This is a genomic window from Oerskovia enterophila (assembly GCF_044748475.1).
Classification (GTDB): domain Bacteria; phylum Actinomycetota; class Actinomycetes; order Actinomycetales; family Cellulomonadaceae; genus Oerskovia; species Oerskovia enterophila.
Genome location: NZ_JBIVFZ010000004.1, coordinates 326,639 through 557,324, shown reverse-complemented (window position 1 = coordinate 557,324; position 230,686 = coordinate 326,639). Strand labels below are relative to the sequence as shown.

Genomic DNA, 230,686 nt, shown 5'->3' with positions numbered 1-230,686 from the left:
CGGCACTCCCGCGCACGACGCGCGGTCGGAAGGGAACCCCCATGACCACAGCGCGTGCGACCACAGTTCTCGTGACGGGCGGCACCGGCACTCTCGGCACCCCCACCGTGAACCTGCTGCGCGAGGCCGGGCACGACGTCCGCGTCCTCAGCCGCTCGGCCGGCACGACGCCCGGCGTCGTGACGGGCGACCTCACGACAGGTGAGGGGCTGGGCGAGGCGTTCGACGGCGTCGAGGTCGTCCTGCACCTCGCGACCCGCGGGCCCCGCGCCGACGTCGAGATGGGCCGCAGGCTCGTGACCGCGGCCCGCGACGCGCGCGTGGGGCACGTCGTGTTCCAGTCGATCGTCGGCGTCGACCGCATCCCGCTCGGCTACTACCAGGCCAAGGTCGAGGTCGAGTCGATCCTCACCGCGTCCGGGCTGCCGCACACGATCCTGCGGGCCACGCAGTTCCCGCAGCTCGTCGTCGGGATGTTCACGGCGCAGCGCTTCTCGCCCGTCCTCCTCACGCCCGCGCTCGAGGTCCAGCCGATCGCCGTGCCCGACGTCGCCGCGCGCCTCGCGGAGATCGTCGCCGCCGGGCCCGCGGGCCGGGTCGGCGACATCGGCGGACCCGAGCGCATCACGGGCCGGGAGGCCGCGCGCGCCTGGGCGCGGGCGACCGGGAGCCGCCGACCGGTCGCGCGGGTGCGGGTGCCGGGGAAGACCTTCGCGGCCTTCGCGGCCGGGCACCACATGGTGCCCGGCGAGCCCTACGGGACCGGCACGTACGGGCAGTACCTGCTGGAGAGGTACGGCCGGGGGCGGTGACCGCGACGTCCTGCAGTGCGCGGGCACCCGCCTCCCGGCCGCGCCAGACCTCGTCGGCCGCGCGCTCGCGCGGGGAGCGTCAGCCGACGCGCTCCCACGGGCCCCACGCGGAGCCGTCGGGCTGCTGGTTCCTGGTCCACCAGCGCGCCTCGTAGGTCGCGCCCTCGAACGTCGCGCGCTCGCCCGCGACGTAGACGCGCGTCACGGCCCACGGGCTCGTGCCCGCCTCGTCGGCTGCGGCCGCCTCCTGCCACGGCCCGTACGCCGAGGCGCCCGGCTCCTGGCCCGAGGTCCACCACGACGCGACGTACGCGGTGCCGTCGTGCAGGACGACGTCACCGGCCGTGTAGACGGCCGCCGCGGTCCAGGCCGACGTGGCCGCGTCCGGCGCGAGCTCGGCCGCGACGGGGGCCAGGAGGCGACCGTCGAGGTCGAACATGGCCTGGTTCTCCCACGCGTTGCCCGACGACGCGTCGGCCGGGTCCCAGCCGTTGCCCTCGACCGACGTCCACGCCGGCTCCCAGTACACGACCCCCAGGCCGCGTCCGCCCGGGGCCGACGCGACGACGTCCTGGACCGCACGCAGCGCCGCGGCCTGTCCCGCCGGGGTCGCGGGGTAGCCGGGGACCAGGTCGTCCTCGGTCGCGATGACGTTCTCCCACGCGGGCGATCCGTCCTCGAGCGTGAACGGGTAGGCCGTCTCGACGACCATGACGTCACGGTCGTAGCGGTCGGACAGCGTCCCGACCGCGTTCTGCAGGTCGCCCAGGCTGCCGTGCCAGTAGCCGTAGTAGCTCAGACCGATCACGTCGAAGTCGACCCCGCGCGAGGTGACCTCGTCGAACCACCAGGTGAGGCCGCCGATCCCGTCGTTGATGTTCGTCAGGTGCAGGATCACCTGAGCCTCGGGGGTCACGTCGCGCACCGCCCGGGAGCCCGCGCTCAGGAAGGCCGCGAGCGAGTCCCACTGCGCGGTGTCGTACCCGTCGCCCGGGACCACGTCCCACGTCTGCCCGGAGGGCCACATCATGCCGGGGTTGATCTCGTTGCCGACCTGCACGTAGTCCGTGGTCACGCCCGCGTCCCGCAGCGCGACCAGGACGGCGTGCGTGTGGTCGTAGACGTACTGCGCCAGCTCGTCGGTCGTCCCGCCGACCCACGCGGACGGGGTGCCCTGCGCGCCCGGGTCGGTCCAGCGGTCCGAGTAGTGGAAGTCGATCATGACGTCCATGCCCGCAGCCTCGATGCGCCGGGCGCTCTCGACGACGTGCGTGATCTCGTTGTACCCGTCGGCCGGGTCGACCCACACCTTGAGGCGGCCCAGGTTCATGCCCGCGTCCGCGAGGATCTCGACCGGGTCGCCCGGCGTGCCGTCGGTGCTCGCGTAGGTCGCGCCGAAGGCCTCGTTCTTCGCGACGCCCGACAGGTCGCCGCCGCGCACGTCGCGCGTCACGCGCCCGCGCTCGAGCGTCACGTCGTCGACCGACGCCCACGCGCCTCCCGGGCCGTCGGTCACGACCGCGACCGTGCAGTCGCCGCCCGTCACGTAGGCCGAGACGGACAGGCGGACCCACTGGTCGTCCTGCTCGGTGACCGGGGTCGTCGTCGCGTCGTCGACCCCGCAGCCCGTGAGCTCGAGCCGCGTCGCGTCGAGCGCACCGCCCGACTTCACCCAGGCGCTCGCGGTCCACCAGCCCGTGGCCAGGCCCTCGACGGTCTGGGCCGTCGTGACGTCGTAGGCGTCACCCGCCCAGTGCGTCAGCCGGCCCGACGACGCGCCGTGCCCGGCGTCCTCGACCTTCGCCCCGCCGTCGTGCCCCGAGGCGCTCGTGACGGTCCAGCCCGTGAGCCCGGCCTCGAAGCCGGGGTTCACCAGGGTGCCGGGCGCTGCGGCCGTCGTGGGCGCTGCGGGTGCGGCGCTCGCAGGCGTGACGCCCGCGAGCGCGAGCGCGGTCACCAGGACTCCCAGGGTGCTCTTCCTCGTCGATCTCATCCGTCCTCCTTGACGTGGTGCGTTGATGGGTGGAGCAAGGCCCGCGGACGGTCGGGCCGACCAGGGGCGTGGTCGGCCCGACCGCCCGCGGGAGAGCAGGGGCGATCCTCAGGCGAGCGGCGAACGCAGCACGCGCACGGCCCCCGGGGCCACGGTCGCGGCGCCCGGCGCGGCCTCGCCCGTCACGAGGTCGGTGGTCCCGTCGGCGAGCGAGGGGAGCGTGACCTCCTGGTCGGTGTGGTTGATCGCGACGACGTACTCGGCGTCCTCGCCGCGGCGGCGCACCACCTCGAAGCCCTCCGGCAGGCCCGACGGCGCCAGTCCCGCGTCCGCGTAGACGGCGCCCAGGAGCGTGCTCAGCGCGGCGACGTCGAGGCGCGTCGAGACGTACCAGCCCGTGCCCTCGCCGAGCGTGTGCCGCGTGATCGCGGGGGAGCCCGGGGCCGGGCCGTCGACGTACGTGCCCACGACCTGCGCGCCCTCGAGCGTGATGTCGTCGGCCCACACGTCCCCGGGGAGGGTGCCGGTCAGTGCCGGCGCGACCTCTCCGCCGTCGAGCGCGACGCTCAGCGACTCGCCCTCCCGCAGGGGCAGGAACTCCTCGACCGTGAGCCCGAGCGCGCGGCGCAGCGGGGCCACGAAGCCGCCCGGGTGCACCGCGTCGTGCTCGTCGACCGCGGCCGAGAAGTACGAGACCAGGAGCGTGCCGCCGCCCTCGACGTAGCGCGTGAGGTTCTCGGCCGACTCCTCGGTCAGCAGGTACGACGCGGGCGCGACGACCAGGCGGTAGCCCGACAGGTCCTGCCCAGGGTGCGCGAAGTCCACCTGGACGCCGTCGCGCCAGAACCGGTCGTAGAACGCGTCGACGCGCTCGCGGTGCTGCGCGTCCACGCTCGGGCGCCACTCGAGGTCCTGCGCCCAGAACGACTCGGGGTCCCACAGGATCGCGACGTCGGCGTGCACGCGCGACCCGCGGAGCTCGCCGATCGCGCCGAGCTCAGCGCCCAGCGCCACGACCTCGCGCCACACGCGGCTGCCCGTCCCCGCGTGCGGGAGCATCGCCGAGTGGAACTTCTCGGCCCCCGAGCGCGAGGCCCGCCACTGGAAGAACATGATCGCATCGGCCCCGCGGCCCAGGTGCGAGAACGCGTTGCGCGCCATCTCGCCCGGACGCTTGGCGACGTTGCGCGGCTGCCAGTTCACGCCGGACGTCGAGTGCTCGAGCAGCATCCACGGCTTGCCGCCCGCGACCGAGCGCGTCAGGTCCGCAGCCAGCGCGAGCCCCACCTCGTTGCGCGGGTCCGCTGCCCGCAGGTAGTGGTCGTTCGAGACGATGTCGACCTCGCGGGCCCAGGCCCACAGGTCGGTCGACGGGCACTCGCCCGCCATGAAGTTGGTCGTGACCGGCACCGACGAACGGGCGCGGATCGCGTCGCGCTCGGCGACGAAGCACGCCAGCAGCGCGTCGTTGGTGAAGCGGGCGAAGTCCAGGCGCTGCGCGGGGTTGACGACCGAGGCCGCGACCGCGGGCACGCCCACGTGCTCCCACTCGCCGTAGACCTGCCCCCAGAACCGGGTGCCCCATGCGGCGTTCAGACCCTCGAGGTCGCCGTAGCGCTCGCGCAGCCACTCGCGGAAGGCCGCGGCGCTCGCGGGCGAGTAGTCGTCCGAGACGGGCGCGCCGTACTCGTTGTGCACGTGCCACAGGGCGAGCGCGGGGTGCGATCCGTAGCGCTCGGCGAGCGCGGTCGTGATGCGGACGCACGCGCGGCGGTAGTCGGGCGAGCTGGGCGAGACCATGCCGCGCGAGCCGAACCCCAGGACCGTCCCGTCGCGGGTCACGACGCGCGACTCGGGGTAGGCGTGGAAGAACCAGGCCGGCGGCGACGCCGTGGGGGTGCCGAGGTCGACGCGGATGCCGTGCGCGTGGAGCAGGTCGAACAGGCGGTCGAGCCACGCGAGGTCGAGCTCTCCCTCACGGGGCTCCATGAGCGCCCAGCTGAACATCCCGATGCTCACGAGGTTCACCCCGGCCTCGCGCATCAGCGCGACGTCCTGCTCCCAGACCTCTTCCGGCCACTGCTCGGGGTTGTAGTCACCGCCGTAGCAGATCGCGTCGACGCCAGGCAGCCAGCCGTCGTAGACGGGGCCGACCGGGCGGGGCTTGGCGGAAGTCATGCGCTCTCCTCGAAACACGTCGCTGTGCACGATCACAGGTGTGATCGACCGTGCAACACCTAGGTAACAGCATGAAACATGATGTTGACAAGACCATGCGGGGCGTGAGTACTGTGACCGTGCACAGCCCCACACTGTCGTGAGTCGCCCTGGCCCAAGCCCTGGCGAGAAGCGCGATGGTTCCTTGACGAGGAGGACCTCATGCGCCTGTCCACAGGCACGAAGGCAGCGGCGATCATCGCCTCCGCCGCACTACTGATGACCGCTTGCAGCTCGGGCGGCGGCGGTTCCGACGCCCCGGCGGCCGACGGACCGGTCGAGCTGACCTTCTGGACCTGGGCGCCGAACGTGGACAAGGTCGTCGAGACCTGGAACGCGGCGAACCCCGACATCCAGGTCACGGTCAACAAGCAGGACGGCGGTGACCCCGCCATCACCAAGCTGCTGACCGCGGTCAAGGCGGGCAGCGGTGCGCCCGACATCATGCAGACCGAGTACCAGAAGATCCCCACGCTGGTCTCGGCCGACGCGCTCGCCGACATCTCGGGAGAGGTCGCGGACCTGGCGGACCAGTTCCCCGAGGGCGTCTGGAACGACGTGACGCTCGGCTCCGACGCGGTCTACGCCGTGCCGCAGGACTCGGGCCCCATGCAGTTCTACTACCGCGCCGACATCTTCGAGCAGCTCGGGCTGACCGTCCCCACGACGTGGGACGAGTACGCCGCGACGGCCGCCGCCCTGCAGGCCGCCGACCCGACCAAGTACCTCGGCACGTTCTCGGCGACCGACGCGGGCTGGTTCACGGGCCTCTCGCAGCAGGCCGGCGCCTCCTGGTGGGGCATCGACGGGGACGCGTGGACCGTCGCGGTCGACGACGAGGCGACGCTCAAGGTCGCTGACTACTGGGGCGGTCTCGTCGAGTCCGGCGTGATCGACAACAAGCCCATGTACACCCCCGAGTGGAACGCCGCGCTCAACAACGGCACGCAGATCGGCTGGCTCTCGGCCATCTGGGCGCCGGGCGTCCTCGAGGGCAACGCCCCCGACACCGCGGGCCTGTGGAAGATGGCCCCCATGCCGCAGTGGGACGCCGCGAAGCCGGCCACGGGCAACTGGGGCGGTTCCGCCACGGCCGTGACGAGCCAGTCGAAGCACCCCGCAGAGGCCGCGCAGTTCATCACGTGGCTCAACTCGTCGCAGGAGGGCGTCGACCTCCTCGTCGACCAGACCGGGATCTACCCCGCGAACATCCCGGCGTCGGCCGAGGCGCTCTCCGAGCCCCCGACGTTCTTCGCGAACCAGCCCGACTTCTACGAGATCGCGGCCCAGACGGCCAAGACCGCGGGCAGCTTCACGTACGGCCCCAACGTCAACGTCACCTACTCGGCGTACAACGACGAGTTCGGCAAGGCCACCGAGGCGAAGTCGCAGGCCGCGTTCACCGCTGCGGTCGAGGCCATGCAGAAGGTCACGCTCGAGGACCTCAAGAGCTCCGGCTTCAACGTCAAGGAATAGGCCCGACGGCGGTCGCTCGGTTCGTCCGGGCGGCCGCCTCGCCCGTCGCTCGCCCCGAGCGGCGGCACCGGGAGCCCCGACGGGCGCCCGCACCACCCCTTCCGCTCCGTGCTTCAGCAGCCGCCTGCCCCCGTCCGGCGGAGACCTTCCGAGGAGAGATCGTGACCACGACCACGCCAGTGCGGCCCAGCGCGCCCCCCGCGGCGCGACGCCGCCGACCGGGTGCGTCCCGGCGCCAGGCAGCCCCCTGGGGCTTCCTCGCCCCGGCGATCGTGCTGTTCGTCCTCTTCCTCGCGCTGCCCATCGCGTACGCGGTCTACCTGAGCTTCCGGACCGAGAAGGTCAGCGGGCTGGGTCTGGGGTCGGGGGCACGGACCGAGGTGTGGAACGGGTTCGCGAACTACGCGGCGTCGCTCGCCGACCCGGAGTTCCTCGCGTCCGTGGGGCGCGTCGCGCTCTACGGCGTGATCGTCGTGCCGACCATGCTGGGCCTCGCGCTGCTCTTCGCGCTGCTGCTCGACTCGCGCCGGTCGCGGGCCACCAAGTTCTCGCGGATCTCGATCTTCCTGCCCTACGCGGTGCCCGCGGTGATCTCGTCGCTCCTCTGGGGCTTCCTCTACCTGCCGGGCGTGAGCCCCTTCTACTACGTGTTCGACCGGCTCGGCTGGGACGTCCCGTCCCTGTTCTCGTCGGACCTGGTGATCTTCGCGGTCGCGAACATCGCGGTGTGGGGTGGCGTCGGGTTCAACATGGTCGTGATCTACACGTCGTTGCGCGCGATCCCGTCCGAGCTGTACGAGGCCGCCGAGCTCGACGGCTGCAACCAGATCGGCATGGCGTGGCGGATCAAGATCCCCATCGTCGTCCCGTCGATCATCATGACGTTCGTCTTCTCGATGATCGCGACCCTGCAGGTGTTCGCCGAGCCCACGACCCTCAAGCCGCTCAGCAACACGATCTCCAGCACGTGGACCCCGCTCATGAAGGTGTACCGCGACGCGTTCATCCGCGGTGACCTGTACTCGGCGGCCGCGACCTCGGTCATCATCGCCGTCGCGACGTTCGTCCTCTCGTTCGGGTTCCTGCGCCTCGTGCAGAGCCGTGCCTTCGGTCAGGAGAAGTGACCATGACTACCGACGCTGCTGAGACCGCCCTCGTCGCCGAGACCTTCGACGCGCGCCCCGGGGCGGTCGTCAAGAAGTCCCGCAAGGCTCCGCGGACGGGCCACCGGTCCGCGGGCGAGCGCCCGAGCGGGACCGCGACCGCGATCCTGCTCGTGGGCGCCCTGTACTGCCTGCTGCCCGTGCTGTGGGTCGTCGTGGCCTCGACCAAGTCGGGGAGCGAGCTGTTCTCGACCTTCACGTTCGCGCCGTCCTCGCACTTCCTGGACAACGTGTCCGACCTCAACGCCTACCGCGGCGGTCTGTTCTGGCGGTGGATGGCGAACACGGCCCTCTACGCGGGCATCGGCGGGCTGCTCTCGGTCGTCGTCTCCGCCATGGCGGGCTACGCGCTCGCGAAGTACCGCTTCCGCGGGAAGACGGGGGTCTTCAACATGCTGCTCGCCGGCGTGCTCGTGCCCGGTGTGGTGCTCGCGATCCCGCAGTACCTGCTCCTGGCCCAGGCCGGTCTGACCAACACGTACTGGGCCGTGCTCCTGCCGAGCATCATCAGCCCGTACGGGATCTACCTCGCCCGCATCTACGCGGGGGCGTCGATCCCCGACGAGATCGTCGAGGCCGCCCGGACCGACGGCGCCGGTGAGCTCCGGACGTTCGCGCAGGTCGCGATGCCCATGATGGCGCCCGGCCTGGTCACGGTGTTCCTCTTCCAGTTCGTCGCGATCTGGAACAACTTCATGCTGCCGTACATCATGCTCGGCGACGACAAGCTCTTCCCGCTCACGGTCGGGCTGTCGGGTCTGCTGAACCAGGGGGCGTCGCAGCCCGCGCTGTACACGCTCGTGATCACGGGCGCGCTGCTGTCGATCGTCCCGCTCGTGGCCCTGTTCCTCCTCCTGCAGCGCTACTGGCAGGTCGACCTCGCCGCCGGCGCGGTCAAGGCCTGAGGATGTCCCTAGACTCACGTGTCGTGGAGCAGTCCGGGAACGACGTCGTACCCCAGCCCGTCGATGCCGTGCGCGAGGGCGGTCGCGAAGCCGCGCGCGGCACCTCCCCGGGTGCGGGGGCGGGCGCGGGCGCCGGACCCGTGCGCGAGAGGCGGGCGGCGGCGTCGGGCAACGGGGCGAAGCGTCGCCCCACGATCCGCGACGTCGCGGACGTCGCGGGCGTCTCGCGCGGGACCGTGTCCCGCGTGATCAACGGTGGCCACTGGGTCTCTCCCGATGCCCTCGCGGCGGTCAACGAGGCGATCCGGACCACGGGGTACGCCGCGAACCAGCACGCGCGCAGCCTCGTGACGGGGCGGTCGAACTCGATCGCGTTCCTGCTGACCGAGCCGCAGCACCTGCTGTTCGAGGACCCCAACTTCTCGATCCTGCTGCGGGGCGCGGCCGAGGAGCTCGCGAAGCGCGAGATGCCGCTGCTGCTCATGGTCGCGGGGACCCCCGAGGAGCGTCGCCGCATCGGTGGGTACGTCGCGGCGGGGCACGTCGACGGCGTCCTGCTCATCAGCTCGCACCAGGGCAACCCGATGCTGGCCGAGCTGCTCAAGCAGAAGGTCCCGACGGTCGCCTGCGGTGTCCCGCTCGGGTACGAGGGGCGCGTCGGGTACGTCGCGGCCGACGACCGGGCCGGGGCGCGCACCATGACGCAGCACCTGCTCGACTCGGGGCGCACGCGCATCGCGACGATCACGGGTCCGCTCGACACCCCGGGCGGGACGCTGCGCCTCGACGGGTACCGCGACGCGCTGGGCGACCGGTTCGACGAGTCGCTCGTCGCGCACGGCGACTACTCGCGCGAGCGGGGGCGGCTCGCGATGGCCGAGCTGCTCGAGCGGCGCCCTGACCTCGACGCCGTGTTCGTCGCGTCGGACCTCATGGCGGCGGGGGCGCTCGTCGCGCTCCAGGCCACGGGTCGGAGCGTGCCCGGGGACGTGGCAGTGGGCGGGTTCGACGACTCGGGGGTCGCGGCGTCGCTCCACCCGGCGCTGACGACCATGCGGCAGCCTTTCGAGCGCATCAGCGCCGAGATGGTGCGGCTGCTCCTCGAGGTCGTGGAGGGCCAGGAGCCTGCGGCCATCACGCTGCCGACGTCGCTCGTGGTGCGGGACTCGGCCTAGGGAGGTTCGGCCTTGCCCGGCGAGGCGGCGGGCCCGGGGGCGGCGCGTCCGGGGGGCGGGTGCCGTCGGCCCTGGCTGCCCAGGCCGGACCTGTCCGTCCGGTCGTGTGCGACGGGCACCGAGGCACAGGGGCGTGCCGGGGTGATTTGTCCTTGTGTGTCCCGTCTGGCAGGGTGGGCATCGGTCACGAGTGACCGGCGATACGCCCTCCGCGTGCCGGTCCGGCAACCGCGTTCCCGCGCACGGTGCCTCTGAGGAAGACCCGCCCGACCCGGCATCCGGGCCTTCGGGAAGTGCGAGGTCGAGGTCGCGTTCATCGTGGCCTCGACCCTTGCCCTGAGGCCGCCGCTGCGCCCGCTGCGCCCGCTGCGCCCGGTGCGCCCGGTGCGCCCGATGCGCCCGCTGCGCCGGTCGCCCCGTCCCCCTCGCCACCTGAGCCGCCCTCGCCTGTGCGCAGCGCGGTCCGTGGTCCGCGGTCTGAGATCGGCAGCTCAGGTCGCCGACTGCCTGCGGTGAGCATGTTGTCCACAGATCCTTGGCGTTCGCTCCGCGTGCCGTCCTGAGCCGCCATCCTGTCCGTGAGGCGTTCGGACAAGGGGGGGCGCTCCGACTCGCGGACATCCGGTCGGCCGTCGAGACAGGGGCACCGCCTGGAGACGTTGCGCCTGCGCGTGGGAACGGTCGACGGATGGTGGGCGGCGAAGCCGAACCGGGGGAGGGGAGGGTGTGTTTTCTCTGTAGCCACCACAATTGTGGTGGCTACAGAGAAAACACACCCGCCCCCCCGGGGGCCCGGTGGGGGGCCGGCGGTGTTTTTTCGGGGACCCCCCCCCATTGGGGGGGCAAACCCAAAAAACACACCCTCCCCCCGGAGGCCCTTGAGGGTGGCCGGACACCAGGGATCAGCGACATGCGACTGACGTTCCGCGGCTTTGCGGGCAGGGCCTGACGCGAGGTGACCACCGGCCCGCAGGTCAGGGTCGGGTCGACACACGAGGGGGAGCAGATGGACTGGAGCAGCCCGGTCTCGGCGGTCGTGCCCGGGCTCGAGGGGCCCGTCCTGCGTGCGCTCTGGAACCGTCAGAGCGAGCTCACGGGTGGGCAGGTGCATCGCGTCGCGCACACCGGATCGTTGGAAGGTGTCCGCCGCGCCCTCGCGCGGCTCGAACGACAAGGGATCGTCCAGCGGCGGACCATCGGGTCGACGAACTACTACCGGGTCAACCGTGACCACCTGTGCTGGCCCGCGATCGAGGCGCTCTTCGACGCGCTGCACCCCTGGGCCGAGCTGCGCCGACGCCTCGACGAGCTGCTCCACGAGGTCGTGCGGGACGGCGGCCGTCGACGGTCGATCGGCGTCGCTGTCGTCGGCTCAGCTGCTCGCGGCGACGGCACCGCGGCCGACGACCTGGACCTCCTCGTCGTGGTCCCCGACGATCTTCCGGCCTGGATCGCTCACGAGCTCACCGACCAGCTGGGCCGCGACGCGGGAGCCTGGACCGGCAACGACGTGGACGTCCACCTCCGCACGATCGCGTGGCTCGACGCCGAGCGCGACCGCCCCGGGGCCCTCGAGCGGTGGGCGCACGACGCCGAACAGGTGCTCGGGCCACCCGTGCACGAGCACCTGCCCCTCGTCGTCCTCCCCGACTGACTGCTGACGGGCCGGCGGAGCCGAACCGCGTCCCCGCGCACCCGCCCAGGCGCGCTCCGCACCCGCCCAGGCCCGCTCCGCACCCGCCGAGCCGCACTGCACCCGCCCGCGCCGCGCAGAACCGCGCCTGACGGCGGAGGGTGAGCCCCGCCGTCGGGCGACGGACCTCAGCAGGTCAGGTTCTCGCCCGTCGTGGTGCCCAGGAGCTCGGCGTAGCGGCGGAACAGTGCGACCCGGTTCGCGACCTGGCGCGGGTTGCCGCCCTCGCACTCGAGCGGGCCGTTGATCGCGCGGATCGTCTCGCGGAAGCCGTGGTCCCCGACGATCGCCTCATGGCACGTCATGGTGCCCTCGCCCGGCTGCGTGTTCCAGTACCAGAGCGCGGTCTTCCAGGCGACGGTCGCGTCGGTCTCGACCAGGTACGGGTCGTTCAGCAGGTCGATGCCCAGGGCGTCACCCGCAGCCTTGTAGTTGAAGTTCCACGAGAGCTGGATGGGCCCCTTGCCGTAGTACGCGTCCTGGCCCGCGGGGCACCCGTACGGCTGCGACGGGTCGCAGTAGTGCGAGTACACGGCGGTGTTGAGCTCGCTCACGTGCAGCAGCCCCGTGCTCTCGTGGCTCACGTTCGCGAGGAACGCCGCAGCCTCGCGGGCCGCGACCACCGGTCCGCCCGACGTCGCGAACTCCGGGTACGCCGCGGTCGCCGCGACCAGGCCCTCGTACGTGTAGAACGGGTTGCGGTCCGGGAACATCTCCTCGAACTGCGCCTCCGTCACCACGAAGCCCGTCGTGATGCCGCTCGTCGAACCTGTCTCAGCCATGAGCCACCCTCTCGTCACTGATCCCGGCCGGCCGCTGGGTCGCGGCTCGACGACGACCCGCGACGGCCGGACGGCGTCTCCGCGGTCACCCTAGGGGACGGGTGCGGGCTCCTCGGCATCGGTGTGCAGAGCGCTCCGGGGGAGGTCATCACCAGGCGTCGCGCCGATCGTGCCGGCTGTGCCCACCGGCTCCACGTCACCGTCGACCGGGGTGCTGCCGGCCGGATCGGCAGTCGGCACCCCGCCCGGCACCCCACCCGTCGCGCGGTAGACGAGGGCCGCGGCGAGCCCTGCCGACCAGCCGAGTACGAGGGGCCAGAAGAGGCTCGCCTGGACCGAGGACAACGCCAGGTTGAGCGTCGTCGAACGCAGCTCGCCCACCGCGAAGGCCGTGACCGAACGCGACGCCGCAGCCACCGACGACGCCGCGATCGTGACGAACCAGACCGCGAGCACCAGGCTCCAGCGGCTCGCACGCGGCGGCAGACGCCGGGTCGCGAGCCACGTGCCCCCCGCGACGACGAGCCCCACGAGCACCGCCAGACCGATCTCGAGCGGCTCGACCACGGTCCGGCCGGCCGTGAAGCGCCATGCCATCGCGCCCGAGGTCACCTCGCCCAGCAGGTCGACCGGGCCGCGCGCGCTGCGGTGCCACACGAGCCACGACCCTGCGGCGCCGACGCTCGCCCAGACGAGCGCCCCCACGCCGCCCGCGACGAGCACCGTCGGGTAGGCGCGGGCCCGCAACGGCTTGCGCGCGCGACGCGTGGCCGGGAGCGAAGCCGGGTCGCGGCGGCTCGTGAGGCCCAGGGCGCCGACCACGACGAGCCCGACGAGCCACCCGGCGGCCAGCCCCCACGAGCCACCGTCGAACGACGCCGTGAGCAGGAGGAACGCCGGGTTCTCGGGCGAGGGGAACGTGACGTCGGCGACGACGTCGGCGACCGCGCCCGCGGCACCGCCCACGACGACCGCGAACCAAGAACCGAGGAACACCGCCGGTGTTCCCGTGCGAGGGGGGAGGCGTCGCGTCGCGAGATAGGTCAGCGCGACGACCACCGCCCCCGCGAGCAGGGCCGCGAGGATCGTCTGCCCCGTCACGGTCACGTCCACCCGGTCGCTCAGCACCGCGCTCCCGACCCACAGGACCGACGTGAGGAGCCCGGCGACGAGGACGGCAGGTTCTCGGCGAGACGTCATCGGCATCCCGCGAGGGTAGCGGACGCAGATGAGGCGCCCGCCCGGCCCGCGAACGGTGCGGAGGCCCGTGGCGGGTACGCGCGGCCGGGTGCGCGGCTGCTCGTGCGGTTGCCGGTCGGGCCGCCCGCCCGGATCGTGGGAGGCATGCATCCTGAGCGCGGCACCTCCCGCTTCCCGGTCGACGTCCTCGTGCGGTCCCTGGCGATCGGCACCGCTGCGGGGAGCCGTGCCTCGCTGGGAGTCGCGCCGCCCCTGCTCACCTCCTCGGCCACGGGCCGGGGGGCCACCGTGGCCAAGGTGGTCGCGGGGCTCGGGATCGTCGGTGAGCTCCTGGGCGACAAGCTGCCGGGAGCCGGGTCGCGCCTCGAACCGCCCGGCCCTGCGATCCGCATGGCGTCGGGCGCGATCGGGGCCCTCGTGCTCGCCCGCCGGGCCGAGGTCGGTGTGCTTCTGCCTCTGCTCCTCGGCGCGGCGGGTGGTGCGGCCGGGACCTGGGGCGGGGCGGCGTGGCGGGCCGCGTGGGTCGGGAAGGGCCCGGACTGGCCCGCCGCCGTCACGGAGGACGCTGTCGCGCTCTCGCTCGCGGCGTTCGCGGTCCAGCGCTGAGCCGTTCGACCCCCTGCTCGCCCGACGACGGAGCGCACCTTCCGCGCGGAAGGTGCGCTCCGCCGTCGGGCAAGGCTCCGCAGAAGGTGAGCCCCGCCGTCGGGTCGGCGGTCGCCCGGCGCTGACGCGTCGCGGGTGAGAGCGCCCTGAGCCGGTTGACACCCCCGGAAGCCGCGTGCAAGAGTGCCTCCCATCCGGAAACGTTTCCAGCATGTTTCGCACCGCGACTTTGGAAACGTTTCCAGAACGAGAGCCCAGCACCACCTTCGACGGAGAGGGAAGAAACCGATGGCGTCACGTGCAACGTTGAACGAGGTCGCCGAGCGCGCCGGGGTGTCGCTCGCCTCGACCTCCCGAGCGCTGCACGGGTCCGGAGCCAGCAAGGCCATGGTCGAGCGGGTGCGCGCAGCCGCCGACGAGCTCGGGTACAGCCCCGACGCCGTCGGGCGCTCGCTGCGCATGCGGCGCACGTTCCAGATCGCCTTCGCGGTCGCCGACATCGGCAACCAGGTCTACGTCGAGATGATGTCCGCGATCCACGCGGTCGTCGCCCCCTACGGCTACCGGGTCGTCGTCACGACGACCGGCGACACCGCGCAGTCGACCACGGACCTCGTGCGCAGCCTCGCGAGCGGCATGGTCGACGGGATCATCCTCAGCCCCCTGCGCATGAGCGAGGAGCTGGTCGAGGAGATCCGGCAGTCGGCGGTGCCCGTCGTGGTCATCGGACGCTCTCTCGGTGCCCGCGGCATCGACTCGGTCTCGACCGACTCGGCCGGCGGGATCGGCCAGGCCGTGACCCACCTGCTCGGAATCGGCCGGCGCCGGATCGCCTTCCTCAACGGCCCCCTCGACACGACCCCCGGTGAGGCCCGCCAGCGAGGCTTCGACGCCGCGGTCGCCGCCCCGGGCTTCTCGGCCGAGCGCGTCGACGTCGAGATCGCGGAGGACTTCACGGTCGCGGCCGGCCTCGTCGCGGCGACCAGGCTCATCGAGCGCGGCGCGACCGGCGGCGGCCTCGACGCGATCGTCGCGGCCAACGACCTGCTCGCGATCGGCGCCATGCACGCAGCCCGGCAGAGCGGCCTCGACGTCCCGACCGACCTCGCCGTGACCGGCATGGACGACACCGAGATCGGCCGCGTGTTCTACCCGAGCCTCACGAGCGTCTCCCTGGGCTCGGCCGAACGTGGTCGGCGCGCCGCGCAGATCATGCTCGGCCTGGTCGAGGGCACCGCCCAGGAGACCCGGCACGTGGACGTGGGGCCGACGCTCCTCGTCCGCGAGTCCACCCGCCCGACCGACGCACTCGACGGAGAGAAGTCATGACAGCGACCACCGTGGAGGCCGGCCCCCGGCCGTCCACCCCGACACCCCCGCGGCGCAGCCCGCGCAGGACCGGAGGGATGGCGCGCGCGAAGCGGCGCGAGGCCATCGCCCTCGTCATCCCGTCGCTGCTCCCGATCCTCGTCCTGAGCGTCGCGCCCCTCCTGGTCGGCGTGGGGCTCGCGTTCACCGACGCCCGCCTGGTCCGCAACCCCGAGTACACGTTCGTCGGGATGGACAACTTCGTCCGTCTGGCCGACAACTCGTTCTTCTGGGACTCGTTCCGGATCGGCATGATCTGGGCCGTCTCCGTGACGGTGCTCCAGCTCGTCGCGGCCATGGGGCTCGCGCTCCTGCTCAACTCCGACCTCAAGCTCCAGGGCCTGACCCGCGTCCTCGCGCTCATCCCGTGGGCCATGCCGCCCGTCGTGGTCGCGATCATGTGGCGGATGATCTACTCGCCCAACGCAGGGCCGCTCAACGCGTTCCTGGGGAGCATCGGGCTGCCGGACGACATCAACTGGCTCGCGGACTTCTCGACCGCGCTGCCCGCCGTGATCGTCGTGGGCATCTGGGTCGGCATGCCGCAGACGACCGTGACGCTGCTCGCGGGCCTCCAGCAGATCCCCGACGAGCTCCACGAGGCCGCGTCGATCGACGGCGCGAACGCCTGGCGCCGCTTCACCGCGGTCACGCTGCCCAGCCTGCGCCCGATCATCACGTCGATCACCTCGCTCAACTTCATCTGGAACTTCAACTCGTTCTCCCTGGTCTACGTGCTGACCGAGGGCGGACCGGGCGGCCGCACCATGCTGCCGATGCTCTACACGTACCTCGAGGCGTTCAAGAACAGGAACATCGGCTACGCGGCCGCCATGGGCGTGGTGCTCGTGGTCGTCGTCGTGCTCCTGCTCGCGATCTACCTGTGGTCCCAGTTCCGCCAAGACCGCGACAGCACGGGGAAGTGATCTGATGCGTCATCTCGTCCGGCCCGCCCAGTACGTGGCGCTGTGCTTCTACATCGTCTTCCTCGGCTTCCCGCTGCTGTGGCTCATCTCGGCGTCGCTCAAGTCGTCGGGAGAGCTCAACTCGCTCAGCGTGAGCCTCATCCCGCAGGACATCGAGTGGGGCAACTACTCGGCCGCGCTCGAGCGTCAGGGGCTCGTGCGCTCGGCGTGGAACTCCACGGTCGTCGCGCTCGTCTCGACCGCGCTCGTGCTCCTCATCGCGCTGCCCGGCGCGTACGTCCTGGCCCGGCTCAAGGGCCTGGTCCGCGGCATGGGGGTCGGGTGGATCCTGGTCAGCCAGGTGTTCCCGGTCATCCTCATCATCCTGCCGCTGTTCCTCATCCTGCGGACCATCGGCCTGACCGACAGCCTGGTCGGCCTGACCCTGGTGCACACGACCTACACGCTGCCCTTCGCGCTGTGGATGCTCCAGGGCTACGTGAGCTCGATCCCGATCGAGCTCGAGGAAGCCGGCTCGATGGACGGGGCCAGCCGGCTCACGGTCCTGCGCACGATCGTCTTCCCGCTCCTCATGCCGGGCGTCGTCGCGACCGCGATGTTCAGCTTCGTCTCCTCGTGGAACGAGTTCTTCTTCGCGCTCGTGCTGCTCCAGTCGCCCGAGAACTACACCCTGCCGATCACGCTCAAGATGTTCATCGGCGGGGAGGGCAAGGTCGCGCTGGGCCCGCTCGCGGCAGGCGCCGTGCTCGCGGCGATCCCCAGCATCGTCTTCTTCTCCATCATGCAGAAAAGGCTCACCGGCGGACTCCTGTCCGGTGCCGTCAAGGGGTGAGCGCAGTGCGCGCAGCCCCTCGCGGAACCCACCTCACCCGCACGACCCCCACGCCTCAGAAAGGCAGACACATGAAGACTCGTGGTGCGTCCATCGCCGCATGCCTCACGATCGGCACCCTGTTCCTCACCGCTTGCGGAAGCGGCGGGGACAGCGACGCCGGTGGAGACTCCGGTCCGGTCACGCTGAAGTTCCAGTCGCTGTCCGACCAGCCCGCGGCCATCGCCGCGACCGAGAGCATCGTCTCGGACTGGAACGAGGCCAACCCGGACGTCCAGGTCGAGATCGTCCCTGCGGGCTGGGACGGTATCTACGACAAGCTCATCACGCAGTTCAACGGTGGTGCCGCGCCGGACATCATCCACTACGAGGCCGCGAGCATCGTGCCCTTCGCGGCGGACGGCTACCTCGCCGACCTCACCGAGCACATGTCCGACGAGTTCCGCTCGGACGTCCCCGAGGGGATCCTCGACGCGGTCACGGTCGACAGCAAGATCATCGCGTACCCGACCGAGCTCCAGTCCTACATGGTGTTCGCGAACAAGACGCTGCTCGACGCCGCGGGCGTCACGATCCCCACGGGCGAGACCATGACGTGGGACGAGATGCGCGCCATCGCGCAGGCCACGACCAAGGACGGCACGTACGGCCTGGGCTGGGGGCTCAAGAGCCCCACCGCGGCCTACATGGCGCTCGCGCCGGGCTTCGGCGGCACCTTCTTCGAGGGTAGCGGGGCCGACGCGACGCTCACGGTCGGCGAGGGCGAGATGGCGGTCCCCGAGCTCGTGGACGCCATGGCGTACCAGGACAAGTCGATCCTGCCCGTGACGCTGAGCCAGACGGGGTCCGAGACGCTCGCGACCTTCTACGCCGGTCAGGTCGCGATGACGATCCAGGGCTCGTTCCAGGCCGCGAACATCGCGACCGACGCGCCCGAGGGCTTCGACTGGATCGTGCTGCCGCCGCTCGAGGGCTCGGAGGGCGCCGAGCAGGCCGCCAACCCGCAGACCCTGTCCGTGAACATCGACTCCGAGCACGTCGAGGAGTCCGCGGAGTTCATCGAGTTCTTCACGCAGACCGAGAACCTGGCCGCCCTCAACGAGGCCGACGCGCTCATCCCCGCGACGACCTCGGCGCAGGAGGCCCTCGCGGCCAAGCTCGGCACCGAGAACGGCTGGGACGTGATCCTCTCCTCGGGGCAGCACCTCGTCTCCGCGCCGTACCTCTTCGTCGACGCGTACGCGCAGTGGAAGGACACCGTCGCGACGCCGGCCTACCAGCGCTTCCTGGCGCAGGAGATCGACGCCGACGGCGTGGCCACCGAGCTGACGACCGGCTGGGAAGAGATCACGAAGTAGTGCACGACCCGTGCGGACGGGCGGGAGCCCGCCCGTCCGCACGGACGACGACCACGGGTGGCCCCGCGTCACCCCGATCAACGAACGACGAACAGGGAGTGACCTGGTGAGCTGGCTGGACGAGAAGGCAGTGGCGGTGATCACCGGCGCAGCCGTCGGCGACGCGCTGGGCGGGGCGACGGAAGGTTGGACGCCGGAGCAGATCGAGGAGCGGCACGGCGGGCGGGTCACGGGCATCGTCGGGCCGTACTACCCCAACTGGCAGGACGCCCGCCCCATCGCGCCGTACCACAAGGGCGACGGGCACATCACGGACGACACCCTCATGACGCAGGCGCTCGTCGAGGTCTACGCCAAGCGCCGCGCGCACCTCGACGCGTACGCGATGGCCGAGGACCTGGTCCCGCTCATGATCGGCGAGCCGCGCTGGGTCCCCGAGCTCGAGTCGACGGTCCTGCTCCTCCAGCGCGTGTTCCTCGCCGAGAAGTGGATCGTCGCCCGCCTGCACTACGGGCACGTCGACCCCCGTGAGGCCGGCGTCGGGAACATCATCAACTGCGGCGCGGCCATGTACGTGGCCCCCGTCGGGCTGGCCAACGCGGGCGACCCGCGCGGCGCCTACGCGGAGGCGATCGACCTGACGGGCGCGCACCAGGCGAGCTACGGTCGCGAGGCCGCGGGCGTGTTCGCCGCGATGGTCGCGGCAGCGGTCGCTCCCGGCGCGACGCTCGACGACGTCGTCGCGGCGGCGCTCGACGTCGCGCACGACGGGACGCTCGCCGCGCTGCGCGCGGTCGTCGACGCGTTCGACGGCTGGACCACGGTCCCGACGACCGACGAGGAGGAGCGTGCCCTGGCGCGCAGGATCCGCGCGGTCGTCGCTCCCTTCGACTCGGTGGGCCCCGAGTACCGGCAGATGTCGATGGACGCCCGCCGCCCCTCGCGCACCAAGGCGATCGAGGAGCTGCCCGCCGCCCTCGGGTTCGTCCTCGGGCATCGCGGCGACTTCCGCGGTGCCGTGCTCGGCGCGGTCAACTACGGGCGCGACGCGGACTCGATCGCGGTCATGGCCGGGGCGATCGCGGCCGGGCTCGGCGGCACCGAGGTCGTGCCGACCGAGTGGCTCGACGAGATCGAGCGCGCGAGCCGGACCGACGTCCGCGCGACCGGGCGCCTCATGGGCGAGGTCGCGTCCGACATCCTGCGTGCGGACCGCGAGACGGCGCAGACCAGGCTCCGTGCCCTCGACGAGATCGAGGCCGCGACGGTGGGAGCGTCGGCGTGAGACTCACCTGGGCCCAGCCCGAGGACCTGCTCGCGCACGAGCTCGTCCAGTCGGCGACCGAGGGCAAGGACGTCGCGGGCGTCGTCGAGCGGTGGACCGCCGCGGGCGGCGAGGTCGTCCCGGCGGTGAGCGGAGCGGGCCCCGTGCCCGCGCCGCCGGCGCTGCGCGCCCTGGCGCGCGAGCTGCTCGACGAGCTCGACGCCCTGCCCGCGGCCCCGGCCCCGCACGAGCCGGACGGGTGGGAGCAGATCGTCGCGCTCCTCCCGGCGCCCCCGGTCCTCGCCACGGTGCCCGACGACGAGCTCGCCCGCCGCGTGCACGGCGCCTGGTCGGGGCGCGCCGCGGGATGCCTGCTCGGCAAGCCGGTCGAGAAGATCCCGCGCGCGGGCATCGAGGAGATCCTGCGGGCCACGGGCCGCTGGCCGCTCACGACCTGGTTCACGGCCGTCGGGCTGCCCGAGGACGTCGCGGCGCGGTGGCCGTGGAACCGGCGCAGCGCGCCCACGTCGCTCGAGGAGAACATCGACGGGATGCCCGAGGACGACGACCTCAACTACCCGATCCTCGCGCTCGCGCTGCTCGAGAAGCACGGTCCGGGGTTCACGACCGACGACGTCGCCCAGCTCTGGCTCGACAACCTGCCCGCGGGGCGCGTCTTCACCGCGGAGCGCGCGGCGTACCGCAACATCCTCGACGCCCGTCCGGTGCCCGAGACCGCGACCCACCAGAACCCGTTCCGGGAGTGGATCGGCGCGCTCATCCGCACCGACGTCCTGGGCTGGGTGGCCCCGGGCGACGTCCGGACCGCAGCGCGCCTCGCGTGGGTCGACGCGCGCCTGAGCCACACGCGCAACGGCGTCTACGGCGCCATGTGGGCCGCGGCGCTCGCCTCCGCGTCGATGGTCTGCGCGACGGTCGACGAGGTGCTCGATGCCGCCCAGACCGTGCTGCCCCCGGACAGCCGGATCGCCCACGCGGTGCGGCTCGGCCGCGAGGCGGCAGCCCAGGACGGCGACGTCAGCGCCGGCCTCGACCGGATCCACGCCGCGTACGGCGACCTGCACTGGGTCCACGTGCTCAACAACGCGGCCGTGATCGCCTACGCGCTGGCGAAGGGCGCGGGGGACTTCGGTGCGAGCGTCTCGATCGCGGTGACCGCGGGCTGGGACACCGACTCGGCCGCCGCGACCGTGGGCGGGGTCGTCGGCGCGCTGCGCGGGACCGACGGGATCGGCCATGCCTGGACCGGACCGGTCGACGGTCGCATCGCGACCTCGCTCCCCGGAGGGGAGCAGCGCATCGACGACCTCGTCGCCCGCACGCTCGCCCTGCGCCTCACGGCACCGGCGGTCGCCGAGTCCTTCGCGGGGGCCGACGCATGACCGGTTCCTCGCAGGCGGCCCGCCGGGGACGCGTCGTCGTCGTCGGCTCGGCCAACGTCGACCTCGTCGTCGACGTCCCGCGCCACCCCGGTGGCGGCGAGACGATCCTCGGCGGCGACCTGCGCCGCAGCCCCGGCGGCAAGGGCGCGAACCAGGCTGTCGCCGCGGCCCGTGCGGGCGGCGCCGACACGTCGTTCGTCGGGGCGCTCGGCCGGGACGAGTCGGGCGAGCTGCTGCTCGCCTCGCTCGACCGGGCGGGCGTGGGCACCGACCTCGTCGAGCGCGTCGAGGCCCCCACGGGGACCGCGCTCATCACGGTCTCGCCCGACGGCGAGAACGCGATCGTGGTCGCGCCGGGTGCCAACTCGCACGTGCGCATCGGGGCCGCGCAGGCCGACCGCCTCGCGGCGGCCGACGTGGTGCTCGCCCAGCTCGAGATCCCTCTCGACGTGGTGCTCGCGGCCGCTGCGGCCCGCCGCCCCGGCGCTGTCCTCGCGCTCAACGCGGCGCCGTCGCGCGACCTGCCCGACGAGATGTGGGCCGCGCTCGACCTGCTGGTCGTCAACGAGCACGAGGCCCTCGACCTGGCGGGCGGCCCGGCCGGCCCGGCCGACCCGGCCGGGACCGCGAGCCCCGACCCCGTCGAGCGCCTCGCCTCGGTCCTCCTCGAACGCGTCCCTGCGGTCGTCGTGACCCTCGGCGGCGCGGGCTGCCTGGTCGCGCAGCGCGGCGCCGCGCCCGTCCGGGTCCCGGCCCCGCGGGTCGACGCGGTCGACACGACGGGCGCGGGCGACACCTTCTGCGGCGTGCTCGCCGCCGCCCTCGCGGGCGGGTCCACCCTCGTGGACGCCGCCCGGACGGCCTCGTTCGCAGGCGCCCTGGCCGTGACCCGGCCGGGCGCCCAGGACGCCGTCCCCACGGCCGACGAGGTCACCACCTTCGCGCACCCGGAGCAGCTGCCATGAGCTACACGTTCGACCCGCTCGTCCCTCGCCCCATCGACCTCCCGACGGTCGTCCCGCTCGACGGCGCCACCGGTGACGGTGCCGCGCCCGGCGCCCCGCACGGTCTTGCCGCGCTCGACGAGGCCAAGATCTTCGCGGCCCCCGACGACCCCGCCGAGTGGGCCGCCTGGCGCGAGCGCCTCGAGGCGTGGCGCACCGACGCGCGCGAGCGCCACGGCTTCACGGGCGCGGTCTACGAACGGCCGCGGGCCGCCTGGGCCGCGAGCTGCTTCACGATCGCGCAGGTCTGGCTGTGGGACGAGCTGCTCTACTCGTTCGAGGAGAACCGCTTCACGCCCGAGCGCTTCCTCGCCGACGCCCGCGAGCGCTTCGCGGGCCTCGACGCCGTGGTGCTGTGGCACGCCTACCCGGTGATCGGGATCGACGACCGCAACCAGTGGGACTTCTACCGCGACGTCCCGGGCCTCACGGGCCCCGACGGCCTGGTCGCGACCCTGCACGCCGCGGGCCTGCACGTGTTCGTCGACTACAACCCCTGGGACACGGGCACGCGCCGGGGCGAGGACGACCTGACCGAGCTCGCCGCGGTCGTGGCGGACCTTCCCGCCGACGGCGTCTTCCTCGACACCCTCAAGAAGGCCGAGCCCGAGCTCGTCGAGCGGCTCGAGGCCGCCCGCCCCGGCATCGTCCTGGAGGGCGAGTCCAAGCTCGCGGTCGAGCGCATCGAGGACCACTCGTCGTCGTGGGCGCAGTTCTTCGCCGACTCGTCCGTGCCGGGCGTGCTGCGCGCGCACTGGTACGAGCGTCGACACATGCAGCACCACGTGCGCCGCTGGAACCGCGACCACACCGACGAGCTGCAGTCCGCCTGGATCAACGGCGTGGGCGTCATGGTCTGGGAGGTCGTGTTCGGGGTGTGGGTCGGGTGGAGCGAGCGAGACGCCGCGACCCTGCGCCGCATGGTCACTGTCCAGCGCGCCGCGAAGGACCTGCTGCTCGACGGCGGGTGGACCCCGCTCGCCGACCTCGCCCCCGAGGCGCGCGAGGCCGGCGTGCACGCGTCGCTCTTCTCGCACGACGGCGTCTCGCTGTGGACGCTCGTCAACCGCGGCGAGCAGGACTGGACGGGCCCGGTCCTCACCGCCGCGCCGACCGGTCGTCTGGTCGACCTGACGGGCCTCGCGACGGCCACCGACCCGACCGGTGCGCCGGTCGCCCCGACCGGTGGCCTCGTCAGCGTCGACGGCGCCACCACCCCTCCCGTGGTCACGGTCCCGGGGCGCGGCATCGCCGCGCTCCTGCACGTCGCCCCCGGCGCCGTCGAGCCCGACTGGCTCCCCGGCCTGGTCGAGGACATGCGCGAGCACGCGGCGAGCCCGGACGCCCGGTTCCCGCACCGCCTCGCGCGCCGCGTCGTGCCGACGGCCCCGGCCTTCCGGCCCGAGGCCTCGCCCCAGCCCGACGCTGCTGCCACCGGGCCCGACGGCGCCGTCGCTCCCGCGGCCGAGCCCGAGGCGGGCGCGACACGCGCACCCGACGCGGGCGCCGTCGTCGTGCCCGCGGGGCCCTACGTCCTGACCGTGCGCTACCGCGCCCGGGAGACCGGGATGTACCAGGGCGCGCCCTACGTCGAGGAGTGGAAGCCGCTCTCGCCGCGCCTGCACGACCCGCGCACGCTCCAGCGCGACGGCGAGCTCGCCGCGCCCGTCGCGGTCGCGGCCTCGGAGGTCACGAACGACCAGTTCGCGGCGTTCGTCGACGCCACGGGCTACCAGCCCGCGACCTCGCACCGGTTCCTCGCGCACTGGGTGGACGGCCGACCGCCCGCGGGGCGCGAGGACGAGCCGGTGACGTTCGTCGACCTCGACGACGCGCGCGCCTACAGCGCGTGGCGCGGAGGCCGCCTCCCGAGCGAGGACGAGTGGCAGCTCGCGGGGGAGACGGGCGGCCTGCTGCGCGGCGCGCCCGTCGTGTGGAACTGGACCGAGAGCGAGCACAGCGACGGCCGCACGCGCTACGCGATGCTCAAGGGCGGCTCCGACCACGAGTCGACCGGTTCCGAGTGGTACTTCGACGGCGGCGTCCAGCGACCCGAGTTCAGCGCCAAGCTGCTCCTGCCGGGCCTGGGCCTCGCGCGCAGCTCGAGCATCGGCTTCCGCTGCGCGTGGACCACGGACGAGGTGACGGCATGACCGTCTCGCGCAACCCGCAGGACGGAGCGCTCGCGGGGCTCAAGGTCGTCGACGCCTCGACGCTCTTCGCGGGGCCCATGGCGGCCATGCACCTGGGCGACATGGGGGCCGACGTGATCAAGGTCGAGCACCCCACCAAGCCCGACCCCTCGCGCGGGCACGGCGCCTCCAAGGACGGCGTCAACCTCTGGTGGAAGACGCTCGGGCGCAACAAGCGCGCCGTGACCGTGAACCTGTCGAGCGACGGCGGGCGCGAGGTCTTCCTGGCGCTCGCGGCCGAGGCCGACGTCGTGATCGAGAACTTCCGCCCCGGGACCCTCGAGCGCTGGGGCCTGGGCTACGACGAGCTCTCGGCCCGCAACCCGCGCCTCGTGCTCGCGCGCATCAGCGGGTTCGGGCAGGTGGGGCCGTACCGCTCGCGGCCCGGGTTCGGCACGCTCGCCGAGGCCATGAGCGGCTTCGCGGCCATGACAGGCGAGCCCGACGGCCCGCCGACCCTGCCGCCGTTCGGCCTCGCCGACGGCGTCGCGTCGCTCGCGACCGCGTTCGCGGTCATGGTCGCGCTCCAGAGCCGCGAGAACTCAGGGCGCGGTCAGGTCGTCGACACCGCGATCATCGAGCCCATCCTCGCGATGCTCGGCCCGCAGATCACGCGGTGGGACCAGCTGCGGACCGTGCAGCCGCGCACGGGAAACCGCTCGGCCAACAACGCGCCGCGCAACACCTACCGGACGCGTGACGGCCAGTGGGTCGCGGTCTCGACGTCGGCGCAGTCGATCGCGGAGCGCGTCATGCGGCTCGTCGGGCACCCCGAGGTCATCGACGAGCCGTGGTTCGCGGTGGGGGCCGAGCGCGCCCAGCACGCCGACGAGCTCGACGCGGCCGTGGGCGGGTGGATCGCCGAGCGCACGCGCGACGAGGTCGTGGCCGCGTTCGAGGAGGCCCAGGCCGCGGTCGCGCCCATCTACGACGCGCAGGACATCGTGGGCGACCCGCAGTTCCAGGCCCTCGGCACGCTCCACGAGATCGAGGACCCCGAGCTCGGCCCGATGCTCATGCAGGGCCCGCTGTTCCGGCTCTCGGACCACGACGGCGTGATCGGGTTCACGGGCCGCCACCACGGGGCGGACACCGACGAGGTGCTGGGCGAGCTGGGCTTCGACGCGGCCCGGGTCGCCGCGCTGCGGGAGGCGGGGGCCGTATGAGCACCCCGCCGCTCACGCTGCTCTACGCCCCGGCCGACCGCCCCGACCGGGTCACCAAGGCGCTCGCGACGTCCGCCGACGTCGTGATCGTCGACCTCGAGGACGCGGTCGCCCCCGCGGGCAAGGAGGCCGCGCGCCGCGAGGCCGTCGCCCTGCTCGCGGGGACCTCGCGCCGGGTCCAGGTCCGCGTCAACCAGCGCGGCACGCCCTGGCACGCCGACGACGTCGCGGCGGTCGCGCGGCTGCCTCTCGCCGTGGGGGCGCGCGTGCCCAAGGTCGAGTCGGCCGACGAGGTCCACGGGCTCGCGGCCGCGCTGCCCGGGCGCGACCTGCACCTGCTGATCGAGTCGGCGCTCGGGGTCGAGCGCGCGTTCGAGATCGCGTCGGCGTCGCCCCAGGTCGCGTCGGTCGGCCTCGGCGAGGCCGACCTGCGTTCGGACCTGCGCGTGGACGACGACGGCGCGCTCGCCTGGGTGCGCAGCCGCCTCGTGGTCGCGGCGCGGGCCGCGGGACTGCCGTCGCCGTCCATGTCGGCGTACACGCACGTCAAGGACGTCGACGGGCTCGTGGCCTCGTGCCGCGCGGGCCGCGCGCTCGGCTTCCTGGGACGCACCGCGATCCACCCCGTGCAGCTCGACCCCATCCGCGAGGCGTTCCTCCCGAGCGCCGACGAGGTCGACCGTGCGCGCGAGGTGCTCGACCGCGTCGGCGCCGCGGCCGCGCGCGGGGTCGGGGCGATCGCGCTCGCCGACGGCACGTTCCTCGACGTCGCGATGGTCGAGCGTGCGCGCTCGGTCCTCGCGGTCGCGGGCGACCCCCAGCCCCATCGTTGAGTGCGGAGTTCTTGTGCGACACGCCGGGCGTGTCGCACAAGAGCTCCGCACTCAGCGGCCCAGTGAAACAACTGCTTCTCAAAGGAGAGAACCATGACCTCAGCCCTCCCCGCGACGCCCCCACGCGTCCCTCGTTCGCGGCGGCGGATCGCCGCCCTCCTGGCCGGGGTGGTGGGAGCGGGCGGCGCCCTCGTCGGGCTCCCGCTCGTCGTGGCCGGGCCTGTCGCGGCCGCCGAGCAGGGCACGCTCGTGCCCGGCAGCGCGCCCTCCGAGGCGCTCGGCGCGGGCGGGGCCGTCGACTACACGGTGTACCTCCCGCCGGGCTACGACGAGGACGCCGAGCAGCGCTACCCGACCGTCTACCTGCTGCACGGGCGGGGCGACACGCAGGCCGCGTGGCAGCGCGTCGCGACCGACCTCGACGAGCTGATCGGGACCGAGGCGATCCAGCCCCTGGTCGTGGTCATGCCCGACGCGCCCTGGAACGACCGGGGGAGCTGGTACACCGACTCGGCCTACGAGGGTTCCGCGGACTCCGGCACCGGTGCAGGCTTCCAGGTCGAGACCGCCCTCACGCGCGACCTGGTCGGGCACGTCGACGCGACCTACCGGACCGTGGCCGACCGCGAGGCGCGCGCCGTGGGCGGCTACTCGATGGGCGGGGCGGGCGCGCTGCGCCTGACCCTCGCGCACCAGGACGAGTTCTCGGCGGGCATCGTGCTGAGCCCCGCGGTGTACGTCCCCCAGCCTCCCGCGGACTCGTCCGTCCGTGACCACGGGGGCTACGGCGTCGGGCACGAGCTGTTCTCGCCCGAGCGGTACACCGAGCTCTCCTACCCGGCGGCGCTCGCCGCGCTCGACCCGGCCCTGCCCGTGCACCTGTTCGTCGCGGTCGGCGACGACGAGTGGGCCAACCCCGACCCCGCCGAGGCGAGTCACGACATCGACTTCGAGTCGGCGCGGCTCTACAACACCGCGCGCCGCGTGCCGGGAGTCACGGCCGAGCTGCGGGTCATGAACGGGGGCCACGACTGGGACGTCTGGCAGCCCGCGTTCCGCGAGGCGATCGTCGACGTGTCCTCGCGCCTGCGCACCGAGCCGACGGTGCCGTGGGACGCCGAGCTGCTCGGCTCCGCGGGCGACGACCGTGCGGGCGGCATCCTCGCCACGCCCGACGGCGGCACGACCGTCGCCCTCAACCTCGCCGGGGCCTGGGCCGGGTCGCAGCCCGCGGGCGGACTCGACGTCGTGCTGGCACGCCGCGACGCGGACGGTGCGACGCTGTGGCAGCACCCGATCGCGACGCCGGCCGACGAGCGCGCGTACGGCGTGGTCGCCGGGCGGTCCGGGACGACCCTCGTCGCCGGGTACACCAAGGGAGACCTGGACGGGAAGCACGCGGGCTCGACGCGCGACGACGGGTTCGTCGCGGCCGTGACCGCCGCGGGAGAGCGCGCCTGGACGCTCCAGACGGGCGACCCCGCCGCAGCCGACCGCTTCTACGCCCTCTCGTCCGACGGGGCCGGCGGCGCGTACGTCGCCGGGTACACGAGCGGGACCATCCCTGGCGGGACGAGCGCGGGCGACAAGGACGCGATCGTCGGGCGCGTGTCGGCGACCGGCGAGCTCCTGTGGCTCCGCCAGGTCGGCGGGCCGGGCGAGGACAAGGCGCTCGCGGTCGCTCCCGGTCCCGACGGGTCCGTGTACGTGGGCGGGGTCGCGGGGCAGGGCATGCCGGGCGCGCAGGCGGCCGGGGCCGACGACGGGTGGGTCGCGCGGTACGACGGCGCGGGCGAGCTCGTGTGGCTGCGCGGTGTCGCGACGTCGGCCAACGACCAGGTGAGCGGGCTCGTGGCGCGGGCCGACGGGTCGGTCGTCGCCGTGGGGCACACGCGCGGGGCGCTCGGCGGGGCGTCCGCGGGGGACAACGACGTGTTCGCGCGGGCGTTCGACGCCCGCGGCGAGGTCCTGTGGACGACGCAGACCGGCACGGCGACCGACGACCGCGGCGTGACGGGTGTCGCGGGTGCCGACGGCACGGTGCTCGTCGTGGGCACGACGTACGGGGCGCTCGGCACCCCGGTCGGCGGCGTGGACGTGTTCACGCTCGCGCTCGCGGCCGACGGCACGCCCGGGGCAGTGAACCAGCTCGGGACGCGCGAGCGGGACGGGGCCGACGAGTGGGACGACGCGAACCTGTTCGCCGCGCCCGGGGTCGACGGTGCGTGGCTGAGCGGTCTGACGTTCGGTGCGCCCTTCGGGGCGGTCAACGCGGGGGCCGGGGACGTGTTCGTGACCCGGGTCGAGCTCGCGACGGGGCCGGGTGCACCCGCGACCGCGGTGAGCGTCGAGGCCACGGCGCGCTGTGTCGCGGGCCGGGCGCAGGTCTCGGTGCGGGCGCTCAACGGTGGTGACCAGGCGGTGAGCCTCGAGGTGTCGACGCCGTTCGGGACCAAGTCGTTCGCGGGGGTGGCCGCCGGCAAGAGCGCGCAGCAGACGTTCGCGACGCGGGTGGCCGCGATCGAGGCCGGCGAGGTCACGGTCACGGTGCAGGAACCGGCGGGGCCGGTCGAGGTCGTCGCGCGGTACGCGGCGACGGACTGCGCGGCCTGACGGGTCGCGCCCTCTGCCCGCCCGACGGCGGAGCCCACCTTCCCTGCGGAAGGTGGGCTCCGCCGTCGGGCAGCAGGGCGGGGGCTCAGCAGGTGAGGTTGGACCCCGTGGTCGTGCCGAGGATCTGCGCGAAGCGCTGGAACGCCGCGATGCGGCTCTGCACCTGCGCGGGGTTGCCGCCGTTGCACTCGAGCGTGCCGTTGATCGAGCGGATCGTCTCGCCGAAGCCCGCGCCGTTGACGATGGCCTGGTGGCCCGACATGGTGCCGGGGCCCGACTGCGTGTTCCAGTACCAGAGGCCCGTCTTCCAGGCCACGGCCGGGTCGGTCTCGACCAGGTAGGGGTTGTTCAGCAGGTCGATGCCCAGGGCGTCACCGGCCGCCTTGTAGTTGTAGTTCCACGAGAGCTGGATGGGGCCCTTGCCGTAGTACGCGGACTGGCCCGCGGGGCAGCCGTAGGACTGACTCGGGTCGCAGTAGTGCGAGTAGTTCGCGGTGTTGCTCTCCTTGACGTAGACCAGCGCGCCCGTCTCGTGGTTCACGTTGGCGAGGAAGGCGGCGGCCTCGCGCTTGGCGACCTCGGTGCCGCCCGACGTGGCGAACTGCGGGTACGCGCTCAGGGCGTTGACCAGGCCCTGGTACGTGTAGAACGGGTTCCGGTTGGGGAACATCTGGTTGAACTGGGCCTCGGTCACGACGAAGCCGGTCTGGTTGCCGCCCCCGTTGTCACCACCCGTGGTGCCGCCGGTCTCGCCCGTGGTGCCGCCGGTCGAGCCGCCGCACGTGCCCTGGTCGCGCCACACGCCCCACTGGCCCGTGGTGCCGGGCGTCTCGCCCTGCGTCCACCAGCCGGCCTTCCAGTTGTGGCCCGCGGTCGAGACGACCGCGCCGCCCGTGTAGACCGCGGACGCGCTCCACGGTGCGGCGCAGGGCTCGGCGGCCGAGGCGCGGGGGGCGAGGACGGTCGCGGTGACCGACAGCGCCGCGAGGGCGGTCGTGAGGAGCAGGGCGAGCAGGGCCAGCGTCGTCGCTGGTCGTCGGATCGTGTGCGCGGTGCGCATGTTCGTACCTCTCGTCGATGACAGGGGACGACTGCGAGCCTGACGGGGGATTTGTCCGATGGTCAACGCACGTAGGGGGTACTACGTAGGTGAGGGGTAGGTCGGTGGTGGTGTGGCTGGGCTGAGCGTCCCGGTCCACGAGCAGGAGTGCGATCGAGCAGCAGCTCCGTCCGTCAGGGATGTCGGAGGGCGGCGTGGACCGGACACGTTCCGTGTGACCGGGGGGCGGGAGTGTTTTCTGCGTAGCCACCACCATTGTGGTGGCTACGCAGAAAACACTCCCTTCGGTAGTCGCGCCCTGCAGGCGCGGCGACGTGTCCTCGGCGCGCAGCAACTGCCTGTGTGCATCTATTGCACATGTGCACTTGGTGCACTACGTTCGTGGCATGGCCTCCGACAAGAACGCACCGCACCGCACCGACGGGCTGCCGAGCCTGGCCTCGGCCCGCGCCGCCCTCGAGGCCGCGGCCGGACTCGCTCCCGAGGAGGCCGTCGCAGCTCTCGCCGAGGCGCGCGTCCAGCTCGACGCCGCGCTCGACGAGGCGATGGCTCAGGCTCTGCTCGCCGGCCACTCGCTCCGCTCGGTCGCGGCGGACGCGGGTGTCGCGCCCAACACCGTCCCGCCCCGCGTCGCTCGCACCGCGGCGCTCGGCTCCTACCGCGGACCAGACGACCGCGTGACCGCAGAAGGAGTGACCAGGGCGCGCTACGACGTCGAGCAGGGCAAGCACGTGAGTGCCGCTCCCGAGGCGACCACGCCGCTCCGCTTCCGCCGCCGCACCTGATCCGCTCCCTCCCGCGCACCATCAGCCGCACCGCCCCACGACCCGAGGAGTACCCCATGGCCGACGCCACCTCCACCCACCTGTCGATGCTCCTCGACCGGTCGGGCTCCATGCAGTCGATCAAGGCCGCGACGATCGCGGGCTTCGACGAGTTCATGCTCGAGCAGCGCGGTGTCACGGGGCGCTGCACCGTGACGCTCGCGCAGTTCGACAGCGAGTACGAGGAGGTCTACGCCGACCGGGACATCGCCACCGTCCCGTCGCTCGACCTCCAGCCCCGTGGAACGACTGCTCTGCTCGACTCGATCGCGCGCCTCGTCCACTCGACGAGCGTGCGGATCGCGCAGCTGCCCGAGGACCAGCGGCCTGCGACCGTGATCGTCGGGATCATGACCGACGGCCACGAGAACGCCTCGAAGGAGTACACGCACGCCGCGATCAAGGCGCTCGTGACCGAGCGCGAGACCGTGTTCGGGTGGACGTTCCTCTACATGGGGGCCAACCAGGACGCGATCGAGGTCGGAGAGTCGATCGGCGTCGCCCGCGAGCGGTCGCTGACCTACGAGGGCGTCTCGGCAGGGGCTGCGTACGGGGCCGCGTCGGCGAGCATGGCCCGCCTGCGCACCGGGGTCGCCGACGGTGCCGCGCCGGCCGCGGCCCGCGACACGTTCGCGGGGTTCACGGCCGCGGAGCGCGACCTGGCCGCCGGGAACGGCTCGCCCGCGGGGCGTGTGCGCACGTCCCGGCCGGCGCCCGCGGTCGCGCGCCCGGCCGCACCGCCCGCGGTGCCGACCGCGAGACTCACCGAGCGTGAGCTCGTCGCGTGGCTCACGCAGTGGCGCGACACCACGTCGGCCACGAGCATCGGCGACCGCGCGACCTACGGGGGCCGCAAGCTCATCGACGCCCAGGTCGCAGGCCACGACGTGTTCCTCAACGCCGACACGTCGCGCGGCGCGGTCGAGCAGCTCCTCGCGCACGCGGCGCGGGGCCCGCTCGTGTGGTCGGCCATCAGGAACCGCAACGGGGTCGTCAACAAGATCACGTTCCAGCCCGACGGCGCCCGCACCCCCGGCTGGTACTGCTACCTCACCACCGCGCAGGCGGGGGAGGGGCGGCTGTGAGCGGCGTCGTCGACGACGGCCCGGTGGCTCGCGCGACGCTCTACCGGACGGCGAGCGGCGGCAGGCTGCACCTCCGGGGCTGCAGCCACCTGACCTGGACTGCCGCGGACAAGGTCCTCGCGGCGACGCTGGCCGATCGTGCCGAGGCGGAGCTCTGCGCCGCCTGCGACGACGAGATCCACGGGCGGGGACGCACGGTGTTCGCCTCCCTCGACGCGGCGTTCGAGGCGCTCAACCTGCCCGTCGCCAACCGGGCGCGGATGCGTGAGATCGCAGCGCACATCGACTTCGACGTGGTGTGGGCGCCGGCGAGCCGGTCGTACGTCGGCGTCGGGTTCGACGACGGCCGACCGGCCGCCGCGTACTTCAACCGGGGGTTCGTCGACGTCTACCGGGGGCCGAACGACTACGAGCGGACGGAGATGCCGAACTTCGGTGGCGGTGGGGGACCCGGGGCCCGGCGTGCACCCGCGAAGGAAGCCGCGATGTGCCCGTCCTGCTCGATGCAGCTGCCCGCGGCCGGGACGTGCGACGACTGCGACTGAGCCAGGACCGAAGGGTGCGGGGCCACTGCCGTCCCGCACCCTAGGACCGCCCGAGCTCCGCGTCGTCGCACGTCTCCGACAGCACCGGCGCGTTCAGGCGGACGACGGACGTCTGCTCGGACGAGACGACGAGCTCGGCCCCTGCGTCGTCGGTCGACGACACCTCGACCGCCCCGCCGTCCGCGAACACGGTCTGCCCCAGGGCGGCGAACCCGTGCTGCGCGAGGACCGGGTCCAGGGCTGCGCGGACCGCCGCGAAGTCGTCGCCCTCGACGTACAGGTACTGCGCCGAGCCGGCGGCCGGCAGGACCAGGGTGCACGTCGAGCCCTCCTCGGAGAGGGAGGCTGTCCCGCTCGATTCCCACGGCGTGGCCGGGTCGAGCGACGCCAGCGCCGCGAGGACGTCGTCGCGCACCACGGTGTAGGTGTCGAGCGCCTCGGCAGGGCTCGCACCCGGCGTGCTCGCGGTCGGAGCCGCGGCGGGAGAGCTGCTGCACCCTGCGACGAGCTGCCCGACGGCGGCCACCCCCAGCAGCACCCCGCCGGCACGCAGCCGCTTCCTCGACGATCCGGCGTCTCTCACGCGGTGCCCCCTCGCTGGGTCGGTCGACGCGCACGTGCGCGGCGTCGTCGAACCTAGCAGCGACCGGGCGTCCACCGGGTGAGGTCGCATGGGGACCGCTGCCCATGGCCTGCCCGCCGCGTGGTCGATAGCGTGGGTCGGCGACGCACCGGGACCAAGGCGGTCCCGCAGCCACGAGGGGGGACATGCGCACCATGTTCGGCGCCGACGTCGAGGCGCTCGCAGGGCTCGGCAGCAGCTTCGCGGAGAGCGCCGAGATGCTCGAGACGGCCCGGCGGCAGGTCGACGGGATCGTCGCCTCCGCAGGCTGGGCAGGGCCCGACGCCGAGGAGTTCCGGCAGGACTGGTCCCGGCGGCTGGCCCCTGCGCTCACCTCCTGCCTCGGTGCGCTCCGCGACAACGCCGAGGTGCTCCGGCGGAACGCCGAGGACCAGGCCCGCACCAGCGCGGCCGACGGCGGGTCGGGCCTCGACCGGGGCGGTGCGCCGTGGGCCGGGGGTGGCGGCGACCGCTCCGGCGACGGTGGGAAGGACCGTCCGGGCAACCCCGACCTCTCGGGCCACGGACCGTGGGTCGACGTCCCGCCCACGATCCCGCTCGACGACGCGGCGCTCGACCCGAACATGATCAACCAGCAGGGCCTCGGCGACTGCTGGCTCCTCGCGGGCCTGGGCGCGGTCGCCCGCGACGACCCCCAGTTCATCCGCGACCACATGCAGCTCAACGCTGACGGGACCTGGACCGTGACGATGTACAAGGACGGCGATCCCGTCGAGATCACGGTCGAGCCCGAGGTCGCGCAGGACGGCGTCATGGACCCGAGCGGGAACCCGAGCTGGGCGTCGATCTACGAGAAGGCGGCCGCCGAGTACTGGGGCGGCAGCTACGACGACATCGACGGCGGCTACTCGAGCGACGCGTTCGCGGCCATCACCGGTGCGACACCCTCCAAGACCGGCGAGGGGAACCTCTCCGACCTGAAGGACCGTCTCGCTGACGGCCCGGTCGCGCTCGGGACCGAGGACGAACCGTCGTGGTGGCCGTTCGGCGACGAGGTCGACGACTCCCGGGTCGTGCCCAACCACGCGTACATCGTGGACAAGGTCGAGGAGCGCGACGGCGAGCTCAAGGTCCACGTCATCAACCCGTGGGGACCCGGCGCCCACCTCCAGAACGACGGGTCCGACAAGGTCGGCGACATGTGGCTCACGGAGAAGCAGTACAAGGAGAACTTCGACACCGTCTACGCCGTCCCCTCCACCCGATAGGACCCACCTGTGACAACGGTCAGGAATGCACGACAAGGCTCGCAACCCACCTTCGGGGTGCTGCGGGTCGGGATCATGCGCGTCGGCCTCGTCGACGGCACGCCCCTCGCGCAGCTCGCGCTGCGCACCCCCTCGGACGAGGCCGTCGTCGTGCTCGACGAGGGAGACGCGTTCGAGCTCGACGGCGTCGGGACGCTGCACCTCGACGAGATCCGGGCGAGCGAAGGAACGGTCCGCGGCGAGGTCACGCTGCGGTTCGAGGAGATCGACGACGCCGACTGACCGGACGGTCCTCCCCGGAGGCCGGTGTCAGCGGCGGCTGGGAAGGTGGAACGCGGGAGGCCTCGCACCCGGCGGGGCCGGGAAGGCAGAGATGAGCTCACCGACGCAGCCCCGCACGTACCCGCACGGGGTGCCGTGCTGGGTGGACACCGAGCAGCCCGACGTCGACGCCGCCACCGCGTTCTACGGCTCCCTGTTCGGGTGGACGTTCACCGACAAGATGCCGCCCGACGCGCCGGGGCGCTACGTCGTCGCCTCGCTCGACGGGCAGGACGTCGCGGCGATCGCCTCCCCGCCTGACGGCAGTGACGGGACGCCCGAATGGATCACCTACGTCGCGGTCGACGACGTCGGTGCGACGGCCGGGGCTGTCGCGGCCGACGGTGGCGTGCTGCTCTCCGGCCCCGAGACCGTCGGCCCGCCCGGACGCATGGCCTCCGTCCAGGACCCGCAAGGTGCACGGTTCCGGCTGTGGCAGGCGGGCACGCGCCTCGGGGCGCAACGCGTCAACGAGCCAGGGACCTGGAACTTCAGCAACCTCCTCACGCCCGACCCTGACCGGGCGCTCGACTTCTACGGACCGCTGCTCGGCTGGGAGCTCGACCCCGCGCTCGGCGCCGGGATGTTCCGCGTCCCGGGGTACGGCGATCACCTCGCGCACACGATCGACCCCGGGATCTTCGAACGGCAGGAGTTCGCGCCGCCAGGGTTCGCCGACGTCGCCGCCGGGATCGCGCACGTCGAGGGGCGGGCTCGGTGGGACGTGGCGTTCTCCGTCGCGGACCGTGACGAGAGCGCGGCAGCGGCAGAGCGGGCCGGTGGGGTCGTGCTGTCGACGAGCGAGAACGAGTGGACGCGCGAGGCCGTGGTGCGCGACCCGCAGGGAGCGCAGCTCACGCTGTCGCAGTTCGCGCCGCAGGAGTGGGGGTAGATCAGGACTGGCGTCCTCGGACCGAGGGAGGCCGGGTACGGGACGGCCCCGTTCACATCGTCACGAGAGCGCGAAGATCGCTCGCTCGACGGTGGCACGGCTGAACTTCCGGTCAGGCAGAGTGCCCCACCCATCAAGGAGCTGTAGATACCGTGCATAGTCCCGGGTCTTGTCGAGCCTGAGGTGTACGCCGCCGTTCTCGGCGATCCAGTTGCGGACTCGCAGATCGAGGATCGGGACTGCCCCGGAGTCATCCGGCCCGACTACTGCCGTCGTGAAGTAGAGCCACTTGGTGAAGAATGCCGGCCCGAGGAATCGGACTCGTCCAGGCTGGTTGTTCAGCGTGTAGTAGCCCGCGACCGCACCATGCTCGTGAGCCACTAGCGTCGCTGTGCGGAGTCGGTCGAGAACGTGTCCGTTCGGCCCGTCGCCATCGGCGGCGAGGAGGACGCGCGCGGTGCGATACGGTCCGTACCCCGCGGGCCCGTAGCCCCAGGCCATCGCCGCGACGAAGGCGAGGTCTGTCCTACCGCGCTCCTGAGATTCCGTGACATGTCTGCCCACAGAAGCGCGGTCCAGCGGCTCTGACGACAGGTCCCTGAGGAAGGCGTCGATGCCTCTCAGGCTTTCGAAGCGCTCCGCCCAACGTGAAGGGCTCCAACGCATGCTCTCTTGGGCGGCTGGGCCCGTGTCCCCGCTCACAAGGAGAGCCTCGAGCGACTTCGGGGTAGCTGGGAGAACCTCGAGCGGAGTGAGCAGCGTGGCGTACGGCGGGAGCGGAGTCGTGGTCACAGCGTGATCGTTGCACGAGCAGCCGTACCAGGGTCCTAGATCTGGTAGAACCCTGGGGAAGTTCATCCACACTTTCAGGGCGCTAGATCGATGTGCGCCCAGCTCAGGTCCGCGTCCCCGGCGAGACGCAGCAGGTCCTCTTGCCGCGCCTGTCCGATCACGCTGCGGTAGGCGCCGACCGTCCGACGCAGCCGCCGATACCGGGACTCCTCCTTGGACAGCGGCATGGCCGGGACGTAGCGCTCGATCGCGGCTCCCCCCGGGGGTGTGCACACCCAGGACGGAAAGATCTCTGACACCGCGTCCGGGCGGTCCTTGTCGGCCGCATCGAAGACAGCCCCCCAAGGGTCAGGAGAAGTCGAGGCGAACGCGGCGGTGCCATACTGCTGCGCCACGTTCTTGCGCACCGCGTGTCCTTTGTACCGGTGGACGCGTCCTTCCCGTTGCTCGAGGTCGACGGGGTTTCCTGGCAGGTTCCAGTGCACCACCGCGTGCGAGTAGGTGTGGAAGTCGAGCCCTTCCTGCCCGACGGATGTCGATGCGAGGACGAACGGCCAGAAGGGGGAGTTGAACGCGGCGCGGACATGTTCCTCGCGGACCTCGGCGCCCTCGTCCGTCGTCCCGCGGCCGAACCGCGCAGCAAAGTGCGTCCGCATGCGGCGGTCCTGGACACGCACTTCCCCGTCGACCACGCGGATGTCCTCGATGGCCGACGTCGGGGTACGCAGCTGCAGGGCCTCTCGAAGGACCTGGGCGATACGGGTGGCACGTTCGGGAGCCGACCTGCCCACCAGTCCTTCGGACTCGACGAGGGTGTGCGCATACTCGTCGAGCACAGCCTGGAGCCCGCCGTCGGCGCAGTAGTCGAGCACCGAGCGCCAGTACGCGGAGTCGGGTCGCTCGGCGTCGACGACGGCCTGTGTCTCAGCTCGGTTGAAGAGTGCCCGGAATCCGCCGCCGATGCCGAAGGCGATCTCACGGACTGCCGGGTCTGCACTGCTGCCCCGCCTCAGCGAGGTGTCGTCCACTGCCGCTGCGACACGATCGAGCGCCCGGAGCGCGCACGTGCCGGGTCCGGCGATGGCCACCAAGGTCAACACCTCGGCGAGGTCGTCGGGGCGCGTGCCCAGATCGTCTGGGCGGATCGTGCGCGCGGCGGCAACGTGCCGCCCGAACGCCCCGGCGTGAACGGTCTCGTCGGAGCGGTCTGCGTCTGCTGCTGCTTCGCCTCGGCCGAGCAGATCGAAGAACTCGCCCTGACTCGCGACTGCGAGAGAGTCGAGCAGCAGCGGGGCGGCCCAGTACCACCGTTGGTCTGCACCGGCGCGGAGCCCCGGGATACCCGGTGGGAGCACTTCGAGTGCTGTTTCGATCTCGTCCCGGACAGCGTTCTCGACCTCGACGCGAGTCAGCCGTCGCCCGGCAGCGCGTGCGTGGCGCAGCGAGTCTCCAGCTCGAGCGAGCGTCACGGACGGGTACGAGAGCAGGAAGGTCGGCATGCCGTCCAGCCGTTCGCCGTCCGTCCGGTACTGCAGGCGGGGCGACGGGGCGATGTCGCCATACCGACGACGCCCGCCGTGAGCCGCGGTAACCGCTCGACGCTCTGCCTCGTAGCTCATGACCACCGAGATGGCCTTGGGAGCGACGTTCCACGCGGAGAATGCGAGCCGCTTCGTGAAGCGCGCGAGCCGGGGGTCTGCGAACGGTCCAGCCAGGTCGTAGTACGGAAGCGCCGGAGGCAACCAGGCGAGCCTCCACGCGCCGCGGTCGAGGACGTCGGTGACGAGGCCACGCATCTTCGCGTTGCCCGGGTCAAGGGGCTCGTACGCGTCGATCACGTCGTACGGGAGGAGCCCGTGCGCGCTCCCGAGCGCGGAGCTGACCGCGGGCGCTCCGGCGGCGATGGCGTCGTCGAGCAAGGTCTTGACCTTGTAGGTGCGTCGGTCCATGAGGTTCAGTGCGTACGGGCTGGAGCGCCAGAACTCGAGCATGTCCTGCCGCTGGGTGCCCGAGGTCGTTTGCACGGCCTGCGCGACGTCGTCGAGCGACGCGTAGTCGAGGAGGTCGCCCGCCGTGACCTCGACCCCGGGGAGCGGGGTCTCACGGAGCATGCCGTCCTTCTCGCGCGTCGCCGCGAGGCGCTCCGTCCGGGAGATCACGCGTCGCAGCTCCTGCTCGACCACGTCGCGTGCCCCGATGGCGCGGGCGACGGCTGCGGCGTCGGTCGGGGCGAGCATGCCTTCACGCATCGTCGCGAGACTCGCCCTGACTGTTCCCGCGCGCTCGGGACCGGCGAGGAACTCGACCGTGCTCACGAAGTCGCGGTAGTGGTCCTCGCCGTCGGGTTCGTCGGGCAGCGTGTACATCTTGTACGGCGTCGCGGAGAGCAGGAGGGTGCGCACCCTGGTGTCACCTGGGCCGGCGTACCCGACAAGGGTCTGCAGGAGCTCGGCTGCCTCGCTCTCGGCGTCGGAGCGCATGAGCTCGCTGAAGCGCTGGAACTCGTCCATGATGACGAGGTCCGGCTCGAGCCGGTCGATCGCGAGCCGTGCAACGGTGGCGCGCATGGCGCCGATGATCCGTGACCGACGGCGTGAGAGCTCTTGCGCGGGCTTGCCGCGCAGGTAGTTGAATTCCTGGACGCACTCGACCAGCTCGTCGAGGAGCTTGCCGCCTTGCGGTCCGGCACCGCGCGAGAGCTGCTCGACGAACTGGGCGGCGAAGTCGAGGTCGAGCTCGTGCATCCGGTTGCGCCGGAAACGCTCGACGTCCCCCTGGAAGTTCTTGAGACTCGCGGAATCGCGGAAGAACTGGAGCCAGCGTCGTGGCCGCACGTCGAGGTCCCGTGACCCGCGTGCCAGCATCCAGTACATGACGACGCGCTCGAGCGCGCGCCCGCCGCCGCTCGACACCTGGAGCGACGTCCCGGGAGTGAAGGAGACGAAGTTGAGCTTCTTGCCCGCGAGGTCGCCCGTGACCAGTGGCAAGAGCGTCAGACGTTCGGCATGGAGCGGCTCGTGCCCGGGAAGCGTGAGTCGGGCGAGGTTCTGACGTGCGATCTGCTGGTTGGAGCAGATGTAGACGACGTCGATCCGGTCCACTGATTCCCACAGAGCATCGACGGTCTTGGCGATGACGCCACGCGCGACGAGGGTCTTTCCGAGCCCCACCTCGTCTGCGACGAGGAAGCGGTGGCTCGGGTCGGCGTCGTCCCACAGACGTGCGTGCACGTGGTCGACCGTGCGGCGTTGGAAGTCCTTGAGGAGGCGCAGAGCGTCGTCGACGTCGGGGCGCTCCTGTGAGTGGCGATCAGCGGGCACGGCGGGCCTCCTGGACGACGGACCAGAGCTGGGCGAACCCCTCGGGGGCGAGGTCGTCGCCGTCGGGCATCTCTGCCAGCCGGTCGACGAGGTGCGCGACGCGGTCGAGCGCCTCGTCGCCGTGGGCGACCGCACGGACCAGCGGCTCGAACAGCTCCGGCGTGTTGCCTCCCGAGGCGGAGCTCCACGAGCTCCCGGTCGGGTCGTCGGCAGCAACGGTGGCGAACGGAGACACTGCCGCGGGGTCGGCGAGGAGCAGTGCGAGGTAGCGTGCGACGTCGTCCCGGCTGCGCAGCGCGTCGCGGACGGCCGCATGCCGGCGCTCGGCGACGTCGCCATCCAGGCCGAGCACGACGACGCAGCGTCGGGTCGCACGCTCGGCCCCCGCCCCGGCAGTGGTCTCCACGGCGAGGAACGGCGTGACGGCACGAAGGCTGAGGTTCTCCCACGCGACGTCGGCTCCCTCGTGAAGGACCCGCGCATGCAGGTCGGTCGGCAAGGTGACGGGCCATGCGACCGTGGTGGCACCGGGAACGGGATCAGGCACACCCTGCGTCCCGACGGCGAGGCTCGCCATGGAGTCGCGGTCGTCGTCGTCGCCGACGTCGGTGGTGACGGTGGCTCGTAGACCGGACGCCGCGAGGCGGCGGTGGAAGTCGTCGATGTCGAGGACAGTGGCCTCGGCAGGGTCGACGACAGGGTCGAGTGCGCGCGGTCCGCACGGGTCGAGCACTTGCGTGAGGCCGGGGACGTCTGTCGAACCGTCGAGGGTTGCGCGGACGCCCACGTCGGCGGTCAGCCCGTGCAGGGCGACTGCCATCTCGACGTTCCCACCCCACCCGGCAGTGGTGAGGTTGGCGCTGCCGGTCACGGTCGTGCTGTCGCGGCCGGAGTCCACGACGACGGTCTTGGCGTGCAGCCCGTCACGGACGCGATCGGTCTCGTGGGCAGGTGAGGCAGGCAGGGGGGCGCCGTAGGCGGGAGCGGTGCCGGTGTCTGCGGACGGGTCACGCTCGGCCGCTGACGAGAGCGTCATGGTCGTCCAGCCGTCGAGCGGCGCCGCTCCCAGCCGGTCGAAGGTCTCCGCGCGGGAGACGAGGGTGCGCTCGCCCGCGGCGGGGAGCCTGTGCAGCAGACCGGCGTCGAGGAACGGGCTGACGGCGAGGACTCTGTCGGCGACGTCGGGGAAGGGCCAAGGCGGCGTCGTGCCCGCGAGACCCAACGGCAGGACTTCGGCGCTGCGGAAGGGTTCAGGGGGCGCGAGCCGTGATTCCGCGATCGAGGCGGCGACGGACTCGACCAGTGCGGCACGGGCCCTGGGGAGCGGAGACGTGGCGAGCGTGGGGAGCGCGCGCAGGAAGGCACTGATCGGGGCGGGGTCGACCGGCTCGGCCGTCGTCTCGTCCTCGTCGAGGACGAGCACGGTGTCCCACGACAGGTCGAACGTGAGGTTGCGGCTGAGGACCACGAACCGGTGGTGGTAGGTGCCGTCGTCATCGATGAACCGCAGGGTCCACGACTTGGGGTGGAACAACCGGCCCCGAGCCGGAGCCATGACCTGGTGCACGGCCCCCTCGGCAAGGGTAAGGACCGAGCGGTACGACGCCGGGACGCTGATGCCGCCGGCCTGGCAGAAGACCGTGGTGCGGTCGCTGTACCGCTGGACGGCCTCGAGCAGGCCGATCGGATCCGTCGCGGCGAGGTCGTCACCGTCGACCTGTGCACTCCCGTCGAGCGTCGCGAACGTCACGGGTCCTAGGAGCAGTGCGGTGAGGTCGAGCGAGAACGTCGTGGCGATCGCGCTGTCGACGCGTCGGCCGGCGGGAGGGCGGAGCGCGTCGGTGAGCAGAACGCGGGTGTCTGGGGTGAGCATCAGGCGGTGGTCCCTGCCGTGAGGAGCACGTCGGCGCGCTGTTCCGTGCGGACAGATCTCGCGGAGTCCGGCAGGGCGGAGAACAGGTCGTCGAGGAGACGGCGTGTCACACCCCACCGGTAGTCGAGCAGGCCGGTCCCCGACTCGCCCTTCCAGGACTCTCTGGCCGACCGGTTGACGAGGCGCGAGCGTCCGCCCTTGAGACGGCGTTCGCGATGGGTGACGAGCTCACGCGCTCGCGACGAGTCCTCGACCTGGTCCGAGTCGAGCACGGCGTCGAGCCACGCATCGACGAAAGTGCGTGTCGGTGAGGGGATCTTCCCGTTGCGCTCGGCGAGCACGTGCCACAGCTCGCCCCGGTCCCAGCCCTCGAGGGTGCGCGTGCTGATGACCTCCCCGCGCCACTCGTCGAGACGTTCGCGGTAGTGATCGACCAGGTCGGGGAGGGAAGCGGCCTCGGCGACGAGGAGGTTGTAGAGGAGCGACGCGCCGTGGACGGTCAGGCTGAAGCGCGTCGCGTGGTCGACGACCCGGCGCAGGTCGGCGGGCGCGCTCGCGAGCGAGAACTCCCCGGCCGAGCCTGCATCGAGGTCGATGGTGTCCCCGTGCTCGACGAGCCAGCCGAGAAGCGAACCGGCGGTCGTCGTGCGCAGCCGTTCGAGGAGGATCGAGGCTTCCTCGGGGCGCAGGTCGAACGTCGTCGACCTCAACAGGTCATGAGGAGGTTCGAGGCCACCGAGGTCGAAGCCCGTGTCAAGACGCCCGTCACGAGCCCCCGGGTCGTCCGTCTCGGTCCTGCCGCGGCTCGCGCCCCGGAGCGCGGACCCGCGCCGCAGGTGCCCGGAGACGCTCGTGTCCCAGGTGCGCAGCTGCCAGCGCCCGAGGGGCCCCCAGTAGACCTCGCTGGGCATCCGCTTGAGCTTGGCCCGTGCCGTCTGCCCGAGAACGCCTTGGCCGCGACCGTCCTGCTGGTCGCGGTAACCGTCGACGAGTGCCTCGATGAGTCGGACCTCCTCGACCCGCAGTCGTCGTGCCGCTTCGTCGGCTGAGGACGCGCCCGTCACCGCACGCTCGACGAGCCAGGGAACGAACAGTGCGTAGCGCAGACGCGTGAGCAGCGTCGACGTCCCAGGGAAGAGCGCGTCGGAGAACGTGTCGCGGATGGACCCGATACCCAGCTCGTCGACCGTGCCCTGTTCCTTGAAGAGATCGATGACCTCGAGCATCCGCCGCCGCTCAGCGTTGTCGGTGTCGAGCCATCCGAACGACGACGTCATCTGCGCCGCGCCCGGAACGTGGCCGTCGACTGTTCCTCGGGTACGGACACGGAAGGCCTCCATCGTCGCTGGTTGAACGTGCGAGCCTGAACTTACGGCTCTTGGAGCCGAGGTAGGTGGGGCGAGCGGGTGAATTCAGTTCGACAACCTCCCGCCGACCACTACGGGTGCGTCCCGAACCGCTCCAGCGCCTCCGCGAGCTCACGCCATCCTGCGCTCCGGTCGCCACCGACGTCCGCGCGCTGCCGTACGGCGTGCGCGTCCTCGCGAAGCCGCCGCACGAGCCCGGCCTCGTCGGGGTCCGCTGGGAGATAGCGGTCGTCGAGCAGGTGCGGGGCGTCCCGCTCGGAGTGCATCGCCACGGTGTCCAGGAAGACGGTCAGGCCCCGCGCGGCCCGACGCCGACGCGCAGCCTCGGCCTCCTTCTCCCCACGTGAGGTGGTCGCGTGGGCGGGAGCGCCGTGGTCGGGCAGGGGAGGGGACGCGACGACGACGTCGAAACGACCCTCCCAGAGCCGGCTGAAGGCCACGTCGTCGGCCAGGTGGACGACCGTCCCGATCTCGCTCCCCGGCCCGCCGGGCGCACCCGCCGCGACGAGCTCCTCACGGAGCCCGGCGACCTCGTAGGCGAAGCGGAGCAGGTTGTCGTCCGTCATCGAGGCGCCCACGACGAGGAGGTGCTTGGTCATCATGAGCGACTGCACGAGCGAGCCGACGGGCTTCCAGCGGGTGTCGTAGCGGACGAACGAGCTGCGGGAGAGCACGATCGTCGCCGGACGGTCGACGTCCCCGTGCATCTTGAGGACCCACGGGTGCGAGGCGTCGGTGGGGTCCCAGGGGAGGGTCGAGATCGCGCGGTCGTGCTGGTCGGCAGGAAGGCCCGACGACGCCGCGACCGCCTCCTCGTAGAGGTGGTCGTAGTTCGTGGTCACCGCCTCGGGGATGCGCATGCCCGCGAGCAGGCAGTGGGCAAGGCTCGGACGGAGGTCGTCCCTGGCGAGGATCGACGCGACCTGGCGGCCCAGCTGTTCCTGGCTGTCGCGACGCGCAGCCTCGTCGTGCCGACCCGACCGTTTGGCCAACGTGACCTGCAGGAGCTCAGCCTGCTCGAGCGAACCGAGGCCCTGGAGATCCTGTGGCGTGATGTCGAGACCCATCGCCTCCACGAGCTTCTCCAGGAGCGCACCCCACGAGGGCAGGCCCGCGGCGATGCTCACGCCGGCACCGAAGAAGAGGGCGAGGTCGCCGCGGGCGGCGCGGTCGCCGAGGTCGCGAGCCTGGTCGTCGAGCTCCTTGGTCGGGAGGGCGCGACGCCCTGCGGCCCGGCGGCGGTGCTGGAGCGCCGAGTAGTCGGACCGGCTCGACGCGACGAGCGCGACGTCGACCCCGTGCTCGCCGGCGGCTGCTGTGAGGTGGGCGAGGAGGGAGTCGATGACCAGGCCTCGCTCGAGGTCGTGACCGCCGCCCGCCGTGCCGAGGACCGGGATCGCGACCAGGGGCAGGTCACGGCCCGCCGCGTGGGCGGTGGCGCGCAGGCGCTCGGTGCCCGTCCGTGCGATCTGCTCGATGGCACGCGCAGCAGCGCGCCCGACCTCGTCGGGCGTCGCGCCGATTGCGTCGAGGAACCAGACCTTGCGGTCGGGCCGAGGCTGGCGGCTCGCCGGCAGCGCGGAGCCGCGCTGCCAGCCGTCCGGACGGATGGTGGCCCAGTCGTCGCGGACGCCCAGGCCCGCGGCCGGACGCCAGTGATCGCCGACGTTGAAGCGCGAGTCCGTCGAGATGACGACGGCGTCCGCGCCGAGAGCCTCGAGGCGGCCGTTGAGGACGAAGAGGTGGCCGGGGGTGCCGCCGGCGCGCTGCGGGGGATAGTGCGACGTCAGCTGGCCGGACTCGTGGCTGGGCATGCGGTGATTCTGCCCGCTCGCGACACAGAGGTGCGGTCGAGAGCGGGGGAGCTGCAGGGTGAATTCACCCCCTGGTCGGTGCAGGCTAGGCAGGCAGTGCGCTCACTTGGCGGCCTCGGTCATCCCGTAGATCCGCTGTGCCTGCACCAGGAGGGCGCGAGAGCCATCTTGAAGCGGTACGAGCTCAGTGGGGTCGAGCGCGGTCAGGCGCTGTTCGAGCATTTCGAGCACCCGGAGCGTGGAAGCGAGGTGCCGACTGGCGATCGACGCCTGGTCGGAGCTCTTCCGGTCTGCGTCGTCGTTGACAACCTCTCGGGCTGCCGCCAGATCGTGGGTCTGACGAACTGCGTTGAGCCCGAGCGGCGTCTCGACGAGCTCCGCCAGCGCGCCCATCTGCCGGGAGTCCTGGATGAGGGCGGGTCGCCCGTCCTCTGCCCCGTAGATCCAGCCGAAGACCTCGACGAGCTCGGCAGTACGGTCTTCAGGGACCGGTGGTGTTCCTGGCCTCAGCTGTGATGCGAGCGGAGCGTGGAGATGCTTGCGAAGGGCACCGTTGGCCATCGCCACGGTGAGGAGGGAGAACTCTTCCTCGGCTGTCTCGAGGGCTCGAGGCGGGATTCCTGCTGTCGTCCGAGCCTGCTCGAGGATCGCCAGATTTCTGTAGGCGTTCCCGACCTTCACGGACGACGAGCCCATCGTGCGGGCGGCCTCCTTGATCGAGAGTCCGCGATCGTCGACCAGGTACCTGACGTATCGCGCCTGCTCGAAGGGGCGCCATTTCTTGATGCCTGTGAAGTGCCGGAATCCGATCATCGGTGCGGCCTCTTCACGATCGGCGACGATCACGACCGGTATGAGACTGTTCAGGTTGACCTCCGAGGCCTCTGCGAGCACATCCCAGACGTGCGCCTTGGCGAAGATACGACGAACAGCCGGGTCGGCAAGCCCGAGAAGAGCCGTCAGTCGGCGGTTCCCTTCCAGGACGACGAGGGCCGCGGGTTCACGACCGTCAGGCATGACTACGAGGTGCTCGCCAGTGAAGTAGCCGTTGTCGACGATCGACTCGGCGATCTGGATCGCATCGGCATCGTCGACGAGGAATGCAGCGAGGTCCACTTGAGATCTACCGTGAAAGCGCTCAGGAAGGCGAGGATTCTGCTCGTCGAGACGGAGTCGCGAGAGGGTGACATGACTGGCGTTTCCCGCGGCCGCGGTCAGGACGTCGGCATTCATCGTGTGCTCCGAGCTCGGTCGACCAACCTCAGGTCGGTGGCGGCGTCAATCTATCCTGGAACGGCTGCCTTGAGGTGTCGGTGTGTCGCCGGCGCGTGCTCCACCCCGGTGATCACCTGGACAGCAGACAACACGGCGAGCAAACCGCCCCGTGTGATGGTCGCTCCTGAGGACTCGTATGCAGAGAGCCAGATCCCCCCTGAGAGCTCGACGATCTCCCGAGCCATGCCCTGCTTGGTATGTGCTGTGAGCCCGAGCGCAAGGGATTCGTCGATCAGCTCGAACAACCGCCGCGGTTCGGTGGATCCGCTAGACATGTTCGGCGGCTCGACATCCACGAGTCGTGAGATCTCACTGACGATCATCTTCTTCTGCATCTCTTGCGACCCCCTCCTTGGTTCCACCGTCGAGCGGTAACGTACACGTCCCGGCGCTCCACGCCGGCCTGTCCTCTCGATGTTGGTACGAGCCTCTACCCTTCCGGGAGCGCCTCCGTGACCGAGTGAGGCTCTTCGAGGGAGTGCAGATGCTCAAGTCGCCGACGTTCGACGCTGTGCTGTCGGACGAGCAGGCCTACTTTGACGAGGTCTACGAGCTGAGGGAGAGCAAGCGCCAGGCTCGGCTGGGCGGGTTCGGTGCGGCTGCGGACGTGAAGGCTCGCGCTCGGCTGCGAGCCAACGCCGAGAAGGACGACACTCTCGGCAAGCCCTCCGATGCTGCGGCATTCCTGCGGATCGACACCGGCCAGGGGGACCACTACTACGTGGGGAACGGACTGGTCCGGGCCGAGGGTGAGTGCTATGTGTACTCGTGGAAGGCCCCGTCGATCTCCGAGATGCGGGATGCGACGTTCGACGATCCGCGGGGCGTCGTACGACTTCGCCGCTTCTCGTGCGTAGCGACGAACACGATCGAGACCATCGACGACACGGTCCTTGAGGAGCTGGCGTCGCGGGTCGCCGCGCTAGATGATCCGGAGCTCGCGGTGATCGAGGCTGACGCGATGCTGCAGGACGTCTTGGACAGCTCGCGCGAGCCCGAGATGCGGCACATCGTCGAGACCATCCAGGCGGCTCAGAGCGCCCTCATCGGATCAGACCCAGACCGCACCCTGGTCATTCAAGGTGGGCCCGGGACCGGGAAGACGGCGGTCGCGCTGCATCGTCTCTCCGTGATCCTCTACAGGAACGAGAGCATCGGTCCGGAGGACGTGATGGTCGTGGGTCCGAACATGACCTTTGCGCGATACATCTCAAGGATCATGCCGGAGCTCGGAGACGACAGCGTGCTGGTGACCGATCTGGTCGGGATGCTCGATAGCTCCATGGTTCCGAGCACGAAGGAGACCGCGGAGGTCGCTCGCCTCAAGGGGGATCTTCGCATGGTCGACGTCGTCGCTCGTGCTCTGGCCGACCGGGTACGGCCACCTCTGGAGGATTCGCTCTTCACGGTTGCTGGGGCGCCTTGGCGGCTTCCCGTCTCGCCGGACATCGTGCGTCAGCTGGTAGGTACGCAAAAGGGGCAGCCGTATGCACTGGGGCGGACCGGATTTCGAGAGGCGCTCAAGAACTTCGTCGCCAACCGTGCGGCGCAACGACTCCGCGACGACGGGATCGCCCGACGCGGAGACGTCGCGATGCGCCTCGACGGCAGCGAGATCGATTCCGTAGTGAGCAAGGTCTGGCCGTCGCAGTCACCCCACGCCTTCCTGCGCGGCCTGTTCGGATCGGTACAGCGGCTCTTGACGGCCGCCGGAGGTGAGCTCTTGGCCGACGAGGTCACACTTCTCCAACGCTCGACAGGGAGCCGGGTGGCCGACCAGGCGTGGTCGAAGGAAGATCTCTGCCTCCTCGACGAGGTGGCGGCCCAGATGGGGGAAGCGCCTCGCCGGTATGCGCACATCGTCATCGACGAGGCGCAAGATCTCTCTCCGATGCAGGTTCGGGCAATCAACCGGCGGTCTCGTGGCGGGGCGCTCACCTTCGTCGGTGACATCGCTCAGTCGACGGGGCACTGGGCCCGTGACGGCTGGGAAGACCTCCTCGACCAGGTCAAGACGTCACTGCCGAAACAGATCGAACAGCTGGCGCTGGGGTACCGGGTCCCGCGATCTGTCATGGACCTGGCCGCGTGCCTGCTGCCGGAGGCTGCGCCGGGACTCACCGCGCCGAGGGTGGTGAGGGACGTCGAACCCGGTCCGGTGTTCACCGAGGTGGCCGAAGAGGATGACCTTCCGACAAGGGTGGTCGAGGTGGTGTCTGAGCACAGTCGCCTAGGACGGTTCGTCGGAGTGATCTGTCCCGACAGCGCCCGGGCTGACATGGAAGAGTCCTTCAAGGCCCACGGCATCAGCTGGCAGGACGCCGACAAGGGCGGACTGGGAGCGGCGATCAACCTCGTCAGTCCCGTCGCATCGAAAGGGCTCGAGTTCGATGCTGTCGTCGTGGTCGATCCGCAGCAGATCATCGATGCCGGCCCCGAAGGCCTTCGGATGCTCTACGTCGCCCTCACGCGTACGACGAAGTTCCTCGATCTGGTCTACGCGGCGGGCCGACTCCCCCGCCAGCTGGGCGGTGAGGGGGGTGTCCGGTCTGCGCAGAGCGCGACGGGGACGTCGAGCGAGGGAAGTCCGCGTCGGTCCTCATCAGGGGAACAGGAGACTCGTGAGGATGGCAGCGCCTTGACCCGGTCTGGTGGGCAGAGCGTCACATCGATGCCTCGGTGGTCGTCCAGCCCAGAGAAAGCACACGACCTGACCGCGCGCCAGCGGCTCGCCGTCGAACGAGAGGCGCGTGAAGTCCTCGAGAGGCTGGAGGAGACAGTGGCCCCGTCACTCGTCAGAGCGATCTTGGGGAGGGCGATCGAGATGCTCGATGTGGACGCGCCCAACCGGGTTCCGAGCTAAGCTGTCCCGTCAGGGGCGCATGATGTCGATCCAGCCACAGTAGGAGAACGATGAGTTCAGGGCACGCCTTCACTTTTGTTGATCTCTTCGCGGGGGTGGGGGGCTTTCACGCAGCATTCGACAGCCTCGGGGGGAAGTGCGTCTATGCTGCGGAGATCGACGACGACGCTCGGGCGGTCTACTCGAAGGCGTGGATCGAACCCGACCTGGCTGAGCATGGGTGGAAGTACCCGTTCGCGAAGGATATCAACGACGATGTTCCCGTCATGGCCGAGGTGGACATGGGAAAGCCGAAGAAGGATCTCCCGGAATTCCCGAAGCATGACATTCTTGCTGCAGGATTTCCCTGCCAGGCGTTCAGCAAGTCGGGTCATCAGAAGGGGGTGCTCGACGAGACCAGGGGGACGCTCTTCTACAACATCCTTCGTATCGTCCGTGCCAAGGAGCCCAAGATCGTCTTCCTGGAGAACGTTCGAAATCTGGCCGGGCCCAAGCACCGGGATACGACCTTCAAGACGATCGTCGAATCGCTCGAGTCGTTCGGGTACGTGATCTCCCGCGCGCCGACGATTATTTCTCCCCACAGGATCGATCCGGATGAAGGGGGGACACCTCAGGTCCGTGAACGCATCTTCATCATGGCCATCCGCCGAGACATGCTCGGGTACTCGAACGGGGGGGACGTCCAGCCGGTTGAGCCTTTCGCAGGCTTCGACTATCGCGGTTGGAACCCGAGTCGGTGGCGGATCGGGGAGACGGAACTCGGCCTCTACCGCGATGAGCCGGTCAAATCGGTGATCCTGCCTGAAGGTCACGTCGCCAACTTTGATCGATACAAGCTCAAGGAGCCCGACCTCGGGATCATCGAGACGTGGGACGCGTTCGTGCGCGACGTGGTGGCGAATCGTGCACTGACGGAGGATGACGGGGTGCGTCGTCTGCCCGGCCACCCGATCTGGTTCCGCGCGCGTGAGTCCGTCTGGGTCAGGCAGCAGAGTCGTGAGGCTGATGAGAAGGGCCAGGAATGGAAGCACGACTTCCTGCGAAAGAACATCGAGTTCTTCGAGAGGTACAAGAAGGAAGCGGACTCGGCTGCGGACGCCATCTGCGACTTCAAGCCGAGTCGTCAGAAGTTCGAGTGGCAGGCTCAGGATGCGATGAGTCTCTCGGAGTGCCTGATCCAGATGCGTCCCTCAGGTATCCGCGTCAAGAAGGCGACGTACGCGCCGGCGCTCGTCGCGATCAACCAGACGCCGATCTACGGGCCGGAGATGCGTAGGCTGACACCAGTTGAAGCGGCCCGGCTCCAAGGATTTCCTGCAGTCGTGTCGACTGCTATGGACCAGGCCCGCAGGGGGGACGCGGCCTCTTACAAGCAGCTCGGAAACGCTGTGCATGTCGGCGCGGTGCAGTTTGCGCTGGCTCGCTTCATGGAACACTTCGAGAAGCAGGGGCTTCGCCCTGAGCTCGAGCCCCTCGTGAGGGCCTGCCAGCAGTCGATCGCCGGTCGGACGCAACAGCACGATCAGCCCGCACTCGATCTCGGGCCGGCACCGGCCGATCCCGTCCGGACTGCGGCTGACGCCGCCTGAGCGTCTCGTATGAAGCCGCCTCAGCCGCAGAGCGTCCCCGGGCACCCCGGCAGCTCGTCGGTGGCCGTGTCACGTCGCATGAGCGTTGCGCGTCGACGTGACACGGCCCCTGAGGTGGCCTTGCGGAAGGCGCTCCACGCGGCTGGGCTGCGGTACCGGGTCGCATACCCGGTTCCGGGCCAACGTCGCCGGACGATCGATATCGCCTTTACCAGGATCCGGCTGGCCGTGTTCGTCGACGGCTGCTTCTGGCACGGCTGTCCGGAGCATGGAACGCGGCCCCGCGCGAACAGCGAGTGGTGGGCGGCCAAGCTCGCTGCGAACCGCGCGCGCGACGCCGACACGGATCGTGTGCTCGCAGAGCTGGGTTGGTTCGTGGTCCGCGTGTGGGAGCACGAACCAACCCAAGAGGCCGCGGATCGGGTGCGCGCGGCAGTCGGCGCGTCTCAGGCTTCGGCGACGAGACCGAGCGCCCGGACGGAGGAGAAGACGTAGCCGTCCCGGATGATGCCGTCGACCTCGTCCGGGCTGACGCCGAGCGTCCGGACGATCCCGATGGCAACCTGTGCGATGTACTCCCACTGGATCGACGTCTGCGTCTTCTTCGGTCGGATCCAGACCTCGCTCGTCAGGCGTCGGAGATCAGGGGCCACCGAAGCGATGCGCTCGCCGACCTGCTCGCCGAGCGCAGCAGTGGCCAGGGTGACCCCCAGGAGGCTGGCGACGAGCTGGAGGTCCTGCCACCGGTCTCCGTTCTTTCCGTCCTTGAAGGTGTCGGCCCAGGCGTCGGCCGCCAGGTGTGCCTGCATCGCCTTCGAGATGAGGGAAAGGGCATCGGTGACCCGTGCTCGGTCACGCATGGGGTCGCCAGGAGTCTGCGCACGGTCGAGCAGGTAGTTGATCTGCTGAGCAGTCGAGAGCCGCCGAGGCTCGTCGTCCTCGTTGACCGACTCGACGAAGATCATCGAGAACAGCCAGGACAGGATCTTCGTCCGTCGGTACCGCGCGTCGCTGACGCCGTAGTCCACGAGGGCATCGCTGATCTTCTCGATGATCGACCGGTCGGGGAGCAGGAACGGCGCCGCGATCTCCAGAGGCGGCCCGTCCCCAGCAGCTGCCGCGAGCGCCCGCATGAGGTCGAGCTCGTGGTAGACGGCGTTACGGATCTCCTCGGCGTTGAGGTGCTTCCCCTGCTTGTTGTACAGGCTGAAGACCTCGTGGATCTGGCGGGGTGAGGCTTCGGTGTACTCGATGACGGGGACCTTGTAGTCGGTCGTCGACTCGAAGATGTCCCGGACCTGGACGCGTTCTCCGCCGACCCTGACGATGTCGTCCTGGATCGAGTGGTAGTACTTGCCTGCCAGCCCGGAGAGCTCTCCTGTGAGCCCGGCCGACGCGCTCCCGAGCTTGTACGGAAAGTACAGCTCACGTTCTCTGGTGCTGGTCAGGGTCTCGCCCGTCGCGTCCTTCCAGGCGGTGCGGAACCTGGGGTAGTCGGTGCGGAACAAGGAAGTCAGCTCGAAACCAGGGTGCTCGCGTCCTGCGCGCTCGACGTTCGCTATCGCGGTCGGGTGGGCGCCGATGAACCGGAGGATAGATGTGAGGCGCTGCTTGCCGTCGACCACCTCGTAGGGGGCCTCCCCGACCGTCTTGGGCCGCAAGATGATGACCGAGGGCAGCGGGATGCCACGCAGGATCGACTCGATGAGAAGCTGGGCGTCTCGGGTCGGCCAGACATCTCCGCGTTGGTAGGACGGGCTCAGGTCAAGACGGCGAGACTTGGCGCGGGACGCGAAGTCATGGATCGACCAGATGCCGGCCTTGGCCATGATCGGACCTGACACGGTCTCGTCGACGGTCTCGTCCCATGCGGCGATCCATGCCGAGGTCGCGGACGTCCGGTTCCCGGACTCGAGTGCGTCGAGGAATGCGTCACGGAGAAAGACCGCGCGGTCGACCCGGTCGCGGAGAAGGTCGAGACCGAGATCAGTGAGGGCCACCTCGTCTCCAGCGACGACGAAGGCCTCGGACGGGTTGTCGACGCTCAGGTCGCTGAAGAGCTGCGACGCGAGGGCTGCGCTGGCCGCCAGGGGCTCGAGCGGACGAGAGAGGCGGAGCCACTCCTGGACCTGGATGACGCGATCGAGCCAGAGCCCTTGCTCAAACCTCACGTCCGAGCCCTCGAACTCGGCGATCAGGTCGACTTCGGCGGGGGCATCCGTCGAGGCCGAGAGGGATGCGAGGCCCACTGCGATGGCCTGCTCGAGATCGATACGGTCTTCCACATCGATGATGGCGCTGCGGTAGTGCACGGCTGTTCTCCCTCATGCTGACGGCGAGATCGACCCGAGCGCGACCCCCCGGGCGCGATCCTAGCCTCGGACGATCGAGTCCATCGGCCACAGTTGAGGGTCGAGGCAGGCGGCGCCACCCGATTTCGCCCACTCGAACCTGTCCTGGACCAATTACTGAGGCTAATGTGCAGGTTGTCCACGAGTTTCGGGGGTGGACCGGGGACACAGGGAGCAGCGATGAAGCCGGACGACGACGTGTGGCGCGAGCACGACCGATGGAACGCCATCTTGGCGGAGGTGCTCTTTCCTCCTCAGGAGACGCCGGCGCCTGTCTATATCGATCTCGAACCTGAGACCTTGACTGTGATCGGGGAGCGAGCCGGTGTCACTGAAGACGCAGTCGTGGATGCCCTGGCACGGGCCGTCGCCAGCACTGTTGACCTCGAGAGCGCAAACGGGTTCCGCGAGCATCGGGCGAGACTCTCTGACTGGAGAACGGGGACCAGGGAGGGTACGTATCCACTGATCGCCCTCCTTGCGGTCTTCAGTCTTGCCGCAGAACGGATGGCTAGCGGTGACGGGATGTCGGCCAGCAACTACTACGGCCGCCTGTCTGAGCTGTTGGGCGGGACAACAGAGAAGCTGGGCCACGCCTATCGACGTGACGCCGAGCCGTTCTGGGGCGGGCTGAATCTCTGGCTCACAACCGTAGGCGGTGAGCGGGGGCTGCCGACCGCCTACTCCGTCGGCCTGCGCTACGTCGGGTTGGCGGTCTCTCAGGCCCTGGTCCGCGAGGCAGATCGGCGCCGGCTCGAGCGCTTCTTCGCCCACTTCGACCTCTCACCGCGCTCCGACCTGCCTCCGTCGGAGCTCGTTCCTCTGCTGGGGTCGTGGATCGACCAGACTCCGAGCCCGGCGAGCCAGCACCTTGTGAAGCTGTGGCGCAAGGAGTCTCTTCAAGACCGGGTCGCCGAGGTGGCGGCGACGCTGCTGAGCGAGTGGAACGGTGTCGAGGACTCCGACGACACGATCGGGGAGAATCGGGGCCGGGCCCAGCTGACTCTCAGCCTGAAGTCGTTCCCTCGGCGCAGTCTCCGGGTGGTTCCTCAGTTCTTCCTTCCCGAGCCGACTCTCGTTCGGGAGGTCGTCCTGAGGGGTGAGCAGGACGAGAGAGTTCGCCTCGAAGCCCGGTCTCTGGGGGTGATGGGGTTCGCGGAGCCGGGGCTCGTTGACGCCGAGAGCCTTCTGGAAGGCGTCCTGACCATCGAGGACGAGCTGGCAGGAACCGTGACCCGTTACCCGCGCGGTCTCGTGGTCTTCAAGCGGGACGATCTGACGGCTTCCTGGGTTGAGGTGAAGCAGGTCCTCATGGGCGATGACGTGATCGTCCTCGTGGCGGACCGGATCAAGGAGGAGGCCTCGGCCGTCCTGAACGAGGTAGCTCGCCCAGGATGGACCGAGGAGGGCTCGCTCGATGGAGTGCCGGAAGGCTGGACCCTCGTCCGAGACATCGAGGTGTTCTCGCGTCCGCTCAAGGAAGAGAACCTGAAGACGGACCTTCGGGCACTCATCCCGCTGACCAGCAGCCAGCTGAAGCTCGCTGGAGGATTCTCGCTCCCTGGCCACCTGCGCAACAGGTGGCACGTGATGAGCCCGCCCGAGCTGCGGGCAGTCACGGACTCGGACGAGCCGTTCACCGTCAAGCTGTTCGACCTCGGTCCAGTAGGGGAAGCCGCTGAACCGCAAGAGCTGGAGGAGTGGCCCGACGACGGCACCGGGTCGGTCGTCCAGGCGTTGGACGGCCTCGACCTCGAGGACGGTGAGTATGCGGTCGAGCTCTCGATCGGGGAAGTGATCCGTAGCCGGAAGGTTTTCTCGCTCAGATCGTCCGACACCCCCGACGAGATCCTCTGGAGCAGGGCACCGTCCATCGCTCACGGACTGGGTGACGCGCTCTCCGCCGTCGGCGCCGGGCCTGAGGATGCTGCCGGGCCACTGGTCCAGGGTGTGCTGCTGGAGGAGGGAGCGACGAATCCCGGGCTCGAGTCGACCCTGCCTGACTCCAGACCGTGGTGGCGCGCCGCGACCGATCAAGAACGAACGCGATCGATCAGGCTGGCTCGACCCGATCTCGAGTCGTGCTTCTACACTGGCAGTCACCACTTCGACGTTGAATACGTACCCGTTGACAGGCAGGGACGGCCGCTCGCGCCGTCGAGCATGGGGACGTGCCGTGACTGCAACCTCCAGAAGCGATACTCCTCGAGCTTCTGGCGCAACAAGAAGAAGCACGAACGCAACCGGGCCCGGGCCGAGGTGCCTCGCGTCGACGTCGCAGTGCTGCCTTCCGTCCTGCACGACGACCTCACAGTCGACGATCACTGGGATATCGCCCTCGACGCCTTGCGCTATGCCGGTGGGGGGCCGATCTCAACCCTGGAACGCATCGCCCGGCAGATTGATCCCAGTCGGGTCTTCATCACGGAGTTCATCAGTACGCTGGAGGCGCTCGGCCACATCGAGATCCGGCGGTCACCCGAGACCCTGGCACCTGAGGGTTGGGAGGTCTGTCCGACGACGATCGTCGATGCGGGCGGTCAGCGTGTCTTGACGGGGTACTGGAGCCATGAGCTCATCGCGGGGCTCGAAGGGGCGGCTGAAGAGCACGGTCACCGCGTGGATCCGGTCCCGATGGAATCGGGCCCGACTCTCTGGGGGACGTCGGCGGGCAGCGCTGAGCTCCTCGAGTGGCTGGACATCGGTGAGGTCATCCTGCCTGGGCGTGCTGGGCTGGCGCTCGCCGGGGCGCTCCCACGACTCAGCGAGGTCGTCGCACGCCTTCCCCGTCGCAGGGCAGGCGCGCACGCAGAGGCCCAGTGGTTCGACCCGACGCGTGCTTCGTGGGTCGATGTCGTCGGCATGGAAGGCCCGGGGGCCTACCGGGTCGGGCGGTACAGCACCACCTACTACCTCCGGACGGAGGCTGACCTCGCCGACGACACCGCGGCGTTGGGGGATGTCTACCTCGTCAAGCATGCGGCGACGGCGATGACGGTCGGCAGGACGCTGAGCGCATACTCGCCTCAGAGCCGGGATCTTGCGGTACCGCTCGGAGCGAACCTGCCCGGTCTGTACCAACGAGCCGTCGTCCTCGACTCCGGTCGGGCACCCCAGAAGCGACGTGGCTATCTCGTCTACGGCGACGTCTCTCCTGAGGTCGTCGGTCGCATCACCTACCTGCTCACCAACTGAAGGGCCCGACACGTGGCATCGCAGCCGAACCCGGTCACCGTGGGGTCTCGTATCGAGGAGACGCTTCTTCGGTACATCGACACCGCCTTCTATCTCCGTGACGGATCCCTGCGCCAGGAACGCCGACGGCTCCTTTCCGGTGAGGTCCCGCTCGTGCCGAGCCCGTTGCTGGAGCCGGTGCTGCCGTACGACGGCGTCGTCGATGCGGTCGAGGCCTGTACCGCTGTCGGCCTCGAACCGCACGAGGCTGCCTGGCTCGTAGAGGGGCTCTTCGGTGCGTCCGCCGGTGGGCTCAAGCTCCGGGGGCACCAGGCCGAAGCACTCAGCGTCGCGATGCGGGCGAGCGGCGTCACCAACCCGGTCGTCACGTCGGGGACGGGTTCTGGAAAGACCGAGTCCTTCCTCTTGCCAGTCCTTGCGCGACTTCTGCTCGAGTCACGTGAGTGGCCCGCGGTCACAGGTGCTGCTCAGCCCTGGTGGGACAGCAACCCACTGCGTTGGCGACCTGTGCGTCAGGAGAACCGCGACGCTGCAGTACGGACCCTCGTCCTCTATCCGACGAACGCGCTCGTCGAGGATCAGATGTCCAGGCTCCGGCGCACGGCGCGGCGCATCCATGACGCTGGTGGACCGAGGCTCTGGTTCGGGCGATACACGTCCGCGGCTCTGGGTGGGACCAGGATGCCTCCTCTGACGAGCAAGAGCCCGGTCGTCGCGTCCGTCGCAGAGGCGATGCGGGAGCTTGTCACCGAGTACGACTCGCTGACGACGGGCAGCCCTGACATCGTGGACTTCCTCTCAGACCCTCGGAGGGTCGAGCTCCTCACCCGTTGGGACATGGTCTCGACGCCTCCTGACATCCTCGTGACCAACTACTCGATGCTCAACATCATGCTCATGCGCGAGATGGAGCAGCCGATCTTCGAGAAGACGAAGGCCTGGCTCGACAAGGACCCAGCCAACGTCTTCACTCTCGTGGTCGACGAGCTGCACCTCTATCGGGGAACCCAAGGCTCTGAGGTCGCGCTGATCCTCCGCAACCTTCTGCTGCGTCTCGGCCTCGCGCCAGACTCCGCGCAGCTGAGGGTGATCGGCACGAGCGCCTCGCTCGACTCGGACTCCGGGGAGTATCTCGAGCGCTTCTTCGGAGTTCCCCGAGACTCGTTCGCGCAGATCTCCGGAAGCGCACGGACAGTGGACGTCGCCCTGCCTGTCGATGCGGACCGAGCGCTCGCAGGAGTGACTGAGGAGCCGCTGGACGCGATCATTGCCGAGGCCTGCCGGGACGCGAGCGGGCAGACGAGGGCGACGGCACTCGGGGACATCGCCGCGCGGGCGTTCGGGCCTGACGGGACCGAGGAGCAGGTGACCAAGGCGTTGTCGCTCATCGGGGAAACGCCGTCGCCGGAACCCATCCCTTTTCGCGCGCACTATTTCATGAGGACGATGCGCGGGATGTGGGCATGCTCCGACCCGGGGTGCACTGAGATTCCTGCTGAGAGCGCTCGAGAGGTTCCCGGCGTCGGGCGGCTGTTCGCCCGGCCCGTGCGGCAGTGCGCCTGCGGGGGACGTGTGCTCGAGCTGCTCTACTGCGGCAACTGTGGTGATGCGAGCCTCGGCGGGCACGTCCTCGCACAACCGAACGGGCCGGAGGAGGCGTTCCTCGGAGTTGACCCGTCGGAGGTCGACGCTGAGCGCACCAAGTTCGTCTACGAACGAAGCACGAGCGAGTATCGGTGGTATCTCCCGCGACGGGACGGTATCGGTGTGACCTGGCAGCACACGGGTCCCGGCAAGAAACCCTGGAAGTTCACGTTCGCCAGCGCTCACCTCGATCCCCGCAGCGGATACCTCGACCTGGACTCTGAGACCCCGACGGGGACCGTCATGACGTGGGCGGGGCCGGACAAGTCCTGGCACCCGCCGGCTCTGCCATCGCACTGCCCTCGGTGTGGACACTCACGTCGGCAGAGAGAGTTCGACTCCGGCCGTGTTGCTTCCGCGATCCGCGCCAACACCCAAGGCGCCACCCAAGCGGCCCAGCTTCTGGTCTCGGAGATCTTTCGCGAGCTAGGCGACGACCGCGACTCGAGCAGGACGATCGTCTTCACCGACTCACGGGACGACGCAGCCCGCATGGCAGTCGGCCTGTCGATGAACCACTACGCGGACCTGTTGCGCCAGCTCGTCCAGCAGGCTCTTGCATCTCCCGCGGAGGACCTTCCCCGCCTGATGAGGGCAGGGGTTCGGGGCGAGCTCAGCGGGGCGGACCTGGCGAGATACGGCCAGCTGACGAAGGACTACTTCGCGCTCAACCAGGCGTACATGCTGGATAGCTTGGGCATGGCGGGGCCCGCGCACCATCGGCTGATCGACGAGTTCGAGCAGACATGGAGTGCCGGCACCACCAGGCCCTGGTCCAATCTCGTGGATCACGTCAGCCAGCGATTCGTCGAGATCGGTGTCCCACCTGGCGGCCCACGAGCATCGTTGCTCACCCTCGACGACGGCACGCCTTGGTTCAAGGCTTTCGAGCCACCGGTCGCGGGGGAGTGGGTCCCGATCGCGGACGTCACGAAACGTCAAGGCTTGAAGAAGATGTCTCGCGATGGCCTCGTGGCATCGATGGGACAGGTCTTGCTCGGATCCTCCGACAGGGACTCTGAGGAGACGTTGGTAGCGTCCTTGCTCCCGCGCTCGGTCGCAGTCGACGACGATCCGACGCTGGCAGAGATCGTTCGGTCGTCGCTCAGGATCATGCTCGCGGCAGACCGCTGGATGCCACAGGACCGCGCGTCTCAGTCTCAGTCGCAGGTGAAGGCTGTGGTCGACTACGTCACGCGTGCTGCCGCGCGAGCGAGCCTCGACGAGCAGGTGCTCCTCGGGACGGTCGAGGCCCGCCTCGCGTCACTCATGGATCACGGCACTGTGCACCTCGACAAGTTCGACCTTCCCCTGGATGTCCTTCCGGCGGGGGACACGGTCTGGGTGTGCGACCTCTGTGGCCGACGCCACCTCCATGAGTCGGCTGGTACGTGCACCAGGTCCGGATGTTCTGGCGAGCTGGCGGACGTCGAGCGCGATCTTCTGGGAGAAGCCGACTACTACGCCTGGCTCTCCGGGCAGGCGCCCCAGCGGCTCGCGGTCGCCGAGCTGACGGGGCAGACGCGACCGCCCGAGGAGCAGCGTCGTCGTCAGCGTGTCTTCCGAGGTGCGCTTCGACCGGAGCCTCAGGAGAACCGGCGTGCGACGCCCCTGGACGTCCTGAGCGTGACGACGACGATGGAGGTCGGCGTCGACATCGGCTCGCTCCGGTCGACGGTCATGGGGAACATGCCCCCTCAGCGATTCAACTATCAGCAGAGAGTCGGACGAGCGGGACGTTCAGGGCAGGCCTTCTCGTTCGCGGCCACCCTGTGCCGTGACCGGTCGCACGACGACTACTACTTCGCGAACTCCCACAGGATCACCGGGGACAGTCCGCCGCAGCCGTTCCTGGACATGGGCCGCGCGAGGATCCTCCGGCGAGTGGTAGCCGCCGAGGTGCTGCGCCGCGCGTTCGCCACCCTCGCGGACCCGCCAGCGCCACGGGGAGACAACGTCCACGGAGCCTTCGGTGACTTCGACGAGTGGCCGAAGTACAGACCGGGGGTCGAGGCGTGGCTCGTCGCGAGCTCCGAGGTGGGCTTGGTCGTGCAGCGGCTGAGCCGCCTCACGGGGTTGTCGGAAGACGAGGTCGACGAGATCGGGATGTGGGTACGCAGTGATCTCGTGCTCGAGGTCGATGAGGCGGCGGAGTCGGAGGTGCACACGCAGCGCTCCTTGAGTGAACGTCTCGCCAACGCGGGCACGTTGCCGATGTTCGGCTTCCCGACCAGAGTGCGCTATCTCTACCGGACCGAGGTCGACGGAAAGTCGACGGCCAACGAGATCAGTGACCGCCCGTTGGGCCAGGCGGTCTCGCTGTTCGCCCCTGGGGCTCAGATCGTTCGCGACGGTTGGACCTACACCGTCAACGGGTTCTCGGCCTGGAGGCGTGGAGCGGGCAACAAGCCCTACGGCGTGGACCCGCTCCGCTCGTCCTTGTCGCTCGTCCGGTGCACCATGTGCGGCGCGTCGACGGTGGCCGACCGCTGGCAGACGTGCCCGGTCTGCGCTGGGCCCGTTCGCGAGATCAAGGTCTATCAGCCGGACGGTTTCCGCACGCACCCTGATCGCAAGGACGGGGCGATCGAAGACCGCGACGCCGCGACCGCGTCCCGTCCGGTGCTCGCGTGGCTCGACCCGGGCGAGCCCGACGGGCGGTACGGGGCACTCGACGTCTGGGGTCTTGAGCAGGCAAAGCTGCTGACGATCAACGACAACAACGGGCGCTTGTTCCCGATGTACTCCCATTCCGACAAGTCGGTGATCGTCCCCGTGGTCGGCACCGATCCTGGGTCGATGGCCAAGCGGGACGAAGCGGCGATCGGCGAGGTGAGGGTGACTGATGCGACGCTGATGCTCGTCCGCGACGCTGAGCTCATCACCGGTGTCGTGCCCACCGACCGGTCGATCGCAGCCGCCGGGCAGGCGGCGATGCTCTCGTTCGCTGAGGCACTCCGACGCGGGTGCCAGGCCGAGCTGGACATCGATCCCTCCGAGCTGGTCGTGGGGATCCAGCCTCGGACTGTCGGTGGTGTCCGCACGGCCGCTGTCTACGTCGCGGACACCCTGGAGAACGGCGCAGGGTATGCCGTGGAGCTGGGTGGCGGTCGCCTGGGCGACGTGCTCGAGCGGCTGGCCGACGAAGTCGGTCAGGCATGGGCGGGACGGGCGCACAGCGAGTGCGACTCCTCGTGCCCCGACTGCCTGCGCTCGTGGGACAACCGTCACCTCCACGGAGCGCTCGACTGGCGCCTCGCCCTTGACGTCACCGACCTGGCGCTCGGTCGAGCGGTGCCCGCTGACAGGTGGGCAGACGTCACCCATCAGTCAGCGGGTCAGTTCGTACGGGCATTCGGCGAGGCTGTCGATGGACTCTCGGTGGACGAGACAGGCGGCATCGTCGTTCTTTCGGCAGGCAGGGTTGCCGTGCCTGTCGGGCACCCGCTCTGGTCAGCGGACTCGTCGTACTTCAACGACCAGCAGAAGGTCGTCGACGAGTTCCTGCGGGCGGAGGGCCGCACCGTGCGGTGGACCGATGCCCGCACCCTGCGGGCGCGCCCAGACCGTGTCTTTACCTACCTCGTCTCCTGAACCCACCGAAGGGCCCGTCATGGCGTTCCTCGTCTCGCTCTCGCCGCTCTCCCCGCTCCAAGGGGCCCGACCGCACTCTGAGTCGGAGTGCACCTGGCGCATCTCCAGCCGGGACGGCGAGCGTGTGCTGCAGCTCGACACCTACGGGTCACCTCAACGCAAGGATGTGGGGACGATCAGTCAGTCGATCCAGCTGGACGAGACCAGGGCAGCCGAGCTGGTCGCGATCCTGCGGTCGGCATTCCCCAGCATCTCCTGACGTCTGCTCCGGCCTCGGGGCCGCTACCCCGCCCTCCGCCACCACCCCGCCAGGTACGATCCGCCTGGACCCTTTCGTCCTCCCTCCCGCCGTCTAAGGGGCACCACCGCACCATGAGCACCACCGTGTCCGCGAGGACCGACTCCACCTTCAATGCAGCCCCGGGTTCTGTGGTCGTCGTCAGGGACGAGGACTGGCTGGTGACGGGGGTCGAGCCGGCGGCGGACGGGTTCTTCGTCCACGTCGTCGGGTTGTCCGAGCTGGTCCGGGACACCGAGGCCACCTTCAGCACCGCCCTGGACACGGTCCATCAGGCCGACCCGGCAGCTACCCGGGTCAAGGGTGACGAGTCCAAGGGCAACCGGCGGACGCGCCTGTGGCTGGAGGCGATGCTCCGCAAGACGCCGGTGCCGATCGCGGACCCGAGTCTCACGACCGCACACCGTGCCCTGGCAGACCCCTTGGAGTACCAGTTCGCAGCGGTCCGCAAGGCGTTGGACCCGGACAACCTGCGTCCTCGCATCCTGCTGGCGGACGCGGTCGGTCTGGGTAAGACCCTGGAGATCGGCATGATCCTCTCGGAGCTGGTCCGGCGGGGGAGGGGCGAGCGCATCCTCGTCGTGACGCCCAAGCACGTCCTGGAGCAGATGCAGTTCGAGCTGTGGACGCGTTTCGCGCTCCCGTTCGTGCGACTGGACAGCACGGGCATCCAGCGCATCCGTCAGAAGCTGCCGGCGAACCGCAACCCGTTCACCTACTTCAAGCGGGTCATCATCTCGATCGACACCTTGAAGAGTGACAAGTACGTCGCGCACCTGCGCAAGCAGCGGTGGGACGCGGTCGTGATCGACGAGTCGCACAACGTGACCAACACGTCGTCGCAGAACAACCGCCTCGCGACGCTGCTCGCTGCGCGCACCGACGCCCTGATCCTCGCGTCGGCGACGCCGCACAACGGCAAGGCGGAGTCGTTCGCGGAGCTGGTACGCATGCTCGAGCCGAGCGCGGTCAAGCCGGACGGCACGTTGGTCGAAGACGAGGTGCAGCGGCTCATCATCCGCCGGCACAGACACCACCCGGACGTCGCGAGCGTCGTGGGTGCGGCCTGGGCGGAGCGTCTGGAACCGGACAACCAGGAGGTCGCGGCCTCGCCGGTCGAGAACGAGATCGCACGCGAGCTCGCGCAGACGTGGCTGTGGCCTGAGGGCGGGGTCAGCCCGTACTCGGGCAAGACGGCGAGCCTCTTCCCGTGGACGCTGGCCAAGGCGTTCCTGTCGTCCCCGGCGGCGCTCGCGGCGAGCGTTCGTGAGCGTCTCAAGCGGTTGGGCGACGGCCCGGCAGCGGCCACGGAGCGCGCGGCGCTCGAGACCCTGCAAGACCTGGCCGAGCTGGCGCTGAGAGCCCCGTCTGGCAAGTACGACGCTCTGCTCGCGCACCTGCGGAAGATTAAGGTGGGCCCGGCGAGCGGGATGCGCGCGGTCGTCTTCGCGGAGCGCGTCGCGACGCTGGACTGGCTCCAGCAGCGCCTCATGAAGGACCTGCGCCTCAGCAAGGAGCAGGTCGGGGTCCTGCACGGCGGTCTGAGCGACACCGAGCAGCAGGACATCGTCGACTCGTTCAAGCTCGCCTCGTCGCCGATCCGCGTGCTGGTCACGGGGGATGTCGCCTCGGAAGGCGTGAACCTGCACAGCCAGTGCCACCACCTGGTGCACTTCGACATCCCGTGGAGCCTGATCCGGATCGAGCAGCGCAACGGTCGTATCGACCGGTACGGGCAGAAGCACCCGCCGCAGATCACGACGCTCCTGCTCAGCCCCGAGGGGCGCTTCGGTGGTGACTTCCACGTCCTGACCAAGCTGGTCGCGCGCGAGCACGAGGCGCACAAGGCGCTGGGCGACACCGCGTCCCTCATGGGCACGTACGACGTCGTCGCCGAGGAGGACGCGATCCGCGACGTCATCCGGGGGCGCAAGCAGCTCGAGGACGTCGTGAGCACGGTCGAGGAGGTCGCGGCGAGCGCCGGCCCGGCGGGCTTCCTGGCCCGCCTCATGAGTCTGGGTAGCGAGAGCGCGGTGCCCGACGACGGAGCGTCGCCCCAGGCGTCCACGTCCCCTTCCGCGAGCGGCGGTTCAGGCGTGTACGACGACGAGCTGAGCTTCCTGGAGGACGCTCTCCTCGAGGCGTTCGAGACCCCAGGGTTGCCCGTCGTGAAGGGTGGAGTGTCCTGGAAGTCGTTCCCGCAGCAGCAGATCGTGAGCATCGAGCCGCCGCGGGACCTGCGCCAGCGGCTCGAGGTGCTGCCGCAGTCGTACCTGGCCGCTCGCCGGGTCACCGAGACGCTCCGGCTCGCGACGAGCACCGCGCGCGGCAAGCGCGAGATCGAGCAGGCGAAGAACGCTGAGTCCACCTCGACGTGGCCCGAGGCGCACTACCTCGCTCCGCTGCACCCCATCGTGGACTGGGCCGCGGACCGTGCGCTCGCGAAGCTCGGCCGCGACGAGGTGTTCGCGGTGCGAGGAGACGTCGAGGAACTGACGGTCCTGCTGCAGGCGACGCTCACGAACAAGCGCGGTCAGGTCGTCGCGACGTCGTACCTGCACGTGGTCTTCCCGGACGTGGCCAACGCGCGCTTCGCCCTCGTGCAGGTGAGGGAGAGCGGCCAGGACGCCGTCGAGTCCCTCCGCCTGGCCATGGTGAACACGGGTGCTCTGGTGGGGGCCGAACGGCTCCAGCCGTTCGTGGCTGCGGCAGTCGGCGCCGCCACCGCGCCCCTTGAGCAGCAGATCGCCGCGATCCGCGCCGAGACCGAGAGCAGGGTCAAGCGGTGGTTGGAACGCTCGAAGAAGTGGCGCATGGAGGCCGACGTGCTCGTCCAGCGGCAGGACCTCGAACGGCGCCGTGAGGACGTGAACGAGGAGTCGGAGCTCGCGCAGTCGATGCTCCCGGACCGGACCCTGGTCCGGCCCCTCGTGGTGGTCGTCCCGGCGGGCACAGACATGACGGACATCGTCGGCGACGAGCCGGCACACGCGCAGTCGGCCGAGCCGCTGCTGGACGGAGCACTCTGATGGCCGTGAGCGACGCGATCGTCGTCGGCGAGGACTGGATCAGCGAGCACTACTTCGCGACCGAGGGCAAGCAGTCCTTCCATGCGCGCGTGCTCGACCGCCGCAAGGCCTGGGACGCCGAGAAGGCGGAAGGCAACGGGACGGTCCGCTCGCGCTTCGCCGACGCCCGCCGGGAGCTCCTCTCGACCTTCGCGGGCTTCGGGGAGGAGGGCGGTCGCAGTGACGACCTGCCCGCGCTCTACGAGCGTCTGCGCGAGATCCTGGGCTTCACCGGGATGGGGCTCACGGCGCAGCATTCGGGGCCCGTGGTCCGCATCGGTGCGACCGGGCTGACCGCAGACGCGCCGTTGGCGATCATCGAGGCTGTCGCGGTCAAAGACGCCGAGGTGCTGCTGGCCAGGGGCGACGCGCTGCACCCGCGCGAGGCCGACAAGACGCTGCTCACGCCGTACGAGGTCGACGACAAGACCCAGATCGTCTCGGTCGCCCGGCTGCTCTCGCACCTGTTCGTCGCAGCTGACGCCCCCGACTTCGCGTTGGTCCTGGCCGGTGGCACGGCGTTGGTCGCCGAGAAGGAGCGGTGGGCCGAGGGGCGCTACCTCGCGGTCGACCTCCAGCTCGTGTGCGAGCGCGCCGAGGACAAGCGTGGTGGCGAGATCGACCGTGCGCTGGCCTGCCTGAGCGCCGAGTCGCTCGCGCCCGACGCCGAGGGCAACCTCTGGTGGCACGGCGTGCTCGACGAGTCGGTCAAGCACACCGTGGGCGTCTCGAAGGACCTGCGCGAGGGTGTGCGGCTCTCGATCGAGATCATCGCGAACGAGGTGGTGCGCCGGCGTGCTGCCCAGGGGCTCGAGCCGCTCCCCGCGGAGCAGGCGCAGCCGCTCGCGAAGCAGTCGCTGCGTTTCCTCTACCGCATCCTGTTCCTGCTGTACGCCGAGGCGTCGCCCGAGCTCGGTGTCCTGCCGACGGGCGAGCAGGCGTACGAGAAGGGCTACAGCCTCGATCGGCTGCGCGAGCTCACGCTCGTGGCGATCGAGAGCCCCCGGGCCCAGCACGGGACGCACCTCCACGCGTCCCTCGCGGTGCTGTTCCACCGCGTCGACCAGGGGCACGACGGCGGCGAGACCTGTCGCGACGGCGCGGAGGTACCGGGGCTGACCTTCCGGTCGCTCAAGGCGGACCTTTTCAAGCCCGAGGCGACCGCGTTCATCGACGAGGTCGGACTGGGGAATACCGAGCTGCAGCGCGTGCTCCAGCACCTGCTCCTGAGCAAGGAGGTCAAGGGCAAGGACCGCGGCTTCATCTCCTACGCGGAGCTGGGGATCAACCAGCTGGGCGCGGTCTACGAGGGCCTCATGAGTTACACGGGCTTCTTCGCGGAGGAGGACCTGTACGAGGTCGCCAAGGACGGCAACAGCGAGAAGGGGTCATGGGTCGTCCCCACGCGTCGCGCGGACGGGATCCAGGCGAAGGACTTCGTCAAGGCGACTGACCCTGTGACCGGAGAGTCGAAGCCGGTCCTGCACGAGCGCGGGACGTTCGTCTTCCGGCTCGCGGGTCGTGAGCGCCAGCAGTCGGCGTCCTACTACACGCCCGAGGTGCTGACCCGCTTCACCGTGGGCCAGGCCTTGGTCGAGCTCATCGGGCCGGACGAGGTCAAGGAGGGCTCGGTCGAGTGGGAGGGCCGCGAGGTCCCCCGCAAGATGTCAGCCCGCGAGATCCTGAACCTCACCGTCTGCGAGCCGGCGCTCGGGTCGGGGGCGTTCGCGATCGAGGCCGTGCGCCAGCTCGGCGCTGCATACCTCAAGCGCCGTCAGGAGGAGCTGGGTCAGCGGATCGACCCCGACTCCTACGCGCGCGAGCTGCAGAAGGTCAAGGCGTACATCGCGCTGCACAACGTGTACGGCGTGGACCTCAACGCGACGGCCGTCGAGCTCGCGGAGATCTCCCTGTGGCTCGACACCATGGGCGAGGGCCTGAGCGCGCCGTGGTTCGGGCTGCACCTGCGGGCCGGGAACTCGCTGATCGGCGCCCGCCGCGCGGTGTTCCGCCGCGACCAGGTGGTCAAGAAGGACTGGCTCAAGGCGATCCCGCGGGACGTGTCGCTGCTTCCCGGGGCACCCGGCTCCGAGGCTGCCGGGGTGGACGGCGGGGTCCACCACTTCCTGCTGCCTGCCGAGGGGTGGGGGTCTGCCGTCGAGGCGAAGGAGGCCAAGGAGCTCGCGCCCGACGCGCTCGCGCGGCTCAAGGCGTGGCGCAAGAGCGTGCTCGTGCGCCCGACCGCCGCGCAGGCCAAGGCGCTCGACGACATCGCGCTGCGCGTCGAGCAGCTCTGGGACATCGCCTTGCGGCGGCTCACGATCGCGGAGTCCGAGATCCGCCGGCAGGTCGACGTCTGGGGCGCTGACGATCTGCCGACCGGCGGGGCGGTGACGCGCGAGCAGATCGAGGCGAGCCTCGCCGACGCGCGCGGGGCGTACCAGCGCCTGCGCCGCATCATGGACGCGTGGTGCGCGCTGTGGTTCTGGCCGCTCACGGACGAGCTGACCACGCGCGTCGAGATGTCGGACGACGGGGTGCCCCGTCGCGTCCGGATCGACCCGCCGTCGCTCGGCGAGTGGATCGACGCGCTGCAGAAGCTCGTCGGCGTGACCGTCTCGGCAACGAGCACCGGCACCGGCAAGCGCTGGCGCGGCGGCGACCAGACGTTCTCCGACGTGGCCGACTGGGACGAGCTCAACACCGCCGAGGAGCTCGACCTGGGCTTCGCGCAGGCGCTCGACCCCGCGAAGGTGATTGAGGCGCACCCGTGGCTCAGCGTCTGCGAGAAGGTCGCCGCTCAGCAGGGGTTCTTCCACTGGGAGCTCGACTTCGCGCCGGTGTTCGCGGGGCGGGGAGGGTTCGACCTCCAGGTGGGAAACCCGCCGTGGGTGCGGCCGGACTTCGATGAGGCATCGGCACTTGCCGAGTACGAGATCGGGTTCGCGCTGGAGGGGAAGCTCGCCAGAGCACGGGCGCTCGAACTCCGGGAGCGGACGTTCGCGAACCCCGAGGCGAAGGACTTCTACCTCGACACTCTCACGTCGACCATCGCGACGCGTGAGGCGGTGTCGAGTACCGCGGACTACCCGCACCTCGACGGACTGCGGCCAGACCTCTACCGCTGCTTCATGGAGCAGACGTGGCGGCACGGGTCAGCGGTGGGATCGATCGGGCTGATCCACCCGGAGACGCACTTCACCGACGAGAAGGCGGGGTCGCTGCGCGCGGCGACATACGAGCGGCTGCGACGGCACTGGCAGTTCATCAACGAGTTGGTGCTCTTCGAGATTGATCACCACGTGAGTTTCGGCGTCCATGTCTATGGGTCTACGCGCTCGCCGAGGTTCATGCAGGCCGCATCGCTCTATCACCCTGACACCGTGTTGCGGTCATTGGTACACGACAGTTCCGGCGCGGAGCCTGGGCTCAAGGACCCAGATGGCAACTGGGATCTTCGCCCACACGGAGGTCGCAAGATTGCTGTCGACGATTCAGTGTTGCGCACCTGGCATGCAGTGCTCGAAAGCGACGGCGTACCCGTTCAGCAAAGCCGGATGGTCTATGCCGTAAACAGGTCGACGGCCGCCGTGCTCGACAAGATCGCCGCCGCGCCGCGCATCGGACCCCTCGGGCTGCAGTTCTCCCAAGGTTGGAACGAGACGACTGACTTCAAGAACGGCTTCTTCGCCAAGGAGTGGGGTCCCGTAGAGTCGTGGGACGAAGTCATCTTGCAGGGCCCGCACCTGCACGTCGCGAATCCCGCGTTCAAGACGCCCAACTCGACGATGCTCCACAACCTCGACTGGTCTGCCGTCGATCTGGAGGAGCTCGCACCCGACACCATCCCCGCGACGTCGTACAAGCCACGGGGGAGCCGCGCGGCGTACGGCGCGGCGTACACGCACTGGACGCGCGAGGTGCGCGAGGCGCCGGACGGTTCCGCCTTCGACGACGTGCCCACCGTCGACCCGAAGTACGTGCGCGCCGTCGAGCACCGCACCGACGCCGACGGCACCCGTATCCGCACGGAAACGGTCTCGGCCCGAGGCTTCTACCGCCTCGCCTGGCGGACGATGGCTGCGCCGACGGGAGAGCGCACCCTGATACCTGCGCTCATCCCACCGGGCGCGGCGCATGTCGACGGCGATTTCAGCGCAGGGCTGCCCCACAAGGGCAGCCGCGAACTTGTCACGCTCGCCGGGTTCACGTCCTCGGTGGTACTCGATGCGACGACTCGGGTGGTACCCAAGAAGCACATCCGTGCACCGCAACTTGAGCGGCTTCCCATTGTCGAAGGCCCGAACGTAGACGAGCTGGTGCTCCGCACGCTCCGCCTCAACTGCGTGACCGACGCCTACGCCGACCTCTGGGCCGACTGCTTCGACCCCGCGTTCACTGATGACTCCTGGACCGGGCTGCCCGAGCGTTCCGGATTCGTGGACCTCGGCGGCGTCGGGCCGGTCTGGACTCCCGAGACGCCGCTGCGTCGTGCGGAGGACCGCCGTCAGGCGCTCCTGGAGATCGATGCGCTGGTCGCTCTGTCCCTGGGTCTCACGGCGGACGAGCTCTGCACCATCTACCGCACGCAGTTCCCGGTGCTCTACGGCTACGACCGCAACCGCGACCACTTCGACGTCAACGGCCGCATCGTGCCTAACAGCGTCCTGACCCTCTGGCGCAAGAAGGGCGGCAACGAGGGCCGCTACTCGCACGACGAACTCACCGCGACCCACCCGGGCAGCGGGGTCCAGTATGTCTACGAGCTCCCGTTCGAGACCCTCGACCGGGAGCAGGACATGCGGATCGCGTACGCGGAGTTCGAACGCCGCCTCGCCGCGCGGGAGAGCAGATGAGCTCGTTCAGAGGGGGAGCGGACATCCTCGAGCGGCTCCCAGGGTCGATGCCCTTGCTCGACCAAGGGTTCCAGTTCCGATCGACATGGTGGACGAGCCGTGTCAAGGATGCAACCGTGTCGGGTTGGCTCGACGAGCTCCCGGAGGATCCTGGCGGTCGTGCGTACCGCCGCATCACGCGGGGCGAGATGCTCTCGACCGCCGACGGGACGGATGGCTGGCAGTCGCGTGCTCTGCTCGGCGGCTACGTCTGGGGCACCGGCCGGATGGGGTTCCTCGTTGGCCGTCGAGCCCGCACCTTCCGAGACACCATCCCCGCTGACTTGCAGAAGCAGCTTGAGGCAGCTGTCCGTGCCCTCCGCACGGATGGGCCCGCGGTCGCGTACAGCGAGATGAACCGTGGTGGCAGCGCCGCGATCAAGCACCTGGGTCCAGCGTTCTTCACCAAGTTTCTCTACATTGCCGACACCTCGCGGGTTGGTTGTGAGGACGGGGCGCTCATCATGGACCGCTTCGTCGTCAAGGCGCTGAACCACCTGTTCGGTTGGTCCGAACCCACCTACGGTTGGGCTCCTACCCGGTATCCCGAGTGGTTAGACATCGCGACCAGACAGGCAGTCCTTGCCGCCGCCGAGCTGGGGCGCCCGGTGCGGCGCGACGAGATCGAGTACGCCTACTTCAGCTATGGCAAGACCCTCTGACGTCCCCGACAAGGGTGAGCGCGCTGGTGATCCGCACTTGCTCGATCCTTGGTGCCACTCCTGGTCAGACCAGTGCTCGGACGGTGCTGTCGGCGTGACGGAGAATTCCTGCGACGTCGACAGCGAGCTTCTCTAGGTGGTCCGGCACGACCGTAATGAACCTCGTGGCGTCGATGCTGTCGACCACGAGCTCGCAAGCGGCAATGTCGATGAACTCCCGGTAAGACTGCTGCTGTGAGGGGTTGAGCGACTCCCAGTCCAGAGGGCGAGGTCCGAGCCGGGAGTTCCATTTTGTTAGCGCGTGCGCAGCGTGCACGGCGACGTAGTCGAGGATGCTTGTCGCCTTCTCGAGCGTGTCCACAAGAAGATCGAACCCTGCCTGGGACGTGTCTAGCTGAGCCTCGGCGTCCTCCACCTGGGCGGTCAGCCTCTCCTCCTCGGCCTTGGTGCGCCGCCTGGAGGCGAAGTACAAGCCGCCTGCCGCTAGTACCGCCACAGGTGCCGCGACGATCCCCGTGAGGAGCAGTGTGCCTGCGGCAATGCCTCCACCGCCCGCGGCGAGTGCGCCACCGCCGAGAAGAGCTAGCGTGGCGTTCGTCGCGGCAATACCGGAGAGCCCTGAGATGGCGGCGCCCGTCGAGGCGGTCCCGAAGACGGCTGCTGCCGAGAAGGTGGCATAGGCCGCGGCGGCACCTGTCGCGCCGCCGAGGGCCGCGCCGCCCGCTCCGCCGAGTAGGGCGGCCGTGATCTTGTTGGACAGCGCATTAGTAGTCCGAGAGGCCTGGTGTGCTCGATCGTCATGGGCGCCTGAAACGACCCCGGTTTCCGGAGGCAGTTCTGGGAGAGGGACCCCTTCAATGCTCTGCCCGATCTCCACTAGCCTCAGGAAGAACCGGTCGCGAGCCGAGTCGTGGGCTTCGTTGAATGCGGCACCGAGCACAGCCACGGCGTCCGTACGAAGCTTGGTCCGCTCCTGAACCCTCTTGAGGCGCTCGTTGAGGTCGCGCTTGCGCGTGGCCTTCTGGGGAGCCGCCGTGTTGCCGCCGCGCAAAGTCTCGGCCCGCGCCTCCCGGGACGCAGCGACCTCGAGCTGGCGCGGGGTGAGTCCGAGTGCGAGTGCGATGGCTGCGAGCTTGTCGGGCCTCGGTCGGGTGGTCCCTGACTCGATCCGTGAGATCGAGACGCCTGCGCCGCCACGATAGTCGGCGCGTTCGCCGAGTTCCTGCTGTGTCATCGGCGGCTCGTGCTCCTCGCGCAAGCGTCTGATGGCGCGCCCCAAAGCTACTGCCGTGTAGTCCATCCGCCAACCATAACAGCCTTAGTGAGACTTAGTGTTGCTAAGTTTCGATTGGTTGCGCTAAGTTCTGTGAATGGGTCCGACAGGCGGGCTCGTCAAGGAGGACTTCATGGCTCACATCGACATCAACGTAGCCGTCCGCACTGTGGCCGCAATCGTTGACGGGATCGACCGCTGCGACCGCGTGCGCAAGGATCCGGAGGTCGCTGGCGCCGTCAAGGAGTTCGCTCACGACGTCCGAGTGGCTGCTGGGTCGGCGGTCCGACTGGGAATTGCGACGAAGCGCGCCTGGCGGCGCTCTGGTGGCATCCCTTCCGGTCCTGCCACGGCCTTTGCGTGAGAGGTGCGTGTGTCCAGTGCGGTCACAGGCTAAGGGGCCCAGTGGGATGAAGCGGGTTCAGAGGTGGCGGAGCCGCGAGCAACCGGGACAGATGTCACAGATCCCCGGTAGGTTGCAGGCGTGAGCGAGCTCCTTCCCGTTTCCCAGGCCGAGTCCCTGCGCGCGAGCCTGCTCGAGTACCTCAAGACGACGTTCGCGCTTGCTGACAACGACATGCAGGCGGCGCTCGAGGAGTTCCTCCAGTCCCCTGATCACGGCTTGTTCCGTGGCCCGTACGTGCGCCTGCGCCTGCCGTTCCGCCCCGCCCAGGACGGGTGGCGGGACACGCTCGACTGGGACGGCGGGTTCCAGCCCTACGGTCACCAGGCGGCGGCCTTCGCCCGGCTGAGCAGCGCGGGGCTGGACGCGCAGCGTTCTCGGCCGCTGCCGACGCTCGTGACGACCGGGACGGGTTCGGGAAAGACCGAGGCATTCCTCTACCCGATCCTCGACCACGTCCTGCGAGCGCAGCGCGCCGGGGTGGCAGGGACCAAGGCGATCGTCCTCTACCCGATGAACGCCCTCGCGAACGACCAGGCCCAGCGTCTCGCCAGGATGATCACGGGCAACCCGGACCTCGGTGGGATCACCGCCGCCCTGTTCACGGGCCAGGACGGGCCGCAGCGTTCCAAGGTCATGCCCGACAGCCTGATCACGAGCCGCGACGTCATCCGGGACACCGCGCCCGACATCCTGCTCACCAACTACAAGATGCTCGACCAGATGTTGCTCCGCGAACCCGACGCGAACATCTGGGCGCAGAGCGCGCACAGCCTCCAGTACCTCGTGCTCGACGAGTTCCACACCTACGACGGTGCGCAGGGCACCGACGTCTCGATGCTCCTGCGCCGCCTCGGGCTGACGCTCAAGAGCCACTGGACCGAGGACGATGCCCGCCTCACCCCCGAGGACTGGCAGCGGCCGCTGGGACGCATCACCCCCGTCGCGACGTCAGCGACCCTGGGCGACAAGGGAGACGCCAGCGCGATGCTGACGTTCGCCCGCACGGTCTTCGGCGAGAACTTCCCCGACGAGGCGGTCGTCACCGAGTCGCGCCTGAGCCTCGAGGAGTGGGTCGGCGACGCCGCGGACGTGGTCGGTCGCCGCGGCTGGGCGCCGCTCGACCTCGACGCCCAGGCCCTCGCCGACCTCACCACAGCGTTGGAGGACGGCGGAGAACGAGCGCCGGACGCGGCGACCCGCGGGGTCTTCTCCCACCTGTACCGGGTCGTGCCGGAGGATGCAGGGGACGGGGGGCTCGCCGTCGGGCACGGGTGGGCGCGTCCCGCCCTCGACGACGCCGACGACGAGCTGCTCCTGGCCCTCGCCAAGGCGCACCCGCTCGTCCAGCGCCTCGTCCGGGAGACCGGCGACGCCATCGATCTGACCGACCTGGTCCCTGCGGTCCTGCCCGAGGTCCGCGACCCCTGGCACACGACAGGCGACCCTGTCCTCGTGCTGACCGCCGTCCTGGGCGCCCTCAGCCACCTCCGTGCGGTCCAGAGCATCGACCGCCGCGGGCTCTCGGTCGACGTGCACCTGTGGGTCCGCGAGCTCACACGCGTCGACCGGGCCGCGACCGACACCGCACGACTCTCGTGGAGCGACGACGGGATGCTCGTCGACGCCGGCGAACCGGGGGCCACCAGCACAGCGGGCCAGGTGTTTCCCGCGATCTACTGCCGGCACTGCGGCAGGTCCGGATGGGGCGTCGTGCTGGCCCCGACCGGTACGGACCTCGATCCGACCGACGTGACGATCCGTCAGCGTCACGCGCGGCGCGACGACCGCTTCCGTCCGCTCGTGCACGCCACCGCGGAGGACGAGAAGGCCCGGGCGGGCGAGAAGGTCGACGGCCTGTGGTGGTTCGTCGTCTCCGAGCGTCGCCTCGTCGCGACCCGGCCCGAGGAAGCCGACCTCGGTGACGACACCGTGCTGCCCGTCCTGACCCACCACGGCGAGGGCGCGGGCGAGGCATCGGTCGACGACACGTGCCCGTCGTGCGCCCAGAAGGACGGCATCCGCTTCCTCGGGTCCGCAATCGCGACGCTCCTGTCCGTGACGCTGTCCGGACTGTTCGGGACCTCGGGGCTCGACACCGCCGAGAAGAAGGCCCTCGTCTTCACCGACAGCGTCCAGGACGCTGCGCACCGCGCCGGGTTCGTCCAGGCGCGGTCGCACAGCCTCACCCTGCGCGCCGTCCTGCGCCAGGCCATCGGTGACGAGCCGACCGACCTCGAAGCTCTCACCCGTGCCGTCATCGACCTCGCAGGTGACGACAAGAACGCGCGCTACCGCCTCCTGCCCCCCGCCTACGCCGAACGCGACAAGTTCGCGCCGTTCTGGCAGGCAGAGACCATGCCCTCGCCGTCGGACAAGGCGCGCAAGCGCGTCACGACGCGACTCCTGCTCGACGTGCTGCTCGAGCTCGGGCTGCGTTCCGCCGTCGGGCGCACGCTCGAGGCCACGGGCAGCGTCGTCGCCGAGGTCCAGGTCGACGAGGCCGTCATGGCGGCCAGCGCGCAAGGCGCCCTGGCCGACGCCACCGTCCAGGGATCGCTCGACACCTTCACCCCCGACCACCGCGACCTCGTCGCCTGGGTGCGAGGCGTCGTCGAACGCCTGCGCACGCGAGGCGCCATCCAGCACGAGTGGTTCGACCGCTTCCGCCGGGAGGACGGCAACCGCTGGTGGATCACGGGCGGACGCCCGCGCCACGAGGGAATGCCCGGATTCGGGCGCGGCAACAGTGCCCCCGCGTTCCCCCGCATCGGTGGGTCGGGGGCCGTCAAGGACTCGGACCTCGAGCCCGTCGGGGCTGCCCAGGGCTGGTACGCCGGATGGACCGCGAAGTGCCTGGGCGTGCCCAAGACGGACGGCGCTGTGCTCGCCCGGCTCCTCTTCCAGCACCTCGAACGCCGTGGTGTGGTCGGCGCCCAGACCTCGACCTCAGGAGCCCAGACCTTCCACCTCCAGCCGCGCGACGTCGTCGTGCAGGCCGCCCGGCTCGACGACCTCGAAGCCGGGCGTCTCGCGCTCGAGTGCACCGTGTGCCGCACGGTCACGCACGGCACCGAGCGCGTCGTCAACCAGCTCGACGACGCCGGCTGCCTCGTCGCCCGGTGCTCCGGCAAGCAGCGCCGTTACCAGGTCCGCGACAACTTCTACCGCGACATGTACGCGTCCCACGACGTGCGCCGCGTGGTCGCCCGAGAGCACACCAGCCTCCTCGACGACAAGGTGCGCCTCGAGTACGAGAACCAGTTCAAGTCGACCACCCCGGCGCCCAACGCCCCCAACGTCCTGGTCGCCACGCCGACCCTCGAGATGGGCATCGACATCGGCGACCTGTCGACCGTGATGCTCGCCTCGCTCCCGCGGAGCGTCGCCTCGTACCTCCAGCGCATCGGCCGTGCGGGCCGACTGACCGGGAACGCGCTCGCGCTCGCGTTCGTCACGGGCCGCGGCGACCAGCTCCCGCGGTTCGCCGAGCCGCTCACGGTCATCAACGGCGAGGTGCGCCCGCCGGCGACCTACCTCGACGCCGAGGAGATCCTGCAACGCCAGTACCTCGCCTCGGTGGCCGACGCGCTCGCCCGCCGCAAGGACGCCCCGCACCCCAAGACCGCGAAGGACGCGCTCGGCTCGACCGGGGAGGGGACCTACCTCGGGACCCTGGTCGACGAGGCAGAGGTGCACGCGACCGCCTACCTCGATCGCTTCCTCGCCGGCTTCGACAACCTGAACCCCGACGTCGTGGCACGCCTGCGGGCGTGGGCCGTGCGGGACGGAGACGTCCCGGGGACGAGCGGCCTGGGAGTGCGCTGCCACGCCGCGTCCCACGCCTGGACCACGCGCGTCGAAGCACTGCAGTTCCGCGAGCAGGAGATCCAGAAGAGCCTCGTCGAGCTCGACCAGCGTGCGGAGTCGCCCGCGGCCACTGACAGCGACAAGGTCGACCGACGCACCGCTCACGCCGCGCTGCGACTCACGCGCGACCAGTTCGCGAGCCTGCGCAGTGAGTACTGGGTGAGCGTGCTCGAAGAGTTCGGGCTCTTCCCCAACTACACGCTGCTCGACGACTCGGTGTCCCTCGAGGTCGCTGTCAGCTGGATGGATCCCGACACCCAGACGTACCAGTACGAGCCTCTCGTCCTCGAACGAGGCTCCGCGCAGGCCCTGAAGGACTTCGCTCCGGGGGCGACGTTCTACGCGAGCGGCTACGCGATCGAGATCGACGCGATCGAGCTCGGCCGGGACAACGCCGCCGTCCGCACCTGGGCGTGCTGCCCTGCGTGCGGATACGTCCTGGACGTGGGGGAGACCGGGACGACCGCCTCGGTGCCCGCCTGCCCACGGTGCGACGACCAGGCGATCGCCGACGTCGACCAGAGGCTCCAGGTCGTCGAGCTGCGGTCTGTCTCTGCAGCCGTCCGGCGCGAGGAAGCAGCGATCGACGACCGTCGCGACGAGCGTGTGCGCGAGGGGTTCACCGTCCTCACGCTCGCGGACGTCGATCCCTCGCACGTCACGCGCCAGTGGTATGTCGACGGCTACGGGTTCGGCGCCAAGCACCTGCGCGACCTGTCGATCCGCTGGCTCAACCTCGGCAGGAGTGCCGGGCGGGGGACCACGCACGAGATCGCGGGCAGCATCGTCGACGCCCCGCTGTTCAGGGTGTGCACGAGCTGCGGCAAGCTCGACACCTCGACCGGAGCCAACAGCTCGGCCGAGCACCGGCCCTGGTGCCCGCAGCGCAAGGCGACGACAGAGAAGACGGCGAGCATCGCGCTCGCCCGCAGCCTGCGCACCGAAGGTCTCGTCATGCGCCTGCCGACGGCCGTGACCGTCGGCGACGGCTTCTCCCTGCCGTCGTTGTCCGCCGCTGTGCTGCTCGCCCTCCGGGAGCGGCTCGGCGGCTCGCCCGACCACATCGAGATCACCTCGATCGTCGACCCCACGCGCCACGACGACGGCCAGAACCCCAGCGCCCTGCTCCTGCACGACAAGGTCCCCGGCGGGACCGGGTACCTCGCCGAGCTCGCCGACGAGAAGGCCGTCTGGGCCATGCTCCGGCGGGCGTGGGAGGTCCTGCGCGACTGCCCCTGCCAGGTCGACGGCAAGCTCGCGTGCGACCGCTGCCTGTTGCCGTTCGCGCCCGCCCACCTCGTGAGCCAGACCTCGCGCGCCACAGGCCAGCGGTACCTCGGCGAGATCCTGCGGTCCGGCGCGAGGACCGAGCCCGGCGAGGACGAGCCGACCGTCCCCGAGGAGATGGCCTGGACGGTCACGGCCGACGAGCCCCCGTCCCCCGACCCCGAGTCCCAGCTCGAGCAGAAGTTCCGCCAGGTGCTGCGCACCCGTCTCGAAGGGATGGGCGCGACGGTCAAGGAGGTGCCCACGAGCGTCGGCAGCTCGTGGCGCATCACGCTCGGTGGCGGTGCGCAGTGGCGACTGGACCCGCAGCAGTTCGTCCTCGGCGCCAAGCCGGACTTCGTCCTCACCGCCGGGCGGCCGGGTATCCCCCGGGTCGCGATCTTCACCGACGGGTGGCGGTACCACGCGTCGCCCACCCACGACCGCGTCGCCGACGACGCCGCCAAGCGGCGCGACCTGCGCGACGCCGGATACCTGGTCGTCGCGCTGACCTGGGCCGACCTGGACGGTGCCGAGAAGCCCAGCGACCTGCCCGTCGCCGTGCCGTGGCTCGTGCCGGGCAGCCCGGCCGAAGTACTCGCGCAGTCGCACGGCGCCATCACGCCGTCGACGATGGACCTCGTCCAGCGCAACCCGCTCGAGCTCCTGCTCGGCTGGGTCCAGTCCCCGCTCCCCGAGGCCAGAGAAGCGCTGGCCCGATGGCTCCCGCTGCTCGCGCTGGGGAAGTCCAAGGGCTACCTGGCGCCTTCCGGGGTCCCGCTCGCCGGTCTCGCCCTCGCGGTGCTCGACGGCGAGGCTCCACCTGCCGGTGACACCAGGACCTGGTTCTGGCACTACGGCACGCTCGTCCTCGGCATCCGCCTCCTCGACGAGAAGAGCCTCACGACCGAGGTCGCCCTCGTGCTCGACGACGCCGACGGCTCCCTGGGTGAGCAGCACCGAGACGCCTGGCGTGAGTGGCTCCGGCTCTCCAACCTGCTGAACCTCCGCGTCTCGCCCACCGTCGTCACCACGCGCTCGCTCCTCGTGGGCGACGCCCCCGTGCCCGCGGTCGCTTCGCCGTCGGGCGCTGACGTACCGGTTGACGGAGCCGAGGGTGACCTGCCCGAAGGGGACTGGCAGCACGTCTACGAGGAGGCGTTGGGCGTCGAGAAGGTCCTCGTGGTGGCGCTCGCCGACCTGGCCGAGCGCGGCCTGGCCGCGCCGAGCCTCGGCGCCGAGCTGGGCGACGGCATCACGCTGTCGCTCGCGTGGGAGGATCGCCGCGTCACGATCCTCCACGAGGAGCTCACCGAGGAGGACCGCGACGACCTGCTCGCTCACGGCTGGCAACTCGTGGAACCCGACATCGATGTGCTCCGTGCAGCACTCACCGCAGAGAGGCGCGCCTGATGCCCCAGATCATCTTCGGCCCCCAGCAGACCGGAAAGCTCGACGGGAGCGTCAAGAAGGCTGCGTTCGCCTTCCTCGAGAAGCTCGGCGAGAGCGACGCGACCCCCGGCCTGCACATCGAGCCCATCGAAGGGACCGTCGACCCCCGCGTCCGCACGGGCCGCATCAACGACTTCTGGCGTGCGGTACTCGTCAAGATCCAGGGCCAGGCGTCCGACGCGCACTACGTCTACCTGGGCGCCTACCCGCACGACGACGCCATCACCTTCGCCAAGACCGTCCAGCTGGTCATCAACCCGCGCAACGGGATCGCGGAGCTGGTCGCGGCCGACGCGGCGTCCGCGGACGGCGGCGCGGCCTCCGCGCCCGTCGGAGTGACCGAGAAGCCCAAGCCGCTTCCTGAGGACGTCGACACGACGGTCTACCCCCTGCTCGAGACGCAGGGCATCGCGCTCGAGGACCTTCTCGAGCTCGGGATCGAGCGGGCGTTCGCCGAGCGCGCGCTCACGATCGCCGACGAGAGCACGCTGCTCAACGTCGCCGGGACGTCGAGCGTCGCCTGGCAGGGCGAAGCGGTCCTGGACCTCGCGACCGGCAAGAAGCTGGACGCCGTCAAGGCCAGCTACGGGATCGGCGTCGCGCGCCCGGACGGGACGACCGTCGTCCCGCCCGCGGCGCCTGCCGGCGAGGAGACCGACGACGACCTGCTCGTCGCGCTCCAGCACCCGGCAGCGGGCCTCCAGTTCGCGTTCATCGAGGACGACGAAGAGCTGCGCCAGGCCATCGAGGACGACGACTTCGGCAAGTGGCGCGTCTTCCTGCACCCCGAGCAGCGTGACTACGCCGTCCGCCCGAGGAACGGGTCCTTCCGCCTCTCCGGAGGCGCCGGGACCGGTAAGACGGTCGTCCTGCTGCACCGCGCCAAGCACCTCGCGCGGACCGACCCCGCGGCGCGGATCGTGCTGACCACTTACAACAAGACGTTGGCCGCGTCTCTCGCCGAGAACCTCCGCCTGCTCGACCCACGGCTGCCGATCGTCGACAAGCTCGGTAGCCCCGGGATCTACATCGCGAGCGTCGACGCGATCGCCTACCGCATCCTGAGAGACGCCGACAGAAAGCTGGGAGGCAACGCCTCCGGAGCGCCCGGGCCCGTTGCCGACGTACTGGGTCCCCGCCCGCACCACGTCCTCGACTTCACGGCGCACGCGTCGTGGGGCGCCGCGATCGACAGCGCAGGATCGAAGCTGCCGTCCGAGCTGCGCAGCGAGGCCTTCCTGGAAGCCGAGTACACGACCGTCGTCCTGCCCAACCGCGTCCTGACCCGAGAGTCCTACCTCAAGGTCCGGCGCCCCGGGCGAGGGGTCGCGCTCGACCGGGCCCGGCGCAACGCGATCTGGGACGTCGTCGAGGCATACCGCGCTGCGGCGGCGGCCGCCGGTTCGACCGACTGGGACGAGAAGGCCCTCATCGCCGCGACGTACCTCGATGCGACCGTGGACGCCGGCGGTGTACGCCCCGCCGACCATGTCCTCGTCGACGAGGGGCAGGACCTCTCACCGAGCCGGCTGCAGTTCCTACGCTCGCTCGTCGAGGCCGGAAAGGACGACCTCTTCCTCGCGGAGGACTCCCAGCAGCGCATCTATGGGCAGAAGATCGTCCTCTCGAAGTACGGCATCAACATCCGTGGTCGCTCGCGACGGCTGACCCTGAACTACCGGACCACGGCGCAGAACCTGCACTACGCGACCGGGATCCTCGACGAGCAGAGGATCGTCGACCTGGACGGCGAGGCCGCGTCGTCAGACGGGTACCGCTCCGCCCGTACCGGCCCCACCCCGGAGCTCGTCGCGTGCACCTCGCTCGCCGAGGAGTACCGCGAGGCGGCGCGCATCGTCCGCGCGTGGATCGACTCCGGTGACGCACCCGAGACGATCGGACTGCTGGTGTACACCCAGGCAGTCGCAGGGAAGCTTCAGAGCGGCCTGGCCGACAACGGCGTCGAGGCGCGTTTCGTGTCCGGCGACGCGACGGTCGACAAGGGCAGGCCCGTCATCATGACGATGCACCGGTCCAAGGGCATGGAGTTCAAGCGCGTCCTGCTGTTCGGGCTCGACACTGTGCCCGGGCTGCAGCGGTTGTCACACCTGCCCGAGGCCGACCGCGACGACGCGACGCTCCGCGAGCGCTCCCTGCTCTACGTGGCCGCGACACGTGCGCGCGACGAGCTTGTCGTGATGTGGAAAGGCGAGCCGAGCGAGCTGCTGCCGGAGGTGGCGTGAGGGACGTCGTCGTGGGCGTGCGGGCGTTGCGCCGTACGGGCTGACAAAGTTCACCCGCGGGGCTGGGGCGAACCGGCCGCTGGCTCCGTTTCGGTGCCTGATCTCGCGCTACAGTCACCCCGATCTCCGGTAAGACACCGGAATCTCCCTCTTGCGCGAGACAGGCTGGACCCCAGTGACCGAGTTGCAGATCCCCGGCTTGACCCAGCCGGACACCGTCCCCCAGAGCGGCTCGGTCCAGGTGGCCGCGACGATCAGCGACGAGTGGTCCTGGGCCTCGTCGAACGCCCGGATTCCTCAGGTCTCGAACGTCGTCGTGGCGGTCTCAGCACCTGTGCCCCACGCCCTGATCGAGGTCACGGTCTCGGACGGTGACGTCCGCTACGGGAGCACCGTGGTTCACGAGGGGCCGATCGACCCCAGGATCCTCCGTGTCGGCAACGTCCACGTGCCGCTCTCGGCGACATCCATGGCTCAGGTCGAAGAGCGTCGCGCCGCCGAGTGCGTCGTGACCGTCTCGGACGGCGGTGGGACGGTCCTGGCGCGTGTCCGGCGGTCCGTGGAGATCCAGCCTCGGGACCTGTGGCTGTGGGTCGGGGACCCACGGAGGGGTGGCGCTACCGGGGCGGCACAGGTATCTGGCACCAGAGAGCTCTCAAGATCCTTGCTGGCCACGTTTGTCCGGCCCAACCATCGCGAGGTCGCTCTGGTGGCTCGGGAGGCGGCCGATCAGCTGGAGACGGCGACGGGAGATTCGAGCTTCTGCGCCTTCCAGATTCCCGACGTCGCCGAAGCGGAACGGCGCGTCGACAGCTCGGTGGACGCAATCTACCGAGCTCTGGTAGCACGGAAGATCTCGTACTCGGAGCCGCCTCCAGGCTGGGACTACGGGTGCGAGGGGCAGCGCATCCGTGACCACGGCGACGTCGCGCGTGGCGGGTTGGGGACCTGCATGGACACCACTGTGCTGATGGCCGCCGTGATTGAGCAGGTCGGCCTCTTTCCTGTGCTCGTCCTCGTCCCGGGACACATCTTCGTCGGATACTGGCGGCGGGATCCTTATCCGCAGTCCGGCCCACGGCCTGAGTGGTACCCCGGCGTGCCCGTCGTGTTCGACGGCCCGACCATCGCGACGTTGGTCGAGGGTAGATTCTTGGGCCTCATCGAGACGACCACCCTGACCGTCGGCTCGAACACGTCCTCGAGCAAAGCCCAGGCGCTGGCCCACGAGAAGCTGCGACGTAACCTGCTGACCGGCAAGGTCACGGTGATCGACGTCGTCGCCGCTCGGCGTGCGGGCGTGGCGCCGCTCCCGGCCGTCACCCAACGAGCCGACGGCGTGACCGAAGTCGTGGTGTCTCCGGCCGTCGAGCCGCCTCAGTTCATACCACCGGTTCTCGTCGACGAGCCGGACACGGTCGTCGGGCGACGCATGGTCGACGACCATCCGCCGCGCTACCGGACGTGGAAGGCGTCGCTCTTCAGCCTCAACGCCACGAACGCGCTGCTCAACTTGCGCAACGGTCCCTCGGTGCAGCCGGTCCTCGTCCAGGACGGGGCGCTGGGTGAGCTCGAGGACCGGCTGAACCAGGACGCCGAGTTCTCCCTGCTGCACGGGGACGATCTCCCGGAGATCTACCGTGCGCAGGGCATCGAGCGGGCCGGAGACCTCGGGGTGGCCGAGCAGTCGGCCTTCCTTCGCGAGGGGAAGCTCTTCGTCGAGAGGAACAGTACGGCCACGTCGTCGCCCGGGCGCGTCTCCAGGGCGAAGCTCACGTCGGAGCTCCGACTCATGGCACGGCGGGCCAAGGAAGCGCACGACGAACGCGGTATGAACCCGCTGTTCCTGTGTCTGGGACTTCTCAAGTGGTCGCACAAGGCGGGGCAGATGGCCGAGGCCCCGCTCATCCTCGTCCCCGTCAAGATCGTCGCTCGGAGCGGCAAGGGAAAGTTCGCGCTGACGATCGACACCGCTGCACGCACGACACCGAACGCCGCACTCCTCGAGTGGCTCCGCCGCGAGCACGAGCTCTCGATCCCCGGCCTCGCCGAACCGTCCACCGACAAGGCGGGGATCGACGTCGACGCCGTGCTGTCCGAGGTGCGGGCCGCCGTCGCCCAGCGAGGGCTGCCGTTCGCGGTCGTCGCGGAGGCACGACTCGCGCTGCTCGACCTGACGTCGTTCCGTATGTGGCAGGACCTGCACCGGCACGGGGACGAGTTCCTCGAGCGTCCGCTGGTCAAGCACCTGGTCCACACGCCGGTCGAGCGATTCGTCGACCCGGCCATCGGGAGCGGCGATGCCCGCCAGGAGGAGGTCGAGCGTGACCTGGAGACTCTCGAGACCCCTGTCCCGGCCGACGCGACGCAGAAGAGGGCCGTCCTGTGGGCTCGGCAAGGGCGCACCTTCGTCCTCCAGGGCCCACCCGGGACGGGAAAGTCGCAGACCATCACCAACATGGTCGCGGAGTGCCTGCTGGCCGGCCAGCGTGTCCTGTTCGTGGCCGAGAAGGGCACGGCGCTCTCGGTGGTGCAGCGGCGGCTCGACGCCGTCGGCCTGACCCCCTTCGCACTGAACCTGCACCACGAAGGGTCGAGTGCTGCCGAGGTGCGCGCGCAGCTCAAGCGGTCGCTCGGGACGCGCGTCTCACCCGACCAGGCCGCGATGCTGGACGCTCGGCGACGGCTCAAGAGCTCGCGGCACGAGCTCGGCGAGTACCCGCGCAAGCTGCACAGCAAGAACGCCGTCGGGCTGTCTGCCTACAGTGCCCACGACGAGCTGCTCGTGCTGGGCTCCGGACCGACGATGGGGATCCCCCTCGAGATCGTCGCCCACCGACCCGAGCTCGCGGCGCGCCTCCGCGGCGTGTTCGACGACCTTCCCCGGCTCGCGACGGCCGCCGGAGTACGCCCGGGGCACCCCTGGCGGCTCGTCGGCCGAGCCCCCGAAGGATCGCGTGACGTCATCACGCTCACGACGGCGGTACGCGACGTCCTCGAAGGGGCCGCGTGGAGCAGGACCGTACCCGGTGCGCTGCGCGACGTTCTCGACGCGGTGACGCACCCCACGCAGCTTGCGACGCTCGCCGCTGCGACCGATCCCCGCCTGCCTCGCGACCGTGAGCTCGTCGCCTTGCTCGAGCCGTCATGGCCGGAGACCGCAGAGCTGGCCGTGGTGGGCTGTGAGAACACCGTCGCCTCGTGGGCGGTGCACCTGCACGGCTTCCAGGCCGACGTGCTCGCGCTCGATCTCCGGGCAGTGCTGTCAGCGCTCGAAGGAGCCACGGCGTCGGGGGTTCTCGGACGCAGCAAGCGGCAGGCCGCAGCACTCGAGCCTCTGCGTCCCTTCGCTCCCGCAGGCGCTGTGCTCGATGCGCCGACGACCGGGCCCGTGCTGCAGGACCTCCTGAAGGTCCAGGACACGACGCTCTGGATCGTGGAACTGCTGACCCGGACCCCGGGCCTCTCGCCCGGCGGATGGGTCAACCCCTTTGCCGACGGCTTCCTGCACGGCGTGCGTCGCCGGCTGGACGAGCTGGTGTCTGCGACCTCGCCGCTGCGTGCCGATACGCCGTGGGGGGCGTACGTCCGCACCCTCGCCGCCGGCGGGGTGCTCGCCGGCTACAGGCAGGCGCTCGTCGCCTACGCCGAGGCATGGTCGCGCGCCTGGCAGGTCCTCGGGGTGACCGACGCGGACTTCGAGGTCTGGCGTGGGGGTGCCGACCTGTCGCAGGCGATCCACCGTTGCGCGGAGGACTGGCGTCGTCACACCGAGCTCGAACGACTGCTGCCGCTGCAACGGTGGATGGAGCTCGTCCAGGCCTTGGGGCCCCTCGACGACGCGGGGATGACGGAGGTACGTGCTCAGCTCCTCGACGGTGGCCTCGCGGCAGAAGACGCTGAAGCCGCGTTCGAACGCGGGCTCGCGCAGGTCTCGGAGACGGAGCGGGTCCGTGCGGAGGGGCTCGATCGATTCGACTCCGGGGCGCACGACCGCCGGGTCGTGGCGTACGCCGACGCCGAGGCAAGGGTGCGGACCCAGTGGGTGACCTCGGGTCCGGCACACCTCCTGGCGGCTCGAGGTGGGGACGGGGCCGGTTCCAAGACCGGCGGGTTGGCGCGTGAGCTCGAGAAGACGCGGAACCGGCTGGGTACGCGCGCGATCCTGCACCGCTACGGTCCCGCCGTCCAGGAGCTCACACCGCTCGTGCTCGCGAGTCCTTCCTCGGCCGTCGACCTGATCGGGCCCGGAGTCATGGAGTTCGATCTCGTGATCTTCGACGAGGCGTCCCAGATCACCGTGCCCGACGCCGTCGGTGCGATCGGTCGCGCGCGAGCCGTCGTCGTGGTCGGGGACAGCAAGCAGATGCCACCGAGCCGGAGAGTGGGCTCGCAGCCGATCTCTGAGGACGAGATCGACGACCCGGGTGCTGACGAGCCGGTCGAGGACCAGGAGTCGATCCTCAGCGAGTGCGAGCTGGCGCGTGTCCCGACCTTGAAGCTCTCCTGGCACTACCGGAGCCAGGACGAGGCGTTGATCGCGTTCTCCAACGGCGCGTACTACGAGGGTGACCTGAGCAGCTTCCCCACACCGTCGCTCCTCTCGTCCGAGACCGGCGTGGAGCTCGTCCGGGTGGAAGGGCGGTTCATCCGCGCCAACAGCCCGGACGTCAGGGAACCTGCTCCGGGAGTCACGGCGGGCAAGGGAACGAACGCGGACGAGGCCCTCGCGATCGTGGCCAAGGTGCGCGAGCTCCTCGCGGGACCCAAGAAGCCGACGATCGGCATCGTGACCTTCAACGAGCAGCAGAGCCAGCTCGTCGAGGACCTCCTGCGAGCCACCGGTGACCCGAACGTCAGGGCCGCGATGGACGAAGCGTCGATGGGCGCGAGCGAGGTGCTCTTCGTCAAGGCGCTCGAACGCGTGCAGGGGGACGAGCGAGACGTCGTCCTCTTCTCGGTCGCCTTCTCGAAGCAGGCGAACGGAAAGATCCCGCTCACGTTCGGGCCGTTGTCGAACCCGGGAGGGGAACGGCGCCTGAACGTCGCGGTCACCCGCGCGCGCCGGAAGAACATCGTGTTCTGCAGCTTCGCGCCCGAGGAGCTCGATGCCGACAGCGCGTCCTATCTGGGAGTCAAGGACCTCAAGAGGTTCCTGCTCTTCGCCCAGGCCTCGGGCGGTCACGGTGGTGGCGCCGCACCAGGCCTCGGACGTGCGAGCGTCCGGGACCGGCACCGCGACGAGGTCGCGGAGGTGCTGAGGAGCCACGGTCTGCACGTCATGACCGACGTGGGGCTCTCGGACTTCCGGCTCGACCTCGTGATCGCGCGTCCCGAGCGACCGGACCGCGTGCTCCTCCCGGTGCTGCTCGACGGCGAGTCGTGGCGCATGCGGTCCACGGTCGCCGACCGCGACGTCCTCCCCGTCGAGGTGCTGAAGAACCTCATGGGCTGGCCTGCGGTCGCGCGCGTCTGGTGGCCCATGTGGCTGCAGAACCGACAAGAGGTCGTCGACCGCATCCTTGCCGAGGTCGACGCCGTGGAGCACGCGCAGCCGGCTGACGAGCTCGCCCCGGAACGACCGGCTGTGGCAGGCGCCGAGGACGGGCAGCACCGTCCGGGGGCGCAGGACGAAACGGCGGCAGTGGACGAGGTGGCAGCGGTGCCCGTCAGGTCCGCCCCGAGCCAGGGGTCCGCGGACACCGTCGGCGTCAACGCTGCAGACGCCGTGGACAGCTCCTCGGCGAGCGCCCCCTCGATCCCTCGTGCGGCCGACGACGCCGACGGCGAGCCTGCCCCGGTGCTCGCGCCCGAAGGGGGGTCGAGGCGCGAGCCGATCGATGCAGGGACTCGGGTCTTCGTCCCGGCCCACTGCGACGTCGTCGGGGAACGTGATGTCCTGGATGCCCTCCCTGGCCGTGCCGCGGCGGCCGTGGTGCGTGCTCAGCTTCTCGACGTGATCGATGTCGAAGGGCCCGTCGCGATCGAGCGCCTCGTCAGGATCGTGGCCCGACGGTTCGACCTGTCGACCGTCCGGGCCTCCAGGGCTGCCGAGATCGCCAGGCTCGTCCCGAGGGCGCAGGTGCGACGGAGCAAGCTCGGTGTCTTCGCCTGGCCGACGGAGATCGACCCGGACTCGTGGACAGGCTTCCGGCGCGCAGACGTCGAGGGCACGCGTGGTCTCGACGAGATCGCACCTCAGGAGATCCGCAACGCGATGGTGGCAGCCGTCCGTGAAGCGCACGGCCTGAGCGACGAGGACACCCTGCGGGAGACGGCGCGGGTGTTCGGCGTCGGGCGACTAGCCTCGAAGGTTCGCCCTCGACTCGAGGACGTCCTGGATGCGGCAGTTCGGGAGGGTCGACTGGTCGAGCGCGACGGACTGGTCCAGGTCGACTGACCGCGAACGGAGGCGCCGGCGGTCCGCGCCGGCGCCTCCCGAGTACGTAGTTCCCACACTCTTCGCAGCAACCCGTTGACCACCCGCCCGCGGCGCGAGCATCCTCCACGCATGACGACACCGACCGCGTGGCAACGACGCCGCGCTCCGCTCGCGACCCGCCGCGCTCCGCTCGCGACCCGCCGCGCTCCGCTCGCGACCCGCCGCGCTCCGCTCACCACGCCCACCATCACCACCAACGCGGCCGCCCACCGCAGACGCCCCCTCGCCGCAGCCGCCACCGCTGCGACCCTCGCCCTCCTCGCGGCCCTCACCGCCACGCCCCAGCAGGCAGCCGCCGCCGAGACCGTCTCCGTCTCGACCGCGGCCCAGCTCAAGTCCGCCCTCGCGGCAGCCGCCCCGGGCCAGACCATCCACCTCGCCGACGGCGTCTACACGGGCAACTTCAAGGTCACGGGGCGCCCGGCCACGGCATCGGCCCCGATCACCCTCGAAGGCTCTCCGAACGTCGTCCTGCGCACCTCGAGCGGCGGCGGCAACGTCCTCCAGCTCACTGACGCCGACCACTGGACGGTCCGCGGCATCACGGTCCAGAACGCCCAGAAGGGCATCATGATCGACTCGTCCGACCACGTCACGATCGATGGCGTCACGGTCCACGACCTCACCATGGAGGGCGTGCACTTCCGCACGTCGAGCAGCTACGGCGTCCTGAAGAACTCGCGCATCTTCGACACCGGGCAGGACCGGCGCGGCATGGGCGAGGGCGTCTACGTCGGGTCGGCCAACACCTACAGCGACACGTCCGACCACGTCCAGATCCTCGACAACACCATCGGCCCGCTGGTGCGCGGCGAGAACGTCGACATCAAGGAGGGCACGCGTGGCGGTCGCATCGCGGGCAACACCTTCTACGGCGACGGCCTGACGGGCGCCAACTACGACGACTCGTGGGTCGACATCAAGGGCAACGACTACGTCGTCGAGGACAACGTCGGCATCGGGACCACCAGGTCCGGCTTCCAGACGCACCAGCAGTCGCCCGGCTGGGGCTGCGGTACGACGTTCCGGAACAACTCCTCGGACCTGAGCGGCGCCGTCGGGCCCGGGCGGTACGCGATCGAGGTGACCGTCTACGACGCGACGACCTGTCCGGTGACCGTGACGAGCGACAACACGGTCGTCGGGGGAGACGGCCTGGTCAACCCGGGCATCCCCGTCTCGCCGCTGGGCGGCGGGCCGAGCCCAGAACCCAGCCCGACGCCGGAGCCCACCCCGAGCCCGACGCCCTCACCGTCGCCGAGCCCCACCACGCCCGCATGCACCGCTCCGGCCTGGAGCGCGGGCGCCGTCTACACGGGCGGAGCCACGGTCTCGCACGCCGGCAGCACCTACACGGCCAGGTGGTGGACCCAGGGCGAGACGCCCGGGACGTCGCAGTGGGGAGCGTGGGCGGTCGTCGGACCCTGCTGATCGGCTTCGAGCATCTGGTGGTTTTCACCCGGACGTCCCACGTGCTGCTGGATCAGCAGCATCAGCAGTAGAGTGCAGGCATGGTTTCGATCACGATCCGCGACGTCCCGCAGGAGGTGCGCGACGAGCTCGCCTCGCGTGCGGCCGCCTCAGGGCGATCGCTGCAGGAGTACCTTGCCCAGGCCCTCGACGACCTGGCAGCCAAGCCGTCGCTCGAGGGCGTCCTCGTCGACATCCGTCGCAACGCCCGGGGCTTCCCTGCGCTCGAGATGGACTCGTTGACCGCGGACCTCGCCGCCGACCGCCGGTGAGTCACCACCGTCGGGGCGGCCTCGTCGTCCCGGATGCGTCGGCGGTCGTCGTGCTGCTCATCGACCCGTCGACGCGTGGCGATACGGTTGCCCAGCTGCTCCGTGGCGCCACGTTGTTCGCTCCGTCGCTCCTTCCGTACGAGGTCGCGAACGTGCTGCGCCGTCGCCGCGCAGCAGGACTGCTGTCGGACGGCGAGGCGCGCATCGCGTTCGACGCTCTGCGCCGCCTGCCCGTCGAGCTCTGGCCCTTCGAGGTGCTGGCCGCCCGAGCCTGGGAGCTCGGCCCCGACCTGAGCACGTACGACGCCGCCTACGTCGCGCTCGCAGAACATCTCGACGCCATCCTCGTCACGACGGATGCGCGGCTCGCGCGCGCGCCCGGCCCCCGCTGCACGATCGAGCTCGTCGCCTAGGACGGGCCATCGGCCCCTGTGGACAACCCTGGCGCCACCCCTCGACGGCGCCACGATGGTCCCGGTCGATGCAGCGCGCAGCCAGGCGCGATGCGGCCGAGCAGGGGGAGCCAGCATGGGCAAGGGCGTCACATGGCTGTGGGGCGTCGCGGGCGCGGTCCTGGTGGCCCTCGTCGTTGCAGGTGCCTGCACGGTCCTGGTGTCGTGGGTCGTGGGTGTGGGGCGCGGTGACGCGGACCTCGCGTATCACGGGGCAGTCAACTCGATGGCGCTCGCGGTCTACCTGCCGTGGTTCTTCACGCACTACTGGGTGCGACCGACCCTGCCCTGTCTGCTGCTGCCGTTCGTCGGTGTGCTGCTCGCTCCCTACCTCCTCGTGCTCCTGTTGTTGTTCACGATGGAGACGCCCGGGGTCACGGAGCACCTGCGGACGATCGCGTTCGGGGCCATGGTCGCCGCCCCGATCGCCGGACCGGTGTGGTTCGTCGGACGGTGCCGCCGCCGGTGGGCCCGCATGGTCGCGCTGGCCGCGACGGTCCAGGGCGGCCGGGTCGTCGAGGTCGTCGAGTCCGTCCACCACGGGCAGTGGAGCGCGGTCCGCCTCGTCGACGTACAGACCGGTGAGCGGGAGCAGACTCCGCTGTGGGGGCACTACAGCCGGCGTGACGTGTGCGTGGTCGATGGCTCGCTCACCGTCCTGGATCACACCGCCGCGATCGTCCGGGGGTTCGGCGCGCCACGCGTCCGGATCCGCCCGACGACGCACGGCGTCACCGCACCCTCGTGACCTCGACCCGCCCCAGCAGCTCCTCGAGCACGCTCTCGCTCACCACGGGGATCCCGTACCGCCGCGCGGTCCGGGCCTTCCCGGACAGCGAGTCCGGGTCGGCCGCGATCACGACGCGCGTGCGCTTGGTGACGTTCGGCCAGGGTGCCAGCCCGGCCGCGCGCGCCTCGCGCTCCCACTCCTCGCGGGGCCGCGTCATGGCCCCGGTGAGCACGATCTCGTCGCCCCGAGCCAGCGCGAACCGCGGCCGCGCGGCCACGGTCGCGACGCCCCCACCCAGCGTGTCACCCCGGGCAGCCCCACCCAGCGCGTCAGCCCCGCCCAGCGCGTCGGCTCCACCAACCCCGTCATCCCCACCCGGCCCGACGGCGCCGCTCGCCTTCGCGCGCAGGTGCGCTCCGCCGTCGGGCAGGGTGGCGAGCACCGGACCGGACGCCGCGCGCTCGACCGCTGCCGCGACGTCGTCGGCGTCCATGCCGAGCTGGCCGGCGACCTCGTGGAGGTCCGCGACCTCGGCGTCCGAGAGCATGCCGTCCTCGAGCGCGACCCGCGCGAGCGCGTCGAGGTACCCGCGATGCAGCGACTCGACCTGCGCACGGCCGAGCCCGGCCTCCTCGGCGGCGGCGAGGAGCGCGCCGCGCTCGGTGAAGGACACGTACCGGTCGAGCAGGGCCAGGTCGAGGAGCGCGAGGTAGTCGTCGGCCTCGACGGGGAAAGGCACGCGGTCGAGGCGGTCGGACAGGCCCGAGAGCCAGTGGCCCGTGGGGCGGCTCGCGCCGCGCAGCACGGGGGAGAAGCCGTCGGGGACCGCGAGGCCGGGCCACGAGTGCGTGGCCGACGCCTCGTGGGCCTGGGCCCAGAGCGGGTCGGCGTCGTCGAGCCCCAGGTAGTGCTCGAGGAGCCCCGCGGTGGCGCGGGCGTCGCCGAGAGCCGAGTGGGCGCCGTCGTGCACCACGCCCGCGAGCTCGCAGCAGATCGCGAGACCGCGCGGCGCGGACGGCAGGAACGTCCCGGCCAGGCGCATGGTGCACAGGCACGCGAGCGGGTCGATCCCCACGGGCAGGCCCACGCGCCCGAACTCGGCGCGCAGGAAGCGCGTGTCGAAGCTCGCGTTGTGGGCGACGATCACGCGCCCCTCGAGGAGCCGCGCGAGGTGCGGCGCGACGACCGCGAACGTGGGCGCGAGACTCACGTCGGCCGCGCTGATGCCGTGCACGTGCTGCGGGCCCAGGTCGCGCTCGGGGTTGACGAGCGTGCACCACTCGTCCTGGACGCGGCCGGCGGTGTCGGTCAGGACGACGGCGACCTCGGCGATGCGGTCGTGCTGGCGGGGCGAGAACCCAGTGGTCTCGAGGTCGATCACGGCGAATCCGGGCACGGGGACCAGGGTGCCAGGTGGGGCGCGAGACGACGAAGTCGTCCACAGGCTTCGTGGGTGGAGGGCGTTCGACGCGCGAGTCCGTCGAATCGTTTCTAACCTGGACAGGCATACCAACTCAGGGGAGATCTGCTGTGCGTACTGCTGCCATCACGGCCAGCGTCCTGGTGTCCGTCGGACTGCTCGCGGGGTGCAAGGGAGGCACGGGCTCGGGTCCCGCGTCACCCTCGCCGACCGCGACCGACCCGTCACCGACCGACCCGTCCACCGAGCCCACGAGCCCGCCCCCGGTCGACCCGACCGACGGGCCGTCGCCCGAACCGACCGACACGGCCACGACGGCACCGTCCGAGTCTCCGGACCCCGGCGACGTCTCGATCGAGGTGTACATCCCGGAGCGCACGGCCCCGCCGTCGAGCGACTGAGGCCCCGGAGCAGCATGACGCACGACGGGCCGGACCTCGTTCTCCGAGGCCCGGCCCGTCGCTCCGTCGAGCACGCCCCCCACGGGCGCGCTCCGCGCTCCTACCCCTGTGCCGGGGGCGGGAGCAGCGCTATGCGGCGCCGCCCTCCGACTGGCGGGCGCGGTGGCGGCGCGCCGCGAGGACGAGCCCGACGCCGACCAGCAGTGCGAGGAACGCCGCACCGGCGGCGAGCCCGACGGTCGCACCGGTCGAGGCGAGCGAGCCCGAGCTCGTGCCTCCCGTCGACCAGGGGTCCGACCCACCGTCCGAGTCGACGAGCGTCGCGTCGTCGGTGGGCTCACCGGTACCCGGCTCGTCGGTACCCGGGCCGCCCGTCCCCGGGTCGTCCGTGGGAGGGGCGGTCGGCTCGACGGCCACGGCCGTCACGGTGATCGGCGCCGTCCCGAGGTCCGTGACCTCGGTCGCCTGGGTCGCGGCGTCGACGAGCGTGGCGCGCTCGGCGGTCACGGCACCGTCCCCGGCGCCCACGGCCACGAAGTCGAGGGTCGCGAGCGTCAGGTCTCCCTCGGCGGCCGGCGAGGTGCCGAGCCTGGTCTGCGTGAGCACGACCGAGGACCCGTCGGGACCGAGCGCCGCCTCGTGGAACCCGGAGATGTCGGTGGTCCCGCTGCCGTCGACGTACTCGAGCACCTCGGGGTCGAAGCCCACCGTGAGCTCGTACGCGAACAGGTCGCTGACCCCGGTGGCGGCCACGGTCACCGAGACGGTGTCACCGACCTCGACCGCGGGGGCCGAGGCCGTGACCGTGTACGAGCCGACGGTCGTCGCGGCGCTCGCCGCTCCGGCGCCGCCGAGGAGCGTCGCCCCCGCGAGCGTCAGCGTCGCCGCACCGGCGACGACCCGCCGCGCGGCGAGCCGCCGGGCGGCGAGCCGTCCTGCGGCGCCCCGCTGCGGTGCCCGTGATCCAACGGCTCGGTCCATGGTGGTCGTCCTCTCGAACAGTGAAGCAGGTGTCGTGATCCGCACGGCTCAGCCCTCCAGCTCGGGGAACAGCGCGGGTGCGTGGCGGTTGAGCGAGCCCTGCTCGTACCCGTAGGCCAGGCCGAGCAGCGTCCCCTCGTCGTAAGCACGGCCGATGAACTCGAGGCCGATCGGCGCCCCGTCGCTCGTCGAGCCGTCGAGCTCGGCGGACGCGAAGCCCATGGGCACGGTCACGGCGGGCAGGGCCGAGAACGGGCTGAGGCGGTTGTTGGAGCCGCTCGAGTAGCCGGTCGGCCCCGAGGTCGACGGGTAGATGATCGCGTCGACGTCGTGCGCGTCCATGGTTCCCTCGATGGCCCGGCGGCCGAACGCGATCTCGCCGTCGTGCTGGGTTTTCCAGGCGTCGTACGTCTCCTGGGTCACGAGCGAGCGGGTGCGCAGCGTGCCCGCCAGCGCGGGGAGGTAGTCGCCGCCCGACGCCACGATGTCCTGGAGGGACCGGTACGGCACGGCCGGGGCGGCGAACTTCGTCAGGTACTCGTTGAGGTCGTGGCCGAACTCGTTGGTGCTGCCCGACGACCACGTCTGGATCGTCGCCATGTCCGTGATGGCCAACGGCACGACCTCGGCCCCGCGGGCCTCGAGGTCGGCGACTGCGTCGGCGAACAGGCGCCTGGCGGTCGCGTTGGTGCCGATCGTCGTCGGGTCGTAGCCGATGCGGGCGCCGTCGAGGCTGTCGGCGTCGAGGAACGAGGTGTAGGAGGCGGGCCGCCGGGAGTCGGTCAGCGCGGTCGCGGCGTCCTCCGGGTCGGAGCCCGCGACGGCGTCGAGCGCGATGGCCGCGTCGGTCACGGTGCGGGTCATGGGGCCGCCCGTGTCCTGGGACAGCGCGAGCGGGACGATCCCGTCGCGGCTCGTGAGCCCCACTGTCGAGCGCACGCCCACGAGCGCGTTCCACGACGACGGGATGCGGATCGAGCCGCCCGTGTCGGTGCCGAGCCCGATCACCGCGAAGTTGGCGGCGATCGACGCCCCGGACCCGCCGCTCGACCCGCCCGACGTCTTGCCGGGCGCGTACGGGTTGGTCGTGGTGCCGCCCAGCGAGCTGTCGGTCGTGGTGTTGACCGCGAACTCGTAGAGGTTGGCCTTGGCGAGGATCACGGCACCGTCGGCCCGCAGGTTCTCGATCATCTGGGCGTCCGACGACGTCTGGTTGGCCTGGAGGCACGTGCACCCGGCCGTGGTCGGCATGTCGACGGTGTTGTAGTTGTCCTTCGCGATCACGGGGATGCCGTGCAGCATGCTGCGCGGGCCGTCCGCGGCGCGTTCCTTGTCGAGCTCGGCCGCGATCTCGAGCGCGTGCGGGTTGAGCGTGATGATCGAGTTGATCTGGTCGTCGTACGCCTCGATCCGGTCGAGGTACATCTGCGTGAGCTCGACCGCGGTCAGCTCGCCCGAGGCCATGGCCTTCTGGATGTCCACCGTGCTCGCCTCGAGCAGCGTGAAGGCGCCGTCGTCGTAGAGCATGCGCTGGGACAGGGCCGCGACGTCGGTCACGTCGATCGTGCCGCTGCCGTCGAGGTCGGCGGCCGCGACGTCGGACCAGCCGGCGTCGGTGCTCGTGGTCCCGACCGCAGCGACGAGCAGCGACAGGTCGTCGGTGTCGACCGCGCCGTCGCCCGTCAGGTCGGCCTCGGTGTAGAAGGGCGCGCCGAACGCGAGCCCCGGTGAGGTCGGGTCAGAGGGAGCGCCGACGGCGGTGGTCGCGGTCAGTCCCACGGTGATCGGTGCGACGAGCGCGACCAGGGCGACGGGAGCGGCGGCGAGGAGGCGCCGTCGTCGTGCGTGCGTGTTCACGGAGTTGTCCCTTCCGAGTGCGCCGAGGGCAGGGCGAAGCACGCCGACGGCGGCGGTTGATCTGGGGAGGGCGCGCACCCCCGTGCGCCCACAGCGAGGCTGCCACCCGCGTGTTTCGGCGCGGTGTCGCGGTAGTTTCGACCGCTGCGCGGTCACTAAGAACCGTGTCTCGTCTGCTGCTCGACTGTGGACGGGGTCCTACGAGTAGAGGCTCGCGCGGAATCCGGGGTAGGGATCCACGGTCTCAGCAGCGGACCTGCGGACGGCGACTACGGCGTCGAGTGCCGGCCCGGCGACGTAGTGCCGCCCCTTGGTGCTACCGACGGCGCGCAGCAGTGCGACGTCGGTCAGCAGCTTGAGGTCGCGGCTCGCCGTGCGCTCGTCGATCTGGGCTTCACGCACGTACGGCCCTCGCCGGACCCGCATGCCGAGTGCGGCCGAGTAGAGGACGTCGAGCGATCGATCCGGGAGCCGCTGGCTCGCCCCGAGATCGTCGAGCATGCTCCAGACCCTCGAGGCGCGCGATACGCGGTCGAGGACGGCCTGTGCCTGGAGATGGTGCGCGCGCAACGAGAACGTCACCCAGGTGGAGGCATCGTGGCCCGGGCTCCAGGTGCCGTCACCGGATCGCGCCAGGACACGGTAGTAGTCCTCGGCGTTCGCCCCGAGCCATTCCTCGATGCTCGACAGCTCGGGAGCACTCAGGCCTGCTCGGGTCAGTACCAGCGTCTGCAGAGCGCGAGCCATGCGGCCGTTGCCGTCGCGGAAGGGATGGATCATGACCAGGTTGAGATGCGCCATCGCACCGCTGACGAACGGATCGAGGTCCGGATGGTCGGCGGTCCATCTCATGAGCTCGTCGACGAGTTCTGCGACGAGGTCGGCGTCAGGCCCGGCGTAGAGGTGACGGCCGGTCGCCTCGTCCGAGACGAAGATCTCCCCGCGGCGGTACTGACCGGGGCTCTTGTCGAGAGCGTGGGACAAGAGCATGTAGTGCATGGAACGGAGGATCGATGCGTCGAGCGTGAAGTTCTCGTCGCCGGCGGTCGCCAGGATGAACCCGAGCGCCTGGCGATAGCCCGCGATCTCGCGGAACGTCTGGACGTCAGCGCTGATCGGTTCGTCGCCCTCGATCGCGGCGTCGGCGTCGTCGAGGGCGACGTTGTACCCCTCGATGCTGTTCGACCCTTGGATCGCCCGCGCGACGGCCGTCTTACGAAGCCTCCCTACCCACCGTCGGGGCGTGCGGATCTGATCGGCGAGTGCACTACGCATCGTCGAGAGCTCGCCGAGGACGCGCTCGTCGTCGGCAGTCAGCACGGGGAGGGTGTAGAGCATGACCCAATGTCCTTAATCTAGAGACACACAGTCTCACGCAACGTGCTGTGTCGCAAGAATTGAGACATCAGGACAAGGGGACAACCAGCTCAGCCCTTCGCGCGCGCCGCCCGACGGCGTCGCCTCGCCTCCTCGGCGCGGCTCTCCGCGGCCTCGAGATCGGCGTCCACGCCGGCCAGCTCTTCCTCGGCCGCGGCGAGCGCCGCGCGGGCCTCGTCGAGCGCGCGGTGCGCGTCGTCGCGCTCGGCGGTCAGCCGGGCGATCTGCTCGTCCAGTGCGGCCAGGCGCGCATCCAGGGGCCCGACGGCGTCGCTCGCCTCCCGCACGGCGTCGGCGGCCTGGTCGCGGCGACCTTCGAGCCGGTCGATGTCCGCGGCCGCCTCGGCGACCTCGCGCTCGGCGGACTCCAGGGCGGTGTCCGATCCCGGGTGCTCGCCGTCGGACGGTCCGTCGGCGGGCGCCTCGACGCGAGGCTCCCCGGCACGTCCCGGCGGCTCCGCATCCGCAGGACGCCGCGCACCGGAACCCCTCCGGGCCTCGCGCTCGGCGCTCAACGACACGACGTCGGCCGTCTCGCCGCTCTCGTCGACGATCCCGAACCCGACGTACTGGAGCGCCTGCGTGAGTCGCCCGGCCCGGACGAGCGCCCCGGCGTCGCGGTCCATGACCGCCGCGGTGAGGGTCTCGCCGAGCCGGCGCGCCGCCTCGCCCGACACCGACCTGCCGCCCACGCCCGCCGACGACACCTCGGCGACCAGGGCGTCGACCTGGCGTCGACGCTCGCGGTCGAGCTCGGTGAGCCGCGCGCGGTCACGGTCCTCGGTCGCGGCGCGCAGCTCGTCGCCGAGCGCCACGAGGTCGTCGATCGCCTGCCCGTGCGCGCGGGCGACCTGGTTGACGACCCACGCCGCGACGGTCGGCTTGGCCAGCCCGCGCAGCCGGGCCGCGCCCACGGAGTCGCCCGCCGCGGTGGCCTGCTTGGCAGCGACGTTGCGGGCCGCGACGAACTCGTCGAGAGGCAGCGCGAACAGGTGGTCGACCGCCTGCTCGCCGCTCGCCGCGGGGTCCTCGCTCATCGGTCCAGCGTCGCACCGTTCCTCAGGCGGTGCCGAGCATGCGGTTGTCGTCCAGGATCGGGCCGGATCGGACGACAACCGCATGCTCGTGGAACGACAACCGCATGCTCGGCACCTCCGATAGTCTCCGGAGTCGAGCGCACCGGGCACACGGCCCGGGACTGCGCGTCACCGCCGACCCAGGGGAGCCCGTGGACAAGGACCAGCTGCTCGGCTCGACCGCGGCCTCCGCCGACGGCGAAGCGGCCCGGGCCGGCACCGACCCGGTGCTGGACCCGACCCCCGCCGACGCCGCACCCGACGACCCGACCGGTGCTCCGCCGTCGGGCATCGAGGACACCCCCGCGAAGCCCGGGCTCGACGACCTGGTCGCGGGCTGGGTGGGCCGGGCCCTGGACGTCTACCCGCGCCCCGGCCTGCCGCTCACCGCGCACTGGGACGCCTCGGCAGCGGGCCTCGTGCGCCAGGTCCCGTACGTTCCGCGCTTCGCGACCAAGCCCCTCGAGCTGCTCGACCGGTTCGGGGCCGTGCACGTGGGCCCGCGGGAGGTCGGGTTCGACGGCGACGCGGTCGACTGGGACCGTGTGATCGAGCTGCGCACTCACCCCGCCTGGTCGAGCCTGTCGGCCGACGCGCTCGAGGCGAACTTCGCGCAGTACCTGAGCGTGATCCCGCGCCTGCCGGGGCGCGGCTGGGTCCTGGGCAAGGTCTCGGAGCTGCTCGTGTCGCTGTACCTGGCGGTCGTGCCCCTGCCCGACGACGTTGCTCGCCTCCTCGAGGTCGGCGACACCTCGGACGACGACACCGAGGAGGGGCCCGAGGAGGTCGCGGAACGCGACCTGTTCACCCGGCGGACAGTGACGGAGATCGTCTACAAGCGCCGTTTCGGCGAGGGCGAGCGGCAGGCGTGCACGACGTCGGTCCTGCTGCAGCTCGCGTTCCCCGAGTCGACCGACGCCATGCTGGCGCTCGCGGCCGAGCGGGGGGTGCGGGTCGTGCACGTCCCGGTCGACGAGGGCGAGATGGGCGCGACGATCAAGCGCGCCGCGTCGTGGCGGTCGGCCGCGCTGGGGCTGCGGGAACGCTTCGCACGCGCAGAGGGCCCGACGGCGTAGGTCGCCCGGGCGGCGATCGTCGCCAGGGCGACGGGGCGACGGGGCGACGGGGCGACGGGGCGACGGGGAGGCGCGGCGGTCCGTGCCGTCACGCGACCCGGTTCCCGCGCGCGGTCTACGCTCCGAGGGGACCGCGTGGTGGGCGAGGGCCGGCCGCACGGCGAGGGCGCGCCGGGACGAGCGCCGGCGGCACGACACGAGGCGAGGCAGCACATGGCACGCAGGACCATCGTCATCACCGGGGCGAGCGACGGGATCGGCGCGGCCGCAGCCCGGCAGCTCGCAGCGGACGGGCACAGGGTCGTGGTCGTCGGGCGCTCGCCCGAGAAGACCGCCGCGGTGGCCGGGGAGGTCGGGGCCGACTTCTTCGTGGCCGACTTCGCACGCCTGGCCGAGGTGCGGGCGCTCGCCGCCGACCTGCGCGAGCGCTACGAGAGGATCGACGTCCTCGCGAACAACGCGGGCGGCATCATGGCCGACCGCCAGGTCTCCGAGGACGGCCACGAGCTGACGTTCCAGGTGAACTACCTGGCGCCGTTCCTCCTCACCACGCTGCTGCTCGACCGCTTGGAGGAGAGCCACGCGAGCGTCATCAGCACGAGCAGCGCCGCGCACCGCCTGTTCAGCGACTTCCACGTCGACGACCTCGAGGCCGAGCGGTCGTACGCGCCCAACGCCGCATACGGGAACGCCAAGCTCGCGGTCAACCTGTTCACGCGCGAGCTCGACCGCCGGTACCGCGCGTCGGGGATCTCGGCCGCGGCCTTCCACCCGGGCGTGGTCGCGACGAACTTCGCGGCCACGTCGACGAGCGGCATGCGGGTCATGTACCAGACCGTGCTGAGCCGCTTCCTCACGTCGTCTGCCAAGGGGGCCGACACCCTGGTCTGGCTCGCGACGACGACCCCGGGCGTCGACTGGGAGCCGGGGAACTACTACGTCAAGCGCAAGGTCGCGACGACCCACCCGCTCGTGGGCGACGCGCGGCTCGCGGCCGAGCTCTGGGACCGGAGCGTGGAGATGGTGGCCGGGGCCGTCGAGCCGGGGACGGCGGCCTGACGGAGGCGGCCTCTGGGCTCTGGACCTCGGCGGATCGGGCCTCGCCCCTTCGGTGCCGACCATGCGGTTGTCGTCGGTTTCGTCCGCGTAATGAACGCCCACCGCATGCTCGAGTGGCGCCGACCGCATGCTCGTGAGCGCCGCGCGTCCCCGGGCAGCACGACGGGCCCGGTGCTCTCGCAACCGGGCCCGTCGGTCTCACCGCGCCGCAGGCCGAAGGGGGGGTGACCTGCGACGGGGAGGCTGGGGGGACCGTCAGGACGCCGAGGTCGTGACCTCGATGCGCTGCGGCGTCGTGCCGGCGTAGACGCCGGCGACGGTGACGGTCAGGACGCCTGCGTCGTACCGGGCGCTGATCGCGTCCGCGCTGGTGGCCTGGGGGAGCGTCACGACGCGGTGGAACGCGCCGTAGCGGACCTCGCGGACACGGCGGCCCTCGGTCTCCTCGGCCCGCTCGTCCTTGCGCTCGCCGCGCACGACGAGCTTGCGGCCCTCGACCTCGACCGTGACGTCCTGCGCGGGGTCGATACCCGGCAGGTCGAAGCGGGCCACGAGGTCGTCGCCGTCCTGGAAGACGTCGGCGTGGGCCGGGACGCCTGCCACGGGACGAGCGGTGAGCAGGTCGCGCAGGGCGCGGTCGAAGGCGGGGGCGGGGGTGGTCAGGGTGGTCGTCATGGTGACTCCTTCAGTCGTGATGGAACCTCTGACGGGTACAACTTGAGTCACCCACGCTCAATTCCAGAACCGCGTTCGCCCTGGACGAACGACCGCGCCCGCGGGGCGGGGCTCGGCCTACTCGCAGCCCACCCCGTCGCCGTCGCGGTCCAGCTTCTTGCTGTACCCGGGCTCGCCGACGCGGATCGGTGCCTTGCCCGCCGCCGTGTCAGGCCTGAGGCGCTCCGAGGACCGCGACCAGGAAGTCGCCGCCCTCGGTGAACGGCCGCAGGTCCCACGTCGACAGCATGAGCTGGACCTCGAGCCCGGCCTCGGCGGCGTCGGCGAAGAACGCGTCGAACGCGTAGCCACGCCCCGCGCCGAACCCGACGACGGCCCGCCCGCCCGGTGCCAGGTGGGCCCGGAAACGGCGCAGCACCTCGACCTCGGTCCCCGGCGCGAGGAACGTCACGACGTTCCCGGCGCACACGATCAGGTCGAACGGTTCGTCGACCCCCATCGTGGGCAGGTCGAGCTCGGCGATGTCCGCGACGAGCCACGTCGAGCCGGGATGGTCGGTCTCGGCGGCCTCGATGAGGACGGGATCGACGTCGACCCCCACGACCGTGTGCCCGCGCGCCGCGAGCTCGGCGCCCACGCGACCCGGCCCGCAGCCGGCGTCGAGGATCCGGGCCCCGCGCGGGAGCATGGCGTCCACTAGCCGCGCCTCGCCCGCGAGGTCCGCGCCCTGCGCAGCCATCGCGCGGAAACGCTCGACGTACCAGGTCGAGTGTGCGGGGTTCATGGCGGTCTTCTGCTCCCAGCGCGTGGGGTTGGCCTTGCTCACCGGTGCTCCTCGGGGTCGGGCGGGGGTGTGATGGGTCGGACGGGCCGTGCGGGTGGAGAGGTCGGGCGGGTCTGGCGGGTTCGGTCGGGTCGGCGGGGCGTCCCGGGGGCTGTGGCAAGGGCCGACGGATCAGCTGACCGGCCGACCGGATGCTGACCGGCTGACCAGGCGCCTGGCCGACCTGGCGCGAGCCTCGACCGTACCTCTGCGGCGACCGCTGTCGGCAGCGGTCCAGGTCCGGGGCGACGGGGTCTCAGCGGCCGGGACCGACGGCGCCGACCGGACAGGAACGACCAGCTGCCCACGCCGCCCGGCCCCGCTGCCGCCTCTATGGACCGACGACCCGCCGACCACGAGGTTCCGTGCGGTCGAGCACGAGGTTGAGAGCGGAATCCGCTCCATAGCGACCGCAACCTCGTTCTCGGCACGCACCACGAAGCCGGCACCAGCCGCCGTACCAAACCGGGAAGGAACCCCTACGGCTCCACGTCGTCGTGCAGCACCACGCGCGACAGCTCGATCCGGTCCCCGCGCTTCCAGTAGTGCAGCCGACGGGCCGACGCACGCTTGCTCTGGAGCGAGGCCCGCCAGCACGTCGCGCCGTCCTCGCGCACGACCGCCGGGCTGCTGCCGCCCTCGTTGACGCGCAGCGGGTGCAGCTCACGGCCCGCGATGTGCTCGGCGTCCCCGGTCAGCACCTCGACCACGACGTCGACGACCTTGGCCCGCGAGACGCCCTCGATCGTCGCGAGCGACGGCAGGAACCTGTCCCCGAGCGCGTACGGCGCGAGCGGCTTGCTCGCCTTCTCGGCGGCCGGGACGCGCCGGACCCATGCGAGCTGGACCTCGAACCGGAACTGCTCGACAGGGTCGAGGAAGACCGCGCCGTCGTCGGGGGCCGGGCCGCCGTGGCTCGCGGCCTTCTCTGCCTTCTTGAGCTGTTGCCGGCTGAGGTCGGCCTTGCGGTACCGGGTGCGGAAGTTCTCGGCCCGGGTCAGGGCCTCGGCCAGGTCCCGGTCGAGCTCGGCCGCACGCAACCGCAGCCCGCCGAGCTCGACCGCGGTCGCCTGCGCGGCCGCGCGCAGCAGCCCGACTTCGGCGGTCGCCGCGGCGAGGTCCGCCTCGAGCGTGCGGGCGCGGGTGCGGCTCGCCTCGAGCGCGAGGCTCATGTCGCGCAGCGCTCCCCGGGAGGGTGCAGCGGGGGCGTCGCGCCGCGGCGCGTTGGCGATCAGGTCCAGCGGGGTCCGACGGCGCAGCCCGCCCTCGGCGCTCGGCCCCGGCTCGGCAGTCCCCTGCTCTGCATCGGTGAGCACCTCGGCGGGCGCCTCCGTGAGCATCTCCGTGGGCGGCCCCTCGACCGATCCCGCCTCGGGGGGCAGCCCGGGCAGGCGCAGCGGCGGCAGCACGGGCAGCGACCGGGGCGGGGCCGGGCGGCTGAGGTCCGGGAGCACGAGCCACGGCGGGCCGCCGTCGAGCAGGCTCGGCGCGGGCACCGGGGCGTCGTCGCTGTCGGAGTCGTCGTCGACGTCGTCCAGCCGCAGCCGCCACGGCGCGGTCGACACGACGCGCGCGAGCACGACCTCGCCCACGGTGAAGAGGTCGGTCAGCTCGTCGGCGGGGTTCCCGGTCACGTCGTCGCGCGGCACGACGACCTCGAGCCCGGGGACGAGCCGCAGGTGCACGGTCGCGGGGGCGACCGCGGTCACGTCGGCGAGCACCACCTGCCCGACGGCGTACCCGCCCAGGTGCGTGTCCTCGCCCGGGGGCGTGGCGCCGTCGGGCACGAGGAGCGCACCGCGCACGTCCAGCCGGCGGCTCTCCCGGTCCAGCGTCCCTGCGACCCGCTGCCCGACGACCAGCAGCCGCGCGAGCGAGACCCCCGGGACGGTGAGCTCCTCGGCGATGCTCGCGAGCGAGTCGTCGTCGAGGGTCACGAACGCCCGCGGCCCGAGGATGGACCGGACCGTGCCCTCGACGCGGGGCGCGTCGGGGTCGTGCGACGTCCTGAGCAGGCCCGCGCTGAGAGCCGCGGTCAGGGTGTCGTGCGTGAGGTGGTCGTGCAGGCGCCGTGCGTCGGCGTCCGAGTAGGCGAAGCGCAGCTTGCTGCGCCGCGGCAGGCCGACCCACTCGTGGTCGACCGGGTAGACGCGCGCGGCCCCGCCGTAGACCTGCGTCGAGGGGGGCATCACGGCCGAGAACGCCCACGAGGCGTCGCCCGTGGGCAGGACGACGACCTCGGCCAGCCCCGAGACCTCCTCGAGCAGGCCGTCGAGGTCCACGTAGGGGGCGTCGTGCCCTGCGGCGACCGAGATCGCGACCACGGGCCAGGGACGGCCCGGGGTCAGGAGGTGCGCGGCGAGGACCCGTGCGCCCTCGACGTCGGTGACCCAGCGCGCGCCGGACGGCGGCCTGCGGGGAGCCCTGCGGCGTGGGGCCGGAGCGTCGCCCGCGGGGCCGTCCGGAGCGCTCCCGGGCGCCGGGGAAGAGCCCGCCCTGGCCCGTTCCTTCGCCCTGTTGCGTCTGACCACGTGCTCACCTCCTCGTATGCCGTGGGGCACACCGTAACGGCTGGCGCCCACGTCGGGGCGCAGGTGCGGGGGTGTGGGGGCGACGGGAGCGGACGAGGCGCGCAGGGAGGGATCGGCAGGGCGACTGCTAGCGGCCGAACACCTCCAGGACGGGTGTGTCGCCGTCGACGAACCGGATGAACTGACCCACGGTCGAGGGGGACCGCAGGACCTGCGCGGCCACCAGCGCGACGTTGCCGCGCGACGTCTCGCCGTTCTCGGCGTCGACGTCGATCGTGCCGGTCGCCGCGTGGTTCGTCAGGGTGCCGGGGCCCAGGATCGTCCAGTCGAGGTCGGTGCCGCGCAGGTGGTCGTCGGCCGCGAGCTTGGCGTCGGCGTACGGGAAGAAGCTGTTGTCCTTCGCGATGCCGTGGTCCGGCACTGAGCCGATCCACGACACCATGACGTAGCGCGAGACCCCTGCGGCGGCGGCCGCGTCCATCGAGCGGATCGCGGCGTCCCGGTCGATCGCGTAGGTCCGTTCGGGGTCCCCGCCGCCGGCGCCCGCGGACCACACGACCGCGTCGTGCCCGCGCAGGGCCTCGGTCATCTCCTCGGTCGAGGCCTGCTCGATGTCGAGCAGGACCGGCGTCCCGCCGAGCTCCTCGACGAGCGGGAGCTGCGACTCGAGGCGCACGATCCCGCTCACGGCGTTGTCGTGGTCCGTGAGGATCGGGACGAGCAGGCGGCCCACCTTGCCGTGGGCTCCGATCAGGGCGACGTTCATGGTTCTCCTCGGTTCATCGGGTGCGGTGCTCCCTCCACGGTGCACCGAGGAGGCGCGGGCCGCCTGCTGGGGGATCTGGCGGGCTACTCCTCGACGACCGCCACGGTCACGTCGATGTTGCCTCGCGTCGCGTTCGAGTACGGGCAGACCTGGTGCGCTGCTTCGACGAGCTCCTGGGCGACGGCGCGCTCGACGCCGGGCAGGCTCGCCTCGAGGTGCACCGCGAGCGTGTAGCCGCCGGCGTCGAGCGGCCCGATCGAGACGCTCGCACCGATCGCCGAGTCCGCGACCGAGACCTTGCGCTGGCGCGCGACGCCCAGCAGGGCCGAGTGGAAGCAGGCCGCGTAGCCCGCGGCGAAGAGCTGCTCGGGGTTGGACCCGTCGCCGCTGCCACCCATCTCCTTGGGCACGGCGACGTCGAGGTCGACCCGCCCGTCGGTCGAGCGGACGTGGCCGTTGCGGCCCTCTCCGGTGGCGAGTGCTTCGGCGGTGTAGAGAACCTTCATCGTGCTACCTCCAGGGTCGGCTGACGGACGAACCCCTCGAACGTATGTCGCTCCGGGCAACTGTGCGTGGTCGGTTCGCCCAGGGCGCAGCGACGTCCGACCGGAGGCCCGTCCCCAGGTACCGTGGAACGTCGCCGTCTCGGCGTCCTTCCTCGACCACGGAACGACCGCACCCCCATGACCAACGCACCTTCGCCGTCGGGCACCCCTGACGGCTCGTCCTCCTCCCTGCCCGACGGCGCCACGCACCCTCCCGCGTCCCTCGCCCCCGAGGGCGAGCGGCTGGCGCACGGCCTGCGCACCCGGCACCTGACGATGATGGGCCTCGGCTCGGCGATCGGAGCGGGGCTGTTCCTCGGCAGCGGCGTCGGGATCGCGACGGCCGGGCCGGCCGTCCTGGTCTCGTACGCGGTCGCGGGCCTGCTCGTGATCCTCGTGATGCGGATGCTCGCGGAGATGGCCGCGGCCGTGCCGTCGAGCGGGTCCTTCTCCGTCTACGCCGAGACCGCGCTGGGCCGCTGGGCGGGCTTCACGCTCGGCTGGCTGTACTGGTTCACGCTCATCATGGTGCTCGGCGCGGAGATCACGGGGGCCTCGCAGATCGTCTCGGGGTGGGTCCCGGGCGTGCCGCAGTGGGTCGTCGCGCTCGTGTTCGTCGCGGTGTTCGCGGTCGTGAACCTGTGGGGCGTCAAGCACTTCGGCGAGTTCGAGTTCTGGTTCGCGTTCATCAAGATCGCGGCGATCGTCGCGTTCCTGGTGATCGGCGTCCTGCTCGTGCTGGGCTGGCTGCCGGGCACCGACCCGGTGGGCACGACCAACATCTTCGGCGACCCCGCCTCGCTCGCGGGCTTCGCACCCCACGGGCTGCCGGGCATCGCGGCCGGGCTGCTGGTCGTGGTGTTCGCGTTCGGCGGGATCGAGATCGTGACGATCGCGGCGGCCGAGGCGCGCGACCCGCAGAAGGCGATCGTGACCGCGACCCGCTCGATCGTGTGGCGCATCCTGTTCTTCTACGTCGGCGCGGTCGCGATCATGGCGCTCGTGCTGCCGTGGGACGCGCCCGAGCTGCTGAGCGGCCCGTTCGTCGCGGTGCTCGACCTCGCGGGGCTGCCGAGCGCGGCGCGGCTCATGGAGGCCGTGGTCGTCGTGGCCCTGCTGTCGGCGTTCAACGCCAACGTCTACGGCACGTCGCGCATGGCGTTCTCGCTCGCGGGCCGCGGAGACGGCCACCCGGCGCTGACCAAGGTCTCGCCGACCGGCGTCCCGTGGGTCGCGGTGCTGCTCTCGGTGTTCTTCGGGCTCGTGTCCGTGGGGCTCAACTGGCTGCTGCCGGGCGAGGTCCTGGGCATCCTGCTCAACGCGGTGGGCTCGGCGCTGCTCGTCGTCTGGGTCTTCATCGCGGTGTCCCAGCTCCGGCTGCGACGTCGCCTCGAGGCCGCCGCGGGCGGCGCGGACAGGATGACGCTGCGCATGTGGGCGTACCCGTGGCTCACGTGGGCGACCCTGGCCGGGCTCGCGGGGCTGATCGTGCTCATGCTGTTCGACGACGCCGCGCGCGTCCAGCTCGTGTCGACCGTGGTGCTCGTGGGCGTGATCGTCGCGGTGTACGGGGTGCGGTCGTGGCTCCGGAAGCGGACCGAGCGGGCCGCCGTCGGGTCCTGACCCGGAGAGGGCCCGCCGATGGACCCGGCCCGCGCCGGGTGGGTGGCCTCCCCTAGGGTCGTGGCCGCGACCACGGCCGGTGGTCGGACGACGACGCAGGGGGAGCACGTGACGTACGGGGACACCAGGACCAGGTGGGGACGACGAGCCGCCGCGGCGGCGTGCACGGGGGCCCTCGCGGCAGGAGCGACCGCAGGGTGCACCGTCGATCTCAGCGGGCCGGACGGCTCCGGCGGCACTCCCGAACCGGAGATCACCCAGCGACTGACCATCTCGACCCCCGGCCCCGACGTCACGGCCGCGGAGGTGCTCTCGGCCGACGTGCCGAGCATGTGCGGGCACCCCGCGGGGACGCTCGTCGCCGGTGCGCTCGGCGGGATCGCCCCCGGACCGGAGGGCGGCGTGTGGCTGCGACCCGACTCCCTCGTCCTGGGCGACCTGGCGCTGACCGGCAGCGGCGCCGACGCGGCAGCGGTATTCGACTGCGACCACGGCGGGGTGCCCTGGCCGCAGGTCGTCGGACTGTTCACCGCGGGGGGCGAGGTGCTCGGGGTCGTTCCCCTGGGCGACCTCGTCCGCTCCGAGCGGGCGTGGGTCCAGGACCTCACCATCGAGGACCGTGCCGTGCGCGTCGGGTGGACCACGGGCACCCCGGACCAGTCCTCGGCGGGCGGGGACGCCGCGGCGACCGCGACGCTCCGCTGGGACGGTGAGCAGGTCTACGCCTCCGACGTCGAGCTGCGGACCGCGGGCGACACGGCCGCCGAGCTCCTCGACGCGATCGAGTCCGGGGACCTGGACACCGCCAGGACGCTCGCGAGCGGGACGGCGCTCGCGGACCTCGACGCTCTGGACGGTGAGCAGTTCGGGGTGCTCGACTGCTCGGGAGAGTACGGCGAGCACCGCTGCACGGGGCTCACCGAGTCGGGGTGGTACTACACGATCGCGGTCGCCCAGGTCGAGTGGGACACCTGGACCGTGCAGTCGATCGAGCTCGCGCTGGACTGAGGCGTGCCGCCCTGACCCGTTGACACCCACCCCCTCGTGGGTGTGCGCTGGAATCTCGCGCCAGGGAGCACCGGGAGTCTCGGGGAGAACCCATGTCTCGCATCGCCGGCTGGATCACGCACCGCTACGCCAAGTGGGTCGTCATCGCCTTCTGGGCGGTCGTCCTGGCCCTGACCGCGCCGCTGGCCGGCAAGCTCACGGGCGCGCAGGACAACGACGCCAAGTCCTGGCTCCCGGCCGACGCCGAGTCGACCCAGGTGCTCGACGTCGCGAGCAGCTTCACCTCGCCCAACACGATCCCGGCCGTCCTGGTCTACGTGCGCGAGTCGGGCCTGACCCCCGAGGACCTCGCGGCGGTCTCCCAGGACGTCGCGACCTTCGGTGAGCTCGACACGTTGGACGGGGACGTCGTCGGGCCGATCCCGTCCGAGGACGGGCAGGCCGCCCAGGTGGTCGTCCCCCTCGACCTGGGCAGCGAGGGCTGGAACCTCGCGGCCGACGCGGTCGCGGACCTGCGCGCGACCGCCGAGGACGGCGCGAACGGCATGGACGTCTACGTGACCGGTCCGGCGGGCGCGGCCGCGGACTCGTCCGTGGCGTTCGAGGGCATCGACTCGACGCTGCTCTACGCGGCCGCCGGGGTCGTGATCGTGATCCTGCTGCTGACCTACCGCAGCCCCACGCTGTGGCTCCTGCCCGTGGTCTCGGCGGGCGTCGCGCTGACCGTGTCGCAGGCCGTGATCTACGTGCTGGCGGACACGACGGGCCTGACCGTGAACGCCCAGAGCGCGGGCATCCTCACGGTCCTGGTCTTCGGGGCGGGGACGGACTACGCCCTGCTGCTCGTCGCGCGCTACCGGGAAGAGCTCCGTCGCCACGAGGACCGGCACGAGGCCATGGCGCTCGCGCTGCACCGCGCGGGCCCGGCGATCGTCGCGAGCGGTGCGACGGTCGCGATCGGCATGCTGTGCCTGCTGTTCGCGCAGATGAGCTCGACGGCCGGGCTGGGGCCCGTCGCGGCGGTCGGGATCGTGGTCGCGCTGCTGGTCATGCTGACGCTGCTGCCCGCGCTGCTGGTCGCGACGGGCCGGTGGGTGTTCTGGCCGCGCGTGCCGCACCTGGGCGACGACGAGCCCACCGAGCACGGCGTCTGGGCGCGGCTCGGGACACGCATCTCCCACCGGCCCCGGCGCGTGTGGGTCGTGACGTCGATCGTCCTGGCCGTGCTGGGGCTGGGCATCACGCAGCTCGACGCCAACGGGCTGTCGAGCGCCGAGTCGTTCCGGGGCGAGCAGCCCTCGATCGTGGGCGAGCAGGTCCTCTCCGAGCACTTCCCGGCCGGGTCGGGCTCGCCCGTGGTCGTCGTCGCGGACGACTCGTCGCCCGACGCGGTGGCCGCCGTGCACGACGCGTTCGCGAGCACCGAGGGGATCGACGCGTCGACCGTGACCGAGCCCGTGTCCGCGGGCGGCTACGCGTACATGGAGGGCACGCTCACGTCCGAGCCGGACTCGCAGGCGGCCTACGACACGGTCGACCGGGTCCGGGACGCGGTCCATGCGGTCCCGGACGCCGACGCCCTGGTGGGCGGGGCGAGCGCGATCACGCTCGACGTCCAGCGCGCCTCGGCCGCGGACAACCAGCTCATCATCCCGATCATCCTGCTGACGGTCCTGGTCATCCTCGCGCTGCTCCTCCGCGCGATCACGGCGCCGCTCATCCTCGTCGCGACGGTCGTGCTGTCGTTCACCGCGGCCCTGGGGGTGAGCGCGCTCGTGTTCACGTACGTGTTCGGGTTCGAGGGCGCCGACACCTCGCTCCCGCTGTTCGTGTTCGTGTTCCTCGTCGCGCTCGGGATCGACTACAACATCTTCCTCATGACCCGGGTGCGCGAGGAGTCGCTGCGCGTCGGGACGCGGCGCGGCGCGCTGATCGGGCTGGCCGCGACGGGCGCGGTCATCACGTCGGCCGGGCTGGTGCTCGCGGGGACGTTCGCGGTGCTGGGCACGCTGCCCGTGGTCGCGTTCGCGGAGATCGGGTTCGCGGTCGCGTTCGGCGTCCTGCTCGACACGCTCGTGGTCCGCTCGGTGCTCGTCACGGCGCTGAACCTCGACGTGGGGCGCCACATGTGGTGGCCGAGCGCCCTGGGCCGCAAGGAGGACGTGCCGGTCGAGGAAGCGCCCGCGCTCCCGTCGGGCGCGCCGGTCCGCGAGTAGCGGCCCGCCAGGACGACCCACGCCCGACGGCGGAGCGCACCTCCCGGGGCGCGGCGCCGTCGGGCGGGTCGCGTCAGACCACGTCCTCCCGCTGCAGCAGGCGCAGCGTGACCCAGCCGATCAGGACCGGGATCCAGCACGAGATCAGGCGGTAGAGCAGGACCGCCGGCAGGGCGATCGCGGAGGCGATCCCGAAGCTCACGAGCCCGCCCGTGAGCGCCGCCTCGACCACGCCCACGCCGCCCGGCGTCGGGGCCGCCGACGCGAGCGTCTGCCCGACCATGGTGGAGAAGGCCGCGGCGATCGGGTCGTTGCCGCCGCCGAGCGCGAGGAGGCAGGCCCACAGGGTCGCGGCCGAGGACAGCGTGGTGCCCATCGCACCCAGGATCGAGAGGCCGAGCCGCCGCGGGTCCTTCGCGAGCCCGCCGAGCTGACGGAACGCGGGCAGCACGTCGTCGCGGGCGTACGTGCGGACCGCGTGCCGGAACCGCGGCACCACGAGCACCGTGACGACCGTGACGACGACCGCGACGACCGCCGCGAGCAGCGCCCACCTGGCCCAGCTCGGCATGTGGTGGTCGATGCTGCGCCCCGCGACGAGCGCCAGGATGCTCAGGAGCACCAGGTGGGTCAGGACCTGCACGATGCTCTGGAGAGCGACCGTGCCCGTCGCGAGCGCGGTGCTCATGCCCGACTTCGACAGGTAGCGGACGTTGAGCGCGAGCGACCCGACGCTCGCCGGGGTCGCGGTGCCCGCGAACGCGTTCGCGAGCTGGACCCGGGTGGTCCGCAGGAACGGCAGGTGCATCGGGGAGCAGGCCGCGAGCGAGGCTGCGGCCGCGAAGAACCCGGTCGCGGCGAAGAGCACGGCCAGGATCGCCCAGGCGGGCTGCGCGTCGCGCAAGGCCTTGCCCATGCGGGGGATCTCGCTGATCTCCGGGATGACCACGTAGGTGAGCCCGCCGATGAGCACGAACCACACGAGCACGCGCAGGGCGTGGCTCCGGGGCGACCGGACCACCTTCGGGGCACTTTCCCCGGACGCCTGCGGCGACGTGGGCGCCGCGGCCTGGGGCTCGGGGGCGTGGTCCTGCGAGATGGCGGGCTCCTTGCCGGGACGGGGACTGTCCCGCGACCCTACCGGCGGGGGAGGCGCGACGCTCAGTCGTTCGGCGTGACCTCGGGCAGCGGTGCCGGACCGTCCGCGGGCACCCAGCCCTTGGGCGGTCGGATCGTGGGGACGTCGCCCACGATCGGCACCGGGCGGCGGTGGAACGGGAAGCCGTAGCGCGTCACGAGCCCGGCGAGCGTCGTGAGGCGGTTGCGGGGCCCGATCAGGCTCATGATGTGCACGAACAGCCACGCCAGCCACGCGCTGCCGCGGGTCAGTCGCAGCTTCCCGGCGATGTCCGCGACGGCCGCGCGCCGTCCGATGACGGCCATGGTGCCCTTGTCGAGGTAGGTGAGCGACGTCGTCGGGCGTCCCTGGACGAGCGCGCGGATGTTGCGCCCCGCGACCTTGCCCGACTGGATCGCGGGTTGGGCGAGCTGCGGCAGGCCCGCGGGCGAGATCGCGATGTCGCCGGCCGCGAAGTGGTCCGGCCAGCCCTCGACCTGCAGGTCGTCGCCCACGCGGATGCGCCCGCCGTCGCCCAGCGGGAGGTTCCAGCGCGAGACCTCCTCGTGCGGGGCCACGCCCGCGGCCCAGACCGTGAGGTCCGAGCGGATGAAGGTGCCGTCGGTGAGCTCGACGCCGTCGGGCAGGACCTTCGCGACGCCCGCACCCAGGTGCAGGTCGACACCGCGACGCTGGAGCTCGCGCGCCGCGTAGGTGCGGAGCTTGGCGGGGAACGGCTTGATGAGCTCGGTGCCGCGCTGGACGATCTTGACGCTGAACGCGTCGCCGTGGATCTCCGGGTACGCCGGGGCGAGTCCCTGCGTGCGCAGCTCGGCGAGCGCTCCCGCGACCTCGACCCCCGTCGACCCGCCGCCCACGACGACCACGCGGAGCCCGTCGTCGGTCTCCGGGGTGGCCGCGGACTTCTCGAGCCGCACGAACAGGGTGTCGCGGATCTTGAGCGCCTGCGAGCGCGAGTACATGGCGAACGCGTGCTCCTTGGCGCCGGGCGTGCCGAAGAAGTTGGTCGTGACGCCGTTGGCGAGGACGAGGTAGTCGTACCGGATCTCCTCGTCGTTGAGGAGCCGGAGGGTCTTGTGCTGCGGGTCGAGGCCCACGAGGTGCTCGTGCACGACTCGCACGTTGGGCTGCTTGAGGCGCAGCGCGCGCAGGAAGTACGTGACATCGCCCGGGTTCAGGCCGCCCGTGGCCACCTGGTAGAGCAGCGGCTGGAACGTGTTGTAGACGCGGCGGTCGATCAGCGTGATGCGCACCGGGGCGCCGGCGAGCGCCTTGACGGCCGCGAGGCCGGCGAACCCGCCGCCCACGACGACGACGTGGGGGAGCGTGTCGTGCGCCCCGGTGGGTGCGGGTTGCGCGGCGGTGCCGTCGTTCACTGTGTGCCTCTCGATACGTCTCGTGGTGCGACACGACGATGTGCCGGGTGGTCCGGGGCACGAGCGTATGCCGGGCGGGGGTCTGCTGCCACGGTGCCGCGCGCTGCGCGGGTGAGCGGGGCGGGGACGACAGGGGTGTCACCAGCGGCCGGGCCGCGGGGCCGGGCGGCTCCCGTGATGCGGATCACGGGCCGTTCTATCTGACGTCGTGTGGACAACTCGGCCTCTCGGCGCGTAACTTCGAACTGACCGGTCAGTCTAAAAGAGTGGCCGGACTGGAACTTTCGGAGGAACCCCCATGAACCAGCCCGTCGCCCGACACGGCAGCGACGAGGCCACGTACCTCGTGCAGGCCACCGTGACCACGCCCGCCGGCGCCCCCGGCACCACGAACCACCAGGTGCCCGACGGCGCCGCGCACCTCCCGCAGGGCCGGCTCGCCGCCGCGGACATCGCCGACGACATGACGCTGCGCGGCCCGCTCGGCGGCGAGATCGCCGAGACCCTCGAGCCCGCCGACGGCACCCCGCTCCCCGCCGCGGCCCCGCACGCGATCAGCGCCTACGACCTCCAGCTCCACGGCCCGCGCGGCCTGGTCTACGGGCCGGTCGACCTCGAGGTCCCGGCCGGCGAGGTCGTGGTCCTCCAGGGCCCGCAGGGCGCGGGCCGCTCGAGCCTGCTCCTGACCCTCGCGGGCCGCATGGCCCCCGACCACACCCCGGACGGCTGGCTCGTCGTTCTCGGCGAGAGCCTCACGGGCCGTCGTGCGCGCCGCACCGCGGTCCAGCGTCGCGCGGCGATCGCCGGCTTCCACGGGATCGACGAGCTCGACGACGCGGTCACGGTCGGCGACTCGGTGCGCGAACGCCTCACCTGGCTCGCGCCCTGGTACCGCCGTACCCCCAAGGTCACCCAGGAGGACTACGAGCGCGTGGCCCGTCCCGTGTTCGGCCCGCGCGAGCTGCCCGCGCTCGACTCGATGGTCTGGGACCTCGACGAGGTCGACGCGATGCTCCTGCGCATCGCGATCGCCATGGCCCAAGGCCCCGAGCTGCTCGTGGTCGACGACCTCGACCAGGTCCACGACTCGGCCCGCCGCCAGATCGTCTGGGAGCGACTCGAGGCGATCGCGGCCACGGGAGTGACCGTCGTCGGCTCGGTCGCCTCGGCCGGCGAGGTCGACGCGATGCGCTGGGGCCGTGCCCCCCACGTCGTGCGGCTCACGACCGGCCCGCAGCTCGTCGCGGCCTGACCCCACCACCCGGGCGACGCTCGTCGCCCCGCCCACGCTCCGCCGTCGGGCCTCATCCTTCGCACGTACAGAACGGAAAACACCTCTCGTGATGTCTTGGACCTCCACCGGTACGGAGCTGCGGCGGTTCCGCCGCGGCCTCCTGCCCAAGCTCGCCGTGGGCGCGATGATCTTCGTGCCCCTGCTCTACGGGGCCATGTACCTGTGGGCCTTCTGGGACCCGACCGGCAACCTCGACAAGCTGCCTGTCGCGATCGTCAACGCGGACACCGGCACCACGATCGCCTCGGACGACGGCGACGAGACGCTGAACGCGGGCGACGAGGTCGCGACCAAGCTCGTCGACTCGGGCGACCTCGAGTGGGCCCAGGTCGACGCCGCGACGGCCGAGAAGGGCGTCAAGGACGGCACCTACTACTTCGCGCTGACCATCCCCGAGGGCTTCTCCGAGGGCATCGCGAGCGCCGCGGGCGACGACCCGCAGGCCGCGGAGCTCATGGTCACGTACAACGACGCGAACTCGTTCCTCGCCACGACCCTGGGACGCAGCGCCATGACGCAGGTCCAGGGCGCGGTGCGCGAGGAGATCGGCGCGCAGGCCGTCGACAAGGTCCTCGTGGGCCTCGGCAGCGCGCGCGACGGGTTCGCGCAGGCCTCCGACGGCTCGCTCACGCTCACGACCGCGAGCGGTCAGCTGACGGACGGTGCGACGCAGGTCGCCGACGGCGCCTCGTCCGCCGCCGACGGCGCAGGCACGCTCGCGTCCGGGATCGACCAGCTCGCCGACGGCGCGGGCAGCGCCGTGACCGGCGCGGGCAAGCTCGCGAACGGAGCGGGCGCGCTGTCCCAGGGCGCGTCCTCCGCGAGCGCGGGCGCCTCGAGGCTCGCCGCGGGCGCCTCGTCCGCGGCCGACGGGGCCTCGGCCCTCGCGGCCGGTGCGGCCACGACCCAGTCGGGCATGGTCCAGCTCGCCGACGGCGCTCACCAGCTCGCCACGGGCTTCACGGCCCCGACCGGCCTCGTGGCCGGGGCGGACAAGGCCGCCGCGGGCGCCCAGCAGGTGTCCGACGGCGTCACGCAGGTCCAGGGACAGGTCACCTCGCTCGCGGGGAGCGTCCCGACGCTCCGCGCGCTGCTCCAGCAGAACGCGGCGGCGCTCGGCGCCTCGACCGACCCCCAGGCCCAGGCGCTCGCGGCCGCGAACAAGCAGGCGCTGGGCCAGCTCCCCTCGGACGCCGAGCTCGCGCAGAGCGCGGCCGGCCTCCAGGCCCTGGCGGACGGCTCGCAGCAGGTCGCCGCGGGGCTGCCCGCCCTCTCGTCGGGCATCAAGGCCGCCTCGGCCGGGGCCGCGCAGATCGACGCCCAGCTCCACCCGGGCGCGGGCACGCAGACGGTCCGAGACGGCGTCGACGGCGTGGCCGCCGGTGCCGCGAACCTGAGCAGCGGCCTCTCGACCCTGCGCGGCGGGGCCTCCGACCTCGCGGCCGGGAACGCGTCGCTCGCGTCGGGGGCGGGCACGCTCGCGGCCGGGACCTCGTCCCTCTACTCGGGTGCCCAGCAGCTCGCGACGGGCGCGCAGTCGGCCGCGACCGGGGCGGGGGCGCTCGCCGAGGGCACCCGCACCCTGGCCGACGGGGCCACGCAGGTCGCCGACGGCGGGGCCCAGCTCACCGAGGGCGCGCAGACCCTGACCGACAAGCTCGCCGAGGGCTCCGAGGCGATCCCCGACGACGGCACGGCCCTGCGCGAGCAGCGCGCCGAGGTCATCGCGGCCCCCGTGACCGTCGCGGACACCGACCTGGCCGAGGCCGAGGGCTTCGGCGAGGGCTTCGCGCCGTTCTTCATCCCGCTCGCCCTGTTCGTGGGCGCGCTCATCACGTGGCTGCTCATGCGTCCGCTGCCCTCGCGGGCCCTCGCGACGCCCGCGTCGGGTCTGCGCACCACGCTCGCCGGGTTCCTGCCCGCGCTGTGCATCGGGTTCGCGCAGGTTGCCGTGATGCTTGCGGTCATCCACTGGGGCGTGGGCCTCGACATGACCCACGCGCTCGGGACGCTCGCGTTCACGACGCTCGTCGCCGCGACGTTCCTCGCGCTCCAGCAGGCCCTCATGGCGCTGCTCGGCCCGGCCGCGGGCAAGGTCGCGATCCTGGCGCTGCTCATGCTCCAGCTCGCGTCCTCGGGCGGCACCTACCCCGTGCAGACCACGCCTGCGTTCTTCCAGGCCATCCACCCGCTGCTGCCCATGAGCTACGCGGTCGACGGCCTGCGCCAGACGATCACGGGCGGGGTCGACGGACGGCTCTGGTTCGCGGTGGTCTACCTCGGCGTGCTGCTGCTAGCGTCGCTGGCGATCAGCGCCTGGCGGGCGGGACGCATGCGCACCTGGACCCTCGACCGCCTGCACCCGGCGCTCGAGATCTGACGACGAAGAGGTTGGACGAACGATGACGACGACCGAGGCGGACCCGACGGCGGACGGACGCGACGCCGTCGGGCCCCTCGAGCCCGGTGCTACCGCAGGCTCCGCTGGGGCCGCTGGCTCCGGGGCGCCCGCTGGGGCCGCTGAGCCCGACGTGCCGACGGGGACCCGGCGCGAGCAGGCCTTCGCGGCCCGCCGCGCCGGGACCCGGCAGCAGATCATCGACGCGGCCGTGAGCCTCATCGCCGACCAGGGCTTCACGGCCACGTCCGTCGAGGACATCGCGTCCGCGGCGGGCGTGGCCAAGGGCAGCGTCTACTACAACTTCGGGTCCAAGTCCGACGTGTTCGAGGCCGCGCTCGCGGGCGGGCTCGAACGGCTGACCCTCACGCTCGAGTCGGCCCGCGCGGACCTGCACGGCAAGGCGGCACTCGCGGCGCTCATCGCGTCCCTGCTCGAGCAGATCCGCGCCCACCCGGACTTCGCGAAGCTCCTCGCGGCCGAGGTCTTCCGGGTCGGGCGCGAGTGGCAGGAGACGGTCGGGCACATCCGCGCACGCGTCATCGAGTTCTACGCGGCCGCGCTGCGCGAGGAACGACCGGGGGCCGACGTGTCGCTGCTCGCGGCGTCGGTGTTCGGGGCGACGCTCGTCGCGGGCCTCGAGTGGCTCGTGTTCCAGCCCGAGCGCGAGTTCGACGAGGTCCTGGCCGCGGTGCTGGAGCTGGTCGCGGGGCTGTGACGGGCGTCGGCCCACCGGCCTGAGCCGTGGTGCTGGCCGCACTCGCCGCCCGCGGGCGCCGGGCGCGCGACAAGCGGTGCGTGCCTTACCGTCGGCAGCGCACTGCACAGACGGGATGTGGTGTCACCAGGGGGGAGACGTGTTTCTGCGCAGCCACCACAATTGTGGTGGCTGCGCAGAAACACGTCCGCCCGGGACCCAGGCCTGTGCCCGGCTCGGCCGAGACGCGACGGCGGGACGCGCGTGCCGAGGGCGACCCGACGGCAGGGCGCACGCTCCGCCGTCGGGCCGCTGCACTGCTCAGCCGAGCAGGAGCTTCCAGCAGCCCACCCCGATGAGCCCCGCGAGGAGCGGCGCCACGACGGGCACCCACGCGTAGCCCCAGTCGGAGGGGCCCTTGTGCTTGAGGGGCAGGAGCGCGTGCACGATGCGCGGCCCGAGGTCACGGGCCGGGTTGAGCGCGGGCCCCGTCGGCCCGCCGAGCCCTGCGACGAGCCCCCACACCAGGAAGCCGAGCGCGAGGTGCGCGAGACCGGGCTCGGTCGTCGTCAGGGGCGAGTTGATGATCGCCAGGGCGCACGAGAACAGGATGACCGAGCCGAGCAGCTCGTTCGCGAACCCGTTCAGGCGGCTGTGCGCGGCGTTGACGGTCGAGAAGGTCGCGAGCACGTCGTCGACGTTCTCGGTGCGGTCGTAGTACGGCTTGTGCGTGGCGACGATCGCGAGCTGCCCCGCCATGGCCCCGAGCATCTGCGCGACCACGTACGGCGCCACGTCGGCCCACGGGAACATGCCCCACGTCGCGAGCCCGATCGTGAACGCCGGGTTGATGTGGTTCCCGCTGATCCCGCCGAACATGAGGGCCGGGATCATGACGCCGAACCCGTAGCCCATCGCGATCAGGCTCCAGCCGCCGCCGTAGCCCTTGGACCCCTTGAGGTGCACGTTCGCGACCGTGCCGTTGCCGATGATGATGAGAATCGCCGTGCCGATGAACTCGCACGCGGCGCGCACCGCCAGGGAGTAGTCGGGATCCATGCGCACACCCTGCCAGGGGCGGGGGCCGGGCGGGTGGCGCGACACCCCGCGAGACGCGGCCTGGCGCGAGGCGGGGCGCTCGGGAACACTTGCGGGTCATGGACAGCACGGAGACGGTCGGGACCACGGCACACCAGGCCCGACGGCGTCGCTCGCCGCGGTCCGTCGTCGCACGTGCGGCGGTGGCCGCGGCGGCGGGGGTGCTGACCGGGCTGCTCGCCGCGTGCGTGCCCGGGTCCGGGAGCGAGACGTGCGTGAGCTGGGCCTCCTTCCCGGACGACGCGGCCCGGACCGAGCAGGCCGACCTCGTGGTCGACGCGACCGTCGTCGAGCAGGCCGGTACCCGGTCGATGTTCGGTGCCGAGGCGACCGTGTGGTCGATCGAGGTCGGGTCGGTCGTGAAGGGTGACGCGGAGCCGGGCGAACGCCTGGAGGTCGTCTCCACACCTCCGACGTGCACGGGCGAGGCCTACCCCGACGGAGACCCGCTCGACGTCGCCGGCGAGGTGCGCCTCTACCTGAAGGACGCTGCGTCGTTCCAGCTCCCCGGGTCGGGCGACGGGTGGGCGCTCATCACCCCGCTCGACGGGGTCGGTGAGGCCCCGTAAGTCACCTGAAAAGGGACGATGCGGTAAGTATCGTGTTAAGTCCCCGCTTTCCTCTGTCGTGTTCTGCCCGCTGCCCTTACGCTCGCGACAACCGAACTCCCCGCAACGTCGCGCCGAGTGTGCGGTCGCCTGCGTGGGGGACCAGTGGAGGAGAACGAGTGTGAGAACACGTCCGATCGTCCCGTCCGTCGCCGCGCTGAGCCTGGGGCTCGCCGCGGTGTTCGTCCCACCGGCAGCGGCAGCCCCGCCTGCCCCGCCCGCCCCGCTCGAGGACCACGTCTCGGGCGAGGCCGTCATGCAGCACCTCGAACAGTTCCAGGCCATCGCGGACGCCAACGGCGGCAACCGCGCCATCGAGACCCCCGGCTACGAGGCCAGCGCCGCGTACGTCGAGCAGGTCCTGACCGACGCCGGGTACACGCCCGAGCGCCAGTACTTCACGTTCGAGGACCTGAACGTCGACGAGCTCTCGCTCACGGCAGCAGGGGTCGCCGTCACCGAGGACGTCTACCCCGCCGAGTTCGCCCCCGACACCCCCGCAGGAGGCGTGACGGGCCCGCTCGTCCAGCCTGTCGACGCCCTCAAGCACGGCTGCACGGCCGAAGACTGGGCCGGGGTCCAGGCCACGGGCGGCGTCGCTCTGATCAGCCGCGGCACGTGCGCGTTCGGCCTCAAGGTCCAGCTCGCCGCCGAGGCCGGTGCCTCGGCCGTCATCATCTACAACAACACGATCGGCGCCCTCAACCCGACGCTCGGTGCACCCAGCGACGACTGGGTACCCGCGGTCGGCATCCCGCAGGCCGCGGGTCAGGCCATCCTCGCGGCGCTCGCGGGCGGCCCGGCCGACGCGACCTACGTGCTCCAGACGTCGATCGTCTCGCACACGACCTTCAACATCCTCGCCGAGACGAGCACGGGCCGGGCTGACAACGTCGTCATGCTCGGTGCGCACCTCGACGGCGTGCCCGAGGGGCCGGGCATCAACGACAACGGGTCGGGCTCCGCGGCGATCCTCGAGACCGCGGTCCAGCTCGCCGAGCACGGCGGCCCGCTCGACAACCAGGTGCGCTTCGCCTGGTGGGGCGCCGAGGAGGTGGGCCTGGTCGGGTCGACGCACTACGTCGACGACCTGGTCGCGAACGACCCGACGACGCTCGACCAGATCGCGACCTACCTGAACTTCGACATGGTGGGTTCGCCGAACTACGTGATCGGGGTCTACGACGCCGACGAGTCCACCTACCCGGCGCCCGTCGAGGTCCCGCCGGGCTCGCCCGAGACCGAGGACGTGTTCACGGACTACTTCGACTCGATCGGTCAGGCCTGGGTCGACTCGGAGTTCTCGGGCCGGTCGGACTACCAGGCGTTCATCGCGAACGGCGTCCCGGCCTCGGGCCTGTTCACGGGGGCCGACGACATCAAGACCGACGCGGAGGTCGCGCTGTTCGGCGGCACCGCGGGGATCTGGCAGGACCCGAACTACCACTCGGTGAACGACGACATCGAGAACATCGACCCGGTCGCGCTCGACATCAACGCCAAGGCGATCGCGCACGCCACGGCGTCGCTCGCGGCCGACACGTCGGCGATCAACGGCGTGGTCTCGCCCGTCGACCCCGAGCTCACGGGGCTCACGGCGACCGCGCGCTGCACGGGCAAGGTCGCCACGCTCTCGGTCGTCGCGATCAACGGTGAGGACCGGCCGCTCGACGTGCTCTTCTCGACGCCGTTCGGCACCAAGACGTTCAACCACGTCAACCCGGACAAGAACGTGCACCAGTCGTTCAGCGCCCGGTCCGGCTCGCTCCCGGCGGGCAGCGTGACCGTCAGGGCGTGGGACGACGCGGGCTCGCAGGAGACCTACACGGTCGACTACGCGGCGCTCACCTGCTGACCTGTTCGTGAGCCCGAGGTCGCCGAGTTAGAGGCCGACCGTCGAGAGAGAGGGTCCCGGCCCTCTACCTCGACGTGATCCCTCTACCTCGGCGGCAATGCACGACGGCGCCCCCTCCTCCGGTGAGACTCTCGCCGGAGGAGGGGGCGCCGTCGGGCACGGGAAGGTCAGGCAGGTGGGGCCGCGTCGCCCGGCGCACCGGCCTCGCCCGGCGCACCCGCAGCCTCAGCCGCCTCGCGCGCCGCCACGTTGCGCTTCGAGAGCAGGCTGTTGCGGTACCCGAACGACGCGTAGAGCATGAGCCCGATCACGACCCACACGAGGAACCGCAACCACGTGAGGGTCGTCAGGTTCGTCATGAGCCACAGGCACGCGACGCCCGAGAAGATGGGCAGCACTGGCGACCACGGGACGCGGAAGCCGCGCGGGATGTCCGGGCGCGAGCGGCGCAGGATCGGGATGCCGAAGCTCACGAGCACGAACGCCGAGAGCGTCCCGATGTTGATCATCTCCTCGAGCAGCTCGACCTGCGCGAGCCCCGCGATGAGCGCGACCACGATGCCCGCCCCGACCTGGAGCCGGACCGGGGTGTGGAAGCGGTGCGAGGTCTTGGAGACGCCGCGCGGCAGCAGGCCGTCGCGGCTCATCGAGAACATGACGCGCGTGAGGCCCAGGAGCAGGACCATGATGACGGTCGTCAGGCCGATGAGGATGCCCACCGAGATGACGCGCCCGGCCCAGTCCGCGCCCACCAGGATGAAGGCCGTGGTCAGCGAGGGGTCGTCCGAGGCCGCGAGGTCGGTGTACGGGACCATGCCCGTGACCACGAGCGTCACCAGGATGTACAGCACCGTGACGACCGCGAGACCGCTGAGGATGCCCTTCGGGATGGTCTTCTGCGGGTTCTTGGCCTCCTCGGCCGTGGTCGCGACGACGTCGAACCCGATGAACGCGAAGAACACGAGCGCCGCGCCCGCGAGCAGGCCCATGACGCCGTACGTCGTGGGCTCGAGGCCCGTGAGGAACCCGAACAGGGGCTGCTCGAGCGCCGTCTTCTCGGGCGCGGGCTGCGACGGCGGGATGAACGGCGTGTAGTTCTCGGCCTTGACGTAGAAGAAGCCCACGACGATCACGAACAGCGTGATCGCGACCTTGATGATCGTGAACACGCTGTTGATGCGGCTGCTGAGCTTGGTGCCGATCGCGAGGAGCGTCGTGAAGACCCCGACGATGAACACCGGCCCCCACTCGAGGTCGACCGGGCCGATCGGGATGCTCAGCGGCAGGTCCACGCCGAACAGCGAGAACGCGTCCGCGAGGTAGATGCCCCAGAACTTCGCGATCACGGCCGCCGCGAGCAGCATCTCCAGGATGAGGTCCCAGCCGATGATCCACGCGACGAGCTCGCCCATGGTCGCGTAGGAGAACGTGTAGGCCGAGCCCGCGATGGGCAGCGCCGAGGCGAACTCGGCGTAGCACATGACGGCCAGCGCGCACACGATCGAGGCGATGACGAACGAGATGATGACCGAGGGCCCGGCGAAGTTCGCGGCGGCCGTCGCACCGACCGAGAAGATGCCCGCCCCGACCGCGACCGCGACGCCCATGACCGCGAGGTCCCAGGCGTTGAGGTCGCGCTTGAGCGAGCGTTCCGGGTCGTCGAGGGACGCGAGGGACTCCTCGACGGACTTGAGTCGCAGAACACCTTTGGCCATCGCTCCAGTCTGTCGGCCGGGTGGGCATCACGCGCGGTGGGGGCCCGACGGCGCACCATCCGTCGAGGAGGTCCCTCGCCGAGGAGGAGGGGTGCGCTCCGTGTCTCATGATGTATCTTCTGGTATCTAGTGGTACGGATGCGACGAACGGTGGAGAGCGATGACAGCGACGAACGGCCGTCCCCTGCTGGGCACGACGAAGCAGGTGGGTGCATGAGGCTCACCGCCCCGCTCACGGTGCTCGTGAACCACCTCGGCTACGCCGCGACCGGGACCAAGAAGGCCGTCGTCGCCACGACCGTCCCCGTGGACGTGACCTCCGCCCGGCTCGTGCGCGTCGACGCCCCGGACCCGGGCGACGTGTCCCGAGAGGTGAGCCTCGCCGTCGGGCCGGAGGAACAGGTCCCCGGCTGGACCACCGGGACCTACCGTCGCATCGAGCTGCCCGAGCAGCTCGCGCCCGGGACCTACCGTGTCGAGGTGGTCGCGGCCGACCAGGTGCACGCCTCGCGCGACGTGATCGTGGGCGACCACCGTCTCCAGTACTCGACCGTCTCGGACGTCGCCGCCTACTTCCGCGCGGTCCGCTCCTCGGGGGAGATCGACCGCAAGGACCGCCACGCTCGCTTCTACGGCGACGACTCGGGTCGCGAGGTCGACGCGCGCGGCGGCTGGCTCGACGCCTCGGGAGACTTCTCCAAGTTCCTCAGCCACCTGACCTACACGCGCATGATGAGCCCGCAGCAGATCCCGCTCTGCGCGTGGGCGCTCATGGCGGCCCGCGACGAGCTCGAGCACCGGCACCCCGAGCTCTGGCGGGCGCAGGGCAACCGGCTCCGCGACGAGGCGCTGTTCGGGGCCGACTTCCTGGTGCGCTTCCAGTCGCCCGAGGGCTACTTCTACACCGGCATCTTCGACGCGCTCACCAAGGACCTGCACGAGCGCGTGATCACGGCGCCCCTCCAGGACTCGGTGCGCACGCAGCGCTGGCAGGCCGGCTACCGGCACGGTGGAGGGCTGGCCGTGGCCGCGCTCGCTCGGGCCTCGACCCTCGACGACGACGGCGAGACGACCCGCGCCGGCTACCTCGCGGCAGCCGTCCGAGGGTTCGAGCACCTGGAGACCCACAACCGGGAGTACCTGTTCGACGGCGAGGAGTCGGTGATCGACGACTACTGCGCCCTCCTCGCGGCGTCCGAGCTGCTGGTCGCGCTCCGCGAGCCCGCCGCGCCCCGCTCCGCCGACGAGGACCTCCGCGCGACCGTGGAGGAGGCCGCGCGCCGCCGCGCCACGTCGCTCTGCGACCGCTACCGCACGGACCCGGACGGGATCGGGTTCCTCGAGGGGGACGTGCTCGGGCGTCCGTTCTTCCACGCGGCCGAGACGGGGCTGCCCCAGGTCGCCCTGCTGCGGTTCGCCGAGGCCGTGCCCGACGTGGGCGGCGACGTCCCCCTCGCGGCCCGTGCACGGCGCACGGCCCTCGCGCTCGCGCTCGCGACCGCGAGCCGGGTCGACGACGTCCCCAACCCGTTCGGCTACCTGCGCCAGTACGTGCAGCCCGACGGCGAGGAACCGCGCACCGCGTTCTTCTACCCCCACGCGAACGAGACCGGCTACTGGTGGCAGGGCGAGAACGCCAACGTCTCCTCGGTCGCCTACGCGGCGGTCCGGTGCGCCGAGCTCGACGAGTGCCCGCCGGACGCCCGGGCGCGGCTCCTGCGTCTCGCGGACGACCAGGTCCACTGGGTCACGGGGCTCAACCCGTTCGACGCGTCGATGCTCCAGGGCAGGGGCGCGAACAACGTCGAGTACTCGACGGCCTTCCAGAACGTGCCCGGCGGGATCCTCAACGGGATCACGAGCGGGTTCGACGACGAGCAGGACGTCGACTTCATGCCGCCCGGCCCGGCCGGCAGCGGCGACTCCTGGCGGTGGGCCGAGCAGTGGATCCCCCACACGGGCTGGTTCCTGCTCGCCGTGAGCGCGGTCCGGTGAGCGGGCTGCGGACGTTCGAGCCGTTCGACCTGCCCGGCATGTACGACGTGTGCCTGCGCACGGGCGACTCGGGCCGCGACGCCACCGGCCTCTACACCGACCCGCACCTGCTCGGGCACGTCTACGCGGGGCCGTACCCCGTGGCCGACCCGGGGCTGACGATCGTCCACGTCGACGAGCTCGGCCTCGGGGGCTACGTCGTGGGCACCGCCGACACGCTCGCGTTCGAGGAGTGGCTCGAGGCCGCGTGGTGGCCCGCGCTCCGCGCGCAGTACCCCCGCAGCCTGGCCGCGGACCCTCGTGACGGGACGCAGGACTGGGAGCGCGTCGCGCACCTCCACGACGTCCGGGTCACGCCCGACGAGCTCTACGAGAGGTACCCCGCGCACCTGCACGTCGACCTGCTGCCCCGCTGCCAGGGGGCGGGCGTCGGGAGGCGCCTGATCGCCGAGCTCGTGGCGAGGCTCGAGGAACGCGGGGTGCCCGGGCTGCACCTGGGGGTGGGGTCGGGCAACCCCGGGGCGCGCGCCTTCTACGAGCGCGTCGGGTTCACGTCGGTCAGGGACGCGGACTGGGGCTCGACCATGGTCATGGACCTGCGCTGAGCCCGCACGGCGGGGGCCGGGTGACGACGGGACCTCGTCGTCACCCGGCGCCTGACCGACGGGCTCAGGGGGCGTCGGCGACCGACTCGACCCAGGTGCGGGTGGCGCCGATCGTGTCCGTCGACGTCCGCTTCCACACGCCCTCGCCGCCCTGCTGCCAGGGGTGGGGACCCTCGAGCGGGCGGTACTCGACGCCCAGCGCGTCCAGCCGGGCCAGGTGGTGCCGCAGCCGGGCGTCGAAGTCCGGGCGGTCGTCGATCGCTCCGGACCACAGCACCTCGGCGAGGGCGCACGCGCGGGGGAACGCGAGGTAGTCGATGCGCCGCTCGTCGGGGACCCACTCGCTCCAGACCTGGAACTGCCCGCCCAGGACGTGGCCGCGCTGGGCGTCGGTCCAGCCGGCGGGAGCCGGGGCGAAGGCCGCGACGTCGTCGAGCGTGATGGCGCCTCCCTCGGAACGGGGCTCGCGCGGGTCGTCCGACTGGTCGAAGTTGAAGTAGGTCGGGAAGAGGGGCGAGCGCACCACGTCGTGGGTCTCGGCCGCACGGGACGACGCCCGCTCGCCGCGCCAGGCCATGACGATCGTGTCGTCGAGCACCCCGCCGGTCACCAGGCCCTCGTCCCACACGATCGCCCGCACCCCGCGGGTCGAGAGGTGGGTCGCGAGAGCGCGCAGCAGGTGAGCGTGCATCTGGGCGGGCTCGGTGTAGCCGTGCTCGGCCATCTCACGGGAGATCTCGGGGTCCTCGGACCACCAGGACATGTCGCACTCGTCGCCTCCGAGATGGACGTAGGGGACGTCCATCGCGTCGCACAGCTCGTCGAGCACCTCGGTGAGGAACGTGACCACGGGCTGGGTCGGGCTCACGGACGAGCCCCCGGCCCACACGGTGTCCTGGACCGTGTGGTCGACCCCCGGCCGGCCGAGCTCCGGGTAGGCGGCCCGGAGAGCCGACGTGTGGCCCGGGACGTCGATCTCGGGCACGACCACGACGCCCCGCTCGCGCCCGTAGCGCGCGATCTCGCGCAGGTCGGCCAACGAGTACCGGCCGCCGTGGGGCGTGCGGTCGTGCTCACCGTCGGGGCCCAGGCGCGTCGAGGGCCGCCAGCTCCCCACCTCGGCCAGCCGGGGGAAGCGTTCGCTGGCGATCCGCCAGCCCTGGTCGTCGGTCAGGTGCAGGTGCATCCGGTTGAACCGGTGGGCTGCCAGCAGGTCGATGTAGCGCAGGACGGTGCGCTTGGGAGCGAAGTGGCGCACGACGTCGAGCATGCCCCCGCGCCACGGGTACCGGGGCGAGTCCTCCACGCGCCCGCACGGGAGGTCGAGCGCCGTGTCGGGCAGGCCCGACCCGCGCAGCGCCGAGGGGGGCAGGAGCTGGGCGAGGGTCGTGAGGGCGTGCGAGACGGACTCGAGGTCGGTCGCCTCGATCGTGACGCCCTCGGGGGCCACGTCGATCGTGTGGGCGGGGCCTTCGGGTTCGGTCGCCGTCCGGCCCACCCGGACCTCGAGGGGCACCGGTGGGCCGTCGTCGCGCAGGTTCCCCGCGAGCAGGCCCAGGCGCGCGACGGCGCGGAGGACGGACTGCTCCGCGGCGGCGAGCGTGCCGTCCGGCAGGTGGGCGCCGACGGGCGCCGCCTCGGTGCGGAGCCCGACGCGGACCGCCACGCCGGGCCGCAGGTCGAGCCGCCCGGGCCGCTGACCTGCACGTTTCGGGCGGGGAAGGAGCGTGTCGTAGGGTCCCCGGGGCATGTCGTCGGCGAGACCTTCATCGGTCGCCGAGCGCGGATTCGTATAAGACAACATGGGACAACCTTCCCGCGGATCGGCGATCTTGTCACTCTCTTGGACTCAGTGGTATGTTCCTGGCAACTAGTGGTCTTATCTGGTTTGCAGTGGAGCAGGCCAGAGGGCGACGGGAGAGAGAGGGTCAGCGTGGCACTGGACCAAGCACCTGCGCGGACGGAGGCGGGGCGCCCCCACGAGCCGTCCCCGGCGGGCACACCACCCAGGAGGCACGTCGCCTTCCTCACCCGGCTGCGCCGCGACTACCCGCTGCTCGTCATGGTGGCGCCGGCGGCCCTCGTGCTGCTGCTCTTCACCTACGTCCCGCTCCTCGGCAACGTCATCGCGTTCATGGACTACGTGCCGTTCCTGGGCTTCACCGGCTCGGAGTGGGTCGGGTTCGACAACTTCACGACGCTCTTCTCCGACTCGGCGTTCTGGAGCGCGCTGTCGAACACCCTGCAGATCACGGCGCTCCAGCTCGTGCTCTTCTTCCCGGTGCCGATCGTCCTCGCGGTCTTCCTCAACTCGGTCGTGCGGCCCACGATCCAGCGGTTCACCCAGTCGGTGATCTACCTGCCGCACTTCCTGTCGTGGGTCATCATCGTGGCGCTCTTCCAGCAGATCTTCGGTGGCGCGGGGGTGCTCAACCGCTTCCTCATCACGAACGGCCTGACACCGATCGACATCATGTCGAACCCGGACACCTTCAAGCTCCTGCTGACCGTGCAGGGCATCTGGAAGGACGCGGGCTGGGGGACCATCATCTTCCTCGCGGCGATCGCGGCGATCGACGGCCACCTCTACGAGGCCGCGGCGCTCGACGGCGCGGGTCCCTGGAAGCGCTTCTGGCACGTCACGCTCCCGGGGATGCGGCCGATCATCGTCCTGATGCTCATCCTGCGTCTCGGCGACTCCCTCACGGTCGGGTTCGAGCAGATCCTGCTCCAGCGCGACGCGGTCGGACCCGCGGCCGCCGAGGTGCTCGACACCTACGTCTACTACAACGGCGTCGTCGACGGGAGCTGGGGGACGGCCACGGCCGCGGGCCTCCTCAAGGGGATCATCAGCCTCGTCCTCGTCCTCGCCGCGAACAAGCTCGCGCACAAGCTCGGAGAAGAAGGGGTCTACCAGCGATGAGCACCGTCCAGCGCCCCGCATGGCAGGGCACGCCACGCCTGGGTACGTCGATCGTGCGAGGCCTCGGGCTCGCCCTCCTGTGCGCCCTCGTCCTCTTCCCGTTCCTCGTGGTGGTCTCGACGAGCCTGGCGACCCAGGCCGACATCGACGCGAACGGCGGCTACGTGATCTGGCCGGCGAGCTTCTCGCTCGACGCCTACCGCCAGATCTTCGACGGCACCCAGGTGACCCGGTCGATCTTCATCAGCATCGGCATCACCGCCGTGGGGACCGCCTTCAGCCTGTTCTGCACCGTGCTCGCCGCGTACGGGCTCAGCCGGCGCGGCTCGCTCTTCCAGCGCGGCCTGCTGACGTTCGTGCTCATCACGCTGCTGTTCGGCCCGGGCATGATCCCCGTCTACCTCATGGTCAAGAACCTCGGGATGCTCAACACCTACTGGGCGCTCATCATCCCGGGCGCGGTGAGTGCGTTCAACGTGGTCATCGTGCGCGGCTTCATCCAGGGGATCCCTGGGGAGCTCTTCGACGCGGCCCGGATCGACGGCGCGAGCGAGTGGCGCGTCCTGTGGTCGATCGTCATGCCCCTGTCGCGAGCCGTCATCGCGGTCGTCGGCCTGTTCCTCGCCGTCGGCTACTGGAACAACTACTTCGGCCCGCTGCTCTACCTGAACGACTCGGAGATGTGGCCGCTCCAGCTGCTCATGCGCTCGTTCGTCCTGCAGAACAACGTCACGAGCACGGCCTCGCCCCTCCCGGGCACGGTCATGCCACCCCAGCAGGCGGTCCAGATGGCGCTCGTCGTGATCGCCACGCTGCCGATCCTCTGCGCCTACCCGTTCCTCACCAAGCACATGTCCAAGGGCATGCTCACCGGCGCCGTCAAGGGCTGAGCAGCCAGACCAAGGAGATAGAGACGATGACGCAACACCGTGGTTCCTCATTCGGCCTCGAGACGACGGGGGTCTCCCGCCGGACGATCCTCAAGGGGTCGCTGTTCGGGGTCGCCGCCGCGGCCTTCGGCGGTTCGCTGCTCTCCGCCTGCTCGACCGGGGGCGGCACGTCGGGTGCCGCCGCCGCAGCGGGCGGCCCCACCGTCGCGCCCCCGACCTACCTCGAACCCCTCAAGCCCACCCCGACCCTCGCGGGGACGGCCCAGGGCGTCATGGACGTGTACGACCGGTTCCCGCTCGACGGTCCCCGTACGGTCACCGAGGCCGTCGGGGACGGCGGGGACTTCGAGTTCCTCGTCATGACCTACGGCCAGCCGGCACCGCCCCTCGAGGAGAACGCCTACTGGCAGACGCTCAACGAGGAGCTGAATCTCAAGCTCAAGCCGGTCCTCGTCCCCTACGCCGACTTCCCGACGAAGTTCCCGGCCATGGTCGCGGGCGACGACCTGCCCCGCGTGGTCTCCGTCCCGGTCAACATGAGCGTCTCGCGGCTCCCCGAGCTGGCCGCGGCGCAGTTCACGGACCTCTCCGACCACCTGTCGGGAGACGCCGTCCTGAAGTACCCCAACCTCGCGGGCATCCAGGAGTACGCCTGGCGCAACGGCATGCTCGGCGGGCGCATCTACGGCGTACCCAAGTCCGACCCGGTCTTCGGCGGCCAGATGTACACCAAGACCGACCTGTTCCAGGCCGCCGGGGTCAGCGAGCACCCCCAGGACTACGCCGAGTTCGTCGAGACGCTCAAGGCGGTCACCGACGCCAAGGCCGGCGTCTACGCCCTCGCGACGCCGATCACGGACTTCCTGCTGCAGATGGACGGGCTGCCGAACAAGTGGCAGAAGAACTCGGACGGGACGTTCACCTCGCACTACGAGCACGAGGGGTTCGTCCCGGCGATCGAGCGCATGGCGGCGCTCTACAAGGAGGGCTACTTCCACCCGGACACCGCCACGATGGACAAGACGCAGCGCGACTCCCTGTTCAGCTCGTCGCGTCTGGCGATGACGTACGACGGCAACCGGGCCTTCGGCATCATCTCGGAGCACCGGGACCTGAAGTTCGGCATGATGAGCTCGTTCGGCACGGACGGCGGGAACCCGACCTACTGGACCGGGCGCGGCGCCTACGCCATCACGATGCTCAAGAAGACCGAGGACGCAGCCGAGGTCGACCGGTTCCTGCGCGTCATGAACTGGCTCGCCGCGCCGTTCGGCTCCAAGGAGTCGTTCGTCCAGTCCTACGGCCGCGAGGGCGACAACTACACCCTGCAGGACGGCGTGCCCGTCCTCACGACGCGCGGCCAGCGAGAGCAGGACCTCGGGTTCGCGTACATCGCGGGCGGTGCGCAGGTGCTCTGCACGCCGCAGGGCGCCCCGGGGGTCGACGCGGCCATCCACGCCTGGCAGAGCTCGGTCATTCCCTACCTCACGGACAACCCGGTGCAGCACCTCTACTCCTCGGTGCAGAACGCCAAGGGGGCCTCGCTCGAGCAGGGCATGACGGACGCGATCACCGCGGTGTTCCTCGGCCGCGAGAAGGCCTCGAGCCTGGACGCCGCCGTGGCGAAGTGGAAGAAGAACGGTGGCGACAAGATCGCCGCCGAGTACGCCGAGGGAGCGGCGTGAGGCTCTCCCGGCCCCTGCGCGCCCTGGTCGTGGTGGACGGCACGGACCTCCACCACGACCTGCTCGGCGCCTCGTCGGCCCTGCGGGACATCGTCCTGGAGGGCGGCGTGGTCGCCGATCGCGCGGTGGGTGCGGACCGCTTCGTCGACCCCCTGCCGGTCACGGCCGAGGCCGACGTCTACGTGCTCTACCGGTCGAGCACCCACCTCGCTCCCGAGCAGCAGGCGGCCCTGTCGGCGGCCGTCGCCGCCGGCAAGGGGCTCGTCGTCCTGCACTCCTCGAACCTCTTCGGGTTCGAGGAGGGCGGGATCGACGCCGACCAGGTGGCGTACGAGCTCGTCGGCTCCCGCTACGTGTCCCACGGGGACGCCGGTTCCGAGGGGACCTACACGGTCCGGGTCCGCGGTGGACACCCGGTCACGGCGCACATGGCCGACTTCGTGATCGAGGACGAGTACTACGTGATCGAGTGCCGCGACGACGTCACGGTGCTCGCCGATCGCACGACCCCGGAGGGGGGCACCCAGCCGATCGTCTACGTCCGCGAGCACGGCGAGGGACGCGTGGTGTACGTGGCCCTGGGGCACGACATGCGCGCGTGGGGCAGCCCGCACTTCCGTCAGGTCGTGCGGCAGGCGGTCCTGTGGGCGGGGGGCGTCGGCCTCGACGCCGTCGCGTCGTGGTCCACGCGCTTCCCCCTGGGGAACGGTCGCTTCATCGGGCCCGACGGCGGAGCGCCCGCATGAGCGCGCCCGTCGCCGTCCAGCTGTGGTCCGTCCACACGCTGGCCGGACGTGACCTCCCCGCGGTGCTCGGACGCCTCGCCGCGATCGGCTTCGCCGCTGTCGAGCCCATCTCGCTGTACGGGCGCAGCCCCGCGCAGTTCCGCTCGCTCACCGACGGGTTCGGGCTGGAGATCTGCTCCGCGCACGCGCCGTTCCCCGCGGGGGACGAGGGGGAGAGGACGCTCGACACCTACGAGGAGCTGGGGGTCGACACGCTCGCATGGAGCCTCGAGCCCGAGGAGCTCGTGACCCGGGACGCCATGCTGCGCGGCCTCGAGCGGGTGAACGAGGGAGCCGAGCGAGCGGCGCGGCGTGGCATGACCATCGCGTACCACAACCACTTCGCGGAGCTCACGGCCTCGTACGAAGGCGAGCTCGCGTACGACGCGCTCCTCGCGGCGCTCGACCCCGCGGTCGTGCTCGAGCTCGACATGTACTGGGTCGCGGTCGCCGGGCTCGACCCGGCGGCGCTCGCGGCACGCCTGGGCGACCGGGTGAGGCTGCTGCACGCGAAGGACGGCCCGGCGCGCGGCATGGACGACCACATGGTCGCGCTCGGGGACGGGACGCTCGACGTCGACGCTGCCGTGCGCTCCTGTACCGCGCTCGACTGGTGCATCGTCGAGCTGGACCGGACGTCCGGGGACATGTTCGAGGCCCTCGAGAAGTCCTACGACCACCTGACCGGGCGGCGGCTCGCGCACGGGCGCTCCGGCGTCGGGCAGGCCGCTCGCACCCACGGCAAGGAGAACCCGTGACCATCCCCCTCCGACTCCTCTTCCTCGGCGGGACCGGCGTGATCAGCTCGGCGTGCGTCCGCGAGGCCGTCGCGGCCGGGCACGACGTGACCGTGGTCAACCGCGGTCTGTCGACGACCCGTCCGGTGCCCGCGGGGGTGCGGACGCTCGTGGCCGACGCCCGGGACGCCGACGCCCTCCGCACCGTCCTGGGTGGCGAGCGCTTCGACTCGGTGGCGAGCTTCATCGGCTACAGCGCCGCCGACGTCGCGACCGACGTGGAGGTGTTCTCGGGGCGGACCGACCAGTACGTCTTCGTCTCGACGTGCTCGGTGTACGAGCACCCGGCGGCGGTCCTGCCGATCCGCGAGTCCGCGGCGCGCAGCGCTCCGCGCTTCGAGTACCCGGCCGGCAAGATCGCCGCCGAGACGTACCTCGAGACAGCGCACCGGGCGGGGTTCCCCGTGACGGTCGTGCGCCCCTCGCACGTCTACGACCGCACGACGCTCCCGCTGCTCGCCGGCTGGACCGCGGTCGAGCGCATGCGCCAGGGGAGACCGGTCGTCGTCCACGGCGACGGCACCTCGCTGTGGAACCTCATGCACGCGGACGACTTCGCCCGCGCGTTCGTCCCGCTCCTGGGGAGCGCGCACGCCGTGGGCGAGGCCGTCCACATCACCTCGAGCGAGCTCGTCACCTGGGACGGGATCCACGAGGCAGTGGGACGGGCGGCAGGCGTGCGTCCGACGCTCGTCCACCGGTCGAGCGAGGACGTGGGGAGGGTCGTCGACTGGATGGGGCTCGTGCTCCAGGAGGACTTCCGCCACACCGTGATCTACGACCGGACGCGTCTCGAGCAGCTCGTCCCGGGGTTCCGCGAGCGCTACGACGTCGCGCGCGGGATGCGGGAGTCCGTGGCCTGGTTCGACGCCGAGCCGTCGCGCCGTACGGTCGACGCCGGGCTCGACGAAGCGTTCGACGAGCTGGCCGGGGTCCGGGTCCCGCAGTGAGCCCGGCAGGTCCCGGCGGGGTGTTCAGGTGGTTTGCGGCTATATTCACGGAGAGGTTCGACGGTTGACGATCCAGACGCGAGGGGCTTGGAACATGATGCGGTCGACGGTGTCGGCGACGGACGACCCGGATCCCCTGTGGGTGCAGGCGGCCAACATCATCCGGGCGCAGATCACCGACGGTGACCTTCCTCCTGGCCGCCGTCTCCCCGCCGAGCGCGAGCTCTGCCTGCAGCTCGGGGTCAGCCGCGTCACGCTCCGCAAGGCGCTCCAGCAGCTGGTCGAGGAGGGCGCGCTGCGCTCGTCGCACGGTCGCGGTTGGTACGTGGCCCAGCCCCAGGCGGAGCCCGAGTGGCCCAACACCCTCGAGTCCTTCACCGAGACGGCTCACCGCAAGGGGCTCGAGCCCACGTCGGTCGTCCTCCGGGCAGAGGTGCGCCCCGCGTCGCTCGACGAGTCCGAGGAGTTCGGGGTCGTCGCGGGCACCGAGGTCTTCCACCTGGTCCGCGTGAGGCTCCTCGACGGCGTGCCCATCGGGATCGACGACTCGCGCGTCCCGCTGCCGTTCGCCCCGGGGATCGACGGCGTCGACTTCTCCGACGCCTCGCTCCTCGACGAGCTCGCCGCCCGGGGCGCGACCCCGCTCCAGGCCGACTCGATGATCGAGGCGCGCGGGAGCAGCGCGGAGCACGCCGGACCGTTGGGCCTCACCGAGGGGGCGCCCGTCCTGGTCATGCGGCAGGTGCTCGAGGACGGTGCGGGGCGCGTCGTGCTCATCACGACCATCACCTACCGTGGCGACCGCTACCGTCTGCACACCACGTTCGCGCGGCCGAACGGCCACCGCCCGCTCTGACGGACGGTCTCCGACCTGACTGACGACCGCCCTCCGGGGCGGTCGTCGCTCGGTCGTCCCCGCGCCGGGAGGCGCGTCCACCTCCTGATCGCCTCGATCCTCGCGGTGCTCGTCCGCCGACGCCGACGGCATCTCCCGATCCGCTGAACACACACTCCTGGTATCCCTCTGATGCCATGTGGTCTATATTGGTATTAGTAATGTACTCACTGGTTCCTCGGCCTGCCCCCTGATGTGGGCCGTCGGAGCACCATGACGGGGAGGTCGACATGTCCGCTCAACGCATCGACTATCGCGAGGCGCAGCTGCGCCAGCCGCAGGCGCTCGTGAGGGTCGCGGCGCACGTCGCGGGACAGCTCGCGAGCCGTACCGCGCCCGACCTCTCGACCCTCGTCGCGGGGGCGGTGCCGGTGTTCCTCGGGATGGGGGCGAGCTGTGCGGCCGCAGCGCTGCCCGTCGCGCTCCTGAACGCCGGAGGGCGTCCGTCGGTGCGCGAGATCGCGAGCGAGACCGACCAGGCGACGGACCGCACGGGCACCGTGGCGATCGCGGTCTCGCAGTCCGGCCGCAGCCCCGAGACCATCGAGGCGTTGCGGACGTTCCCGGTTCGCTGGGCTCTCGTCAACGTCGCCGGGAGCTCGCTCGCGGAGGTCGCAGGCGACCTCGCGGTGGACCTCGGCTCGGAGCCCGACAGCTACGCCTCGACGATCGGGTACACGGGCACCCTCGTCGGTCTCACGATCCTCGCCCGCGCCACGCTCGGGACGGACCCGCTCGTCGCGGCGTCCGAGTGGGACGGCATCGACCGTCTCGTCGAGAGCCTCGAGGCGGACCAGGCTGCCCCGCTCCGAGCGCTCGCCGACGCGGCCGCGACGATCACCTCGGTCGACGTGGTCGCGGCGGGAGCCTCCCGAGCAGCCTCCGAGGCCGGAGCCCTGCTCCTGCGGGAGGTCTGCCGGATCCCGAGCGCAGCGGTGGTCACCCGCAACTACCTGCACGGCGAGATGGAGTCGGCCGGAGGCACGCTGCACGTCGTGATCGGGGACGGTCGCGAGGTCCGCCTCGCGCACACGCTCGCCGACGCGGGCCACCCCACGCTGCTCGTCACGACCCAGGACGTCGAGCCCGCCGGGCACCTGCGCGTCGTCCGGCTGCCCGCGGTCGGCGAGCCCGTGCGGGTAGTGCTCGAGACCGTCGTGCTCCAGCGGCTCGCGAGCTCGTTCGCGGACGCTCGAGGCGTCGCCATCGAGGACTTCGTCTTCGAGCACGACGACACCAAGGTCACCGACGCGACGGGTACCTCGGGGCCGCCGCCGCTCGTCGGCGCGAGCGCGTCGCTCGGCGGCGGCCTCGCCGACGGCGTCGCGGGGCGCGAGCGATGAGCGTCGTCGTCGGGGTCGACGTCGGCGGCACCAAGACCCACGTGCGCGTCGCGCGTGGCGAGGAACGCCTGGTCGACCTCGTGGTGCCCAGCACCGGGTGGTCCGCCCAGCCGTCCGGTGCGGCGGCCCGCTGGGTCGCCGAGCGCGTGCGCGCCGCCCTGGGGCGCTGCCGCCCCTCGCTCACCGTCGCGGACGTCGCGCACCTCACCGTGGGCGCGCACGGGTGCGAGACGCCCCGGCAGTGCCTGACCCTCGCGGAGGAGGTGCGGGTCCTGCTGGACGTCTCGTGCACCGTCGTCAACGACGCGCAGCTGCTCGTCCCGGCCGCGGGGCTGGACGAGGGGATCGGTCTCGTCGCCGGCACGGGCTCGATCGCGGTGGGGCGCCATCGCGAGACGGGCGCGTACCTCTCGGCAGGTGGGTGGGGGTGGGTCCTCGGCGACGACGGTTCGGCCTCCGCGCTGGTCCGGGAGGCTGCGCGGGCACTGTTCGTGCGGGCCGACGTCGGCGCGACGCGGGACCCGCTGGAGCCTCGGCTCCTCGCCTCGTTCGGCGCCGAGAACCTCGTCGAGCTCGCCTCGATCATGAGCTGGCGCGGTGGGGTCGAGACATGGGGCCAGCACGCACCTGTCGTCTTCCGGGCCCTCGACGCCGGGTCCCAGGTGTCGCGCGCCGTCGTGACGGCCGGGGGTGGCGCGCTCGCGGAGCTCGTCGGCAACCTCGTCTACCGCGGGGCGGTGGGGACGACCGTCGTCGTGGCGGGTGGCGTCGTCACCCAGCAGCAGGCGCTCCGGAACGCTCTCGCCGACGCGCTGGAACGGCGCGCCCCGCAGACCACGCTGCGCATGCTCGACGAGGACCCGGTCGAGGGGGCCGTCTTCCTGGCGAGGAGGAGCGTCGCCACGGGCCGCGCTGCTCTCGCCCCGACCCGCTCGAACGCGTCATGAGGGTCCACGAGACGGTCGGCCCGCGCACCTCGCGCCTGGCCGAGGTCGATCCGCCGGTGCCAGGGCGAGGCGAGGTGCTGGTCAGGAGCCTTGCCCTGGGGGTCTGCGCGTCGGAGCGCGGTGCGTGGGGGACCCACGACGGTGCGGAGCTGCTGCGGCTCGGGCACGAGGTCGCGGGGGAGGTCGTCGCGCTGGGGCCGGACGTCTACGGGTGGTCGGTGGGCGAGCGCGTGACGGGCTTCGCCCATCCCGCGTTCGCGGAGCAGGTCGTCATGAGCACGGCGGACCTGGTCCTCGTCCCCTCCAACGTCCCGACGTGGGCGGCCCTCGGCGAGCCGCTGGCCTGCATCGTCGAGGCCGTGGAACGCAGCGGGGTCGGTCCGGGGATGCGCGTCGCGGTCGTCGGGCTCGGCTTCATGGGGCTCGGAGCCCTGCAGGTCGCGCTCGCGCTGGGGGCCGACGAGGTCGTGGGCTTCGACGTCGCCCCGGCCAAGCGGGCGCTCGCCGAGAGGCTCGGTGCAGCGGCGACGCACGACGCGCGCCTCGTCCCGGACGCGGCGCGCGCGACGTTCGACGTCGTCGTCGAGTTCACGGGGACCGCGCCCGGGCTCGCGCTCGCGGGGGACCTGACGGGCCGGCACGGGACCCTGTGCGTGGGCGGCTACCACCACGACGGTCCGCGTGAGCTGGACGTCGAGCTCTGGTACCGCGGGGTCACGATCGTCAACGGCTTCAGCCCGGACCGCGACCGGCAGCGCAAGGCGCTGGGACGGGGGATGCGCATGATGGCGGACCGGCAGGTCACGTTCGAGCCCCTGGTCACCCACCGCCTGCCCTTCGAGGACCTCGACGCCGCGTTCCACCTGTTCGAGGAGCGCCCGGAGGGATTCGTCAAGGCGGTCCTCGAGCCCTGACACCGACGCCCGACGGCGGGTCGTCCGTCCGTGCGGGCGTCGCCGAGCCGTGTCCTCAGGAGGCGTCGCCGGCCGCCCCCGGGGCGCGACGCCGTCGGGCCGCTGTCCGCGGTGCCCGCGCACCTGGGAGAATCCTCCGATGACCACCGCAACCCCGGAACCCACCCGTCCCGGTGCGCCGCTCGGCGCGACCGGGGAGCTCCTGGCCGTGTGCCGCGTGCACGTGCTGCTGCCCGACGCGGGCGCGGTCGGCGTGACCGCGATCGACAAGCGCCCCGTCGAGGGACCGGTCCGGGTCCGGCCCCTGGGCCTGTACGCCGACGTCCAGGCAGACCGCGCGCACCACGGCGGCGAGGAGCAGGCCGTGTACGCGTACTCGCAGGAGGACGCGGACCACTGGTCGGGCGAGCTCGGCTACGAGGTCACGCCCGGGCTGTTCGGCGAGAACTTCCGCACGCGCGGCGTCGCGGCGAGCGGGGCGCTCATCGGCGAGCGGTGGCAGGTCGGCAGCGCGGTGCTCGAGGTCACGCAGCCGCGCACGCCCTGCTCGACGTTCGCACGGCGCCTGGGCGAGGACCGCTGGGTCAAGCGCTTCACCGACGCCAACCGGACGGGCGCGTACCTGCGCGTCGTGACGACCGGGGAGGTGCAGGCGGGCGACACGGTCGAGGTCGTGTTCCGGCCTTCGCACGGCGTGACGATCGCCGACTGGTTCGGGGCGCGCGTCGCGGGAACCTCGGTCGAGGTGTCACGGCGGCTGCTCGCGTCAGAGGCCGAGGGGGAGGTCCGGCTGTCGCACGAGGTGCGGGAGCGGGCCGAGCGCGCCGTCCGCTGATCCGTCGCCGAGTGCATGATGCGGCTGCGACACGCCGGGTGTGTCGCAGCCGCATCATGCACTCGGCGGGAGCGCGGGGTGGCTCAGCGCGTGGGCTCGCTCGGGGGCCACTCGCCGTCGTCCGAGCCGTCGTCGGCCGCGAACAGCAGCTCGTGCAGCCGGACCTGGACCTCCTCGACGCGCGGGACGTCGGGCAGCGTCATGCCGGGCTTGGCGGTCGCGTCCGAGATGATGAGCGTCCCGCAGCCGAACATCCGATCGACCAGGTCCTTCTCGTACGTGACGTCGTTGATGCGGTAGAGCGGGATGTCACGGCCGGTGCGCGTGATGATGCCCGAGCGGGTCGAGAGGCGCTTGGTCGTCACGGTGTAGTTCGTGGTCAGCCAGCGCAGGTGCGGCACCACGACCCAGACGATCGCCGCGACCGTGGCCACGCCGAGGGTTCCCCACAGGACCACGGGGTGCTCGGGGGCGAACCAGAGGATGGCCGTCGCGGCGGCCACGATCAGGACCAGGACGAGGATCGGCAGGAACAGGGCCTTGGGGTGGGTCCGCAGCTCCATGACGACGGTCTCGCCCTCGGCGAGGTTCTTGTTGACGCTCATGGGGAGCATCGTGCCATCTCACGCCGTCGGCAGGTTCCAGCCCTCCATGGTGTGCAGTCCGTGCCCGTGGCCGAGCAGGCTCACGCTCGCGGTCCCGAGCTCGAACCGCGCGGCGGCCGCCGGGCCCAGCTCGAGCCACACGGCAGCGAGCACGCGCAGCAGGTGCCCGTGCGCGACGAGCAGCACGTCGCCGCCGTCGCGCAGCACGGGCTCGGCGCGGCGGACGACGGCCCGCGCCCGCTCGGCGACGTCGTCGAGCGTCTCGCCGGGCCGGGCGCCCACCGCACCCTGCGCACCGACGACGTGCACCCCGTCGCGGAAGATGAGCCAGTCCCGCCCGAGCTCGCGGCTCACGTCGTCGGCCGTGCGCCCCTCGACGGGGCCGTAGTCCCACTCGGCGAGGTTCGGGTCGGCGACCGCGTCGGGGAACCCGGCGAGCTCGGCGGTCCGCCGGGCGCGCAGCAGGGGGCTGCGGAGCTCGAGCGCGAACTCGCGCCCGGCGAGGAACGCCCCGGCGCCGCGCGCCTGCTCCTCGCCGTGCGGGGTCAGGGGGATGTCGCTCGTCCCGGTGTGCTGCCCGGTCAGGCTCCACTCGGTCTCGCCGTGCCGCAGGAGCACGAGCTGGGGGTCGGGCATGAGGGCCTCCGGGCGTCGGGACGTGGTCCTCTGAGCATCTCCCAGGCCCGACGGCGGAGCACCCGCAGGGCGCTCGCGTCGCCCCGCGCACGGGACCGGGCGGGCGGGGGTGTGACGGAGTCGGGGGTCGTCGGATGCCGGTCGGTACCTCTAGGCTCGACCGTCATGACTACCTACTCGATCCTGACGGTCACCGCTGCGCTCCGAGGCGAACCGTTCGAGGCCGAGAGCGACGAGGCGGCGCTCGACGTCGTCCGGTCACGCAAGCGCAGCGGGAACCTGCCGCTGACGTCCTTCACGCTCCAGACCTCCGACCAGCGCACCGTGGCGTCCTGGTCCGGGGCCCACGAGGTCGTCTGACCGGTTCGACCAGCCGCCGCCTGCCGGGGACGGTCCAGGACCGGAGGGCACGGCTCGGGCGGTGCGCCGCCGTCGGGCATGCGCCGGGACGGCGACGCCGCGCGGCTCAGGCCACGCCGTCGAGGCCCACGATCGACAGGAAGACCACGAGCGACCCGAGCAGGACGACGGCGACGCCCACCGAGATGAGCAGGACGGTGCGGGGACGGACGGGCATGGGGCTCCTGCCGGGGTTGCTGGCGCACGGGCTGCGCGGGTCGCGTCGTGTGGCGCGGCCGGCCGCGGGTGCGGGGGACCCGACCATCGTAGGCAGCCCTGGCACCCGCGGCCGGCCGTTTCAGGCCCGGGCGTCGGCGAGCTCGGACGCGCCGCTCATCCGGCGCGCGAGCATCCCGTCGCGCCACGTGAGGTACCCGCCGTCGAGGTTGCGCACGTCGTAGCCGAGCTGGCTGAGCAGGCGCGCGGCCGTGTGCCCGCGCTGCCCCACCTGGCAGTGCACGACGACGGGTGCCCCGGTCGGGATCTCGGCCGCGGCCCGTGCGCGCAGCTCGTCGAGCGGCACGTTGAGCGCGGGGAACGTGCCCGTACCGCCGTCGGGCTCGACGGTCCCGCGCGCGTGCTCGCCGGGCGTGCGGACGTCGACCACGGTCGCCCCCTGGGCGACGAGGTCGTCGAGCTCGTGCCACTGGACGCTGCGGGTCTCGCCCGCGCGCAGGTTGTCGGCCACGTAGCCGAGCATGTTGACGGGGTCCTTGGCCGAGCCGTACGCCGGGGCGTACGCGAGCTCGAGGTCGGCCAGGTCGGAGGCCGTGAGGCCGCCCGCGATGGCCGTGGCGACGACGTCGATGCGCTTGTCGACGCCGTCCCGCCCGACGCCCTGGGCACCGAGGATCAGGTCGGTCTCGGGGTCGACGAGGAGCTTGAGGGCCATCTGGCTCGCCCCCGGGTAGTAGCCCGCGTGCTGGGCGGGGTGCGTGTGGATCGCGCGGTAGGGGCGCCCCTCGGCGCGCAGGCGCTTCTCGTTGCGTCCCACGGTCGCGGCCGTGAGCCCGAACACCCCGACGACGGCCGTGCCCACCGAGGGGCGCATGCCGGCGCGGCGGCCGAGGATCACGTCGGCGACGTGGCGGCCGTGCCTGTTGGCGAGGTTGGCGAGCGGGATGAGCGTGGGCTCGTCGGCCCCGGCGGGGCCCGAGCCCGCGGCGAGCCCGTCGCGCTTGGTCGCGGCGTCGCCCACGGCGAACACGTCGGGGACCGAGGTGCGCAGGTCCTCGTCGACCAGGATGCCGCCGCGGGGGCCCGTCCTCGCGCCAGCGAGGACCGCGAGCTCGACGTCGGGTCGGACGCCGACCGCGGCGACCACGAGGTCGGCCGGGACCTCTCCGCGTGGCGAGCCGTCCGCGGACGTGAGCTCGGCCGTGTCGGGGCCGAGCGCACTGACCTGCGTGGACGTGCGGACGTCCACGCCGTGGGCCTCGAGCTCCTGCCGGACGCGGACGGCCATCTCGGGGTCGAGCGGGGCCAGGACTTGGTCGGAGAGCTCGACGAGCGTCACGGCCAGGCCCCGGTGGACGAGGTTCTCCGCGACCTCGACCCCGACGAACCCGCCGCCGATCACGACGGCCGAGCGGGCAGGCGCGCGGAGGTGGTCGGTCGAGGGCTCGCTCAGGGGCGCGGGTGCGCCTGACGGGTCGGCTGCGCCCGACGGGTCGGCTGCGCCGGTCGGTGCGTCGACGCCGGCGCCGACGGGGAAGCCATCGGCCGCGCTGCCTTCGATCGCCGCGACGATCCGGTCGACGTCGGACACGTCGCGCAGCACGAGGGCGCGCTCCATGCCGGGCGCGGGCGGGACGATCGGGCGCGCGCCGGGGCTCAGGACGAGGCGGTCGTAGGTCTCGACGTGGTCCAGGCCCGTGGTCAGGTCGCGGACGGTGACGGTGTGCGCGGCGGCATCGACCCCGGTCACGCGGTGGCGGACACGGACGTCGATCCGGAAGCGGGCGGCGAGCGACTCGGGGGTCTGGAGGAGGAGCGCGTCGCGCTCCTCGATGACTCCGCCCGCGTAGTACGGCAGACCGCAGTTGGCGAACGAGACGTGCTCGCCGGCCTCGAGGACGACGATCTGGGCGTCCTCCGAGAGACGGCGCAGACGGGTGGCCGCGGACATGCCTGCCGCGACTCCTCCGACGATGACGATCTTCATGCTTTCCTCCTGGGGTTCGGGACGACTATACCCCGGGGGGTATATTGATCATCAACCCGATCAGGAGGATCACCATGTGCAGAGCTGTGACCTGCAAGAAGTGCGGCAAGACGACGTGGGCCGGCTGCGGCCAGCACGTCGACGACGTCATGCGGGGCGTCCCGCGCAAGGACCGGTGCGAGGGGCACGCGGCCGAGCCGTCGCAGGGCTCGTCGCCCGGCTCGTTCCTCGCGAGGCTGTTCGGGTCGAACAGGTCATGACCGAGCCCGTCGCGACCGAGCCCGGCGTGACCGCGCCGGCGGCGCCCGGGCCGCTCGCGCCCGACGCGGTCTCCGGGCCGTTCGCGGTGCAGGTCCGGCGGCAGGTGTGGGGGAGGCGTCGGCTCGTCGTCGGCGCCTCGCTCGCACCGGGAGTGCTCTGGCTGCTCGTGCAGGCCGGAGGCGGCTGGTCGCCCGCGGTCACGCCCGGGTGGGTCGCCCTGCTCGTGGTGGTCGCCGTCGTCGGCGCACTCACGCTCGCGACCTACGTCCCGGCCCGGGGCGAGGTCTGGCGGGATACCCTCGGGTGCTCGCCGTGCGCGGCCGTCTCGGGAGGCACCGTCCTCGCCGCGGTGTTCCTGGTGGGCCAGGCGCCGCACCAGGTCGGGATGGTGCTGCCCGCGCTGGCTGTTGTCCTGTTCGGGCTGGTGCAGCGCACGAGCAGCACCCGCGACGTGTGCGTGCGACGAGAGGAAGAGTCATGGAGCTCGACAAGGACGAGATGAAGAAGGTCTCGAACCGGCTCAAGCGCGCCCAGGGGCAGCTCGCCGCGGTCGTGCGGATGGTCGACGAGGGCGGCGACTGCGCCGACCTCGTGATGCAGCTCTCCGCGGTGTCCAAGGCGCTCGACCGTGCCGGGTTCGCGATCATCGCGTCGGGCATGAAGCAGTGCCTCACGGACGACGAGAACGGTCCGGCCGACGTCCAGAAGCTCGAGAAGCTCTTCCTGTCGCTGACCTAGTGCGAGGGCATCTCGAGACAGCCGCCGTCGGCGATCGGGCCGCCTGACTCCAGCGCGAGCACACCCGGCCGGACGTCTCCGAACACGCACCCGCCCGGGACGCTCACGCCGATCCCGAAAGCCGTCGTGCCGTCTCCCCAGACGTCCGTGTCGCCCGTGGTCTGGACCGTGGCGAAGCCCGCAGCGGTCAGGGCGTCGACGACGTCCTGCGAGCGGAACGTCGCACCGGACCCGGTGAGCGCGGCCAGCGCCGCCTCGACCGCCGGGACCGAGCGCGCCGCGAGAGCCGCGTCCTCCGAGGTGGAGCTCCGCTGCCGGTACGCGTCGTTCGAGCGCATGAGCGCTTCGGGGTCGTACGGCAGGCAGCCGGCCGGCGTGTCGTCGTCGGTCGCCGGGCAGGCCCCGGTCGGTGACGGCGAGACGGTCGGGGAGGCCGGGGAGGCCGCTGCCGCGGGCTGGTTGGCCGAGCGATCGGCCCAGGTGTCGAGCTGCAGCGCGACCGCGCCCAGCACGAGGACGGCTCCGAGCGTGCCGACCGCCAGGATCGTGACCAGGCTCCCGAGCACCCAGCGTCCTGCGCTCACGAGGCCACGACGAGACGGGTGATCGCGGCGACGGCCTCGTCGTCCCAGGTCGCCCCCGGAGAGTCCGTGCGGGTCATGACGACGAGTGTCGTCGGCTCGACGCCGGGCCGCCACAGGACGCCCGCGTCGTTGACGACGCCGTAGCCGCCCGCGCCGGTCTTGTCCGCGAGCTCGTAGGTGCCGTCGAGGCCGGCGCGGAACCGCTTGCCGGACGTGGTGCTCCGCAGCATCCAGTCCCCGAGCCGTGCCGCGGTCAGGGCGCCGGCCCCGCGCTCGAGCAGGAGCGCGCCGTAGATGCGCGCGACGTCGTCCGGCGTCGAGGTGTCGCGGTCGTCTCCCGGCGTCGCCTCGTTGAGCTGCGGCTCGATCCGGTCGAGGCGCGTCGCGCGCGCGCCGAGCGAGGCGGCGAAGCTCGTGACCGCCGTCGGGCCGCCGATCTCCCGCAGCACGAGGTTGCCCGCGGTGTTGTCGCTGAAGCGGAGCGCGGCGTCGGCGAGCTGCGCGGGGGTCATGCGCCACGTCGTCGTCGCGGACGTCACGGGGGAGTTCTCGACGAGGTCCTCCGGGCCGAACGCGATCTCGCGCGACCAGTACGCGTCGTCGTAGGCCTTGTCCGCGAGCAGCGCCCCCACGGCGATCGGCTTGAACAGCGAGCACATCGGGAAGCACTCGGCCGCGCGGTAGCCGTAGTCCGCCCGGCCGCCGCCACGCACGCTCACCCCGACCGTGAGCGACCGCGACCGTTCGAGGTCGCGCAGGGCCTCGTCGAGCTCGTGTCGCCCCGCGGTCGACGGTGATCCGGAGGCCGGGGCGGCGACCGCAGGGTCCGTGCCGTGCGGAGAGCAGGCGGCCGTGAGCCCCGCAGCGGCGAGCAGGGTGAGGACGGATCGGCGGGAGACCGGTGGGGCGGTCGTGTCTCGAGGAGTCATGCCACGAGTCTCGGAGCGGCGATCGATGCAGACAAAGCACGAAATGCCCCCATCGATGCAAGAGTGGCATCCATGGGTCGATCACTCGATGTCCTGGCAGCGTGCGAGGCTTTCGTCGCCGTCGCCGACCGGGAGAGCTTCACGGCCGGCGCCCTGGCGGCGGGCATCAGCCAGTCCGTGGCGAGCCGACGCATCGGTGCCCTCGAGGCCCATCTGGGCGGGCGGCTGTTCGACCGGACGTCGCGGCGGGTCGCGCTCACCGCGCTCGGCCGCGGGGTCCTGCCCAGCGCCGCCCGGCTCGTCGGTGCGGCCGCCGACCTGGTCGACGACGCCAGACGCTCTCGTGCGCGCCCGCTGAGCGTGGGCGTCCCTCCGTCGGTGCCACCGCTCGTGCTGGCAGAGCTGTGCGCAGCCGGTGCTGCCGGGCGGCTCCCGCTCGCCCCTGTCGCGGGGAACCCGGCCGAACGCGCCGAGGCCTTCCGTTCCGGGCGTACCTCGCTCTTCCTCGAGAACGTCCCCTCGGACCGGGCGCGCTGGACGGCACGGCTCGGGGTCGGCTCCCACCCGGACGACGACGCGACGGGGACGTTCCACCTGGGTGAGCTGCGCCCCGCGCGCGGACGACCGACGGGAGCCCTGCGACGGCTCTGGCTCCAGCCCGAGGACGACGTGCCCCACGTCCGCGACCGGATGGAGCGGGCCCGGGACGAGGCGGGGCTCGCTCCCGTCCAGGTCCGCGTCGCGGAGTCGACCGTGCGAGCGCTGTCCGAGATCCTCGTGTCCGACGACCTGGTCCTCTGCACGCGGCCCGAGGCCTCGACCTACGACCTGCGTTGGCGCCCCCTCGGCGACCAGCAGCTCGTGCGGGCGTACGCCGTGGGCGCGGCCGACGAGAGCCTCGCGGCGCGTTTCGTCGCACTCTGCTCGTCTGCCGTGGTGACCGTGCTCGGGGCCGACGACGCGAGCGACCGTGCGACGCAGACCGGGCTGGAGCCCGTCCGTGGGTGACGGGTCGGTGGTCGGGGAGGCCGTCCGGGTGCTCGACGCAGCCGGGCTCCGGGCCTCGGTCCTCGTGCAGGATCTCAGGACGGGCAGGGAGCTCGCGATCGAGCCGGACGTGCCCTACCCGCTCGCCTCGGTCGTCAAGCTTCCCCTCCTGGTCGCGGTCCTCGAGCGGGCAGCGGCGGGGACGATCGACCTGTCGGCGGTCGTCACGCTCGGCAGGTCCGAGCGGACGCCGGGGCCGACCGGGCTCTCGCAGTTCGCCCACCCCGCGAGCGTCGCCGTCGAGGACCTGCTGTACCTCGCGACCTGCCTGAGCGACGACACCGCGGCCGATGCCCTGTTCGCGCTGTGCCCACCGGGCGAGGTCAACACCACGCTGCGCGCGCTCGGGATCACGGACGTGACGCTGCGGCACCCCATCCACGAGCTCCACCGCACCCTCGCGAGCCGCCTCGGCCCGGACGAGCTGCATCTCGCGCTCTCCCTGGCCATCCGTTCGACGACCGAGGGACGGGGGCACCTCGTCCCGCAGCTCGACGTCACGCAGGCGAACGCGGGCACGGCCCGGGGGCTCGTCCGGCTGCTGCGTGAGGTGTGGACAGGACAGCGGCTCGACCGCGCGACGGTCGAGAGGACCCGTGCGCTCCTGGCCAGGAACGTCCTGCGGAACCGGCTCGCACCGGACCTCGAGAGCGATGCGTCGACCTGGTCGTCGAAGACCGGGACGTTCCTGCACCTGCGGCACGAGGTCGGGGTCCTCGAGCACCACGACGGCTCGGCCTTCGCGATCGCCGTGCTGAGCGAGTCCACCGTGCCCGCACGGATCCAGCCGGCGGCCGAGCAGGCCCTCGGGTTCGCCGCCCGCGCGCTCCACGACGAGCTCCGCTCGCGACGCTGAGCGGCGCCCCCGCAGGCGGACCACCCGCGCCCCGGGGGATGATCGCGGAGGAGAGCAGGACGCCCGGGGCGCGTGACGCCGTCGGGCACGAGCGCACCCCGACCCCGCACCCAGGAGCCACCCATGAGCGACGACGCGACCTACGGCAGCCCCGACTTCGACTGGTCCGTGCTGACCGTCCCGACCCCGCTCGCCATGGTGCGCGGGCAGCTCGGCTTCTCGTGGCTCGAGGTCCTGGGACGGCTCGTGACGCTCAGCCAGGAGGAGTTCGCGTGGGAGCCCGGGCCGGACGCGCTGCGCGTCGTGCGGCGCGGCGACGAGCGCACGCCCCGCACGCTCGGGATCGGCGAGTGGGTCATGGAGTGGCCCGAGGGCTCCGACTCGCCCCAGCCGCGGACCATCGCGTGGCTCGTCGCACACCTCACCGAGGCGTTCTTCGAGCGGTGGGAGTGGACGTTCGGCGACCGGATCGCCCGGCGAGACGCGGTCGCGTTCTCGGGCGAGGTGGACCCGGCGATCGAGGGCCTGACGCGCTGGGTGGACCTGTGGCGCACGGGCGTCGACGAGCTCCCCGAGGACCAGGTCTTCACGGTCGGGCTCAGCCAGGCGACCGAGATCGACGCGCAGGCGCCGTTCGGGCACCTCGTGCTCCACATGAACCGCGAGCTCATCCACCACGGTGCCGAGATCATGGTGCTGCAGGACCTCTACCGGGCGCGGCACGCGGACTGAGCCGGCCGGTCGTCGGGCTTGACGCAGCGCCACACGGCCCGCCGCCGAGCCGTGCGTCGGCAGGATCACACCGCTGCGGGGAATCCTCGGGGCGTCCCGGTCGTTGAAACCCGTCATGAGCGAAAAGGTGAAGGTCGACATCTGGTCCGACGTGGCGTGCCCCTGGTGCTACGTCGGCAAGCGCCGCTTCGAGACGGCGCTGGCCGGGTTCTCGGGCCGCGACGACGCCCCCGAGGTGGAGATCGAGTACCACTCGTTCGAGCTCGCACCGGACACCCCGGTCGACTTCGAGGGCACCGAGGTCGACTTCCTGGCCAAGCACAAGGGCATGCCCGCGGGTCAGGTCGAGCAGATGCTCGGACAGATGACGACGGTCGCCGCAGCCGAGGGGCTCGCGTACGACTTCGACGCCCTTCAGCACACCAAGACCCTCAAGGCGCACGAGCTGCTGCACTTCGCGAAGTCCCAGGGCAAGCAGGTCGAGATGAAGGAGCGCCTCCTCAAGGCGTACTTCGAGCAGGGCCGTCACGTCGGCCGCATCGAGGAGCTCGCGGCGCTCGCGGCCGAGGTCGGCCTGGACGCCGACGAGGTCCGCACGGTCCTCGAGAACGGTGACTTCGAGGACGACGTCGAGCAGGACATCGCGCTGGCCCGCGCCTACGGCATCAGCGGCGTCCCGTTCTTCGTGTTCAACGGCAAGTACGGGGTGTCGGGCGCGCAGGACCCGGCCGTCTTCACGCAGGTCCTCGACCAGGTCGTCGCGGACGCCGCGGAGTCGGTGGCCTGACCGTTCCCCGGTCGTCCTCGGTCGCGGCCACCCACCTACCAGGTGGAATGCGACCGAGATCACAGGAGGAGCGGTAGCAAATGCGACCGAGTATCAGCCAGACTGTCGGGAAACCCGCAGCGTCGCTGGTCCTCGGTGGCAGCGCACCCGTCCTCCCTTCGAGACGATGCCCGCCCACCCACCACGAGCATCGCAGCACGTGACTTCAGGAGATCCCATGACCGACACCATGCAGGACAGCCCTTTCCACTCGATCGCGAACCCGCGTCGCACGACCCTCATGACGGTCTCGGCCGCCGAGGCCGCCGCGCCGTTCACGATGATGGGCAACGACGACGCCGCGGTGTGCGTCGACGGGGTGTGCGCTCTCCCGGAGTGACCCTCCCGTGCGCTCGAGCACGGGGTTGTGTCCGTTCTGCGGCTCAGAACGACCGCAACCTCGTTCTCGGGTGCGTCCCGCTCAGCCCCGGTGGTGCCGACCCATCGGCACGAGGGTCGGCGTCCCCGTGATCGGGTCGGGCACCACGAGCGAGTCCAGGCCGAACACCTCGCGCACCATCCGAGCGTCGACGACGTCGCCCGGTGCGCCCTCGGTGTGCACCTTGCCGTCGCGCATCGCGACGAGGCGGTCGGAGTAGCGGCACGCCATGTCGAGGTCGTGCAGCACCATGACGACCGTGGTCCCGCGCGACTCGTTGAGGTCCACGAGCAGGTCCAGCACGTCGATCTGGTGGGCGATGTCGAGGAACGTCGTCGGCTCGTCGAGCAGCAGCAGGTCGGTGCGCTGCGCGAGCGCCATGGCGATCCACACGCGCTGCCGCTGCCCGCCCGAGAGTTCGTCCACGGACCGCTCGGCCAGGTCGAGCGTCCCGGTCGAGGCGAGCGCGTCCGCCACGGCCTCGTCGTCGCCCGCGGTCCAGCGGCGGAACCAGCCCTGGTGGGGGTAGCGGCCGCGGCCCACGAGGTCCGCGACCGTGATGCCGTCGGGGGCCACGGGGCTCTGCGGCAGCAGGCCCAGCGTGGTCGCGACCTGCTTGGTGGGCAGCGTGCGGATGTCCTCGCCGTCGAGCAGGACGGCCCCGCTCACGGGCTTGAGCAGGCGCGCGAGGCCGCGCAGCAGCGTCGACTTGCCGCACCCGTTGGAGCCGACGATCGACGTGATCTTCCCGGCCGCGACCGTGAGGCTGAGGTCCTCGACGACGCGGCGCTCGTCGTACGCGAGCGACACGTGGTCGGCTGCGAGCGTGTGCGTCCCGGCGGCGCGCGCGCCGGCACCACCGGCCGCGGCGTGCGGAGCCCGCGCGTCGGCAGGAGGCCCGACGGCGTCGCTCGCCTCGGGCGCGCCCCCGGCGGTCTCGGGATGTTCGGTCATTCTCAGCCTCCGCGTCCGGAACGGTTGGTGCGCACGAGCAGCCACAGCAGGTAGGGGGCGCCGACGATCCCCGTGACGACGCCCACGGGCAGCGTCACGTCGGGGATCGCGAACTGTGCGACGAGGTCGGAGCCGAGCACGAGCAACGCGCCCACGAGCGCCGCGGGCACGAGCGCGAGCCGGCCGTCGCCCAGGGTGCGGCGGGCGATGGGGGCCGCGACGAGCGCGACGAACGCGACGGGGCCCACGACCGCGACGGCCGAGCCGGCGAGGCCCACGGCCACGAGGATCAGCAGGAGCCGGGAGCGCTCGACGCGGATGCCGAGCGCGGCCGCGGCGTCGTCGCCGAGCTCGAGCGAGCGCAGCCGCGGTGCCAGGAAGGCCGTGAGCGGCACGAGCACCGCGAAGCAGATCAGCAACGGGTTGAGGGTCGACCAGTCGGAGCGCGCGAGCGAGCCCGTGATCCACACGAGCGCGGCCTGCGCGTCACGCACGTCGCTCGTCGTCAGGACCCACGAGACCACGCTCATGCACAGGGCCGCGACGCCGATCCCGATCAGGACGAGCCGGTACCCGGCCACGCCACCGCGCCACGCGAGCAGGTAGATCGCGACGGCCGCGACGAGCGACCCGGCGAGCACCAGGCCGGTGAGCGCGAGCCCGCTGATCCCCAGGACCACGACGCCCACGACGCCCGCGGCGCTCGCGCTCTGCGTGATCCCGATGATGTCGGGGCTCGCGAGCGGGTTGCGCACGATCGACTGGAACAGCGCGCCCGACAGGCCGAGCGCGGCCCCGACGACCAGTGCCGTCAGGAGGCGGGGGAGGCGCAGCTCGACCATCACGAACTGCGTGAGGACGTCGGCTCGGCCCAGGACCGTGTCGAGGATGCCGGAGAGCGGGACGGCCGCGTCGCCCAGCGTCAGCCCGATCGCGGCGAGCACCACGAGCGCGACCGACAGCCCGGTGACCAGGCGCGCCTCGCGCGCCCGCCCGCGGTGGCGCGAGGCTCGGGCGACGTCGATGCCCTGGTGAGCGGCGCCGTCGGGCAGGCCGTGCGGGACGGTGGTCGGGGCGCTCACAGCGACACCGTCTTCCCGCGCCGCACGAGCGCGATGAACAGGGGCGCACCCACGACGGCCGTGACCACGCCCACCTGGAGCTCGCCCGGCCGGGCCACGACGCGCCCGATCACGTCGCACCCGATGAGCAGCACGGGCGCCGCGACGACCGCGTACGGGAGCACCCACCGGTAGTCCAGCCCGACGACGTAGCGCGCCACGTGCGGGACGACGAGCCCCACGAACGCCACGGGTCCCACGGCCGCGGTCGCGGCCCCGCACAGCAGGACGATCGCGATGCCCGCGACGACGCGCGTGCGGGTGACGTCCTGCCCGAGGCCGCGCGCGACGTCGTCGCCCAGGGCCAGGCCGTTGAGCGAGCGGCCGAGCGCGAGGGCCAGGACGAGGCCCACGACCACGAACGGCAGCACCTGCCACATGACCGTCGAGCCGCGCGCCGCGAGCGAGCCGACCTGCCAGAAGCGCATGAGGTCGAGCGCAGCGCGGTCGACCAGGAGGACCGCGGTCACGACCGAGGTCAGCGCAGCCGTGACGGCCGCTCCGGCGAGGGCGAGCTTGACGGGTGTCGCGCCCTCGCGCCCCACGCTCGCGACGCCGTAGACGACCGCGGCCGCGACGGCGGCTCCGATGAACGCGAACCACACGTAGCCGCCGACCTGCGAGACGCCGAAGAACGAGATCGCGCCGACCACGAAGAGCGAGGCTCCTGCGCTGATGCCGAGCAGGCCCGGGTCGGCGAGCGGGTTGCGCGTCAGGCCCTGCATGAGCGTGCCCGCGGCGCCGAGCGCGGCCCCCGCGACCAGGCCCACGAGCGTGCGGGGCACGCGCTTCTCGACCACCACGAGGTGGTCGGGGTTGGTCGGGTCGTAGCTCGTGAGGGCGTCCACGACGACGCTCAGGGGCAGGGCGTTGGCCCCGACCGCGAGGCTCAGCGCGCACACCGCGGCCAAGGCAACGAGCAAGGTGGCGAGTCCGATGACGAGACGCCGACGACGGGCCGGGCGACGAGAGGTCGCCCGGCCCGTGCCGGCGTCAGTGCTGTGGGTCGTGCTCATGAGTGGTGCGAGACTACGACACCTTCTCGGCGGCGGCCGCGAGCTGCGGCACGTACTGGTCGAGCATCCACGGGATCGACAGCGCCGTGGGGGCGCTCGACGCCATGACGAACGACTCGCCGACGATCGGGGCGAAGCGGCCCTCGGCCACGGTGGGCATCGCGGCGATGACCGGGTCGGCCACGAACGTGTCGACGTCGGCCTGCGTCGCGAAGTACATGATGAGGACGTCGGCGTCGATCTTGGAGACGTTCTCGTAGCTCAGCGGGTACCAGAAGGTGCCGGACGTCGGGTCGGCGTCGAGCTCCTCGACGCTCGGGGAGAGCGTCATGCCCAGGTCCTCGACGACCTGCACGCGCGGGTCCTCGGCGCGGTAGACGTTGAGCTGGTCGGCCGTGTTGGCTGCCGCGTACAGGAACGACTTGCCCTGGATGACGGGGTACGCGTCCGACTGCGCGGTGATGCCGGCGGTCGTCTCCTCGACGAGCGCGTCGGCCTCCTCCGACAGGCCCAGGGCGTCGCCGACGATGTCGAGCTGGTCCTGCCAGGACAGCGCCCACGGCTGGTCCGGGTAGGCGACGACCGGCGCGATCTTGGAGAGCTTGTCGAACTCCTCCTGCGTGATGCCCGAGTAGGGGGCCAGGATGACGTCGGGCTCGGCCGCGACGACCTCCTCGAACGGCACCTCGCTCGTGTCGCCGCCCGAGAGCAGGGTGGGCGTCTCGGCGCCCATCTCGTCGAGCTTCTCGGCGACCCAGGGGAGCACGCCGTCCTCGTTGCCGCCGTACGTGTAGGCGGGCATCGCGACGGGCACGACGCCCAGCGCCAGGACGGCGTCCTGCGTCGACCAGCCCCACGTCACGACGCGCTCGGGCTTCTCCTCGATGACGGCCTCGCCGAGCGCGCTGTCGATCGTGACGGGGAAGGCGCCCTCGGACGCGGTGCCGTCGGCCGCGGGCGACGAGGCGTCGTCGCCCGACCCGCCGGAGCAGGCGCCGAGCGCGAAGGCGGTGGCGACGGTCGCGGCGACCAGGGCCGTGGGCCGGAGCCGTCGAGAGATGGTGCGAGCGGACATGATGCTCCTCGGTCGGTGCTGCGCGGGGATGCTGCTAGAGGTAAGGCTAACCTCATCGGCTGGGAGCGAGGCCGGTCGTGCGTGGTGAGGACCAGTGGGATGGTTCACAACGCGGTGTCATCTCCCGGCCGGGGCGTGTCGGGGAGCGGCCGTCCGGGGGTGAGTGTGCCGGTGCTGGTGCGGTGCGGTGCTGGTGCCGAGCACGAGGTTGCGGTCGTTATGACCGGCTTGGTGACCGCAACCTCGTGCTCGACCGCACGGAACCTCGTGCTCAGTTCCCCCGGTGGTCCTGGATCGAGAGCCTCGGCCCCCGCCGAGGCGCGTGGCCCAGCCCCGACACCTCGAGCAGCCGCACGACCCGGTACCGGTGGGGCGCGTAGGGCGCGAGCAGCCGCAGCATCCCGGCGTCGTCGGTCCGTTCGCCGGTCAGCGCCCAGCCGACGGCCTTGGCGAGGTGGAAGTCGCCGACCGACACCGCGTCCGCGTCTCCGAGCGCCCGCTGCCCGACCTCCGCGGCCGTCCATACCCCGACCCCGGGCACGAGCTGCAACCGCGCCTGCGCCGCGGTCGGGTCCATCGCGGTGCACTCCTCGAGCCGGCGTGCGACGCGCGCGCACTCGACGACGGTCCGCGCCCGTCGGGGGTCGACGCCGGCCCGGTGCCAGTCCCACGTGGGGATCGTGGCCCAGGTCCGGGCGTCGGGGACCACGCGCATGCCGTCGGGGGCAGGGCCCGGCGCGGGCTTCCCGTAGCGTGCGAGCAGCCAGCGCCACGCGTGGTGGGCGGTCACGGTCTGCACCTTCTGCTCGAGGACCGCAGGCACGAGCGCCTCGAGCACCCGCCCGGTACGGGGGACGCGCAGCCCGGGGTGCCTGCGGTGCGCGTCCGCGAGGCGGGCGGGAGGCGCGAAGGAGGCTGCGTCGTCGGGCTCCCCGAGGAGCGCGGGGAGCGACGCGGCGAGCTCGCCCGCCCCGGGCCCCCACGCCTGCCCGACGACGTCACACACCCCCGCCTGCACCAGGCGGTAGGTCACGGGTCCGGCCGGGAAGAGGCTCGTGCGCCAGGTCCCGGCCTGCGGGCCGCTCGGCACCACGCGGAACGTGGGGTCGTAGGGGCCGCGCGCGAGCTTCGCGAGCGTCGAGCGCAGGTCGAGCGGCCGCTCGGAACGCAGGACGAGGGGGAGCGGTGTGGTCGAGGTGTCGACCGGGTCGGCCGGTCCGGTCCCGGCGAGAGCCGGGGCGGGGAGCGGGGACGCGGTCATCGCTCCAGTGTCGCACCGGAGCCTGAGGCTCCCGGCGGGACGATCCGCCGAGCACGAGGTTGCGGTCGTCATGAGCCGCAGAACGGGCGCAACCTCGTTCTCGGCGCGCACCGGGGGATCGTGTGGAGCCGCGGACAAGGAAAGCGGGACCAGGCCGGAACAGGGACGAGGCCGCCACCGGACGGGCAGCGGCCTCGAACCGTTCGGGCGGAGCGTCAGTCGAAGAGCGTCGACTCGGTCCAGGCGTCCGCGGCGGCCTTGCTCGCGGCACTCGCCCCGACCTTGGTGGCCGCACGGCCCGCAGCAGCCGGCCGCTTGGCGGGCGCGACCGCGAGGTCGTCGGTGCCAGCGAGCGTGGCCCGCTCCTCGCCGCGCCCGGCGGCCCAGTCCTGTGCCGCGAGGCCCGCGAGCTGGTCGGCCCGCTCGTTGAAGTGGTTGCCGACGTGCCCCCGCACCCACCGGAACCGCACCGGTCCGGGGCGGGCCTGGATCGCGGCCTCGATGCCCTGCACGAGCTCGAGGTTCTTCACGGGGCTGCCGCCGGCCGTCCGCCAGCCCTTGCGCTTCCAGCCCTCGAGCCACTCCGACGCGCACTTGATGGCGTACTGGGAGTCGGACTCGATGAGGAGCGGCTCTGCGCTCTGGTGGGCGCGTACCGCCTCCAGCAGAGCCATGAGCTCCGCGATCTGGTTCGTCCCGGAGGCTGCGCCGCCCGAGTCGAAGGTTCCGTCGTGGTTGATCCACGCCCAACCGATCGCTCCACCCGGGTTGACCAGGCACGAGCCGTCGGTGCTGACAGTGATCACTTGTGCGTCCTCGCTCATCGGAGTCGGAAGTCCGTCGCGCCCATTGTCCCCGACTTTCGGGGGCGCCAGGACCGCTGTCTGCTCGCTGTGCGCCCGACGGCGGAGCGCACCCGTGCGCGCGTGGTGCGCTCCGTCGTCGGGCACCGGGAACGGGGTGACGGACGCCTCAGGCGAGCGACGACCGCCGGGCACGACGAGCCCAGGAACCCCCGACAGCACGACGCCCCCGCCCCCACCGGTGACCGGGGGAGCGAGGGCGACGCGTGATCAGGCCGTGGTCAGCTGACGCCGAGCAGGTCGATCACGAAGACGAGCGTCTTGCCGGACAGGCGGTGGCCACCACCGGCCGGGCCGTAGGCGAGCTCCGGGGGGCAGACGAGCTTGCGGCGCCCGCCGACCTTCATCCCCGGGATGCCCTGCTGCCAGCCGGCGATGAGGCTGCGCAGCGGGAAGTTGATGGACTGGCCACGGCTCCAGGACGAGTCGAACTCCTCGCCGGAGTCGTACTCGACGCCCAGGTAGTGGACGTTGACGGTCGAGCCGGGCTGCGCCTCGGCGCCGTCGCCGACGATCAGGTCGACGACCTCGAGCTCGGTGGGGGCCGGGCCCTCGGGGGCATCGACCTCAGGACGGGTGCGTTCGGTGTTCTCGGACATGTTCCGATCCAACCACGGGACGCCCCCGCAGCGGCTGTCGGAACTCCCGCGAACCGCAGAACCGTGCGGAAAAGTTGGGGATCCCGAAACCCACGGAGGCCCCTTTCTTGCCATGATGAACGCATGACACCCCCCGCTGCCCCGAGCTCCGGCATGCCCGCGCACGCCGGCGAGGCCCGTCGTCGGACCCCTCAGGAGATCCGTCGCTGGCGCCAGTACCTGGCCGACGAGCGTGCTGAGGCCGCGTCCTACCGCGACCTCGCGTCGCGCCGCTCGGGCGAGGAGAAGGAGATCCTGCTGGCGCTCGCGGACGCCGAGAAGCGCCACGAGGACCACTGGCTCGCGCTGCTGGGCGACGACGCAGGCAAGCCCCTGCGCGGCGACTGGCGCACACGGTCGCTCGGGCTGTTCGCGCGCCGGTTCGGCGGGGTGTTCGTGCTCGCTCTCGCGCAGCGGGCCGAGGCCCGCTCGACGTACGAGACCGACGTCGACGCGACCGCCGCGATGGCCGCCGACGAACGCATCCACGAGGAGGTCGTGCGAGGGCTCGCGACGCGCGGGCGCATGCGCATGTCGGGGACGTTCCGCGCCGCGGTGTTCGGCGCGAACGACGGCCTGGTCTCCAACCTCGCGCTGATCCTGGGGATCGGAGCGTCGGGTGCGTCGAACGAGACCGTGCTGCTCACGGGTCTCGCGGGGTTGCTCGCCGGTGCGTTGTCGATGGGGGCGGGCGAGTACGTGTCGGTGCGGTCGCAGCGCGAGCTGCTCGACGCGTCGACGCCCAGCCCGTTGGCCTCGGCCGCGCTGCCGCACCTCGACGTCGACGCCAACGAGCTCGCGCTCGTCTACCGGGCACGTGGCCTGACTCCCGACGAGGCCGAGAAGCACGCGGGCGAGGTGCTGTCGACGTACACCGCGGCGACCGTGATCGCCCCGGCCGCCGAGGTGGACGAGTTCGAGACGCACGGCTCCGCGATGGGGGCGGCCGTGTCGTCGTTCCTCTTCTTCGCGTCGGGCGCGCTCGTCCCGGTGCTGCCGTACCTGTTCGGCCTCCAGGGCGGGGTCGCGGTGCTCGTCGGGAGCGTCCTCGTGGGGCTGGCGCTGCTCGGGACGGGCGCCACGGTCGGGCTGCTGTCGGGGGCGTCACCCGTCAAGCGGGCGCTGCGCCAGATCGCGATCGGGTTCGGTGCAGCCGCCGCGACGTACGCGCTGGGGCTGATCTTCGGGACCACGGTCGGGTAACGGGGCAGGTCGTGGGGGCGGGTGAATCGCCCGCCGTCGGCGTGCGGAGCGCAGCGGCCTCTCCTACGGTGGGAACTCGTACGACCGTTCCACCGACGAGGATGCCGATGCCCAGGTCTGCCGCAGCTCTCCCCGTGCGCTCCCGCGCGCGGCGGTGGCTGGTGCGCGGACTGGTTGCCGGTGCCGGCGCCGGGGTCGGGACGCTTCTCGCGATCGGGACGGCCGGCTCGGCTGCCGCGGCCGACGACCCGCTCGGTCTCGGCGGGCTCCTCGCCCCCGTGACGAGCACGGTCCAGCAGGTCGTCGAGCCGATCATCACCCCCGTCGTGCAGGACGTCGTCAAGCCCGTGCTCGACCCGGTCGTGCAGCAGGTCGTGGCCCCCGTGACGAAGCCGGTCGCACCGGTCGTCGAGGCGGTCGCAGCTCCGGTCGCACCCGTGGTCAAGCCCGTGGCCGACGTCGTCGCTCCCGTCACGGGGGGCGTCGCCCAGGTCGTGGCACCGGTCGCGAAGCCCGTGGTGGATGCGGTCGCTCCGGCGGTCACGCCCGTGCTCGACACGCTCGCCCCGGTGACCGCACCGGTCGCCGACTCGCTGGCTCCGGTGGTCGCGCCGATCCTCGAGCCGCTCGCTCCCGTGCTGAACCCGGTGCTCGATCCGCTGGCCCCCGTGGTCGGCGCGCTCGACCCGGTCCTCGGGTCGGTGCTGGATCCTCTGGCCCCGGTCGTGGACCCGATCCTCCCGGGGACAGGTCCCGGGACGGTTCCGGGTGATGGCAACGAGGTGGTTCCCTCTGTTCCCGGCGGCACGGCTCCTGGAGCCGGTGTCGCGACGGTTCCTGACGTGGGACCCGGCCTGGGCGGGGGATCGACAGGTCCCGATGCTGCGCTCCCAGCGCTCGGGGTGGAGTCGTCGGTGGACAGGCTCGAGGCCGCGGCGCTCGGCCGTCTCCGTCTCGGCGACAGGGCGCCGCTCGGCTCGCTCGCTTCCGTCTCCGACACCTCCGCAGCCGTGCTGAGCAGCCCCACCCACGAACCCCTGGGGAGCCCTCTGTCCGGGCCCGGGGGAGTCGACTCCGCGGCGCCGTCGAGCGGTTCCAGCACCGTGTCGCCTCGTGGCGGCTCCGGTGGTGACTCGGCTCTCTCTGCCGACTCCCCGTTCTTCGCCCCCTCGACGCTCTGGGCGCTGCCCGACGCCGAGGCGCGTGCGGCCCGCTCCTCCACGTTCTTCGAGGTCCCTGTCTCCCCTGCATGACCTGGCCACGTCGCGCCCTCGCGTGCGGCACGAGCCATCCGGCGCAGCCCCCTTCTCGGCGCGCCGTCCATGTCATGCAAGGAGAAACGATCATGCACACCTACGTTCGTCGTGCGCTGCAGACAGCGCTCGTCACAGGCGGCCTGCTGGCCGTCGGGGCCGTCTCGGCCCAGGCCTCCGAGGGGGACCTCCTCGGCAACCTCGGACTCGACCTCGGCGTCGACGTCTCGCTCAGCCAGGTCGTCGGGGTCCTGCCCGACGTCGCGGTCGACGTCCCGGTGAACGTGCCGGTCAACGTCTCGGACGTCGCCGTGGGCGTCCTCGGGGACGCCGCGGTGAGCTCGCCTGCACCTGCACCTGCACCTGCACCTGCACCTGCGCCCGCTCCTGCACCTGCGCCGGCTCCGGTCACGGCACCCCCGACGGGTGGCCCCGCGGACATCGCGATCGACGTGCCGATCACGATCCCGGTGGACGTCTCCGGCGTCGCCGTGGGCATCCTCGGGGACGCCGCGGTGAGCTCACCTGCACCTGCACCTGCACCTGCACCTGCACCGGCGCCTGTGCCCGCTCCGGTGTCCGACGCCGAATCCGCCGGCGTCGATGTCGACGTGCCGGTCACGGTCCCAGTGAACGTCTCGGGGATCGCCGCAGGCGTCCTGGGCGACGCGACGGTCTCGTCGCCTGCTCCTGTCCAGCCGGTAGCTGCGGTGCCCGCTCCTACGGGGAGTGAGGCGCCGTCGGGCGGTGTCTCGGTCGACATCCCCGTGACGGTGCCGGTCAGCGTGACGGACATCGCGGTGGGCGTTCTCGGAGACGCGTCAGTCATTCCTGGTGCAGGTGCTGGTGCCGGTACAGGGACCGACGCAGGGGGCGTCACGGGGATCCCGGGCGGCCTGCTGGGTGGGCTGACCGGTGGTGGTCTGTTGGACGGCGTCCTCGGTGAGGACGGGCTCCTTGAGGGGCTCCTCGGGAGCGACGGCGTGCTCGGACCGCTGCCCGACGTCAGCGTGAACCTGCCGATCACCGTCCCGGTGGACGTGTCCTGCTTGGGCGTCGGCCTCCTGGGCAACGCCTCGGTCGGGTGCCCCGCCGCGGCAGTCGTCGACCCCACGGACCCGACCGACCCGACGGACCCGACGGACCCGACGGACCCGACGGACCCCGTGGACCCGACGAACCCCGTCGACCCCGTTGACCCGGTCATGCCGACGATCTCGGTCGACCCCGCCGGGTCGACGGACACCGTCCAGACGGTCAGCCGTCAGGTCGTGACGGGATCTGGCACGGTCGCCGCAGCCTCGGTCACGGCGGCGACGTCGGGATCGCTCGCGACGACCGGTGCGGACTACGGGCTGCTGGTGTTCGCCGGAGTCCTCGTCCTCCTGGGCCAGGCGGTCCGCCTCCTGGTGCGTCGACGCGAGCCGGTGCGTAGAGCCGGGGTCCGCTCGGCGGACTGAGGTGATCCCGGCGCGCTGACGCTCGGGTGAACCGAAGGGCCGGGCCGTCCGATCTGTCGGACGGCCCGGCCTCGAGCGCGTCTGCCCGACCCCGGCTCGGTCCTGGGTGCCGAGCCGGGACTGGGGAGTGTTTTCTGTGGAGCCACCACAATTGTGGTGGCTCCACAGAAAACACATGCTGGTCCGGGTCGCCGGGTCGCCGGGTCGCCGGGTCGCCGGGTCGCCGGGTCGCCGGGTCGCCGGGTCGCCGGGTCGCCGGGCCACAGGCCACGGCAACCCTGACGCCGCGGGCGCCCCACGGCGGACCGGTCGGCCGCCGTCGGGCAGGGAGGTGCGCTAGACGACCAGGCCCAGCAGCAGGATCACGATCAGCGCCACGACCGACAGCACGCACTCCATGACGGACCACGTCTTGAACGTCTGCCCCACGGTCATGCCGAAGTACTCCTTGATGAGCCAGAACCCGGCGTCGTTGACGTGGGACAGGAACACCGAGCCCGCGCCGATCGCGAGGACCAGCAGCGCCGCGTGCGTGGGCGAGAGGCCCGCGGCGAGCGGGGCCATGATCCCGGCGGCCGTGATGGTCGCGACCGTCGCCGACCCCGTCGCGACGCGGATGAGCGCCGCGACCAGCCATCCCGCGAGGAGCGGCGAGAGGTTCGCGTCGGAGATCCCGTTCGCGATGACGTCGCCCACTCCCGTGTCGACGAGCGTCTGCTTGAAACCGCCGCCCGCGCCCACGATCAGCAGGATGCCCGCGATCGGGGCGAAGGACTTGTCGACCAGCGTGCTGATCTCGTCGCGCGTGCGACCCATCGCGCTGCCGAACGCCACGAGCGACACGAGCGACGTGATGAGCAACGCGACGAGCGGCGTCCCGATGAACTCGAGCCCCTTGCCGACGGGCGACTCCAGGGTCCCGGTCATCTCGACGACCGTCCGGGCCAGCATGAGGATCACGGGCAGCAGGACCACGGTGACGGCGACCGCGAAGCTCGGGCGCGGGGCGTCCTCGTCGCGCTCGGACACGCCCAGGACGGTCGTGGGCGGGGGCAGCTTGACCCACACCGCGAGCGGCTTGGCGAGCAGGGGCCCCGCGACGATCACGGTCGGCACCGCGACGAGCAGGCCGAGCCCCAGCGTCAGGCCGAGGTTCGCGCCCAGCGCGTCGATCGCGAGCAGCGGCCCCGGGTGCGGGGGGACCAGGCCGTGCAGCGCCGACAGCCCCGCGAGGGCCGGGATGCCGACGAGGATCGGGGAGACCTTGGAGCGCCGCGCGACCATCATGACGACGGGGATGAGCAGGACCACGCCGACCTCGAAGAACAGCGGGATGCCGACCACGAACGCGATGAGCGCCATGGCCCACGGCAGCCGCTGCAGGGGCGTGCGCGCCAGGATCGTGTCGACGATCTGGTCCGCGCCGCCCGAGTCGATGAGCATCTTGCCGATGATCGCGCCGAGCGCGATGAGGACGCCGACCCCCGCGACGGTCGAGCCGAGCCCCGCCGAGAAGCTCACGAACGCGCTCACGAAGTCGATGCCCGCGACGATCGCGAGGACCGCCGAGCCGATCATGAGGGACAGGAACGGGTGGAGCTTGAGCCACACGATCAGGACGATGATCGTGGCGATCCCGAGCACGGCCGCGAGGATGAGCTGGGTCGTCCCGGCGTCGGTCGTCGGCGTCTCGGTGGCTGCGCGCAGGGCGCCCGCGGCGAGCGGGTGCGAGGCGAGGGTGAGCATCATCGCTCCTCGGGGTGGATGGACGTTCTGGTCGGGGTGCGCCGCGCTCGTCCGTCGGCGCGGGGGATCGTGGGGTGGGGCAGGGCCGTGGACGCGAGGATCCGGTCCACGAGCTCCTCGGGCGGTGCGCCGACGTCGAGCGTGATCCCGTCCTCGTCGGCCGCGAGGGGTTCGAGCGTCGCGAGCTGGGACGGCAGCAGGGACGCGGGCATGAAGTGCCCGCTGCGGTGCGTCATGCGGTCCTCGAGCAGCTCGGTGCTGCCCGTGAGGTGCACGAACCGGACGCGCCCGTGCGCGGTCCGCAGCAGGTCCCGGTAGCTGTGCTTGAGCGCCGAGCACGTCACGACCGCCGAGTCGCCCTCGGCGGCCTGCTCGTCGAGCCAGTCGCGCATCGCGCGGAGCCAGGGCCAGCGGTCCTCGTCGGTGAGCGGGGTGCCCGCGCTCATCTTGTCGATGTTGGCCTGCGGGTGGAACTCGTCCGCCTCGGCGTACGGGCGGTGCGTGCGTTCCGCGAGCAGGGTCGCGACCGTGGTCTTGCCCGAGCCGGCGACACCCATGATGACGAGGTGCACGGGGTCGGGGTCGACCGCGGGAGTCCTGGCCGGGGCCGCGCCCGACGACGGGGTGACGACCCTGTCCGGGGTGGGGCTGACGTCTGTGTCCATGAGGGGGGTTCCTTGGCTGTCCGTCGACTGCTGCGTCGTGCGCGGACCTCTGCGGCCGCTCACCGAGCATGCACGATTGGTATCACCTTTGGCAAGACAATGGTGTGACCTATGAAAGGGTCGTAGGCTCGACCCATGTCCGCGACGGTGCTCCACAGCTCGGTGACCGACGTCCTCGGCCACCGCATCACCGCAGGTCACCTCCCTGCGGGCAGCACGTTGACCCTGGACGGGATCGGGACCGAGTTCGGTGTCTCGCGCACCGTGACCCGCGAGACCATGCGCCAGCTCGAAGCGCTCGGCCTCGTCCGCTCGGGGCGTCGCATCGGCCTGGTCGTGCTCCCCGAGCAGGACTGGAACGTCTACGACGCCCGGATCATCCGCTGGCGCCTCGCCGGACCCGGCCGGGACGCACAGCTGCGCTCGCTGACCGAGCTGCGCTGCGCCGTCGAACCCCTGGCCGCCGCGGGTGCCGCCCGGCACGCGACCCCCGAGGCCCGCACAGAGCTCGTCGAGCTCGCCGCGCGCATGCGCGAGCTGGGCGAGGCCGGACGCCTCGAGGAGTTCCTCGTGCTCGACATCCGCCTGCACGCGCTGCTCCTGCGGTCGTCGGGCAACGAGATGTTCGCCGCGCTGCACGAGGTCGTGGGCGAGGTCCTCGCCGGGCGCACGCACCTGGGCCTCATGCCGCAGGCCCCCGTCGCCGAGGCGCTCGACGAGCACGAGGCCGTGGCCCGCGCGGTCGCCGCGGGGGACGCCGCCGAGGCCGAGCGCGCCATGGCCGCGCTCGTCGGGGAGGTCCGGGCAGCGCTCACGGCCTGACGCGCCCACGGCCTGACGCGCCCACGGCCCGACGGCGCCGCGCACCCCGCGGAGCGACCCGCGGTTCTGAGACGGTCGCCTCGGGAGACGGTCTTCCGACCGCCGCGAGGTAGCCTCGTCGATCGTGCCCCGCCTCGACGGCATCCTTGCCGACACGACCCCGCTCCGCGTCTCCCCGCCGTTCCGTCGGCTGTGGTGGGGGCTCGGGGTCTCCAACCTCGGCTCGCAGCTGACCGTCGTCGCCGTGGGGCTGCAGGTGTACGCGCTCACGGGCTCGACGCTCGCGGTCGGCGTGCTGGGCATCTTCGCGCTCGTGCCCCTCGTGGCGCTCGGCCTGTACGGGGGCGCGCTCGTCGACGCCTACGACCGCCGCAAGGTCGCGCTGCTCGCGTCGTGGGCGCTGTGGGTCGTCACGGGACTGCTCGCGCTCCAGGCGTGGCTCGACGTCGGGTCGGTCGGGGTCCTGTACGGGCTCGTGGCGCTCCAGTCGGCCGCGTTCGCTATCAACAACCCCGCGCGCTCGGCGATCATCCCGCGCTTGGTCGAGCCCCGCCTCCTGCCCGCCGCGAACGCGCTGCAGACCATCTCGTGGAGCATCGCGCTGACCGTGGGCCCGCTGCTCGGCGCGTTCCTCGTGGCGCTGTGGGGGTACGGGATCGCGTACTCGATCGACGTGGTGCTGTTCGCCGCGGCGCTGTGGGCCGTGTGGCGGCTGCCGTCGATCCCGCCGGTCCTGTCTCCCGAGGACACGTCGTCAGAGCTGGACCGGGCTCCCCACCGGGGCACGTCTGACGACGTGGCTGGTGGCGAGGCCGGGGAGCCGTCGGTGCCCCGCCGCAAGGTCGTCGGCATCAGCTCGGTCGTCGACGGCCTGCGCTACCTCGCGACCCGGCCCAACGTGCGCACGACCTTCCTGGTCGACCTCGCCGCGATGATCCTCGCGTTCCCGCGCGTGCTGCTGCCCGCGGTCGGCGTGCTCTTCATCGGTGGCGGCGAGACCACGACGGGGGTGCTGAGCGCGGCGTTCGCGGTCGGCGCGGTGCTCGCCGGGGTCTTCTCGGGCGCGCTCTCGCGCGTGCGCTGGCAGGGGCTCGTGATCGCGTGGGCCATCACGGCGTGGGGGCTGTCGATCGCGGCGTTCGGTGCCGTGCTGCTCCTCGTGGGCTCGAGCAACCCGCCGCAGGTGCTCGTGGGCGGCCTGGTCGCGGCGTGCGTCGCGCTCGCGCTGGCCGGGGCGTCCGACGCGGTGAGCGCGGTCTTCCGCCAGACGATCCTCCAGACCGCGACCCCCGACGACATGCGAGGCCGCCTCCAGGGCGTCTTCATCGTCGTCGTCGCGGGCGGCCCGCGCCTGGGCGAGGTGGTCCTCGGCGCCCAGGCGAGCTGGTTCGGCGAGGCGTGGGCCGCGGTCGCGGGCGGGCTGGCCTGCATCGTCGTGGTGTGGCTGATCCTGCGGACGCAGCCGCGCTTCCTCAGGTACGACGCGCTGCACCCCGAGCCGTAGGGGTGCCGGACCCGTTCCTGGCACCACCACCCGCACGACCGCAGCCCGCCCAGAGGCTCCCGGGCCCGAGGAGGAGCTCCGGCGCGCGATCCGGACCTACGCGGTCGCCGGTCTCGCGAGCGCACCGCTGCTGCTCCGGGCCGCGGCCGCTCGACGCAGCGACCCTCTACGGTCCGGCGACGAGCTACGGTCCTGACGTGGAGATCGAGGAGGAGCTGCCGCCGTTCTGGTTCGGCCAGGAGGTCTGTGTGCTGGGGGCGACGGCCGGGATCGCCGGGACCGGCGTGGTGCGCGGGGTCTCGCGTCCTGGGCCGGGTGAGCCCTGGGCCTTCGCCGTCGAGCTCGACGGCGAGGCCGACCTCGTCGGCGCCGCTGCCGAACGCCTCGTAGCGACCGGCTGGTTCCGCGACGACGAGGGGCGTCGGGCGACCGTCGAGCAGCACGAGCGCGAAGCATCCTCGCGGCCGGGCGAACGCCTGCGCCGTCGTCACGTCTCCCTCCGGACGCACGTCGAGGCAGGCGGTGCCGACGAGGCGGCAGCCAGGGCGCGCGCGGTCGTGGCCGCGCTCGGCCTCGAGCCCGTCGACGTCGACGAGCCAGTCGAGTACTGGAAGGTCCCGGGCACCTGGGTCGTCGTGACCGGGCTCGCCTGGCCGCGGGTCGCGAGCGACGACGCCGAGGCCGCCGTCCTGCACCTCGTCGCCTCGACGGGCCTCGACTGGGCTCCGGTCTCGGGGACCCCGGCGGGGTGCGACGCCGTGTGGAACCCGGGCGACGCCGTCGACCCCCGGACGAGGCACGTCACCTGGATGGTCCTCGACGCGATCGCGTGACGCTCACCACGGTCGCTTCACCGCGCGACCGCGCCCTCTCGTCACTATCGTCGAAGGGAAACCTGACACGGAGGGGGTCGTCATGACCAGCAACGACGCAGGAGCGGCGGGGGATCCCCGCGCTCAGGCGCAGGCCAAGCGGCTCAACAAGAAAGTCGTCGGGATCAGCCTCGCAGCAGCGCTCGGTGGCTTCCTGTTCGGGTTCGACACGGCGGTGATCAACGGGGCCGTCGACTCCCTGTCCGAGACGTTCGAGCTCAACGCGGCGATCACGGGCTTCGCGGTCTCGTCCGCGCTGATCGGCTGTGCGGTGGGTGCGTGGTTCGCGGGTCCGGTCGCGAACAAGATCGGCCGCATCAAGGTCATGCTCATCGCGTCGGCGCTGTTCTTCGTGTCGGCGTTCGGGTCCGGCCTCGCGTTCTCGGTCGTGGACCTGATCCTGTGGCGCGTCATCGGCGGCCTGGGGATCGGGGCTGCGTCGGTCATCGCTCCCGCGTACATCGCGGAGGTCTCCCCGGCCCGCATCCGTGGCCGGCTCGGGTCTCTGCAGCAGCTCGCGATCGTGACCGGTATCTTCGCCTCCCTCCTCACCGACGCAGCGCTGGCCGGGGCCGCGGGTGGCGCGTCGAACGTCCTGTGGCTGGGTCAGGAGGCGTGGCGCTGGATGTTCATGGCCGCGGCCGTCCCGGCGGTCGCGTACGGTCTGTTCGCGCTGCGCATCCCCGAGTCTCCCCGCTACCTGGTCGCCAAGGGGGAGACCAAGAAGGCGGCCGAGGTCCTGCGGGAGTTCACGGGGGTCCAGGACGTCGACCACAAGATCGCGGACATCGAGAACTCCCTCAAGTCGGACACCAAGGCCTCGCTCAAGGACCTGCGGGGCAAGCGGCTGGGCCTCAAGCCGATCGTCTGGGTCGGCATCCTGCTCTCGGTCTTCCAGCAGTTCGTGGGCATCAACGTGATCTTCTACTACTCGACGACGCTGTGGCGGTCGGTCGGGTTCTCGGAGGACGACGCGCTCCTGACCTCGGTCATCACCTCGGTCACCAACATCGTGGTGACGATCGTCGCGATCTTGCTGATCGACCGCATCGGCCGCCGCATCCTGCTCCTCGCGGGGTCGACGGGCATGTTCGTCTCGCTGGGCATGATGGCCGTCGCGTTCACGCAGGCCACGATGACCACGGCCTCCGACGGCACGTCCACGGCCTCGCTCGACGGCGCCTGGGCCACGGTCGCGCTCATCGCGGCCAACGCGTTCGTGGTGTTCTTCGGGGCGTCGTGGGGGCCGGTCGTCTGGGTGCTGCTGGGCGAGATGTTCCCCAACCGCATCCGTGCGAGCGCGCTGGCCGTCGCCGCAGCCGCGCAGTGGGTCGCGAACTTCGCGATCTCGACGTCGTTCCCCGTCCTGGCGGACATCGGTCTGAGCTTCGCGTACGCGTTCTACGCGTTCTTCGCGCTGCTGTCGCTGTTCTTCGTCTTCTACAAGATCCCGGAGACGCGCGGCAAGGAGCTCGAGGACATGCGCGACGACTTCGTGATCAAGCGGGGCCACATCGTCGAGTCGGCCTGAGGCACAGCCCCGCCCCTGCCGAGAAGTGAGCAGATGCCCCTGATCCGCGCGGATCAGGGGCATCTGCTCACTTCTCGGCGTAGAGGCGCGGTGCGCTACGCGAGCCCCGCGTCCCGCGCGACGATCGCGGCCTGCATGCGCGTCGTGACCTGGACCTTCGCGAGCACGCGCGACACGTGCGTCTTGGCCGTAGCCTCGCTGATGAACAGCTCGTCGGCGATGCCCTGGTTCGACAGCCCCCGCCCGAGGGCCGCGAGCACGTCGACCTCGCGCGGGGTCAGCTCGCGGAGCCGCGCGGTGGTCTCGCCGCGTTGTTCGTCGGCCGGCGTGCCGCCCGTCCGACCCGTGCCCGACGGCGCCGCTCGCCCCGCGAGGTGAGCGGCGCCGTCGGGCCTCGGGGCGGACGCGAACGCCGCCAACAGGCGGCGCGTGACCTCGGGGGCCAGGACCCCGTCGCCCGCCGCGACCCGGCGGACCGCGTCGATGAGCGCGGCGGGCTCCGCGGTCTTGAGCAGGAACCCTGCGGCTCCGGCGCGCAGTGCCTCGTCGACGTACTCGTCGAGGTCGAACGTCGTGAGGACGAGGACCTCGGCGAGCTTCTCGGAGACGATCGTGCGCGTGGCCTCGATGCCGTCGACGCCGGGCATGCGCAGGTCCATGAGCACGACCTCGGGGCGCAGCGCGCGGGCGTTGGTGATCGCGGCCGCGCCGTCGCCGGCCTCGCCGACGACCTCGATGTCCGGTGCCGAGTCGAGCAGGAACCGGAGGCCGGCGCGGATCGCGGCGTGGTCGTCGGCGAGCAGGACGCGGATCATGCGGGGTCTCCGGGTGGGTCGGTGTGGCGTGGAGCGCTGCGACCGTGCGGGGTCGGTGGGATCCCGTCGGCCGAGGAGTTGTCAGATCTGGGCCGGTCGATACCCCGGCCTGCTTCTGACAACTGATCCGTGGCGGTCGTGGCAGTCGGGGAGGGGGCGGTCGGGGGACCGGCCGGTCGGCCCAGGGGCAGCACGGCCCGCACGTGCCAGGCTCCGCCCGCGGCACGGGGACCGGTAGTACGTGCGTCGACAGGGCCCGCCCTGAACGTGCCGCCCAGAGCCTCGGCGCGCTCGCGCATCGTGAGGAGCCCGGTGCGGGTGCTCAGGCTCGGCGGGAGCGGGCGGGGTTCGTCGGTGAGGGAGCTCGTGACCTCGACCGTGAGGCGGTCCGGTCCCAGCCCGAGCGTGACCAGCACCCGCCCGCCGGGCGCGTGCTTGGCGGCATTGGTCAGGGCTTCCTGCGCGATCCGGTGCGCAGCCTGGTCGACGGCCGCGGGGAGCGTCGCCGAGCGGGCGTCGTCCGGGTCCTCGACGTCGACCGTGAGCCCCTGCGCGCGTGCGGAGACGAGGACGTCGTCGAGCCGGGCGAGCCGTGCGGGGGCGGCGACGGCTTCACCCCCGAGCACCGTGGCTCTGTTGTCAGAACTGAGCCGGTCCATACCCCGGCCACGTTCTGACAACTGATCGGCAGGGGCGAGGGGCACCCCCTCGCGCAGGTCTGGAGGACCACTGTCTGGGGACAAGTTGTCAGAACTGAGCCGGTCCATACCCCGGCCACGTTCTGACAACTGATCCACGCCGAGCGCACCAGCGCGAGACGCACCGTCCCGCGGCAGGTCCGAGCGCAGCAGCAGGATCATGGCCCGCATCTCCTCGAGCGACGTGATGCTGCTCGACCGCACGAGCTCGAGCGCGGCGCGGTCCCGCGCGGCATCGGGTGGCGACGCGAGCGCGGCCCCCGAGTGGATCGCGATGGCGGACAGGTGGGACGCGATGACGTCGTGCAGGTCGCGCGCCATCGCGGCCCTCTCCGCGCGCACGGCCTCGTGCTGCCCGAGCGTCGCGATCTGCTCGAGGTCGGCCGCACGCTGGGCCTCGAGGTCGGCGCGCTCCGCCTCGAGGTCGGCCCGCTCGGCGGCGAGGTCCGCGAGGTCGGACTTCTGCCGCACGTTCGCGGCCCACCAGAGCGGTGTCGCGAGGATCGCTGCGACCTGGATGCCGCCGACCACGAACCCTTGCACGTCCCGGTAGTGCTCCCCCGTGAGCACCGCGACCGCGACGACCATCACCCCGACGGCGACCCCCACCACCGTCCGCAGCCGCCTGCTGCCGTGCAGCCCGCTCGCGTAGAGCAGGTCCCACAGGACCAGGACCATGCCGAGGCTGCCCCCGAACGACAGGTCGACCGCGAACGCCACGGTCCCGACGCTGAGCGCGACCGCCGGATGCGCGCGCTTGAAGACCAGCGCGACGCACCCGGCGAGCAGGGGCAGCACGTGCCACCAGCGCCCGTCGACCGTCACGAGTGGCGGGATCGACCACACCTGCACGACGTCGACGAGCAGGAGCAGGACCCCGATCACGAACATCCCGACGGCGTTGTACGCGTCGCCGCGCCTGCTGTCGGTGCGCAGGCCCGTGGCGACGGTGCTGACCACGCGCCGCACGCGCGACGCACGGGGTGACGAGCCGGCGGCCCGGGCGTCCGGAGCGCCCGAGCCGTCGCCACCACCAGCGCCGTCGCCGGCGGACGCGGTCGCGGTCACGCCGTCCGACGCAGGAGCGGGCAGGGGATCGGGCACGTTCCCATCTCAGCACAGGGGGCCGGGCCGTGGATCGCCCGAACGATGTACGGCGCGGCGCAGCGCCCGGCAAGGATCGCCCGTCCGCCCGACGACAGGCCCATCTCCGGCAGCGAGCCTTGCGGCATGGAACTCCTTCCTCTCCTCGGGGCGCTCGCGGTCCTGGCCCTCGTCGACTCGACGAGCTTCGGCACCTTGCTGATCCCGGTGTGGCTGCTCATGACCCCGGGCCGGGTGCGGGTCGCGCGGATGCTCGTCTACCTGGCCACGATCGTCGGGTTCTATCTCGCGGTCGGCCTGGTCGTCGCGCTGGGCGCGGGCGCGTTCGCCGACGTCCTCGGGCAGGTCGTCGAGACCCGCCCGGTCAGGATCGTCGAGCTGCTGCTCGGGGTGGGCCTGGTCGCGTACAGCTTCCGGATCGACCGCCGGTCCAAGGGGTCGTCGACCGGTCAGGGGCGCGTCCTGCGGTGGCGGGCCCGCGCGATGGGGACGTCGGGCGGGGAGGGCGCGGCGCCGTCGGGCCTGCTTCCCCTGCCCGACGGCGGAGCGCACCCCGTGCGCGTGACCCCGCCCCGCGCGGGCGTCGACACCGCGCCGGAGACGGGATCCGTGACGGCCCTCATGGGCCTCGCGCTGGGTGCCGCGGCGATCGAGCTCGCGTCGATGCTCCCGTACCTCGCGGCGATCGGGCTGCTCACCCAGGCGGGCCTGGGGTGGCCGACGACCGGGCTGGTCCTCGCGGGGTACTGCGTCGTCATGGTGCTGCCCGCGCTCGTCCTGCTGGCGGGTCGTGTCCTCGCGGCCCGGCAGGTGGGCCCGCTCCTCGACCGGCTCAACGTGTGGATGACGAAGAACGCGGCGTCGACCACGGCGTGGGTCGTGGGGATCGTGGGCTTCCTGCTCGCGCGCGACGCCGTGGTCTGGCTCGGCTGGATGGGCTGAATGTCCGCGGATCTTGCCGGAACGGCAACCGGACTTGCCTCGGGGCGGGGTGCGGCAGCAAGGTCGGGAGTGACGGCCGTCCCGGGCCGGCACCGACCCGAGGAGCGAACGTGACCCAGCAGCACGACCACGAGCACGGCCACGGCCACCAGCAGCACCACTTCGACCAGGCCTTCTGGGACGAGCGCTACGGCTCGACGGCCGCGGTGTGGAGCGGCAACCCGAACCCGCAGCTCGTACGCGAGGTGGCGGACCTGCCCACGGGGCGGGCGCTCGACGTGGGCGCGGGCGAGGGGGCCGACGCGGTGTGGCTCGCGCAGCAGGGGTGGGACGTCGTGGGGCTCGACGTGTCGCCCGTGGCGCTCGAGAAGGCCGCGTCCCACGCCGCCGCGGTAGGGGCCGAGGTCGCGGCGCGGATCGAGTGGCGCCAGGGCGACCTGCTCGGGTGGGAGCCGGGGGACGAGCGGTTCGACCTCGTGACGGCCCACTTCATGCACCTGCCGGCCGACCTGCGCCGGCAGGTCTTCCCGCGCCTCGCACAGGCGGTCGCGCCGGGCGGGCGGCTGCTCGTCGTCGGGCACCACCCTGCGGACCACGAGACCGTGCGCAAGGACTTCGACGAGCACTTCTTCTACACGGGGGACGACCTCCTGGCCGAGCTCGACCTCGACGGGTGGGACGTCGAGACGAACACCGCGCCCGAGCGCGAGATGCTCGGCGCCGACGGGGAGCCCGTGACGATCCGCGACACGGTGCTGCGGGTGCGGCGGCCCTAGGACCGTCCCCGGCTACGCCTGGGGCGCGGTGCGGAGCGTGATCCCGTGCGGCCCGGCATCGAGGGCGGTCACGTGGGCCGTCGAGCCGTCGGGCAGCAGCACGACGAGCCGGTCGCTGCCGTTCGCGCGGACGCGGGCGTACTGGAGCTGGGTCGTCAGGTCGTGGACGCCGAGGGGCCGGGCGCCGTCGCCGGCAGCCGCACCGGCAGCGGGTGACGGTGGGGCGGTCGTGTCCTGCTGCCCGACGGCGTCGCTCACCGCGTCGGTCGGGTGCAGGGCCGGGGTGGGCCGGGCCTCGTAGGACTGGAGTGTGCCGACGATCGAATCGATGAGGTCGTCGACCTCGGTGACGTCGTAGCCCTCACGCCATTTCGTGGCCGAGAACCGGGCGCCTCGGGCCTCGACCGAGGTGAGCAGTCCCGGGCCGGGACGGCCGCCCGCCTCGTACGCCTTGAGCGTCGCGCTGACGTCGTCGAGGTAGATGTCGACCTGCTCGACGTCGTAGCCCTCGCGGAACTTGGTCGCGGTGAACGTCGTGTCCAGGACCTGCTGGGCGCTCAGCATGCGGGGCTCCGATGGGTGGGGTGGGACGGAGGACGGCGCCGGGGTGGACCCTCCTGCGTGAGGTGGACCCCGGCAGGGTCCACCTCACGCGCTCGGCTCCACCCCGGCATCGGGTTCGTCAGTTGGACGACGCCGCCGACGACGCGGACGACGATCCGTTCGACACGGACTGGCCGCTCAGGTGCCCACCGGCCAGCCCGGCGATGAGCTGGTTGATGTCGACGCCCGTGAGCTGCTTGATGACCTGCTGGCCCTCGCCCAGGACCGACGCGACGTTCTTGGTGATCGCGCTCGCACCGTCGGTCGAGATGACGGTCATGCCCTGGATCTTGCCGATGGGCTCGGCCGCGGCGCGGACGATCTCCGGCAGGCGCTCGATGAGCTCCTGGACCAGGGCCGCCTCGCCGTACTTCTTGAGCGCCTCGGCCTTGGCGTCGGTCGCGACGGCCTCGGCGCGGCCCTCGGCCTCGACCGCGAACGCGCGTGCCTCACCCTCGGCCTTGATACCGACGGCCAGGGCGACCTGGCGGTCACGCTCGGCCTCGCCGGCGCGACGGACGGCGGCCGCGGAGGCCTCGGCGTCCTGGATCGCGGCGGTCTTGTTGGCCTCGGCGATCGTGGTGCGCTTGTACGCGTCGGCCTCGGTGGCGGCGTTCGACGAGTCACGCTGGGCGTTGGCTCGCTGGACCTCGGCGTAGGCCGCGGCCTCGGCGGGCTTGCGGATCTCGATGTCGAGACGCTCCTGCGTCACGCGGGCCTGCTCGGACAGCGCCTCGCGCTCCTCGACCGCGACGAGCCGCTCCTGCTCGGCGCGCGCGAGCTGACCCGCGGCCTCGGCCTCGGCGTTGGCCTTGTCGGTCTCGGCCTTGATGATGGCGCGCTTGAGGTCGAGCGCCTTCTGGCGCTCGGCGATCTGCTCGGCGGCGTCGATCGCGGCGAACTCGGACGCGCGCTGGGCCTCGGCCTCGGAGACCTCGGCGACCTGGCGGGCGCGGGCGGCCTCGGCGCGACCGAGGTTGGCGAGGTAGTCGGAGCCCGGGGTCGAGATGTCCGAGATGTTGAGGAGGTCGACCTGCAGGCCCTGCTCCGAGAGGTCCGTCTTGGTGGACTCGACGACGCGGTCCGAGAGGCCCTTGCGGTCGGAGATGATCTGCTCGATCGTCATGTCGCCCACGATCGAGCGCAGCGAGCCCTCGAGGGACTCCTTGATGATCTCGGTCAGCGTGCCCTGCTGGGACAGGAAGCGCTGGGCCGCGCGACGCACGCCCTCCTCGTCGCCACGGACCTTGAAGTTGATCGACGCCTTGATGGCGATCTTGATGCGGTTCTTGTCGACGCCCTCGACCGTGATGCCGATCTGGCGCTGCTCGAGCGAGATGGAGAAGCCCTGCTGGAGGATGGGCCACACGAACGTGCGGCCGCCCGTGACGACGCGCTGGCCGGTGCCGGCGGCCTCCTTGCGGCCTGCGCCGCGCCCGACGATGATCAGGGCCTCGTTCGGGGGAACGCGGCGGATGCGCTTGGCGATGAACGTGATGATCGCGAAGAACGCGATGATCAGGGCGATCGTGGCGATGATGCCGACGACGTTGGAATCTTCGAGCATGTCTGTACGCGCCTGCGGCGCGACTCCTTTCGGTGGCGGGTCGTGCGAGCGGGTCGTGCGGGTCGTGCCGTGGTGCGGGTGGTGCTGCCGGGTTCCCGGGGTGAGGGGTCCCTGGCGGGAGGGTCAGTCGTCGGGCGGGAGGGTGAGCCGCTGGGCCGGCGGGTCAGTCGTTGGGGTAGTGGCGCCGGACGCGGACGCGCGTGCCGGACTGCTCGAGGACCACGACGCGGGCCCCGGTCGGGATGGGCTCGTCGGCCCAGGCGAGGCGTCGCTCGAGCTCGTGCGCGGCGTCGAGCGAGACCTCGCCGGTCGCGGCGGAGATGTCGCTGGTCGCGGTGCCCTGGACGCCCACGAGGGACACGGGCACGGCGTCGTCGGACTCGCGCAGCTTCTTGGTGAGCACGTGCACGAGGAGGACCACGAGGACCGCGAGCACCGCGGAGCCGACGTACGCGAGGACGATCGGCAGGTCGTTCGACACGACGATCGCGCCGGTCGCGCCGAACACGATGGCCCCGACGCCCAGCGAGGTCCCGGACACGGCTCCGTCGCCGAGCTCGATGAACTCACCGAGGATCATCGAGAACAGGACGAGAGCCAGCCCGACGATGCCGACGACGACGAACGTGATCACCGTGAAACCCCCTGGGGTCGGTCACGCCCCGCCGTCGAGCACTGGTCGCCCGAACACTTGACGTGATCGTGAACTTGCCCGAACTCTAGCGTGACTCAAGGGTGCCCTTCGACGAGATGGGGACTCCGCACCATGGGGTCTTCGGCCCTCGGTGGTCGGTCCGCGTGCCGAGGACGAGTTGTCAGAACCGCACCGGGGTATGGACCGGCTCAGCTCTGACAACTGAGCCGTGGCGTCAGCGGGAGAGCTGGTCGAGCAGTACGCCGAGGTTCCCCGCCGCGGTGTCCCGGTAGCCCTGCACCCATTCGCCCTGGTAGTCGCGCGGCGCGACCTCGGTCACGAGCAGCGCGCTGAGGTACGCGCGGTACAGGAGCAGGCGGACGTCGCCGGCCCCGAGCGTGCTCGCCCCGGGCCTCGCCCGCCCGACGACGTCGCGCCCGTCCGGTGCGCCGCCGTCGGGCCGGATTTCACCCGGCACGGGCGACGCGAACCACGGCTCGGCGACCGGGAGCCGGCCGCCCGCGTCGCGGTAGCCCGCGAGCATTGCGGGCGGGACCGGGCCCAGCCCGAGCTGGTCGGCTCCCGCGAGCTCGTACAGCGGGTCGCCCCACAGGCTGCGCTCGGTGTCGATCACGCCGCTCAGGCGCAGCACCGACGACGCGTCGGGGGAGAGGAAGAGGTTGCCGGGCCACAGGTCGGTGTGGACGAGCGCGGGGACCGTGACCTCGGCGAGCGCGTCGTGGTGGTCCGCGAGGGCGCCCCGCAGCGCGTCGGCGGGCAGCACGACGCCCCACGTCTCGGCGTCGGCGAGCAGGGCCTCGACCATGCGGCCGAACGCCTCGGGCCAGGTCGGGGCGCTCAGGCCCGACGCCTGCGCGGGATACCCGAACGACTCTCCCGTCACGGTGTGCAGGCGGGCCATGAAGGCGCCGAGGTCGTGCCGGACCTGGGCCGTCGCGGCGTCGTCGAGCGGAGGCAGGGCGTTCCACACGTCGCCGTCGAGGAACGACACGACGAGCGCGTCGCCGTCGACCACCTCGCGGCTGAAGTCGCTGTGGACCACGCGCGGCATGAGGAGGTCGGGGCGGTCGGCCGCGCGGCGGTAGACCTCCTCCTCGGTGCCGAGGATCCCGTGCTCGTAGCGCAGGAGCCGGGACGTGTCAGCGCTCGTGACCTTCACGACGCAGCGCCGCCCGTCGGTGAGGTCGACGCGGTAGGTCGAGGCGAACATCCCGCCGTCGAGGGGGCCGGCCGCAGCCACCTCGCCGAGCGGGGCGAGCAGTCGGGCGAGCTGGTCGTCGGTGACCGTCATCTTGGTGAGCACGCGGAGATCGTATCGATTCGACGGGCGGGGCGGAAGGCTCGTCGCTCGTCGCTCGTCGCTCGTCGCTCGTCGCTCGTCGCTCGGCGCTCGGCGCCCGGCGCGCGGCCCGCGATCGGTTGTCAGAAGTGCACCGGGGCATCGACCGGCTCAGTTCTGACAACTGATCTCTTGCCATGCTGGCAAGTCATCCATAGACTTGCCAGCATGGAAAATGACTTCCACGAGGAGGAGTCCCCGAGCACCATGCCCGGGCTCTCCCCGGCGCAGGCGCGTGCAGCGCTCGAGGGGCTCGACGCCGACGGGGCGACGCTCGCGGAGCGCGCGGTCACGCCCTGGTGGTACCACCTGACGCTCGGCACGATCGTGGCGGTGATCATCTGCACCCAGGCGCTGCCGTCCCCGGCCTCGCTCATCACGCTGCCGGTCGCCCTGTTCGCGCTGCCGGTCCTCGTCCTCGTCTACCGCCGCCGCTACGGTCTGTGGTTCAGCCAGCCGGCGGGACCTCGGTCGAAGCGCATCTATCAGGTCATGCTGACGACGATCCTGCTCTGCTTCGGCGCCATGCTGCTCGTCAGGTTCACCGAGATCGAGTACACGTGGGTGCTGGTGCCGGCGTCCGTCGGGTTCGTCGCGGCGGTCGTGCTCGGCCCGCTGTACGACAGGGCCTTCCGGCGCGAGCTGGCCGGGACGGAGCGATGAGCACCACCCCCGCGTTCAACGAGGTCGTCCACTCGCCCGTCCGCCTGCGCATCTGCGGGGTGCTCCGGCGGGGAGCGGAGCTCGAGTTCGCGGTGCTGCGCGACACGCTCGGCCTGAGCGACGCGAACCTGTCCAAGAACCTCCGGGTGCTCAGTGACGCAGGGTTCGTCACGGTGCGCAAGGAGAGCTCCCCGGACCGGAGCGACGCGCGCCGCCTCACCTGGGTCACGCTCACCCCGGACGGCCGACGCGCCGTCGAGGCCCACCTCGCGGCGCTCGCGCAGATCGCCGCCGGCTGAGCCCGGCCCCGCCTGCGCGTCGGGCCCACCTGGCACTGCTCGCCTGTGCTCGGTTGTCAGAAGTGCACCGGGGTATCGACCGGCTCAGTTCTGACAACCAATCCAATGCCGGGCCCGCGGGCAGCGACGCGGTCGACGTGCAGCCCTACAGCCGCGGCACGTTGCGCAGGTTCGCCCGGGCCATCGACACGACCTCTCCCATGCCGCCGCCCAGGACCTCCTTGCTCATCGCGACCGCGAAGCCGCGCACCTGCCCGGCCGTGATGGTCGGGGGCAGGGACAGCGCGCGCGGGTCGGTCACGACGTCGACCAGGGCGGGACCCGGGCGCGAGAGGGCCCCGCGCAGCGCGCCGCGCACGTCCTTGGCGCGCTCGACGCGCACCGACGGGATCCCGATCGCGTTCGCCACCGCGGCGTAGTCGATGTGCGGCGACTCGGTGCCGAACATGGGCAGCCCGTCGACGAGCATCTCGAGGCGCACCATCCCGAGGCTCGCGTTGTCGAACAGCACGACCTTGACGGGCAGCTCGTAGGCCTTGATCGTGATGAGCTCGCCCAGGAGCATCGAGAGCCCGCCGTCGCCGGCCATCGCGACGACCTGCCGGTCCGGCTGGGCGGCCGCGACGCCGATCGCGTGCGGCACCGCGTTGGCCATGGACCCGTGCAGGAACGACCCGATCACGCGGCGCTTGCCGTTGGGGCTGATGTACCGGGCGGCCCACACGTTGCACATGCCCGTGTCCACGGTGAAGACCGCGTCGTCGGCGGCCTCCTGGTCCAGGAGGTCCGCGACGTACTCGGGGTGGATGGGCGAGTGCTTCTCGACGTCCTTGGTGTAGGCGCCGACCACGCCCGTCATCGACTTCTCGTGCTTGGCGACCATGCCGTCGAGGAACGAGCGGTTCTTGGCCGTGTTGACGAGCGGCATGAGGAGCCGCACGGTCTCGCCCACGTCGCCGACCACGGCGACGTCGAGCCGCGTCCGCCGGCCCAGGTGCGTGGGGTCGGTGTCGACCTGCGCGGTGCGCACGGACTCGGGCAGGAACTGGTCGTACGGGAAGTCGGTGCCGAGCAGGACCAGGAGGTCGGCCTCCTGCATGGCGTCGTGCGCGGCGCCGTAGCCGAGCAGCCCGCTCATCCCGACGTCGAACGGGTTGTCGTACTGGATCCACTCCTTGCCGCGCAGCGAGTGGCCGATCGGCGCCGCGATCTTGTCGGCGAGCGCGATCACGTCGTCGTGCGCGCCGCGCGTCCCGGCACCTGCGAAGATCGTGACCTTCTTGGCCTTGTTGATCGCGTCGGCCAGCGTCCGCAGCGCGTCGGGGTCCGGGACGATCCGCGGCCTGGCCGGGTGCACCGCGACGTCGATGATCTCGGCCGCGGCGTCGAGGTCCGCGACGTCGCCGGGGATCGTCAGGACCGCGACTCCCGGGGCGCCGTACGCGTGGTGGATCGCGGAGTTGATGACGCGCGGCGCCTGCTGGGAGGACGAGATCATCTCGGAGTACACCGAGCACTCGGTGAACAGGCGGTCGGGGTGCGTCTCCTGGAAGAAGCTCGTGCCGATCTGCGCGCTGGGGATGTGGCTCGCGATCGCGAGGACGGGCACCTTGGAGCGGTTGGCGTCGTAGAGCCCGTTGATGAGGTGGAGGTTGCCCGGGCCGCACGAGCCCGCGCACACCGCGAGCTTCCCGGTGACCTCGGCCTCGGCCGCGGCGGCGAACGCCGCGGACTCCTCGTGGCGCACGTGCACCCACTCGATGCCCTTGCCCTTCCCCTTCTGGCTGCGCCGGACCGCGTCGACCACGGGGTTGAGGCTGTCGCCCACGATCCCGTAGATCCGTTCGACCCCGGCCTCGATGAGCTGGGCGACGAGCAGGTCGGCGACCGTCCTGTTCCGCTTGTCCTGGGGACGACCGAGACCGAGTGCCATGGGAGAACCTCCGCACGAGGGGAAAGGGGACCTTTCCATCGTGCGCTCGATGCCGTCCGGATGCAGCCGCTGGGGCCGTTCTGCTCGTCACGTCCGTGCGTCACAGCGCGGTGCGGACGGTCGCGCTGTGACGCACGGACGGCGGCCCGACGGCGCCGCTCACCGCGAGCAGTCGGGTCGCCCGGCGCGGTCGTGGCGTCGGGCGGGCCGCCCGCCCGGGGTGCCCGCCCGTGGCCGGGACACGCACCGCCTGGGGTGCGCTCCGCCGTCGGGCGACGGCGCTCAGGCCGTCGCGGGACCCTGCTCCGGGGCCTCGTCGTCCGGGACGTCCGCGGTCTCCGCCGGCTCCGCGACGTCGTCGCGCGGCGCGCCGCGGCGCAGGACCCGCGTCGAGGCGAGGACCGCGAGGACCGCGACGCCCGCCGCGATCATCACGACCTGGAAGCCCGCGTGCGCGCCCGCGGCGTCGATCCGCGACCCCGCGATCGACGCGCCGAACGAGACGCCCACGCCCAGGGACGTCCCGACCCAGGCGAGCCCCTCGGTGAGCTGGTGCGGGGTCACGAGGTTCTGGACCAGGGCGTTGCCGTTGATGAGCGTCGGGGCGATCGTGAAGCCCGTGACGAACATGACGACCGCGAGCATCGGCAGCGACGTGACGACGAAGAACAGGGACACGCCCAGCGCGAGCGCGACCATGCCGATCGTGAACCGCTTCCACAGCGGCGAGACCCAGTGGCGCGCGCCGTAGGCGAGGCCCGAGATGAGCGAGCCCATCGCGAAGACGCCCAGGATGAGACCCGACGCCGACTTGGAGCCCTGCTCCTCGGCGAACGCGATGGTCGAGACGTCGGTCGCGCCGAAGATGAGGCCCATCGCGACGAACACGACCGCGAGCACGATCATGCCGGGCGAACGCATCGCGGAGCGGTGCTTGACCCCGGGGACCGCGGGCATGACCGGGGGTTCGGTGCGGCGCTGCGAGAGGAACCAGACGCCGCCCACCACGGCCGCGACCATGGGGACGATGATCCCGGCCGAGTCGGTGACCTCGGTCGCGAGCAGGGTTGCGAGGACGGGCCCGACGACGAAGACGAGCTCGTCGAGCGCCGACTCGAGCGAGTAGGCCGTGTGGAGCTGGCGCGGGTCGTTCACGGCATGGGTCCAGCGCGCGCGGACCATCGAGCCGTACGAGCCGATGCTCGCGCCCGCGATGATCGCGGTCGCGTAGAGCCACACCTCGGGGGCCTGGTTGACCGCCGAGAGCACGAGGCCGAGCAGGCCCAGCGTGCTCACGACGAGCATGGGGCGCATGACCTTGGCCTGGCCCACGCGGTCGACGTAGCGGGCGATCTGCGGCGAGGCGATGGCCTGCGCGATCACGTAGGCCGCGGAGACACGTCCGGCCATCGCGTACGAGCCGTAGATGCCCTGGATCATCAGGACGATCCCGATGCCGACCATGGACATGGGGAGCCGGGCCACGACGGCCGCGGCCGAGAAGTTCAGCGCCCCCGGCTTGCTGAGGACGACGCGGTAGGGGTTGCGGGAGTCGTCTGCCGCTGCACGGGGGGAGTCTTGGACCACCGTCTCAGTCTCCCATCGGTTGCCGCGTCGCCGAGCGTCTGCGGGGCGTGATCCTCGGCGCAGTGCCACGCCTCGTCGAGGGCCCCTTCGTAGTGTCACCGCTCGACCGGACGCGCGCGAACCGCAGGCGGCCCGCATGATGAACGGGTGAGCGAGCAGACGCAGGCGATCACGATCGTCGACAACCCGGAGCAGGAGCGGTTCGAGGCACGCACGCCCGAGGGCGACGTGGCGGGGTTCGCGGCGTACGTCCGACAACCCGGCCAGGTCGTGTTCACGCACACCGAGGTCGACGACGTCTACGCGGGCAACGGGATCGGGTCCTCGCTCGCCCGCGGAGCGCTCGACCAGGTGCGCGCGTCGGGGGACAAGGTGGTGCCGCTGTGCCCGTTCATCCGGGCGTTCGTGCAGCTCCACGAGGAGTACCAGGACCTGATCGCGCGCTGACGCCTGCCGTCCCGTGAACGACCGAGCGGGGCAGACCCTCGTCGGTGACGAGAGCCTGCCCCGCTCGGGGTCCGCCCGGATCAGGCGATGGTCGCGGAGAGCGCGACCTCCTGGCGCAGGTCGTGGTCCAGGTCGCCCGCGGCGTCCGCCGGGGTCAGCGTGACCTCGAACTCGATGGGCGAGCCGGGCTGGTGCTTGAAGTTCTCGCCGTAGGCGACGGACTGCCCCGGCGCGAGGACGAACGGCGCCTCGCCCGAGCCCGGGGCGATCGGGGAGTCGACGACCCCGGCCGCCTCGAAGAGCGCGTTGTCCACGATGCTGTCCATGCCCTGCATGTAGGGCCAGTCGGCGTAGCGCGCGTCGACGCCCACGATCGAGTAGGTCAGCGGCAGGTCGGCGTCGCCCGTGTTGGTCAGGACGTAGTTGACGAACACGATCGGGTCGCCCGGGTTGAGGATCGGCTTGCCCGACTCGTCCGCGAACTGGCCGGTCTTCGTCGCGACCGCGGTGCTCACCTGGTAGATGTCCACGGTGAAGCCGTCGCCCTCGGCCGTGCCGAGCTTGGTGCCGACGACCTCGTTGGACGCGGCCCACGCGGGCTTGTCGCCCGTGGCGGCGGGCTCGGCCTCGGTCTCGGCCTCCTCCGCGGGGGTCTCCTCGGTGTCCGGCGTCTCGACGCTCGTCGAGGCCGAGGTGGTCTCCTCGGGGGCGGCGTCGCCCGAGCAGGCGGACAGGCCGAGGACGGCGACGAGGGCCAGGGGCAGTGCGAGAGCGGCTCGTGACGTGCGCATGGGAACTCCAGAGGATCGACGAGGGGACGCTTCGATACTAGGAGTAGAGGTCCGCGGCAGACCGTGTTTCTGATGGTGAGAAGTACCCATGTGAGATACCCGACGGAGATTCCCGAGGCCAGGGGCCGCTCAGTGCCCCGGGGCGAGAGGGTGAAGCGGTGAGGTGCCCGACGACGGCACGCGCCGCCGTCGGGCACCTCACCCCGGGCATCAGCCGCCCAGGGCGTCCGAGACGACCTGCTTGGCCTCGTCCTGCACCTGCGTGAGGTGGTCGGCCGAGACGAACGACTCGGCGTAGATCTTGTACACGTTCTCCGTGCCCGAGGGGCGCGCCGCGAACCACGCGTTCTCCGTGGTGACCTTGAGGCCGCCGATCGCCGCGCCGTTGCCCGGCGCCGTGGTCAGCTTCGCGGTGATCTCCTCGCCCGCGAGCGTCGTCGACGTGACCTGCTCCGGGCTGAGCCTCGCGAGCGCCGACTTCTCCTCGAGCGAGGCCGGGGCGTCGACCCGGGCGTACCAGGACTCGCCGTACTGCTCGACGAGCCGGGCATGGTGCTGGGACGGCGTCTGGCCCGTGGTCGCGAGGATCTCCGAGGCGAGCAGCGCGAGCAGCAGGCCGTCCTTGTCCGTGGTCCACACCCCGCCGTTCGTGCGCAGGAACGAGGCGCCCGCGGACTCCTCGCCGCCGAACCCGACCGAGCCGTCGAGCAGGCCGGGCACGAACCACTTGAAGCCGACCGGCACCTCCTCGACGCGGCGACCGATCCCCGCCCCCACCCGGTCGATGAGCGACGAGGACACGAGCGTCTTGCCGATCGCGGCGTCCGGACGCCAGCCCGGACGGGCCCCGCCGTACAGGTAGTCGATCGCGACCGCCAGGTAGTGGTTGGGGTTCATGAGGCCCGCGTCCGGGGTCACGATCCCGTGGCGGTCCGAGTCCGCGTCGTTGCCCGTCGCGATGTCGAACGTCGAGGTCGCGTCCGGGTCCGTCATCTTCTGCACGAGCGAGGCCATGGCGTACGGCGACGAGCAGTCCATGCGGATCTTGCCGTCCCAGTCGAGCGTCATGAAGGCCCAGCGCGGGTCGACCTGCGGGTTCACGACCGTCAGGTCCAGCCCGTAGCGCTCGCCGATCTCGCCCCAGTACTCGACCGACGCCCCGCCCAGGGGGTCGGCACCGATCGCGACGCCCGCGCCGCGGATGGCCTCGAGGTCCAGGACCGAGGCCAGGTCGTCGACGTACGCCGTGAGGAAGTCGTGGCGGTGCGTGGTCTCGGCCGTCAGCGCGCGCTCGAGCGGGACCCGCTCGACGTGCCCGACGCCCGAGCGCAGGATCTCGTTCGCGCGGTCCGCGATCCAGCCCGTCGCCTCCGAGTCCGCGGGCCCGCCGTGCGGCGGGTTGTACTTGAAGCCGCCGTCGCGCGGGGGGTTGTGCGACGGCGTCACGACGATCCCGTCCGCGAGCTCGGGGCCCGTGGTGCGGACCCCGGCCTCGGTGGCTGCGCCGTTGTGCAGCAGGATCGACTGGGACACGGCCGGGGTCGGGGTGTAGGAGTCGCGCGCGTCGATGTACGTCTGGACGCCCGCGGCCGTGAGGACCTCGATCGCCGTCTGCCACGCGGGCAGCGACAGCGCGTGCGTGTCACGGCCGATGAAGAGAGGGCCGTCGGTGCCCTGGGCGCGCCGGTACTCGACGATCGCCGCGGTGATCGCGAGGATGTGCGCCTCGTTGAACGCGTGGTCCAGGCTCGACCCGCGGTGGCCCGACGTCCCGAACACCACCTTCTGCGCCGGGTCGTCGACGTCGGGGGAGAGGTCGTAGTAGGCGCCGACCACGGCGTCCACGTCGATGAGGTCCTGGGGCTGGGCGAGGGTTCCGGCGCGGGGGTCCATGCGACGATCCTGCCACTGGTCAGGGCGTCGCGGGAGGTCGGTCCCGGGAGGGGGGACCGGCGCGGCGCACGACCACGATCCGACGACGTCTCGTCAGAAACGTAGGCTGGTCACCATGTTCCCGCCCCAGGTACCCACGACCGACGTGTCCGAGCTCGACGCCGAGCACCCCGTGCCCGAGGGCGTCGTGCTCCTCGACGTGCGCGAGCAGGACGAGTGGGACGCGGGACACGCGCCCGACGCCGTCCACATCCCCCTGGGCGAGCTGCCCGTGCGCTGGGGCGAGCTGGACCCCGAGGTCCCGATCCTCGTGATCTGCCACTCGGGCGGACGCTCGGCGCGCGCCGCGGCGTGGCTCAACCAGGGCGACTTCGACGCGACGAACCTCGACGGCGGCATGGTCGCGTGGTCGCAGCGAGGGTTCCCGGTCGAGCAGTAGGAGCCCGCCGGCCCCGCAGCCCGCTCCCACTACACTTTCCCCATGGCCAAGAACTCGACGCCCGACTTCGTGCTGCGCCCCTTCGAGGGTCTCCCCGGCGAGACCGACTGGGTCGCCCTGCGGGAGGTCGTCCCCTCGGCCTCGGCACCTGCTCGCACCACGAAGGAGTACGGCGCTCGCGACGTGCTCGTCGTGACGATCCTCCCGGCCGGCTGGGCCGCGCTGCACCGTCAGGACGGCACCATCCTCCTGGCGCTCCAGACCCTCGCGGGCTCGGGCGACACGAGCCGCGACCTCGCGTCGGTCCTGCTCGAGGCCATCGAGGCCGAGCCGGGCACGTCGATCGAGCTCGGCGAGCTGCCGGGCCCGGGTCCGCGCCTGCAGGACGTCCTGGACCTGTCGGTGCCGTTCGAGGTCACGGTCCACGACGACTTCTCGTTCTGGCTCGACCCCACCACGGACGTCACGCCGGACCTCAAGGCGTCGCTCGACCAGGCGTCGGAGTCGATCGTGCCCACGGTCAAGCTCGAGTCGGTCGAGTCGGCCTACTGGTGCTCCATGAGCCGCGAGTTCCTGCGCTGGGCCTGGCCCGTGGGCGAGGAGGCGCTGATCGACGCGATCTCGCGCCTGCACGCCAAGCGCGAGTCGGGGCTGGGCGGCGGCAAGTTCGTCGGCGCGTTCCGGTCGTCGGGCCTGCTGGTCCCCGTCTGGGAGCTGCCGCGCGGCACCGAGGCCGCGGACCTCGAGGAGCCCGCCAAGGAGCTCAAGGCGAAGATCGACGCGGCGCTCGCGGTCACCGAGCCGCTCGACGCCAACGAGCGTCGTGCGCGTGCGGGCATCGTGTCCCGCCAGGTCACGCTCCGCTGACGAGCCCCTCACCACGGGCAGCACACCAGCACCACGGCACCACCAGCACCACCCCGAGACCGGCGGGCGGCGGCATCGTCGCCCCGCCCGTCGGCCTCGGGCAGGTCACGTCCGGCGACCCGGAAGCACAGACGCCAGGCTGACCGAGAGATACCTCGGCAAGAACCCGAGAACACCGTTCTCTGGGACATCCCCGTGACTTTGGCACCTCGAGTGTGGCAAACTGCGGGAAACTCTTTGCACTACTAGGCTGGATTGCGTGAACGCGGACCATCGGTCGACCGAGTCAGGACTGAACACCGGAACCACCGGGGACGTGTCGGGCGTCCCCGCCAACGGGACGCACGCGCTCCCGGTGGCGAAGACCCCGCGCCCGGCCCCGCTGCACGGCGGTTCACGGCAGAAGCAGCGCGTGGCGGTGATCATCCCCGCCAAGGACGAGGCGCGTCGCATCGCGGCCACGGTCCGGGCGGCCAAGGCCATCCCCCACGTCGACCTGGTGCTCGTCGTGGACGACGGCAGCGAGGACACCACGCAGCACGTCGCCCGCGAGGCGGGGGCCGTGGTCGTGCGCCACTCCCACAACCGCGGCAAGGCGGCAGCCATGGAGACGGGCGCAGCCGTCGTCGCGATGCGTGACGTCGCGGACCGCCCCCCGCGCCTCCTGCTCTTCATCGACGGCGACCTGGGCGAGACCGCGGTCAACACGGCCCCGCTCGTGCCCCCGGTGCTCGACGGCCTGGCGGACATGTCCATCGCCCTGCTCCCGCCGCAGCCCGGCGCGGGCGGTCGCGGGATCGTCGTGGGTGCCGCGCGTCGTGCCATCCAGTCCATGACGGGCTGGACGCCCACGCAGCCGTTGTCCGGCATGCGCTGCCTGACGCGCGAGGCCTTCGAGGCCGCGACGCCGCTGGCCCGTGGCTGGGGAGTCGAGACGGGTCTGACGATCGACCTGCTCCGCAAGGGCTACGTCGCGGTCGAGGTCCCGTGCGACCTGCGCCACCGCCCGTCCGGGTCCGACCTCAAGGGGCAGATCCACCGCGCCAACCAGTACCGCGACGTGCAGCTCGCGGTCGGGGCGCGTCGCGTCCGCAGCGCGCTCGACGCGCTCGGCGGGCACAAGCACTCCGGGAAGTAGCACGCCGCACGAGGCGCCCGGGCGGACTCCGCCCGGGCGCCTCGTCGTCTACCTGCCCGACGCCGCCGGTTCCGCCGCGTCGTCGGGCGAGCCCCCGCCGTCGGGCAGGGAGGGCAGCACGCCAGAGGGCCGCGCGCCCGTCCCGGAGGACACGGTGCCCGACGGCGCCGCTCCCGTCCCGGAGACCGTCCCGCCAGCCGCGTCGGGGACCTCGCCCGGGCTTCCCGGCGTCGCGCGCAGCGCGGTGAGCACCACGAGCGGCACGGCCGCGACCAGGGCGATCATCGCGATCCGGACCCCGAAGTCGTTGACGAGCGAGCCGCTCACGCACATGACCCAGATCGCGAGGATCGCGGGCCGGAAGAGGGGCCACCCGGCCTCGGACCGTGCGAACCAGGCCGGCGTGAAGCGGCGCGGCGCGAACAGCACGAGCGCGAACCAGACCAGCACCACGAGCGTGATCCACACCGGGACCCCGCCCAGCACCGAGCGGGCCGCGTACCCGGCCTTGCGCCAGAGCATCTCCCACGCGTCGCCGTCGACCACCTGACCCACGAAGCGCCCAAGGTGCGAGCGCGCGGCAGGCGGTCGAAGCCAGTCGAGCACGCCGATCGCCGCGACGACCCCCACGCCGGCCAGGCCGATCGTGAAGAACCGCCGGAACGTCAGGCGCGCGCCCGACGTCGCGAGCAGCAGGATCGCGAAGGTCGGGACGAGGACCAGCCCGCCGCCGAGGTCGGCCCCGAGCGTGGGCCAGACGTCGACGGCCATCGCGACCACGCCGACGACCCCGACCACGAGCGTCGCCGTGCGCCGTCGCCCACGGAGCACGAGCCACTGTGCGACCCCGGCCGCGGCGAGGACCCCCGCGACCGCGTACACCGAGAACGTCGGGTTGCCGAACCCGTAGAAGCGCGCCCCGAACGTCGGCGCCGAGCCGAGCGGGCTCGCTCGGTTGAACGGGGTGCCCAGCAGTGCGTCGAGCGTCAGCACCGCGAACGTGATGCCCGCGACCAGGGCGGGGCCCGCCCAGACGGGGCGTCGAGGAGCGAGCGCCCCGAGCCCGGCGACCACGACGGTCGAGCCGATCGACACGGCGACGGCCGCGAGCATCGGGTTCTCGAACCGCCACCACGACGTCATCGACGACACGAACGCCGCGGCGGGCAAGGACGCGAGGACCAGCGCCGCTCCCTCGGCGACCCGCCGCCCGATCCGCCAGCCCCGCGAGTCCTTGCGGCGGGCGACGGGCGCCAGCAGCAGGCAGCCGGCCGCGAGGACCAGGCCCGCGTACCCCGCGTAGTCGACGAAGTACGGGTAGATCTGCCGCCGGACCTGGTCACGTGATGTCAGGTCTGCCAGGGCGTCGGCCGCCGACGCAGCGTCGACGGGTCGGGGCGAGCCGTAGGTCATGATCGACGTGTCGATCCCTGCCGGGACCTCGACGCCCAGGGCGCCCAGGATCGTCGGGGGCACGTCGAGCAGACGGACGATCCCGTCGGAGCGGGTCGCCGAGCTCGTGAGGAACCGGGGCTGGTCGGACTCGATCGAGGCCGAGGACCGGACCATGGTCACGCCCAGCGCAGGGCGGGCGCCTGGGTTGTTGACGACGTCGACCACGAGGACCGTCGCCGAGTCCGGCACGGCGTCCAGGACCCGGCCGACCGTCGCGTCGACGCCGGCGACGAGCCCGGGCCGCTCGGCGCGATACCGGGCCGAGCGCTCGGCCGGCGTCTCGCCCGGGATCGTCTCCAGCGCTGCCGGGGTCGCGTCTCCCGCGTCGATCACGGTCAGCGCGCAGCCGAACGTGTCGTTGACCGGGGCCAGGGCGGCGGGCAGGTCCTGGTAGCGCGCGACCGTCCCGTCGCGGTCCGCGAGGGCGAGCGCCGCGCGCGGCCCGACGGCCGTCGCGCAGACGCCCGCGTCCGAGATCGCCTGGCCCAGGGTGCCGAGCTCGACGGTCCGGGACTGCGCGTCCACCATGTCCTGCCATCCCTCGACCTGGACCGAGGTCGCGGGGGTCGCCACGCGCGACGACGCGACCGTGTCGACGGGCTCGTCCGTCGAGGTCGTCGTCCCGTCGGCCGCGACCGTGGTGACAGGGGCGCACGACGTCGTGCCGTCGTCGAGCAGGAGCGGGTCGTGGCGCACGTACTGCCCTGACGAGAGCGCGAGCCACCCCGACGCAGGGCACCGGCTCGCGGCCCCCGTGGGGAGCGAGTCGCCCGCGGCGCCCGCCCCCTCGGTGAGGAGCGTGCGGAGCTCGGGGGCCGTCCCGGACGAGACGTCGGGCCAGCGCAGTCCGGACGTGCCGATCACGACGAGGCTCTCGCCCTCGGGTGCGACGGGTGCGCCCGTGCCGCGACGGACCTCGTCGCCCGCGACGGCGGCGCCGCTCGTCGGCACGACGGCCGCGGCGAGCAGGAGCGAGAGGAGCAGGCCGCCGCCCACCGCGAGGATCGTGGTGGGCATGCGGCGGACCGTGCCCGAGTCGGTCGAGAGCCCCGCGATGCGCGGCGCGCGCGTCCTCGGGGAGGCCGCCGCGGATGCTGCGACGGGGACCGCGGTGGGGACCGCCGTGGCGACGGCTGCGATCGACGACTCCGAGAGGAACGAGGCCACGACGGTCGCGATCGCCACGACGACGAACATGACCGCGATGATGACGCCCGAGTCGTTGAGGACCGACCCGATCCCGGCGGCGACCACGAGCGAGACCACGAGGGACCGGAGCTGGGGCCAGGCGCGGTACGCGGCAGCGACCTCGGGCAGGCGGCAGACGTCGGGGCGAAGGGCCGCGAAGGCCGTGGCCACGACGGCCACGGTCGCGAGGACTCCGGGCACGCTCGCGACCGTCGCCCAGGCGCCTGAGGCCTTGGTCGCGATCATGCTCAGCGCGTCCCCGTCGAGGAACCGCTGGACGAACCCGCCCAGGTGGGAGCTGGTCCCCGGGATCGCCCAGTCGACGACCGACACGACCACGACCACGCCGATCGTCGCGGCCGCGACCGCGAGGATCCGCCGCACGGTGATGCGCACCTGGGCGACCAGCAGGGCGAGGATCGCGAACGCGGGGATCAGGGCGAGGATCCCGCCGAAGTCGGCACCGAACGCGGGCCAGCCGTCGACGACCGTCGTGACGATCCCGACGCCGACGACCACCGCGATGCCCGCCCGTCGCCTCCCGTGCGCCGCGAGCTGGGACGCGATGCTCCCGGCGAGCAGGAGCGCGGCGGCGCCGTAGACCGCGAACGTCATGTTGTTGAAGCCGTAGAAGCGCGCCCCGAGCACGGGGGCCGGGCCCAGGAGCGACCCCTGCTGGAGCGTCGTCCCCGTCAGTCCGTCGACCGTCAGGACGAGCCACGTGACTCCCGAGACCGCCGCCGCGAGGCGCCACGGGCTGCGCGGCAGGACCCGGCTCACGAACCACGCGACGAGGGCGACCACGACGGTCGCCACGCTCACCGAGAGGATGAGCGCGAACGTCGGCGCGGGGGAGACCCACCACCGGGCGAGGGTGCTGAGCGACGACGCGGCCGGCGCGGAGGCGACCAGGAGCAGGACGGCCGACAGGACCCGGCGACCTCGGGGGCTCGGGGGGAGCGGCGTCGTCGGGCCGGAGGGAGATCCGGCCGCGCGCCGCTCGGCCGCCCGACGCGACCACAGCGTGGCCCCGACCGCGATCACGAGCGAACCGATGAGCAGCCCCACGAACGCCGGCATGAGGTTCGGGGCGGTGTCCGACAGGACACCGAGGTAGCGACGGTTCTCGACCGTGCGCGAGATGCTCATGCGACGGTCGTCACCCGACTCGAGCGGGGCGCCGCCCTCGAACGCGGCGGTGCTGATCCCGGCGTCGGCCGCGAGCGTCGCGGTGAGGTCCGTGAGCTGGACGAGTCCCTTGAAGCGCGTCGACTCGGACTGGAGCCAGCCGTGCTCCGAGCCTGAGGCCGTCCAGTCCACGACGACCTGCAGACCGGGCTTGGCGCCCGGGGTGTCGGCGATCCCCGCCACGAGGACGCGCGAGTCGCGCGGCAGGTCCGAGGTCAGGCGCTCGAGGACCCGGTCGAGCTCGCGCAGCGCCTCGGTCCGCTCGGGCGAGGACTCGGGCAGCTCGCCCTGGTCGATCACGACCGTGTCGCACGCCGCGAGCTCGTCCTGCGAGAGGGCGTCGAGCGTCGGGACGTAGCGGGAGACCGCGCCCGTCGAGTCCGCGAGCGTGATCGCTCCCCCCGGCCCGACCGCGGTGCTGCACACGCCCGCCGCCGCGAGCTCGGTGCCGAGCGCGCCCGGCCCGCGGGGCACCACCGCGCCCGTCTCGGGGTCGACCGTGGTGTCGGTCGGCTCCTCGACCAGGTCCTCGGGCCCGGTCGTGAGCGTGGCCCACCCCGGCACCGACGACGAGCCCACGCCCGTCCCCGCGTCGAGCGTGGGCAGGGGCTCGCAGTCGATCGTGGGCGAGATCTCCGCGGGGTCAGCCGGGTCCTCCGAGGGGACCGGCTCGACGGCCGGGGGAGCGCTCGACTCTCGCTGGCCCGCGGACAGCGTGAGCCACGCGTCGAGCGGGCACGTGACCGGGCCGGCGCCCGTGCGGACGTTGATCGACCCGACCGAGCTCGACCCGATCATGCTCCACAGGTGCGGGACCGTCGTCGGGTTGACGTCCGTCCAGCGCAACCCGGCGACGCCGACCAGGACGGTCGGGCCCTCGGGCGAGGAATCGGTAGGGGCCTCGGTGGAGGCCGGCGACGAGGTCGCGGTAGCGGCCGCGGCGGGCAGCGCCGGGGCGACGAGCGCGCCGATCGCGAGGAGCAGCGCGGCGAACCCCCGACGACTGGTGCGACGAGGGGTCTGTGCGGGGGCCGGATTCGTCACCGGTCCAGCCTACGGGGGGTCACGTCGGCGGCCCGTCGGCGAGGCTGCGCGGCCACAGATCCTCCACGAGGTCGGCGCAGGGCGGGCGGAAGTGGCTCAGGTGGTCGGGCGGTCCGGCTCGTCGCCGTCGGGCCCGTCCGAGGCCGCACCGGTGCTCGCCTCGAGCGACACCGTCCTCGTGGGGGTCACCAGTGCCTCGTCCGGAGCGTCGGCCTTCGCCGGTGCCGGCCCTGCAGCCGGGGGCGCCCCCGACGTGTCGCCCGACAGGTAGCGCAGCCACCCCGCGTCCGGGTCGCCCTCGATGACGAGCGCCCTCGTGAGCAGCGTGAGCGGGATCGCGAGGATCGCGCCCAGCGGGCCGATCACGAGCGTCCAGAACACGACCGAGAAGAAGCTCAGCGTGAGGCTCAGGTTGACCGCGTCGGCCACGAACTTGGGCTGCACGAGCACCTGCAGGACCACGTTGACCACGCAGTAGACCGCGACCACCCCGAGCGCGAGCGGCCAGCCGCCCACGACGAGCGCCATGACGGTCGGGGGGACCACGCCGAGCACGAACCCGATGTTCGGGATGAAGTTGGTGACGAACGCGAGGATCGCCCAGACGGCGGGCGCCGGGACCCCCATCCACCACAGGGCCAGGCCGTCGACCACGGCCACGACCGCACCGAACGTGGCGTTGACGACGAAGTAGCGGCGGACGCCCGAGTTGTAGGACGTGATCCGGGCGAGCGTCGCGGGGCGCGTCGCCCCGAAGCGGGCGTGGGCGTCCTGGTAGCGACCGGAGTCGGCAGCCATGAAGATCACGTACGCGAGCACGAAGAAGAAGGCCGTGAGCACGGTCATGGCCGTCCCGCCGACCGTGGCTGCGAGGCCCGCGATCGTGCTCGGGTCGAGCCACGACGACACCGCGTCCGCGACCTGCCCCTCGACGCCGAACGACTCGAGCCACGACGTGATCTGGTTGACGGTCTTGGCGAGGTCGTCGAGGTACTGGCCCACGAGGTTCGCGAACTGCACACCGGCGAACGCGAGCAGCGCCGCGAGCGCGCCGAGGATCAGGTAGGCGACCACGATCATCCCGGTCGTCGCGGCCCACCGCGGCCAGCCGCGCCGCTCGAGCGGCCCGCGGACGGGCTGCACGATGATCACGACGACCGCCGCGAGAGCGAGCGGGCCGAACAGACCGCGCGCGAAGTACACCCCGGCGAGCACGACCACCCCGGCGGCCAGGCTGATCAGGGTCCGGGTCGACGGCGCCAGGCCACGGTGCGGAGCGACGTCCTGCGGTGCGGTCATCTAAGGGGTGCTCCTCGGTGGTGAAGGTCGGTGCGTCAGGTCGAATGATGCCCGCAGGTCAGGCCGTGCGCACGACCAGCCCGCCCGGCTCGACCCAGGCCTCGAGCTCGACGGCCCGCCCCAGGAGGTCGCCGTCGACCTGCGCCTGCTCGCCGCCCTCGACCCGGACGCGGACGCGCTTGGCCCGCGCGTGGTCGATCCGGCCGATCTTCGCGGGCAGGTCGTTGGTCACGCCGAAGCCCTGCATGACGACGTCGCCGAAGAGCTGGGCCCAGCCCACGACCCCGCCCCGGGTGTCGATCGCGGCGATGTCGAGGATGCCGTCGTCGAGCACCGCGTCGGGCAGCAGCGTGATGCCGCCGGGCAGCTTGCCGCAGTTGCCGACCATGAGGGTCCGCAGCTTGGCCTGGACGGGCGGTGCGTCGTCGAGCTGGATCTGGGCGCGCAGGCGGCGGCCGTGCAGGTGCCGGATCCCCGCGACGAAGTACGCGACCCAGCCCACCTTGGCCTTGAGGGTCGCGTCGGCGTCGGCGACCATCGCGGCGTCGAAACCGAGCCCCGCGATGACGAGGAAGATGTGCGCGGTCTCGGTGTCCCGGCCCGCGAGCGTGCCCTCGGGCTGCTCGTCCGAGGCGGCCGAGGGGTCGGAGCCGGCGGCCGGGCCGCCGTCCCCGTCGCCTGAGGCATCCGCGCCCGTGGCGCCGGTCCGCGCGGGGCTGCGCGCGCCGTCGTCGGGCTCCGCGTACTCCAGGACGCGCGCCCAGCCGACGTCGATGACGCGGTCCGCGCCCGCGACGACGATGCGCAGCGCCTCCTCGGGGTCCGTGATGGGCAGGTCGAGGTTGCGGGCGAGCAGGTTGCCCGTGCCGATGGGGATGAGACCCATGGGCGTGCCCGTACCGACCATGGCCTCGGCGACGGCCCGGACGGTCCCGTCGCCGCCGACCGCGACCACGATGTCGGCGCCGCGCGCGAGGGCCTCGCGGGTCTGCCCGACGCCCGGGTCCTCGATCGTCGTCTCGAACCACAGGGGCTCGGGGAGGTCGGCCTCGGCGCACACCAGGCGGACCGTGCGCTCGAGGTTCGCGGCAGCGGGCTTGGACGGGTTGGCGACGAACGCGATGAGCTGGCCCGCGTCGTCGGGCGGCTCGGCGGCGACCACGGGCGGGTCGAGGCGTCGTCGGCGTCGTTGCTGGGACCAGACGGTCATCGCGACCGTGAGCGCGACGGCGGAGATGGCGACCGCCGCGACTCCCAACCACATTTCCCAACCCATGTCGGACACGGTAGCGCTCGGGGTGCCGAGGGAGACGGTCGTGCCCGCCGAAGGTGACCAACCCGACGGCGGGTCCCGGTCGTGCTCAGCGGCCGACCGATCCCCGCTCCCACGCTGCCCACAGCCGCGCGTACGGGCCGCCGGTCGCCCGCAGCTCGTCGTGCGTCCCCGACTCCACGACCCGTCCGGCGTCCATGACCACGACCCGGTCGGCCGCCGCGGCCTGGCTCAGCCGGTGCGCGATCACGACCGCGGTCCGCCCCGACAGCGCGGCCCGGGCCGCCCGGTCGAGCGTCGCGGCGCCGTCGGTCCCGACCTCGGCCGTGGCCTCGTCGAGCACCACGACCGCAGGGTCCAGGAGCAGGATCCGTGCGAGCGCGAGCTGCTGGGCACGGTCCGGCGACAGGTCGAGGCCGCCCGCACCCACGGCGGTCGCGAGGCCCTCGGGCAGGTCAGCGACCCAGCCCGCCTCGACCGCGTCGAGGGCCGCGTGGAGCTCGGCGTCGCTCGCGCGGGGCGCGGCGAGCCGCAGGTCCTCGGCGAGGGTCCCGCTGAAGACGTGGACCTCCTGGCTCACCATGGCCGCGTCGGGCCGAGGCGCGGGCGGCCCGTCGGCGGAGGCCCGACGGCGTCGCCCCGGTGCCGCGCCCAGGACCTGCACGGCGCCGCGCGTCGGGCGGTGGATGCCCATCGCGAGCTTCGCGACCGACGTCTTGCCGGCCCCGGACGCCCCGACGAGCGCGACGTGCTCGCCCTCGGCGACCTCGAGGTCCACGCCCGTGAGGACCTCGCGCCCGGGGGAGTAGGCGAAGCTCACGTCCCGGAGCACGACGGCGGAGCGCGGCTCCCGGACCTCGGCGGCGCTCGCGGGACGGTCGCCCTCGGCGGGAGCCCGGTCACCTTCGGCAGGAACCCCGTCCCCCTCGGCGGGCCGTGCGGTCGCCGTCGTCACGCCCACGAGACGCGCGAGACCGGCCCCGGCCTTCTGGATCTCGTCGAACTCGCCCAGGACCATCCCGATCGGCCCGAACAGCCGGTGGAAGTACAGTGCCGCGGCCGTCGCGGCGCCCACCGTCACGGCGTCGCCCGAGACGAGCCAGAACCCGACCGCGAGGACGGCCCCGAGCCCGATGAGCTCGGCGATGTTGAGCCGGTTGTAGAACCGGGTCAGCAGCGCGATCCCCGTCAGCGACAGGTCGATGGCCCGGATCGAGGACTGCGCCACGAGGGCCTCGTGCCGCTCGCCGTGCCCCAGCGTCGTGACGGTCGTGGCCCCCGCGACGGTCTCGATGACCTGCTCGGTGCGCTGGGCCTCGGCGACCCGCACCTCGCGGTAGACGGGACCCGAGCGGCGCAGGAACCAGCGCAGCGACACGACCTGCAGGGGAGCCGCCGCGACCGCGGCGAGCGCGAAGCGCCAGTCGAGGGCCCCGAGCCCCACGAGCGTCAGGGCGATCGTGAACACGGCCGACGTGACGGCGGGCAGGACGCCCGAGATCGCCTCGCTCACGGCGTCGACGTCCCCCGAGACGCGCGCGACGACGTCGCCGACGCCCGCCTGCTCGACCTGTTCGAGCGGCAGGTCGAGCGCGCTCGCGAGGACGTCCTCGCGCAGGTCCGCGAGCGCGCCCTCGCAGATCCGGGCGAGCAGGGTCTGTCCCAGGTAGCCGAGGATCGCGCTCAGCACGCCCGCCCCGAGGAGCAGCAGGCCGAAGCGCACGAGCTCGGAGGTCTGGCCGCCCTCGACGACGACGTTGACCATGACCCCGAGCAGCGCCGGGGTCGCGAGTCCCGCGACCGAGCCCGCCAGCAGCACCGCGACGGTCGCGGCGAAGAGCCAGCGGCGTCTCGTGAGCATGCGCCACAGCGCGGCGTTGGTCGCAGCCGTCGTGGCGACGGGCAGGATGGCCCGCGCGGGGACGGCGGGGGCATCCGGAGCGCCTGGGGCGCCCGGGAGGGCGGGGGCAGCCGGCGTGGCCGGCCCCGCCGGGTCGGCGGTCACGACGTCGCCGCTCACGAGGCCACCAGCTCACGGTCGGACCCGGCCGGGACGGCGGCGACCGCCGTGACGACCTCGTCGCACACGGCCAGGAGCGTCGGGCTCGAGGTCACCAGCACGAGGGCGCGCTCGGGGAAGCCGCGCAGCGCGGCGGCGATCCGGGCCTCGGTCACGCTGTCGACCGCGGTCGTGGGGTCGTGCAGCACGAGCACGGGCTCGGGCCGGTGCAGCGCTCGGCCCAGGACGAGCCGTTGGCGCTGCCCGCCGGACAGGTGCTGGCCGCGGCCGACCAGCGAGGTGTCGAGGCCCTCGGCGAGGTGCCCGAGCACCTCTCCAGTCCCTGAGGCGTCGAGCGCGCGCTCGTCGAGGGGTCCGTCGGGCGCGAGGTTCTCGCGCACGGTCGTGCTGAACAGCGAGGCCTCGTGCCGGGCCGCGAACACGAGCGCACGCCCGGTCGACGGGTCGAGCGTGGCGAGGTCGGTCCCGTTCACGACGACGGCTCCGGGTGGGGCGGGTGCGCGGCACCCGAGGACGTCGACGAGCCGGCCGGCGTCGCCGCCGTCGGGCACCACGATGCCCACGACCTGGCCCACCCGGGCCGTGACGCGAGGCACGACGGAGCTGCCGAAGGCGCCCGCGATCGTCACGGTCGCTGCCCCCTCGACGCGCGCCGCGGCGCGTGCGACGGCCCCGTCCACAGGGCTGTGGACGGTCGGCTCGCCGAGCAGGAGCAGCAGACGGCGCGCGGAGGCGCGCTTCTGCGCGAGCTCGACGCCCAGGAAGCCTGTCCGGGACATGGGTTCCTGGACGAACTGCGCGAGGCCGACGACGGCCACGAGCTCGCCCACGGTGATCTGCCCGGCGAGCGCCATGCGGCCGGCGAAGAGCGCGACCGCCGCGAGGAAGACGACCGAGAGCACGGTGCTCACGGCCTGGTACGCGGCCCGGGAACGCACGGCGCGCAGTGCGGCACCGAGCGAGTCGCGGCTCGCGCGCCGGTAGCGGTCGGCCGCGGCCTCCTCGGCGCCCAGGCCCTTGAGGACGCGCAGGCCCGTGACGAGGTCGGTCGCGAGGCCGCCGGCGCGCGCCGCGGCCTCCTGCTCGGTCTCGCTGCGGGCCTCGAGCGGCACCGAGAGCCGGTGCATCACGAGCAGCATCACGGGGGTCGCGACGAGGACCGCGATCCCGAGCGGCACCGAGACGAGCAGGAGGCTCACGGCGGTCGTGCCGATCGCGGCGAGCGCGCCGAGCTGACCCGTGACGAGCCACGAGATCCCCGCGACGCGGTTGGTGTCGGAGGACGCGATGGTCAGGGTCTCGCCCGCGGCGCGCCGCCGGGCCATGCCGAGCGGGTCCAGCACGCGCGCGACCGTGAGCTGGCGCAGGTCGTGCGCCGCGAACGAGAAGGCGCGCACGGTCGAGCGCATGCCGATCCGCCACGCCATGGTCAGGACGACGAAGACGGCGGCGAGCACGGCGAGCCACAGGCCGAGCGCGGCGCCGTCGCGCGGCACGATCGCGCGGTCCACGACCACGCCGATCAGCACGGGCACGAGCGCCTCGGTGACCTGGTGGAGCATGAAGCCGCCCGCGCCCACGGTCAGCAGGAGCCAGCGCCGGTTGCCGGCGAGCACGAGGCGGAAGATCCCGCCGACGGTCGTCGGCACGGCGACGCCGTTCCCGCGGGCGGGGCGTGGTCGCCGGTCCGGGCGTGCAGGACGGCGGAGACGGGGAGGCATGCTTGCTAAGGTAATGCTTACCTTGCTGTGCCGATGTGGGATAGCCTGCCGGATCATGTCGCTCATCGGCCAGGCGCCTCCCTCCGTCCCGTTCGTCCCGATCGCCATGCCCGACGATGCCTGCCCCGCGGCTGCCCAGCAGGCCGAGGATGCCGCGATCGTGGCCGCGGCCCGCGAGGTCCGGTCGGTCTCGACGTCCCACTTCCCGCCCAGCACGCCGGGTCTGTGGCCCGTGCACGTGCACGCGTTCCACGAGCTCCTGTGGGGCACGCAGGGCGTGCTCACGGTCGAGACCGAGCACGGCTTCTTCGCGGTCCCGCCGACGATCGGGCTGTGGATCCCGGCGGGCGTCGCGCACGCGGTCCAGACCGCGGGCGGCACGGGGTTCTACTGCACCTACGTCGACGCGGACCTGTCGGTGCCGTCGACCGAGGGGGCGGCCGAGCGGCACGCCGAGCGGCCCGCGCGGCCGGCGCGGCCAGCGCGGCCAGGGGCGCCCGTCCCCGCTGCCCCCGCGGAGGGCGCATTCGTCGCCGTCCTCGACCGCGCGCACCGCACGACCGCGGTCGCGGTCCCTCCGGCGGCGCGCGAGCTCATGGTCCACCTGTTCAGGAACGACATGGACCCCGCGGCCCGACGGCGCAGCGAGCGTGTCGTGGTCGACCTCCTGTCTCCCGTGGACGTCACGCCCATGGTGCTGCCCATGCCCTCGGACGCGCGCCTCGAGTCGGTCGCCCGACGTCTGCTCGACGACCCGGCTGACACGCGTTCCCTCGAGGCGTGGGCGCGCGAGGTGTCGGTGAGCGTGCGCAACTTCTCGCGCCTGTTCCATCGCGAGACGGGCATGACGTTCGCGCAGTGGCGCATCCACGCGCGGGTCCGGGTCGCGATCGGGCTGCTCGCGGGCGGCATGCCCGTCGGGACCGTGAGCCGCCGGGTGGGCTACCGGACGCCGAGCGCGTTCGTGCAGTCCTTCCGCAGGGTCCTCGGCCACACCCCGGGCTGGTACGTCGCGTCGGTCAAGGCCGATGCGGAACATCCCCTGGCCTCTGGCAGCGACGATCGGCCATCTGCCGCGCTCCCGACGTGGTTAGGGTAGGGATACCTAACTGCCTCTGACGGGGACCGTCGCGTCGCCGTCGTCTGCCCGGGAGACCTCGTGACCCTCGTCCTGACCGCCCGCCCCGACACCCCTGTGGACGCGACGTCCACCCCGGTCGGCGACGACCAGTGGCAACGGGTCGTCGCCGCGATCACGCGCCGTGACTTCCTCGTCGGCGCCGGGGCGCTCACGGTCGCGGGGCTCCTCGCGGCGTGCGGCGACGGGTCGGGCCAGGCGGCGGGCACACCTGCCGCGGGCGGCGAGACCATGCCGTTCGAGCACGACGGCTACCGCACGGACCTGCCCCTGCACCCCGAGCGGGTCGTGGTCCTGGAGGCCCGGGCGGGCCTCGAGTTCGCGCTCCTCGCCGGGCTGCCGATCGTGGCCACCGAGTGGTCCGACGAGAGCCACCTCATGGCGCACCTGCCCGCGGGGGTCGAGCGCCTGGGTGGGTCCAACATCGAGCCCAACGCCGAGTCGATCCTGTCCCACTCGCCCGACATGCTCGTGGTCGGCGCGGGGTGGTGGAACTACTACCAGGAGAACGAGCTGCTGGCCGAGGGCATCGCGCCCGTCCTCGTCGTCGGTGACGACGACCCCGACTGGAAGGCGTCGCTGCGCCGCCAGCTCGCCGCGTTCGGGCGCGAGCAGCAGGCGATCGAGGCGATCGACGCCTACGACGCCACGGTCGCCGACGTCTCGGCCGAGATCGCCCCGCTCGTGACCGGCCGCAAGGTCGTCATCGCGGGTGCCGACGAGGAGGGCTTCTGGATCCAGGAGCCCGACAGCTTCTGCTCGGGCATCGCCCGCGACGTCGGCATGGACCTCGTGCTCCCGGCCGCCGGGCAGAGCAACGGCTCTGTCCAGCGGTTCTCGTTCGAGAACCTCGACCTCTTCCACGACGCCGACCTGGTCGTCCTCCAGAACCCCGACGACCCGGCGGCGTCCAACCCCGCGTGGCTCGCCGTGCCCGCCGTCCAGGCGGGCCGCGTGGCCGAGCTCCGCTACGACCGCAACTTCGGGCTCGCCCTGACGGCCCAGGTCTTCGCCGAGGACCTGCGCGAGGCCGCGCGCCTGCTCTGACCTCGGCGCCGAGGGCGCCCGGCGCCCACGGCCCTCCACGCCCGCGACCGCGGGCTCCCACGACAGCTCCGTCCTCGCCGCGACCCCGCGGCCACCCGAACCAGGAAGTCCCATGACCACACGCACCACCCGCCGGTCCACCCTGCTCGCGACCGCCTCGGCCGCCACGCTCGCCCTGCTCCTGGGCGCGTGCGCGTCGGGGACCGACGCCGGGGACAGCGGCGGCACGAGCGGCGCCGACACGAACGATGCCGGGACCCGCACGGTCCAGAGCGCGTTCGGCGAGACCACGATCCCGGCCGACCCGCAGGCCGCGCTCGGGGTGTACACGACCGACCTCGACATGCTCATCACCCTGGGCATCCCGCTCGCGGGGTCGCAGCCCATCCGCTCGCAGGGGTACACGACCTTCCCGTCGTTCTTCGACCAGGACGCGCTCGCGGGCATCAAGTCGTTCGAGAACTTCCCCGAGTACAACTACGAGGAGATCCTCGCGGCCCAGCCGGACGTGATCCTCAACGGTCTGGGCTACGACGACGAGCTCGTGACCAAGCTCCCCGACATCGCCCCGACCTACAGCTTCAACGGGTTCGACGGCCGCGACTGGCGCGAGAGCTTCGCCGAGGTCGCGGAGGCGTTCGACAGGGTCGAGGAGCACGACGCCTGGACCGCGAGGTACCAGGCCAAGGTCGACGACGTGAAGGCCCGCCTCGCCGAGGCCGGCATCGACCCGGTCGTCGCCCCCGTGGGCTACGGCGACGGGGAGATCATCGTGTCCTGCTACGGCACGCCCTGCCTGGTCTTCAAGGACCTGGGCCTGAAGATCTCGCCGCTCGTCGAGCCCGAGGAGGGCACGACGCTCGGCACCGAGCAGCTCGAGCAGCTCGCGGGCATCGACTGGGCCTTCACCTCGACCGCGCCGGACGAGAAGACGGGCGAGCTCGACGACCCGTTCGCCGAGCTCGCGGGCAACGGCCTGTGGGCCGCGCTGCCGTTCGTCACGAACCAGAACGTCGCGGTCCACGACCTCGAGATGGTCTACGGGTCGCCCAGCGGCCAGTACGCGTTCCTCGAGGTCGTCGAGAAGGCGCTGCTGCCGTGATGCGCATCCACCGGGCCGAGGTCGTGGCGGTCGAGCGCCTGACCCCGGGCATGATCCGGGTCACGCTGGGCGGCGAGGGGCTCGCGGACTTCGAGTCGACGGGCGTGGGCGACGAGTACCTGCGCGTCTTCCTGCCCACGCCGGGCGAGGCCGAACCCGTCCTGCCGTTCGCGACCGAGGACTCGTGGGACTACCCCGAGGGCGTCCAGGCGTCACCCATGCGGACCTACACGGTCCGCGCGGTGCCCGCGCCGGGCCTGGTCGTGATCGACTTCGTCGTGCACGACGGGGGAGTCGCCGCGACCTGGGCCCAGCAGGCGACGCCGGGCGACGTCGTCGGGCTGAGCTCCCCCCGCGGGCTGTACGACCCGCCCGCGGACCTCGCGTGGCAGATCCTCCTCGCGGACGCGACGGGCCTGCCCGCGGTCGGCCGGCTGATCGAGCAGGCCCCGGCGGGCGTGCGCACGCGCGTCGTCGTCGAGGTCCCCGACGCGGGTCACCGCCAGTCCTTCCCCGTGAACCCCGACGTCGACATCGCGTGGGTCTACGGCGGCAACGGCCACGGCCCGTGCCGGCTCGAGGAGATCCTGCGGAGCATCGACCTGCCCGACGGCGTCGGGTACGTCTGGTTCGCGGGCGAGACCAAGGTGCTGCGCGCCGTCCGCAAGTACCTGCGCCACGAGCGCGGGCTGCCCGTCACGGCCTACAAGACCATCGGGTACTGGACCGCGGGGGCCGAGGAGTGGGAGGAGCGCTGGGAGAACCTCGACCCGAGCGTCAAGGCGTGGATCGACTCCCTGTGGGCCGACGAGGAGCGTGACGAGGAAGAGATCACCGACGCGTACTTCGACAAGCTCGAGTCGTTGGGGCTGTGAGATGACGACGACCGAACGGGCCCCTGCGGGGGCCGGCGCCCCGCCGGCCTCGTCGGCAGCCCCCACCCCGGCCGCCGACAGGGCGCCCGGCCTCGCCGCGACCAACGCGTCGCGGACCGCGTGGCTGCTCGTCGCCGTCGGGGTCCTGGTCCTGATGCTCTTCGTGAGCCTCGCGGTGGGCTCCAAGACGATCCCGCTGACCTCGGTGTGGTCCGCGCTGGTCGGTGCGCCCGGCGCTGACCCGAACGACGTGGTCATCCTGCGCGACCTGCGCCTTCCCCGCACGGCCCTCGGCCTGCTGGTCGGCGTCGCGCTCGGACTCTCGGGTGCGCTGATCCAGGCCCTGACGCGCAACCCGCTCGCCGACCCCGGCATCCTGGGCGTCAACGCGGGCGCGGGCTTCGCCGTGGTGCTCGGGGTCGCGACGTTCGGCGTCGTCAACATCCAGCAGTACATCTGGTTCGCGTTCCTCGGGGCGATCGTCACGACGGTCGTCGTGTACCTCATCGGCTCGCTCGGGCGCGGGGGCGCGACGCCCGTCCGGCTCACGCTCGCCGGGATCTCGATCGGCGCGGTGCTGGGCGGGATCTCGTCGGGGATCACGCTGCTCAACCCGCAGGTCTTCGACAAGATGCGCTACTGGGGAGCGGGCACGCTCAGCAACCGCTCGTGGGAGATGGTCGGGACGGTCACGCCGTTCATCCTCGTGGGGGTCGTGCTCGCGGTCGTCGCGGCGCGCCCGCTCAACGCGGTCGCGCTGGGCGACGACCTGGCCCGGTCCCTCGGCGCCCACATCAACCGGACCCGCACGATCGTCGTGATCGCCGTGACGCTCCTGTGCGGGGCCGCGACGGCCGCCGCGGGCCCCATCGGGTTCGTGGGGCTCATGGTCCCGCACGTCGCGCGCTGGATCGTGGGCCCGGACCAGCGGTGGATCCTGTCCTACACGCTCGTCCTGTCGCCCGTCCTGCTCCTGGTGTCCGACGTCGCAGCGCGCCTGGTCCTGCGGCCCGCCGAGCTGCAGGTCGGCATCGTCACGGCGTTCATCGGCGCCCCCGTCCTCATCTGGCTCGTGCGACGCAGGCAGGTGAGCGGGCTGTGACGGCTCCCGTGCAGACCCCGCTCCCCGGGGGGCCCGACGTCTCGGGCACCTCCCCGGCACCCGCGGGCGCCCCGTCGGCCGGTGCGCGCCTCGACTTCGGCCGGCCCACACGCGTCCTGCGCTCGCGACGCGGAGGGTTCTCCGCACGCCTCGACGTGCGAGCCGCCGTCGTGACCCTCGTGCTCGTGCTGCTCGCCGCGGCCGTGGGCGTCGTCGCGCTCGGCGTGGGCGACTACGCGGTGCCCGTGCCCGACGTCCTGCGCGCCCTGACGGGCGAGGCCTCCGACGTGGTCCGCATGGTCGTGGTCGAGTGGCGCCTGCCGCGCGTCCTGCTCGCGATCCTGCTGGGCGGGGCGCTGGGGATGAGCGGCGCGATCTTCCAGTCGCTGACCCGCAACCCCCTCGGCAGCCCCGACATCATCGGGTTCAACACGGGCGCCTACACCGGCGCGCTCGTCGTGATCCTGGTCCTGGGGGGCTCGTACGGCGCGGTCGCGGCCGGGGCCATGATCGGCGGGCTCGCGACCGCGGGCATCGTCTACCTGCTCGCGTACAAGAACGGCGTCCAGGGCTTCCGGCTCATCATCGTGGGCATCGCGATCAGCGCGATGCTCGCGTCGGTCAACACGTGGCTCATCCTCAAGGCCGAGCTCTCGCGTGCCATGGCCGCCGCGACCTGGGGAGCGGGCAGCCTCAACGGGCTGTCGTGGACCCAGGTCCTGCCGGTCGTGCTCATCCTCGCGGTCCTCGTGCCGCCGCTGTTCCTCCTGGGGCGACGCATGAACGTCCTCGAGATGGGCGACGACGCCGCGCAGGCCCTCGGGGTCCGCTCCGAGCGCACGCGGCTCTCGCTCGTCGTCGTGGGCGTCGCCCTGACCGCGCTCGTCACGGCCGCGGCCGGACCCATCGCGTTCATCTCGCTCGCGGCCCCCCAGCTCGCCCGCCGCCTCACGCGCGGCGCGACCGTCGGGCTCGCGTCCTCGGCCGCCATGGGGGCCGCGCTGCTCGCCGCGAGCGACCTGGTCGCACAGCGGGCGTTCGCGCCCACCCAGCTGCCCGTGGGCGTCGTGACCGTGAGCATCGGCGGCTGCTACCTCGTGTGGCTGCTCGCCCGGGAGGCGAGGCGGCAGTGAGCACCTGGACCCGACCCGCGACCCGCCGGCCCGCGACCCGCACGGCCCCGGCCACGCTGTCCGTGCCTGCCGCCGACGCACCCCCGACGCACCCCCGACCAGCCCCACCCCTCCCGAGGAGACGGCGATGACCGCCACGACGCACCCGGTGACCACGACCCCGGCCGAGGCCGACGCACCCGCGGCGAGCCCCGCCGTCGGGCAGGCCGCTCCTCCCCAGGCCACGCTCGTGGCCCCCGGCGAGCCCCGGCTGCGCGCCGAAGGCCTCAGCATCGGGTACCACGAGCGCATCGTGTCCCAGGGGCTCGACGTCGCGATCCCCGACCGGTCGTTCACCGTGATCGTGGGACCCAACGCGTGCGGCAAGTCGACCCTGCTGCGCGCGCTGTCGCGGCTGCTCACCCCGAGCGCCGGGCAGGTCGTGCTCGACGGCAAGACCATCACGTCCTACAAGGCCAAGGAGGTCGCGCGCCGGCTCGGGCTCCTGCCCCAGACGTCGATCGCGCCCGACGGCATCACGGTCGCGGACCTCGTCGCGCGCGGCCGCTACCCGCACCAGAAGCTCCTGCGGCAGTGGTCGCGCGACGACGAGGACGCCGTGGTGCGGGCGCTCGCGGCCACGCAGGTCACGCCGCTGTCGGCGCGGCCCGTCGACGAGCTGTCGGGCGGGCAGCGCCAGCGCGTGTGGGTGTCCATGGTGCTCGCGCAGGAGACCGAGCTGCTGCTGCTCGACGAGCCCACGACGTTCCTCGACATCGCGCACCAGATCGAGCTCCTCGAGCTGTTCGGCGACCTCAACCGCGAGGGGCGCACGCTCGTCGCGGTGCTGCACGACCTCAACCACGCGTGCCGTTACGCGACGCACCTGGTCGCGATGAAGGACGGGGCCGTGGTGGCGCAGGGGGCGCCCGGGGAGATCGTCACGGCCGAGCTGGTCGAGGAGGTGTTCGGGCTGCGGTGCACGATCATCGACGACCCGGTCACGGGCACGCCGCTGGTGATCCCGCTGGGTCGCCGGGGGTGACGGGCTCGCCCGCCGGGGGTGACCGGTGCGCGTCACCGGCGGCGTCCGCTCGGGTCCCCCTCGGCGGGCCCCGTGTCGCGCCCTCCCGCACGTTGGATACCCTCTAGTGGTGATCGATCTTCGACTTCTGCGCGACAACCCCGACGTCGTCCGCGCCAGCCAGGTGGCTCGCGGCGACGACCCCGCCCTCGTGGACCAGGCGCTCGACGCCGACTCCCGCCGTCGCAGCGCGCTGACGGACTTCGAGCAGATGCGTGCCGAGCAGAAGTCCCTGGGCAAGAAGGTCGCCCAGGCGCAGGGCGAGGAGAAGTCCGCCCTGCTCGCGCACACCAAGCAGCTCGCCGAGGGCGTCAAGGCCCGGCAGAAGGACGCCGACGACGCCGAGGCGCAGCTCAAGGACGTCCTCTACAAGATCTCGAACGTGATCGAGGGTGCCCCTCCGGGCGGCGAGGACGACTACGTCGTGCTCCGCGAGGAGGGCACCGTCCGCGACTTCGCGGCCGAGGGCTTCACGCCCCGCGACCACCTCGAGCTGGGCGAGGGCCTGCGCGCGATCGACACCGAGCGCGGCGCCAAGGTGTCGGGGGCGCGGTTCTACTACCTCACGGGCATCGGGGCGCGCCTCGAGCTCGCGCTGCTCAACGCCGCGATGGACCAGGCGATCCAGGAGGGCTTCACGCCCGTCATCACGCCCACGCTCGTGCGCCCCGAGATCATGCAGGGCACGGGCTTCCTGGGCGCCCACGCGGACGAGATCTACCGCCTCGAGGCCGACGACCTGTACCTGGTCGGCACGAGCGAGGTCGCGCTCGCGGGCTACCACTCGGGCGAGATCCTCGACCTGTCGGAGGGCCCCAAGCGCTACGCGGGCTGGAGCGCGTGCTACCGCCGCGAGGCCGGCTCGTACGGCAAGGACACGCGCGGCATCATCCGCGTGCACCAGTTCCACAAGGTCGAGATGTTCAGCTACATCGACCCGGCCGACGCCGAGGCCGAGCACCAGCGCCTCCTGGGCTGGGAGGAGGCCATGCTGCGCAAGTGCGAGCTGCCGTACCGCGTGATCGACACGGCCGCGGGCGACCTGGGGTCGAGCGCGGCCCGCAAGTTCGACTGCGAGGCCTGGCTGCCCACGCAGGAGCGCTACCTCGAGCTCACCTCGACCTCGAACTGCACCACGTTCCAGGCCCGCCGCCTGGGCGTGCGCGAGCGCGTCGAGGTCGACGGCAAGGCGGAGACCCGCACGGTCGCCACGCTCAACGGCACCCTGGGCACGACGCGCTGGATCGTCGCGATCCTCGAGAACCACCAGCAGCCCGACGGCTCGGTCCGTGTCCCGGAGGGCCTGCGTCCTTACCTGGGCGGGCTCGAGGTCCTCGAGCCGGTCGCGCCGTCGGCCGGATCGCCGAAGGGCTCGTCGAAGGTCACGAAGTGACGGGTCCTTCGCCGGACGTCAGGACCACCACCCGGCCCGACGACGCCGCACCCTCAGGTGCGTCGCCGTCCCCGGGCGAGGTGGCGCCGTCGGGCACGGATCCTGCTGCCGGGGAGACCGCTGCCGCGTCTCCCGCGCACCCGGCCCGCCCGGGGGAGGGCCCGCTGCTCGTCGCGCTCGACATCGACGGGACGATCCTGAGCCACGACGACGTCCTGAGCGACGGCGTCGTCGAGGCCGTCGCGGCCGTGCGCGCGGCGGGGCACCACGTGATGCTGTCGTCGGGCCGCTCGCTCATCGCGGTGCTGCCCATCGCCGAGCGCCTCGGCCTCGCCGAGGGGTACATGGTGTGCTCGAACGGTGCCGTGACGGCTCGTTTCGACGACGCCTCGCCCACGGGCTACGTGGTCGACGAGATGATCACGTTCAACCCGGAGAACGCGCTGCGGCTGCTGCGCGACCAGCTCCCCGACGCACTCTTCGCGGTCGAGGACGTGGGCGTCGGCTTCCGCATGAACGACCTCTTCCCGCACGGCGAGCTCGACGGCGTGCACGACGTGGTCGACTTCGAGGAGCTGTGGTCGGGCGAGGTCACGCGTGTCGTGGTGCGCAGTCCCGGGTCCACGAGCGAGGCCTTCAGCGAGCTCGCACGCTCGCTCGGGCTGAGCGACGTGACGTACGCGGTCGGCTGGACGGCGTGGATGGACATCGCGCCGCTGGGCGTGACCAAGGCGAGCGCGCTCGAGCGCGTGCGCGGCCTGCTGGGCGTGGCGCCGGGGGCGACCGTGGCCGTGGGCGACGGCAGCAACGACATCGACATGCTGCGCTGGGCCGGTCGCGGGGTGGCCATGGGCCACGCCGAGCCCGAGGTCAAGGACGCGGCCGACGAGGTCACGGGCAGCATCGACGAGGCCGGCGCGGTCGCCGTGCTGCGGAGTCTGGTCTGAAGGCTCGCGGGCTGTTCGCGAGGCTCGGGTACGAGGACTCGGCGACGTTCTACAAGAGGCCCGTCACCGGTCGCGCGGCGAGGTAGAACGCGTTGCGCGAGGTAGAACGCGCTGCGTACTACCTCGCGCAGGACGTTCTACCTCGCGGCGTGGGCCTCGCAGGACCGGCTCGCCGCGACGTTGCGGTCATGGGGCGAGCATAGCGACGCCTCGACGGGTGGTGCGCGACGCCGTCGGGCATGCGTTTCTCACCTGGTGCGAACCGCCCTTGCCCGCGTCGACGCCGCGGCGCACGCTGGGTGGACCGGCGGCACCGACGCCGCCCGGACGCTCTCGCGCGGCGCAGCGCGACGACATGCACGGAGGTGCGGCATGGCTCCCAAGGTGATCCTCCTGACCGGTGACGGCGGCGAGACCCTCGAGGTCTTCTACCCCTACCAGCGGCTGCTGGAGGCGGGCTACGAGGTCGACGTCGCGGCGCCCTCGAAGCGCAAGGTCCAGCTCGTCGTGCACGACTTCGTCGACGGGTTCGACACGTACACCGAGAAGCTCGGCCACACGCTCGCGGCCGACGTCGCGTTCGCCGACGTCGACCCCTCGGACTACGTGGCGCTCGTGGTGCCGGGCGGCCGTGCGCCGGAGTACATCAGGAACGACCCCGACGCGCAGCGGATCGTCCAGCACTTCTTCGCCGCGGGTGCGCCGGTCGCGGCGATCTGTCACGGACCCATGCTGCTCGCGGCGGCGGGCGTGCTCGAGGGGAGGACGTCGTCGGCCTACCCGGAGCTGCGGCTCGACGTCGAGGCGGGCGGAGGGATCTTCGAGGACGGGGCGGGCGTCGTCGACGGCAACCTCGTCACGGGGCGAGCCTGGCCCGACCACCCGGCGTGGATGCGCGAGTTCATGAAGCTGCTCGAGGCGTCGGCGCCCGTGGCGTGAGGCGATCTCCCTCGGCCCCGGGTAGAGGGGGACCGTCGAGGGAGAGGGTCCGAACCCTCTCCCTCGACGCGGGCCCTCTACCTCGCGAGCGAACGACCGAGCGTCAGTCGCGCGCCGTCAGGACGAGCGGCCCGTCCTCGGTGATCGCGACCGTGTGCTCCGAGTGCGCGCCGCGCGAGCCGTCGGCGCTGCGCAGCGTCCAGCCGTCGGGGTCGGTGAAGATCTCGTCGGTCGTCTCGAGGAACCACGGCTCGATCGCGATCACGAGGCCCGGCTTGAGCGGGAAGCCGCGGCCCTTGCGGCCGTCGTTGGGCACGTGGGGGTCGCCGTGCATGGTGCGGCCCACGCCGTGCCCGCCGAAGTCGGTGTTGATGCGGTAGCCGGCCCCGTGCCCGACGGCCGCGATCGCCGCCGAGATGTCACCGATCTTGTTGCCCGGCTGCGCGGCCGCGATGCCCGCGGCGAGCGCGTCCTGCGTCGCCTCGATGAGCTTCTGGTCCGCGGCGCCGCGGTCGCCCCCGCGCGGGTTCCCGACGACGAACGACACCGCGCTGTCGGAGACCCAGCCGTCGACCGAGGCCGCGAAGTCGAGGCTCAGCAGGTCGCCGTCCTGGAGGCGGTAGTCGAACGGCAGGCCGTGCAGGACGGCGTCGTTGACCGAGGTGCAGATGACCTTGCCGAAAGGGCTCGCCCCGAACGAGGGGTGGTAGTCGATGTAGCAGGACTCGGCGCCCCGCTCCTTGATCATCCGGTGGGCCAGGGCGTCGAGCTCGAGCAGGTTGACGCCGACCTTCGCGGCGGCGCTGACCTGCGTGAGGACGTCCGCGACGAAGCGGCCGGCCGGGCGCATCTGCTCGATCTCGCGGGGGGTCCTCAGCTCGATCATGGTGTTCCTCTCGGTGCGTGCTCGGGTGTGCCGGGGCCGATGCGGGGTTCCACGGGGCTCTCCGACCTGCTCCCAGGGTGTCACGGGAGGGCAGGCGGGGCGCAACTCCCAGGGCGCCGCGGCCCGCCGTGGCGCGGTGGTCGTGGGGTGGGGTGCGCCTCGGTCCGGTGGCGACGCAGGACGCGCGCCCGGTGCGCGCATGCCGGGCGCGAATCGCTTCTGACCGCCGTGAGGGGGAGAATCGCTCCTCGTGGCAGGAATCGACGAGGTAGCGCAGGCGGCCGGGGTCTCGACGGCGACGGTCTCGCGAGCCCTGCGCGGACTCCCGAACGTCTCGGCGGCGACGCGCGCACGGGTCCGGGCCGTGGCCGAGGAGCTGGGGTACGTCCCGTCGCCGTCTGCGGCCTCGCTCGCGACGGGTAGGACCCGCACGATCGGCGTGATCACCCCGTGGGTCAGCCGCTGGTTCTTCGCCAACGTGATCGAGGGCGCCGAGCGGGCGCTGCGCTCGGTGGGCTACGACGTGCTGCTCTACACGTTCGAGGTGGGGGAGGACCGGCCGCGGCGCAAGGTCGACCCCACGGTGCTGCGGCGGCGCGTCGACGGGACCCTGGTGGTGGGGCTCCCGCTCGACGACGACGAGGTCCGCTCGCTCGTCGAGCTGGGCACCCCGCTCGCGTTCGTGGGCTCGGGCCCCGCGGACCAGGTCACGGTCCGGCTCGACGACGTCCGCACTGGCTCCCTCGCGACGTGGCACCTGATCGACCTGGGCCACCGCGTGATCGGGCACGTCACGGGCATGCCTGACCTGGTCTCGTCGTGGTCGCCGCCCGTCGAGCGCTCGACGGGCTACGAGCGCGCGCTGGTCGCCGCGGGCCTGGAGGTCTCGGCCGGGCTCGTGGCCAACGGGGGGTTCGACGTCGAGGGCGGCCGGTCGTCGACCAGGGAGCTGCTGCGCCGCAGGCCCGACGTCACGGCGATCTTCGCGGCCTCGGACGAGATGGCGATGGGAGCGATCCTCGCGGCCCGTGACCTGGGGCTGGACGTGCCCGGGGACCTGTCGGTCATCGGGGTCGACGGGCACGACCTGGGCGAGCTGGTCGGGCTCACGACGATCGGGCAGGACGCCTATCAGCAGGGCGCGGACGCCTCGATGCTGCTCATGGAGATGATCAACGGCGCGCCCGTCCCCGAGAGCCTGACGTACCCGACGCGCCTCGTCCGGCGGACCTCGACCGCACGTCCTCGTTGACCCCGTTTCCGCGGCGTTCCGGGGCTTTCGCAGGTCACAGATGTGGGAGCGTGACCACATTGGGCGGTTGCGAGGCGTCATGAGTAACGGAATCGTTACTGAAGTGACCCCTGCTTGTGCTTGCGCAACCGAGATGTAAACGCTTGCATGAGCAGTGGGGCAGTCGCGTCGTGGCCGACGTGACTGCGACACCTGCGGGCCGACCGCGATGTCAGCACCACAACGTTGTGGAGGAAAAGTCATGGCAAGAAGCACCCTGTCCATCAAGCGCCGCGCGCTCGCGGCCGTCGCTGGCGGCGCGAGCCTCGCCATCGTGCTCACCGCGTGCAGCGGCAGCGGCGACGGAGGCGACGCCGGAGACACCGAGGCCGCGACCGCGGACTGTTCCGCCTACGAGGAGTACGGCGACCTCTCGGGCAAGACGGTCTCGGTCTACACGACGATCGTCGACACCGAGGCCGAGCAGCAGCAGGAGTCCTACAAGCCGTTCGAGGACTGCACGGGCGCCACCATCAAGTACGAGGGCTCCAAGGAGTTCGAGGCGCAGCTGCCCATCCGCATCCAGTCCGGCAGCGCGCCGGACATCGCCTACATCCCCCAGCCGGGCTTCCTCAAGAGCCTCGTCCAGGACTACCCGGACGCGATCCTCCCCGTCGGGGACGCCGCGTCGGCCAACGTCGACGAGTTCTACACCGAGTCGTGGCGCGACTACGGGACGGTCGACGGGACGCTCTACGCGACCCCGCTCGGCGCCAACGTGAAGTCCTTCGTCTGGTACTCCCCGGCCATGTTCGAGGACGCCGGCTACGAGATCCCCACCACCTGGGACGAGCTCATCGCGCTCTCCGACCAGATCGTCGAGGACAACCCGGACGGCGAGATCAAGCCCTGGTGCGCCGGCATCGGCTCGGGCGAGGCCACGGGCTGGCCCGCGACCGACTGGATGGAGGACGTCGTCCTCCGTACGGCCGGACCCGAGGTCTACGACCAGTGGGTCAACCACGAGATCCCGTTCAACGACCCGCAGATCGCCGAGGCCCTCGCCACGGTCGGCACGGTGCTCAAGAACGACGACTACGTCAACGGCGGCATCGGCGACGTCTCGTCGATCGCGACGACCGAGTTCACCGAGGGCGGCCTGCCCATCCTCGACGGCCTCTGCTACATGCACCGCCAGGCGTCGTTCTACCAGGCCAACTGGCCCGAGGGCACCACGGTGGCCGAGGACGGCGACGTCTTCGCGTTCTACTTCCCGGGCAACGACACCGAGGCCAAGCCGGTCCTGGGCGGCGGCGAGTTCGTCGTCTCGTTCGCTGACCGTCCCGAGGTCCAGGCCTTCCAGGCGTTCCTCACGAGCCCCGAGTGGTCGAACGCCAAGGCGACCGCGACCCCGCAGGGCTGGATCAGCGCCAACAAGGAGCTCGACAAGAGCCTCCTGCAGTCCCCGATCGACCAGCTCTCGTACGGTCTGCTGACCGACGACAGCTACGTGTTCCGCTTCGACGGCTCGGACATGATGCCCGCCGCCGTGGGAGCAGGGTCGTTCTGGACCGAGATGACCGAGTGGATCGCGAGCGACAAGTCGGACACCGCGGTGCTCGACGCGATCGAGGCTTCGTGGCCGACGTCCTGACCGTCCGCTGACGCCTGACCTACGATCCACAGATGGGGGCCCGCCACCATGGCGGGCCCCCATCGCACGAAGGAGTGCTCCATGGACTGGCTACTGACGCCTGACGGTCCGGCAGGGAAGTTCGCGGTCATGCTGTTCGCGATCCTCCTGTTCGTCGTCGTGATGGGCGTGATCCTCTTCCTCGCGGACCTACCCAAGCGGGTCCCCAACTGGGTGATCGCCGCGGTCTTCGCCGGCCCGGCGCTCCTGCTCATCGGGTTCGGGCTGCTCTACCCGGGCATCAAGACGGTCCGTGACTCGTTCTTCAACCGCACCAGCACGGAGTTCGTCGGGCTCGACAACTACATCACCGCGCTGACCCGCGACGAGTTCCAGGTGGTCCTGCGCAACACCGCGATCTGGGTCATCGTGGTCCCGCTCGTCTCGACGCTGCTGGGCCTGATCTACGCGGTCGTGATCGACCGGTCGCGCTTCGAGAAGTTCGCCAAGACCCTGATCTTCCTCCCCATGGCCATCTCGATGGTCGGCGCGGGCATCATCTGGAAGTTCATGTACGAGTACAAGGCGGACATCGGGAACATCCAGCAGATCGGTCTCCTGAACCAGATCCTCGTCTGGGTGGGGCTCGAACCCCAGAAGTTCCTGCTCGACGCCCCCTGGAACACGTTCTTCCTCATCATGGTCATGATCTGGATCCAGGCCGGGTTCGCCATGACGATCCTCGCCGCGGCCATCCGCGCCATCCCCGACGACATCGTCGAGGCCGCCCGCCTCGACGGGGTCTCGGGCATGCGCATGTTCCGCTACATCACCGTCCCGAGCATCCGCCCTGCGCTCATCGTGGTCCTCACGACGATCGCGATAGGCACCCTCAAGGTCTTCGACATCGTCCGGACCATGACGGGCGGGCGGTTCGACACCTCGGTCGTCGCGAACGAGTTCTACACGCAGGCCCTGCGACAGGGCGAGAAGGGCCTCGGCGCCGCGCTCGCCGTGATCCTGTTCATCCTCGTCATCCCGATCATCATCTACAACGTGCGCCAGCTGCGGGCGTCGGAGGAGATCCGATGAGCATCCCGATCCCCGACACCACGATCGTCGACGAGACCCCCGAGCAGGGCAAGGGCGTCGGCAAGCTCGACAGCCTCGACCGTCGGGCGGGCGCCGTCCGCCGTCGCGCGAGCTCCAAGAGCGCGTCGGCCATCGCGATCGTCCTCGCGGTCCTGTGGACCATCCCGACGTTCGGGCTGCTCGTCACGTCGTTCCGCCCCGCCGCGGACATCCGTCGCACCGGCTGGTGGACCGCGTTCAGCAACCCCGAGTTCACGCTCGAGAACTACCAGGACGCGCTCTTCGGCAGCTCGACCAACTTCGCGAGCTACTTCGTGAACTCGGTCGTCATCACCCTGCCGGCCGTCATCATCCCCATCACCCTGGCGCTCCTCGCGGCGTACGCGTTCGCGTGGATCGACTTCCGGGGCCGCAACCTGCTGTTCGTCGCGGTCTTCGCGCTCCAGATCATCCCCATCCAGGTCACGCTCGTGCCCCTGCTCTCGCAGTACGTGAGCTGGGGCATCGACGGCTCGTTCTGGCCCGTCTGGCTCTCGCACACGATCTTCGCGCTGCCGCTCGCGATCTTCCTGTTCCACAACTTCATGAAGGACATCCCGCGTGAGCTCGTCGAGGCCGCGCGCGTCGACGGCGCAGGGCACGTGCGGATCTTCTTCACGGTCCTCATGCCGCTCCTGGTCCCGGCCATCGCGGCGTTCGGGATCTTCCAGTTCCTGTGGGTGTGGAACGACCTGCTCGTCGCGCTGACCTTCGGCTCGGCGCTCGACGTCGCGCCCCTCACGGTCCGCATCGCCGAGCTCTCCGGGTCACGAGGCGCCAACTGGCACCTGCTGCCGGCCGGAGCGTTCATCTCGATGGTCGTCCCGGTCATCGTCTTCCTGGCGCTCCAGCGGTACTTCGTCCGAGGTCTCCTGGCGGGTTCCGTCAAGGGGTGAGTCTCGGTGCTCCGCCGTCGGGCGGGGTTGTTCGCACGGCCTGCCATCCGGCAGGCCCGGCCACGGCCGCGCGAACGACCCCGCCCGACGTCTCTGCGCGCATTACCCCCTTGCGCGGTGGTGGGCTCGCAGAGGACTCGTGACCGGTGCTTGCGGGGGGTGGCCCTGCTGCCCGACGGCGTCGCGCGCCACACGTCGCCAGGTGCTCCTGGTCTCGGGGTCGGCAGGGCCCGACGTAGGGTCGTCGGGTGCTCTCTGGCCCCAGCCGTGCGCTGGCTTCCGCCGCAGGGCGGGTCCCTCCGCCCGCCCTCTTCGTCGTCTCCGGGCTGACCCAGTACCTCGGCGCCGCGATCGCGGTGGGGCTGTTCGCGGTCGTCGGTGCGCCCGAGGTCGCCTGGCTGCGCATCGTCGTCGCGGCTCTGCTGCTCCTCGCGTGGCGCCGCCCGTGGCGGCAGCGCTGGACCTGGCGCACCCTCGCGTGGGCCGCGGTGTTCGGCGTGGCCCTGGCTGCCATGAACGTGACGTTCTACGTCGGGATCGACCATCTTCCTCTCGGGTCGGCGGTCGCGATCGAGTTCATCGGTCCCGTGGCGGTCGCGGCGATCACCGGGCGGGGTTGGCGCGAGCGCGGCGGCATCGCGGTCGCGGCGGTGGGCGTCGTGCTCCTCGCGGGCGTCACGCTCACGTCCGACCTGCCGCGCGAGGACGTCGTGATCGGGCTCGTCGCGATCGGTCTCGCGGCGGCGTGCTGGGCCGCGTACATCCTGCTGGGCCGCCGCGTGGCCCTGGCCGGGTCAGGGGTCACGTCGCTCTCGGTCGCGATGGCCGCGGGCGCCCTGGTCTTCGCGCCGTTCCTGGCGCCGTCGTCCGGGGCCGTGCTCGAGGACTGGCAGCTGCTCCTCGCGGTCGTGGGGATCGCGGTGTGCTCGTCGGTCGTCCCGTACGTGCTCGAGCAGCTCATCCTGCGCAGGGTCAGCGCCGCGACGTTCTCCGTGCTCCTCGCGATGCTGCCCGCGACCGCGGTGGTGATCGGCGCCGTCGTGCTCCAGCAGTTCCCGTCGTGGCTCGAGCTCGTCGGCCTGCTCCTGGTCTCGGGGGCCATCGCGATGACCGCTCAGCGCACGGACCCGCCGCCCGCGTAGAGCGCACGGGGGCGAGCTGCACGGGCGGGAGCCGAGGTGCAGCAGGTCTCAGAGGTACTGGCCCGGTGAGGGCCGGCCGTCGTCGCCCTCGCGTGGGGCGCCCGGCCGCGCGTGCTGCCCGGGGTGACCGGGCATGCCCGGGACCGGGAGCGTGCCCGGCGGCAGCGCGCGGCGGATCTGCGAGAGCTGGGCCTGCGCCGCCATCTGCTGGGCCACGAGGGCCGTCTGGATGCCGTGGAACAGCCCTTCGAGCCAGCCCACGAGCTGGGCCTGCGCCACGCGCAGCTCGGCGTCGGACGGCACTGCGTCGTCGGTGAACGGCAACGAGATGCGGTGAAGCTCGGCGACCAGGTCGGGCGAGAGCCCCTCCTCGAGCTCCTTGAGCGACCTCTCGTGGATCTCCGCGAGGCGGCTGCGCGCGGCCTCGTCGAGGGGCGCGTCGCGGACCTCCTCGAGCAGGCGCTTGATCATGCCGCCGATCCGCATGACCTTGGCGGGCTCCTCGATGACCGCGCTCGGGTTGCGGTCCTCGTCGGTCGAGTCGTCGCTCGCGACGACCGAGACCCCCGTCCCGTCGGGCCCGACGATCGTGACGCGCTGAGCCTCGCCCTCGTCCGCAGGGGCGTCCTCAGGGCCCCCCTGCGTGCTCTCGGGAGGGGTCTGCTGCCCGCTCTCGGTCGGGTCGGGGCTCTGGTCGGTGCGCGGCTCGTCGCTCATCGCCCCAGTCTGACCCGAACAGGCGCTCCGCGCGACGGTCGGGGCGCACCTGCGTCAGGGGAGCAGCAGGACCTTGCCGAACACCTCGCCCGACTCCAGGAGCCGGTGCGCGTCCGCGGCACGCTCCAGGGGAAGCCGCGCGTGGACGACGGGCCGGACGCGCCCGTCGGCGACCAGGGGCCAGACGTGCTCGAGCACGTCGCGGACGAGCCTTGCCTTCTCCTCGGCGGGCCGCGCGCGCAGGGTCGTGCCGCTCACCTGGGCGCGCTTGGCGAGCAGCATCCCCAGGTCGAGCTCACCACGGCGCCCCTTCTGCATCCCGATCACGACGAGCCGTCCGCCCGTCGCGAGCACCCGGAGGTTGTCGGGGAGATAGGCGGCCCCGACGACGTCGAGCACCACGTCCGCGCCCGCGCCGCCCGAGGCGTCGCGCACCGCGGCGACGAAGTCCTGGGTCCGGTGGTCGACGGCGGTCTCCGCGCCGAGCGTGAGGCAGCGCGCCGTGCGCTCGGGGCCACCCGCGGTCGTGATCACCCGGGCACCGAGCGCGGCCCCGATCTGCGTCGCGACCGAGCCGACTCCTCCCGAGCCGCCGTGCACGAGCAGGACCTCGCCCCGGGCGAGGCGCCCGACGTCGACCAGGTTGCTCCACGCCGTGCACACGGCCTCGGGCAGGGCGGCCCCGTCGACGAGGGTGACGCCGTCGGGCAGGGGAAGGACCTGAGAGGCCCGGACGCGAACCTTCTCCGCGTAGCCCCCGCCGTCGAGCAGGGCGACGACCTCGTCGCCCACGTCCCACCCTGTGAGACGCGGGCCAATCGCCGAAATCACCCCAGACACCTCGAGACCCGGCCATACCGGGGCGCCGGGTGGTGGAGGGTAGTGGCCGGCGCGTTGTAGCAGGTCAGCAGGGTTCACGCCACTCGAGACGACGTCGATCACCACCTCTCCGGGACCCGGTTCGGGGTCGGGGAGTGTGGACATGGTGAGTTTCTCTGGCCCGCCCGGGGCCGCTATCGTGACGGCTCGCACACAAAAGACACTACGTCCTCGTCGACGAGGACTCGTGTCCGTCAGCGGAGAGCCGCGGCTCGACGTACCGCCTTGCCCCGGATGACCGGATTAGGTCTGCGGGGCAAGTGCACCGATAGTTAGTACGCACGTCTGGCGCGTGGGGGACGGTCGGAGGCGACCGGGACCCACGAACTTCCGCTGGTTACAGGGTTTGGAGAGAGGTTCGTATGCTCCGCAGGTTGAGCGTTCGCGGGAAGATCCTTGCGGCACTCGCGCTGCCTGTCCTCGTCCTGTTCCTGGCCGCGACGATCTTCTCGGTCCAGGCGATCAACGAGGCGCGGGTCGCCCAGCAGGCGCAGGCACTGGTCAAGGCGTTCGCGACCCAGGACGTCGCCGGGAGGGCCGTGGCCGCCGAGCGCGCCGCCGAGATCCAGCGAGTGCACAGGGTCGAGGACGCTGACGCCCTGGTCGAGGAGGCTCGCCTCGCATCGGACAAGGCCCTCGACCGACGCGACGCCGTGTATGCCGGCCTCAACATGTCGATGCTCGACCAGCGCGTGCGCGACGCGGTCGACGCGACGGTCAAGGACCGTGCCGAGCTCACGGACATCCGCAAGCAGATCGACACGAACTCGATCCAGGAGCTCGGCTTCACCTCGAAGTACAACACCCTGATCGACGACGCGCTCGACGTCCCGCGCGTCCTCGCGGACACGTCCGACGACCGCACCCTCGCGCAGTTCCTCGACGCGTACGTCGACGCCAACGTGCTCATGAGCCAGGTATCGCTCGAGCTCCCCGTGGTCCAGTTCCTCTTCGACGACATCCTGACGCTGAAGGCGAACCCCAGTGCGCCGATCAACATCGGCCCTGCCTCGCTCCGTGCCGCGCGTCTCGTCAGCGAGGGAGACACCAAGGCGGTGCAGGCGCGCAAGGCCGTCCGAGAGCTGCGGATCGACCAGGTCATCCCGTCACCCATCGGCACCTACGTCAGCCTGCGCTCGGGCCTCGCCGGGAACGCCGCGACGGGCGCCACCGCCCTTCAGGACTGGTCGGCGGCCTCGGCCAACGACCTCAAGAACATCACCCCGGTCCGTGACAAGGTCCTCGCGGAGACGGGCGAGATCGCGTCGGACAACGCGACGGCCGCCGTGACGCGAGCCGTCATCACGATCCTCGTGACCCTGCTCGCCTTCGGTGCCACGATCGCCGTGGCCGGTGCCATCGCACGTCAGATCGTGAACCCGCTGCGTCGCCTGACCGACGCAGCCCAGGACGTGCGTGACCAGCTGCCCCGCCTCGTCGAGCAGGTGTCGATCCCGGGGCAGGGACCCGGCATCAGCATCCAGCCGATCGAGATCGAGTCGACCGACGAGGTCGGCCAGCTCGCCAACGCGTTCAACGACGTGAACTCCACGACCATCCAGGTCGCCCGGGAGCAGGCTGCTCTCCGTGGCTCGATCGCCGAGATGTTCGTCAACGTCGCGCGCCGCGACCAGGTCCTCCTCAACCGTCAGCTCGCGTTCCTCGACGACCTCGAGCGGTCCGAGGAAGACGCCAACACGCTGTCGAACCTGTTCCGCCTCGACCACCTCGCGACGCGGATGCGACGTAACGCGGAGTCGCTCCTGGTCCTCGCGGGCATCGACTCGGGCCGACGCGTGCGCCAGCCCATGCCGGCCTCCGACGTCATCCGTACGGCGTCGTCCGAGATCGAGCTGTACGACCGTGTCCGCCTGAACCTGGTCGTCGACCCGCTCATGCTGGGGCACAACGCCCTCAACGCCGCGCACCTCATCGCGGAGCTCCTCGAGAACGCGACGATGTTCTCGGAGCCGCACACCCCGGTCGAGGTCAGCACGGGGCGCGACGAGCGCTTCGTCAAGATCATCATCCGCGACCACGGGCTCGGCATGACCCCCGAGGAGATCGGCGAGGCGAACCGCAAGGTCAACGCGCACGCCGCGTCGGACGTCGTCGGCTCGCAGCGTCTCGGCCTGTACGTCGTCGGGCGCATCTCCGACCGTCTCGGTGCGCGCGTGACGTTCGAGCGTGCCCCCGAGGGGGCGGGGACCCTCGTCACGGTCAGCTTCCCGAACGTCCTCTTCGTGCCCGACTCCAACGTGCCGCTGCCGATGCCGACGGACCCGCTGGACAACCGCACGCAGGTCGCGGCGGACCAGATCTCGGCGCCCGCGCCGCAGCCCGCCGCACCCGTGTACTCGGGGCCCGCCACGACCTCGACCCCGCAGATCGACCACGAGGCCCCGGTCGCCGTTGCCGTCGACCTCGCCGCACTGACCGACGGCGCCACGTCCACGGGCATGCCCCGTCGTCGTTCGCGCGGCATGGACCCTGCAGGCTCGGCGCCCAGCGCGTCGTTCGTCCCCGGTCCGCAGACCGGCTCGATCGTCCTGCCGCCGCTGGCGACCCCGTCGCTGCCCCTGGACCTGCCCGCGGCTCCCGACGCGTGGTCCCCGCCGGAGGGTGTCGCGGCCACGGGCAACTCGCTGCCGAGCCGCGCTCGCGCCACGAGCCCCGCGGAGACGACCGGCGTCATGCCGCACGTCCAGCCGGTGTCGGCCGAGATCCCCGTCCTGGACGTGAGCACGCGGTCCGCGATGTTCACGAGCTTCCGTGCCCTGGGCACGACCGATCCGAGCACCGCCGAGCAGCAGGCCGTCGAGCTCGACGCGGCCCCGGACGTCTCGGCGACCGACATCTCCGTCCCGGACTTCGTGCCCGACGACGGCACGTGGGCCCCGCAGTTCGCGATCGAGCCGCTCGGTGCGTCCGAGGGCGAGGCGCCGGTCGCCCAGGTGCCCGTCGCGCCTGTCGCCGAGCAGCTGGTCACCGAGGTGCCCTTCGTGCCGGTCGCGGAGGTTCCCGTCGTCGAGGCGCCCGTCGTCCTGCCGGTCCGCGGCGAGGAGCCGGCAGTCCCGGTGATCGACCTTCCGCAGCGCCATGCCCCGGCCGCAGCCGAGGCGCCGGTCCAGCAGTTCGCTCCACCGGCCGTGGCGTACGAGGCCCCGGCCGCACCCCCCGCGGCGAGCTTCGAGCCCCCGGTCGTGCAGTCCCCTCCGCCCGTCGTGGCCCACGAGGCTCCGGCAGGGCAGGCTGCACCCGTCGCGTCCGCGCACCAGGAAGAGATCCCCGAGGAGCTCTCGTTCGAGGCGCTGCCGAAGTTCGAGGACCTCATGGCCGACCTGCCGACGCGCCGGTCGCTGCGTGAGAGCCAGGCGCGCAAGCGAGGGATCTTCAACCGTCGTCCCCGGACGGGGACGCTGCCCGTCATCCGTCCCTCGGCCGCCGCGCTCTCCTCGCAGCCCGCGGGAGCGGACCAGCAGGCGCCCGTCGCCTACCAGCAGCCCCAGGCCCCCGCCGTGCAGCAGGCCGCGCCTGCCGCCTACCAGCAGCCTCAGGCCGCACCGGTCGCCTACCAGCAGCCTCAGACTTCTTCGCAGCCTGTCGCCTTCGCGGCTCCGGCCGCGCCGACCTCGTTCGCGCCGCCACCTGCAGCGGCACAGCCGCAGGCACCTGCGCAGGCGGCGCCGGTGCCTCTGGTCCGGCGTCCGGCCCAGGAGCAGATCGAGCCTCTCGACCCGACCTACGTGTCGGACTCGGTCGAGGCACGGTCCGACTGGATCGCCTCGGCCGTGCTCTACGAGGAGATGTCGACGCTGCTGCGGAACGGGCCCGAGGTCCAGGGCAAGGCGTTCGCGGAGTCGGCCGGCACGTACAGCCCCCAGGCCCAGTCCGACGTCACGGCGTCCGGACTGACGCGGCGCGCGCGGACGGTGAACCGCGAGGACTACGTCGACCGGTTCACCGCGAAGATCGATCGCGATCCTGAGCAGCTGCGAGCCCGGCTCGCAGCCTTCCAGTCGGCGACGGCCCGGGGACGGGTCGAGGCCGACGACGAGACGGGGTCGACGGACCCGTCCTTGCACGGGAATGATGTCCCTGACTCAGCGCCGCAGTCGCGGTAACGAACAGCTCGCCGTCTGTGGCAACTGACAAGGAGGAAGTGTGAACGCGCTCAGCACCGAAGCAACCAATTTCGGGTGGTTGCTCGACAACTTCGTGCGGACCGTCCCGGGAAGTCGGCACACCCTGGTGGTGTCTGCGGACGGCCTGCTCATGGCGATGTCCGACCAGCTGGACCGCACGAGCGGTGACCAGCTCGCCGCGATCGTGTCCGGCATGTCCAGCCTGACCCGAGGGGCCGCACGTCAGCTCAACGGGGGCAACGTCCGTCAGTCGATCGTCGAGATGGACAACGGCTTCCTCTTCCTCATGAACGTGTCGAACGGATCCGTCCTCGGCGTCGTCGCCGAGTCCACGTGCGACATCGGACTGATCGGCTACGAGATGGCGCTTCTCGTCTCCCGGACCGAGGCGACCCTGACGCCTCAGTTGATCTCGGAGATGCGCGGTAGCCTGCCTGTTGACGGAGCAACACGAGCCCCGGTGGGATGAGGTTAGGTCGATGACGAACGCACCTTTTGGCAGCTTGGGAGCGCACAGCTCGGACTCGTACGAGGCCGCGACGGTCCGTCCGTACGCGGTGACCGGCGGACGTGTCCGTTCGGCGACCTCGGACCTCCCGCTCGAGGCCCTCGTCGAGGTGATGCCGGGTGCTGTGAACAGCTACGGCCTGCCTCCTGAGAAGCGCGCGATCCTCCAGCACGCCGCTCACAACTACGTGTCGATCGCCGAGCTCTCAGCGCTTCTGCGGATGCCCCTCGGCGTCACCCGCATCCTCGTCGCCGACCTCGCCGAGGACAACTACCTGACGGTTCACACGTCGACACCGCTGAACGTCCACACCGGCCACGGCGGCAGCAACTCGGGACTGTCCCTGAGCATCTTGGAGAGTGTTCTCAATGGCATTTCCACCCTCTGACGCTGCCTCGGGCGGTCAGCCGCAGCCTGGCGCCGGCCCGGCCGTCGCGAGCCCGTCATGGGCTCCGGTCGCGCCCGGGGGCGGTGCGCCCAGCGTGCAGGCTCCCGCTGCGCAGTCGGCGGCCCCGGTCCGCCAGAGCGTGCTGAGCCCGCAGGCGGCAGCGGCTCCGGCGCCCTCGCCGCAGAGCCCTGCCCCGGTCGCCGCGCAGCAGGCGCCGACGGTCCACCAGACGCCGCCAGTGCAGCAGGCGCCCGCCCCGGCGGCCCAGCAGCCGGTGGCCGCTCAGCCCGTCGCCGCTCCCGCCGCTCCCGCGGCAGCTCCTGCGGCCGCCCCTCAGGCGACGCGGACCGCGCCGACGGTCGTCAAGATCGTCGTCGCGGGCGGCTTCGCCGTGGGCAAGACGACGTTCATCGGCTCCATCTCGGACATCGAGCCGCTCAACACCGAGGCCGCGATGACGGAGCACTCGGTGGGGGTCGACGACGCGGGTGGCGTGAGCGACCGCAAGATGACGACCACGGTCGCGATGGACTTCGGTCGCATCGAGCTCCCGGGCTCGCTGTGGCTCTACCTGTTCGGCACGCCGGGCCAGGACCGCTTCCTCTTCATGTGGGACGACCTGGTGCGCGGCGCGATCGGTGCCGTGGTGCTCGTGGACACGGACCGCCTGGAGCAGTGCTTCCCGGCGATCGACTACTTCGAGTCGCGCGGCATCCCGTTCGTCGTCGGCGTCAACTGCTTCGACGGCGTCGCCAAGCACAAGCTCGAGGACGTCCGTGAGGCGCTGCAGATCCCCGCGCACGTGCCCATGCTCTACACCGACGCTCGTTCGCGTGCGGCGACCAAGCAGACGCTGATCTCGCTCGTCCAGCTCGCGATGCGCCAGCTGCGCTCGGGCGCAGCCTGACGCGTTCCTCGCGCGGGCCGGACAGCCCGACGATCGCAGTACGGCGGCGGGTTCCCTTCCCAGGGTGACCCGCCGTCGTCGTGCCGGGGCGAGGGCAGCGCGACCGTGCCCACCGGTGGTCGCGCCAGGGCCCGGTCGGTGCCGGTCAGCGCCGACAGGTGCCCGGACGTGCCAGAATGTGCGTCGGAGCATCCCAGGAGGGCTGACAGAGCGGCCTAATGTGACGGTCTTGAAAACCGTTGTTGCGCAAGCAACCGGGGGTTCGAATCCCTCGCCCTCCGCCACTGGCGAGAGGCCCCGGACCGCACGTGCGGTCCGGGGCCTCTCGTCGTCTCACGGGCTCGGTGGCGCGCGGGACACGTGGACCGGACCGTCTCACCGGGTCGCCCGTGGGTGCACCGGGGGGACGGACGGGACATCATGACGGGGTGACAGCAGAAGCGACCGACGAGCCGGGCCTGGGGCCGAGCGAGCTCGTCCGACAGTCCGGCACGGTTCTGCGGGTCGGGCGCCTCGCGCTCTCCGCGGGGACCGGCAGCTACCGCGTGAAGTCCCACATGACGCGGGTGGGGCGCGCCCTGGGGCTGGACCGTACCGCTGCCCACGTGACGCTCACCGAGATCACCGCGACGTCCTACCGCGACCGGAACTTCCGCACCGAGGTCTCCGAGGTCCGTGCGGTCGGCATCAACTCGGACCGCCTGTCGGAGCTCGAGTCGTACGTCGGAGACCTGCCCGAGCACGTCACGGCCGCCGAGGTCGACGCGGAGCTCCAACGGATCGCCGCCAAGCCCTTGCTCTACGGTGCGTTCCTCAACGCCCTGTGGGCGGCGATCGCGTGTGCAGCGTTCGCGTTCCTCAACAACGGTGGCGTGATCGAGTGCGGCGCGGTGTTCGTCGGCGCGTTCCTGGGGCAGATGGTGCGCCGGGCCATGCTGCACAAGGGGATCAACCAGTTCGGCACGACCATGCTCGCGGCGACCGTGGCGGCGTCCGCGTACCTGCTGGTCGTCCTGGCCTTCGAGAACGTGCTGGGGCTCTCCGGCGGGCACGAGGCCGGCTACGTGTCCGCGGTCCTGTTCCTGGTGCCCGGGTTCGCGCTCGTGACGGCGGCCCTCGACCTGGCCAAGCTGGACTTCTCGGCCGGGATCGCACGCATGACCTACGCGCTGATGATCCTGGCGTCGGCGGCCCTCGCGGTGTGGGCCGTGTCCGCGATCGCGGGCCTCCAACCGGACCGGCTGCCGCCGCCCGCGCTCGACGACACCCTGTTCCTCGCGCTCCGGCTCCTGGCCAGCTTCGCGGGCGTCCTCGGCTTCGCGCTGATGTTCAACAGCCCCTGGAAGATGGCAGTGGGCGCGGCGTCGATCGGCATGGTCGCCAACGTGGGTCGTCTCCTGATGATCGACGCGGGCTTCGCGTCGCAGGCCGCCGCTGCGGCGACCGCGCTCGTCGTCGGCGTCCTCGCGGCCTACATCGCCCCGGCGATGAACGTTCCCCGCATCACGCTGTCCGTGCCCGCCGTGGTGATCATGGTGCCCGGAGTCACGGCGTACCGGGCGGTGTACCAGTTCAACAGCGGGGCCACGGTCGACGCGCTGGCCTCGACCGTGGAGGCCGGGCTCGTCATCATCGCGCTGTCGATCGGGCTCGCGGTCGCGCGCATGCTCACCGACAAGAACTGGACGTTCGAGCGGTAGGTGCCCGAGTCGGCCCGATTGCTTCACAGGTCTCTCACCCGGCTCGTTGCACCGAGTGCATCGATGCACTTAGCGTAGGAACATGTCCCTCGCCACCGGAGATCGTCGTGCTGCCCTCAAGGCGCGCCACCGGCGCGCGATCGTGGACGCAGCGGCCGCCCTGATCGGCGAGTCGGGCGGCACGGCCTTCTCGGTCGACGAGCTCGCGGCACGGGCGGACGTCTCGCGACGCACGGTCTTCAACCACTTCGCCTCGCTCGACGACGTCGTGACCGAGGTCTGCAGCGAGGTCGTCGGTGCGGCGCTCGGCCGCCTCGACGCGCTCTCGACGAGCGCGGACCCCGCCCACACGGACGCCGCGCTGCTCGACGAGGTCGCCGACGCCCTGCGGGCGACCGACTTCGTGACCCCGCTGACCTACCTGACGCGGGTGCTCGGGGACGAGGGCGGCCCCTCTCCCCGCCGCGCGTTGACCCTCATCAAGGTGTTCGCCGAGGTCAGCACGCGCCTCACGACAGGACTGGCCTCGAGCCACCCCGAGGCCGACCCGTTCGACGTCGAGCTGCTCGTCGGCTCGGTCATGAGCGGGCTCATCGTGATCTATCTCCACTGGGTCGAGGTCACGGGGGCGGTCGACGACGTCGACTCCCGCGAGACCTGGTCGGCCCTCCTCGAACGGCTCCTCGACGCGACACGGACCGGGCACGCCTCGGTCGCGTCGTCGCGCCGCACCCACTGACTCCTGTTCACCGCGTACTCGCGCGCAACCGAAGGACTCCCATGGCTGAATTCCTCTATCGCGTCGGCCGCTGGTCGGCTCGCCGAGCCCGGACGGTCGTCGTCTCGTGGCTCGCGATCCTCGTCGTGGCGGGCATCGCGTTCGCGCTCGGCGCCGGCACGCTCGCGACCACGTTCTCGATCCCCGGCACCCCGACGGCCGAGGTCACCGACCGCCTCCAGAGCGACTTCCCCGACGCCTCGGGCGGTACGGGCACCGTCGTGGTCCAGACCGAGGACGGCGAGCCCTTCACGGCCGAGCAGGAAGAGGCCGTCGCCGGGCTGGTCGCCGAGGCCGCTGCGGTCGACGGCGTCACCACGGTCATGGACCCGTTCCAGACCGAGGCGGACCGTGCGGCGCAGGCGCAGCAGGTCGAGTCGGGCCGTACCCAGATCGAGGACGGCCGGGCGCAGCTCGACGCCGGGCAGGCGCAGCTCGACGCGGGGCGTGAGCAGCTCGAGGCGGGCCAGGCCCAGCTCGACGCCGCGCGCGCCCAGGCCGAGGCTGCGGGCATGCTCGCGCAGGTCCAGCCGGAGCTCGACGCCCAGCAGTCCGCTCTCGACGAGGGGCTCGCGGCGCTCGACACGCAGCAGACGACGCTCGACGACGGCCGCGCGACGCTCGAGGAGCAGGAGGCCCAGCTCGAGCAGGGGGCCACGCTCCTCGACATGGCCTCGGAGATCCGCATGGTCTCGGAGGACGGCAGCGCGGCGATCGTCATGGTCTCGTTCACCGACCCGCAGATGGAGATCCCGCAGGAGACCAAGGACGCGCTCGTCGACGTCTTCGCGGACGCTCCCGAGGGGCTGCAGATCGACCTCTCGTCCGACATGACCATGGGCGCGCCGAGCATCATCGGCGCCGGCGAGATCGTGGGCCTCCTGGTCGCCGCGGTCGTCCTGGTCATCATGCTGGGCACGCTCATCGGTGCGGGCCTGCCGATCCTCACGGCCCTCATCGGCGTGGGCATCGGCGCGCTGGGGGCGCTGTCCCTGTCCGGCGTCGTCGAGATGGCGTCCGTGACCCCCGTGCTCGGGCTCATGCTGGGCCTGGCCGTCGGCATCGACTACTCGCTCTTCATCGTCAACCGGCACCGCCGCCAGCTCAAGGCGGGCGACGAGCTGCACGAGTCGATCGCGCTCGCGAACGGGACCTCGGGCAACGCCGTGGTGTTCGCGGGGACCACGGTGCTCGTGGCGCTGCTGGCCCTCAACGTCACGGGCATCCCGTTCCTGGGGCTCATGGGCACGGTCGGCGCGCTGTGCATCGCGATCGCGGTGCTCATCGCGGTCACGCTCACGCCTGCCCTGCTGGGGCTCGTGGGCCTGCGCATCCTCAGCAAGAAGGAGCGCGCTCAGCTCGAGGCCGGCGCGGGGACCGGGGGAGCGGCTGTCGCAGGCCCCGCCGCAGCCTCTGCGACCCCCGTCCGTCCCATGTCGACCGGGTGGGCCGTCGTGCGCGTCGTCGTCGGCGTCGCAGGGCTCCTGCTCGTCGCGCTGCCGGCGCTCGACCTCCGGGTGAACCTGCCCGACGGCTCGACCGAGCCGCACGACTCGTCGCAGTACCAGGCGTACGCGACCCTGGCCGAGAAGTTCGGCGAGGGCCAGAACGGGACGTTGCTCGTGGTGGCCGACCTGCCGGCCGTCGAGGCAGGGTCCGAGACCGAGGCCGACTCGATGACGGCCCAGGTGGAGATCGCCCAGGTGCTGTTCGACCAGGAGGACGTCGTGGCGGTCGCGCCGATCGGCACGTCCGAGGACGGCACGGTCGCGGCGTTCCAGGTGGTGCCTCGCGAGGGCCCCACGAGCGAGTCGACCGAGGAGCTCGTGCACACGCTGCGCGACCTGTCTCCCATCGACGGGACGTACGAGATCGGGGTGGCCGGCTCGGCGAGCGGCAACGTCGACATCTCGGAGAAGCTCGAGTCCGCGCTGCCGGTCTACCTCGCGGTCGTGGTCGGCCTGTCGCTCATCATCCTGGTGCTGGTGTTCCGGTCGATCTTCGTGCCGGTCATCGCGACGTTGGGCTTCATCCTGTCGTACTTCGCGGCGCTCGGTGGGGTCGTCGCGATCTACCAGTGGGGCTGGCTGAGCGGTGTGTTCGGCGTCGAGAGCCCGGGCCCGATCCTGAACTTCCTGCCGACCATCCTCGTCGGCATCCTGTTCGGGCTCGCGATGGACTACATGCTCTTCCTCGGCTCGGGCATGCGTGAGGCGTACGCCCACGGTGCGCCCGCGCGGATCGCGGTCGTGCAGGGTGTCCGGGCCGGACGCTCGGTCGTGACCGCGGCGGCGATCATCATGATCGCGGTGTTCGGCGGGTTCATCTTCTCGCACAGCGCGATGATCCGGCCGATCGGGTTCGCGCTCGCGTTCGGCGTGCTCGTGGACGCGTTCGTCGTGCGGATGATGCTCGTGCCCGCGCTCATGCACCTCGCGGGCGACAAGGCGTGGTGGCTGCCGCGCTGGCTCGACAAGATCCTGCCCGACGTCGACGTCGAGGGGGCCTCGCTCGAGCGGCGCCACCCGCACGCGCACCCAGCGGCGGAGGACCCGGCCGAGGGCGCTGTCGACCCCGCCGAGGGCGCCGAGCGGGACGGTGACGTCGAGAAGGACGAGGTGCCCGCGCGGGGCTGACGCCTCGCGACCTGGGCACCGGAGCCGCTCTCCTCGTGACGAGGAGGGCGGCTCCGCTCGTTCCGGGACTCCGGGCAGCGCTGTTCGGACGGGCGGCCGGGACGTGCTCGGAGGGGCCTCGGTGGCCGCGTTTTGCTCCGCGGTGCCGGGAGAAGGTAGCCTTGCGACGCTCGGTGCCTAGCATCCGAGCAAGGAGACGTCGCATAGCCAGGTCTAGTGCGCCACCCTGCTAAGGTGGTAACGGGGCAACCCGTTCGAGGGTTCGAATCCCTCCGTCTCCGCTCAGGAAGGTCCCGGCTGCGTCAGGCCCGGGGCCTTTTCTGTCGCCCGTGACTCGACCGGGCGCCCATCGCGCAGAGGCCCACCACTGCGGCCCGCGCGCCCACCCGCCCCGCTCGTGCGGAACGCCCGACGACGGAGCGCACGCCCCGCCGTCGGGCACCCGCAGGCGCAGCTCGGCTCAGGCCGCCATCGCCGAGCGGACCACGAACCGCGACGCGGCCGCGCCGGCCAGGACGAGCGCCGACGCCCCTGCGACGCACAGCAGGAACTGCAGCACGACGTCCACGTTCGCGAACGCGTTGAGGCCCACGATCGGCGCCATGAACATCAGGGCGCCCGTCGTGGCCACGCCCACGCTCGCGACGAGCGGGATGACCGTCTCGCGCAGCCGCGCCTTGTCGAGGGTCTTGAGGTCGGTGCCCGCGAGGGTCAGCGTGCGGTACTCGCCACGCTGGTCGATCACGCGGCCCGCCTGCATGACGCCGGTCGAGACCGCGGCGAGCACGCCCGCGATCGCGAGCGTCAGGAAGCCGCCGGTCGTGAGGTCGGTGAGGAACTGGACCTCGCCCGGGTCGGCTCCCATGCCCGGGTCGAACAGCGCGAAGATGCTCGTCATGCCGGCGATGAACGTCGCGAGGGCGACGCCGCCGACCGAGCGCCACGCGGTCTTGGGCGAGTCGACGATGCGGCGGCCCGCGAGGAGCGTGGGGACGGTCCGAGCGCGGTGCGCGGTGATCCGACCGACGACCCAGATGACGAACGGTCCGACGACGTTGAGCGTCGCGAACCCCGCGACGAGCACGAGCACCAGGACCGTGATCGCCACGGCCGCGCTCCCGAGCGACACGTTGGTCACGACGATCATGGCGAGGAACGCGACGCCCGTGCTGACCAGGCGCACGGCCTTGAGGCCCGGAGGGGTCACGCGTGCGGCGACGCCGAGCGGCGTGATGGCGACGCGGCGCAGCGACACGGCCGCCGAGACCAGCGCGACGAGCACGACCCCGACGACCGCGATCAGCATCGCCGGGACCCCCACCCAGAGCTCGGACAGCGCGAACGTCCGGCCCTGGAAGCGGAGCTGGGCCACGAGGGGCAGCAGGGCCGCGTAGCCGACCAGGCCCGCGAGGGCCCCCACGAGGGCCTGCGCGGCCGCGTCGAGGACCGTGAGGGTCGCGACCTGCCCCGTGGTCGCTCCCGCGAGGCGCAGCGACGCGAGGCGCGCGTCGCGGCGGGCGACCGCGAGGCGGGCGGCGGCGCCTCCCAGCGTGACGAGCGGGATGAGGAGCAGGAGCGCGGCGATGGCCGCGAAGAGCGGGTACTGGGTGTCGTAGGACGTCACGTCGGCCTCGACCCCCCGGGTCATGCCGTCGAGGCCGCCCGCGCGCCCCAGGAAGGCGCCCACGCCCCCGACGACGACGAGCAGGATCGCGGTCGTCGTCGCGAACGCGATGATCGCCAGCACGTTGGTCAGGCCCTGGGGGTCGCGGCTGTCGGAGCTGCGGCGGCGCAGGAGCCACCACAGGTCGAGCGTGGCCTTCATCGCGTCGCCCCGTGGCTCTGGCCGGGCTGCGTAGCGGACGGGGCCCCGTTCGCGGGGTGAGCGGCCATGGCTGCCTGCGTGGCGGCGTCGGGCACGGGCGTCTGCGGAGGTGCTTGCTGCGCGGGGACTCCTGCGAAGAACTCGCCCGACACGAGCCCGTCGCGCATGGTGACCGTGCGCGAGCAGTAGCGGGCCACGCCCGCGTCGTGGGTCACGACCACGAGGGCAGCGCCGGACGCCTGGACCGCCCCTGTGAGGACCGAGAGGACCTCGGCGCCCGTGGCCTGGTCCAGCGCACCGGTCGGCTCGTCGGCAAAGACGACGCCGGGCGACCCGACGAGGGCGCGCGCGATCGCGACGCGCTGCACCTGCCCGCCCGAGAGCTCGCCCGGGCGGCGCTGCTCCATGCCGGCCAGACCCAGGTGCGCGAGCCAGCGCGCGGCGACCTGCGTGGCCTCGGCCCGCGGCGTGCCGGCGAGCATGAGGGGCAGGGCCGCGTTCTCGACAGCGGGGAGCTCGGGCAGGAGCTGGCCCGACTGGAAGACGAAGCCGAAGTCCTGGCGGCGCAGGGCCGTGCGGCGGCCCTCGCTGAGCGTCGTGAGGTCCTCGCCCCGCCAGGACACCGCGCCCGACGTGGGCTTGATGATGCCCGCGAGGCAGTGCAGCAGGGTCGTCTTGCCCGAGCCCGAGGGGCCCATGATGGCCACGGACTCGCCGGGCGAGACCGTGAGGGAGACGCCCGCGAGGGCGTGCGTGGCGGTGTGGTCGGTGCCGTAGACCTTCGTCAGCCCGGAGGCGACGAGGGGCGAGCCGGTCGAGGGGGCGGGGCCGAGGTTCGTCATGCTCCCATCCTTCGGCGGGGACGAGGGGCGCCGCGTCCGGCCACGGTGGGGACCTGCCCGACGGCGTGTCATGCCCTGGGGGGACCGGCCGCCGTTCTCGCGGCGTACGGGCCGCGGGCGGGTGCTGGACGGTGGCTCCCGTGGTGGCCGCCTGCACCGGCGGCCACCACGGCCCGCGGCTCAGACGATCGGGTTGGTCAGCGTCCCGATGCCCTCGATCGAGATCGCGGAGGTCTGGCCCGGGACGACGTGCGCCGACGTGCTGGGCGACCCCGTGAGGACCACGTCGCCCGGCCCGAGGGTCAGGTGCGAGGTCAGGTAGACGAGCTGCTCGACGACGTCCCACGCGAGACCCGACGTCGACGCCTTGGCCTCGGTGGCGCCGTCGACCTGGACGTCGATCGCGAGGTCTGCGACGTCTGCCACGGCGAGGTCGGTCTCGATCCAGGGGCCGAGCGGCGTGAAGCCGTCGCCGTTCTTGGACTGCGTGAACTTGTCGTCGAGCGCGCTCTGCTCGTACGCCGTGACGTCGTTGCCGACGGTCCAGCCGAGGATCGCGCCCGGGACCTGCTCGGGCGTGAGGTGGCGGGCCGTGCGGGCGATGACGATCGCGAGCTCGCCCTCGACCACAACCTTGCCCGCGGCGGGGTCCAGCCGGACGGGCTCACCCGGGCCGACCACGGTGCGCGCCGACTTGGTGAACGCCTGCGGCGGGACGAGGCGGTCTGCGGGACCGCTGTTGTGGGCCATGCCGAGCACGACGCGCGGTTCGCACGGGGCAAGGAGGCGAGCGCCGTCGACGGGATGGGTCTCGCCCGTGCGCTCGAGGTCGGGGGCGTGGTGGTCGACGACCACGGCCCAGACGTCGCCGTCCTGGACGACGGGACGCGGGCCGGTAGGGGTGGCGATCCGAGCGAGTCTCACGGTGGTCTCCTCCGTCTGCGGTGTCGGCGCGGTCGTGCCGGCTGACCGTGAGACTACAGGAGGTATGACGTCCGATGTGCTGACGGAGCGTCCGTATCGCGAGGGGGCTCGAGGGCGGTGATCCCGTGCTCGAGCGCCTCGTCGGAAGGTGTCGTGCGTCACGAAGAGGCTGGTCAGGCCGTATCGGTTTGAGTATCCAGCGAAAACCGTTGTAGTCTTCTCGACGGCTGCTCAAGAGAAATCACGAACAGCCGGGCGCCCGTAGCTCAACGGATAGAGCATCTGACTACGGATCAGAAGGTTGGGGGTTCGAATCCCTCCGGGCGCACGCACCTGACCAGCGGCTCCACTCGACAGAGTGGGGCCGTTCGTCGTTGTGACAGCAGTAGATGACAGCAACGGGGCTGACGTCGACGCATCAGACATCGGTGCCGATCCCCTCCACTTCCGCCCTTGATGCCCAGGTGCCGCTGATCTGGTTGAGGTGCCCCGACAGGTCCTCCCAGATTTCGGTGGGCATCGAACCGAAGAGGTTGGCGAGCGCGTCCTCCGTCTCATGCTCCTCGACGACCCAGATGTACCCGCCTTCAGCCGTGACGTACGAGAGTCCGGCATCGTCTGGGGACAAGTAGTTCTCGTGAAAGAGCTCCAACATGCGCTCGACGGCCGCCACGACTGCGGGTGTCGGCCCCTCCACCCAGACGTAGTCGTGCTTGGGGTGTCGATAGAGGGGGACGCCGAGTTCGACCCCCTCCAGGTAGACGGGTTCTGCACCGTCGAGGAGAACGAGAGTCGCGACATCCTTCAGGTCGAAGTACATGTCGCGCGGGACCCGCCACTCGCGCTCCCAACGCCAGTCGCGGTACTTCGCTCCGGTACTGCCAGAGCGAACTACCGTCTCAACGAACGGCGTCAACGCCCAGATGGGGTTGTCCCACTCCTTGCGCTGCGCAACCTCCTCCATGATCGCCTCCATGGCTGCGTGAGGGGCGCTGTCGTGATCCAGGTACCAGATCGGTTGGCCACCGTTCTTGAGGACGAAGTCCTTTGGGAAGGCGATGCCGTACGACTTGCCGCGCTTCGCTAGCCGATCGAGCTCTGCCAGGGGCATCTCGGTGAGGCAGATCGCGTGATGCCCCCCGGCGACTTCTCCGTGCTTCCTACCAAGCCCACATCGACTGCGAGCTTCCAGACACCCAGATGTGATGATGCTCGCCAGGTCTTCGGGGCTTCTCGTCATGTGAACCAAGAAGTTGCTGAGGTCCCTTGCGTCACGGTGCTGTGCCGTGCCGAACAGTTGGTCCACCATCGTCGTGAGCACCATTCCTTCAATCTTGTGGGTCTAGCAGCGCATCCATGCGTGCCGCCGAGTCCGTGTGCATAGCCGGCATGACGTGAGCGTAGATGTTCATGGTGACAGTGATGCTCGAGTGCCCGAGCTGGTCCATGATCACGCGCTGTGGAACGCCTTGGGAGAGCAGCAGCGTCGCGCAGGTGTGCCGCAGATCGTGGACCCTGATGCGGCGCAGGTCCGCTGTCGTGAGCACACGGTCGAGGGCATGGTTCACGTCGCGCGGTTCGATGAGCGCCCCCTTGGCCGATGTGAAGACGGGCCGTGAACGCGCCCACCGGTGACCAAACGCCCTGGCCTTCTCCTCCTCGAGCTCGCGATGCGCTACAAGG

The 230,686-nt window shown here is 71.8% G+C and carries 178 protein-coding genes, 3 tRNA genes, 1 pseudogene and 1 riboswitch (1 of these 183 only partly in view); of the genes and pseudogenes, 114 read left to right on the top strand and 68 right to left on the bottom strand.

Annotated elements, in window-relative coordinates; genetic code table 11:
- Positions 1-41: 41 nt before the first annotated feature.
- Positions 42-812 carry an SDR family oxidoreductase gene (locus tag ACIPWA_RS15340; RefSeq protein WP_056653109.1) on the top strand — a complete coding sequence of 257 codons (771 nt, stop codon included), beginning with the start codon at positions 42-44 and terminating at the stop codon, positions 810-812.
- Between the two features lie 79 nt (positions 813-891).
- Here the strand turns inward: ACIPWA_RS15340 and ACIPWA_RS15335 are convergent, their stop codons facing one another.
- Positions 892-2,805 (bottom strand): glycosyl hydrolase 53 family protein, encoded by a 1,914-nt coding sequence (locus ACIPWA_RS15335; RefSeq protein WP_400291399.1) that lies wholly within the window; start codon positions 2,803-2,805, stop codon positions 892-894.
- 108 nt (positions 2,806-2,913) lie between these two features.
- Positions 2,914-4,983: a beta-galactosidase gene (locus ACIPWA_RS15330; RefSeq protein WP_400291397.1), complete on the bottom strand. Its 2,070-nt coding sequence runs from the start codon at positions 4,981-4,983 to the stop codon at positions 2,914-2,916.
- A gap of 201 nt (positions 4,984-5,184) precedes the next feature.
- On the opposite strand from ACIPWA_RS15330, the gene ACIPWA_RS15325 reads away from it, so the two are divergent.
- The 5 genes from ACIPWA_RS15325 (at position 5,185) to ACIPWA_RS15305 (ending at position 11,395) form a co-directional block, all read left to right on the top strand.
- Positions 5,185-6,498, top strand: a complete 1,314-nt coding sequence (locus ACIPWA_RS15325; RefSeq protein WP_400291395.1) for an ABC transporter substrate-binding protein — start codon at positions 5,185-5,187, stop codon at positions 6,496-6,498.
- Positions 6,499-6,659: 161 nt separating this feature from the next.
- Entirely contained in the window at positions 6,660-7,622 is a 963-nt protein-coding gene (locus tag ACIPWA_RS15320; protein ID WP_082609058.1) for a carbohydrate ABC transporter permease, read from the top strand.
- 2 nt (positions 7,623-7,624) lie between these two features.
- Positions 7,625-8,566, top strand: a complete 942-nt coding sequence (locus tag ACIPWA_RS15315) for a carbohydrate ABC transporter permease (RefSeq protein ID WP_400291393.1) — start codon at positions 7,625-7,627, stop codon at positions 8,564-8,566.
- A 140-nt stretch (positions 8,567-8,706) separates the two neighbouring features.
- Positions 8,707-9,741 carry a LacI family DNA-binding transcriptional regulator gene (locus tag ACIPWA_RS15310; protein ID WP_056653599.1) on the top strand — a complete coding sequence of 345 codons (1,035 nt, stop codon included), beginning with the start codon at positions 8,707-8,709 and terminating at the stop codon, positions 9,739-9,741.
- Positions 9,742-9,923: 182 nt separating this feature from the next.
- A riboswitch (SAM riboswitch) is annotated at positions 9,924-10,043 on the top strand.
- Between the two features lie 704 nt (positions 10,044-10,747).
- Positions 10,748-11,395, top strand: coding sequence for a nucleotidyltransferase domain-containing protein (locus tag ACIPWA_RS15305; RefSeq protein WP_400291391.1), 648 nt, complete (start codon positions 10,748-10,750; stop codon positions 11,393-11,395).
- Between the two features lie 167 nt (positions 11,396-11,562).
- On the opposite strand, the gene ACIPWA_RS15300 is transcribed toward ACIPWA_RS15305, so the two are convergent.
- Together ACIPWA_RS15300 and ACIPWA_RS15295 are read right to left on the bottom strand one after the other, a co-directional pair.
- The gene (locus tag ACIPWA_RS15300) at positions 11,563-12,216 is read right to left on the bottom strand and encodes a chitinase (RefSeq protein ID WP_400291389.1); all 654 of its coding nucleotides are present in this window, start codon (positions 12,214-12,216) and stop codon (positions 11,563-11,565) included.
- A gap of 90 nt (positions 12,217-12,306) precedes the next feature.
- Positions 12,307-13,422, bottom strand: coding sequence for a hypothetical protein (locus ACIPWA_RS15295; RefSeq protein ID WP_400291388.1), 1,116 nt, complete (start codon positions 13,420-13,422; stop codon positions 12,307-12,309).
- Between the two features lie 138 nt (positions 13,423-13,560).
- Between ACIPWA_RS15295 and ACIPWA_RS15290 the strand changes: the two genes are divergently transcribed.
- The 12 genes from ACIPWA_RS15290 to ACIPWA_RS15235 all read left to right on the top strand — a co-directional run bounded on the left by ACIPWA_RS15290 (position 13,561) and on the right by ACIPWA_RS15235 (position 28,981).
- Positions 13,561-14,022 (top strand): hypothetical protein, encoded by a 462-nt coding sequence (locus ACIPWA_RS15290; protein ID WP_400291387.1) that lies wholly within the window; start codon positions 13,561-13,563, stop codon positions 14,020-14,022.
- 288 nt (positions 14,023-14,310) lie between these two features.
- Positions 14,311-15,351 (top strand): LacI family DNA-binding transcriptional regulator, encoded by a 1,041-nt coding sequence (locus ACIPWA_RS15285; RefSeq protein WP_400291385.1) that lies wholly within the window; start codon positions 14,311-14,313, stop codon positions 15,349-15,351.
- A gap of 77 nt (positions 15,352-15,428) precedes the next feature.
- A complete protein-coding gene (locus ACIPWA_RS15280; RefSeq protein ID WP_231907857.1) occupies positions 15,429-16,316 on the top strand; it encodes a carbohydrate ABC transporter permease in 888 nt (295 codons plus the stop codon).
- 4 nt (positions 16,317-16,320) lie between these two features.
- Positions 16,321-17,148 (top strand): carbohydrate ABC transporter permease, encoded by an 828-nt coding sequence (locus ACIPWA_RS15275; RefSeq protein WP_068709923.1) that lies wholly within the window; start codon positions 16,321-16,323, stop codon positions 17,146-17,148.
- A 71-nt stretch (positions 17,149-17,219) separates the two neighbouring features.
- Positions 17,220-18,506, top strand: a complete 1,287-nt coding sequence (locus ACIPWA_RS15270; RefSeq protein WP_400291384.1) for an ABC transporter substrate-binding protein — start codon at positions 17,220-17,222, stop codon at positions 18,504-18,506.
- Between the two features lie 106 nt (positions 18,507-18,612).
- Positions 18,613-19,791 carry an ADP-ribosylglycohydrolase family protein gene (locus ACIPWA_RS15265; protein WP_400291382.1) on the top strand — a complete coding sequence of 393 codons (1,179 nt, stop codon included), beginning with the start codon at positions 18,613-18,615 and terminating at the stop codon, positions 19,789-19,791.
- On the top strand, positions 19,788-21,173 hold the full coding sequence (locus ACIPWA_RS15260) for an ADP-ribosylglycohydrolase family protein (RefSeq protein ID WP_400291380.1): 1,386 nt from the start codon (positions 19,788-19,790) through the stop codon (positions 21,171-21,173). Before ACIPWA_RS15265 ends, ACIPWA_RS15260 begins: the two co-directional genes overlap by 4 nt.
- Positions 21,170-22,138, top strand: coding sequence for a ribokinase (locus tag ACIPWA_RS15255; RefSeq protein ID WP_400291379.1), 969 nt, complete (start codon positions 21,170-21,172; stop codon positions 22,136-22,138). Before ACIPWA_RS15260 ends, ACIPWA_RS15255 begins: the two co-directional genes overlap by 4 nt.
- A complete protein-coding gene (locus ACIPWA_RS15250; protein WP_400291377.1) occupies positions 22,135-24,330 on the top strand; it encodes an SUMF1/EgtB/PvdO family nonheme iron enzyme in 2,196 nt (731 codons plus the stop codon). The genes ACIPWA_RS15255 and ACIPWA_RS15250 overlap by 4 nt, the downstream gene beginning before the upstream one ends.
- Positions 24,327-25,535 (top strand): CaiB/BaiF CoA transferase family protein, encoded by a 1,209-nt coding sequence (locus ACIPWA_RS15245; protein ID WP_400291375.1) that lies wholly within the window; start codon positions 24,327-24,329, stop codon positions 25,533-25,535. The genes ACIPWA_RS15250 and ACIPWA_RS15245 overlap by 4 nt, the downstream gene beginning before the upstream one ends.
- Positions 25,532-26,368 carry an HpcH/HpaI aldolase/citrate lyase family protein gene (locus tag ACIPWA_RS15240; protein WP_400291373.1) on the top strand — a complete coding sequence of 279 codons (837 nt, stop codon included), beginning with the start codon at positions 25,532-25,534 and terminating at the stop codon, positions 26,366-26,368. The genes ACIPWA_RS15245 and ACIPWA_RS15240 overlap by 4 nt, the downstream gene beginning before the upstream one ends.
- 93 nt (positions 26,369-26,461) lie before the next feature.
- Positions 26,462-28,981: an alpha/beta hydrolase-fold protein gene (locus ACIPWA_RS15235; RefSeq protein WP_400291371.1), complete on the top strand. Its 2,520-nt coding sequence runs from the start codon at positions 26,462-26,464 to the stop codon at positions 28,979-28,981.
- An 85-nt stretch (positions 28,982-29,066) separates the two neighbouring features.
- Here ACIPWA_RS15235 and ACIPWA_RS15230 read toward each other — a convergent pair whose 3' ends face one another.
- Positions 29,067-30,041: a glycoside hydrolase family 19 protein gene (locus tag ACIPWA_RS15230; RefSeq protein ID WP_068626245.1), complete on the bottom strand. Its 975-nt coding sequence runs from the start codon at positions 30,039-30,041 to the stop codon at positions 29,067-29,069.
- Positions 30,042-30,427: 386 nt separating this feature from the next.
- Between ACIPWA_RS15230 and ACIPWA_RS15225 the strand changes: the two genes are divergently transcribed.
- Genes ACIPWA_RS15225 through ACIPWA_RS15215 form a run of 3 tightly spaced genes read left to right on the top strand, consistent with a single transcriptional unit; the run spans position 30,428 to position 32,495 of the window.
- Entirely contained in the window at positions 30,428-30,826 is a 399-nt protein-coding gene (locus ACIPWA_RS15225; protein ID WP_068709938.1) for a hypothetical protein, read from the top strand.
- A gap of 56 nt (positions 30,827-30,882) precedes the next feature.
- Entirely contained in the window at positions 30,883-31,950 is a 1,068-nt protein-coding gene (locus ACIPWA_RS15220) for a hypothetical protein (protein WP_400291369.1), read from the top strand.
- Entirely contained in the window at positions 31,947-32,495 is a 549-nt protein-coding gene (locus ACIPWA_RS15215; protein ID WP_400291367.1) for a hypothetical protein, read from the top strand. Before ACIPWA_RS15220 ends, ACIPWA_RS15215 begins: the two co-directional genes overlap by 4 nt.
- A 40-nt stretch (positions 32,496-32,535) precedes the next feature.
- On the opposite strand, the gene ACIPWA_RS15210 is transcribed toward ACIPWA_RS15215, so the two are convergent.
- On the bottom strand, positions 32,536-33,078 hold the full coding sequence (locus tag ACIPWA_RS15210; RefSeq protein WP_400291365.1) for a hypothetical protein: 543 nt from the start codon (positions 33,076-33,078) through the stop codon (positions 32,536-32,538).
- Positions 33,079-33,263: 185 nt separating this feature from the next.
- Between ACIPWA_RS15210 and ACIPWA_RS15205 the strand changes: the two genes are divergently transcribed.
- The 3 genes from ACIPWA_RS15205 (at position 33,264) to ACIPWA_RS15195 (ending at position 35,559) form a co-directional block, all read left to right on the top strand.
- Positions 33,264-34,346, top strand: coding sequence for a C2 family cysteine protease (locus ACIPWA_RS15205; RefSeq protein ID WP_400291363.1), 1,083 nt, complete (start codon positions 33,264-33,266; stop codon positions 34,344-34,346).
- Positions 34,347-34,355: 9 nt separating this feature from the next.
- Positions 34,356-34,628: a hypothetical protein gene (locus ACIPWA_RS15200; RefSeq protein WP_157257679.1), complete on the top strand. Its 273-nt coding sequence runs from the start codon at positions 34,356-34,358 to the stop codon at positions 34,626-34,628.
- A 91-nt stretch (positions 34,629-34,719) separates the two neighbouring features.
- Positions 34,720-35,559, top strand: a complete 840-nt coding sequence (locus ACIPWA_RS15195) for a VOC family protein (RefSeq protein ID WP_400291360.1) — start codon at positions 34,720-34,722, stop codon at positions 35,557-35,559.
- A 60-nt stretch (positions 35,560-35,619) separates the two neighbouring features.
- Here ACIPWA_RS15195 and ACIPWA_RS15190 read toward each other — a convergent pair whose 3' ends face one another.
- The 7 genes from ACIPWA_RS15190 to ACIPWA_RS15160 all read right to left on the bottom strand — a co-directional run bounded on the left by ACIPWA_RS15190 (position 35,620) and on the right by ACIPWA_RS15160 (position 46,335).
- Positions 35,620-36,351, bottom strand: coding sequence for an 8-oxoguanine DNA glycosylase OGG fold protein (locus ACIPWA_RS15190; protein ID WP_400291358.1), 732 nt, complete (start codon positions 36,349-36,351; stop codon positions 35,620-35,622).
- 74 nt (positions 36,352-36,425) lie between these two features.
- Complete coding sequence (locus ACIPWA_RS15185; protein ID WP_400291356.1) at positions 36,426-39,671, bottom strand: helicase-related protein; 3,246 nt, start codon at positions 39,669-39,671, stop codon at positions 36,426-36,428.
- Positions 39,661-41,544 carry a hypothetical protein gene (locus tag ACIPWA_RS15180; RefSeq protein ID WP_400291354.1) on the bottom strand — a complete coding sequence of 628 codons (1,884 nt, stop codon included), beginning with the start codon at positions 41,542-41,544 and terminating at the stop codon, positions 39,661-39,663. Before ACIPWA_RS15180 ends, ACIPWA_RS15185 begins: the two co-directional genes overlap by 11 nt.
- Positions 41,544-42,821 carry a DUF6361 family protein gene (locus ACIPWA_RS15175; protein ID WP_400291352.1) on the bottom strand — a complete coding sequence of 426 codons (1,278 nt, stop codon included), beginning with the start codon at positions 42,819-42,821 and terminating at the stop codon, positions 41,544-41,546. The genes ACIPWA_RS15180 and ACIPWA_RS15175 overlap by 1 nt, the downstream gene beginning before the upstream one ends.
- Positions 42,822-42,982: 161 nt before the next feature.
- On the bottom strand, positions 42,983-44,725 hold the full coding sequence (locus ACIPWA_RS15170; protein ID WP_400291350.1) for an SIR2 family protein: 1,743 nt from the start codon (positions 44,723-44,725) through the stop codon (positions 42,983-42,985).
- Between the two features lie 102 nt (positions 44,726-44,827).
- Positions 44,828-45,958 carry a hypothetical protein gene (locus ACIPWA_RS15165; protein ID WP_400291348.1) on the bottom strand — a complete coding sequence of 377 codons (1,131 nt, stop codon included), beginning with the start codon at positions 45,956-45,958 and terminating at the stop codon, positions 44,828-44,830.
- Between the two features lie 50 nt (positions 45,959-46,008).
- The gene (locus tag ACIPWA_RS15160; RefSeq protein WP_400291346.1) at positions 46,009-46,335 is read right to left on the bottom strand and encodes a hypothetical protein; all 327 of its coding nucleotides are present in this window, start codon (positions 46,333-46,335) and stop codon (positions 46,009-46,011) included.
- Positions 46,336-46,460: 125 nt separating this feature from the next.
- Between ACIPWA_RS15160 and ACIPWA_RS15155 the strand changes: the two genes are divergently transcribed.
- Genes ACIPWA_RS15155 through ACIPWA_RS15145 form a run of 3 tightly spaced genes read left to right on the top strand, consistent with a single transcriptional unit; the run spans position 46,461 to position 50,950 of the window.
- Positions 46,461-48,863, top strand: coding sequence for a UvrD-helicase domain-containing protein (locus ACIPWA_RS15155; protein ID WP_400291344.1), 2,403 nt, complete (start codon positions 46,461-46,463; stop codon positions 48,861-48,863).
- 50 nt (positions 48,864-48,913) lie between these two features.
- A complete protein-coding gene (gene dcm / locus ACIPWA_RS15150) occupies positions 48,914-50,455 on the top strand; it encodes a DNA (cytosine-5-)-methyltransferase (RefSeq protein ID WP_400291342.1) in 1,542 nt (513 codons plus the stop codon).
- Positions 50,456-50,464: 9 nt separating this feature from the next.
- Positions 50,465-50,950, top strand: a complete 486-nt coding sequence (locus ACIPWA_RS15145) for a very short patch repair endonuclease (RefSeq protein ID WP_400291340.1) — start codon at positions 50,465-50,467, stop codon at positions 50,948-50,950.
- On the opposite strand, the gene ACIPWA_RS15140 is transcribed toward ACIPWA_RS15145, so the two are convergent.
- On the bottom strand, positions 50,902-52,767 hold the full coding sequence (locus ACIPWA_RS15140) for a DUF262 domain-containing protein (protein ID WP_400291338.1): 1,866 nt from the start codon (positions 52,765-52,767) through the stop codon (positions 50,902-50,904). The two genes, ACIPWA_RS15145 and ACIPWA_RS15140, sit on opposite strands and share 49 nt — an antisense overlap.
- Positions 52,768-52,986: 219 nt before the next feature.
- On the opposite strand from ACIPWA_RS15140, the gene ACIPWA_RS15135 reads away from it, so the two are divergent.
- The 6 genes from ACIPWA_RS15135 to ACIPWA_RS15110 all read left to right on the top strand — a co-directional run bounded on the left by ACIPWA_RS15135 (position 52,987) and on the right by ACIPWA_RS15110 (position 70,162).
- Positions 52,987-56,001, top strand: a complete 3,015-nt coding sequence (locus tag ACIPWA_RS15135; protein ID WP_400291336.1) for a hypothetical protein — start codon at positions 52,987-52,989, stop codon at positions 55,999-56,001.
- Between the two features lie 12 nt (positions 56,002-56,013).
- Positions 56,014-61,239 (top strand): DEAD/DEAH box helicase, encoded by a 5,226-nt coding sequence (locus ACIPWA_RS15130; protein WP_400291334.1) that lies wholly within the window; start codon positions 56,014-56,016, stop codon positions 61,237-61,239.
- A gap of 19 nt (positions 61,240-61,258) precedes the next feature.
- A complete protein-coding gene (locus tag ACIPWA_RS15125) occupies positions 61,259-61,498 on the top strand; it encodes a hypothetical protein (RefSeq protein ID WP_400291332.1) in 240 nt (79 codons plus the stop codon).
- A 113-nt stretch (positions 61,499-61,611) separates the two neighbouring features.
- Positions 61,612-64,566 carry a helicase-related protein gene (locus tag ACIPWA_RS15120; RefSeq protein WP_400291330.1) on the top strand — a complete coding sequence of 985 codons (2,955 nt, stop codon included), beginning with the start codon at positions 61,612-61,614 and terminating at the stop codon, positions 64,564-64,566.
- Positions 64,566-69,461, top strand: coding sequence for a class I SAM-dependent DNA methyltransferase (locus tag ACIPWA_RS15115; protein WP_400291327.1), 4,896 nt, complete (start codon positions 64,566-64,568; stop codon positions 69,459-69,461). The genes ACIPWA_RS15120 and ACIPWA_RS15115 overlap by 1 nt, the downstream gene beginning before the upstream one ends.
- Positions 69,462-69,508: 47 nt before the next feature.
- Entirely contained in the window at positions 69,509-70,162 is a 654-nt protein-coding gene (locus ACIPWA_RS15110) for an 8-oxoguanine DNA glycosylase OGG fold protein (RefSeq protein ID WP_400291325.1), read from the top strand.
- A gap of 64 nt (positions 70,163-70,226) precedes the next feature.
- Here the strand turns inward: ACIPWA_RS15110 and ACIPWA_RS15105 are convergent, their stop codons facing one another.
- Positions 70,227-71,462, bottom strand: a complete 1,236-nt coding sequence (locus tag ACIPWA_RS15105; RefSeq protein WP_400291323.1) for a helix-turn-helix domain-containing protein — start codon at positions 71,460-71,462, stop codon at positions 70,227-70,229.
- A 106-nt stretch (positions 71,463-71,568) separates the two neighbouring features.
- On the opposite strand from ACIPWA_RS15105, the gene ACIPWA_RS15100 reads away from it, so the two are divergent.
- The 8 genes from ACIPWA_RS15100 to ACIPWA_RS15065 all read left to right on the top strand — a co-directional run bounded on the left by ACIPWA_RS15100 (position 71,569) and on the right by ACIPWA_RS15065 (position 90,053).
- Positions 71,569-71,799 (top strand): hypothetical protein, encoded by a 231-nt coding sequence (locus ACIPWA_RS15100; RefSeq protein WP_400291321.1) that lies wholly within the window; start codon positions 71,569-71,571, stop codon positions 71,797-71,799.
- Between the two features lie 120 nt (positions 71,800-71,919).
- Positions 71,920-78,387, top strand: a complete 6,468-nt coding sequence (locus ACIPWA_RS15095; protein WP_400291319.1) for a DEAD/DEAH box helicase — start codon at positions 71,920-71,922, stop codon at positions 78,385-78,387.
- Positions 78,387-80,669, top strand: a complete 2,283-nt coding sequence (locus ACIPWA_RS15090; protein WP_400291317.1) for a UvrD-helicase domain-containing protein — start codon at positions 78,387-78,389, stop codon at positions 80,667-80,669. The genes ACIPWA_RS15095 and ACIPWA_RS15090 overlap by 1 nt, the downstream gene beginning before the upstream one ends.
- Positions 80,670-81,621: 952 nt before the next feature.
- Complete coding sequence (locus ACIPWA_RS15085; RefSeq protein WP_400291315.1) at positions 81,622-87,069, top strand: DUF4011 domain-containing protein; 5,448 nt, start codon at positions 81,622-81,624, stop codon at positions 87,067-87,069.
- A 111-nt stretch (positions 87,070-87,180) separates the two neighbouring features.
- Positions 87,181-88,542, top strand: coding sequence for a carbohydrate-binding protein (locus ACIPWA_RS15080; RefSeq protein ID WP_400291313.1), 1,362 nt, complete (start codon positions 87,181-87,183; stop codon positions 88,540-88,542).
- 80 nt (positions 88,543-88,622) lie between these two features.
- The gene (locus ACIPWA_RS15075; protein ID WP_056653009.1) at positions 88,623-88,853 is read left to right on the top strand and encodes a FitA-like ribbon-helix-helix domain-containing protein; all 231 of its coding nucleotides are present in this window, start codon (positions 88,623-88,625) and stop codon (positions 88,851-88,853) included.
- Entirely contained in the window at positions 88,850-89,266 is a 417-nt protein-coding gene (locus ACIPWA_RS15070) for a type II toxin-antitoxin system VapC family toxin (RefSeq protein ID WP_400291311.1), read from the top strand. Before ACIPWA_RS15075 ends, ACIPWA_RS15070 begins: the two co-directional genes overlap by 4 nt.
- 115 nt (positions 89,267-89,381) lie before the next feature.
- Complete coding sequence (locus tag ACIPWA_RS15065) at positions 89,382-90,053, top strand: hypothetical protein (protein ID WP_400291309.1); 672 nt, start codon at positions 89,382-89,384, stop codon at positions 90,051-90,053.
- Here ACIPWA_RS15065 and ACIPWA_RS15060 read toward each other — a convergent pair.
- Positions 90,037-91,431, bottom strand: a complete 1,395-nt coding sequence (locus ACIPWA_RS15060) for an exonuclease domain-containing protein (RefSeq protein ID WP_400291307.1) — start codon at positions 91,429-91,431, stop codon at positions 90,037-90,039. The genes ACIPWA_RS15065 and ACIPWA_RS15060 overlap by 17 nt on opposite strands.
- 134 nt (positions 91,432-91,565) lie before the next feature.
- Between ACIPWA_RS15060 and ACIPWA_RS15055 the strand changes: the two genes are divergently transcribed.
- On the top strand, positions 91,566-91,856 hold the full coding sequence (locus ACIPWA_RS15055; protein ID WP_056652996.1) for a hypothetical protein: 291 nt from the start codon (positions 91,566-91,568) through the stop codon (positions 91,854-91,856).
- A gap of 129 nt (positions 91,857-91,985) precedes the next feature.
- On the opposite strand, the gene ACIPWA_RS15050 is transcribed toward ACIPWA_RS15055, so the two are convergent.
- The 4 genes from ACIPWA_RS15050 to ACIPWA_RS15035 all read right to left on the bottom strand — a co-directional run bounded on the left by ACIPWA_RS15050 (position 91,986) and on the right by ACIPWA_RS15035 (position 97,108).
- Positions 91,986-92,837 carry a cohesin domain-containing protein gene (locus ACIPWA_RS15050; protein ID WP_400291305.1) on the bottom strand — a complete coding sequence of 284 codons (852 nt, stop codon included), beginning with the start codon at positions 92,835-92,837 and terminating at the stop codon, positions 91,986-91,988.
- A gap of 48 nt (positions 92,838-92,885) precedes the next feature.
- Positions 92,886-94,694 carry an amidase family protein gene (locus ACIPWA_RS15045; RefSeq protein WP_400291303.1) on the bottom strand — a complete coding sequence of 603 codons (1,809 nt, stop codon included), beginning with the start codon at positions 94,692-94,694 and terminating at the stop codon, positions 92,886-92,888.
- A gap of 198 nt (positions 94,695-94,892) precedes the next feature.
- Entirely contained in the window at positions 94,893-96,032 is a 1,140-nt protein-coding gene (locus ACIPWA_RS15040) for a Fic family protein (protein WP_400291301.1), read from the bottom strand.
- Positions 96,033-96,121: 89 nt separating this feature from the next.
- Positions 96,122-97,108, bottom strand: a complete 987-nt coding sequence (locus ACIPWA_RS15035) for a hypothetical protein (RefSeq protein ID WP_400291299.1) — start codon at positions 97,106-97,108, stop codon at positions 96,122-96,124.
- 191 nt (positions 97,109-97,299) lie between these two features.
- Between ACIPWA_RS15035 and ACIPWA_RS15030 the strand changes: the two genes are divergently transcribed.
- Together ACIPWA_RS15030 and ACIPWA_RS15025 are read left to right on the top strand one after the other, a co-directional pair.
- Positions 97,300-98,223: a hypothetical protein gene (locus tag ACIPWA_RS15030; protein WP_400291297.1), complete on the top strand. Its 924-nt coding sequence runs from the start codon at positions 97,300-97,302 to the stop codon at positions 98,221-98,223.
- A gap of 213 nt (positions 98,224-98,436) precedes the next feature.
- The gene (locus tag ACIPWA_RS15025) at positions 98,437-99,282 is read left to right on the top strand and encodes an SDR family NAD(P)-dependent oxidoreductase (RefSeq protein ID WP_400291295.1); all 846 of its coding nucleotides are present in this window, start codon (positions 98,437-98,439) and stop codon (positions 99,280-99,282) included.
- A gap of 255 nt (positions 99,283-99,537) precedes the next feature.
- Here ACIPWA_RS15025 and ACIPWA_RS15020 read toward each other — a convergent pair whose 3' ends face one another.
- The 6 genes and pseudogenes from ACIPWA_RS15020 to ACIPWA_RS14995 all read right to left on the bottom strand — a co-directional run bounded on the left by ACIPWA_RS15020 (position 99,538) and on the right by ACIPWA_RS14995 (position 104,583).
- Complete coding sequence (locus ACIPWA_RS15020) at positions 99,538-99,957, bottom strand: Hsp20/alpha crystallin family protein (protein WP_068709972.1); 420 nt, start codon at positions 99,955-99,957, stop codon at positions 99,538-99,540.
- 117 nt (positions 99,958-100,074) lie between these two features.
- Positions 100,075-100,152: pseudogene (locus tag ACIPWA_RS15015) on the bottom strand (excalibur calcium-binding domain-containing protein); the annotation flags it as partial.
- Positions 100,153-100,165: 13 nt separating this feature from the next.
- On the bottom strand, positions 100,166-100,741 hold the full coding sequence (locus ACIPWA_RS15010; RefSeq protein WP_400291619.1) for a class I SAM-dependent methyltransferase: 576 nt from the start codon (positions 100,739-100,741) through the stop codon (positions 100,166-100,168).
- Positions 100,742-101,259: 518 nt separating this feature from the next.
- Entirely contained in the window at positions 101,260-103,311 is a 2,052-nt protein-coding gene (locus ACIPWA_RS15005; RefSeq protein WP_400291293.1) for a hypothetical protein, read from the bottom strand.
- A gap of 127 nt (positions 103,312-103,438) precedes the next feature.
- Complete coding sequence (locus ACIPWA_RS15000; protein ID WP_400291291.1) at positions 103,439-104,077, bottom strand: SDR family oxidoreductase; 639 nt, start codon at positions 104,075-104,077, stop codon at positions 103,439-103,441.
- A gap of 83 nt (positions 104,078-104,160) precedes the next feature.
- Positions 104,161-104,583, bottom strand: coding sequence for an organic hydroperoxide resistance protein (locus tag ACIPWA_RS14995; RefSeq protein WP_056652969.1), 423 nt, complete (start codon positions 104,581-104,583; stop codon positions 104,161-104,163).
- 177 nt (positions 104,584-104,760) lie between these two features.
- On the opposite strand from ACIPWA_RS14995, the gene ACIPWA_RS14990 reads away from it, so the two are divergent.
- The 3 genes from ACIPWA_RS14990 to ACIPWA_RS14980 all read left to right on the top strand — a co-directional run bounded on the left by ACIPWA_RS14990 (position 104,761) and on the right by ACIPWA_RS14980 (position 109,469).
- Positions 104,761-106,245: an amino acid permease gene (locus tag ACIPWA_RS14990; RefSeq protein ID WP_400291289.1), complete on the top strand. Its 1,485-nt coding sequence runs from the start codon at positions 104,761-104,763 to the stop codon at positions 106,243-106,245.
- Between the two features lie 60 nt (positions 106,246-106,305).
- Entirely contained in the window at positions 106,306-107,253 is a 948-nt protein-coding gene (locus tag ACIPWA_RS14985) for a hypothetical protein (RefSeq protein WP_400291287.1), read from the top strand.
- A gap of 92 nt (positions 107,254-107,345) precedes the next feature.
- On the top strand, positions 107,346-109,469 hold the full coding sequence (locus ACIPWA_RS14980) for an MMPL family transporter (RefSeq protein ID WP_068626294.1): 2,124 nt from the start codon (positions 107,346-107,348) through the stop codon (positions 109,467-109,469).
- 73 nt (positions 109,470-109,542) lie between these two features.
- Here the strand turns inward: ACIPWA_RS14980 and ACIPWA_RS14975 are convergent, their stop codons facing one another.
- Entirely contained in the window at positions 109,543-110,490 is a 948-nt protein-coding gene (locus ACIPWA_RS14975; RefSeq protein ID WP_056764478.1) for a lysylphosphatidylglycerol synthase transmembrane domain-containing protein, read from the bottom strand.
- 140 nt (positions 110,491-110,630) lie between these two features.
- The gene (locus tag ACIPWA_RS14970) at positions 110,631-111,983 is read right to left on the bottom strand and encodes an NAD(P)/FAD-dependent oxidoreductase (RefSeq protein ID WP_400291285.1); all 1,353 of its coding nucleotides are present in this window, start codon (positions 111,981-111,983) and stop codon (positions 110,631-110,633) included.
- Positions 111,984-112,281: 298 nt separating this feature from the next.
- Between ACIPWA_RS14970 and ACIPWA_RS14965 the strand changes: the two genes are divergently transcribed.
- From ACIPWA_RS14965 to ACIPWA_RS14955, 3 genes are all read left to right on the top strand, one after another.
- Positions 112,282-113,235 carry an ATP-binding cassette domain-containing protein gene (locus tag ACIPWA_RS14965; protein WP_400291284.1) on the top strand — a complete coding sequence of 318 codons (954 nt, stop codon included), beginning with the start codon at positions 112,282-112,284 and terminating at the stop codon, positions 113,233-113,235.
- 91 nt (positions 113,236-113,326) lie between these two features.
- The gene (locus ACIPWA_RS14960; RefSeq protein WP_400291283.1) at positions 113,327-115,657 is read left to right on the top strand and encodes a YhgE/Pip family protein; all 2,331 of its coding nucleotides are present in this window, start codon (positions 113,327-113,329) and stop codon (positions 115,655-115,657) included.
- Between the two features lie 22 nt (positions 115,658-115,679).
- On the top strand, positions 115,680-116,393 hold the full coding sequence (locus ACIPWA_RS14955) for a TetR/AcrR family transcriptional regulator (protein ID WP_400291282.1): 714 nt from the start codon (positions 115,680-115,682) through the stop codon (positions 116,391-116,393).
- A gap of 300 nt (positions 116,394-116,693) precedes the next feature.
- On the opposite strand, the gene ACIPWA_RS14950 is transcribed toward ACIPWA_RS14955, so the two are convergent.
- The gene (locus ACIPWA_RS14950) at positions 116,694-117,431 is read right to left on the bottom strand and encodes an MIP/aquaporin family protein (protein ID WP_056652954.1); all 738 of its coding nucleotides are present in this window, start codon (positions 117,429-117,431) and stop codon (positions 116,694-116,696) included.
- Positions 117,432-117,529: 98 nt separating this feature from the next.
- On the opposite strand from ACIPWA_RS14950, the gene ACIPWA_RS14945 reads away from it, so the two are divergent.
- A complete protein-coding gene (locus ACIPWA_RS14945; RefSeq protein ID WP_400291280.1) occupies positions 117,530-118,039 on the top strand; it encodes a hypothetical protein in 510 nt (169 codons plus the stop codon).
- A 160-nt stretch (positions 118,040-118,199) separates the two neighbouring features.
- A complete protein-coding gene (locus tag ACIPWA_RS14940; RefSeq protein WP_400291278.1) occupies positions 118,200-119,933 on the top strand; it encodes a M20/M25/M40 family metallo-hydrolase in 1,734 nt (577 codons plus the stop codon).
- A gap of 167 nt (positions 119,934-120,100) precedes the next feature.
- Here the strand turns inward: ACIPWA_RS14940 and ACIPWA_RS14935 are convergent, their stop codons facing one another.
- A complete protein-coding gene (locus tag ACIPWA_RS14935) occupies positions 120,101-121,648 on the bottom strand; it encodes an APC family permease (RefSeq protein ID WP_400291276.1) in 1,548 nt (515 codons plus the stop codon).
- A gap of 213 nt (positions 121,649-121,861) precedes the next feature.
- On the opposite strand from ACIPWA_RS14935, the gene ACIPWA_RS14930 reads away from it, so the two are divergent.
- The gene (locus ACIPWA_RS14930) at positions 121,862-123,643 is read left to right on the top strand and encodes a glycoside hydrolase family 9 protein (protein ID WP_400291274.1); all 1,782 of its coding nucleotides are present in this window, start codon (positions 121,862-121,864) and stop codon (positions 123,641-123,643) included.
- Positions 123,640-124,248, top strand: a complete 609-nt coding sequence (locus ACIPWA_RS14925; protein WP_248948238.1) for a GNAT family N-acetyltransferase — start codon at positions 123,640-123,642, stop codon at positions 124,246-124,248. Before ACIPWA_RS14930 ends, ACIPWA_RS14925 begins: the two co-directional genes overlap by 4 nt.
- Positions 124,249-124,312: 64 nt before the next feature.
- On the opposite strand, the gene ACIPWA_RS14920 is transcribed toward ACIPWA_RS14925, so the two are convergent.
- The gene (locus ACIPWA_RS14920; protein ID WP_400291272.1) at positions 124,313-125,998 is read right to left on the bottom strand and encodes a beta-N-acetylhexosaminidase; all 1,686 of its coding nucleotides are present in this window, start codon (positions 125,996-125,998) and stop codon (positions 124,313-124,315) included.
- A gap of 183 nt (positions 125,999-126,181) precedes the next feature.
- Between ACIPWA_RS14920 and ACIPWA_RS14915 the strand changes: the two genes are divergently transcribed.
- From ACIPWA_RS14915 to ACIPWA_RS14865, 11 genes are all read left to right on the top strand, one after another.
- The gene (locus ACIPWA_RS14915; protein ID WP_231907862.1) at positions 126,182-127,171 is read left to right on the top strand and encodes an ABC transporter permease; all 990 of its coding nucleotides are present in this window, start codon (positions 126,182-126,184) and stop codon (positions 127,169-127,171) included.
- Positions 127,168-128,061: a carbohydrate ABC transporter permease gene (locus ACIPWA_RS14910; protein WP_068709984.1), complete on the top strand. Its 894-nt coding sequence runs from the start codon at positions 127,168-127,170 to the stop codon at positions 128,059-128,061. The genes ACIPWA_RS14915 and ACIPWA_RS14910 overlap by 4 nt, the downstream gene beginning before the upstream one ends.
- Positions 128,062-128,087: 26 nt before the next feature.
- Entirely contained in the window at positions 128,088-129,746 is a 1,659-nt protein-coding gene (locus ACIPWA_RS14905) for a type 2 periplasmic-binding domain-containing protein (protein WP_400291269.1), read from the top strand.
- Positions 129,743-130,492: a ThuA domain-containing protein gene (locus ACIPWA_RS14900; RefSeq protein WP_068623400.1), complete on the top strand. Its 750-nt coding sequence runs from the start codon at positions 129,743-129,745 to the stop codon at positions 130,490-130,492. The genes ACIPWA_RS14905 and ACIPWA_RS14900 overlap by 4 nt, the downstream gene beginning before the upstream one ends.
- The gene (locus ACIPWA_RS14895; protein WP_068623402.1) at positions 130,489-131,289 is read left to right on the top strand and encodes a sugar phosphate isomerase/epimerase family protein; all 801 of its coding nucleotides are present in this window, start codon (positions 130,489-130,491) and stop codon (positions 131,287-131,289) included. Before ACIPWA_RS14900 ends, ACIPWA_RS14895 begins: the two co-directional genes overlap by 4 nt.
- On the top strand, positions 131,286-132,278 hold the full coding sequence (locus ACIPWA_RS14890; protein WP_248948242.1) for an NAD-dependent epimerase/dehydratase family protein: 993 nt from the start codon (positions 131,286-131,288) through the stop codon (positions 132,276-132,278). Before ACIPWA_RS14895 ends, ACIPWA_RS14890 begins: the two co-directional genes overlap by 4 nt.
- Positions 132,279-132,372: 94 nt before the next feature.
- Complete coding sequence (locus ACIPWA_RS14885; protein WP_139107594.1) at positions 132,373-133,134, top strand: GntR family transcriptional regulator; 762 nt, start codon at positions 132,373-132,375, stop codon at positions 133,132-133,134.
- Positions 133,135-133,403: 269 nt separating this feature from the next.
- On the top strand, positions 133,404-134,516 hold the full coding sequence (locus tag ACIPWA_RS14880; protein WP_400291265.1) for an SIS domain-containing protein: 1,113 nt from the start codon (positions 133,404-133,406) through the stop codon (positions 134,514-134,516).
- Entirely contained in the window at positions 134,513-135,463 is a 951-nt protein-coding gene (locus tag ACIPWA_RS14875; protein ID WP_400291263.1) for a BadF/BadG/BcrA/BcrD ATPase family protein, read from the top strand. The genes ACIPWA_RS14880 and ACIPWA_RS14875 overlap by 4 nt, the downstream gene beginning before the upstream one ends.
- Positions 135,460-136,377, top strand: a complete 918-nt coding sequence (locus ACIPWA_RS14870) for a zinc-dependent alcohol dehydrogenase (protein WP_400291261.1) — start codon at positions 135,460-135,462, stop codon at positions 136,375-136,377. The genes ACIPWA_RS14875 and ACIPWA_RS14870 overlap by 4 nt, the downstream gene beginning before the upstream one ends.
- A 139-nt stretch (positions 136,378-136,516) precedes the next feature.
- The gene (locus ACIPWA_RS14865) at positions 136,517-137,212 is read left to right on the top strand and encodes an MOSC domain-containing protein (protein WP_400291259.1); all 696 of its coding nucleotides are present in this window, start codon (positions 136,517-136,519) and stop codon (positions 137,210-137,212) included.
- Between the two features lie 83 nt (positions 137,213-137,295).
- Here the strand turns inward: ACIPWA_RS14865 and ACIPWA_RS14860 are convergent, their stop codons facing one another.
- Both ACIPWA_RS14860 and ACIPWA_RS14855 read right to left on the bottom strand, forming a co-directional pair.
- Positions 137,296-137,817, bottom strand: a complete 522-nt coding sequence (locus tag ACIPWA_RS14860) for a PH domain-containing protein (RefSeq protein ID WP_068623613.1) — start codon at positions 137,815-137,817, stop codon at positions 137,296-137,298.
- A gap of 18 nt (positions 137,818-137,835) precedes the next feature.
- Entirely contained in the window at positions 137,836-138,453 is a 618-nt protein-coding gene (locus ACIPWA_RS14855; RefSeq protein ID WP_400291257.1) for a histidine phosphatase family protein, read from the bottom strand.
- Between the two features lie 165 nt (positions 138,454-138,618).
- On the opposite strand from ACIPWA_RS14855, the gene ACIPWA_RS14850 reads away from it, so the two are divergent.
- Entirely contained in the window at positions 138,619-138,813 is a 195-nt protein-coding gene (locus tag ACIPWA_RS14850; RefSeq protein WP_056652938.1) for a hypothetical protein, read from the top strand.
- A gap of 337 nt (positions 138,814-139,150) precedes the next feature.
- On the opposite strand, the gene ACIPWA_RS14845 is transcribed toward ACIPWA_RS14850, so the two are convergent.
- Positions 139,151-141,016, bottom strand: coding sequence for an FAD-dependent oxidoreductase (locus ACIPWA_RS14845; RefSeq protein ID WP_400291255.1), 1,866 nt, complete (start codon positions 141,014-141,016; stop codon positions 139,151-139,153).
- A 74-nt stretch (positions 141,017-141,090) separates the two neighbouring features.
- Here ACIPWA_RS14845 and ACIPWA_RS14840 point away from each other — a divergent pair, with 74 nt between their 5' ends.
- From ACIPWA_RS14840 to ACIPWA_RS14830, 3 genes are read left to right on the top strand one after another with little or no spacing between them, the layout of a single operon-like run.
- Positions 141,091-141,276 (top strand): hypothetical protein, encoded by a 186-nt coding sequence (locus tag ACIPWA_RS14840; protein WP_056652926.1) that lies wholly within the window; start codon positions 141,091-141,093, stop codon positions 141,274-141,276.
- A complete protein-coding gene (locus ACIPWA_RS14835; RefSeq protein ID WP_400291253.1) occupies positions 141,273-141,779 on the top strand; it encodes a hypothetical protein in 507 nt (168 codons plus the stop codon). Before ACIPWA_RS14840 ends, ACIPWA_RS14835 begins: the two co-directional genes overlap by 4 nt.
- Entirely contained in the window at positions 141,755-142,015 is a 261-nt protein-coding gene (locus ACIPWA_RS14830) for a metal-sensitive transcriptional regulator (protein ID WP_056652920.1), read from the top strand. Before ACIPWA_RS14835 ends, ACIPWA_RS14830 begins: the two co-directional genes overlap by 25 nt.
- On the opposite strand, the gene ACIPWA_RS14825 is transcribed toward ACIPWA_RS14830, so the two are convergent.
- Positions 142,012-142,599, bottom strand: coding sequence for a DUF6993 domain-containing protein (locus ACIPWA_RS14825; protein ID WP_400291250.1), 588 nt, complete (start codon positions 142,597-142,599; stop codon positions 142,012-142,014). The two genes, ACIPWA_RS14830 and ACIPWA_RS14825, sit on opposite strands and share 4 nt — an antisense overlap.
- Positions 142,596-143,528, bottom strand: a complete 933-nt coding sequence (gene bla, locus ACIPWA_RS14820) for a class A beta-lactamase (protein ID WP_400291248.1) — start codon at positions 143,526-143,528, stop codon at positions 142,596-142,598. The genes ACIPWA_RS14825 and bla overlap by 4 nt, the downstream gene beginning before the upstream one ends.
- 72 nt (positions 143,529-143,600) lie before the next feature.
- Here bla and ACIPWA_RS14815 point away from each other — a divergent pair, with 72 nt between their 5' ends.
- From ACIPWA_RS14815 to ACIPWA_RS14795, 5 genes are all read left to right on the top strand, one after another.
- Complete coding sequence (locus ACIPWA_RS14815; RefSeq protein WP_400291246.1) at positions 143,601-144,536, top strand: LysR family transcriptional regulator; 936 nt, start codon at positions 143,601-143,603, stop codon at positions 144,534-144,536.
- Entirely contained in the window at positions 144,529-145,431 is a 903-nt protein-coding gene (locus ACIPWA_RS14810; protein ID WP_400291244.1) for a serine hydrolase, read from the top strand. The genes ACIPWA_RS14815 and ACIPWA_RS14810 overlap by 8 nt, the downstream gene beginning before the upstream one ends.
- 123 nt (positions 145,432-145,554) lie before the next feature.
- Entirely contained in the window at positions 145,555-146,163 is a 609-nt protein-coding gene (locus ACIPWA_RS14805) for a DinB family protein (RefSeq protein WP_400291242.1), read from the top strand.
- Positions 146,164-146,278: 115 nt separating this feature from the next.
- On the top strand, positions 146,279-146,950 hold the full coding sequence (locus ACIPWA_RS14800) for a DsbA family oxidoreductase (RefSeq protein WP_400291241.1): 672 nt from the start codon (positions 146,279-146,281) through the stop codon (positions 146,948-146,950).
- Positions 146,951-147,167: 217 nt separating this feature from the next.
- On the top strand, positions 147,168-147,329 hold the full coding sequence (locus ACIPWA_RS14795; protein ID WP_157257675.1) for a hypothetical protein: 162 nt from the start codon (positions 147,168-147,170) through the stop codon (positions 147,327-147,329).
- A gap of 81 nt (positions 147,330-147,410) precedes the next feature.
- On the opposite strand, the gene ACIPWA_RS14790 is transcribed toward ACIPWA_RS14795, so the two are convergent.
- From ACIPWA_RS14790 to ACIPWA_RS14760, 7 genes are all read right to left on the bottom strand, one after another.
- The gene (locus ACIPWA_RS14790; RefSeq protein ID WP_400291238.1) at positions 147,411-148,322 is read right to left on the bottom strand and encodes an ABC transporter ATP-binding protein; all 912 of its coding nucleotides are present in this window, start codon (positions 148,320-148,322) and stop codon (positions 147,411-147,413) included.
- A 2-nt stretch (positions 148,323-148,324) separates the two neighbouring features.
- Positions 148,325-149,404, bottom strand: a complete 1,080-nt coding sequence (locus ACIPWA_RS14785) for a FecCD family ABC transporter permease (RefSeq protein WP_400291236.1) — start codon at positions 149,402-149,404, stop codon at positions 148,325-148,327.
- Entirely contained in the window at positions 149,401-150,459 is a 1,059-nt protein-coding gene (locus ACIPWA_RS14780; RefSeq protein WP_400291234.1) for a FecCD family ABC transporter permease, read from the bottom strand. The genes ACIPWA_RS14785 and ACIPWA_RS14780 overlap by 4 nt, the downstream gene beginning before the upstream one ends.
- A 13-nt stretch (positions 150,460-150,472) precedes the next feature.
- Positions 150,473-151,534 carry an iron-siderophore ABC transporter substrate-binding protein gene (locus ACIPWA_RS14775; RefSeq protein ID WP_400291232.1) on the bottom strand — a complete coding sequence of 354 codons (1,062 nt, stop codon included), beginning with the start codon at positions 151,532-151,534 and terminating at the stop codon, positions 150,473-150,475.
- 271 nt (positions 151,535-151,805) lie between these two features.
- Positions 151,806-152,795, bottom strand: coding sequence for a DNA-3-methyladenine glycosylase family protein (locus ACIPWA_RS14770; protein WP_400291230.1), 990 nt, complete (start codon positions 152,793-152,795; stop codon positions 151,806-151,808).
- A 215-nt stretch (positions 152,796-153,010) separates the two neighbouring features.
- On the bottom strand, positions 153,011-153,601 hold the full coding sequence (locus ACIPWA_RS14765; RefSeq protein ID WP_082618523.1) for a ribonuclease H family protein: 591 nt from the start codon (positions 153,599-153,601) through the stop codon (positions 153,011-153,013).
- Positions 153,602-153,879: 278 nt separating this feature from the next.
- Positions 153,880-154,257 carry an FKBP-type peptidyl-prolyl cis-trans isomerase gene (locus ACIPWA_RS14760; protein WP_056652896.1) on the bottom strand — a complete coding sequence of 126 codons (378 nt, stop codon included), beginning with the start codon at positions 154,255-154,257 and terminating at the stop codon, positions 153,880-153,882.
- A 153-nt stretch (positions 154,258-154,410) separates the two neighbouring features.
- Between ACIPWA_RS14760 and ACIPWA_RS14755 the strand changes: the two genes are divergently transcribed.
- From ACIPWA_RS14755 to ACIPWA_RS14745, 3 genes are all read left to right on the top strand, one after another.
- Positions 154,411-155,499: a VIT1/CCC1 transporter family protein gene (locus ACIPWA_RS14755; RefSeq protein WP_068623435.1), complete on the top strand. Its 1,089-nt coding sequence runs from the start codon at positions 154,411-154,413 to the stop codon at positions 155,497-155,499.
- 107 nt (positions 155,500-155,606) lie between these two features.
- On the top strand, positions 155,607-156,752 hold the full coding sequence (locus tag ACIPWA_RS14750) for a hypothetical protein (RefSeq protein ID WP_400291229.1): 1,146 nt from the start codon (positions 155,607-155,609) through the stop codon (positions 156,750-156,752).
- A gap of 92 nt (positions 156,753-156,844) precedes the next feature.
- Positions 156,845-158,212 carry a hypothetical protein gene (locus ACIPWA_RS14745; protein WP_400291228.1) on the top strand — a complete coding sequence of 456 codons (1,368 nt, stop codon included), beginning with the start codon at positions 156,845-156,847 and terminating at the stop codon, positions 158,210-158,212.
- A 336-nt stretch (positions 158,213-158,548) separates the two neighbouring features.
- Here ACIPWA_RS14745 and ACIPWA_RS14740 read toward each other — a convergent pair whose 3' ends face one another.
- Both ACIPWA_RS14740 and ACIPWA_RS14735 read right to left on the bottom strand, forming a co-directional pair.
- Complete coding sequence (locus ACIPWA_RS14740) at positions 158,549-159,961, bottom strand: GntT/GntP/DsdX family permease (protein WP_400291227.1); 1,413 nt, start codon at positions 159,959-159,961, stop codon at positions 158,549-158,551.
- Positions 159,958-160,623, bottom strand: coding sequence for a gluconokinase (locus ACIPWA_RS14735; RefSeq protein ID WP_400291225.1), 666 nt, complete (start codon positions 160,621-160,623; stop codon positions 159,958-159,960). Before ACIPWA_RS14735 ends, ACIPWA_RS14740 begins: the two co-directional genes overlap by 4 nt.
- Positions 160,624-160,758: 135 nt before the next feature.
- Here ACIPWA_RS14735 and ACIPWA_RS14730 point away from each other — a divergent pair, with 135 nt between their 5' ends.
- The 4 genes from ACIPWA_RS14730 to ACIPWA_RS14715 all read left to right on the top strand — a co-directional run bounded on the left by ACIPWA_RS14730 (position 160,759) and on the right by ACIPWA_RS14715 (position 165,352).
- The gene (locus ACIPWA_RS14730) at positions 160,759-161,445 is read left to right on the top strand and encodes a FadR/GntR family transcriptional regulator (RefSeq protein ID WP_068623442.1); all 687 of its coding nucleotides are present in this window, start codon (positions 160,759-160,761) and stop codon (positions 161,443-161,445) included.
- 124 nt (positions 161,446-161,569) lie between these two features.
- A complete protein-coding gene (locus tag ACIPWA_RS14725) occupies positions 161,570-162,949 on the top strand; it encodes an MFS transporter (protein ID WP_400291224.1) in 1,380 nt (459 codons plus the stop codon).
- Between the two features lie 197 nt (positions 162,950-163,146).
- Positions 163,147-163,782, top strand: a complete 636-nt coding sequence (locus tag ACIPWA_RS14720; protein ID WP_400291222.1) for a hypothetical protein — start codon at positions 163,147-163,149, stop codon at positions 163,780-163,782.
- 82 nt (positions 163,783-163,864) lie between these two features.
- The gene (locus ACIPWA_RS14715; RefSeq protein WP_082609042.1) at positions 163,865-165,352 is read left to right on the top strand and encodes a sugar porter family MFS transporter; all 1,488 of its coding nucleotides are present in this window, start codon (positions 163,865-163,867) and stop codon (positions 165,350-165,352) included.
- 95 nt (positions 165,353-165,447) lie between these two features.
- Here ACIPWA_RS14715 and ACIPWA_RS14710 read toward each other — a convergent pair whose 3' ends face one another.
- Both ACIPWA_RS14710 and ACIPWA_RS14705 read right to left on the bottom strand, forming a co-directional pair.
- Positions 165,448-166,167 (bottom strand): response regulator, encoded by a 720-nt coding sequence (locus ACIPWA_RS14710; protein ID WP_400291221.1) that lies wholly within the window; start codon positions 166,165-166,167, stop codon positions 165,448-165,450.
- Positions 166,164-167,969 (bottom strand): ATP-binding protein, encoded by a 1,806-nt coding sequence (locus ACIPWA_RS14705; protein ID WP_400291219.1) that lies wholly within the window; start codon positions 167,967-167,969, stop codon positions 166,164-166,166. The genes ACIPWA_RS14710 and ACIPWA_RS14705 overlap by 4 nt, the downstream gene beginning before the upstream one ends.
- Positions 167,970-168,095: 126 nt before the next feature.
- On the opposite strand from ACIPWA_RS14705, the gene ACIPWA_RS14700 reads away from it, so the two are divergent.
- Complete coding sequence (locus ACIPWA_RS14700; protein ID WP_400291218.1) at positions 168,096-168,911, top strand: GAP family protein; 816 nt, start codon at positions 168,096-168,098, stop codon at positions 168,909-168,911.
- A 110-nt stretch (positions 168,912-169,021) separates the two neighbouring features.
- Positions 169,022-169,687 (top strand): class I SAM-dependent methyltransferase, encoded by a 666-nt coding sequence (locus ACIPWA_RS14695; protein ID WP_400291217.1) that lies wholly within the window; start codon positions 169,022-169,024, stop codon positions 169,685-169,687.
- A 12-nt stretch (positions 169,688-169,699) separates the two neighbouring features.
- Here ACIPWA_RS14695 and ACIPWA_RS14690 read toward each other — a convergent pair whose 3' ends face one another.
- From ACIPWA_RS14690 to ACIPWA_RS14675, 4 genes are all read right to left on the bottom strand, one after another.
- Positions 169,700-170,251: a DivIVA domain-containing protein gene (locus tag ACIPWA_RS14690; protein WP_400291216.1), complete on the bottom strand. Its 552-nt coding sequence runs from the start codon at positions 170,249-170,251 to the stop codon at positions 169,700-169,702.
- Between the two features lie 118 nt (positions 170,252-170,369).
- On the bottom strand, positions 170,370-171,857 hold the full coding sequence (locus ACIPWA_RS14685) for a flotillin family protein (RefSeq protein ID WP_068623453.1): 1,488 nt from the start codon (positions 171,855-171,857) through the stop codon (positions 170,370-170,372).
- Between the two features lie 163 nt (positions 171,858-172,020).
- Positions 172,021-172,491: an NfeD family protein gene (locus ACIPWA_RS14680; RefSeq protein ID WP_056652860.1), complete on the bottom strand. Its 471-nt coding sequence runs from the start codon at positions 172,489-172,491 to the stop codon at positions 172,021-172,023.
- Between the two features lie 235 nt (positions 172,492-172,726).
- A complete protein-coding gene (locus ACIPWA_RS14675; RefSeq protein ID WP_400291215.1) occupies positions 172,727-173,815 on the bottom strand; it encodes a phosphotransferase family protein in 1,089 nt (362 codons plus the stop codon).
- A gap of 204 nt (positions 173,816-174,019) precedes the next feature.
- Here ACIPWA_RS14675 and ACIPWA_RS14670 point away from each other — a divergent pair, with 204 nt between their 5' ends.
- On the top strand, positions 174,020-174,514 hold the full coding sequence (locus ACIPWA_RS14670; protein ID WP_157516485.1) for a hypothetical protein: 495 nt from the start codon (positions 174,020-174,022) through the stop codon (positions 174,512-174,514).
- The gene (locus ACIPWA_RS14665) at positions 174,511-174,813 is read left to right on the top strand and encodes a transcriptional regulator (protein WP_056652850.1); all 303 of its coding nucleotides are present in this window, start codon (positions 174,511-174,513) and stop codon (positions 174,811-174,813) included. Before ACIPWA_RS14670 ends, ACIPWA_RS14665 begins: the two co-directional genes overlap by 4 nt.
- Before the next feature lie 145 nt (positions 174,814-174,958).
- On the opposite strand, the gene ACIPWA_RS14660 is transcribed toward ACIPWA_RS14665, so the two are convergent.
- Both ACIPWA_RS14660 and ACIPWA_RS14655 read right to left on the bottom strand, forming a co-directional pair.
- Positions 174,959-176,746, bottom strand: a complete 1,788-nt coding sequence (locus tag ACIPWA_RS14660) for a pyruvate dehydrogenase (protein WP_400291214.1) — start codon at positions 176,744-176,746, stop codon at positions 174,959-174,961.
- Positions 176,747-177,028: 282 nt separating this feature from the next.
- Positions 177,029-178,333, bottom strand: a complete 1,305-nt coding sequence (locus ACIPWA_RS14655) for an MFS transporter (protein ID WP_400291213.1) — start codon at positions 178,331-178,333, stop codon at positions 177,029-177,031.
- Between the two features lie 147 nt (positions 178,334-178,480).
- Between ACIPWA_RS14655 and ACIPWA_RS14650 the strand changes: the two genes are divergently transcribed.
- The gene (locus tag ACIPWA_RS14650) at positions 178,481-178,780 is read left to right on the top strand and encodes a GNAT family N-acetyltransferase (protein ID WP_400291212.1); all 300 of its coding nucleotides are present in this window, start codon (positions 178,481-178,483) and stop codon (positions 178,778-178,780) included.
- A gap of 80 nt (positions 178,781-178,860) precedes the next feature.
- Here the strand turns inward: ACIPWA_RS14650 and ACIPWA_RS14645 are convergent, their stop codons facing one another.
- Together ACIPWA_RS14645 and pgm are read right to left on the bottom strand one after the other, a co-directional pair.
- A complete protein-coding gene (locus tag ACIPWA_RS14645) occupies positions 178,861-179,571 on the bottom strand; it encodes a hypothetical protein (protein WP_400291211.1) in 711 nt (236 codons plus the stop codon).
- 210 nt (positions 179,572-179,781) lie between these two features.
- Positions 179,782-181,464, bottom strand: coding sequence for a phosphoglucomutase (alpha-D-glucose-1,6-bisphosphate-dependent) (pgm, locus tag ACIPWA_RS14640; RefSeq protein WP_400291210.1), 1,683 nt, complete (start codon positions 181,462-181,464; stop codon positions 179,782-179,784).
- Positions 181,465-181,579: 115 nt separating this feature from the next.
- On the opposite strand from pgm, the gene ACIPWA_RS14635 reads away from it, so the two are divergent.
- The 3 genes from ACIPWA_RS14635 to ACIPWA_RS14625 all read left to right on the top strand — a co-directional run bounded on the left by ACIPWA_RS14635 (position 181,580) and on the right by ACIPWA_RS14625 (position 183,908).
- Complete coding sequence (locus ACIPWA_RS14635; RefSeq protein WP_377618618.1) at positions 181,580-181,903, top strand: rhodanese-like domain-containing protein; 324 nt, start codon at positions 181,580-181,582, stop codon at positions 181,901-181,903.
- A 42-nt stretch (positions 181,904-181,945) separates the two neighbouring features.
- Complete coding sequence (locus tag ACIPWA_RS14630) at positions 181,946-182,770, top strand: DUF5926 family protein (protein WP_400291209.1); 825 nt, start codon at positions 181,946-181,948, stop codon at positions 182,768-182,770.
- Positions 182,771-183,029: 259 nt separating this feature from the next.
- The gene (locus tag ACIPWA_RS14625) at positions 183,030-183,908 is read left to right on the top strand and encodes a glycosyltransferase (RefSeq protein ID WP_369800633.1); all 879 of its coding nucleotides are present in this window, start codon (positions 183,030-183,032) and stop codon (positions 183,906-183,908) included.
- A gap of 48 nt (positions 183,909-183,956) precedes the next feature.
- On the opposite strand, the gene ACIPWA_RS14620 is transcribed toward ACIPWA_RS14625, so the two are convergent.
- The 5 genes from ACIPWA_RS14620 to ACIPWA_RS14600 all read right to left on the bottom strand — a co-directional run bounded on the left by ACIPWA_RS14620 (position 183,957) and on the right by ACIPWA_RS14600 (position 195,096).
- Complete coding sequence (locus ACIPWA_RS14620; RefSeq protein ID WP_056652830.1) at positions 183,957-188,783, bottom strand: alkaline phosphatase family protein; 4,827 nt, start codon at positions 188,781-188,783, stop codon at positions 183,957-183,959.
- Between the two features lie 96 nt (positions 188,784-188,879).
- The gene (locus tag ACIPWA_RS14615) at positions 188,880-190,082 is read right to left on the bottom strand and encodes an AI-2E family transporter (RefSeq protein WP_400291208.1); all 1,203 of its coding nucleotides are present in this window, start codon (positions 190,080-190,082) and stop codon (positions 188,880-188,882) included.
- Between the two features lie 58 nt (positions 190,083-190,140).
- Positions 190,141-191,358 (bottom strand): diacylglycerol/lipid kinase family protein, encoded by a 1,218-nt coding sequence (locus ACIPWA_RS14610; protein ID WP_056764762.1) that lies wholly within the window; start codon positions 191,356-191,358, stop codon positions 190,141-190,143.
- Positions 191,359-191,443: 85 nt separating this feature from the next.
- Positions 191,444-193,375, bottom strand: coding sequence for an ABC transporter ATP-binding protein (locus ACIPWA_RS14605; protein ID WP_400291207.1), 1,932 nt, complete (start codon positions 193,373-193,375; stop codon positions 191,444-191,446).
- The gene (locus tag ACIPWA_RS14600) at positions 193,372-195,096 is read right to left on the bottom strand and encodes an ABC transporter transmembrane domain-containing protein (protein ID WP_400291206.1); all 1,725 of its coding nucleotides are present in this window, start codon (positions 195,094-195,096) and stop codon (positions 193,372-193,374) included. Before ACIPWA_RS14600 ends, ACIPWA_RS14605 begins: the two co-directional genes overlap by 4 nt.
- 55 nt (positions 195,097-195,151) lie before the next feature.
- Between ACIPWA_RS14600 and ACIPWA_RS14595 the strand changes: the two genes are divergently transcribed.
- From ACIPWA_RS14595 to ACIPWA_RS14550, 10 genes are all read left to right on the top strand, one after another.
- Positions 195,152-196,195 carry a helix-turn-helix domain-containing protein gene (locus tag ACIPWA_RS14595; RefSeq protein WP_235535464.1) on the top strand — a complete coding sequence of 348 codons (1,044 nt, stop codon included), beginning with the start codon at positions 195,152-195,154 and terminating at the stop codon, positions 196,193-196,195.
- A 60-nt stretch (positions 196,196-196,255) separates the two neighbouring features.
- Positions 196,256-197,281 carry an ABC transporter substrate-binding protein gene (locus ACIPWA_RS14590; protein WP_056652825.1) on the top strand — a complete coding sequence of 342 codons (1,026 nt, stop codon included), beginning with the start codon at positions 196,256-196,258 and terminating at the stop codon, positions 197,279-197,281.
- Positions 197,282-197,393: 112 nt separating this feature from the next.
- Positions 197,394-198,383 carry an ABC transporter substrate-binding protein gene (locus tag ACIPWA_RS14585; RefSeq protein ID WP_056652821.1) on the top strand — a complete coding sequence of 330 codons (990 nt, stop codon included), beginning with the start codon at positions 197,394-197,396 and terminating at the stop codon, positions 198,381-198,383.
- Positions 198,383-199,258: a siderophore-interacting protein gene (locus ACIPWA_RS14580; protein ID WP_400291618.1), complete on the top strand. Its 876-nt coding sequence runs from the start codon at positions 198,383-198,385 to the stop codon at positions 199,256-199,258. The genes ACIPWA_RS14585 and ACIPWA_RS14580 overlap by 1 nt, the downstream gene beginning before the upstream one ends.
- Position 199,259: 1 nt before the next feature.
- The gene (locus ACIPWA_RS14575; protein ID WP_056652815.1) at positions 199,260-200,360 is read left to right on the top strand and encodes an iron chelate uptake ABC transporter family permease subunit; all 1,101 of its coding nucleotides are present in this window, start codon (positions 199,260-199,262) and stop codon (positions 200,358-200,360) included.
- A gap of 116 nt (positions 200,361-200,476) precedes the next feature.
- On the top strand, positions 200,477-201,493 hold the full coding sequence (locus ACIPWA_RS14570) for a FecCD family ABC transporter permease (protein ID WP_056653525.1): 1,017 nt from the start codon (positions 200,477-200,479) through the stop codon (positions 201,491-201,493).
- A gap of 127 nt (positions 201,494-201,620) precedes the next feature.
- Positions 201,621-202,517, top strand: a complete 897-nt coding sequence (locus ACIPWA_RS14565) for an ABC transporter ATP-binding protein (protein WP_400291204.1) — start codon at positions 201,621-201,623, stop codon at positions 202,515-202,517.
- A gap of 109 nt (positions 202,518-202,626) precedes the next feature.
- A complete protein-coding gene (serS, locus tag ACIPWA_RS14560) occupies positions 202,627-203,949 on the top strand; it encodes a serine--tRNA ligase (RefSeq protein ID WP_400291203.1) in 1,323 nt (440 codons plus the stop codon).
- Between the two features lie 164 nt (positions 203,950-204,113).
- Entirely contained in the window at positions 204,114-204,896 is a 783-nt protein-coding gene (locus ACIPWA_RS14555) for an HAD family hydrolase (RefSeq protein WP_068623638.1), read from the top strand.
- 372 nt (positions 204,897-205,268) lie between these two features.
- Positions 205,269-205,835, top strand: coding sequence for a DJ-1/PfpI family protein (locus ACIPWA_RS14550; RefSeq protein ID WP_056652812.1), 567 nt, complete (start codon positions 205,269-205,271; stop codon positions 205,833-205,835).
- Between the two features lie 103 nt (positions 205,836-205,938).
- Here the strand turns inward: ACIPWA_RS14550 and map are convergent, their stop codons facing one another.
- Positions 205,939-206,721, bottom strand: a complete 783-nt coding sequence (gene map / locus ACIPWA_RS14545) for a type I methionyl aminopeptidase (protein ID WP_068623485.1) — start codon at positions 206,719-206,721, stop codon at positions 205,939-205,941.
- A gap of 250 nt (positions 206,722-206,971) precedes the next feature.
- On the opposite strand from map, the gene ACIPWA_RS14540 reads away from it, so the two are divergent.
- The 5 genes from ACIPWA_RS14540 (at position 206,972) to ACIPWA_RS14520 (ending at position 212,754) form a co-directional block, all read left to right on the top strand.
- The gene (locus ACIPWA_RS14540) at positions 206,972-207,973 is read left to right on the top strand and encodes a LacI family DNA-binding transcriptional regulator (protein ID WP_056652806.1); all 1,002 of its coding nucleotides are present in this window, start codon (positions 206,972-206,974) and stop codon (positions 207,971-207,973) included.
- Positions 207,974-208,214: 241 nt separating this feature from the next.
- Positions 208,215-209,606, top strand: a complete 1,392-nt coding sequence (locus tag ACIPWA_RS14535) for an ABC transporter substrate-binding protein (RefSeq protein WP_056652802.1) — start codon at positions 208,215-208,217, stop codon at positions 209,604-209,606.
- 81 nt (positions 209,607-209,687) lie between these two features.
- Entirely contained in the window at positions 209,688-210,677 is a 990-nt protein-coding gene (locus ACIPWA_RS14530; RefSeq protein ID WP_056652799.1) for a carbohydrate ABC transporter permease, read from the top strand.
- Positions 210,674-211,612, top strand: a complete 939-nt coding sequence (locus tag ACIPWA_RS14525) for a carbohydrate ABC transporter permease (RefSeq protein ID WP_068623494.1) — start codon at positions 210,674-210,676, stop codon at positions 211,610-211,612. Before ACIPWA_RS14530 ends, ACIPWA_RS14525 begins: the two co-directional genes overlap by 4 nt.
- 248 nt (positions 211,613-211,860) lie before the next feature.
- Positions 211,861-212,754, top strand: a complete 894-nt coding sequence (locus ACIPWA_RS14520) for an EamA family transporter (RefSeq protein WP_400291202.1) — start codon at positions 211,861-211,863, stop codon at positions 212,752-212,754.
- Between the two features lie 48 nt (positions 212,755-212,802).
- On the opposite strand, the gene ACIPWA_RS14515 is transcribed toward ACIPWA_RS14520, so the two are convergent.
- Both ACIPWA_RS14515 and ACIPWA_RS14510 read right to left on the bottom strand, forming a co-directional pair.
- A complete protein-coding gene (locus ACIPWA_RS14515) occupies positions 212,803-213,471 on the bottom strand; it encodes a bacterial proteasome activator family protein (protein ID WP_400291201.1) in 669 nt (222 codons plus the stop codon).
- A 54-nt stretch (positions 213,472-213,525) separates the two neighbouring features.
- Positions 213,526-214,503: an NAD(P)H-quinone oxidoreductase gene (locus tag ACIPWA_RS14510; protein ID WP_400291200.1), complete on the bottom strand. Its 978-nt coding sequence runs from the start codon at positions 214,501-214,503 to the stop codon at positions 213,526-213,528.
- A 221-nt stretch (positions 214,504-214,724) separates the two neighbouring features.
- Between ACIPWA_RS14510 and ACIPWA_RS14505 the strand changes: the two genes are divergently transcribed.
- The 9 genes from ACIPWA_RS14505 (at position 214,725) to ACIPWA_RS14465 (ending at position 225,693) form a co-directional block, all read left to right on the top strand.
- Positions 214,725-218,474 carry an ATP-binding protein gene (locus tag ACIPWA_RS14505; protein WP_400291198.1) on the top strand — a complete coding sequence of 1,250 codons (3,750 nt, stop codon included), beginning with the start codon at positions 214,725-214,727 and terminating at the stop codon, positions 218,472-218,474.
- Positions 218,475-218,514: 40 nt separating this feature from the next.
- Entirely contained in the window at positions 218,515-218,964 is a 450-nt protein-coding gene (locus tag ACIPWA_RS14500) for a roadblock/LC7 domain-containing protein (RefSeq protein WP_030151141.1), read from the top strand.
- A gap of 10 nt (positions 218,965-218,974) precedes the next feature.
- The gene (locus ACIPWA_RS14495) at positions 218,975-219,391 is read left to right on the top strand and encodes a DUF742 domain-containing protein (protein WP_056652781.1); all 417 of its coding nucleotides are present in this window, start codon (positions 218,975-218,977) and stop codon (positions 219,389-219,391) included.
- A gap of 367 nt (positions 219,392-219,758) precedes the next feature.
- On the top strand, positions 219,759-220,298 hold the full coding sequence (locus ACIPWA_RS14490) for a GTP-binding protein (RefSeq protein ID WP_157257694.1): 540 nt from the start codon (positions 219,759-219,761) through the stop codon (positions 220,296-220,298).
- 196 nt (positions 220,299-220,494) lie between these two features.
- Positions 220,495-220,582: transfer RNA gene (locus ACIPWA_RS14485), tRNA-Ser, on the top strand.
- A 144-nt stretch (positions 220,583-220,726) separates the two neighbouring features.
- A complete protein-coding gene (locus ACIPWA_RS14480) occupies positions 220,727-221,998 on the top strand; it encodes a threonine/serine exporter family protein (protein ID WP_082609033.1) in 1,272 nt (423 codons plus the stop codon).
- A gap of 82 nt (positions 221,999-222,080) precedes the next feature.
- A complete protein-coding gene (locus ACIPWA_RS14475; protein WP_400291197.1) occupies positions 222,081-222,737 on the top strand; it encodes a TetR/AcrR family transcriptional regulator in 657 nt (218 codons plus the stop codon).
- Between the two features lie 41 nt (positions 222,738-222,778).
- Positions 222,779-225,412 carry an MMPL family transporter gene (locus ACIPWA_RS14470; RefSeq protein ID WP_400291196.1) on the top strand — a complete coding sequence of 878 codons (2,634 nt, stop codon included), beginning with the start codon at positions 222,779-222,781 and terminating at the stop codon, positions 225,410-225,412.
- A 192-nt stretch (positions 225,413-225,604) separates the two neighbouring features.
- A tRNA-Ser gene (locus tag ACIPWA_RS14465) sits at positions 225,605-225,693 on the top strand.
- 179 nt (positions 225,694-225,872) lie between these two features.
- Here ACIPWA_RS14465 and ACIPWA_RS14460 read toward each other — a convergent pair.
- From ACIPWA_RS14460 to ACIPWA_RS14450, 3 genes are all read right to left on the bottom strand, one after another.
- Positions 225,873-227,237 (bottom strand): hypothetical protein, encoded by a 1,365-nt coding sequence (locus ACIPWA_RS14460; protein WP_400291195.1) that lies wholly within the window; start codon positions 227,235-227,237, stop codon positions 225,873-225,875.
- Entirely contained in the window at positions 227,234-228,079 is an 846-nt protein-coding gene (locus ACIPWA_RS14455; RefSeq protein WP_400291194.1) for an ABC transporter ATP-binding protein, read from the bottom strand. The genes ACIPWA_RS14460 and ACIPWA_RS14455 overlap by 4 nt, the downstream gene beginning before the upstream one ends.
- A 180-nt stretch (positions 228,080-228,259) precedes the next feature.
- On the bottom strand, positions 228,260-229,003 hold the full coding sequence (locus ACIPWA_RS14450; RefSeq protein WP_400291192.1) for a fumarylacetoacetate hydrolase family protein: 744 nt from the start codon (positions 229,001-229,003) through the stop codon (positions 228,260-228,262).
- Positions 229,004-229,258: 255 nt separating this feature from the next.
- On the opposite strand from ACIPWA_RS14450, the gene ACIPWA_RS14445 reads away from it, so the two are divergent.
- Positions 229,259-229,331, top strand: a tRNA-Arg gene (locus ACIPWA_RS14445).
- 90 nt (positions 229,332-229,421) lie between these two features.
- On the opposite strand, the gene ACIPWA_RS14440 is transcribed toward ACIPWA_RS14445, so the two are convergent.
- The gene (locus tag ACIPWA_RS14440; RefSeq protein ID WP_400291190.1) at positions 229,422-230,327 is read right to left on the bottom strand and encodes a hypothetical protein; all 906 of its coding nucleotides are present in this window, start codon (positions 230,325-230,327) and stop codon (positions 229,422-229,424) included.
- A 4-nt stretch (positions 230,328-230,331) separates the two neighbouring features.
- Positions 230,332-230,686 carry the final stretch of a tyrosine-type recombinase/integrase gene (locus ACIPWA_RS14435; protein ID WP_400291188.1) on the bottom strand. 674 nt of this gene lie beyond the right edge of the window, so only the last 355 of its 1,029 coding nucleotides appear in the window; the start codon falls outside the window, past its right edge; the stop codon is at positions 230,332-230,334.

What these genes read in the sequence shown, in the direction of transcription:
- ACIPWA_RS14460 (WP_400291195.1), bottom strand. Translation starts at nt 227,237, where the DNA reads ATGAAGGCCACGCTCGACCTGTGGTGGCTCCTGCGCCGCCGCAGCTCC.
- ACIPWA_RS14930 (WP_400291274.1), top strand. Translation starts at nt 121,862, where the DNA reads ATGAGGCTCACCGCCCCGCTCACGGTGCTCGTGAACCACCTCGGCTAC.
- ACIPWA_RS14935 (WP_400291276.1), bottom strand. Translation starts at nt 121,648, where the DNA reads ATGGCCAAAGGTGTTCTGCGACTCAAGTCCGTCGAGGAGTCCCTCGCG.
- ACIPWA_RS15115 (WP_400291327.1), top strand. Translation starts at nt 64,566, where the DNA reads ATGGCCGTGAGCGACGCGATCGTCGTCGGCGAGGACTGGATCAGCGAG.
- ACIPWA_RS14780 (WP_400291234.1), bottom strand. Translation starts at nt 150,459, where the DNA reads ATGAGCACGACCCACAGCACTGACGCCGGCACGGGCCGGGCGACCTCT.
- ACIPWA_RS14875 (WP_400291263.1), top strand. Translation starts at nt 134,513, where the DNA reads ATGAGCGTCGTCGTCGGGGTCGACGTCGGCGGCACCAAGACCCACGTG.
- ACIPWA_RS14690 (WP_400291216.1), bottom strand. Translation starts at nt 170,251, where the DNA reads ATGCTGAGCGCCCAGCAGGTCCTGGACACGACGTTCACCGCGACCAAG.
- ACIPWA_RS14885 (WP_139107594.1), top strand. Translation starts at nt 132,373, where the DNA reads ATGATGCGGTCGACGGTGTCGGCGACGGACGACCCGGATCCCCTGTGG.
- ACIPWA_RS15035 (WP_400291299.1), bottom strand. Translation starts at nt 97,108, where the DNA reads ATGAGCGAGGACCCCGCGGCGAGCGGCGAGCAGGCGGTCGACCACCTG.
- ACIPWA_RS14990 (WP_400291289.1), top strand. Translation starts at nt 104,761, where the DNA reads ATGACCAACGCACCTTCGCCGTCGGGCACCCCTGACGGCTCGTCCTCC.
- ACIPWA_RS14955 (WP_400291282.1), top strand. Translation starts at nt 115,680, where the DNA reads ATGACGACGACCGAGGCGGACCCGACGGCGGACGGACGCGACGCCGTC.
- ACIPWA_RS15245 (WP_400291375.1), top strand. Translation starts at nt 24,327, where the DNA reads ATGACCGTCTCGCGCAACCCGCAGGACGGAGCGCTCGCGGGGCTCAAG.
- ACIPWA_RS15335 (WP_400291399.1), bottom strand. Translation starts at nt 2,805, where the DNA reads ATGAGATCGACGAGGAAGAGCACCCTGGGAGTCCTGGTGACCGCGCTC.
- ACIPWA_RS15025 (WP_400291295.1), top strand. Translation starts at nt 98,437, where the DNA reads ATGGCACGCAGGACCATCGTCATCACCGGGGCGAGCGACGGGATCGGC.
- ACIPWA_RS15120 (WP_400291330.1), top strand. Translation starts at nt 61,612, where the DNA reads ATGAGCACCACCGTGTCCGCGAGGACCGACTCCACCTTCAATGCAGCC.
- ACIPWA_RS14740 (WP_400291227.1), bottom strand. Translation starts at nt 159,961, where the DNA reads ATGATGCTCACCCTCGCCTCGCACCCGCTCGCCGCGGGCGCCCTGCGC.
- dcm (WP_400291342.1), top strand. Translation starts at nt 48,914, where the DNA reads ATGAGTTCAGGGCACGCCTTCACTTTTGTTGATCTCTTCGCGGGGGTG.
- ACIPWA_RS14585 (WP_056652821.1), top strand. Translation starts at nt 197,394, where the DNA reads ATGACCACACGCACCACCCGCCGGTCCACCCTGCTCGCGACCGCCTCG.
- ACIPWA_RS14895 (WP_068623402.1), top strand. Translation starts at nt 130,489, where the DNA reads ATGAGCGCGCCCGTCGCCGTCCAGCTGTGGTCCGTCCACACGCTGGCC.
- ACIPWA_RS15195 (WP_400291360.1), top strand. Translation starts at nt 34,720, where the DNA reads ATGAGCTCACCGACGCAGCCCCGCACGTACCCGCACGGGGTGCCGTGC.
- ACIPWA_RS15100 (WP_400291321.1), top strand. Translation starts at nt 71,569, where the DNA reads ATGGCTCACATCGACATCAACGTAGCCGTCCGCACTGTGGCCGCAATC.
- ACIPWA_RS14660 (WP_400291214.1), bottom strand. Translation starts at nt 176,746, where the DNA reads ATGGCACTCGGTCTCGGTCGTCCCCAGGACAAGCGGAACAGGACGGTC.
- ACIPWA_RS15300 (WP_400291389.1), bottom strand. Translation starts at nt 12,216, where the DNA reads ATGGCTGAGACAGGTTCGACGAGCGGCATCACGACGGGCTTCGTGGTG.
- ACIPWA_RS15135 (WP_400291336.1), top strand. Translation starts at nt 52,987, where the DNA reads ATGAAGCCGGACGACGACGTGTGGCGCGAGCACGACCGATGGAACGCC.
- ACIPWA_RS14635 (WP_377618618.1), top strand. Translation starts at nt 181,580, where the DNA reads ATGTTCCCGCCCCAGGTACCCACGACCGACGTGTCCGAGCTCGACGCC.
- ACIPWA_RS14700 (WP_400291218.1), top strand. Translation starts at nt 168,096, where the DNA reads ATGGAACTCCTTCCTCTCCTCGGGGCGCTCGCGGTCCTGGCCCTCGTC.
- ACIPWA_RS14455 (WP_400291194.1), bottom strand. Translation starts at nt 228,079, where the DNA reads ATGACGAACCTCGGCCCCGCCCCCTCGACCGGCTCGCCCCTCGTCGCC.
- ACIPWA_RS14880 (WP_400291265.1), top strand. Translation starts at nt 133,404, where the DNA reads ATGTCCGCTCAACGCATCGACTATCGCGAGGCGCAGCTGCGCCAGCCG.
- ACIPWA_RS14830 (WP_056652920.1), top strand. Translation starts at nt 141,755, where the DNA reads ATGGAGCTCGACAAGGACGAGATGAAGAAGGTCTCGAACCGGCTCAAG.
- ACIPWA_RS15225 (WP_068709938.1), top strand. Translation starts at nt 30,428, where the DNA reads ATGGCCTCCGACAAGAACGCACCGCACCGCACCGACGGGCTGCCGAGC.
- ACIPWA_RS15290 (WP_400291387.1), top strand. Translation starts at nt 13,561, where the DNA reads ATGCATCCTGAGCGCGGCACCTCCCGCTTCCCGGTCGACGTCCTCGTG.
- ACIPWA_RS15000 (WP_400291291.1), bottom strand. Translation starts at nt 104,077, where the DNA reads ATGAACGTCGCCCTGATCGGAGCCCACGGCAAGGTGGGCCGCCTGCTC.
- ACIPWA_RS15065 (WP_400291309.1), top strand. Translation starts at nt 89,382, where the DNA reads ATGGGCAAGGGCGTCACATGGCTGTGGGGCGTCGCGGGCGCGGTCCTG.
- ACIPWA_RS14535 (WP_056652802.1), top strand. Translation starts at nt 208,215, where the DNA reads ATGGCAAGAAGCACCCTGTCCATCAAGCGCCGCGCGCTCGCGGCCGTC.
- ACIPWA_RS15085 (WP_400291315.1), top strand. Translation starts at nt 81,622, where the DNA reads ATGGACACCACTGTGCTGATGGCCGCCGTGATTGAGCAGGTCGGCCTC.
- map (WP_068623485.1), bottom strand. Translation starts at nt 206,721, where the DNA reads ATGATCGAGCTGAGGACCCCCCGCGAGATCGAGCAGATGCGCCCGGCC.
- ACIPWA_RS14470 (WP_400291196.1), top strand. Translation starts at nt 222,779, where the DNA reads ATGGCTGAATTCCTCTATCGCGTCGGCCGCTGGTCGGCTCGCCGAGCC.
- ACIPWA_RS14800 (WP_400291241.1), top strand. Translation starts at nt 146,279, where the DNA reads ATGAGCGAAAAGGTGAAGGTCGACATCTGGTCCGACGTGGCGTGCCCC.
- ACIPWA_RS15165 (WP_400291348.1), bottom strand. Translation starts at nt 45,958, where the DNA reads ATGAATGCCGACGTCCTGACCGCGGCCGCGGGAAACGCCAGTCATGTC.
- ACIPWA_RS15295 (WP_400291388.1), bottom strand. Translation starts at nt 13,422, where the DNA reads ATGCCGATGACGTCTCGCCGAGAACCTGCCGTCCTCGTCGCCGGGCTC.
- ACIPWA_RS14770 (WP_400291230.1), bottom strand. Translation starts at nt 152,795, where the DNA reads ATGACCGCGTCCCCGCTCCCCGCCCCGGCTCTCGCCGGGACCGGACCG.
- ACIPWA_RS15285 (WP_400291385.1), top strand. Translation starts at nt 14,311, where the DNA reads ATGGCGTCACGTGCAACGTTGAACGAGGTCGCCGAGCGCGCCGGGGTG.
- ACIPWA_RS14615 (WP_400291208.1), bottom strand. Translation starts at nt 190,082, where the DNA reads ATGACCGCACCGCAGGACGTCGCTCCGCACCGTGGCCTGGCGCCGTCG.
- ACIPWA_RS14735 (WP_400291225.1), bottom strand. Translation starts at nt 160,623, where the DNA reads ATGGACACAGACGTCAGCCCCACCCCGGACAGGGTCGTCACCCCGTCG.
- ACIPWA_RS14860 (WP_068623613.1), bottom strand. Translation starts at nt 137,817, where the DNA reads ATGAGCGTCAACAAGAACCTCGCCGAGGGCGAGACCGTCGTCATGGAG.
- ACIPWA_RS14550 (WP_056652812.1), top strand. Translation starts at nt 205,269, where the DNA reads ATGGCTCCCAAGGTGATCCTCCTGACCGGTGACGGCGGCGAGACCCTC.
- ACIPWA_RS14795 (WP_157257675.1), top strand. Translation starts at nt 147,168, where the DNA reads ATGACCGACACCATGCAGGACAGCCCTTTCCACTCGATCGCGAACCCG.
- ACIPWA_RS14645 (WP_400291211.1), bottom strand. Translation starts at nt 179,571, where the DNA reads ATGCGCACGTCACGAGCCGCTCTCGCACTGCCCCTGGCCCTCGTCGCC.
- ACIPWA_RS15250 (WP_400291377.1), top strand. Translation starts at nt 22,135, where the DNA reads ATGAGCTACACGTTCGACCCGCTCGTCCCTCGCCCCATCGACCTCCCG.
- ACIPWA_RS15170 (WP_400291350.1), bottom strand. Translation starts at nt 44,725, where the DNA reads ATGCCCAGCCACGAGTCCGGCCAGCTGACGTCGCACTATCCCCCGCAG.
- ACIPWA_RS14515 (WP_400291201.1), bottom strand. Translation starts at nt 213,471, where the DNA reads ATGAGCGACGAGCCGCGCACCGACCAGAGCCCCGACCCGACCGAGAGC.
- ACIPWA_RS14665 (WP_056652850.1), top strand. Translation starts at nt 174,511, where the DNA reads ATGAGCACCACCCCCGCGTTCAACGAGGTCGTCCACTCGCCCGTCCGC.
- ACIPWA_RS14760 (WP_056652896.1), bottom strand. Translation starts at nt 154,257, where the DNA reads ATGTCCGAGAACACCGAACGCACCCGTCCTGAGGTCGATGCCCCCGAG.
- ACIPWA_RS15270 (WP_400291384.1), top strand. Translation starts at nt 17,220, where the DNA reads ATGAAGACTCGTGGTGCGTCCATCGCCGCATGCCTCACGATCGGCACC.
- ACIPWA_RS14580 (WP_400291618.1), top strand. Translation starts at nt 198,383, where the DNA reads ATGCGCATCCACCGGGCCGAGGTCGTGGCGGTCGAGCGCCTGACCCCG.
- ACIPWA_RS14575 (WP_056652815.1), top strand. Translation starts at nt 199,260, where the DNA reads ATGACGACGACCGAACGGGCCCCTGCGGGGGCCGGCGCCCCGCCGGCC.
- ACIPWA_RS15010 (WP_400291619.1), bottom strand. Translation starts at nt 100,741, where the DNA reads ATGAACCCCGCACACTCGACCTGGTACGTCGAGCGTTTCCGCGCGATG.
- ACIPWA_RS15280 (WP_231907857.1), top strand. Translation starts at nt 15,429, where the DNA reads ATGGCGCGCGCGAAGCGGCGCGAGGCCATCGCCCTCGTCATCCCGTCG.
- ACIPWA_RS15020 (WP_068709972.1), bottom strand. Translation starts at nt 99,957, where the DNA reads ATGACGACCACCCTGACCACCCCCGCCCCCGCCTTCGACCGCGCCCTG.
- ACIPWA_RS14960 (WP_400291283.1), top strand. Translation starts at nt 113,327, where the DNA reads ATGTCTTGGACCTCCACCGGTACGGAGCTGCGGCGGTTCCGCCGCGGC.
- ACIPWA_RS14685 (WP_068623453.1), bottom strand. Translation starts at nt 171,857, where the DNA reads ATGCTCGAAGATTCCAACGTCGTCGGCATCATCGCCACGATCGCCCTG.
- ACIPWA_RS15040 (WP_400291301.1), bottom strand. Translation starts at nt 96,032, where the DNA reads ATGCTCTACACCCTCCCCGTGCTGACTGCCGACGACGAGCGCGTCCTC.
- ACIPWA_RS15050 (WP_400291305.1), bottom strand. Translation starts at nt 92,837, where the DNA reads ATGGACCGAGCCGTTGGATCACGGGCACCGCAGCGGGGCGCCGCAGGA.
- ACIPWA_RS14630 (WP_400291209.1), top strand. Translation starts at nt 181,946, where the DNA reads ATGGCCAAGAACTCGACGCCCGACTTCGTGCTGCGCCCCTTCGAGGGT.
- ACIPWA_RS15180 (WP_400291354.1), bottom strand. Translation starts at nt 41,544, where the DNA reads ATGCTCACCCCAGACACCCGCGTTCTGCTCACCGACGCGCTCCGCCCT.
- ACIPWA_RS15090 (WP_400291317.1), top strand. Translation starts at nt 78,387, where the DNA reads ATGCCCCAGATCATCTTCGGCCCCCAGCAGACCGGAAAGCTCGACGGG.
- ACIPWA_RS14745 (WP_400291228.1), top strand. Translation starts at nt 156,845, where the DNA reads ATGCACACCTACGTTCGTCGTGCGCTGCAGACAGCGCTCGTCACAGGC.
- ACIPWA_RS14870 (WP_400291261.1), top strand. Translation starts at nt 135,460, where the DNA reads ATGAGGGTCCACGAGACGGTCGGCCCGCGCACCTCGCGCCTGGCCGAG.
- ACIPWA_RS14995 (WP_056652969.1), bottom strand. Translation starts at nt 104,583, where the DNA reads ATGAAGGTTCTCTACACCGCCGAAGCACTCGCCACCGGAGAGGGCCGC.
- ACIPWA_RS15235 (WP_400291371.1), top strand. Translation starts at nt 26,462, where the DNA reads ATGACCTCAGCCCTCCCCGCGACGCCCCCACGCGTCCCTCGTTCGCGG.
- ACIPWA_RS14850 (WP_056652938.1), top strand. Translation starts at nt 138,619, where the DNA reads ATGACTACCTACTCGATCCTGACGGTCACCGCTGCGCTCCGAGGCGAA.
- ACIPWA_RS14920 (WP_400291272.1), bottom strand. Translation starts at nt 125,998, where the DNA reads ATGCCCCGGGGACCCTACGACACGCTCCTTCCCCGCCCGAAACGTGCA.
- ACIPWA_RS15230 (WP_068626245.1), bottom strand. Translation starts at nt 30,041, where the DNA reads ATGCGCACCGCGCACACGATCCGACGACCAGCGACGACGCTGGCCCTG.
- ACIPWA_RS14730 (WP_068623442.1), top strand. Translation starts at nt 160,759, where the DNA reads ATGTCCGCGACGGTGCTCCACAGCTCGGTGACCGACGTCCTCGGCCAC.
- ACIPWA_RS15080 (WP_400291313.1), top strand. Translation starts at nt 87,181, where the DNA reads ATGACGACACCGACCGCGTGGCAACGACGCCGCGCTCCGCTCGCGACC.
- ACIPWA_RS15145 (WP_400291340.1), top strand. Translation starts at nt 50,465, where the DNA reads ATGAAGCCGCCTCAGCCGCAGAGCGTCCCCGGGCACCCCGGCAGCTCG.
- ACIPWA_RS14840 (WP_056652926.1), top strand. Translation starts at nt 141,091, where the DNA reads ATGTGCAGAGCTGTGACCTGCAAGAAGTGCGGCAAGACGACGTGGGCC.
- ACIPWA_RS14595 (WP_235535464.1), top strand. Translation starts at nt 195,152, where the DNA reads ATGTCGCTCATCGGCCAGGCGCCTCCCTCCGTCCCGTTCGTCCCGATC.
- ACIPWA_RS15340 (WP_056653109.1), top strand. Translation starts at nt 42, where the DNA reads ATGACCACAGCGCGTGCGACCACAGTTCTCGTGACGGGCGGCACCGGC.
- ACIPWA_RS14845 (WP_400291255.1), bottom strand. Translation starts at nt 141,016, where the DNA reads ATGAAGATCGTCATCGTCGGAGGAGTCGCGGCAGGCATGTCCGCGGCC.
- ACIPWA_RS14525 (WP_068623494.1), top strand. Translation starts at nt 210,674, where the DNA reads ATGAGCATCCCGATCCCCGACACCACGATCGTCGACGAGACCCCCGAG.
- ACIPWA_RS14805 (WP_400291242.1), top strand. Translation starts at nt 145,555, where the DNA reads ATGAGCGACGACGCGACCTACGGCAGCCCCGACTTCGACTGGTCCGTG.
- ACIPWA_RS14440 (WP_400291190.1), bottom strand. Translation starts at nt 230,327, where the DNA reads ATGGTGCTCACGACGATGGTGGACCAACTGTTCGGCACGGCACAGCAC.
- ACIPWA_RS14600 (WP_400291206.1), bottom strand. Translation starts at nt 195,096, where the DNA reads ATGCCTCCCCGTCTCCGCCGTCCTGCACGCCCGGACCGGCGACCACGC.
- ACIPWA_RS14905 (WP_400291269.1), top strand. Translation starts at nt 128,088, where the DNA reads ATGACGCAACACCGTGGTTCCTCATTCGGCCTCGAGACGACGGGGGTC.
- ACIPWA_RS14670 (WP_157516485.1), top strand. Translation starts at nt 174,020, where the DNA reads ATGGAAAATGACTTCCACGAGGAGGAGTCCCCGAGCACCATGCCCGGG.
- ACIPWA_RS15330 (WP_400291397.1), bottom strand. Translation starts at nt 4,983, where the DNA reads ATGACTTCCGCCAAGCCCCGCCCGGTCGGCCCCGTCTACGACGGCTGG.
- ACIPWA_RS14790 (WP_400291238.1), bottom strand. Translation starts at nt 148,322, where the DNA reads ATGACCGAACATCCCGAGACCGCCGGGGGCGCGCCCGAGGCGAGCGAC.
- ACIPWA_RS14965 (WP_400291284.1), top strand. Translation starts at nt 112,282, where the DNA reads ATGAACCAGCCCGTCGCCCGACACGGCAGCGACGAGGCCACGTACCTC.
- ACIPWA_RS14710 (WP_400291221.1), bottom strand. Translation starts at nt 166,167, where the DNA reads ATGATCCGCGTCCTGCTCGCCGACGACCACGCCGCGATCCGCGCCGGC.
- ACIPWA_RS15315 (WP_400291393.1), top strand. Translation starts at nt 7,625, where the DNA reads ATGACTACCGACGCTGCTGAGACCGCCCTCGTCGCCGAGACCTTCGAC.
- ACIPWA_RS14910 (WP_068709984.1), top strand. Translation starts at nt 127,168, where the DNA reads ATGAGCACCGTCCAGCGCCCCGCATGGCAGGGCACGCCACGCCTGGGT.
- ACIPWA_RS15105 (WP_400291323.1), bottom strand. Translation starts at nt 71,462, where the DNA reads ATGGACTACACGGCAGTAGCTTTGGGGCGCGCCATCAGACGCTTGCGC.
- ACIPWA_RS14835 (WP_400291253.1), top strand. Translation starts at nt 141,273, where the DNA reads ATGACCGAGCCCGTCGCGACCGAGCCCGGCGTGACCGCGCCGGCGGCG.
- bla (WP_400291248.1), bottom strand. Translation starts at nt 143,528, where the DNA reads ATGACTCCTCGAGACACGACCGCCCCACCGGTCTCCCGCCGATCCGTC.
- ACIPWA_RS14945 (WP_400291280.1), top strand. Translation starts at nt 117,530, where the DNA reads ATGGACAGCACGGAGACGGTCGGGACCACGGCACACCAGGCCCGACGG.
- ACIPWA_RS14750 (WP_400291229.1), top strand. Translation starts at nt 155,607, where the DNA reads ATGCCCAGGTCTGCCGCAGCTCTCCCCGTGCGCTCCCGCGCGCGGCGG.
- ACIPWA_RS15240 (WP_400291373.1), top strand. Translation starts at nt 25,532, where the DNA reads ATGAGCACCCCGCCGCTCACGCTGCTCTACGCCCCGGCCGACCGCCCC.
- ACIPWA_RS15255 (WP_400291379.1), top strand. Translation starts at nt 21,170, where the DNA reads ATGACCGGTTCCTCGCAGGCGGCCCGCCGGGGACGCGTCGTCGTCGTC.
- ACIPWA_RS15275 (WP_068709923.1), top strand. Translation starts at nt 16,321, where the DNA reads ATGCGTCATCTCGTCCGGCCCGCCCAGTACGTGGCGCTGTGCTTCTAC.
- ACIPWA_RS14855 (WP_400291257.1), bottom strand. Translation starts at nt 138,453, where the DNA reads ATGCCCGACCCCCAGCTCGTGCTCCTGCGGCACGGCGAGACCGAGTGG.
- ACIPWA_RS14475 (WP_400291197.1), top strand. Translation starts at nt 222,081, where the DNA reads ATGTCCCTCGCCACCGGAGATCGTCGTGCTGCCCTCAAGGCGCGCCAC.
- ACIPWA_RS14755 (WP_068623435.1), top strand. Translation starts at nt 154,411, where the DNA reads ATGCCCGCGCACGCCGGCGAGGCCCGTCGTCGGACCCCTCAGGAGATC.
- ACIPWA_RS14610 (WP_056764762.1), bottom strand. Translation starts at nt 191,358, where the DNA reads ATGGGTTGGGAAATGTGGTTGGGAGTCGCGGCGGTCGCCATCTCCGCC.
- ACIPWA_RS15220 (WP_400291369.1), top strand. Translation starts at nt 30,883, where the DNA reads ATGGCCGACGCCACCTCCACCCACCTGTCGATGCTCCTCGACCGGTCG.
- ACIPWA_RS15125 (WP_400291332.1), top strand. Translation starts at nt 61,259, where the DNA reads ATGGCGTTCCTCGTCTCGCTCTCGCCGCTCTCCCCGCTCCAAGGGGCC.
- pgm (WP_400291210.1), bottom strand. Translation starts at nt 181,464, where the DNA reads ATGGACCCCCGCGCCGGAACCCTCGCCCAGCCCCAGGACCTCATCGAC.
- ACIPWA_RS15075 (WP_056653009.1), top strand. Translation starts at nt 88,623, where the DNA reads ATGGTTTCGATCACGATCCGCGACGTCCCGCAGGAGGTGCGCGACGAG.
- ACIPWA_RS15160 (WP_400291346.1), bottom strand. Translation starts at nt 46,335, where the DNA reads ATGCAGAAGAAGATGATCGTCAGTGAGATCTCACGACTCGTGGATGTC.
- ACIPWA_RS14815 (WP_400291246.1), top strand. Translation starts at nt 143,601, where the DNA reads ATGGGTCGATCACTCGATGTCCTGGCAGCGTGCGAGGCTTTCGTCGCC.
- ACIPWA_RS14715 (WP_082609042.1), top strand. Translation starts at nt 163,865, where the DNA reads ATGACCAGCAACGACGCAGGAGCGGCGGGGGATCCCCGCGCTCAGGCG.
- ACIPWA_RS14980 (WP_068626294.1), top strand. Translation starts at nt 107,346, where the DNA reads ATGTCTCGCATCGCCGGCTGGATCACGCACCGCTACGCCAAGTGGGTC.
- ACIPWA_RS14495 (WP_056652781.1), top strand. Translation starts at nt 218,975, where the DNA reads ATGACGAACGCACCTTTTGGCAGCTTGGGAGCGCACAGCTCGGACTCG.
- ACIPWA_RS15205 (WP_400291363.1), top strand. Translation starts at nt 33,264, where the DNA reads ATGCGCACCATGTTCGGCGCCGACGTCGAGGCGCTCGCAGGGCTCGGC.
- ACIPWA_RS15175 (WP_400291352.1), bottom strand. Translation starts at nt 42,821, where the DNA reads ATGACGTCGTCGTTCGGATGGCTCGACACCGACAACGCTGAGCGGCGG.
- ACIPWA_RS14775 (WP_400291232.1), bottom strand. Translation starts at nt 151,534, where the DNA reads ATGTCCGCTCGCACCATCTCTCGACGGCTCCGGCCCACGGCCCTGGTC.
- ACIPWA_RS14530 (WP_056652799.1), top strand. Translation starts at nt 209,688, where the DNA reads ATGGACTGGCTACTGACGCCTGACGGTCCGGCAGGGAAGTTCGCGGTC.
- ACIPWA_RS14950 (WP_056652954.1), bottom strand. Translation starts at nt 117,431, where the DNA reads ATGGATCCCGACTACTCCCTGGCGGTGCGCGCCGCGTGCGAGTTCATC.
- ACIPWA_RS14565 (WP_400291204.1), top strand. Translation starts at nt 201,621, where the DNA reads ATGACCGCCACGACGCACCCGGTGACCACGACCCCGGCCGAGGCCGAC.
- ACIPWA_RS15305 (WP_400291391.1), top strand. Translation starts at nt 10,748, where the DNA reads ATGGACTGGAGCAGCCCGGTCTCGGCGGTCGTGCCCGGGCTCGAGGGG.
- ACIPWA_RS15325 (WP_400291395.1), top strand. Translation starts at nt 5,185, where the DNA reads ATGCGCCTGTCCACAGGCACGAAGGCAGCGGCGATCATCGCCTCCGCC.
- ACIPWA_RS15110 (WP_400291325.1), top strand. Translation starts at nt 69,509, where the DNA reads ATGCCCTTGCTCGACCAAGGGTTCCAGTTCCGATCGACATGGTGGACG.
- ACIPWA_RS14865 (WP_400291259.1), top strand. Translation starts at nt 136,517, where the DNA reads ATGACCACCGCAACCCCGGAACCCACCCGTCCCGGTGCGCCGCTCGGC.